Origin of the sequence: Sinorhizobium kostiense (assembly GCF_017874595.1) — a bacterium.
GTDB lineage: Bacteria > Pseudomonadota > Alphaproteobacteria > Rhizobiales > Rhizobiaceae > Sinorhizobium > Sinorhizobium kostiense.
On record NZ_JAGILA010000002.1, the window covers coordinates 57672 to 283325 of the forward strand.

Here is a 225654-nt window from a genome sequence, read left to right on the forward strand (position 1 = left end):
GCGGCAGAGCATCCGCGCAAGCAGCTTCTGGAGGAAATCTTCTCGGCGCTGGACGACAACCAACTCGACCAGCTCTACGACATCGTCGGCAAGCTCGTGGAGAAGACAGACGAAATCCGCAAACGCAAGCAGGCGGCGGAAGAGGAGATCGCCGCCGCCAAGTGAAGGCTGTGTGAAGGCTGGCTGTCTCGCAATAGGAAAGAGGCCAGGACGTCATGCCCCGGCCTCTTCGCTTCGCCTACAGCGCCGCGCGTCTTATCCGACGCGCAAAGATCGCCGTAGCACTTGAAATCGCTGCATGCCTTTGTCCCCTTAAATCGAGGTCGATTTAAGGGGACATGCAGTATCCGTACGCTTACATCGCGTCGATGGCACCGATGGAGAAGAACAGGGTTTCGCCGGAGGAGTCGTCGACGCCGTCATTGTCGGTGACGATGTAGCCGCTACCGGCCGCATCGACCGTGAAGCCCTCCACCTTGTCGACCACATAGCCGTTCAGTGCCTTCAGCTCCGGAATGAGATCGCGAACCTCTTCCTTCTTCACGACCGGCAGTTCGCCGCCGAGCGCGGCGGGCTTCAGGTCGGCAAGGGCGACGCGATAGAGCTTCTTGATCTTTGCCGCCGCGCCGATCAGGTTGTCGCGTTCGACGACATAGGCATAGTCGCCGTGGACGGAGATCTCCGAGAGACCGACCCAGCCTTCCTCGGATTTGTCGAGCCGGTAGCGGACAGCACCCCATTCCTCGGTTGCCGGCTTGTAGGAGACGAGCTTGACGAAACCCTTCTCGTCGTCCTTCCATTCGCGCTGTACAGCCATCCAGAGCGTGAGGTCTTCACCCTCGCCGACGGTCGTGACGCCTTCGAAACCGAAGCGGATTTCGTTGGCGCTGAGTTCCGCCGGAAGTGCGATCTCCTGCTTGATCTCGCCCTTCTCGTTCACGTGGAGAAGCGCATGGCTGTAGAGCTTGTCCGAATTGCCTTCGGAGGCGAGCCAGAAGCCACCCTCGCCATCATTGGCGATGCCTTCGATGTCGAGCTTCTGGGCAGGCGCGCCGTCGCGGGTGATCGGCAGCGCTTCCGTGATCAACGCCGGCTTCTGCGTCGCGTCGATCGTGAAAATCACCGGCTGCGACGAGAAGAAGGAATCGTTGACCGCGCGCAGGAAGCCCGGCTTTTCCGCGATCGCGGCAAGGCCAGATAGTGCGCCAAAACCGATCGGCAGGCCATCCTTTTCAGCCGAGCGGATCTGCGGATAGGCTGCCTCCCCTTCCCCGCGCTCGTAGATCATGACGTGCGAGCGCGCACCACCGTCCTCGATGAGATCGACCTCGTTCGCGGTCGCCAGCAGATTGCGGTCGGCAATGGCGACGGCACCCTCGGGCGAGATGCCGGAGGGCAGCAGCTGAAGCAGTTTCGGGTCGGCGCCGGTATCCCTGTAGACACCGACAACCGAAGCGCGCTCCGAAAGAACGAAGAAGAGATTGTCGTCGCCGAAACGCGCCGCCTCGAGTCCTTCCGGCTCGACGCCCTTGGCCGACGATCTCTTCTCCGTATAGTGGCCGATCGCTGCGACCGCATGTTCGAAGCTCGGCCCCGATTCGAAGAGAATCCGGCCGGTCTTGTCGAAGATCGTGAAGCCGCGGGCGCCGCCCTCATAATCACCCTCGTTGGCGACCACGAGCCGTTCGTCATCGAGCCACTTCACCGCGTCCGGCTCACGCTTGCGGCCAGCCTGCTCGCCGGCGAAGGAAATCGCGCCGTCACGCTTGGTGTCGATGCCCTTGAGATCGACCGTTCCGGCGGAGAAATGCGTCTTCACCGCGGCGGACTTTCCGTCGATGACAACGATGTGGTTGTTCTCCTGGAGTGTCAGTGCGATTTCGTCCTTGCCGTTGAAGGCAACGAATTCGGGCTCGGGATCGTCACCCGCAACTTCGGGCAGGCCCGTCAGCGCCACACGCTTGATCGACGCGCAATCGGCGATGCCGTCCTTCAGCGAGAGGATGACGAGATCGCCCGCCGGCAGCTGCGGGATCTTGCCGTCATTGACGTCTTCGTCGCGCTCGTTCTCGATGGCGATCGCGGCGAGAGTCCTCTCTTTGTTGATCGCCACCGAGTCTGGCTGCCCGCCAAGATCGCAGGTGGCGTCTACATTCCTGGTGGCGATATCAACCATGGCAAGCTGACCGGAGGGCTTGGTGAAGCTTTCGCGCGTGTTGATTGCCACCAGCGCCTTGGCGCCCGCGATCGCGACCGACGTGGGCTCGCCTTCGAAGGACACGGTGCCGCCGGCCGCAGGCGCCCTCGCATCGGTGATGTCGATAAAGCCGATGCGCTTGCCAGGGCTATCGGTATAGACGAGCGTCCTGCCGTCCTCGCTCGCCGCGATGATTTCGGCAGAAGTTGCCGCTTTGCGGTCTGCGCCCTCGGGCAGATTGTCGGCGACGGCGAAGGATGCGATGCGGTTGAAAACCTGTTCGGCCCGAACGCTGGACGCCGTCGATGCCGCAAGTGCTGCGGCCAATGCTGCGGTGATCGAAAATGCCTTCATTTCTCCCTCCTTGTCGCGGCGTTCGCGCCGCTCTGGCACCCGGAATCAGCCGGTTGCCTGAAGCCCCGGATGGGAGGTATTTGCAACCGCCCTGTAACAGTCCGATGACAGCGGCGGAGAAATGAAAAGAGGCCCGGCGGGGCCGGGCCTCAAACAAGCTGCTGCAGCGCTCCCAGAGATAGGCGCAAGCGGCGGATGAAACATGAACCTGTTTCAGGGCCTGCAAACCGCGGCCACCGCGCGGAGTGCCGACCGGCGATCGCAGGTTCCCGTCGGCCGGAACGCCCGATTAGTTGACGGCGTCCTTGAGGCCCTTGCCGGCCGTGAACTTCGGCACGTTGCGGGCCGGGATGTCAACTTCCGCGCCCGTCGACGGGTTGCGGCCCTTGCTGGCTTCGCGGCGGGTCACGGAGAAGTTGCCGAAGCCGACGAGGCGAATATCACCACCGTTCTTCAGTTCGCCCTGGATGGTCTCAAAAACTGCATCTACTGCAGAGGACGCATCAGACTTGGAAAGTCCGGCCTTTTCGGCAACGGCAGCCACGAGCTCATTTTTGTTCATGTTTCCACCCCTTTCATACTGGTTCGAAACGACTGTCTTCTTAAGCCGGGGCGGCATGAGCATCACCCGCGTCTTGCCATTCCCAATTGCGCCTAATCCCTTTGATTGCAAGGCTCGCAAGCTGCTTTACAACAAAAAAGACCGGCGAAATGCCGGTCTTTTTTGATTTTTTGGTCAGACTGCGCAAGCGGGACACAGTCCCATGCCCATATTGGCACCGTCAGTGGGCGATCGATGCACCCGCCTCGTCCTGCGAATCGACAGACGCGATGGCAGCTGCCTCGCTTGCGGCATCCCACTCGATCGGCTCGGGACGGCGCGTCAGAGCGTGTTCGAGCACCTCGCCCATCCGCGAGACCGGAATGATTTCGAGGCTGTTCTTGACGTTGTCCGGGATCTCAGCGAGATCCTTGGCGTTCTCCTCGGGGATGAGCACCTTCTTGATGCCGCCGCGCAGAGCCGCCAAGAGCTTCTCCTTCAAACCGCCGATCGGCAGAACGCGGCCACGCAGCGTGATCTCACCGGTCATCGCCACATCCTTGGAGATCGGGATGCCGGTCATCACCGACACGATCGCGGTTGCCATGGCAACGCCAGCCGACGGACCATCCTTCGGCGTCGCGCCTTCGGGCACGTGCACGTGGATGTCGCGCTTGTCGAACTGCGGCGGCTCAATGCCGAAATCGATCGCCCGCGAGCGGACATAGGATGCCGCCGCCGAAATCGATTCCTTCATCACATCGCGCAGGTTGCCGGTCACGGTCATGCGCCCCTTGCCGGGCATCATCACGCCTTCGATCGTCAGCAGTTCGCCGCCGACCTCGGTCCAGGCGAGGCCGGTCACGACGCCGATCTGGTCATCGCGCTCCGCTTCGCCGTGGCGGAAGCGCGGCACGCCCAGGTAGTCGTGGACGTTCTCCGCCGTCACTTCGACCTTCTTGGCATTGCCCTTGAGGATCTCGGTAACCGCCTTTCGCGCGAGCTTCATCAGCTCACGTTCGAAGTTGCGAACGCCTGCCTCACGCGTGTATGTCTGGATCACGGCCATCAGCGCGCTATCGGTCACGGAGAACTCATTCGGCTGCAGCGCGTGGTCGCGGATCGCCTTGGGCAGCAGGTGCCGCTTGGCAATCTCAAGCTTTTCCTCTTCGGTGTAGCCGGCAATCCGGATGACTTCCATGCGGTCCATTAGCGGCGCCGGAATGTTCAGCGTGTTCGCCGTGGTGATGAACATCACGTTCGACAGGTCGTATTCGACCTCGAGATAGTGATCCATGAAGGTCGAGTTCTGTTCCGGATCGAGCACCTCCAGAAGCGCCGAAGACGGGTCGCCACGGAAGTCCTGACCCATCTTGTCCACCTCGTCCAGCAGGAAGAGCGGATTGGACCGCTTCGCCTTCTTCATCGACTGTACGATCTTGCCCGGCATGGAGCCGATATAGGTACGGCGGTGACCGCGGATCTCGGCCTCGTCGCGCACGCCGCCAAGCGCCATGCGGATGTATTCGCGGCCGGTAGCCTTGGCGATCGACTTGGCAAGCGACGTCTTACCGACGCCCGGGGGACCGACGAGGCACAGGATCGGACCTTTGATCTTCGCGGAACGGGCCTGCACGGCCAGATACTCGACGATGCGTTCCTTGACCTTGTCCAAGCCGAAGTGATCGGCGTCGAGTACCTTCTCGGCATGATTGAGGTCGGTCTTGATCTTCGATTTCTTGCCCCAGGGCAAGCCCAGCAGCCAGTCCAGATAGTTGCGTACCACCGTGGCTTCCGCCGACATCGGGCTCATCTGGCGCAGCTTCTTCAGCTCCGCGTCAGCCTTTTCCCGAGCCTCCTTCGAAAGCTTCGTCTTGGAGATGCGCTCCTCGAGTTCAGCCATCTCGTCGCGGCCGTCCTCGCTGTCGCCGAGCTCCTTCTGGATCGCCTTCATCTGCTCGTTCAGATAGTATTCGCGCTGTGTCTTCTCCATCTGGCGCTTGACGCGCGAGCGGATGCGCTTCTCGACCTGCAGGACCGAGATCTCGCCCTCCATGAAGCCGAGAGCCTTTTCGAGCCGCATCTTGACGCTGGTCGTTTCCAGCATCTCCTGCTTCTCGACGATCTTGATCGACAAGTGCGAGGCGACCGTATCGGCGAGCTTGGAGTAATCCTCGATCTGGCTCGCGACGCCTACGACCTCAGGGGAGATCTTTTTGTTGAGCTTTACGTAGCTTTCGAATTCGGACACCACCGAGCGGCTCAGCGCCTCGATCTCGACCGGGTCCTCCTCCGGTTCACTCAGCGCATGCGCCACTGCCTCGTAGAAATCGTCGCGCTGGGTATACCGATCGATCTGCGCGCGAGCGCGCCCTTCGACGAGAACCTTAACGGTGCCGTCGGGGAGCTTCAGCAATTGCAGCACGTTGGCGATCGTTCCGACCTGGTAGATCGCAGAGGGCTCCGGGTCGTCGTCCGTTGCATTGATCTGGGTCGCCAGCATGATCTGCTTGTCGGTGCCCATCACTTCTTCGAGCGCGCGGATCGACTTTTCGCGGCCGACGAAGAGCGGCACGATCATGTGGGGGAAGACCACAATGTCGCGCAGCGGCAGAACCGGATAGGTCGCGCTTTCGGTCGCCGGAGACGTTTTATTCGTCATATTCAATTCCTTTCCGTCCCGATTTCGGGCCCGTTCCCGGGAGCCTCAGCAGCACTCCCGGTTGTCACATTTTCCACCTGAAAGTGGAGTGCGGAAGATGCCTTTTCAAGGCTGGCGCAACCTCCGCATTCATGAACACTTCCGGCCATATGCTGAGATGCTGTTGCGGGCCTTACGACAGCGGGACCAGTGCACAGCAACCGGCTTCATTGAATCGTCACATCATCGCGTTGTTGCGGAGGTTTAGCAATAATCGATTTGCTTGGTCACAATGATTTTGCGCCCAAAATTGTTCAAAAATGGGGAGAAAACGGGCCGAAAATCGGGAAAATCGCTTTGCCTCAGAAGAGCTCCGCGGAGCTTGGCCTTCCCAGGCGCCAGGCTGAATCCCCGCTGGAAAAAGCCCGCACATGGCGGGCTTTTTCCGTTAGCCGAGAGCGGCCGATCAGGCCGAAACGTTGGTCTTTTCCTCGGAGCGATCCGAGTAGATGTAGAGCGGCCGTGCGGTCCCCTTGACCACCTCGTCCGAAATGACGACCTCGCGGACACCTTCGAGCGTCGGCAACTCGAACATCGTGTCGAGCAGGATCTTTTCCATGATCGACCGGAGGCCGCGTGCGCCGGTCTTGCGGACGATGGCACGCCGGGCGATTTCCCTGAGAGCATCCTCGTGAAAGGTCAGCTCGACATCTTCCATCTCGAACAGGCGCTGGTACTGCTTGACGAGCGCGTTCTTCGGCTCCGACAGGATCTGGATCAGCGCATCCTCGTCCAAGTCTTCAAGCGTCGCCAATACGGGCAGGCGGCCGATGAACTCCGGAATGAGCCCGAACTTGACCAGATCTTCCGGCTCGAGGTCGCGCAGCACTTCGCCCACCCGACGATCCTCCGGTGCACGGACGGTCGCGCCGAAGCCGATCGAGGTCTTCTCGCCGCGGGCGGAGATGATCTTGTCGAGACCGGCAAAAGCGCCGCCGCAGATGAAGAGGATGTTCGTCGTGTCGACCTGCAGGAATTCCTGTTGCGGATGCTTGCGGCCGCCTTGCGGTGGCACCGAGGCAACCGTACCCTCCATGATCTTCAGCAGCGCCTGCTGCACGCCCTCGCCCGACACGTCGCGGGTGATCGAAGGATTGTCAGACTTGCGCGAGATCTTGTCGACCTCGTCGATATAGACGATGCCGCGCTGGGCACGCTCAACATTGTAGTCGGCGGCCTGAAGCAGCTTGAGGATGATGTTCTCGACGTCCTCGCCGACATAACCCGCTTCGGTCAGCGTCGTCGCGTCGGCCATGGTGAAGGGAACGTCGATGATGCGCGCAAGCGTCTGCGCCAAATAGGTCTTGCCGCAGCCGGTCGGCCCGACGAGCATGATGTTGGATTTCGCCAGTTCGACATCGCTGCTCTTCGCCGCATGGGCGAGGCGCTTGTAGTGGTTGTGCACGGCGACCGACAGGATGCGCTTGGCCTGCTGCTGGCCAATGACGTACTCGTCGAGAACCTTGATGATTTCCTGAGGGGTCGGAACGCCATCGCGAGACTTGACCATCGAGGTCTTGTTCTCTTCGCGAATGATGTCCATGCAGAGTTCAACGCATTCATCGCAGATGAATACGGTGGGCCCGGCAATCAGCTTGCGAACTTCATGCTGGCTCTTGCCGCAAAACGAACAATAGAGGGTATTTTTCGAGTCACCGCCGTTGCTACCGCTGACTTTGCTCATTTTCACTTCCTTCCAGCACGCCGGACACCTTCGGAAAGATATCACGGACCACTCAATTCGCCTTATGCGGGCCCTCACCGCCCGCACGAGGTCCCTGGGAGTACCCACCGGGTCAGGCAGATCGCCTGACTCTCGGCCGCAACGACTCTCCCGTCGAACTCAGACGCTACGCTCAGAACGCCTAGCATAGCATTTCGGCTCATATTAACGGCTTTACCCTACCGATAAAGCCCTTGGCCATTACAAATGTGTCACAATCGCATCTGTGCAGACACAAAACCTCGACTTCAAGCCGTCTCACCGCCTTCGGCGGCTTCGCGTGAGGTGATCACCTTGTCGATCAAGCCCCAGTCCAAAGCCTCGTCGGCACTCATGAAATGATCGCGGTCAAGAGTCTGTTCCACCTCTTCGTAGGTGCGACCGCAATGCCTGACATAAACTTCGTTCAGCCGGCGCTTCATCTTGAGGATATCTCTCGCGTGCCGCTCGATATCCGAAGCCTGGCCCTGGAAGCCACCCGAGGGCTGATGCACCATGATACGCGAATTCGGCGTCGCAAAGCGCATGTCCTTGTGGCCCGCGGCAAGCAGCAGCGAACCCATCGAGGCCGCCTGGCCGATGCAGAGCGTCGAGACCGCCGGCTTGATGAACTGCATCGTGTCGTAGATCGCCATGCCGGCCGTCACAACGCCGCCAGGCGAGTTGATATAGAGCGCGATCTCCTTTTTCGGGTTCTCCGCCTCGAGAAAGAGCAATTGCGCGCAGACAAGTGTCGCCATGTGATCTTCGACCGGGCCCGTCAGGAAGATGATGCGCTCCTTGAGCAGCCGCGAATAAATGTCGTACGACCGTTCGCCGCGATTGGTCTGCTCGACAACCATCGGCACCAGCGCCATGGCCGTATCAACTGGATTTCTCATATCGAACCTTCATCAGTCGGGCCCGCAATCCCTTCGCGGACCAGGAATCATCGGATTAGCCTCGATCCTTACATAGAGTGTCAATGCCCTTCACTTCAAGTCGCGAACGCTCGATGAGCTTAAAGGTCGCGGCTCTTCGACCCAAAGCTTTTCGTTGGTCGGCTCCTGATGCCGATAGAACATTTTTCCAAGGTTGCTCCGCTCGCGCGCATGTCTTACCCCGCTTGCTCACAGGCATTCCCAAGTCTGCAGTAAATGATCGGTAAATTTTGGGCTGGCGTGGTGAGTTCGTCAAAGCTGTGACTCCAGCGGCAGAAAGCGGATGACGGCGGCAGCGAGCCGGCGGCCGATGCCTGCGTCGGGTTCGCCCCTGTTAAGCCGGGCCGCACCGTTGGAGCGGTGGCGCCAGACAAGGCTCTCGCCCTCGAGCAACAACCTATAGCTTCTCTCCGGCGAGGTTTCCTCATCGAAAATCGATTGCAATTCGGCCGCGAGCGTCTCGTCGGAAAAGACGATTCCCATCTCGGTGTTGAGCGAGGCGGAGCGGGGGTCGAAGTTCATCGAGCCGACATAACCCGTCGTCCCATCGACGACGAAAGCCTTGGTGTGCAAGCTGGCATTGCGCGCGCCGAACAGCGAGATGCGATGCCGGTCCAGGAAATCGCCGCCCTTCTTCAGTTCGTAGAGTTCAATGCCGGCACGCAGCAGCGCCTGGCGGTATTTCGAGTAGCAGCCGTGCACTGCCGCTACGTCGGTCGCCGCAAGCGAGTTCGTCAGCACCGCCACCCTCACGCCCTTTTTTACGAGAGCCGCCAAGTGCCGCGTACCTTCGGGTCCCGGAATGTAATAGGGAGACATGATGCGCAGGTCGCGTGCGGCGGCATCGATCAATGGAAAAAGTTCGCGCAGCAGCCAGTTCTGCCTCTTCTGCATCAGCGCCTTCTCCGGCGGATCGAAGGCCACCCGCACGCCTGCGCACAAGTGGAGTGCGCGGCCACCCCAATAGAGGCTCTCGCCGGCTTCAGTGTCGCTGACCTTTTCCAGGTAGAAGCGAGCGGCGGCCTTGCGCGCCAGGGCGCCGAGCGACTGGCGCAGGGCCGGCAGATAATGCTTGCGGGGCGTTCTCAGCGCCGCGATCGGCAATACGGACGCGCTGTTCCAGAAGCGGTCGAACATGGCCGTCGCCTCATCGACCACCGGCCCCGTCATCCAGACATCCAGGTCGCGAAAGTTCGAGAGTTCGGCTGCATCGAAATAGGCATCGCCAATGTTGCGGCCTCCGGCGATCGCCACCCGCCCGTCCGCTATCCACAGCTTGTTGTGCATCCGGCGCGTGACGCTCAGGGCGCGGACGGCCATCTCGAAACCACGGCGGAACCGATCGGTGCGCGCTCGGCTCGGATTGAAAAGCCGTACGTCGATGTTTGGATGGGCATCAAGCGAGATGCAGAGCCGGTCATGGATTCCGGCGTTGATGTCGTCGAGCAGCAGTCGAACGCGGACGCCGCGATCGGCCGCCGCTATAACCTCGCGCGTCAGCAGAAAACCGGTCAGATCGTCTTTCCAGTAATAGTATTGAAGGTCGAGGCTGCGCCCTGCCCGGCGGGCCGAATGGGCCCGCGCGACGAACGCCTCTATATTGTCCGAGATCAGGGCGATCGTGCTCTGATCGGAGGCGGCAGCGGGTAGTGACGCGACGCCTTTGTCGATCAGCGTCTCATCGTCTGCCAAGGGCAGGGCGAAGGAAGGCGGCGCCTGCGGGCGTCGGCCGAACCAGCCGTAAACATAGACCGTCGCCGCCGCCAACAGCGCAAAGAGGACGACAAGAAAAAGCGCAAGCCAGGATAACATACATCGCCGTCCACGGCGCTGCGCCCCTCAGGCGCACGGAGCCGAAGTGTCTTGAATCCGAGAAATTAATTCGGGCTCCAAATCGTTCCCAATGAAGCACGGCGTCTCATGCCGGTTCCATTCCCATCAACCCAGCGTTACCGTCCTCGTCTCCGCCCTTGAGGGCGGCCTTCAGGTCGATCGATGCCTTGACGGGCAGGTGGTCCGAAGCCAAGCGCGCGAGCGGCGAATCATGCACGGCCACGGAGGTCACGAGATGATGCGGGTTCCCGAGCACCCGGTCGAGCGGGAACAGGGGAAAGCGTGACGGGAAGCTCGCGACCGTCGCATGGGATGCGTCGAAGAGCGGGCTCAAGAACTTGAGCGAGGAGCGCTTGCCCATGCGCCACTCGTTGAGGTCGCCGATCAGGAGCGTCGGCCGATCGCCGCCGTCGGCCGCCACTTGCATGATCGTCTCGGCCTGGCGCGCGCGGGAATGGCGCAGCAGTCCGAGATGGGCGGCGATCACCCTGAGAGATCCGACCTTGAGGTCGAGATCGACGACCAGCGCGCCCCGCGGCTCGACACCCGGCAGATTGAGCTGCCGCACATCGGAGACGGCCCCTTCCCTTAGCAGGAGGACGTTACCGTGCCAGCCGTGCCCTTTCTCTGAGAACGGAGAGATTGGTATCGAGACGAGATGCGCTTCCCGCCGGATATGCTCGAGATCGAGAAGCCCGGCACGTTCTCCGAACCTCTGGTCGGCCTCCTGCAAAGCGACGATGTCTGCTCCAAGCTCGGTTATCACCTGGGCCGTGCGCGCAGGATCGAAGCGGCCGTCGGTGCCGACGCATTTGTGGATGTTGTAGGATGCGATAACGATATCGCCGCGGCTCACCGCCGCGTCGCGATTGACGATAGTCGGCCGCCGCTTGCGGATCGCCGCCACGATGCCCGCGGACAATATGCCTTGCGATTTTGCCATGCGTTCCCTGCCTGCTGCCGCATCATGCTCAAATAAGCCGGTCTGTGCCACCCAAAAAAGTCGACTTTATGCACCTGTTCGTCTTGGATCGCGGTCGTCAAAGTTCTTGCTGTGAAGGCGTCCGGCGCAATACAGATGCACAGGAAGGACCAGAAGAGTCGAAATTATGATCTCAGCACCCGGCATTAGCATTGACGGCCCCGCCCGGCGCGTTTGCCTCGACGTTCGCAATCCCGACTTCTTCCGCAATCCGCTTCCGGCCTATGCGGCGCTCCATGCGCAATGTCCGGCGTTTTTCTGGGAAGAGCAGCAGCAATGGTATTTTGCGGGCTATGATCGGGTGAACGCGCTTCTGCGCGATCGTCGTTTCGGACGGCAGATTCTTCACGTTGCGACGCGACAAGAACTCGGCCTGCCCGAACCGAAGCCGCATCTCAAGGACTTCGACGCGCTTGAGGCGCATTCGCTGCTGGAATTGGAGCCGCCGGCGCATACGCGGCTGCGGACGCTCGTCAACCGTGCCTTCGTGTCCCGACAGATCGAGCAGCTCCGGCCGGAGATCGAAGCGCTTTCGCATGCGGTGATCGACACTTTCGAAAAGGATGGAGAGGTCGAACTCCTGAAGACCTACGCGGAAACGATCCCCGTCACCATCATCGCGCGGATGCTCGGCATCCCGGTCGAAGCGGCCCCTCGCCTTCTCGATTGGTCGCACCGAATGGTGAAGATGTACGTCTTCAATCCGAGCCTCGAAGTCGAAATCGATGCCAACATGGCCTCCGCCGAGTTCGGCGAATACCTGAAGGGTATCATCGATGACAGGCGCGCAAACCCCGCGGATGACCTGCTCACCCACATGATCACCTCGGAAAAGGACGGCGAACGGCTGTCGGAGGCGGAATTGATCTCGACCATCGTGCTGCTCCTCAACGCCGGGCACGAGGCGACGGTCCATCAGATCGGCAATGCGGTTCGCACGATCCTCAAGTCCGGGTTCTCGCCCCCCGAACTCTTCGCCAATGCGGAGACGACCGAACGCACCGTCGAAGAATGCCTGCGGTTTGCCGCGCCTCTCCACATATTCCAGCGCTACGCGCTCACGGACATTGAGCTCGAGGACGGCGTCACGCTCGAGAAAGGCGACAAGATCGGGCTGATGCTCGGAGCGGCAAATGTCGATCCGCGCAAATTCTCGGCACCCGGCACGTTCAAGCCCGACCGCGACGAAGGCGCCAATGTCTCCTTCGGGGCGGGCCTGCACTTCTGCATCGGTGCGCCGCTTGCGCGGCTGGAGCTCAAGGTGTCCCTGCCGATCCTCTTCCAGCGCTTGCCCGGCATGCGGCTGAAACACGATCCGCCAGTCAAGGACAGCTTCCACTTCCATGGCCTGGACCGGCTGGACCTCGTCTGGTGATGCGGCGCCCCGGCAGCCTTTGCATCCGGTTACACTTGACGCCCTAACTCGTTCGAAGTCCTCGCGGGCTGTCGGCGGAAACACGATGTCGGCGGATGACGACCGGCAGCGACCGTGACCGCCTATAGCCGGATTACATAGTCTTTTCTGGTCGTTTCGACGACCTCCCAGGTGCCCTTGAAGCCAGGCCGAATTATCATGCTGTTGCCGGCCTTGAGCTCGACTGGTTCGCCTCCGTCTTCGGTCACGATCGAGTGGCCAGACAGAATGTGGAAATATTCCCACTCTTCATAGGCGATCCGCCACTTCCCGGGCGTCGCCTCCCAAATGCCGGCATAGAGACTGCCCGGGGCCTCTTCGAAATTCCAAGTGCGGAACTCGGGGCTTCCGGAAATCAGCCGATCCGGCGCAGGGGCGCCGATTTCGGCCTCCTCCGAGCCAAGATCGAATTTCAGCATGTGGCTCATGAGACACCTATTTCACTGCAGGGCCGCGTGTCTAAGCAGACGCGCAAGAGATCGCTGTATCACTTTGCAATGCTGCGTGTCTTCGTCCTAATCAGGTGGACCAGTGGCGCAGCCACCGCCTCCAAGCCGCTCCAGACGCGATGGTCTAATTGGCGCCAATCAGGTCGTTGTCAATTAATTGCGAAGCAGTAGAACAGGCCGTCCCCGCCAGTGCTCCTGAATGCCTCGTTCGAGCAGCCGCCGCGGGTTGTATGCGACGAATTCCAGGATTTCGCCGCGGCGGAATCGTCCAGGCCCGTGCGGTCGCTGTGGCCGACGATAGCAGCGCCCTCCGCACCGCCCATTGACCAATTGCCGCAGGTTTCCGGTGCAGCGGTTCCATCTGCCTTGGAACCGGTCAGGATGTCGTGGCGGTTCGGAGTATCCCCGCGACCGGGAATGACTTCACCTTTCTCGTTGAGAGCCGTCTCTTTGGTGAGATTGTTGCCATCGCTATGCAGCGAGGCGACATCGTCGGCAATCTTCTCGCCTTTGGCGTTGAACCAGGGACCGGTACCGATGCGATCCCTGGCGTTCTCCTCATCGGTGGAAAGATAGGCTCTCCAGGTCTTGCCCGTCGAACCACTCGCCGTCGCCAAAGAATTGCAGTGAGCGTCGGCCCCGGCGAGCCCTCCGAGATCGCCGCCCTTGCCCGGATTCGAGCTGGTGACGAAGAAGCTCATGGAAGTGTCCTGGGCCAGTACCGGCAACGGCGAAGAGACCAGAGCGGCCACGAGGAATGCAAGCGTAGGTTTCATAGCTTTTTCTCCCGCATTGCGCAGGAAAAGCGTAGTGTGGGAACCGATTGGCGTAAAATCGAAATCCTGTGATTGCAGGTCGGCCGCCCACCTCCCCGCCCCGCGCTCGGCGCAGCGAGAAATGGCCGAACCGTATCAGATCTTCTCGAGCGCCTGTTCCAGGTCCGCAATGATGTCCTCGACGTCTTCGATGCCGATCGACAGACGGACCACATCCGGCCCAGCACCGGCAGCTGCCTGCTGCTCCGGCGCAAGTTGCCGATGAGTGGTCGAGGCGGGGTGGATAACCAGCGAGCGCGTGTCGCCGATATTGGCGAGATGGGAGAACATCTCGAGCGCCTCGACGAAGCGCTTGCCCGCCTCGAACCCGTCCTTGAGCCCGAAGGTGAACACGGCGCCCGCCCCCTTGGGCGAATAGCGCGTTTGCAGCGCATGGTTCGGATCTTCCTCCAGCCCGGCATAGCGGACCCAGGAGACCTTCTCCTGTGCCGTGAGCCATTTCGCAACCGCAAGCGCATTGTCGCAGTGGCGCTGCATGCGAAGCGGCAGCGTCTCCGCCCCGGTCTGGATCATGAAGGCGTTGAAGGGAGAAATGGCCGGCCCGAAATCGCGCAGGCCCAGGACCCGTGCCGCAACCGCGAAGGCAAAGTTGCCGAAGGCCTGGTGCAGGACGATGTTGCCATATTCCGGACGCGGCTCGGATAGGAGCGGATAGTTGCCGGACCTCGACCAATCGAAAGTGCCGCCGTCAACGATGATGCCGCCCATCGAATTACCGTGGCCGCCGATGAACTTGGTCAGCGAATGGACGACGAGATCAGCACCATGCTCCAGCGGCCGCACGAGGTAAGGTGTCGCCATCGTGTTGTCGACGATGAGCGGCAGTCCGTGCCGGCGCGCGACCTCGGCGAGCGTCGCGATGTCGACGAAGATGCCGCCCGGATTGGCGAGGCTTTCGATGAAGATCGCCTTTGTCCTTTCATCGATCTGCCGCTCGAAACTGTCCGGATCGGCGCAATCCGTCCAGCGAACCTGCCAGTCGAAGGACTTGAAGGCTTGGCCGAACTGATTGATGGAGCCGCCGTAAAGCTGCCTTGCCGCGACGAAATTGTCGCCCGGGCTCATGATCGTGTGGAAGACAAGAAGCTGGGCCGCGTGCCCCGAAGCCACCGCGACCGCCGCGGTACCGCCTTCAAGAGCCGCAATCCGCTCCTCCAGCACCGCCTGCGTCGGGTTCATGATGCGGGTATAGATATTGCCGAATTGCTGCAGCCCGAAGAGCGCCGCTGCGTGATCCACGTCGTTGAAGACAAAACTCGTCGTTTGATAGATCGGCGTTGCCCGTGCGCCCGTCGTCGGGTCTGGCTGGGCTCCCGCATGGACAGCGAGCGTGCTGAAACCTGGTCCGGCCTTCATCATGGTCCCCTTCCCTTTTTCGCCGGTCAGCCGATCAGGCGCGGATATTCGATCGCCGGGCACCGATCCATGACGACCTTGATACCGGCGGCCTCCGCCTTGGCGGCCGCCTTGTCGTCACGCACCGACAATTGCCCCCAGATCACCTTCGGCAAGCGTGGCAGCGCCAGGATCTCGTCGACGAGCGCCGGCAAAGCTGCGGGAGACCGAAAGACGTCGACCATGTCGATTGGCTCGGCTATGTCCGCAAGACGTGCCACGACGGGCTGATCGTGGATCGTCCGGCCAACCTGGCCGGGATTGACCGGAATGACGCGGTATCCCTTGCGCAGAAGGAAAGCCATGACGCGATGGCTCGGCCTTTCCGGCTTCGGTGAGGCGCCGACGAGCGCAATGGTTTTCGTCTCGCGCAGGATTTCAGCAAGGTAGTGGTCCGGGTAGGCATCGTGATTCATGCTTGCACGTCCGGGAGTAGATTTCGTTGCCGGGATAGTTGGTGCCACGCTCGTGCAAGTCAACCGAGCCGGGGCCGATCTGCCAGCCTGTGCACCGTTTCCTTCCGCCGAGGGGAATTCGACTTCGCTGGAACCCGGTTGCATTTCCCCGCCGGCAAGGCGACAACTTGCGAGCCTTCCCTCCAAGCGCCTACCGAGGTTCATCTTGCCGCTCGATGTCATCGCGCTCGTACTCTTCGGGGCGCTACTGCACGCGACCTGGAATGCCCTCGTCAAAGCCGGCTCTGAAAAGTCGCTGGATGCCGCCATGGTGGCGCTCGGCGCCGCGGTCGTGGCACTGCCTTTCCTCCCCTTTTTGCCGCTTCCTCGCTCGGAAGCATGGCCTTTCATCCTGATCTCGGCGGTCTTGCAGTTCGCCTATTTCCAACTGGTCGCCGCCTCCTATCGTGCCGGCGATATCGGCCTCGTCTACCCGCTGATGCGCGGAACGGCGCCGCTCATCGTCGCTGCCACCAGCAGCATCGTCGTCGGCGAAGATCTGACCGGCGGCGCGCTCGCCGGCATCCTGACGATCTCGGCTGGAGTGCTGACGCTCGCGCTGGAATCAGGCAAGGGCGGCAAGCAGGCCATTGCGCTCGCACTCCTCAATTCCTGCGTGATCGCGAGTTACACCTTTGTCGACGGAATCGGCGCGCGCGTTTCCGGCAATGCGATCTCCTACACGCTGTGGATGGCGCCGCTGCCGCCGGTTCTTCTCTTCGCCTGGGCCTTCACGACGCGCGGAGTCAGACCCGTATTCAGACACATCCGTCACCACTGGTGGCGCGGCCTGATCGGCGGTGGGGGGTCGCTCGTCGCCTATGGGCTGGCGCTCTGGGCCATGACCAAGGCCCCCGTGGCGACCGTCGCCGCACTGCGCGAAACCTCGATCCTCTTTGCCGTGGTGATCTCGGTCGTGTTCCTGAAGGAGCGCGTCAGCATCTGGCGCATCGCCGCGGCCTTGGTGATCGCGCTCGGCGCGCTGCTGCTCAGGCTCGCCTAGAGCGGGATGCGATCACGTCCGTTCGCGGCACGGCTCCGACTTTTTGCCTTTGCGGCGTTTGCAATCGGGTGATGCCACCTGTCTGCCACAATGCTCTAATCCTCATCCCACTCCGGCATGCGCTTGCCCAGAAAGGCGCCGATTCCCTCCGCCGCATCGCGAGCGAGCATGTTCTCGACCATGACGCCGACGGTGTAGTCGTAGGCCGCGTCGAGCGACAATTCAGCCTGCCGGTAGAAAGCTTCTTTGCCAATCTTCAGCGCCTGCGGCGATTTGGAGGCGATGACGGAAGCATATTTGTCCACCACCTGGCGCAGGTATTGCTGCGGCACGATGCGATTCACGATTCCGAAATCCTTTGCTGTGGACGCGTCGATCGTCTCCCCCGTCAGAAGCATCTCCAATGCCTGCTTACGATGCGCTGCGCGCGACAGCGCGACCATGGGCGTCGAGCAGAACAGCCCGATATTGACGCCTGGCGTGCAGAAGGTGGAACTATCGGTGCAGACCGCCAGATCGCAGCTGGCGACAAGCTGGCAGCCGGCGGCGGTCGCAAGCCCGTCGATCTCGGCGATGACTGGCTGCGGGAGCCGCGTGATTTTCAGCATAAGATCGGCCGCGAGCCGGACGGCGCGTCCGAAGAATCCTCTGCCGCCATCCTCATCTGCGCGATGCAGCGTGAACTCCTTGAGGTCGTGCCCGGCGGAGAAAACAGAGCCGATCGCGGCAATCACGACGACTTTGATCTCCTTCGACGCGGCAACCGCTGAAAGCTCCGCCGCGAGCGCCTCCAGGAGAGCGAAGGAGAGGGCATTCGCAGGGGGATTGTTCAGCGTCAGCCGCAGGACCGGGCCGTTCACCTCGCGCAGGAGCAGACCATTCTGCCCATCTTTCCTGAATGCGACGACGTCCGCCATGATCTTCTCCATAGTCTCGAGCTGCCCCAGTCTTGAGCTGCCCCGTGCGAGCTTAGCTAACGCATCGGCCCTAAAATCGGAACCGATTTTCGGAAAGCCAAACTCGCAATGCGCGGTGAGCAAGTGGCGGCCTGTAGCGGGCAATGGTCGATTTTGCCTCGCCATTTTTGTGGTACCATGAAACCACATCTTTAAACGCTTGATTCTACAAGTTTCTCTTTTTTTGAAATGCGGGAAACCGCTCTTGACCGCGCTCTCCTGCATCCGTATAAGCTGCCGCAGATCGCGGTCCCTTAAGGCCGCCTTCTTTTTTGGCTCGGCCAAAGCAAGCAACAAGAAACGCCCGGCTCGTTTCCGGGTCCAACGAAAGAGTTTTTAGATATGGCAACCTTCGTTCAGAAGCCTGCAGAGGTGGAGAAGAAGTGGATCCTCATCGACGCCGAAGGGCTCGTTGTCGGTCGCCTCGCTACCATCATCGCAAACCGCCTTCGCGGCAAGCATAAGGCCACCTTCACCCCCCATGTCGACGACGGCGACAACGTCATCGTCATCAATGCCGAAAAGGTCGTCCTGACCGGCAAGAAGTACTCCGACAAGAAGTACTACTGGCACACCGGCTATCCGGGTGGCATCAAGGAGCGCACCGCTCGCCAGATCATCGAGGGGCGCTTTCCGGAGCGCGTTATCGAGAAGGCTGTTGAGCGCATGGTTCCGCGCGGCCCGCTGGGCCGCCGCCAGATGAAGAACCTGCGCGTCTATGCAGGCGCGAACCACCCGCATGAAGCACAGCAGCCGACCGTCCTCGAGGTCGCCAAGCTGAACAGCAAGAACACAAGGAGCGCCTGATAATGGCTGACCTTTCCGCTCTTAAGGAAATCGCCACGACGGCGGAACCGGCTGCTCCGGTTCACGTCAAGAAGGTCGACGCGCAGGGCCGTTCCTACGCGACCGGCAAGCGCAAGGACGCCGTCGCCCGCGTTTGGGTCAAGGCCGGCTCCGGCAAGATCACCATCAACGGCAAGCCCTTCTCGGCTTACTTCGCCCGTCCGGTTCTGCAGATGATCCTGCAGCAGCCGATCGTCGCGGCTGCCCGTGACGGCCAGTTCGACATCGATGCAACCGTTGCCGGCGGCGGCCTTTCCGGCCAGGCCGGTGCAGTTCGTCACGGCATCGCCAAGGCGTTGACCTATTTCGAGCCGGGCCTGCGCTCCGTTCTGAAGCGCGGCGGCTTCCTCACCCGCGACAGCCGCGTGGTCGAGCGCAAGAAGTACGGCCGTGCAAAGGCACGCCGTTCGTTCCAGTTCTCCAAGCGTTAATCGCTGCGGAAACTGCACCTGTCAAAGGCCGGGCCCGTCCCGGCCTTTTCTTATTGTCTGCCCATGCACATGAAATTGTCCGAACAGTCTTGCCTTGCCGGCGGCGATTGTCCAACGTCGCGTCGAGCTGACGGAGAATGTGCATGGCAAACAACACAATCGACCACGCGATTACCGCAAGGTCGCTGAGATCGGCCGCATCCGACCCGACGCACGCAGGCGTCCTTTCCTTCATGCGGCGGAAATACACGAAGGAACTCGATAGCGTGGACGCGGTCGTCTGGGGCATTCCCTTCGATGCCGCAACGTCGAACCGCCCAGGGGCCCGCTTCGGCCCGCAAGCGATCCGCCGCGCTTCGGCCATCTTCGACAACGATCCGCAATATCCCTTCCAGCGCGATCTGTTCGCTGACATGGCGACGATCGATTATGGCGACTGCCTGCTCGACTATGGCAATCACGCCAAGACGCCAGCGACGATCGAGCGCGAGGCGGCAAATATACTGAGATCCGGCGCCTATATGCTGACGCTAGGCGGCGACCATTTCGTCACCTATCCGATCCTCAAGGCGCATGCCGCACTCCACGGCCCCCTCGCCCTCGTGCAGTTCGACGCCCACCAGGATACCTGGCCGGACGAGGAAGGCCGCATCGATCACGGCTCCTTCGTCGGCCGCGCTGCACGTGAAGGTCTGATCGACATCGAGCGCTCGATCCAGATCGGCATTCGCACGCACGCGCCGGAGGATTGCGGCATCCGGATGATCTATGGCTACGAGGTGGAGGAGATGCGTGCCGAGGAGATCGCCGACACGATCATCCGGCACGTCGGCAGCCACCCGACCTATCTCACCGTCGACATCGATTGCCTCGATCCGGCCTTTGCACCCGGGACCGGCACGCCAGTCGCGGGCGGACCTTCGAGCGCGAAGATCCTGTCTGTCCTGCGCAAGCTCGGCGCGCTTCATGTGGCCGGCAGCGACGTCGTCGAGGTGGCGCCCGCCTATGATCACGCCGACATGACCGCCATTGCTGGCGCGACCATCGCCATGTATATGCTGGGCCTGCGCGCCGAATGGCTCGCGGAACGACGCGGCTGAACCGCGCGTTGAGAAACAGAATCAGGTCAATGCCAGGCTGATTCCGGAAGCTTCCGTAAAGGTCTGCAGGAGCAGGATAATCATGAAACCGAAGATCTTCATCGATGGCGAACACGGCACGACGGGGCTGCAGATCCGCGCGCGCATGGTCGGCCGCTCCGATGTCGAGCTCCTGTCAATTCCGGAGGCAGAACGACGCAACGCGGCGATGCGCGAGGACCTCTTGAACAGCGCCGATGTCGCCATTCTCTGCCTGCCCGACGACGCCTCCCGCGAGGCAGTCGCCATGGTCGCCGGCAACAATCGCGTGCGCATCATCGATACATCGACCGCGCACCGCGTCTCGCCCGACTGGGCCTATGGCTTTGCCGAGATGGACAAGACGCAACCCGAAAAGATCCGCGGCGCGCGTCATGTCGCCAATCCCGGCTGCTACCCGACGGGTGCGATCGCACTCATCCGTCCGCTGCGCCAAGCGGGCATTCTTCCCGACGGCTACCCGGTGACGGTCAATGCGGTCTCCGGATATACCGGCGGCGGCAAGCAGATGATTGCGCAGATCGAAGACGAAAAGAATCCGGACCACATCAGCGCGCCGCACTTCCTCTACGGCCTCACCTTGAAGCACAAGCACGTGCCCGAGATGAAGATGCACGGCTTGCTCGAGCGCGCGCCTGCCTTCGCGCCATCGGTCGGCAAGTTCCCGCAAGGGATGATCGTGCAGGTGCCACTCTATCTTGAGGAGCTTGCGGCCGGCGCGACGCTCGAAAGCATCCATGCCGCGCTCGTCGAGCACTATGCCGGTCAATCGATCGTCGAAGTCGTGCCGCTGGACGAGAGCGCAAAGCTCGCTCGCATCGACGCCACGGAGCTCGCCGGCAAGGACACGATGAAGCTCTTCGTCTTCGGGACCAGCGGCGGCGCGCATGTGAACCTCGTCGCCCTGCTCGACAACCTTGGCAAGGGCGCCTCGGGTGCGGCCGTCCAGAACATGGATCTGATGCTCTCGGCCTGAGGCTATTAGAGCCGCCACGCCGCTTCGAACGCAACAAGGCCGCGACCCTTCGGGGTCGCGGCCTTGTTCATTTCGGTGTGCCGGTCTTCCGTTCAGTTCAAACCCAGGAACTGCGGCAAGACGAGCGAGATCGCCGGTATATAGGTGACCGCCACCAGGAAGATCAGCGCCGTCAGCAGCCAAGGCCAGCTTGCCCGCGTCACCTCCGTCAACCCGAGCTTCGACAGCGCAGAGGCGACATAGAGATTGAGGCCGACCGGCGGCGTGCAGAGGCCGATCTCCATGTTGACCACCAGCATGATGCCGAAATGAACCGGATCGACACCGAGCTTGACGGCGACGGGATAGAGGATCGGCGCCATGATCAACACGATCGCCGAGGGCTCCATCACCATGCCGATCAGGAGCAGGATCGCGTTTACCATCAGCAGGAAGCCGATCTTGCCGAAGCCGAAATCAACGATCCAGGCCGACAGCATCTGCGGGATCTGCTCCGAGGTCAGGATGAAGGCAAACATGACGGCATTGGTGATGATGTAGAGCAGCATCGCCGACATGCCGGCGGAGGCGAGCAGCACCTTCGGCACTTCGCGAAGCGAAATGTCCTTGTAGACCCAGACCGCGATGATGAAGGCGTAGACTGCCGAGACTGCCGCGGCCTCCGTCGGCGTGAAGATGCCCCCATAGATCCCGCCCATGATGATCACGATCAGCATCAAGCCCCAGACGCTTTCGCGGAAGGCCTTGATGCGCACGCTCCACGGCGCCCGCGGCATGCGCGGGTAGTCGTTCTTCCAGGCGCGGTAGGTGGTGGTCGCGCCGAGCATCGCCGCGAGCATCAGTCCCGGAATGACGCCGGCCATGAACAAGGTGCCGATCGAGGCGGACATTACGGGTTCGCCATTCGGTCCCGTGACCACCATGCCGGACGTCGCAACGGCATACATGACCATCACGATGGATGGTGGAATCAGGATGCCCAGGCCGCCGGCCGTCGCGACCGCGCCGACGCCGAACTGTGGCGGATAGCCCTGCCGGACCATGGCCGGTATCAGGATCGAGCCGACAGCCATGACGGTCGCAGGCGACGAGCCCGAGATCGCGGCAAAAAGGGCGCAGGCCAGTACCGAAGCGAGCCCCATACCGCCATACCAGTGCCCCACCATGGAGGTCGCGAACCGGATCATCCGCTTGGCGACCCCGCCATGGGTGAGGAAATTGCCCGCCAGGATGAAGAACGGGATTGCCATGATCTCGAACTTCTCGATGCCCGTGAACAGCTTCAGGGCGATCGAATCCATCGGGATACTGGTGAAGCCAAAAAGAAAGGCGAAGACCGTCAAGCCCAGCGCGATGGAGACCGGCATGCCGGTCACGAGCAGGATCGCAAGGATCGCAAAGATCAGAAGCGCGGTCATGCGTGTGCTCCCTTGGAAAGATCCTCGGCCTCTTCTTCCAGCCCCTCCACGGCGCCATGGTCATGATGCGCGACGAAACCGGTGGTGGCGTAAAGCCAGAGCGCCTGGATGAAACGGAAGCACATCAGCGCCGAGCCGAGCGGAACGGCGAGGTAGACGAGCCACATCTGGATTTCGAGATCCGGGGAGGTCTGCCCGCCCCTTGCGACGTGATAGACGAAGTCGCTGCCGATCCAGGTGATGATCGCGGTGAAAAGAACACCGCCGGACATGGCGACTATGGTAACGAGCCGGCGCGTCGCCCCCGTGAGACGCTCGACGAGGATATCGACGCCGACGTGGATACCAACGCGCACGCCATAGGCAGCGCCGAACTTGGCCATCCAGACGAAAAGGTAGATGCAGGCCTCCTGCGCCCAGGTGAGCTTGATCGCGTTCACGGTCTTGAAGAACGAGCGCGCGAAATCCATCAGGGCGGGCATGTCGTTGGTGCGGGCGAAGCCGACTAAGTCGGCTGCAAAACCGATCGAGAAACGGTGCAGGACCGCGACGAAGATCAGCGCCACGGCGAGAGCCATGAGCAAGGAGATCAGAATTTCTTCGAAGCGGTCGAGGAAGCGCAGGGTCATGGCGAACCTCGACAAGAAAGGGGGGACGCACGAAGCGTCCCCGGGTGGCGATCAGTTGGTGGTGCCGAGAGCGGTGCGGACCTGTTCGATCAGGTCGGCCCCGACGCGCCCGGACATCTCGTCATAGACCGGCTTCAGGGCTTCGACCCAGTCGGCACGCTCCTCCTCCGTCAGTTCGCGGAACTCGGTCTTGCCGCTCGCTTTCATGGCGGCAAGCGCCGCCTCGTTTTCCTGCTTGGCGATGGAATTGGCATAGACCGTCGACTCGGACATCGCCTGCGAAAGCTTCTCGCGGACTGCCGGATCGAGTCCGTCCCAGAAGGCCTTGTTCACGATGACCGCGTAACCGAGATAGCCGTGATTGGAGATTGTGGCGTGCTTCTGCACTTCGTGCATCTTCTGGGTATACATGTTCGACGGCGGATTTTCCGTGCCGTCGACGACGCCGGTCTGGAGCGCCTGGTAGACCTCGGAGAAGGCCATCACCTGCGGGACGGCGCCGAGCGCCTGCATCTGCGCCTCAAGGATCTTCGAGGACTGGATGCGCATCTTGAGGCCTAGAAAATCGTCGGGCGTCTGTAGCGGCGAGTTGGCCGACATGACCTTGAAACCGTTGTCCCAATAGGCAAGCCCGGTGATGCCCTTATCCTCCAGCTTCGCCAGCAGCGACTTACCAATTTCTCCGTCGGTAATCTTGCGCAGATCCTCATAGCCATTCATCAGGAACGGCAGGTCGAAGACCTCGAACTGCTGGACGCCGAGCGGCCCGAACTTGGCAAGCGAAGGGGCGAGCATCTGCACCGCGCCGAGCTGCAACGCCTCGAGCTCTTCCTTGTCCTTGTAGAGCTGGCTGTTCGGATAGACCTCCACCTTCACGGCGCCTTCGGTGTATTTCTCGGCAAGTTCCTTGAACTTCTCGGCACCCTTGCCCTTCGGCGTATCCGGCGCGACGACGTGGCTGAATTTAATGACGACCGGCTCCGCCCAGGCAGGCATTGCAACGGTGAGCGCAAGGGCGGCAGCCCCGGCCAGTCGAGCGAAAGAACGACGAGTCAGCATATGTTCTCCTCCTTTATCCACGCCTCCTAGCGCGATGCCTCTCCTTGCCAGCCTTTGCGCCTACCCGCTATTGTGGGTTTCCACAATCGCGAGGTCCGACCAGCAGAATTCGAAGAAGCGGTCCGGCGATCAAGGGGGGGCACACTGAAAGAGCGTGAAGGAACGGCATCCGGGGAGGATCCCTGGTCGACGGACATCAAGGAGCAAGGCAGGCGGACCGATCTTCTGTCGCTGGTGCCGCTTGCGGCCATCGTAGCGTTGGTCGCGCTTGTGGCGGCTCTCGTCTGGATTGTCAGCCGCAGCGAAGCCGAGCAGGCGCGCACCAAGCTCGCCACCGATGCGCTGTGGGTGGAGCAGACGCTGCGCTTTCAGCTTTCGGTGGACGAGGACATGCTGGTGCGACTGGCGCTCGATGCCTCCGGAGGAACTCCGGCTGATGTGCTCGACGCGCGAGCGCGCATCCACATCGCCAACAACCCGGAAGTGCTGTCGATCGTATGGCATGACGCGACGGGTGACGTGCTCAGGGCGGTACCGGGGCTCGACAGTCCGCCTGACCAGCGGCTTGTCGACCGTATGGTGCACTCGCGCGCGGTCTCCGCACGGCCCGTATTCAGCGCGGTTGGAGCGCAGCGCTTCACCATGGGCGTGTTGCTGCAAGGCGGCGCGGGTATCGTTACAGCGACTATTTCGGTTCCGCTGATGCTCGAGCGACATATCCCCTGGTGGATCGCCGAGCAATACAGTGTTGAACTCGCCGACGCCGGCGGCAGCGTTATCGCCAGGCGTGCCAAACGCACGCCCGACCCGCAAAACCCGACTCATACGATCAGTTTCGACCCGCCGCTGCCTGGCACGGTTCTGCGGATCGCGTCCTATGAACCACCGGCTGCCTTCGTGAATACGCTTCTCGTCGCCGTGATCGCCGGACTGGCGATCTTCGCCATCCTCGCATTGCTCACCCTCTATCGAAGCGCCCAACGACGGCGGCGCGCCGAAGAGCGGCTCGAAGGCGAGATGGCGTTTCGACGTTCGATGGAGGAGAGCCTCACGGTCGGACTGAGGGCCAAGGACCACGCCGGGCGCGTACTCTACGTGAATTCGGCCTTCTGCAACCTCGTCGGCTGGCCGGCCGCCGAACTCGTCGGGCGTACCCCGCCTATGCCATATTGGTCGCCGGAGCGACTGGAGGAGACCCTCGCCCGACAGCGGGCGCTCACCGAGGGCGGCTCCGTTTCCCAATCCTTCGAGACCCGCTTCCGCCGCGCCGACGGGAGCCAGATAGACGTCCAGGTCTACGAGGCTCCGCTCATCGATGCGAATGGGCGGCATCGTGGCTGGATGGGGTCCATCATCGACATTACAGACACCAAGCGCGCGGCGCGACTGGCCCGGGCCCAGGACGAGAGTATGGCACGCACTGGCCGCCTCGTCACGCTGGGCGAGATGGCCTCGACGCTGGCGCACGAACTGAACCAGCCGCTTTCGGCCATTGCAAGCTATGCCGCGGGACTGGCCAATCTGCTGCAGCGGGGCAAGGCCGACCCGTCCGTGCTTGGACCCGCCGTGGAAAAGCTCTCGGTCCAGGCCAACCGCGCCGGGCAGATCATCCGACGCATCCAGGACTTCGTAAAGAAGCGCGAACCGCGTTTCGGCCGACTGAGCCTGCGCGACGTTGTGACGGGCACGATCGGATTCCTGCTGGCGGATGCCCGTGAAAACCGTGTCAGGATCGTACCCGAACTCACGGATGTCGGGGACGTGATGGCCGACCGCATTCTGCTGGAGCAGGTTTTGGTCAACCTGATCCGCAACGGCATGGAGGCGATGGCCGACGGCCGCCGCACCGGCGACCGGCTGACCGTACGCCTGCTGAAAAGCAGCGACGGCAACGCATTCATCGAAATCGAGGACCAGGGCGCGGGTATTGCGCCCGAGGTGGCGGGGCGGCTTTTCGACGCCTTCACCTCTACCAAGGAGCAGGGGATGGGAATGGGGCTGAATATCTGCCGATCGATCGTGGAGTTGCACCGCGGCCATTTGGCACATCGGGCGGGCGCGACCGGCGGCACCGTATTCACGGTCACTCTTCCCCTGGCCGATGACATGCAAGAGGCAGTGGGCTACCGATGACGAGCACGATCCATATCATCGACGACGAAGAAAGCATCCGCGATGCTCTTGCCTTTCTTTTCGCCTCGCGAGGGCTTCCCGCCCAAGGCTGGCCTTCCGGCGAGGCCTTTCTGGAAGCACTGCCCGGCCAAGACTGCGGCTGCGTCGTCCTCGATGTCCGCATGGAAGGATTGTCCGGACCGGAGGTATTCGATCGCCTGCGCGCCATGGGCTGGAAGGCGCCGGTCATCTTCCTGACGGGGCACGCAGACGTGCCGGTCGCGGTGCAAACGTTGAAGGCGGGCGCGTTCGACTTCGTCGAGAAGCCCTTCAACGACAATCAACTGGTCGACCTCGTCGTCAAAGCGATCGCGATGCATGAGAACCAACGGGTACTCATCGGACACAGACAGGACCTGCAGCGTCGGATCCAAACGCTCTCCAACCGCGAGGCGGAAGTCATGCGCTTGATGCTGCAGGGAAACCTCAACAAGCAGATCGCGCATGCGCTCGGAATAGCCATGCGCACGGTCGAGGTGCATCGCAGCCGGGTGCTCGAGAAAATGGGAGTCCGCAACACGACCGAACTCGTCGTACTGCTGGCGGAACTGGACGCCTCGTGACTCGCCGCCGGGACGAGATCAGTCGCGAAGTTCGATCGCCGTCTCTCTCGGATATTCGCCGATGAAGCCGCGCCAGTGGGCGATCGCGAAACCGAGCACCACGAGCGCGCCCGCCTGGTGCAACACCCCCCAGCCAATCGGCACCTGCAAGACAAGCGTCATAATGCCGATCGCCGCCTGAATTGCCACGAGCGCGAACAGAAGCACCGATCGGCGGGCATGGGTCGTTTCCGGTGCGGCGCGCAGCGAGGCGATCATATGCATGAGCGCCAAGGCGATGAGCAGATAGGCGCCGAGCCGATGGACGAACTGCACCGCCTTCGGATTCTCGAAGAGGTTGATCCATGCCGGCTGTTGTACGAACAGGCCTCCGGGCACGATGGCGCCATCCATCAGCGGCCAGGTGTTGTAGGTAAAACCGGCGTCGAGGCCCGCCACCAGCGCGCCGAGATAGATCTGAAAGAGGCTCATGGCGGCGATCACGCCGGCCATCTTCTGTGATCTCTTGGTCGGCGCCGCATCGCCCGAGTGCGCAGAAAGCCCGCGAAAGATCCACATACAGGCGGCAAAGATCAGGCAGGCGATGACCAGATGCGCAGCGAGCCGGTACTGGCTTACCTCGGTCCGCTCGACGAGACCGGAGGAGACCATCCACCAGCCGATGAAGCCCTGGAAGCCGCCAAGCGCCAGAATGCCGAGGAGCGGCAGGCGGAGCCGCCGTTCGACCCGCCCGGTCACCCAGAAGAAGAGGAGCGGCAAAGCGAAGATCACGCCAATGGAGCGGGCGAGCAGCCGGTGCCCCCATTCCCACCAGAAGATCGTCTTGAACTCCTCTACCGTCATGCCCTTGTTGAGCTGCTCATATTGAGGAATGCGCTGGTAGAGACGGAATTCCTCCTCCCACTCTTCAGCCGACAGGGGTGGAATGACGCCGTGGATCGGCTTCCATTCGGTGATCGAGAGACCGGACTCGGTCAACCGAGTGGCGCCGCCGACGAGCACCAGTGCGAACAGGACAAACAAAACGACGGCGAGCCAGCCGCGGATTTGCCGGCGGTTTCGCTCCGCTCGATCGATCTTCGTGAGCAGCGTCCGTTCTGTTGCCGCGGCATGGGCCATGAGCACTTCCTCATCCGTCTACGGACCACCTCCACGCAGTTCGCCTGCGCGCCGGCGTGAAAGCCGTTGATTTGCACCAGAGCGCCGTGCAAGACAAGGCCAAAGCCTTTGCGGCATCCCGTCGCGGTCCACTCCAGAAACTGGAGCTAACCGCGTGCAGTTTTAACGATCCATGCGGCTGCCGCCGTCCGAAAGAAGTCAAATGCCCGTACGCCTGAGAAAACTGATCGGCACCATCCTCATCATCATCCTCGTCATCACCTACGCGCTGGCGGCGGTCACCTTTGCCTCGCTGCTGCTCGGCGCTTCCCCCTGGTGGGTGCATCTCCTTTATTTCTTCTTCACCGGCCTTCTGTGGATCCTTCCTGCCATGCTGATTATCAAGTGGATGGAGAAACCTGCCAAGCGCTGACCAACTGGATAGAGCAATGAAGATCGCCGTCATCTCCGACATCCACGGCAACGATCTGGCGCTAGAGGCGGTTCTCGCGGATATTGCCGCTTTGGGGATCAAGGAGGTAGTCAATCTCGGCGATCACCTCAGCGGTCCGCTGAACGCGGTACGGACTGCCGATATCCTGATGGAACGCGACATGCCCGCGATCCGTGGCAATCACGATCGATATCTTCTCACGATCGATCCGGCCGCCATGGGGCCTTCTGACCGGGCGGCCTATGATCAGCTCGAGCAGCATCACCTGGAGTGGCTGGCCACCCTGCCGGAGACTCTAGTTTATCGCGACACGCTCTTTCTCTGCCATGGCACGCCGGCTGACGACGAAACCTACTGGATGGAGGCTCTGACCGCCAACGGCATTGTCCATATGGGGAAACGCGAGGTGATCGAGTGTTTCGCGGAAGGAATCGCCTATCCGGTGATCCTCTGCGGCCACACACATATTCCCCGCGCCGTGCGGCTTGCGGACGGGCGCCTTCTCGTCAATCCCGGCAGCGTCGGCTGTCCTGGCTACACCGACGATCACCCGGTCGGCCATAAGGTCGAGACCGGCTCGCCAGATGCGCGCTACGCCATCGTTGATCGAACGGCGAACGGATGGAGTGTAACCTTCCGCTGCGTACCCTACGACCACATGGCGATGTCGCGAGTTGCGGCCAATCGCGACCGCCCCGATTGGGCATGCGCACTCGCCACCGGCCTCCTCGATTGAGTCTATCGCGCGCCTTCCAGCGCCTCGAGGTCTGCGAGGCGGATTACCAGCGGCGGCGTTTTCATTCTTTGCTAACCGCATTCAGCGTAGCGATAGCAAATTAATCGGATGTAGCGGATTTGCGGTTTCAATGGCGCCACTCCCCGCCCGCGATGACGCTGAGACATGGCCCATTCCGATTTCATCCTCGCCCCGCCGAACGACGCGTCGCTCAATCCGCACCAAAGTGTCGGACGCGATAAAGCAAACCGGATTACCGTCTCCATCCATTCCGGCCTCAGCGAAAACGAGGCAGAATGGCGGACGCTCGAGGCAAACAATCTGAATTCCCCGCACCAGAGCCTCGACTGGTGCAGGACCTGGGAAGAGACCCACGATCGGCAAGTGCTGGTGGTTCGCGGCGCGATCGGCGGGCAGGCGCTCTTCGTTCTGCCGTTTGAAATCGTCCGCGGCTGCTTTTTCCGAACGGCCCGCCTGATCGGCTCCGATCACAGCAACTTGAACACCGGGCTGTTTGCCGAAGGCATCGAGATGTTTGCGGGCGCGGACCTCACCCGCGCGCTTACCGACGGACTGCGCCAGATCCGTGGCTTTGCGGACGTCGTGAGCCTCGACAGAATACCGGCCACGTGGCGCGGCGCACCGCATCCTCTCCACTTTCTGCCCGGTGCCGCAAGCCCCAATGCATCCTTCCAACTGCCCCTCCGTGACGACATCGAGCAAACCTTGGCGCAGCTCAATGCGAAGCGCCGGCGCAAGAGGATGCGCATTTCCGAGAAGCGTCTCGCCGAATTCGGAGGCTATGAGTATGTGATTGCCCGGCAGCCGTCGGAGGCTCATTCATTATTGGAGATCTTCTTCCGGCAGAAAGCAGCGCGTTTTGCCAAACTGGGCCTGCCCGATGTGTTCGCAGATGGAGCCACCCGCGCCTTCTTCCATACTCTGATAGACAGGGGCGGCCTCTTCGAACTCAATGCGATACGGATGAGAGGAGAGCATCACGGCAAGATACTCGCCGTCGCCGGGCTCCTGCGAAAGGGCGATCACGTCATCTGTCAGTTTGGTTCCATCGACGAAACAGTCGCGGCCGACAGCAGCCCCGGGGAATTGCTGTTCTACCGGATAATCGAACGTCTTTGCGGTGAAGGCGTGAAGGTCTTCGATTTCGGGATAGGCGACCAGAGCTACAAGCGGTCATGGTGCACGATCGAGACACCGCTTCGCGATATCGTCTTGCCGCTGACCCCTCGCGGCCAACTGGCCGCCGGAATCCATCGCATGATAGCTCGCGCCAAACGGGCCGCGAAGGCCAACGAACCTGTCTACACTTTTCTTCAGCGTCAGCGCCGACGATGGCAATAACCGCAGTTTCCCACGGGAACGGCGACATTGGCTACAGAGGGCCGTCAGGACGGACAGAGTAAGCCGTAAATTTTTGAACCTGCGCATCGTGCTTTCCGGAATCGGTTCCGCTTTTCGGAAAGCTCGATGTGTTAGGCCGCCCACCGGTCGGGAAATCCAGGGCCGTACTCGCCGCGGCCGGTCATGAGCACGATGTCGCGGTACCCGGCCTCACCGAAACAGGTGAGTTCCTCAATGATCCGTTCTTCGCTGACCGCAGGCGCCGACAGGATGATCTCGATGCCTTCGCGGCGGGCCACCTTGGCGACGGCGGCCGCGTCGGCCGACCCGCACTCGATGAGGACCAGGTCGTAAACGTTCGCGAGCGCGTCGACTATCATCTGCAGACGGTCGATCCCGCGCATAGCCTTTTGAGGGTCGGCGTCGCCGTGCGGAATGATATGGACTTCGGAAAGCCTGTCCGCGTGAATCGACTCGGTGAAGGCAACCTCGCCCGCCAGCAGGTTGGTGATCCCAGGCAGATGCGGCTCCTGGACCATGAGCCTGGTCGGACAGGCGGAGCCGGAAAGATCGATAAGGACGATCTTCTGCTCCTCTTCCGCGAGAAGGCGCGCCAGCATCACCGTGGCCGTCGACCCCTCGTCGCCGCCGGGCGAAACCGATACGGCAATCCGGGTGCCGCTGTCGAGAAGGTGGGCGGCGACGGCCTCGATCGAAAAGTCCTGCTCCTCTGCGCCGCTTGATGCACTCTCCTCCTCATGTTCTTCGGAAGGCAGCACGTCAGCAAGAATGGACGCCGAGGCAAAATCCGTCGCGCTCGGCAACGCTGTCGCCGGTTCGGCAACCATTGCGCGCGGCCGGTTGACCGGTCGTAAAGCCCTGCCGCTGAAGAGCTCGCCGAGCATGATGGCGACTGAACTCAGCAGGAAGCTCGCGAGCGCCGCAACGATGGTGATCGGCACGACTTTCGGGAAGCTTGCGGTGACAGGAACGACCGCACTCGAAATCACCCGCGCATCGGCCGGAGTTGCGTTCGCGACGCTTCGCGATGTCGCCTCGCGATATCGGGCGAGATAGGTCTCGAGGAGCTGCCGCTGGGCTGCCGCTTCGCGCTCCAGCGCACGAAGCCCGACCTCCTCCTCCCCCGCCTGCGCCGACTGGGCCTTAATGGAGTTCAGCTGCTGCACCAGTTGCTGTTCCCGCAATTGCCCAACCTTTGCCTCATTTTCGAGACTTGCGAGGATCTTCCGCGTTTCGCTGCGAATCTGCCCCTCGATACCATCGAGTTGCGATTTCAGGCCTCTCAGGCGCGGATGTCCGTCGAGCAGCGTCGTCGACAGGTCGGCGATCTGCCCTTTGAGCGCCGCCTGGCTTTCCTTGAGCCGCTGGATCATCGGCGATCCGACGATGTCGGCAAGCGTATCGACCGAGCGCCCATCTGCGAGCGCCGAGCGCACGCTCTCGGCCCGCGCGGCGGCGTTGGCCCTCTCCGCGCGTATCCGAGCGAGCTCCGCCGAAATGTCGCTCAATTGCCGTGTGGCGAAGTTCTCCGTCCCGCCCGTCGGCAACAGGCCGGATTCGGCGCGGTAGGCTGCGACCTTCGCCTCGGCGTCGCGGACCTTCTCGCGCAGATTGGCTATTTCCGGTTCAAGCCAGCGGCTCGCTTCCGAATTGGAGTCGAGCTTCGCACCGCTCTGCATCAAGAGATAGACCTTGGCCATTTCGTTCGGGATGGCCGCAGCAAGCTCCGGATCCTTCGACGTAAACGCAATCCCGATCACCCGCGACTTTTCGATCTGATAGACTTGGACCTTCGAGTTGAACTCCTTGAGGGTCCTCTCCTCCGGCGGAAGCTCGAGCGGATTCTTCTTCAGCCCCAGCATGACCAACAGGTCGGAAATCATCGAGGGATGGGCGGAAGGGTCGAACTCTTCGAGCTCGTGCAGGTTCATGTTGCGCGCGACCTGCTTGATCAGGTCGGAGGAACGCAGCACCTGAACCTGGCTGGCGATGCCCGATTCGTCAAAAATTCTGTCCGATCCGCCCTTGGAAGCCTGGGCCTCACCGCTGAACTCCGGCTCGCGCGATTCGATCAGCACGCGCGTCTCGGCCTCGTAACTGGGGGCGATCATCTTGGCGACGGCGAAGGCGATTGCGGCAACGCCTGCGGTTTGAAGCAACAGCCGGCCGCGGCGCTGCCAGACTGCTCGAAAGAGTCCGCCGAGATCGATATCCACGTCCTCGTCTGCGCCGCCAATACCCGACATGCCCCACCCCAAAGAATTCGCCCTTCAAGCGAAGGGTAAAAGAACATGGTAACCCAACGGTTAACTCGACTTGCAACCTTCGGCTGAATCCCTGCTGCGGCTGACCTCGGCCGCCCAATTTCGATCAGGAGTTTACCGGCTATTAACCCTAACGGATCGATAACGTCCCCAATGAGGTGATTTTCCCGGAGCCCTGACCCGCATGTCGACCGCAGGCACAAAGATAGCGCGCGCTTTCGGCATTGCGCTCATGGCGGCGCTCGCCGGCGCCTGCACCAGCTATCAGCCGGCGCCCAAATCATTCAGCGAGGCGACGATCCAGCCCTACCGCCTGGACAGCGGCGACAGGTTGCGCATCAACGTCTTCGAGCAGCCTTCCCTCAGCGGCACCTATACAGTTGACCAGGCCGGCTATGTCGCATTTCCGCTGATCGGGGCGGTGCCGTCGCGCGGCCATACGCTGCCGGAACTCGAGGGCATGATCGCTGCGAAGTTGCGGGAGGGTTACCTCAAGGATCCGGATGTGACGATCGAGGTCGACCGCTATCGCTCGGTCTTCATCATGGGCGAGGTCGGACAGGCCGGGCAATACGCTTATGTTCCCGGCATGACGGTGCAGAACGCGATTGCGGTCGCCGGCGGCTTCACGCCACGCGCCAACCAGCTCAATGCCGACATCACCCGCAAGGTCAACGGCCGGATCATTACCGGCCGGGTGCCGATCACCGATCCAGTGCTGGCCGGCGACACGATCTATGTTCGCGAACGGCTGTTCTGAGAACCATGAGGAACGAACGTCCTCTGCGTATCCTGCACTGCTTCAGATCGCCCGTCGGCGGAATTTTCCGCCATGTGCGCGATCTGGCTGAAGCACATGCGCGGGCCGGCCACAAGGTCGGTATTCTCTGCGACAGCACGACCGGCGGGGCCCACGAGGACGCACTTTTCGACGCAGTGCGGCCTTTCCTCGAACTTGGAATCATTCGCGTGCCCATTCACCGCACCGTGGGTCCTTCGGACCTCGGCGTGCTGTGGCGCTGTTATAAGGAAATCAGAGGTTTGCAACCCGATGTGCTGCACGGGCACGGCGCCAAGGGCGGCGCGCTCGCACGCATCGTCGGTTCAGCCCTGCGGGTCGAAAAGTATCGCGTAGCCCGCCTTTATTCGCCGCATGGCGGCAGCCTGCACTACGACCGGAAGTCGTTGGCGGGCGGCATCGTCTTCCGGCTGGAGCGTTTGCAGGAGGGTCTTACCGAGGCACTGGTCTTCGTCTGCGACTACGAGCGCCAGACTTATTTCGCGAAGATCGGCCAACCGGCGGGGCGCAGCGAACTGATCTATAACGGCGTCGGGGATGCCGACTTCGCGCCAGTGGAAACAAACCCGGACGCCGTCGATTTCGCCTACATCGGCATGATGCGGGACCTCAAGGGACCCGATTTGTTTATCGACGCATTTGCCGAGACGGAGCGCGCCGTCGGGCGCCCCCTCTCGGCCGTGATGATCGGTGATGGTCCGCAACGGCGGCAATACGAGGCAATGGCAGCTCGGATGGGACTGAGCGATCGGATCAGCCTGCTTCCCGCGATGCGGACCCGTGAGGCCTTCGCGCTCGCCCGAACAGTGGTGATACCTTCGCGCGCGGAATCGATGCCCTACCTTTTTCTTGAGGCGCTCGCCGCCGAAAAGCCGGTGATAGCGACACGCGTTGGAGGAATTCCCGAGGTTCTGGGCGCCGATAGCCGGGCGCTTGTCGAACCGGACAACGCTCAGGCACTCGCCGCCACGATGGCTGCCACCATCGAGGACACGGGCTGGGCCGTCCGGACGATGCCGGATCGCGAGCGGGTCAGGGCCAGCTTTTCTGCCTCGGTCATGGCCAACCGAGTCATGGAGCTCTATCGCGAGCTTACGCACGAGCCGCGAGCAGGCGAAGCGCGCCTCAGATTACGATGGATCTCAGGTAGGATCGACCTAAAGTCATAAACGTGACGAATTCTAAAAGGTTAGCGCGGATGCGGGCTGAAAACCGCGCGAACTTTCCTCATCGCGCGCTAGCGTGACGTAAGCGTTTCTTAGCGGCTTTCTGCTATCCGGGCAAAGGACCATTGCGCCGGAAAGACACTATGAACCAGATAGACAGGCCCGAAACCTTCGATACCGAAGCGCTTCGCGAGAAGGTGTCGAAGATCGCAACGGCCAACCGGGAGGAGAAGCGAGCCCAGAAAGCTCCCGCTGCCCTCAACCCGCTGGCTCGGCAGATTGCGGCACAATTTCAAGCCGACACCTATTCGCCTGCAATGATGATCGGCCTTATCCGCCTCCTCGATTTCTGCGCCCTCTTTGCCATCGGCTACGCGATAAACACGCAGTATGTCGGCCCTTCGCTCGAAGATCTGCCGGTCTATCTCGCCATCCTCGCCGGCGGTTCTGCGCTCGCCGTGATCGGCATGCAGATTGCGGACGGCTATCAGATTCCGACGCTCAGGGCATGGCTTCGCATGACCCCACGCATACTCGGCGCCTGGGCGGCGACCTTCGGCGCGATCGCCCTGATCCTCTTCTTCCTGAAATCCGGCCATCTCTACTCCCGTGTCTGGGTCGGTGGATGGTTCCTCGCCGGGGCGATCTTCCTCGTCGCCGAGCGTGCATTCATTGCCTATTCCATCCGGCATTGGTCACGCAACGGCACGATGGAACGCCGCGCCGTGATCATCGGCGGCGGCGCTCCGGCAAGGGACCTTATTCGCGCCATCGAGCACCAGCCCGACAACGACATCCGCATCTGCGGCATCTTCGATGACCGCGACGAACGCCGATCGCCGAATGTCATCGCCGGCTATCCGAAGCTCGGCACGGTCGATGAACTGGTCGAGTTCGCGCGGATGGCGCGGATCGACATGCTGATCTTCTCTCTGCCGCTCACCGCCGAAGATCGCATCCTCGCGCTCCTGAAGAAGCTCTGGGTCCTTCCCGCCGACATCCGCCTTGCGGCCCACGCCAACAATTTGCGTTTCCGCCCGCGCAGCTATTCCCATGTCGGCCAGGTGCCGATGCTCGACATTTTCGACAAGCCGATCGCCGATTGGGATTCCGTCGCCAAGCGATGCTTTGACATCTTCTTCAGCATTGTCGCGCTCGCGCTGCTCTGGCCGGTGATGCTCGCTGCCGCAGTGGCCGTCAAGCTCACCTCACCCGGTCCGATCATCTTCAAGCAGAAGCGGCACGGTTTCAACAATGAGGTGATCGACGTCTACAAGTTCCGTTCCATGTACACGCACCTGACCGATCCGACCGCACGCAATGCGGTGACGAAGGGCGATCCGCGTGTCACGCCCGTCGGCCGTTTCCTGCGCAAGTCCTCGATTGACGAACTGCCGCAGATCTTCAACGTCCTGAAAGGTGAACTCTCGTTGGTCGGGCCGCGGCCGCATGCGGTCCTCGCGCAGACCCAGGATCGCGCCTTTGCGGATGTCGTCGACGGCTATTTCGCCCGCCACCGCGTCAAGCCTGGCGTGACCGGCTGGGCACAGGTCAACGGCTGGCGCGGTGAAATCGACAGTGACGAGAAGATTCGTTTACGAACGGCATTCGACCTTTATTACATCGAGAACTGGTCCCTGCTCTTCGACCTGAAGATCCTGTTTCTGACGCCGATCCGGCTGTTCAACACGGAAAACGCCTATTGACCACCGCGGGCGTCACCCATCCTCCCGTGCTCCGCCCGCAACTGACCGCGATCACCATTCTCGGTTCGAGCCTGGTGGCGATCGCCGTGTTCCTTTCGGGCTTCGTCATCGTGGAGCCCGCTCCATACGAAGTGTTCCTCGTTGGCCTCATCGGCATATGGGCTCTCTTCGGCCTCAGGATCTCCCGCCACATTGCTCCGCTGCTTGCCCTGCTCGTCCTCTTCCTGGTCGGGGGCATCCTGTCGCTCACCGTCATGGCCGATCTTTCGGCCGGGGCGATATACATGGCCGTCTCCGGCTTTCTCGCGCTCTCGGCTGCCTTCTTCGCAGCCATCATCGAAGGCCGCCAGAGCCGGCTGCCGCTCATCTTCAACGCCTGGACCGCCGCGGCGCTCATCACTGCCCTGCTAGGCATTCTCGGTTACTTCGGCGCCATACCGGGGGCGGCAAGTTTCACGCTCTATGACCGCGCAAAGGGCGCATTCCAGGATCCAAACGTCTTCGGTCCCTATCTCGCCGCGCCGGCGCTCTATCTCATCCACGGGCTGCTCACGCAGCCGATCCACCGTGCCCCTCTGAAGATCGCCGGCCTATCGATCCTGACGCTCGGCGTCTTCCTCTCCTTCTCGCGGGCGGCCTGGGCGCTCTATCTCTTTTGCGTCGTCTCGCTGGTCTTCATCATGCTCTTGAAGGAGCGACGCGGGATGTTCCGTCTGAGGACCCTCACGCTCGCCCTCTGCGGTGCGATCTTCGTCGTGGCGGCACTTGCCGTGGCGTTGCAGTCAGAACAGGTCGCGACCCTCTTTTCGAGCCGCACGCAGCTGGTTCAGGAATACGACGGCGGCCATCTTGGCCGCTTCGATCGGCACCGGATCGGGTTCCTGATGTCCATGGAAAAGCCGCTCGGCATTGGGCCGCTGGTCTTCGGCTCCATTTTCCTGGAAGACGAGCACAACATCTGGCTGAAGTGCCTGACCTCCTACGGCTGGCTGGGCCTCGTGGCCTATGTCACGCTCATTGTTTGGACGCTCTCGCTCGGCTTCCGTTTCCTTCTGCTCGATAGGCCCTGGCAGCCTTACCTGATGATCGCCTGGGTGACGTTGATCGGCCATGTCGGCATCGGCAACGTCATCGACACCGATCACTGGCGGCATTTCTACCTGCTGCTCGGGATCCTCTGGGGCTGTGCTGCACTCGAGTATCGCCGCCGCCGTAAGGCGGCCACCGAACGACAATGAGCACGAGACCGCCTGCGCTCGGCAGGTTCGCGACCAGAACTGGTACGCAAAGCTCACCGCGGCCGCAGAGCTCCGCAGACTGGTTCACGCTGGAGGAAGATGCTGGGAGAAATGTCGGCAATCCAAAGCGCGACGGCGATCTTTGCGCGTCTGATAAGGCGCGTCGCTGTAGAGTCGGGCCTCGGGAGGATAGGTCCCACGAGGCCCGGCGGTCCGACCCTATTCTTCGGTCTCGGATTTTTCTTGCTGCAGTTTCTGCTGGAGAAGGAGGTCCTCGCTCGGCGTCGACTGTTCCGCCTTGGCGACGCTCGCCGTCGTGATCTCCTTATCGACCGCATCGGTCGATGCCGTCTTGTCATGCCCCAGGCATGCAGCGGACGCCGCCGTCGTCGATAACGCGAAAGCGGCTGCAAGTACGAGGATGCTCTTCATAGGGGCTGCTCCTTTTGTTGCCGGCGCAGTCTATCCTCCATCGCGACGGGAGCCAAATCACAAAGCGGTTCCCGGGTATCCGCTCGTAAACGGAAGCACGCATCACGAGCGACGGACGGGACAGTATCCATTTTTCCCTTGCGCCGGTCGAGCGATCCGACTAATGAAAGCGGGCTTGTAACGAAGCGGGTCGGAGCGTAGCGCAGCCCGGTAGCGCACTTGACTGGGGGTCAAGGGGTCGCTGGTTCGAGTCCAGTCGCTCCGACCATTTTCTCCAAGAAAATCAACGCTATTTCGCGCCCCCGAATCGGGGCCAATGCGCACCGAGTGCCTTCGCGCATCGAAATATTCCGAACCGCGTGCCCGGGGACGTTCCTGTCTTCAGCCGAAACGCTCCGACGGCTTCCACTGCTGGAGATACGCGGTCGCAACAATGGTCGATGCCAGCAACAGTTCACTGCGCCGCTTCACATCCGGCACCGCGGTACCGCTACGTCAGAACCGTTCGAGCGCCTGCCGGTCGCGAATCTCGATAAGGCGGCCTTTTACGGAGACGCCGGACAGGCGTAGCGTCGAGAAGGCGCGTGAAAGCGCCTCTGGCGCCAGCCCAAGCTTGCCGGCGAGAACGTTCTTCTGAAATGGAAGTCGAAACGAGAAGCTTGTCGAGCCGTTGGGGCAATGGCTGAGGATATAACTCGCAACGCGCTGAGGAGCGGTGAGCAGGCGATCCTCGGCGAGGAGATCCTCGGTCATCTTGCCGCGATGGCAGAGATGTTCGATCAAAGCTTGCGCCACCTCGGGATCTACCGCAGCGAACTGCCGAAGCTTGCGGCCGTCCAGCCGCAGGATGATCGATGCCTCGGCCGCTTCTGCGCTGGCGGTGGCGCGACCGAGAAACATTGCGTTCTCGGCGAACATTTCCCCCTTCGGAAATACGGCGACATCAGCTTCGCGCCCTTCCTTTCCCAGCCGGTAGAGACGGACAAGCCCGGAAATCACGAAGAAAACATCATCAATGCTGTCGCCTTGGCGGAACAGAACATCATGCTCTTCGTGGCTGGAAAGCGTTGCACCCTCGAGAATAGCCTCGACGGTGGCGTGCGGCAGCCGCCCGAAGAAGCGGGAACACGCGAGGATGGCCCTGTCGCTCGAAGTCAATTGCAAAGTCTTCATTGCACCTGCCCCAATAAAGATCATGGCAAATCTAGCAGTCTAACGGGTGCGACTACTTGACCTCGGTCAAACAACTATGGATGAGCGCGCCTTTCACGGCCGGCAATCTTCATCATCGAGAACCCGCCAGGACGCACCATCGAGATCCTCGTATTGCCCGCTCTTGAGCGCCCAGAGAAAAGCAGCCAGCCCGAGCCCTCCGAGAATGAGAGCTATTGGAATGAGATAGATGAGCGTGTTCATGCGGTGGTCCTGCTCGCCGTCAGCGAGAGAGGGAGAATCTCGGCCCCACCGGTCGCGGTGGGAACAGTAGCCTTCAGCCTCAGGGCGTTGACCACCACCACGAGCGACGAGGTCGACATCGCGACCGCGGCGACGAGGGGGGTCGCGTAGCCGAGGATGGCGATCGGCACGGCGACGATGTTGTAACCGATTGCCAGCACGAAATTCTGCCGGATCAGGCGACCAGCACGCCGCGCCGTTTCGATGGCGAAGGGAACGGCCGACAGTGGCGAATGCATGAAGACGAAGTCTGCCGCTTGGCGACCGACATCGGCAGCGGTGGCCGGTGCCATTGAAACATGAGCCGCGCGCAGAGCCGGCGCGTCGTTGATGCCGTCGCCCACCATCAGAGCCCTGCGGCCTTCCTCCGCGACAGCGGCGCAGGCTTCCACCTTCCCGCGGGGCGAGAGTTCGGCATGCCAATTCGCAATCTTCAGTTTCCGGGCAAGTGCCGCCACCACCGGCTCCCGGTCGCCGGAGAGAATTACGGTCGAAAGACCCAGGCGGCCGAGGGCCTTGATCGATTCGTAAGCTGCCGGCCGCAGCCGGTCTTCGAAACGGAAGCAGGCAAGCTCGCGATGATCAAGCGACAGGATCGCCTCCGATTGCCCGCTTTCAGGGCCCGGCTCCGCCACCGCAAAATCGCGACTCCCGAGCCGATAGACGCCATTTACCGTTTTCGCCTCGATGCCAGCCCCGGGGATCTCCCGGATGTCGCATGCAAGCGGTGAAACTGCCCCTGCCGCATCCTGGATCGCCGATGCGAGCGGATGGCGCGAATGCACCGCGAGCGCCGCCGCCGTCGCGAGCGCGCCCGGTGTGATTTCGTGCGCGTTCACGAGCCGTGGTCTGCCAACAGTCAGAGTGCCGGTCTTATCGAGGAGCACCGTGTCGATTTCGGCAAGCCGCTCCATCGCCGAGCCATCCTTGACCATGACGCCGCCTTGGAAAAGTCGTCCGGCTGCAACGACTTGGACCACCGGTACTGCAAGGCCGAGCGCGCAGGGGCAGGTGATGATGAGTACCGCCACCGCGACCAGCATGGCATGGCGGATGTCGCCCTCGACCAGGATCCAGCCGACGAAGGTCAGAAGCGCCAACAGATGGACGGCCGGCGAGTAATAGCGAGCGGCGCGGTCGGCAATGCGCCGGTAGCGCGCCCTGCCCCCTTCGGCAGCCTCCATCAGCCCCATGATCTCGGCAAGAAAGGAGTCGCGCGCCGCGGCGGTCGCCTTTAGCGTGAGCGGTCCGGTAAGATTGAGCGTGCCGGCCTGGACCGCATCGCCTGCGGCGACCGTCACCGGCGCACTCTCACCACTGACAACGGAGCGATCGAGGTCGCTCGTCCCGGACAGCACGCGTCCATCCACCGGGATCCGCTCGCCGGCAGCGATCATCAGGCATTCGCCTGCCTTAATCTCTTCAATAGAGCGGTACTCGCGCGAGCCGTCCGGATGAAGGATCGTGGCCCCGCGGGGTGACAGGCGCGCCAGACCGCTGACTGCCGACCGAGCCCGGTCCCGCATCATGTGGTCGAGCGTGCGACCGATTAGCAGGAAAAACAGCAAGGTCACAGATGCATCGAACCAGGCATGGTCGCCGTGGCCGATCGTCTCATATAGCGACATGCCGTAGGAAAGAGTGACGGCGAGCGCGATCGGCACATCCATGTTCGTCCGCCCGTTACGGAGCGCGTTCCATGCCGATTGGTAGAAGAAACGACCCGCATAGATCAGTGCTGGTCCGGCGATCAGTGCCGAGATCCAGTGGAAGAGATCGCGAGTGGCCGCATCCGCACCTGACCACACGGAGACCGAGAGCAGCATGATGTTCGTCGCGGCAAAGCCCGAAACGGCAACCGCAAGGATCAGCTGCTTCAGCAGGTCATCGCCTGCATCCACGCCGGGCGAGAAGAGGTGCGCCTGATAGCCACGCTCAGCGATGGCACGCATGAATTCGGAGGGATCGCTGCGGCTCCCGGCAACCTCCTCCCTCCAGACGATCGAAACGCGGCGGGAGGAGAGATTGACACGGGCGCGTTCGATCTCGGGTCGGTCGCGCAGAGCTCCTTCGATCGTGGCGATGCAGGCGCCGCAATGGACGCCTGGGACGCTTAGTTCCGTCTGGCGCAGTCCACCTCCGAGCTCCCGGCTCGCAAGCCAAAGCTCTTCGGAGGCTGGCAGCGCCTGCCCCCCCTCGGCAACTGTCATAGATGCGGCACCAACGGCGCAGCAGCTCATTGTTCTTCTCCCCCCGCAATGAAGCGGATGGACTGGCGGTAGACCACAGCATCCCCCGCCATCGCGGTAATGGCGGCAATCCATTGGCCGGGTTTCAACTTTTCAGCCAAGACGAAAGAGCCCTCGCCCCGACGATCGAACTCGACGAAAAGGTCCTCACGCTCCTCGACCGGCCGTTTGAGAACTGCGACGACCCTGTCGATCTGTCGCTCCGGCTCGCCGTTGCGCGTGAGCACGTAGCGGATCTCTTCGGACGCAGCTGTCAGCCGGCCCTTGATGCCGCTTGCCTCAAATGCGCGGCTCTCGGCGACCTTGCCGTTGAATTGCTGGCTGGCGATATAGGTGTTCTCGACGACAAGGCCGCTCCAGCTGCGGCTGGCATTCCAAGCCATGATGAGATTGACGGAGATGATGGTGCCGAAGAAGAGGCCCATCACGGCCACCATATGCCAACCGGTAAATCCGCGCGTCGGGCTGCGCCGTTTCGCTGCCATGCTCATCATCTTTCTGCTCCGGGCAGGTTGAAATTGGCCTGATACACGTCGCGTTCGTGGCTGGACGGATCCTCTGCAACGAGGGCAAAACCTTCTTCCGCCTCGGCAAAAGAAGCCTTGGGCAGGGTGACGAATATCTTGAGCGACGTGACCTTGTCCGGCTCGACGCCGAGCGTGAAGCTCCGCCCGGTCGCCTGTCCTGCCACGCGCATGGTCGCGCCCGGCATACCCTCGATCCGCAGGCTGATGGTGCGCTGTTCGGGGATCATATTGAGCAGCTTGACCACGTAGCCGTTGCGCACGGAACCGTCGGATTCGACGACGAATTGGGGGTTGCGGTCGTGAAGGACATTCAGCTCCAGGCGATCGCGCGCCAGCAGGCCGATCAGAAGACCGATTCCGACGAGCGTCCAGACGCCGAAATAGAGGAGAACGCGAGGGCGCAAGATGATGCGCCAGTTGAGATCCCGCACGTCGTCGGTGAAGGCACCGTTGGTATCGCGCACGCGTGTCGGATCAATGGGCGCTGTCCCGCCGCTGGTTGCGAGGCTCATATTGGCGGCATAGTCGCTGAGTGTCGCATAGGAGATCAGGCCGCGCTCGCGACCGAGTTTGTCCATTACGCCGTCACAGGCATCGATACAGAGGGCGCAGGTGATGCATTCGAGCTGCTGTCCGTCGCGGATGTCGATGCCCATGGGGCAAACAGCGACGCAGGCGTTGCAATCGACGCAATCGCCGACGACCTCTCCTGCCGCGGCGGCCTTCTTCGCGTGGCGTGAGCGCGGCTCGCCACGCCAGTCGTTGTAGGTGACGACGAGCGAGTTCTCGTCCAGCATGGCCGCCTGGATGCGCGGCCAAGGGCACATATAGGTGCAAACCTGCTCGCGCATCAGCCCGCCGAAAACGTAGGTCGTGGCCGTCAGGATCGCGATGGTGGTATAGGCGACGGATGGCGCATCCAGCGTGAGCAGGCTCGCCAGGAGCGATGGCGCATCGGCAAAATAGAATATCCAGGCGCCTCCGGTCGCAACCCCGATTGCCATCCAGATCGCATGCTTGGCTACGCGCTTGCGGATCTTGTCGAGGCTCCAGGGCGCGGCGTCGAGGCGCATTCGGGCATTGCGGTCCCCTTCGATGAAGCGCTCGACGACCAGGAAGAGATCGACCCAGACCGTCTGCGGGCAGGTATAGCCGCACCAGGCGCGCCCGACCGCCGAGGTCACAAGGAACAGGCCGAAGCCTGCCATCACCAGAAGACCCGCGACGAAAAAGAATTCCTGCGGCCATATCTCGATGAAGAAGAAATAAAAGCGTCGGGAAGCGAGGTCGATGAGAACTGCCTGATCTGGCGCATGCTCCCCGCGGTCCCAGCGGATCCACGGCGTCAGATAGTAAATGCCGAGCGTCACCAGCATCACCAGCCACTTGAACTGCCGGAAGCGGCCCTCTGCCCGTTTCGGGAAGATCTTCCGGCGCTTTTCATAGAGCGGCTTGCGGACATGCGCGGCATTGACCGGTTCGGCTTCGAGCCGTTCGACGGTGGCGGCCTTGTTCACGGGCTGGTGAAGCATGGGCAGGTGTCTCGACAATCATTCGTTTGTCAAAGAGTTTTGCCCGATGCGGGGCCAGGAGACCTTGATCTGCGTCAAGTATGCGCTTGCCGAGGGTGCGGCAAGTCGCCGCCAGGCGTCTCTCCAGCGTTTGCGGCGCACCTGGGGCCGGCCTGAGGGACCGGCCGGACTTCAGCCGAAGCAGCGATTGATTGAAAAGGCAGGGCGCCCCACTCCCGGGCGGTTGCCCGAGAGGCGGCACCCTGCTCGCCCCTGCCTCTCTTGGTTGTCCCCGAAATCCCGGTGGCTACTCGCCGCCGCCAAGCGAGTGAACGAAGATCGCGAGTTGCTTGACCGTGTTGTCGCCGAGACGCGGCAGCCAGGCCGGCATGACGCCGTGTCTTGGCGTCTTCATCTGTTCGATCACCGCCTGCTCGCCGCTGCCCTTCAGCCAGATCGCGTCGGCGAGGTTCGGCGCCCCGAAGTCACGGCTGCCGGTGGCGTCCTCTCCGTGGCAGGAGGCGCAGTTGTCCGCAAAGAGCTGCTTTCCGGGCTCCGCCAAGGCTGCATCCGACGGCGTGCCGGTGAGGCTTACGACATAGGCGGCGGTCTGGCGCAGCTCATCCTGCGTCAACATGTCGGCGAAGGAGGGCATCTCGGAAACGCGCGTCCCGTCGTCACCGGTATGGCGAACGCCGTGGGCGATCGTGTGGTAAAGCTCCTCAGGGCTGCCGCCCCAGAGCCAATCGTTGTCGTTCAGGTTAGGGAAGCCCTCGGCACCCGCCGCGCCCGACCCATGGCATTGCGCGCAGTTCACTTTGAAGGCCGAAGCGCCGGCCGCGATCGCGAATTGCTGCAGCTGCGGATCGGCGATGATCTCATCGACCGTGCTTGAAGCGATGCGTTTCACGTAGCTGGCCTGGCCCGCCTTCGCATCAGCGAGATCGGTGCTGACTTGCGCGCGGCTGGAGTAACCGAGCACGCCGGTGGTGGCCTCGGTCAACAACGGCCAGGCGGGATAGGCGATCGTGTAGCCGATTCCCCAGAGCATGGTCGCGTAGAAAGTGTAGACCCACCAGCGCGGCATGGGATTGTTAAGCTCGCGGATTCCGTCCCACTCGTGCCCGGTCGTTTCGACGCCGCTGACCTCGTCAACATGTTTTTGCTTGTCCGCCATGGATCAGTCCTCCTGCAGCGGGATAGAGGCGGCCCTTTGAGCGGCCTTCTTGCCGCCTGGCCGGAAAGTGAAGGTGATAACGCCGAGGAAGAAGAGCACCATCGCAAGCAGGCCCCAGCTATCGGCGAAATGGCGCATTGCCGTGTAGGTTTCCATCTCTGCCCCCTCAGCGGTATCCGGTTGCGTCGTCATAGGTTGAAAAGTCGACGAGAGTGCCGAGCATCTGGAGATAGGCGACAAGCGCATCCATCTCGGTCAGCTTCTGCGGGTCACCGTCAAAGTCGCCGACCTTGGCCTTGGGATAGCGGGCCTCGACGCCTGACGTGTCCACGTTCGGATCGGCCTGAGCCCTCAGGTCGGCGGCCGCATTTTCGATCATCTCGTTGGTGTAAGGGACGCCGACCGCTCGGTTGGCCTTGAGGCTCGTCGCGACGTTCCGGACCTCGAGCGGTGTCTCCTTGAGGAAGGCGTAGCTCGGCATCACCGATTCCGGAACGACCGAACGCGGCTCGATCATGTGCTGCACATGCCATTCGTTCGAATAGCGGTCGCCTACGCGGGCGAGATCCGGACCAGTTCGCTTCGATCCCCATTGGAAGGGATGGTCGTACATGGATTCTGCGGCGAGCGAGTAGTGTCCATACCGTTCGACCTCGTCTCGGAACGGGCGGACCATCTGGCTGTGGCAGACATAACAGCCTTCACGGATATAGATGTCGCGGCCCGCGAGCTCGAGCGGCGAATAGGGCCGCATGCCTTCGACCTTCTCGATGGTATTCTCGAGGTAGAAGAGCGGCGCTATTTCCACGATTCCGCCGATGGAAACGGCCACAAGCGAACCGACCAGCAGAAGCGTGGCATTTCGCTCGAGCAACGCGTGTTTGTCTAGAATGGACATCGACTAGCCCTCCTATTCTGCAGGCGCCGGCAGCGGTACAGCGCCGACGATCGGAGCCTCGTCGCGAAGCCGCCCGAGGATTGTCATTGTTATGTTGAAGGCCATGAGCACGGCGCCGGCCAGGAACAGAGCGCCGCCGACAGCGCGCATGACGTAGTAGGGGAACATGGCTGCGACTGTTTCCGCAAAGGAATAGACGAGGAAGCCCTGGTCGTCGTACTCGCGCCACATCAGCCCCTGCTGGATACCGGCGACCCACATGACGGCGGCGTAGATGACGATGCCGAGGGTCGCGAGCCAGAAGTGCCAATTGACCATGCGCACGCTATAGAGCCGTTCGCGGTTCCAGAGCTTCGGCACGAGATAGTAGATGGCGCCGAAAGTGATGAGGCCGTTCCAGCCGAGCGCGCCGGAATGCACGTGACCGATGGTCCAATCCGTATAGTGGCTGAGCGAGTTCACGGCCTTGATCGACATCATCGGCCCCTCGAAGGTCGCCATGCCGTAGAAGGCGACCGCCATGACCATCATTCGGACCACGGGATCGGTACGGACCTTGTCCCAGGCGCCGGAGAGGGTCATCAGACCATTGATCATGCCGCCCCAGGAGGGCATCCAGAGCATGACCGAGAAGACCATGCCGAGCGTCTGCGCCCAATCCGGCAGTGCCGTGTAATGCAGGTGGTGGGGACCCGCCCAGATGTACATGAAGATCAGCGCCCAGAAGTGGATGATTGACAGCCGGTAGGAATAGACGGGGCGGTTAACCTGCTTGGGGATGAAGTAGTACATCATCGCCAGGAAGCCGGCCGTCAGGAAGAAGCCGACGGCGTTGTGGCCGTACCACCATTGCGTCAACGCGTCCTGCACGCCTGAGAAAGCCGAGTAGCTCTTGGATCCGAGGAAAGAGACCGGCACCGCCAGATTGTTGACCACGTGCAGCATCGCAATGGTGACGATGAAGCTGAGATAGAACCAGTTCGCCACATAAATGTGCGGTTCCTTGCGTTTCAGGATCGTCCCCAGAAAGACGACAAGATAGGCAACCCAGACGACGGTGAGCCAGAGGTCGACATACCATTCCGGCTCCGCGTATTCGCGGCTCTGGGTAATTCCGAGCAGGTAACCCGTGGCTGCAAGTACAATGAAGAGCTGGTAGCCCCAGAACACGAACCAGCCGAGATCGCCGCCGAACAGCCGCGCGCGGCTGGTTCGCTGGACGACATAGAAGGAGGTCGCGATCAGCGCGTTGCCGCCGAAGGCAAAGATGACGGCGGAGGTGTGCAGTGGACGGACCCGGCCGAAATTGAACCAGGGCTCGATGTTGAGGTCCGGAAAGGCAAGCTGCAACGCCACGACCACGCCAACGAGGAACCCCACCACGCCCCAGAACATGGTGGCGATAACGCCATATTTTACGACCTCGTCGAAATACTCCGATTGCCGAGGCGCGCCGCCAGCGGGTATGGGGCGAAAGTCCGTGCGGCGCATGAGCACCAGCGTGCCGCCGAGCAGCACAAAGAACAAAATCCACATATGGGCGCCGAAAAGGCGATCCTGGGCGAAGCCTGCTCCGACCAGCGCCAGGAAGGCGCCGACCGCAAGCACGATCATCTCGACTGTGTGTTTCATGGTTGGGTCCCCAACGTCTCTCCGAATGCTGACCGGCGCGCCTCCCCGGCGCACGCGTCACCAAGTCTGCTGAGGATTGTCAGAAGCGCTCCCGCAGCACCTTGATTCAGATCAAGGTGGCGTGCGGCTCGCCTCGCCGAGTTGATGGAAAATGCTGAAAGTTGAGGGATGACCCACCTCCCCCGCATCTACCGCGGGTGAGCGATGCGGACGCATGGGACAGGCGGAAGAGCTTTGATAGAGCCGCGGTTCTTTTCAGACGCGCAAAGGTTCTGTAGCGCCTCGAGGCTGCACATCGAGCTTCCCGAAAATCGGTTTGGCGACCGATGCGCTACGGCTGAACCTCGCAGGTCTCGCGGCCAGTCATCTCGTCGATGTCGATACTGAAGAAGATGTGCGCATACCCGCCCGAAATCTGTTGCGGTACAGGCTTCAGGCCGCCGGGCTCCCACCAGTTAGGCTTCCTTTGAAGAAGGGACCATGCATCAAGGCATTCGCAGTAGCGTTCGCCTGAGGGACGCAGCTCCCGGTAAAGCCCGGTAATGACTACACTCTTCCAATTGAGCTTGCCAGAGAACTGGTCAACCTGGAGACAAACGTTGGGATTGGCGCGCATCCAATCGATTTTTTGTCCCGGCATCGAAAAGCAATAAAGGTGAGTGCCCGAAAGTGCATAGGTGATGGGCACGATGTAAGGCTGGCCGCCCTTGCAGCACGCCAGTCGAGCCAGATCGCCGGAAGCGACGATCTCGTGGCATTCCCGCCGAGACATTTCCCTGACGAACATGGCCTCTCCCTCCACGGCGCGAAGCGACCTCACCGTTTGGCGGCCGACCTCGAGAAGGCGGCAGAACCGAGCGCGCCAATCGGGTTCGAAACGCGCCTGGGCTTCGCACTCAGCCTCAGCAGCAAAGCGAACGAAGAGCGTCGAGCCTCATGATGTCCACCGTCCTTGCGTCTCTGAGAGCGATGACACTACGCGCCTTCAGCTTGGTCATGACACGCGATACCGTCTCGATCGTGAGACCGAGATAGTCGGCAATGTCCTGTCGCGACATCGGCAGTCGCAACAGCCTGCCTCCTCCCTGACGTTCGCAAAGATCGACGAGGAATGCGGCGATCCGCTCCACGGCACATTGCCTGCCGATCACCAGGAGATGCTGCTGGGCCCGCGCCATCCCGGCCAAGGCGAGCGCGAGAAGGTCGCGCGAACGTTCCTGCATATGCCGGCGCCCGAAGACCGCCAGTGTTGTGTCCGTTATGGCTTCGGCAAAGAAAGAATGGTCGGTTCCCGCTTCGAAACCGAACATTTCGCCTGGGAGATGAAAGGATACGACCTGCCGGCGCCCGTCCGAAAGCAGGCGGTAGACGCGCACGGCTCCAGTCGAAACCTGGTAGCACTTATCGTTCAAATCGCCTTCTGCATAGATCTCGCGACCTGCCTTGTAGGTGGCGACAAGATGGGGTCCGGAAACCTGGGCCTTTGCGAGCTGTTCGGCCTGCTCGACGGACTGTTGTCTGGCTTGTGCGGCGGCGTACATGTGTTATCCCCTGTTCGCTGTGGGGACAGATTGCCAATTCGCGTGAATTGGAGAAATTCGGTTAGGTCACTAAGGGAAATTACTTAGCCGCTTCGATCAGGCATTTGATTACGCCGAGCAGGTCGGGGCCGGTGAACGGCTTCGTCAATACAGCATTGTCGACATGCGCTTTGTGCGCCGACAAGCCGTCGACCAACAGAACGGCTCTCGCTCCGAGATTCTTGAGGAATTGCGTGGCGGCCTGCGGCTCCGATCTCAGTATCTCATCATCGACAATCGTGCACAGCGCGCCGCGGGAAGAGTGTTCGGCCTTCTGAACGGTGTCGTAGGACTCGGTCGTATATCCTTCGACCTCAAGCGCGAACGCCACGGACCTTCGGAGCCCCTGATCCGCTGCAACGACGACAATGCTTCTTCCACTTAACAACTTCAAATCCCGCTCATCCGGCGTGCGTCGGCAGCCATGAGCAGGCATTAGAGTGCTTGCGGCGATCCGACGCATTGCGCGAGATCAACTCGGAAAAGCTAGGAAGGACCGAAACCTGCGGCGAGAGCCATTCGAACGAGGTGCGCAAGGCTCTTCGCCTTCATCTTGGTCATCACATTGGCGCGGTGCACCTCAACGGTGCGCGGGCTGATGTCCAGGTCGTAGGCGATTGTTTTGTTGGGAAGACCCGCCACGACCGCAGAGAGCACCTGGCGTTCTCTCTCGCTCAGCGCGTCGAGCCTCGCCTGGATGTTACCGATCTCGTCCGAATCGCCCTCCGGAACAATCAGATGTTCGGATGCCCTTTCAATCGCCTCGATGATCACGGAGTCCTCGAACGGCTTCTCGATGAAATCCACCGCCCCCGCCTTCATGGCCTCTACCGCCATTGGCACGTCGCCGTGTCCGGTTATCACGATCGACGGTATCTTGATTTTCCTGTCGCTGAGATTGCGCAGGAGCTCGACGCCGGACATACCCGGCATCCTCAGATCCGTCACGAGAATGCCGTTTCTGACGTCCGGTGCGAAGGCGAGGAAGGCGTCGGCCGATTGATGAATCTTGACCGCGAAGCCACTCATAGTCAGCATGAAGGCTAGCGACTTCCTGACCGCCTCCTCGTCGTCGACAATGTGAACCGTGTAATCAGTCATTGATCGATCCGTTCATCTCCATAGGCGGGAAGCGTGAACCGGAAAGTAGCCCCGCCGGCCGCATTTTTCGAGACGGTCATCTCGCCGCCATGCGCCTCGACGATGCGCTTCGAAATGGAAAGTCCGATACCCATTCCGCTGGCCTTCGTGGTGACGAATGGCTTGAATAACTGACCGGTGATCTCCTCTGGAATACCTCCGCCGGTATCTTCTACGACGACTGCAACCTCGCCCGGATCGGCAGGCATCGTTAAAATCGTCAGCTCTCGGCGTTCCACCTGACGCATTGCCTCGATCGCATTACGCATCAGATTGATGAGGACCTGCTGGACCTGGATCCGGTCGACCATCACCATTTCGGCACCGGGCAAATACTCGAATACCGTCCGCACCCCTTGCTCGCGAGAACCGACCAACGCCAAGGCGGCGGCCTCTTCCACCAGTTTGCGAATATCTTCCGGCGCCTTTTCGGTCTCGCCCTTGGTGACGAATTCCCTGAGATGTTTGATGATCTGGCCAGCCCGCAGAGATTGGCTCGCGACCTCCTCGAGCGCTTCGCGCATTCGTGTTGCGACGGCGGCGTCCATGTCTCGCAACAGCCTCACACATCCATGGGCATAGTTGGCGATCGCCGACAACGGCTGGTTCAGCTCGTGCGCCAGCGTCGATGCCATTTCACCCATCTCGTTGAGCCGGGCGAGGCGTGCCAGTTCAGCCTGAATCTGCTCGAGCCTCTCGGCGGACTCCTCCCGCTCCGTGAGGTCCCTGATGAAGCCGGTGAAAAACCTCTCGCCGCCTGACTGCATCTCTCCCACGGCGAGCTTCATCGGAAACGTCGATCCGTCCTTCCGTTGCCCAGTGACGACGCGATCGATGCCGATGATCCGCCTTTCTCCAGTACTTAAGTAGCGCTGCATGTATCCGTCGTGTTCGCGGCGATAGGGTTGCGGCATCAAGATGCGCAGGTTCTCGCCGATGACTTCCTCCTCCGCATATCCGAACTGCCGGACGGCCGCGGCATTGAAGGAGACGATCGTGCCATCGGTGGCGCTGACCACCGTGGCGTCGGGAACCGTATCCAATATCGATCTCAGATGCGCATCCCGAGCCTTCACGACGTCCTCCGTCGTGGCGATGGCACGTCTCGCCGCCTGGAGCACTTCCGCGAGAGCCATGGTCAGGAGCATTGCCATCGCGAAGGAAATCAACTCGATGGCGCTCGGATCAGAGCCGCTATCGAATTGCTGAAGAGTGGCCGCTGCGGCAAACGACAGCCCGGCGGCAAAGGCGACCAGGCCCGGTCTGCCGGCCATTGCGACGAGAAGGATCGCCGGGATGAAGGAAAAGAGAACTGCGTTACCGCCCAAGAGCTGCCATAACCCGATGCGCAGCGCAACAACGCACGACACCGCCGCCGCCGCGAGTATGTAGGCCGAGGTGCGATCGAGTTGCCATCTTATGAGCGACCGCCCCAGCCGCGTCCCCTCGACGATGCTCTTTGATTGCATTCCTTTTTCCACTGCAGGAATTAAATTGTGCGGTATCGTCGCGACTCGGGTCGCGGCCGGGCCCCGCACTCTCGTGCCTCTATAGTCCATCTTTGTGCAAGATGGCCATCGGGCCAGTATGGAACAAATCGTCCCATGAATGCAGGGCTTGAAGTCAGTTCTCAGAGGCTAGCATCCTGTGGGAATCGTTCATAGCCTTCCTCAGCTCATCCACCACGGAAGCAGAAGGCAGCGTCTCTCCCTCCAGTTCCGGCGGCAGCTTCCACCCAGGCTCGATGCCCTGCATGTTCGGTAGTTCATGGGCAATCCCCTTGTGGCAATCGATGCAGGTTGCCTTTCCCGGCAGCAGATAGCGCGTATGGATCTCGGCGGCACGTTGCGTCTGCTTCGAAAGGTCCATTGCCGCCGACGAGTGACAGTTGCGGCATTCGAGGCTGTCATTGGCCTTCAGCCTCGCCCATTCATGTTTGGCGAGTTCCAGACGATGGTCGAGGAATTTCTCGCGCGTGTTGATGGTACCGAAGATCTTGCCCCAGACTTCCTTCGAGGCCTGCATCTTGCGAGCGATCTTGTCCGTCCATTCATGCGGCACATGACAGTCTGGACAGGACGCCCGGACCCCCGAACGGTTGGAGAAATGGACAGTGCGCGTCAGCTCCTCATAGACGTTCGTCCGCATCTCATGACAGGAGACGCAAAACTCCTCCGTATTGGTGAGCTCCAATGCGGTGTTGAAGGCGCCCCAGAAGATCACGCCGCCGATGAAGCCGCCGAGCGTCAGGAAGGCGAGGCTGAGCGTTGCGGCAGGCGTGGTCAGAATCTTCCACACCCAGAGCAGGACCCGCTTGACTCTGGCCATGACCTACTCGCTCCCCGCCTGCTTGACGCCCATCTCGCTCATGTCTTTGAAGGTGTTTTCCACAAGCGGACGCACGTCGGCCTGGGGGACATGGCACGCCGTGCAGAAATAGCGCCGCGGTGAAACGTCCGCGAGCATCTGGCCCTCCCGCGTCATGTAGTGGGTTACACTGATCATCGGCGCGCCGGACTCTTGCGTCAGTTCGCGCTTGTGGCAGGAAAGGCACCGGTTGGTGTTGACCGAAAGCTGGTAGCCTTCGATCGAGTGCGGAATGATCGGCGGCTGGTCAGGATAGGCGCGCTCCTTGCGGATATCGTCAACGACCCATCTCGGGATCGGCTCCGCCGCCACCTCACCCATTTCCTGCGGCGGTCCGGAGAGCTCCGGCACCCTCTCGCCCACCATCTGGGCGATCGCCCCGGTGGCGACGAACAGGACCGTCAACAGCGCCCCCAGCATCGAACCGGGGCTTCTCATCATGCGACAGAGACGATTTTGACCGCGCATTTTTTGAAATCCGTCTGTTTGGAAATGGGATCTGTTGCGTCGAGGGTCACCTTGTTGATCAGCCTGCTGGCGTCGAACCAGGGCACGAAAATAACACCCGGCGGCATGCGGTTGCGGCCGCGCGTCTCGACGCGGGCGCGAATTTCGCCGCGACGGGAAACGATCCGCACTTCCGCGCCCTGATTGATTCCGCGGTCGCGGGCGTCTCCGGCGTTCATGAAGCAGACCGCACCGGGGAACGCCTTGTAGAGTTCCGGCACGCGCATTGTCATCGAGCCCGAATGCCAATGCTCGAGCACACGGCCCGTGACCAGCCAGATGTCGTATTCGTCGTCCGGGGATTCCGCCGGCGGCTCGTAGGGAACGGCAAGGATCACGGCCCTGCCGTCGGGGCGGCCATAGAACTTCACGCCCTCGCCCGGCTTCACATACGGATCATAACCCTCCCGATATCGCCACAGCGTCTCCTTGCCGTCGACGACGGGCCAGCGCAGCCCCCTCTCCTGGTGATAGCGGTCATAGGGGGCAAGATCGTGCCCGTGTCCGCGGCCGAAGGAGGCGTATTCCTCGAAGAGCCCCTTCTGGATGTAAAAGCCGAAAGCCTCGGCCTCCCGGTTGGCGTATTCCTTGTTGATCTCGCTTGCCGGGAAACGGTCGACATTTCCGTTCTTGAAGAGCACGTCGTAGAGGGTCTTGCCCCGATAGCCCGGATTGGCGTCGAGGATCTCGGCGGGCCAGACCTCGTCGGTGGTGAAGCGCTTGGAGAATTCCACAATCTGCCAGAGATCGGACCGCGCCTCTCCGGGCGCATTCACGAGCTGGTGCCACACATGAGTACGGCGCTCTGCATTGCCATAGGCGCCCTCCTTCTCCACCCACATGGCGGCCGGAAGGATCAGGTCGGCGCTCATTGCCGTGATCGTCGGATAGACGTCCGAGACAACCACGAAATTGTCCGGATTTCTGTAGCCTTGATAGGTTTCGTTTCCAGTATTGGGAGCCGCCTGGACGTTGTTGTTGACCTGGACCCAATAGAAGCTGAGCTTCCCGTCCTTCAACATGCGGTCCTGCTCGACCGCGTGATAGCCGGGCTTCTCCGGAATGAGTCCGTGGGGAACGCGCCAGATTTCCTCGGCGTGCTTGCGGTGCTCCGGATTGGTGACGGACATGTCGGCCGGCAGCCGGTGGGCGAAGGTGCCTACTTCACGCGCCGTACCGCAGGCGGAGGGCTGGCCCGTCAGCGAGAACGGGCTGTTGCCGGGCTCGGATATCTTCCCTGTCAGCAGGTGAAGATTATAGACCATGTGGTTGACCCAGACGCCGCGCACGTGCTGATTGAAGCCCATGGTCCAAAGCGACATCACCTTGCGGTTGGGATCGGCATAGAGGTCAGCCAATTGCTCGAGAAACCCGGCCTCGGCGCCGGTCAGTTCCACGGTCTTGTCGAGAGTATATTCCGACACGAAAGTCTTGAAGCTCTCGAAGTCGCTCGGCGTCATCTTCGCCGCATCCTTGGCGTTTGTCGCCTTGGTCTCGAGCGGATTGTCGGGCCTCAGGCCGTAGCCGATGTCGGTCGCGCCGACCATGAAGGTCGTATGTTTCCTGACGAAATCCTCGTTCACCCGGCCCGTCTGGATGATGTGATTGGCGATGTAGTTGAGGATCGCAAGATCCGTGCCCGGTTTGAAAACGATCGGGATATCGGCGAGATCCATGCTGCGATGAGTGAAGGTCGAGAGCACCGCCACCTTGACATGCTCATGTCCAAGCCTTCGATCGGCCAGACGCGTCCACAGGATCGGGTGCATCTCCGCCATATTCGAGCCCCAGAGCACGAAGGCATCTGCGTGCTCGATATCGTCGTAGCACCCCATCGGCTCGTCCATGCCGAATGTGCGCATGAAGGCGTAAGCCGCCGAGGCCATGCAGTGGCGGGCATTTGGGTCGAGATTGTTGGAGCGGAAACCGGCACGCATCAGCTTGGTGGCCGCGTAGCCCTCGAAGATCGTCCATTGCCCTGAGCCGAACATGCCGACGGCGGTCGGCCCCTTCTCCTTCAGCACGCGCTTAGCCTGCTCGGCCATGACGTCGAAGGCCTCGTCCCAGCCAATGGGCTCGAACTCGCCGTCCTTGTCGAAGGCGCCGTTCCGCTTGCGTAGAAGCGGCGTCTTCAGTCGATCGGCGCCGTACATGATCTTTGACAGGAAGTAGCCCTTGATGCAGTTGAGGCCACGGTTGACCTCCGCCTGCGTGTCGCCGTGGGTGGCGACGACCTGCCCCTCCTTCACCCCCACCATGACGCCGCAGCCGGTGCCGCAGAAGCGGCAAGGCGCCTTGGCCCATTTGATCTGCAGCGCCTCCACACCGCCCGGCACGGGCTGTGCCGCGGCAGGAAGCGCAATGCCCGCAGTGGCGGCGGCGATGCCGGCCGCATGCGCCTTCAAGATATCACGCCGCGTCAGTCCGCCGGTCATGGCGATCGTCTCCTTGAGTTTCGACATGCTCAAACACCATGTTTGCCGCCACCACGCCCTCGAGCAGAGAAATGCGCGACAGGATTTCGCCGAGCGTTCCCGTGCTCGCTCCCTCGATCACGACGACGATTTTTCCCGCTTCGTGCGCGTAAACCTCGACATTCGGCATCTCGGCTAGCCGAGCGACGACGCGCTCCTCCATACGCGGGATCGTGACGACGACCGCGCTGGAGATATGATAGGTTGCGTCTGGATCAGACATGCGCGTCCTCCCTCGCGGCCTCGCGAATGCCTATCGCCGCCACAGGACAGACGGCAAGGCAGGCCCCGCAGCCGGTACAAGCCTCTTCCATGACCTCGGGCAGGAAAGGACCACCGGCGCGTGGATGGAAGCGGATCGCCTCAGTCGGACAGGCATCGCGACAGGCTTGGCAATCGGTACGGTTCTTGGCGAGGCAATTGTCGCCGATCATCGCAACATGCGGAAAGAACTGCGGCTGGCCGGTAAACACCGGCTCGGAACAGAGCTCTGCACATCGGCCGCAGAAGGTGCACTCCGCGATAGAGAAATCGAGCGCGGGACGGTCTGAGATCAGCCGGACGATATGCGTCGGACAGGCCTCGACGCACTTCCCGCACCCCGTGCAGGCGTTGAGACTTGCGGCGGTGATGCCGGGAGGAAGGACACGTTGTCTTCGCCCTTCGTAGCGACCACGCAGAAAATTCCGCCTCGATGTGTCGACAGATTCACCCATGTCGCCCTCAATGCCCTGGTGGACCGGGGGGGCCGAAGACGATCTGAAACATCCAAACGAGAAACCCGTAGGCGCCGACTACGCCCACGGCGGCGATCGGCCAGATGCCGAATGCCAACACGAGGAAGGTGATCAGTTCGTTTAGGCGCCGCCTGCGTGGCAGGCTCGCCCCTGGCTGGTCGGCCTCGGGCATTCAAGCGTCTCCTCTCCAAACGCGTACGCCGAAAACGAAGTCTAGTACCTCGAACAAAAAAATAAAGGGCGACTTCAGACGATTCCTGGTTGAACTCTGAAGAAATTGATTATTGTCAAGTAATTGGAATGTGCGCGCGCCAGGCCACATAATATTCGAAACAGCCAAATATCTATAGGATCTAAACTAAGTGGGCCCGGCGCAGACAGAGATGCGTTGCGCCGAGCCCTTCAATTTAGTCTGGCGCTCCTCTGTATCTACTGGAGGGCTCCCGCGAGAGCGGCGTCGAGGCGCTCCCTCGCCTTCTTTGGCAGCTTCACTGCCTTCACCTTCTCGATGTTCGCGGGCGCGTCACCGACGACAACCGCCGCGACCATTCCCATGCCAACATGGGGGGCGCACTTGACGCCGTAGACTCCTGGCACGTCGAACGTCACCTTATAGGTCTCGTTCATCTTGCTCTTGAAGGCGGTGGCACCGTCGGGGATCATGTCCTTGATCGTCTCGACGTTATGCCCCTTGTCGGTCGGGACAAAGGTAACGCTGTCGCCCGGATTGATCTTGACCAAGGCCGGCTCGAAGACCATTGCGCCATCGGCGCCCTTGTTCAGCATGCGGACTTCGAAATCGGCGGCGGATGCCGTACCGGTGAGAGCGCTAAGAACTGCGGCGACTACTATACCCTTTGCGATTGTGCGCACTTGAATTTCTCCTTGGTTTCGGGACCCTGTTCGGTCCTTGCAGCAAGGAGATAGGACAGAAGCAGCCGCCGCTCTTTGATGCTTGTCAAACACTCAGGGGTATAGTCTGGATGTTTTAGTCCCGCCCGCCGTCGGCGAGCGCCGCCAAACCCGGCAGGTCGCAGATGATCAGTTTCTGGCGGCCTCCCTCGACCAGCCCCTTCTGCTCCCAAGCGCTCAGGATGCGCGAAACCGTATGAAGCGTGGTACCGGTCATTTCGGCAATGTCCTGCCGGGAAATCGGGAAGTCGATGCGTATGCCGCCTTTCTCCTTCCTGCCCGCCTGGTGCGAAAGACGCAGCACCGCGTGGGCGACGCGCCGCTCCACCTCCTGCGTCGACATCTCGCGGATCCGGGTGTGCGCTTCTTCGAGCCGCTGACCGATCGTCTGCATCGTACTGACCGCGAGCAGCGGATTCTGCTCGACGAATTGCGGCCAAAGATCCGTCGGCCAGGACAGGGCGAGACTCTCCGTGGCCGCCGTCGCGGTACCCGGATAATCCGAACGCTGCAGCGCCTTGGCAAAACCGAAAAGGTCGCCCGGATGGACGACACGCACAATGATCTGCTGCCCGTCCTCGGTGACCTGGGTGACCTTCAGGCGCCCATGCAGGAGAAGGAAAAAGTTGGTTGCGGTCTGGCCCTGCTCGAAGACGGCGTCACCCTGCGGCACACGCCTTGGCGTTGCATGGGTGAGCAGCCTGTCCAGATCGGCGTCGCTCATCCTGTCGAACAGCGAAAGCGACCTTACGACGCTGCGGTCGATCTTCATTCCACTTTCCTACTGCCCGGATCCCTCAACAATGCAGCCATCGTACTATCACGGAAGAAAGGGGGAAAAAAGCAGAGGATCCGCGGCGACAGAGAGCCGCCACATCGCACATCAGACGTCGAGGCCCTTCGCACGCAGCGTCTGCATCAAGGGTGCATACCACCGCGTGTCCTTCACCAGACGGAAGCCCACATTGTCGGGCGGCGCGCCGACGGCGCAGCCGCCACCCTTCGGGTTGCGGACGAAGGAGCTGAGCGCGGCCCGATGCTTGCCGGAGGCGATGTAAATGCCGCAGGATGAGGCATCGCTGATAGTATTCCCTGCGCGATCGAGCGTGACGCGTCGCATGCAGGTCGTCGTCCATTCCCAGACATTGCCTGCAAAGTCAGCGAGGCCTGTTTCGCTCTCGCCGAAATGTCCGAGCCGCTGCGGCTCCGGCTCGCGGGATGCCTTGCGCTCAGTCTCGCGGTAGTAGTCGGCAAGCCAACGCAACGCCGGATTGGAGCTGTCTTCATCGACATCGAGCGCATCGTCGGGAAAGCGCGAGCCTGCGGCAAAGGCGAGTTGCTTGTCGGTAGGCAACACCCAGACCTCCCCCGTGCGACGGCTGAGCCAGGCGGCATAGGTCTGCGCGTCATCGTAGCTGACGCCGGTTGCCGGCATGCGTTCGGGATCCGCCGGCACATGCTCGGGTTCGGCTGGCGGGCAGGCCTCCTCCTCAACGCAGCGCGCATAATCCGCGGCTGTCACCTGATATTTCATGATCGTGAGCGGCGCGCTCATGCGCACCGTCTCGACCGGTCCGTCGACGGCATAGCCGTTCTTGAAGAATTCCCCGGCGACGCGATATCGGAACTCCCGTGGGGCCACGGTCACGAACGCCGGTGCGTCGAGTGAAGCGCCGACGGGAGCGTTACCCAGAAGCCCTGTTTTGCTTGCGAGCAGTCCGGCGAAAACCAGGAAGAGTGCGGAGGGTATCGCAAGCGAAGCGGCACTGATTTCTCTTTTCTCTGAAAACGCGGCCATCACGGCCTCCCCTGCGACCACTTCCAAGGCCTATGGCGGCAGCATCGCGCCCGCCGGCGACACGCGCTCCCAGCCGGGGCGCGTGTCGCGGTGACCGGCATCAGGTGCCCGAAGGAGCACGAACTGCCGTCATGAGATCGTCGTTCCAATCGCCGGTGACGGTGAAATGGGCGGCGGCGCCGAGCTCGAATGCCTCGATCAGGTTGTGGTTGACATAGGCATAGATACCGGGCTGCTCGAAGGTGTAGAAGGCAGCACCGGCCGTGCCGCCGGGGATGAACCAGGTCTCCTGGTCGACGTCCGGAGGATTGCGGAACTTGCCTGTCGCCCAGACATAATCGCCATGGCCGCCGATCAGATGCGGACGGGTGTCGCGGTTGGCCTGCGAATGGACGATGAGGACCTTCTCGCCGACTGCCGCCTTCAGCGCATTGTCGCCGGTGAGTGCGCCAACTGCGCCATTGAAGACGATATGGGTCGGAGTCAGCGTGCGCATCACTTCAAGGGTGTCCGCATAGGCATCGCCGACGCTCTCATATTTCTTGAAATTGCCATTCTCGTCGCGCGGCACATAGAAGTCCTGCTCGCCGACATAGTAGACCTTGTCGTAGGCGATCGATTTGCCCTTGCCGTCGGTCAGTCCTTCGCGCGGCAGCACCATGATGGCGCCGTTCATGCCAGAAGTGACGTGCCACGGCACCATCCCGGGAGGTGCGCAATGGTAGACGAAGACGCCGGCCTTGGTAGCCTTGAAGCGCAGCACCGCGCTCTCGCCGGGGTTGACGACCGTCAGTGCGCCGCCCCCAAGCGCGCCAGTTGCCGAATGGAAGTCGATATTGTGCTGCAGCTGGTTGGTCTCAGGGTTATTCAGTGTCACCTCGACATAGTCATCCTGGTGGACGACCATCAGAGGGCCCGGAACCGAACCGTTGAAAGTCATCGCGTTGAGCTCCGTACCCTGCTCGTCGATGACGATCTTCTTCTCCTCGATCGTCAGGGTGAACTCGATGACCTTGGGACCGCCTTCGGCCTTCTGTGTATGGGCGTGAACGAAGGGCGGCTTCACCAGGTCGACCTTGACGCGCGGCAGCGAGGCGATATCGACAGGGGCGGCCTTGGCGACCGCCTCTTCCGCATGGGCAGCAACTGCACCGACGAGTGGCGTCAGGGCGCCCGCGATCGCGGCGCCAGCCAGCATGCTGCGGCGTGTTACCTGGAATTGCTCAGACATGGAACCTCTCCTTGAAAGACGGAGCGAACATCGCCCGGTCGCCTTTCATCCTAGGAGCACTCCCGCCAGCCTCTTTGAGGTGGAACAAATACGCAAATTGCCCTGATGCGACATTTTGACAGCTCATCGGCCCGACAATCGGAACCGCTTGTCGGAAAGCTCGATGCGCAGATTTAAAGAGTTGCAGCGACCTTTGCGCGTCTGAAAGGACGCGCGTCGCTGTAGCAGAGGCGACAACTCCGGTGGGTCATCGCCGCGTGCAGGATCGCAACTGACGTGTCTTTGCCAATTGTCAAAGAACGCTTTGCGGAACGCCTGTAGTCAGATGCGAGCCAAACATCAGGAGCTGAATCATGAATGCATCAAAGGTGGCCGAGCGTCCCGGCCCCGTGCCGCGGGGCCTCGCCCGCACGGGCCCCGTGCTGTTTTCCTATGGCTTCAGGCCATTCTTCCTCAGCGCTTCCATTTGGGCGATCGTCGCCATGACCTTATGGATCGCGGCGCTCGCCGGTCATATCGAAATGGGTGGCAGCTACGGTGCGCATGCGTGGCATGCGCACGAGATGCTGTTCGGCTTCGCCTCTGCCGTGCTGGCCGGATTCCTGTTGACGGCAGTGCCGAACTGGACGGGGCGGCTACCGGTTTCCGGCTGGCCGCTTGCCGGTCTCCTCGGGCTCTGGCTTCTGGGCCGAATTGCACTCCTTTGGCCCGATAGGATCGGCCTCCCGGCGGCCGCGGCGATCGACGGTCTCTTCCTTCCGGTGCTCCTCATCATTTGCGCGCGCGAGGTGATCGCCGGCCGCAAATGGAAGGATCTGAAGGTCCTTGGCGGCCTCCTGGCTCTGTCCGTCGCAAATGCCTGCTTCCATGTCGCCGTGATCGGGGGCGATCACGCCCATGTGGCGATGCGACTCGGGATTTCCGCCTATGTAGCGCTGGTCACAATCGTCGGCGGCCGGATCTTGCCGAGCTTTACCCGCAGCTGGCTGAACCGCGTCGGCCGCACCGATTTCCCCGTTCCCTACAACCGCTTCGATACCGCCGCCATCCTCGCGGGCGTTATCGCCCTTGGATTGTGGACGCTCGTTCCCCACCATCCGGCCACGGCGGTCGCCGGCATGCAGGCCGCCGTCATGCATGCGATCCGGCTCCTGCGATGGCGCGGGTTCGCCACCTGGCCGGAGATGTTGCTCGTCATCCTGCACGTGGCATATGGCTTCGTTCCGCTGGGCTTTGCCGCAATCGCCCTCAGCGCGACTGGGCTCATCGAAGAACATTCGGTCATGCATGTGATGACGGTGGGCGCCATCGCTTCGATGATGCTCGCGGTGATGACCCGTGCGAGCCGCGGCCATACGGGTCATGCGCTCACGGCTTCGCGCCTGACCACCGCCTCCTACGGGGCGATCGTGCTCTCGGCGCTGTTGCGTCCTCTCGCGGAAATGCTGCCCGAAGCCGCGACTTCGCTCTATGCGGCCTCGGGGAGCCTCTGGATCTCCGCCTTCGCGCTCTTCTGCCTCGAATACGGGCCGATCCTGCTGCGCAAGCGCCGCGCGCTGCGCTGAAGGCCGGCAAATCCACAAGCCAGAACGGCCCGAGGTTTCTCCCGGGCCGTTCTATCCGTAGCGCGGCACCCCCTCAGGCGCTCATCATCGCCGGTGTCCAAGCTGGCTCATAGGTGAGCCGGACCTCGGCATATTCGACACCCGGCACATACCAGACGCAGTTGCGCACTGCCTCCTTCAGGTACTCGCTGGCGGGACAGCCTCGGGTGGTCGTGGTCATCGTCACATGGGCGATGCCGCCATCCTCGACTGAGACGTCATAGATCAGGCCGAGTTCGACGATATTGCGGCCGAGCTCCGGATCGATGATCATCCGGAGGGCATCCCTGATGGCGTCGCACATCGTTTCGTTCGTCGCTTCGCTCATTGTCTCAGTTCCTGGGTTTTCCGACGCGCACGAATATCCGGAAGGTGGTGCGGGTCTCGTCGAAGTTGCCGGCCCACTGGTGCCCGCGCTTGGCCAGCTCCGGGAAGAGGAAGATCGGTTCGCGCGACAGCAGGGCGAACAGCACCTCGCCCGGCTCCATCCGCTCGGCAGCCGCCAGGATGCGGACCATCGGTTCCGGCGGATCGAGATCGGTGAGGTCGAGGTGCTCGACCGGTTCGGGCCAGGTGTCGGGATTGTCGGCGGCGGCGGAGACCGCGACGGGGGCGCCACTCGGTTTCGGCGTGAACAGGACTTCCCAGTCGCCGCCATCTAGCTCCTGTGCCTCATGGCCGAAGCCTCGGCCCTCCATCACCTTGAACAGCGGCTGCGGACGAAAGGGAGCGAACAGCCGCAAGGCTTGCCCGGGTTTCAGCCCGTTCACCGCCTCCATGATCGCCTGGAATGGCTCGCCGCCGCCCCTCAATATGGGCCGAACGTCGAGTTCTCTTGGTGCAGGGGTCTGGGGTGCGGTTGTCATCGATTACTCCTGTGGGCGAGAGATCGGAAGAAACAGATGCGGCCTCGGCGCGCCCGCAGGAAAGCGCAGCGGCGCAGCGACGGCGGAAAGTTCACGGGCGCGGGCGAATTCCACCAGCAGGCCGGACGTCGCGCCGAGTTGCGCCAGCACGGCAATGCGAAACGCCATCGGGTTGTCGGCAAAGAGCGAAATCGTCGCCGCCACCACGGCGCCATAGTAGAGGCAAAACCAGAGGCGCGCTCGCCTTTCCCTAACGAGGTCCTGCACGCGTGGGACCGCGGCCCGGCCGAGCACAGGGCCGTAGCATTCGAGCCAGGTCAAGAACGGAACGATCTTGTAAAGCTGCGCGAGACCGAGCCCGGTGAGCCAGCCAAAGACGAAGAGATAGACGACAGCCGCGGCGCCTTCGCCGGCAGCCGACCTCGTGACTGGCAGCGCAAACATCACGACAGAAACGAGAAGTGCCGCGAAGGCCGCATAGCTTGCCAGGATATTGAGTTCCACGATCTTGCGGCGGCGCTCGCGAAACAGGCGCGAGAGATCAGTGGAATAAAGAAGAGTGGCGGACACGGAAAAAAGTGCCGCAAGGCCCAGCGGCCACTTCACCGCCGCACTACCCGCTGCAATCGAGACGACGCAGGCCGCGACGAGCGCCAGCGCTACGACCCCTGACCACCAAACGGCCTTGCTGGTCGCGCGCGCGGAATCGGGCGCAAGCATGAACATCGGCAGCAAGCGATAACTGACGCCGATCGCGGTGAAGGTCAGCCAGCCCCCAAGACCAAGCGCCGCGTGCAACGGCGCCCCCTCGAGGAGAAGCGCGATCGCCGTATCATTCGCGAGCGCGCCGGATAGCACGAGGGTGAAGATGCCGCCGACAAGAACCGTGGCGATGAGTGCGGTAAGACCCACCGCGACAAAACGAGCGGGAAGCGGCAGCGGACGCGCCGCAGCGATCGTCGATGCGAGCATGATGGTGACGAAACCGAAGCCGGTCACCAGCGAGAACGCGCCGAACGGCAACATGCCCGGCGCCATTCCCGGCGTCCCGCCGAGGGAAGCGAAGCCGCCGACGAGCAGAAGAAGCCCCGCGATGAGGAGAAGCAATGCCGGCAGTGCAAGCCGCCCGGCGCGAAGTGGAGCGGCCACGAGCACGGGCACGAACTGCAGTAGCGCCCCCACCATCAGCAGGCCCAACCATCCGATGGCGAGAACGTGCACGAGTGCCAGAGTGGCCGGGGCTCCGATATCCGCAAAGGGATAACCGTAACCCGACACCATCATGCCCTGGCCGATTACCAGGAAGACACAGGCGGCTGCAAAATAGGACATCGTCCATCTGGAAAGCGTAGCGCCCGGCATCTCGTCTCACCCTGCTCGCATCGGTGGTCAGCGGCGGTGGATCAATGATCGGAGCCGCAGCAGCATTCACAGCCCGACGCGTCCTCCAAGCGGGCGATCTCGACGCGCCAGACCTCCGGCCCTTCTTCCAGATAGTCCCAGCCAAACTGGCCGGGGAAATTCGTCTCCAGCTGGAAATGGAGGGGGCGTGGATCATGATCGCTCGTGATCAGCATCGAGCCCCCGGGCAGTAGCGCTCCGAGTATTCCGAAGATGCGCGGATGACGCTCGCGCGGCGGAACGGTGCGGACGTCGATGGATGGCTTCGCCTGTGTTTCCGTCATGGTCATGAATGTCTCTCTCAGCCGCCCCTCGCGTGTTCCGATACGGCGGCGGCAATAGCCGGACCGGAACCTGGCAGACCCTAGTGTCGCGCGAGCGATCACACTTTGACGGTGAGCAAACAATCGGACGAAATCGCTTTCCATTCCTTGACATTGCTCAAAGAGAAAGGCCCGGTGCTTCCCTAGGATGGCGCTCGATCTTGTTTCCCGCATCAGAAGGACGCTGCCATGCAATCGGCTCTTGTTGCAAAATATGGCGAGGCACGCCTGCCCCGCTACACGAGCTATCCGACGGCACCTCGCTTTTCACCCGCCATCGACGACAGAACCTATGGCGACTGGTTGTCAGCCAGCGCGCCGGAAAGACCGGCGTCGTTGTACCTGCACATCCCCTTCTGTCGATCGATGTGCTGGTACTGCGGCTGCCACACGACGATCACCCAGCGCGACCAGCCGATCCTCGATTATCTCCACATGCTCCGCGAGGAGGTTCACCTCGTCTCGGCGAAGGCCAAAGCACGCCTCAGCATCGACCACGTGCATTTCGGCGGGGGAACCCCGACGATCATGCGACCCGAGGAGTTCCTGGCCCTGACGGAGCTCCTGCGCGAGCATTTCGATTTCGCGAGCGCCGCTGAAATCGCGGTGGAAATCGATCCACGAACCCTCGAGCCGGAAATGGCAACGGCTCTTGGCGAAGCCGGTGTGCGCAGGGCGAGCCTCGGCGTGCAGAGCTTCGATCCAGTCGTACAAAAGGCGATCAACCGGATCCAGAGCGAGGGGCAGACGATGGAGGCAGTCACCCGGCTCCGAAAGGCCGGTGTCGACAGCATCAATTTCGATCTCATCTACGGCCTGCCCCACCAGACGGTCGATTCCTGCATCGCCACGACCGAGGCGGCCATCAAAATGGCGCCCGAGCGCTTCGCCGTCTTCGGCTATGCCCATATTCCGTCATTCAAGAAGCATCAGAAGCTGATCGACGAGAAGGCGCTCGCCGATGCGGAGGGCCGCGTCGCCCAGGCCGAAGCCATCGCCGCGACACTCGTCGCCGCGGGATACCGCCGGATCGGCCTCGATCACTTCGCGCTGCCGAATGACAGCCTGGCGACCGCGCAGGCGAGCGGGCGACTGCACCGCAATTTCCAGGGCTACACGACTGATGCTTGCGAAACCCTGATCGGCCTCGGAGCCTCGGCGATCGGGCGGATGAGGGATGGCTATGTGCAGAACGAGGTGCCGCCGGGGCTATACGCCCAGCGCATAGCCTCGGGTCGGCTTGCAACGGTGAAAGGCTATCGGCTGACGGCCGAAGATCGGCTGCGGGCGAGCATCATCGAGCGGCTGATGTGCGACTTCGCCGTCGATGTTCCTGCCCTTGCCAGTGCACACGGCTTCGATCCGCAGATGCTTCTCCGCGGCAATGCGAAGCTCGCCATGCTCGAGAACGACGGCATCCTTGAAAATGCCGACGGCATCATAACGCTTCGTGAGGGAGGACGCTTCCTCATCCGAGCCGCCGCTGCCGCCTTCGACGCCTATATCGATCAGTCAGGGCGGACACACAGCAAGGCGGCGTGAAGGCCAGTTCGAAAATCCGAGAACAGAGAGGCCCGGCATGCAGGCGCATGCCGGGCCTTCCGTCTCGCGACCTGCCCCCGTCTACCTTATCAGGCCGCGATAGATCGCCGGCAGGGCTGCAGGCAGCCTGCCGATGTTGCTGACGACGGCATAGCCGTTCTGGCCGAAGATGACCGGCACATAGGATTTCGCCTCGCGATCGACCGTCACCCCAAAGACGCTGACGCCCAAGCGGCGAGCTTCGCAGACGGCGCGGCGGCTGTCCTCGAGGGCAAACCGCCCTTCGTAATGATCGACATCGTTCGGCTTGCCGTCCGTCAGCACGATGAGCAGCTTGCGGCGGTTGGGCCGCTTGACGATGCCGGCCGTTGCGTGACGCACCGCCGTGCCGATCCGGGTGTAGTAGCCGGGTTTCAGCGCGGCGACCCGCGCCTCCACCGTCGAACTCATCGCCTCGTCGAAGGCTTTCACCGTCTCGATCCGCACCCAGTCGCGCCGCCGGGAGGTGAAGGTGAGGATCTCATGGCTGTCACCGCAGGCGGAGAGTCCGTGCGCCAGAACAATGAGCGCCTGCTTTTCGACGTCGAGAACCCTGAGATCGTCGAACCAGGCATCGGTCGAAAGGGACACGTCGACAAGGATGCTCACCGCAAGGTCGTGCGCCTGCGGACGGCCCATCATGTGGATTCGGTCGCTGCCCTGCCCGCCGGCCTTGAGGTCGCTGCGGGCCCGCACCACCGCATCGAGGTCGAGATCGGCGCCGTCGATCTGCGCCCGCAGCACCTCGTGCCGCGGCCGCAGCACCTCGAACTGGCGGCGGACACGGCGGATCAGGCTCTTCGCCGCGGGATCCGGCTCGCCGGCGGCCCCTTCAGCGGAAGCGGGCGAGGCGAGCACGCGGCAGTGGTCCTTGAGGTAGCTGCCGCTGCGATAGTCCCATTCGGGATAGGTCAGCTCGGCCGTCAGCGGCGTCCGATCGAGCGCTTCGGGGGGCAAATCGAGGTCGAACCGGAAACGCGCTGCCGGCCGCCCCTGGCGCTCGCCGAGCGTCATCTCGTCGAGTTCCTCGGCGGCCTGAGCGTCATGATCGTTGCTGTCGTCTGCCGGACGGTCGACATTGACCATCTCGGCCATTGCGAGGATCTTCTCGAAACGGTTGAGGATGAACGGACTGCGCTCCGACTGCCGCTGCGCTTCCCGCGCAGCGACGTGGCGCGTCGTCTCGGCTCCTTCCATTCTGCCGCCGCCTTGGGCCGGTTCGTCCTCACGGCGTCCTTCCGTCTGCTGGCGCAGCAGCACATCCGGCCAGAGCGGCACCGGAAGCATGGGGAGATAGCCGGGCGGCGCCTTCTGCGGAAAGATGATTGGCGGGTCGTCATCGCACAGGCCGGCGCCGTTTCTCAGCATGTAGAGGATGCGGTTCTCGACGTGCTGCTCGACCGAAGGCAGCGAGCGCCGCTGCCGCACCTTGATCACCGCCCTGCAGAGGCGACGATAGCGTTCCCGCATTGCGGGATAGGTGGCCAGCACGGCCTTTACGGTCTCATCGGCGCGTGCAAGGACTGCCAGATCGCGAGATAGCGGGTCGGTAGCGCTGACGGGCGAGAGCGGCATGACCGCCATGACCGCCGCCAGCCAGAAATAGAGGTCGCGGTTGAGACGCCGCAAGGGAAAGAGATCGACCTCTGCCGGCAACATCAGCGTCGCATGGTCGCGCGCCGGCTGTACGAGCTTCTCCTCCCCAAGGCCCATGCGCTGGCGCAAGCGCAGCCGGTGTGCGGAGGTGCGGCCGCGGGCGGGCGCGATCTGCACCGCCCGCTCGCCGCCAAGACCGCGGAAGTAGACGGCGAGCACGGCCTGGACGTCATCGAGCCGAACAGCCTCGTCCGGAAAACGCGGCCAGGTGCGCGTGTTGCCGACGAAGCGATGCCAGGCGCGGCCGACCGTTTCTTCGAGTTCGAGGAAGTCCAGCATCGTCTTATCCTTGGCGGATGACCGCGTCTGCAATCTCGATCAGCGCGGCCTTGACGTCCGGCTCGTCGGTGAGCGGTTCAATCATCGTCGCCAGAACGGCGTCGCGGAGCGTAACACCGCTGTCGACCAGGCTCGCACAATAGACGATGAGGCGCGTCGAGACGCCCTCCTCGAGATCATGCCCTTTGAGGCTTCGCAGGCGATGCGCAAGGTCCACAAGCGGAGCGACCCTGCTCTCGGCGAGACCGCTCTCCTCGGAAACGACGGCAATCTCGCGGTCCCGCGGCAGGAAGTCAAACTCGATGGCGACGAAGCGCTGGCGCGTGCTTGGCTTGAGGGTCTTGAGCAGGTTCTGGTAGCCGGGGTTGTAGGAGACCACCAGCATGAAGCCGGGCGGCGCCTCAAGGAGCTCGCCGGTGCGCTCGAGCGGCAGGACACGCCGATCGTCGGTGAGCGGGTGAAGCACGACGGCAACATCCTTGCGAGCCTCGACGATCTCGTCGAGATAGCAGATGCCGCCCTCGCGCACGGCCCTGGTCAGGGGACCGTCGACCCAGACGGTATCGCCTCCCTTGAGGAGGTAGCGGCCGGTCAGGTCGGCGGCGGCGAGATCGTCGTGGCAGGACACGGTCGAAAGCGGCAGACCGAGCTTTGCCGCCATATGGGCTACGAAGCGCGTCTTGCCGCAGCCGGTCGGGCCCTTCAGCAGAAGCGGGAGCTGACGGGTCCAGGCGCTTTCGAAAAGCGCGCATTCCTGGCCCGAAGGGGAATAGGCGGGAACATTGCAATCCGGAATTGGCGGAGCCTTGAGGGCGATGTTCATCAGATATCTCCGAGTTCGAATGTCAGTCGAAGCGGCCGGCCGCAAGGGACCGGCCGCCCCGCATCATTCGGCCGGTTGGACGGCCTGGTTGAGGGCTGGGCTACGGCTCTTGCCGGTGACCAGGACGGCCCAGAAGAACATCAGCGCCGAGATGAGTACGACGACACCCGATCCGAGCCGGATCCAATAGAAGAGAGCAAGTTGCTCCTGCACGGCCATGAAGCTCTCGCCGAGGACGCGCTGCAGGTGGACCTGAACGACGCCGGCGAAGGTGAGCGCGAAGGTCATGACGGACATGGCGCTGCACATCGCCCAGAAGCTGGCGATCGAGAGCCACTGGTTATAGGGTGCCCGGCCACGTATCTCTGGGATCGCATAGGCCATGACCGCGAGATTGAGCATGACGTAGGCGCCGAAGAAGGCGAGGTGTCCGTGGGCGGCTGTGACCTGCGTGCCGTGGGTGTAGTAGTTGACAGACGACAGCGTGTGCAGGAAGCCCCAGACGCCGGCGCCGAAGAAGGCCATCACCGAGCAGCCGATCGACCAGAGGAGCGCCGCCTTGTTCGGATGCTTGCGGCCGGCCTTCCAGGTCATCACGAAGGTGAAGACCACCATGGTGAAGAAGGGTGCGACCTCGAGCGTCGAGAACAGCGAACCGATCCACTGCCAGTAGCCGGGCGCACCGATCCAGTAATAGTGGTGGCCGGTCCCGAGGATGCCGGAGAAGAGCGCCAGGCCGACAATGACGTAGAGCCACTTCTCCACCACCTCTCGGTCGATGCCGTTGAGCTTGATCATGAGGAAGGCCAGGACGGAAGCCATGATCAGCTCCCAGACGCCTTCGACCCACAGGTGGACGACGTACCACCAGTACATCTTGTCGAGCGCGAGATTGACCGGGTTGTAGAAGGCGAAGAGGAAGAAAATCGCGACGCCCCAGAGCCCGAATATCAGAATGTTGGTCACGGTGGTCTTGCGACCCTTCAAGACGGTCAGCGTGATGTTGAAGAGGAACATCAGGGCGACGACGACGATGCCGACCTTGATCGCGAAGGGCTGTTCGAGAAATTCGCGGCCCTCGTGGATGTGGAGGAGGTAACCGACGACGGCAATCGCCGCAGCGACCAGGAAGATCCAGAACTGGGCGATGGCGATCTTCGGGCTATAGAGCTCCGTCTCCGCCTCTTCCGGGAGCAGGTAGTAGGTGGCGCCCATGAACCCCATCAGCAGCCAGACGATCAGGGCGTTGGTGTGCACCATGCGCACGATGTTGAACGGCAGCAATTCGGAGAGCGTGTTGGGCAGGACGTAGATAGTGCCGGCAAGCACACCGAACAGGACTTGGGCGAGGAACAGGCCAAGCGCGCCGTAGAAATACAGCATCGCGACCTTTTGTGTTTGATATTTCATGTGTTTTCTCCTTGTCCCGCTGCTCAGCCCGCCTCGTTCGGTGGCCAGCTCTGGGTCTTGATGCGGCTCGTCCATTCGAGGAAGTCGGCAAGATCGTTCAGTTCCTGCTCGGTCAGATTGAATTGCGGCATCTGCCGCCTGCCTTCGGCGCCGGAGGGCTGCGCCGCCATCCAGGACTTGAGCGTCTCGCGCGCACCTTCCGGATCGGACTCGCCGCCCCACCGCTTCCACACGTTGCCAAGCTCCGGCGCGAAATAGGCGCCCTCGCCGAGCAGAGTGTGGCAGTTGATGCAGGAGTTCTTTTCCCAGACGTGCTTGCCGCGCGCGACCGAGTCCGTCAGCGTCGTCTCGTCCGTGGATTCGGTCTTCATGTAGTAGTGGCTGTGGGCCGTCAGGCCGACAAAGATCGCGAAGAAGAAGATGGAGCCGCCATAGAAGACGTTGCGTGCCCCTGTCTTGGTAAGGCGTTCTGCCATCCCATGGTCCTTTCGATTCCGGGAGGCCGCAAAGTGCGGGCCGGCCCCAACACATCCCGCCGGCTGGCTGCGAACCACTTCCCCCGCCCGCCGACAAACGCGACCCTTTGTAGGGATTCGAGAGGCGCCTTCTTTGCGTTTCGGCAAACAAGTCGGAACGGCGCCTCAGGCGGCGAGGAGAACGGCGGTGATGAGCGCTTTCGCCGCAGCGGCAAGCGTGAAGAATGCCGGCCAGGCGAGCAGACCCAGGCGCAGCGGCCGCGGTCCCGAGCGAAGACCCAGAAAATCGAGAATTACGAGCCGCGCCTTCGCCAGGGCGAGTAAAAGCAGGGCGAGTGCAATACCTAGTGGCGCGGTCGGATCCTGGAACTCGCGGGCGAGCAGCATGCCGAAGAACACCATTACGAGCAAGCAGATCCAGGTCCTCATCAAGGAATTCGGGCTGAACTCACTCATGGGAATCACGCCAGATAGAGGATGGGGAACATGACGATCCAGACGAGATCGATCACGTGCCACAGGGTCGTGGCGAGTTCGACATTCGCCGGCCTCGGCCTCCAGGCGAGGAGAAGCAGGACGATTCCGACGAAGGCGACATGGACGAGGTGGAAGCCTGTCAAGAGGAAGTAGAGTTCGAAGAAGGACTGAAAGGCCTCCTCCCCGGCAAAGCGGAGCTCCTTGCTGTACTCGTAGAGCTTGATGACGACGAAGACGAAGCCGAGAAGCGCGGCAATCACCAATGCCCGGCGCCTCGTGGCGGTGGAGGCGCCCTTCCCTGCTGCAATCGCGGCCTGCCATCCGCTGGTCAAAAGCACGAGCGTGTTCAGCGCGGCGATTCCCGGCGTGAGGTGCAGCCTCGCCACCGCGAATTCCTCGATGGAGACGATCGATGCGACAAGGAAAGCGCCGATGAGCACGCCGAAGGCGGCAAGCTCGCTCCAGATCAGAACCCAGAGAATGAAGGTGTCCGCTTCCTCTTCGCCGGCCGCTCCGGCCACCGCATCTTGCATGCCGCATCTCCGCACAGGTTGGTGAAAGCGGATAGGAGAAAGGGGCCATCGCTTCTTTGCGCGCGATCAAAGACGGCGGCACCCACGGCGTTATGGTCCTCCGGGAAATGGAGTTCACCATGAACGACGCACAGATCGGCCTCTCGGTCGCCACACCGATCATCATCATCTTCGCGCTCGTGCTCTACCGTATGGGCGTCCTGCAGCGGACCGGCACGGTCGCCGCCGTGCTGGCGTCGGTCGCCTGCGCTGCGGTCCTGTTCATCGAGGGATGAGAGCGAAGTCCTATGACGGTGCCCCATACGCTCGATCGTCTTCAGGACCAATATGGCGAGCTGCTTGCTCTATGCGATGCCATCGAGTCGATTGCCGATTCGATCGCCGGACGCGTGGACCGCGACAACTTCCTGTCGGTGGCGGAAAGAATTTCCTCGCTGAGACCCGCGCAAACGAGCGAACTGCCGCATTGGGATGAAGCCAGCCCTTGGAAGTCCTCGCCAGGCATCGCCGAGGCGTTGCGGTCGGCGGCGATGGGCCGGACTGCGCTCTCCTGGCAGACAATCGAATCCATGCTGCGGACCTTGCTCGAAGGTCTGCGCCTCCACGTTGCGAAGGAGCAGCCAATGATTGAAGCAATGAAACGATCCAAGCGGCCGAACTGAGACAAGTCCCGATGGCTGAATTTCTGCTGGCGCTGTTCGCCTTTCTTATACTGCACTCCATTCCGGCTATCCCCGCAATTCGCGAGCGCCTGATTCTCGTCCTCGGCAGGGCGGCCTATTTCTCGCTGTATTCGCTCGTCTCCGTCCTCGTGCTCGGATGGGTGTTCTACGCGGCATTGAACGTCGACTACATTCCGCTCTGGGAACCCTCGGCCTGGCAGGCCTGGGTGACGCTGCTTACCGCCCCCGTCGGCGTGTTTATGGTGCTCGCAGGACTTTTCAGCGCGAATCCGCTGTCGGTTTCAATCCGTCAGGGGCAGAGACCGGGCGCGGTCGTCTCCGCCACCCGCCATCCCGTTCTCTGGGGCTTCGCCATCTGGGCGTTTGGCCACGTCGTCGCCAACGGCGACCTGCGCTCGCTGATCCTTTTCGGTGGCTTTGCGCTTTTTGCGCTCGGCTCCATACCTATGATGGAGAAGCGCGCCCGTCGCCGGCTTGGAGAGCAATGGCAGCGCCAGTCGGAGAAGACCTCCATCATACCATTCGCGGCGCTCTTTACCGGACGCACGGCTCTTACCGGCGACGCGCCGCTCGCGGTTGCCGCCGGGGTGACCGCGGCGCTGACCTTTTGGCTCCTCGCCGGGGGGCACGCTGCCCTCTTCTACGCCGACCCTCTTGTCCTGGCGACGGCGTTCTGAGCGAGTGCCTGCGGGTCCCATTCGGTCGCCAGCGACGCAACCGGCAGACCGAGGAGGTCGATGGCGCGTGCCGCAAGATGGTCGATGACCTCTTCGATGCTTTGCGGCCGATGATAAAACGCCGGCACCGGCGGCATAACGATCGCTCCCATTTCCGTGACCGCCGTCATGTTGCGCAGGTGACCGAGATGCAGCGGCGTCTCGCGCGTCATCAATACGAGCCTTCGCCGCTCCTTGAGGTGTACATCCGCCGCCCGCACGAGGAGATTGTCAGCAAGACCGGTAGCGATCGCCGCCAGGGTTCGCATCGAACAGGGAACGACAATCATGCCGGCAGTCCTGAAGGAGCCGCTCGCTGTTGCCGCGCCGATGTCACCAACCTGGTAGCTGCGATCGGCGATCGTCAGCAATCGATGCAGCGCATGCGGGCCGATCTCGTGGAGGAGCGTGCGCCTTCCGGCATTCGAAACGATGAGATGGGTCTCCACTGAGGGGATTTCCGCAAGCCGCTCGACGACCCGGAGCGCCAGCGCTGCTCCCGATGCCCCCGAGACGCCGACCACGACCCGTTCCTTGCTCATGACGCTTCTCCCAAACCGAGCTCTGCCCAGAGCCGATCCACCCTGTCGACGACCGCCGCCGGCATCTCGAGCACCCGTCCCCATTCGCGCTCCGTCTCCGGCCCGAGCTTGCGCGTCGCGTCGAGCCCGAGCTTGCCGCCAAGCCCCGGCTTCGGAGACGCGAAATCGAGGTAGTCGATTGGCGTGTCGTTGAGGATGGTGACGTCCCGGCTGGCGTCGAATCGGGTTGAGAGCGCCCAGATGACGTCGCTCCAATTCCTGACATCGATGTCCGGGTCGACCGCGACGATAAGCTTCGTGTAGTTGAACTGCGGCAGCATCGACCAAAGCCCCATCATCATCCGTTTAGCCTGGCCGGGGTAACGCTTGTCGATGGAGACGACCATGGCTCGATAGGAACAGGCTTCCGGCGGCAGGTAGAGATCGGCGATCTCATGGAATTGCCGCTTCACCAGTGGCAAGAAGAGTTCAGTCATCGCCTCGCCGAGCTTCGAAGGCTCGTCGGGTGGGCGGCCGGTATAGGTCGAGAGATAAAATGGCTTGCGGCGCATGGTAATCGCCGAGAGCGTCATCACGGGAAAACGTTCGACGGAGTTGTAGTAACCTGTGTGATCGCCATAGGGCCCCTCATCGGCGGTCTCATCCGCCGAGACGTTGCCTTCGAGGACTATCTCGGCATTCGCCGGAACGGGCAGCGGAACCGTCAGTGCCGGCGCAACCTCTGGCCGCTCCGCCTTCAGCAGTCCGGCAAAGGCAAGCTCGCTTATGCCTTCAGGCAGCGGCATCACCGCGGCGAGGATTGTCGCAGGGTCGGCGCCGATGGCGACCGCCACCGGCATGTCTTCGCCGCGCTGCTGCCACATCCGAATATGCCGAGCGCCGCCGCGATGCGCCAGCCACCGCAGAATGAGCCGGTCTGGCCCGAGCACCTGCATGCGGTAGACGCCAACATTGATATCGTCCGGATCGTCCGGCGCACGGGTGATCACCAGCGGCCAAGTGACGAGAGGAGCCGGCTCTCCCGGCCAGCACCATTGGATCGGCAGCCGCGACAGGTTGGCCTCCGAGCCGAGCCAGACCGCCTCTTGCACCGGAGGCCGCGAGACGCTTCGCTGCCGCATCGCGAGAGCTGCTTTCAGTAGCGGGAGCTTGCCCCAAGCATCCGACAAAGATTGCGGCGATCTCGGCTCGCGCAGCTCCGCCAACAGTTCCGCAAGGCCCGGCAGACCGCCTGAGGGAACTCCGAATCCCCACTCTATCCGCTCGCGCGTGCCGAACAAATTGGCGAGTAGCGGTATGTCGCAAATGCGACCGGAAGCGTCGACCGGCCTCTCGAACAGCAGGGCAGGCCCGCCCGCATGGAGAACGCGCCGGTGGATCTCGGTGACCTCATGCACGAGCGAAACAGGCCGCGCGATGCGGTGCAAGCGGCCTCGCCGCTCGAGCATGGCGGCGAAGTCCTGGAGGCCTGAAAAGCGGCGGGTGACCTGATCCCTGCGATACATGCGAGGTGTCTCGCCCGCCAAAAACCTCCTGTCTTTGCTCCAGCGCAAATTGCTTCTCGGAGCTTGCCGATAGGTTCTCCGCCGAGAGCAGCCGAGTCGTCATCTGCAAAGGCGAGAGAGATGGAACTGCCGCGTCCACTGGTCGCACCGCTTGCCGTCGTGCCGATCCCCCTGATTGAGATGGCCGTGAAGCACGTGTTTTCGAGCCTGCTCAAGCGGCATCCAGCACTCTTCGAGCGTCTCGCGGAGCACAAGGTGAAGCGCTATGCCTTCAGTCCAGCCGACCTGCCGGTCGTCTTCGTGGTGCAACCGTCAGGCGCGGCGCTGTCGGTAATGCGCAAGCCGGCCGATCCTGCCGCGGATGCTGTCGTGGAGGGCCCGCTGTTCCAGCTCTTGGCACTTCTCGAGGGCCGCTGCGACGCGGACGCCCTCTTCTTCTCGCGCTCGTTATCGGTGACGGGCGACATGGAGGCAATGCTGGCGCTCCGCAATGCGCTTGACGGCTGCGAGATCGACCTGCCGCGCGATCTGGGCGCTTCCGCCGGGCCGCTCGCGCCGCTCGTCAGCCGCACCGCAGAAGCGATCCGCCGTCGCGCCCTTGCCGGGGAGAACGCAGCATGGAACTGATCTGCCCGGCTGGGACGCCCGCCGCCTTCCGTGAAGCCGTCGATTCCGGCGCCGACGCCGTTTATTGCGGCTTCCGGGATGAGACGAACGCACGCAATTTTCCCGGTCTCAACTTCTCGCGCGAGGAGCTCGGCGAAGCCATCGGCTATGCCCGGCGGAAAGGTGCACAGACCTTCGTCGCGCTCAACACTTTCATGCGCGCCGGACATGAGAGGCTGTGGTACCAGGCGGCCGCGGACGCCGTCCGTCTGGGAGCGGACGCACTCATCCTTGCCGACTTCGGCCTTATGGCGCATGTCGCCGAAACCTATCCCGAGCAACGGCTCCACGTCTCGGTGCAGGCATCGGCGTCCAATCCGGACGCGGTGAATTTTCTGGTCGAGGCCTTCGGCGCCAAGCGCGTCGTGCTGCCGCGTACGTTGACGATCTCCGACATCGCCCGCCTTGCCGGGCAGATCCGCTGCGAGATCGAGGTCTTCGTCTTCGGCGGGCTCTGCGTCATGGCGGAGGGCCGTTGCGCGCTCTCTTCATATGCTACTGGCAAGTCGCCCAACATGAACGGCGTCTGCTCGCCAGCGAGCCACGTGCGCTACCGCCATGACGGTGGCGACCTGGTTTCGGAACTCGGCGCCTATACGATCAACCGATTCCCTCGCGAGGAGGCCGCCGGTTATCCAACGCTCTGCAAAGGACGGTTCGACATCGCGGATGCCAGCGGCTACGCCTTCGAGGATCCGGTCTCGCTCGACGTGATGGACCAGATCGACGCTCTCCGGGAGGCGGGCGTCAGCGCCCTCAAGATCGAAGGGCGCCAGCGGGGTAAGGCCTATGTAGCCGAGGTCGTCTCGACGCTTCGAAAGGCGCTCGACGCCAGACCGGAAGAGCGTCAGGCGCTCCTGGCCCGCCTCAAGCTGTTGAGCGAGGGGCAGCGGACGACGTCCGGTGCCTATGAGAAGCGTTGGAGGTAGATTAGCCATGAACGCCAGCAAACCCACACTCACGCTCGGCCCCGTCCTCTATCTCTGGGAGGGGGAGAGATGGCGGGACTTCTACTTTCGCATTGCCGACGAAGCGCCGGTGAGCGACGTCGTCCTTGGCGAAACCGTCTGTTCGAAAAGGCTGCATTTCACCGACCCCTATTACCAGCCGGTCATCGAGCGGCTGGTGGCGGCGGGAAAGCGGATCGTCTTTTCCACCCTCGCACTCGTGACGCTCGAGCGCGAGAGCCACTATGTACGGGCCCTGGTCGCCGACAGCCCCTACCCCGTCGAGGCGAACGACCTTTCGGCTCTGGCGCTGCTTGAAGGCGAGCCGCACTGGATCGGGCCTTTCGTCAACGTCTACAACGCGGCGACCGCTCGAGTGCTTGCCAGGCGGGGGGCAAGGAACATATGCTTGCCGGCCGAACTTCCGGCGAGTTCTATCGAAGAGATCGTTTCGCAAACGCCCGGTATCGACTTCGAAGTGCTGGCCTTCGGGCGCATGCCGCTCGCGATCTCGGCTCGCTGCGCCCACGCCCGCGCCAAGGGGCACATCAAGGACAACTGCCAGTTTGTCTGCAAGGACGATCCGGACGGCCTGCCGGTGAAGACGCTCGACAAGCAGTCCTTCCTAGCTCTCAACGGCGTGCAAACGGTATCCTTCACCTGCCAGTCCCTCCTTGCCGAACTGCAGGACATCGTCGCCTCCGGAGTGGCCCGCTTTCGACTGTCACCGCAAGATTGCGACATGGTAGCGGTCGCGCGCCTCTACGAGGACGTCCTGCACGGCCGAATGGAAGCCGAAGACGCTCTGGCCCGGCTCAAGCGGATCTATCCGGCCACCCCGCTCTCAAACGGGTTTCACCATGGGCAGGAAGGCGCCGCCTGGGTCGCCCGCGCACGCAACATTGCACATGGAGCAAACGCATGAGCGCGAACGAATCCGGACCCGAAATCGCAATGACCGCCGCACAGGCAAACGAAGAAATCAGTCGCGTAGTCGGTCGCATGCGTGGCGCAGTGCTGAGCACCGCGATAGATTGCGAATGCCGGGACCGCGTCGAAGGGGCGCTGCGAGATCTGGAGAGGCTTGAATGGGTCCGCATCGAGCGGCGCCTGCTGGCCGCTGCCAGTGAACAGCGGCGAAAGATCTCAGCCCTGCTCGTGCTGCTCGGTGATTTCGACCCGAACGAGACGGGGGCAATGGACGACGGCATGATCGCGGAAGCCGGCCTGCTCTTCGGCGATATCGCTGCGGCGGCAGAGCTGGGTTCAAGTCTGTTGAGGCAATCGCGTCAGTCTCGGTTTGCGGTCGCGCGGCAAGTGGCCGAACCCGCTACCGGTGCCGCGCTCGATACCGCTGGGTAGGCCGAAGCGGCAAGATTGAAGGGGATGCACTTATGGACGCCTTGAAGCGAAGCTCGTGGCGAGATGCGGCGCTGGACATCATCATGTCTCAATCCATCGCTCTCGGGGAAATGAGTTCTGTTCTCGAGGCGCTGCACGGGGATCGAAGGCACGCCGGCGTGCCGGATCGCCGGATATTTCGTGACACAAGTCGCCCCCTCCGCATGCGACCCTGACGCGCTTGGAATTAGACCTTGGTTCGGCCGAGGCGGCTCAGTTGCCGGGGAGCGCAGGCGAACGCATGAATCATCGTGTCAAGCTGCCGCTGAGGCTTGGTCCCCCTTCACCGCACCCATACGAGGCGACGGCGACGGCTAGTCGCCCGCCGACCGGATAGGTCCGCGGGCGGCATACTCGTCAAGACCGCAGCTGATCGAAGCTCAACCGTTCAGATCGAGAACGATGCGGCCGTCAATCTTGCCTTCCTCCATACGCTCGAAGATGGCGTTGATATTCTCGATCTTGTCCCAGGAGAAATGGGCCGCGACCTTGCCCTCGCCAGCAAATTCCAGCGCCTCCTCCAGATCCTGACGGGTGCCGACGATAGAGCCGCGTACCGTGATGCGCTTCAACACCGTGTCGAAAACCGGCAGGCAGATCTGGCTCGGCGGCAGACCGACAAGCGCCATGGTACCCTTCGAACGCAGCATCCTGTAAGCCTGCTCCATCGCTTTTGGTGAAACGGCCGTAACCAGCGCTCCGTGGACGCCGCCCGTCCGCTTCTGCACCTCCTCGACGGCGTCAGGCGCCCTCGCATCGATGACGAGGTCGGCGCCGAGCTTTTCGGCAAGGGCAATCTTGTCCGGGAAGATGTCGGCTGCGGCCACATGCATGCCCATCGCCCTGGCATACTGCACGGCCATGTGCCCCAGACCGCCAATGCCGGAGACGAGGACCCATTCGCCGGGCCTCACCTCCGTCTCCTTCAAACCCTTGTAGACGGTGACGCCGGCGCAGAGCACCGGCGCGGCCGGACCGAACTCCAGCTTGGCCGGCAACCTGCCGACGAAATCCGGATCCGCGAGGCCATACTGGGCAAAGGTGCCGTCGACAGAATAGCCGGTATTCTGCTGGCTGCCGCAAAGCGTCTCCCAGCCGGTGCGGCATGGCGTGCAGCAGCCGCAGGCCGTGTGCAGCCACGGCACGCCGACCCGATCCCCTTCCTTCAGCCGCGTGACGCCAGCGCCGAGCTTGGCGACGTAGCCGACGCCCTCGTGGCCGGGAATGAATGGTGGATTCGGCCTCACCGGCCAGTCGCCCTTGGCGGCATGCAGGTCTGTGTGGCACACGCCCGTGGCCTGGTATTTGATCAGAACCTGGCCAGGCCCCGGCCGCGGTATCGGCAGCTCCTCGATCACGAGTGGCTTGCCGAACTCACGCACCACAGCGGCTGTCATGGTCATATCGATCTCCTCCAATCTCGATGTTGGCGCCGGCGTGGCCGGCATCGCGCACCTCCTCCGAGCGAGCGCTGACGAACTGGAGATTAGCGGAGAAGCGAGCCGCCGTTCCTTGACGGGCATCAAGGGAGGCTGTTTCGATGAGGACGTTGTCTCAGAGTTGAGACAGTCGCGTGGGCAACCGGCGAGCGCTGGACTACAGCGCCGCCTGTCTTGTCAGACGCGCAAAGGTCGCTGTAGCCTATGGCCCATTGCATGTCTTGGTCTTTAAACCGAGGTCGATTTTGGCGACATTCAGTCGATGGCCACACGCCGCGAGGTACATGCCGATCGATCTCCGCATAGCCTCTGCACGCGCTCGCGATTTTTCGAAAGAGGAATCAGGGAGCCCTCGTCGACGCGTGAGATCGTGCTTGTTAGAAGTGAAAAGCGTTTACCCTTGCCGATGTTTTTTGAAGAGGCGCAGCGGAATTGCGGAATCAGATCTTCCTCTCTGGTCAAACCGCAGATAGCGTCTCTGCGTGGCCGAATCCATAGGCCACGTCCCCGCTTCCAACGAAGGCAACTGGATGCGGGATTGGCCCCGCCATCGCGCGGGGCTTTTTTGTGTCCATCTCCTACTCCTTTCGGACGGCGCCCCGATCCAATGAAGGCGACCTGCGCCGTGATGACCCTGCGACCGTCGTTTGCCAGCATGAGCCTGGGGGAGCCGCGCTCTGCCCCGCGCTAAGCCTTACCGGGAACATTTCGACTCGGCGGCGGTTCTGAGGTCGACCGATCGGAGATGAGAAAATGAGCAGACGCTGGAACCTAATCGCGTTGATCGGCGCAGCCGTCATCATCGTCGTCAGCGCGCTTTTCTATGCCTATGTCGACAGGCTCCCCTCCACCAGTTCGACGAGGATCGAGGATACGCGGGTCGGTGCCGACGGTGTGAACACGATCGATGAAAATCCGCCGAGCGCAACGGGCGACGAGGACAATCCTTCCTGATCAAACGAATCCGGTAAGACGCCGTACGGGCGGACCTTGTTCTCACCGCACCTGATCGAGCAACCGCTTGCATTCGAGAAGGTCGTAGAGCGCCTCCTGGAGAAGCGCCCTGTCCTCCTTGCTGACAGAGGCCTTGCCGACGGTGATTTCCGCGTCGTCGCTGCTCGAGCCGAAGGAAAAGAAGCGGCGGCTCGGCGGCGCCTTGGCGCGGCCGACGATCTGGTCTTCCTCAGTGCCGATCTTCGGCGGCGTCGGTTCCTCATGGGTAGACGCGGCAAGCGCTTCGACCGTCGCCAGGTCGCCACTCGCGATCGCCGCCACGAATTTGTTGCCGTTCGCCTTCAGAAGCTTCTGCACGCCCTTGATCGTATAGCCATGGTCATAGAGCAGATGGCGGATGCCCTTGAGCAGGTCGACATCCTCGGGTCGATAATAGCGCCGGCCGCCGCCGCGCTTCATCGGCTTGATCTGCTGGAACCGCGTCTCCCAGAATCTGAGCACATGCTGGGGCAGATCGAGTTCATCTGCGACCTCGCTGATGGTGCGAAAGGCGTCCGGGCTTTTTTCCATCTCGTCCCCATTCCACTGTGCGCGACGACGGCGCGGCGTCGGGCCATTGCGCGATGATCGCACGAATCATGCCTACTTCAATGGCTTATGGGTGAGTTTTCAACTACAATTGCGGCTGTCCGCCAGCGGGATGAGGAAAATGCGCGTGGTCTTCGTCCCCGCATCCCGCGCCCCCTCACGCAGCGCGGCGCGTGGTTTCAGACGCTTCAGGACGTGGCTGGAGTCGCCGGGTTCGACTCGAGGGAATATGGAGTAAAATCCATCACTCTCGCGAAATCAGACCTGAAATCATGACGTGATCTTTGGTCACGATGCCACGTCGGATTGCTTCTGCCTGGCCTTGCGGCCGAGGTGCGCTTTCAGCACCCTTTGCTTCAGCACGTTCGACGCCTTGAAGGTCATGACGCGACGCGGCGAGATCGGCACCTCCTCGCCCGTCTTGGGATTTCGGCCGATACGCTCGTTCTTGTCGCGCACCTGGAAGGTTGCAAAAGAAGACAGCTTGACGCTCTCGCCACGCACTATAGCGTTGCAAATCTCGTCGATGACGGTCTCCACGAGTTCGGCGGATTCCGTCCGCGATAACCCGACCTTTCGAAAAACCGACTCAGCCAAGTCCGCCCGCGTTACTGTTTTTCCGCTCATCTTCCCCCACCGATGTCTGGCACGCCGATCAGCCAAGGAAGACTATTGCCCTTGCCTTATGCGGTCAAGCTCCTGCCTTAGTTCAATTATTTTCTTTACCAGCGGATGAGAACCGAACCCCAGGTGAAGCCGCCGCCCATGGCCTCGAGCATGACCAGGTCGCCTTTCTTGATCCGACCGTCGCCGGCTGCGGTGTTCAGCGCGAGCGGAATGGAGGCTGCTGACGTGTTGCCGTGGATGTCCACCGTCACCACAACCTTCTCAAGAGGAATGCCGAGCTTCTTTGCCGAGCCGTCGATGATGCGTCGGTTGGCCTGGTGCGGGACCAGCCAGTCGACGTCGTCGGCGCGGGTTCCCGTCGCGTCGAAAGCCGCCTCGATCACGTCGGTGATCATGCCGACGGCATGTTTGAAGACCTCGCGTCCCTCCATGCGGAGGTGACCGACCGTGCCGGTCGTCGAGGGCCCGCCGTCGACATAGAGCTTGTCGCCGTGAATGCCGTCGGAACGAAGTTGAGCGGTCAGCACGCCGCGATCGGAATTGGTGCCCTCGCCTTCCCGAGCCTCGAGGATGAGGGCGCCGGCGCCATCGCCGAAGAGTACGCAGGTGGTGCGGTCCGACCAGTCGAGAATCCGCGAAAAGGTCTCGGAACCGATCACCAGGGCACGCTTCGCAAGCCCGCCGCGAATATAGGCATCCGCCGTCGCAACCGCATAGACGAAGCCCGAACAGACCGCCTGCAGATCGAACGCCGCCCCATGGCGCATGCCGAGTCGGTTCTGGATATTCACCGCGGTTGCGGGAAAAGTGTTGTCCGGCGTCGACGTTGCCACGATGATCAGATCGAGATCGTCGGCCGTCAGCCCCGCCCTTTCGAGCGCGGCCCGGGCCGCCCCCTCGCCGAGGGTCGCGGTCGTCTCACCCTCCCCGGCGATATAGCGCTGGCGAATCCCGGTGCGCTGCACGATCCATTCGTCGGACGTGTCGACCTTGGATTCCATCTCCTTGTTGGTCATCACCCGCTTCGGCAGCGCTGCGCCGAAACCGCGAACGACAGAACGGATCATCTATTCAAACCTCATCATTCACGCCGCGCGGTAGGGCTTCCGACGGCTGAGTGCCGTGGTAACGCGCCAGATCGGCCTCTATCTTGGACTTAAGGCCGTTCTTGACCATGTCGTAACCGACGTCGATCGCCGCGGCGAAACCCTCGGGATCGGTACCGCCGTGGCTCTTGATGACGACACCGTTCAGGCCCAGGAACACGCCGCCATTGACCTTGCGGGGGTCCATCTTCTCGCGCAGCCGGTCGAAGGCGCCCTTGGCGAAGACATAGCCGATCTTGGCAAGAAGCGTGCGCGACATGGCGGCACGCAGGTATTCGGCGATCTGGCGGGCGGTGCCTTCCGCCGCCTTGAGCGCGATATTGCCGGAAAATCCTTCCGTTACGACCACATCGACCGTACCGCGGCCGATATCGTCACCCTCGACGAAGCCATAATAATCGATACCCTCGATATTGGCCTCGCGGATGAGGCGGCCGGCCTCCTTGACCTCTTCCTGACCCTTGATCTCCTCGACCCCGACGTTCAACAGACCGACCGAAGGGCGCTCCACCTCGAAGAGGGCGCGCGCCATTGCGCCGCCCATCAGCGCGAAATCCATGAGCTGCTGTGCGTCCGCGCCGATGGTCGCGCCGACATCGAGGACGATGCTCTCGCCCTTGAGGGTCGGCCAGATGGCGGCGATCGCCGGACGCTGAATGCGCTGCATTGTCCTGAGGCAAAAGACCGACATCGCCATGAGCGCGCCGGTGTTGCCGGCCGAGACCACGACATCCGCTTCGCCGGCATTGATCGCGTCGATCGCCTTCCACATGCTCGACTTGCCGCGACCGCGCCGAAGCGCCTGGCTGGGCTTCTCGTCCATGCCAACGGCAATCTCGCAATCATGGAAGGTGCTTGCCGCCTGAAGCTTCGGATTTTTCGCCAGCAATTCGGCACATCGTGCTTCCTGGCCGAACAGAACGAACCTTATGTCCGGATGACGTTCGAGCGCCCTCGCTGCGCCTGGGATGACGACTTCAGGACCATAGTCGCCACCCATCACGTCAAGTGAAATTCTGACCACGCGTGTCTTATCCTTGTTTCCGCCAGACGACGCGTCTCACTGCGACAACGTCTCGGCGCTGCTCTCGGCTGGAGCCGGGCCAAAATACTTCTTTTCGCCTGCCTGACAACCGAATTGTAGGCCGGTCAGGCACCGTATCAATTCTTTTTCCAGTTCTTGAGCACCGCAAATGGACTCGGCCGCTTGTCGTCCGCCGCGGAGCTTTCGATGCGCTCGCCGAATACAGCCCCCTCCTTGCGTGGATAGGGGTCGATCGCCAGCGCCACATGCTCGCTGACCACCGCGCCGGCATCGATCGTGTCGCCCGCAAAGACATCGGGAATGTCCGGCCCACTCGGGTCGAGAATCATCTCGCCGCCATCATTGTCCGGCTGGCGGGCCAGGCGCGAACCCTCGGGCACGAAAATTGCCTCGACCGGCTCGCGGATATCCGCTTCGACGGGCTCGAGCGTGACGACGCAGGCCTGGACGATCTTGGCACGCACCTCGCCCTTGATCTTCACGCCATCCTTCTTCCACCGGCCGATTTCGAGATCGGCCTCAAGCGCCTGCACTTCTTTGATGTTCCAGAGCGCGGCCAGCGCCCGGCGTTCCGCGTCGTTTGCCGACAAATGCACGCTGACCGGATTTGCGGAAATATGTCCCACCTTCACCGGATAGGAAAATGCCGGGTTGCTTTCGTGCTTCATGATTGCTTCCTTCCTGCCACCCCGTGCGAACGGGCTTGCCGAGCGCCTATTACGCTCCTGCCGGCGGAACGCGCAACTGGCCGGCTTCGACCACGTCCTCCGTGACGCCCGTGAGCGCCGCCTCGGCGGCGAAGAGATAGGCGGCAAGAGCCTCCATAGTCGGTCCGTCCGCCACTTCCGGGTGGAAATTGCGCTTGAGCGCCGCGGCAAGCGCCTCGCCGTCGTTCCTGTCGAGCGCCGCCGCATAGGATTCGAGCCGCCCGTAAAACATGCCCGCGAGCTTCTTCATCTTCTTCGGCACACCCGCATCGCCAATGCCGAGCTCGCGGATCGAATGATCGACGTCCTCGAAGAAAGCATCGACGATCTCCTGAGCGATCTCCTGGCCGGTGCGCGCCGAGCCGCGCGTGCGTCGGAAATATAGGATGAGAATCGCCGAGAGCATCTCGAAGCGGCCCATCACCGTATCGGGAACATCGAGGTCCGTGTAGAGAAACGGCTGGCGCGCCGCCGCGGTGAGGAGAGCATATTGGCGCTCCACTATCGCAATGTTGCCGCTTTTTCTCTTGAACAGTCCGAAAATCATCACAGGGCCCAGCCGTGGCTTCTCGAAATCGATGGGCTAGCGCCCATGACGTTGTTGCATGATAGCCGAAGCTGGTTTACCGAAGCAGGCACGAATTGCAATGGCGGATCTGCCATCGTTTCTCCAAGGGGAGCAGTCGTTGACGAAGCGGTATTTGACATCAAACCTGAAAGTGCTGCGCCGCGCCGTGGTCGTGGCTTCCCTCTGCACAACGGCGCTTGCGGGCTGCCAGGCCGCCAATGTCGGCGAAGTCCTGCATCAGGGCTACATCGTCGACCAGGAAACATTGAACCTCGTGCCGGTCGGATCGAGCCGCGAGCAGGTACTGCTCTCGCTGGGCACGCCCTCGACGACCGCGACATTCGACAACGAGGTGTTCTACTACATCTCGCAGACGCGCAAGCGGCCCGTCGCCTTCATGAAGCCGAAGCTCATCGACCAGTCGATCCTCGCAGTTTATTTCGATAAGGAGGGCGTCGTCAGCCAGCTCGCCCACTACACGCTGAAGGACGGCAAGGTCTTCGACATGCTGTCAAGCACGACACCGACCGGCGGCAAGGAAACGAGCTTCCTCGGCCAGCTCCTGACCGGCCCAGGCGTCGGCAGGGGAGCAGCACAGAACCTGTTCAAGAACTTCGGGCAGTAACCGACAAAACTGCAACAAAAACCCGCGAAACCAAAGTTTCGCGGGTTTTTTGCTTCTGATCGATCGTCAGGCAAGCACGGCGAGCAGCAGCAACGCGACGATGTTGGTAATCTTGATCGCTGGATTGACTGCCGGCCCGGCCGTATCCTTGTAGGGATCTCCGACCGTATCGCCGGTCACGGAAGCCTTATGCGCCTCCGAGCCCTTCATGTGGCGGGTGCCATCCTTGTCGACGAAACCGTCTTCGAAGCTCTTCTTCGCATTGTCCCAGGCACCACCCCCCGACGTCATCGAGACCGCCACGAACAGGCCGTTGACGATGACGCCCAAGAGCGAGGCGCCGAGTGCCGCGAAGGCGGACGCCTTCGAACCGGAGAGGAGCAGCACGCCGAAATAGACGACGATCGGCGCCAAGACCGGCAGCAGCGAGGGAACGATCATTTCGCGGATAGCCGCTTTGGTCAGCATGTCGACGGCGCGGCCGTAATCCGGACGGTCCTTGCCCTCCATGATGCCAGGCTTCTCCTTGAACTGCCGGCGGACCTCCTCGACGACGGCCCCCCCTGCCCGGCCGACCGCGGTCATGGCGATGCCGCCGAAGAGATAGGGAATGAGGCCGCCGAAGATGAGACCAGCGACGACGTAAGGGTTCGACAGGTCGAAGGAGATGGTGCCGACGTCCGCGAAATAGGGATACTTTTCGCCATTGGCGGCGAAATAGGCGAGGTCGTTGGAATAGGCCGCGAAGAGCACGAGCGCCCCGAGGCCGGCCGAGCCGATCGCATAGCCCTTGGTAACGGCCTTGGTGGTGTTGCCGACCGCATCGAGAGCATCGGTGGACTTTCGCACATCCGGAGGCAGATGCGACATCTCGGCAATGCCGCCGGCATTGTCGGTCACCGGACCAAAGGCGTCGAGCGCCACGATCATGCCGGCGAGGCCGAGCATGGCGGTGACGGCGATGCCAGTACCGAAGAGGCCCGCGAGCTGATAGGTGGCGATGATACCGCCGACGATGACGATCGCCGGCAGAGCGGTCGATTCGAGCGACACGGCCAGCCCCTGGATCACGTTCGTGCCATGACCGGTGACGGAGGCCTGCGCGATCGAGTTCACCGGCCGTTTGTTGGTGCCGGTGTAGTACTCGGTAACGACGACGATCAATGCGGTGACGATGAGGCCGATGATGCCGCAGAAGAACAGCCCCCAGCCGGTAATGTCTTTACCGGCGACCGCACCGATCGAACCCCATCCGATCGTCAGCGAGGTCGCGGCGCCGAGGCCGAGGATCGACAGCACGCCGGTTATGATCAGCCCGCGATAGAGCGCGCCCATGATAGAGCCGTTGGTGCCGAGCTTGACGAAGAAGGTGCCGATGATCGAGGTAATGATGCAGGCCGCGCAGATCGCCAGCGGATAGACCATGATGCTCGAAAACAGCGGCGTGCCTGCGAAGAAGATCGCGGCGAGCACCATGGTCGCGACGACGGAGACGGCGTAGGTCTCGAAGAGGTCCGCCGCCATGCCGGCGCAGTCGCCGACATTGTCGCCGACATTGTCCGCGATCGTCGCGGGATTGCGCGGATCGTCCTCGGGAATTCCCGCTTCCACCTTGCCGACGAGATCGCCGCCGACATCCGCGCCCTTGGTGAAGATGCCGCCGCCGAGACGGGCGAAGATCGAAATGAGCGATCCGCCGAAGCCGAGGGACACGAGCGCATCGATCACCTCACGCGAGGCGGGATCGTGCCCCAATCCGGCGGTGAGCACGAAATAGTAGACCGACACGCCCAGGAGAGCGAGGCCCGCGACCAGGAGGCCGGTGATGGCACCGGATTTGAAGGCGATGTCGAGCCCGGAGGCAAGGCTGACCGAAGCGGCCTGGGCCGTACGGACGTTGGCCCGGACCGAAACATGCATGCCGATGAAACCGGCTGCGCCCGAGAGCACCGCACCGATCAGAAAACCAACGGCGGCTGCGCTCGATAGAAGAACCCATGCTGCGATGAAAACGACGACGCCGACAACGGCAATGGTTTTGTATTGACGCGTGAGGTAGGCCTGCGCCCCCTCTCTGATGAAGCCTGCGATCTCCTGCATGCGGGCATTCCCCTGGTCGGCAGCCATCACAGACTGCGCTGCCCAGATGGCGTAGGCCACCGAAAGCAACCCGCATGCGATAACGCCCAACAATATGGTCATTTCGCACTATCCTCCGTTACAACCCGCCGGCTCACTCCCTGCGGCGGGCCCCTCAAGCCCGAATCGCGCCGCTTCCTCAAGCGGAGCGTCCTCATGGCGCGGCCAGAGTGCGGGTGCGAAGAAGGAACGTCAAGCCCCTGAAAATACCCGCATCTCAGTGACCGGGATTCCGGCGAGACGAGCCCTTGGACCTCAGACTGCGGCTCTCTTATTCGCGCGCATCAGGAGGAAGAGGAGGAAAAGGCAAAGGCCTGCAACCGGCCAGACGACGGAGTTGAGCATGTCCCAGCCATAGGCCGCCAGCACCTTGCCGGAAGCAAAGGACGAGCCGGCCACCGCGGAAAAGAGCACGATGTCGTGGAAGCCCTGGACCTTGTCCGCCTCATGCGGACGGTAACTCTGGGCAACGATGGCGGTCGCGCCGATGAAGGCGAAATTCCATCCGAGGCCGAGGAGAACCAGCGCGGCCCAGAAATTCCAGAGTTCAACGCCAAGATGGGCGATGGCCGCGCACGCCAAGAGCAGAAGAAAACCCGAGGCGACGATGCGCTCCGCGCCGAACCGGCTGATCAGCCACCCGGTGGCGAAGCTCGGACCGAACATGGCGAGCACGTGCCATTGAATTCCGAGCGTCGCGAGATCGGTCGAGAAGCCGCAGCCGACGACCATGGCCACCGGCGCCCCCGTCATCATGAAGGTCATCAGCGCATAGGCGGAGATGCCGCAGATCATTCCCGTCAGGAACCGCTGATTACCGGCAATCTCCTTAAGCGGCCGCGCCGGAGGCGCCGCCTGTACCGCCGGTGCCTTTCCGCCGTCCGGCAGCCGAAGGGGAGCGAAGAAGCAAAGCGCTACAAGGCAGACCGGGATGAGGGCGACAAAGGCACCCGCAAACCAGACGGGCGCGAAATAGTCGCCGGCGAAAATGACGATCTGCGGACCGAGGATTGCAGAGACGATGCCGCCGCCGAGGATCCAGGAAATCGCCTTCGCCTTGAAGAATGACGGCGAGGCATCGGCCGCGGCGAAGCGCAGCTTTTGCGTGAAGCCGTTGGAGGCGCCGAGGACGGCGAGACCACCAGCAAAAAGCCAGAAACTCTCCTGGAACAGCGCAGCGGCGGCGACCCCACCGCCGACCGCAGCGATCAAGGCCCCGATCAAGAAGGCGGAGCGCCTGCCGATGAGGCGCGACAACGTCGCCACCAGGATGACGCCGAGCGCCATGCCGACGTTGAAGGCGGTCAATGGTGCGGTCGCGAGCGATTTGTCGTCTCCGAGCAGCTGGTGGCCGGCCACACCGCCGACCGCGAAGCTAATCGGCCCCACGACGCCGAGAAGTGCCTGAGCGATGGCGAGCAGCAGGACATTGCGACGCGCCTCGCGTAGAACCGCCCCGATATCGTCCATCGCCGCAGTAACCATCTGGCTACTTCCGCTGCTCGCCGCGGATCTGCTTGGCAATCCGGTCGAGGACGGCATTGACGAGCTTCGGCTCCTCGTCCTCGAAGAAGGCCTTGGCGATCTCCACATATTCGGTGACGATCACCGGAACCGGAACGTCCTTGCGCTCCAGGAGCTCGAAGGTGCCGGCGCGCAGGATGGCGCGGACCGTTGAATCGAGCCGCGACAGCGCCCAATCGTCCTGCAGGGCCGAGCCGATCAAGGGGTCGAGCTTGCGCTGATCGCGCACGACACCTGATACGATCGACCGGAACCAGGAAGGGTCCGCCTTCAAATAGGTCTCGCCGTCCAGTTCCTTGCCGAGGCGGTGGGCCTCGAACTCGGCAACGATCTCCAACACACCGGTGCCGCCGACTTCCATCTGATAAAGCGCCTGAACCGCCGCAAGGCGTGCTGCGCCTCGCTGGTTAACCTGCTTCCGCGGCTGTTCCGAGGGGGTATTCGTCACTTTACTGCGTCCAGTTTTTTCTTCAGTTCGATCATGGTCAGGGCCGCGCGCGCGGCAAAGCCGCCCTTGTCGCCCTCCGACCGCCGGGCACGCGCCCATGCCTGTTCCTCGTTCTCGACCGTCAGGATTCCGTTGCCGAGCGCAAGGCTCTCGCTGACGGAGAGATCCATGAGAGCGCGCGCGGACTCATTGGCGACGATGTCGAAATGGTAGGTTTCGCCGCGGATCACCATGCCGAGCGCGACAAAGCCGTCATACACGGTACCGCCTTCGTCCGCGGCGTCCAGCGCCATCGCAATAGCCGCAGGAATTTCCAGAGCTCCCGGCACCGTGACAATATCGTAGATGGCCCCGGCCGCGCCGAGGGCGTGCTTCGCCCCATCGAGCATCGCGTCGGCCATATCGTCATAGAAGCGCGCTTCCACAATCAGGATGCGGAGTGGCTCGGTCTTCGCCATAAATCACCTGTGTTGAAAACAAGAGGACCGGATCTGGCCGGTGCAGGCCGCGGTCAAACCATGCCCCGCACGGAATGGCAAGCAAATTCGTCGAAAAAAGCCAACTGCCGCACGGGCGCCGACCGCCGCAGAGGCTCGCATGTCGGAGCGGGAGATTCATGCTGTTGTCGCGTCGCCACAAACTTGCAACAATGCCGTGGTCCCAAAGCACCCCAGTGCAGCCGTGCATAAAAATGCTAAACCTCAGGTATAATTCCACCACATTTTCCAGCCGAAGCTGTTCTTCAACGTTGCCACACCGGCCGGTTGCCGGCGAACCGAGCAGCTGGGCATCACCCACTTCATCAGGAGACATGTCGCGAACATGAACCGCGTTCCCGTCATCGAAACCGAGCGCCTCGTCCTGCGTCCTTACCGGCGTGACGATTTCCCGCCCTATGCCGCGCTCTTCGCCGATGAAGAGGTGACGCGCTATGTGGGGGGCGTGCCATACACGCGCGAACAGTCCTGGACGCGGTTCCTGCGGCAGGTCGGCATGTGGCATTATTTCGGCTTCGGCTTCTTCGCGATCCAGGAGAAGGAGACCGGCGCGTTCATCGGCGAGGCGGGTTTCCACGATGCCCACCGCCAGATCACTCCCTCGCTCGACGGAACGATGGAAATGGGCTGGGCCATTTCTCCCAAGAGCCATGGCTTTGGCCTTGCAACGGAAGCGGTCACCGCTGCCCTTGCCTGGGCCGATCACGCCTTTCCTTCACTGAAGAAGACCTGCATCATCGAACCCGGCAACCAGGCTTCGATCCGCGTTGCGCTAAAGCATGGCTTCACAGAGTTCTGGCGCACAAGCTATCACGGCCGCCCGATGATCATGTTCGAACGGCGCTTGGCTGGCGCCAGTTGAACCACGCCTGGCCTCAGCTGACCTTCGGCCAGATTCGCTCCCAGTCCCTGAACCGTTGGCACGGCGCGACACCCCTGAAGCACAGTTGGAGCGCTCAACGTAAGAAGGTAGCGCGGGATGCGGGCGGAAAACCGCGAACACTTTTCCTCATCCCGCGCTAGGGGCGGACTGTCTTTGACTCACAGTTGTAGATCACTCGGCCTTCGGCGTCGGAAACTCCGCCAGTCTGGCGGCGTAGCGGGCCATTGTATCGACTTCGAAATTGACAAGATCGCCAGCCTGCCGCTCGCCCCATGTCGTGACTTCGAGCGAATGGCGGATCAGCAGCACGTCGAACTCCGAGCCGTCAACCCTGTTGACGGTCAGCGACGTGCCGTCGAGCGCCACCGAGCCCTTCGGCGCAACAAAGCGGGCGAGATGCTCCGGCACCCGCAGGCGGAAGCGCACCGCATCGCCTTCCGGTTCCACTGCAAGGATTTCCGCAGTTCCGTCGACATGGCCCGAAACGATATGGCCGCCGAGTTCGTCGCCGATCTTCAGCGAGCGTTCGAGGTTGACGCGGGTTCCCTCCTGCCACGCGCCGAGAGTCGTCAGCCGTAGCGTCTCCTCCCACGCCTCGACCTCGAACCAGCGATCGTTGCTACCCCCTTCCGGGAGCGCCGTCACCGTCAGGCATATGCCGGCATGGGCGATCGAGGCCCCCATGTCGATCGTTTTCGGATCGTAATTGGTGGCAATGCGAAGCTTGAGCCCCTCCCTGAGCGGCGTGACCTCCTCTACGGTACCGATATCGGTGATTATGCCTGTGAACATCCGGTATCTCTCTCGTAATCCTCAAAAATATCGTCACCGTAGCGCGCGGTGCGCCGAAGCGCGAAACCGGCCGGGACGGACTTCCGCTCAAATGGGGCCTCTATCCCATATTCGCCAATAGCTGCCGGACCGGTAAACAGCATGATCCGATCGACCAGGCCGGCGTCGAGAAAATCGCGCGCAGCACGGGCGCCGCCCTCGACCAGCAGCGAGGAGATGCCACGAGAGGCCAGGGCCGTCACCAGATCGGCTATGGTGTCCGTAGACAGGACCTCGACGCCTGCGGCCTCGAGAGCTGCTCGGCGCCCCGCGTATTCGGCGCCTCTCCTCGCGAGCGATGCACCTCGATCCCGCCCCTCATCCGCCCTTCGGGTCCCTTCTCCCCGCGCGCGGGGAGAAGGGACGTCCGCGGCGCCCGCAACCAGGATCAAAGGAAATTCGCGCGCCGAGCGCACTAATTTCGATCCGACGGGCAATTCGAGGCGGCGGTCGAGGACGATGCGGATGGGAGAGCGGTTTTCGAGCCCCTCGAGACGCACGGTGAGTTCCGGATCGTCGGCGCTAGCCGTGCCGACCCCGACCAGGATCGCGTCGGTTTCGGCGCGCAGCACCTGCACCTGGGCGCGCGAGATTGCACCGGTGATGCGAACCTGCCCCTCTCCTTCGCGGCCGATCATCCCGTCGGAGGAGACCGCAAGTTTCAGTGTCACGTGCGGGCGCCTGTTGCGCTGCCGCATGAGGTAGGCCTCGAGCACCCGTTCTCCTTCGGCGCGCAAAACGCCGACATCGACATCGATGCCGCCTTCGCGGAGCATGACGACGCCGCGGCCGGCGACCCGCTCGTCCGGGTCAAGAATCGAAATGACGACGCGCGCGATGCCCGCGGCAATGAGCGCATCGGCGCAAGGCGGCGTCCTGCCATGGTGTGAACAGGGCTCGAGCGTGACATAGGCGGTCGCCCCCCTCGCCTGGTCGCCGGCCTCGGCCAGAGCCTGTGTTTCCGCATGCGGACGGCCACCGGGCGCCGTCACCGCGCCGCCCAGGATCGTGCCGCCCTTGACGATCAGGCAGCCGACGGAGGGATTGGTGGAGGTGAGGCCAAGATTGCGCCTTGCAAGCCGCAGCGCCGCCGCCATGAACCTTTCGTCCTCACGCGTCGGCCCGCTCATCGCCCCACCGCCTTAAACTATTCAACGGGGTCGCGCGCGATCTTGGCGCTGATCTCGGCGATGACCTTCTCGAAGTCCTCGGCATGGGAGAAATCACGATAAACGGAGGCGTAGCGGACGAAGGCGACATCATCCAGGCTTTTAAGCGCCTCGAGCACTTGAATGCCGATTTCCTCCGAGGGGATTTCCGTCTCTCCGGAGCTTTCCAGTCGGCGGACGATACCGGACACTGCCCGCTCGATCCGGTCACGGTCGACCGGGCGCTTCCTGAGGGCGATTTCGAAGGATCGCAACAGCTTGTCCCGGTCGAAAGGCACCTTCCGACCGGTCTTCTTGATAATCATCAGCTCACGCAGTTGCACCCGCTCGAAGGTCGTGAAGCGGCCCCCGCAATCCGGGCAGATGCGGCGGCGGCGAATGGCATTCCCGTCCTCTGCCGGACGGGAATCCTTCACCTGGCTGTCTTCAGAACCACAATAGGGGCAGCGCATGCAGCCGTCCTATTACATGTAGCTGTACATCGGGAAGCGATCGGTGAGCTTGACCACCTTTTCGCGGACCGCCGCCTCAACGCCGGCATTACCCTCGTCCGAATTGGCGACCTTGAGGCCATCGAGCACTTCGACGATAAGCTCGCCGATTTCCTTGAATTCCGCTTCCTTGAAACCGCGCGTCGTGCCGGCCGGCGCGCCGAGGCGCACGCCCGAGGTGACGAAGGGCTTCTCCGGGTCGAAGGGGATGCCGTTCTTGTTGCAGGTGATAAAGGCGCGCCCGAGCGCGGCCTCGGCACGCTTGCCGGTTGCATTCTTCTTGCGCAGGTCGACCAGCATCAGGTGGTTGTCGGTACCGCCTGAAACGATGTCGAGGCCGTTGGCCTTCAGCGTCTCGGCAAGGGTGCGGGCATTCTTGACGATCTGGGCCGCATAATCCTTGAAGGAGGGCTGGAGCGCCTCGCCGAAGGCGACGGCCTTGGCAGCGATCACATGCATCAGCGGACCGCCCTGCAGGCCCGGGAAGACGGCCGAGTTGATCTTCTTTGCGATCTCCTCGTCATTGGTGAGGATCATCCCGCCGCGCGGGCCGCGCAGCGACTTGTGCGTCGTCGTCGTCGCGACATGGCAATGCGGGAACGGGGAAGGATGCTGGCCCCCGGCGACCAGGCCGGCAATGTGGGCCATGTCGACCATCAGCCACGCGCCGATCTCGTCGGCGATCTCACGGAAACGCTTCCAGTCCCAGATGCGCGAATAGGCGGTGCCGCCGGCGATGATGAGCTTCGGCTTGTGCTTGCGCGCCTTCTCGGCAACGTCGTCCATGTCGAGCAGATGGTCGCCCTCGCGCACACCGTAAGAAACGACGTTGAACCACTTGCCCGACATGTTGACCGGCGAACCATGGGTCAGGTGGCCGCCGGAATTGAGGTCGAGACCCATGAAGGTGTCGCCCGGCTGAAGGAGCGCCAGGAACACTGCCTGGTTCATCTGCGAGCCCGAGTTCGGCTGGACGTTGGCGAAACCGACGCCGAAGAGCTTCTTGGCGCGATCGATCGCAAGTTCTTCGGCGATATCGACATACTGGCAGCCGCCGTAGTAACGCTTGCCCGGATAACCCTCGGCATATTTGTTCGTCATGATGGAGCCCTGGGCTTCCAGAACGGCGCGCGAGACGATGTTCTCGGAGGCGATCAGCTCGATCTCATGGCGCTGGCGACCCAGCTCCTTCTCTATCGCACCGAAGATTTCCGGGTCGCTGTCGGCGAGAGAGCGGGTGAAGAAGGCGTCATTGGTCTGTGCAAGCATCGGCTCGAGGCTCCTCTCAAAGGTGGCTGTTCTTTAACTTCCTCGCACGCCAAGAGCAATATCCGCTATGCGGATTGCGCCATTTCCACCATCCGCCGCGCCCAAATACCGCGTCCGTCGGATTCAGCAAAAAGCCGCGCATTCCGGGGAATGCGCGGCCTTGGATCAAGCGATCCGGTTCTTTGCTTATTGCGGCAGAGCATCCGCGTCGATGGGGCCGGCCGATTGCTCGATCCCGGTCGTCGTTTGCAGCGCGAGCTCCGCCGCGCCGTCGCGCTGGTAGATGTCGTCGCGGAACTGGACGACGCGGTCCTTTGCCGACCAGGCCGTGATATAGGTGAAATAGACCGGGACCTCTTCGGCAAGCTTGATCGGCGTATTTACGCCAGACCTGATCGTCGCCTCGATCTGCTGGCGCGACCACCCCGGGGTTTCCTTGAGCAGCCAGGTCGAGAGGTCGCGGACGTTCTGCACGCGCACGCAGCCCGAGGATTCGAAGCGCATCAGCTTGTTGAACAGACCCTGCTGCGGCGTGTCGTGCATATAGACCGCGTGCTCGTTGTGAAAGTTGATCTTCGTCGAGGACATGGCATTGATCTTGCCGGGGTCCTGCCGGAACATCAGGTTCGGCGCCTTTTCGGCGTTCCAGTCCACCGTCTCCGGCGACACTTCGTTACCGCTGGCGTCGAAGAGGCGGATGGCATTGCGCTCGAGATAGGTCGGATCCTTGCGCATCAGCGGCATGATGTCCTTCTGGACGATCGAGCGCGGCGCGGTCCAGTAGGGGTTGAGGATGACCTCGTAGATCTTCGAGTTGAGGATCGGCGATTGGCGATCGATCTTGCCGACGACGGCAGTGTGGCGCAGCACGACGCGGCCATTCTCGACTGCCTCGATATAGGCAGCGGGAATATTGACCATGACGTAGCGCCGGCCGAGATCGCCCGACATCGACTGCAGCCGCACGAGATTGGTTTCGAGCTGCGCCAGCCGGGTGTTGGCGTCGACGTTTAGCGCCTTCAGCGTGAACTCGCCGATGACGCCGTCCGCTGGCAATCCGTGGCGCGCCTGGAACCGCTTGACCGCACCGTCGACATAGGAGTCGAAGGAGGAGGAAATGCCCGCCGCCCGCGGAAGGTCGCCAGACACCATCAGGCGCTGACGCAATTGCTGGACGGATGGGTCGTTGACGCCAAGTTCCAACTTCACCGTCGACGGTGGCGATACCATCGGCCAGCCGCCGGCGGCGACGATCTGCTGATAATCGAAGATCGCCTGCTGAACATGCGCGATCGTTTCGGGACCGAAGACCGGCGTGTTGGAGAGGACGGCCGTTGCGGTGCGCGAGGCCTTGGCGTCGAACTGGTCGTCCCAGGAACCGCGGCGCGGCGAATTGATGAGCTCGTCCAGCGCCGTCTGCGCATAGGCAGACCCGGCCCATGCCGCGGCACCGAAGGTTGCGGCCGAGCGCATAAATGCGCGACGCGAGTAAGCATCAATACCGTTTTTCTTTGCCATAGTCCCTACCATTTGAAAGCGCCGAAACGCGCTGCCCCGAACGCTGCAGCGACGCGCGTCCTTCAGACCCGCAAAGATCGCTGCAACCCTTGTGCATGGTCTTTGTCCTTAAATCGAGACCGATTTAAGGACACATGCAGTAGCACGAACATGGTTAACAAACGTTAACCCCAGCCGCCGAATTTCCCTCACGATCATACGCGCGAGAGCCGCAACAGCGAGAATCGCAGTCGCAAACGGGCACCTGCCGCGCGCTCGCGTCGCTGTCATAGCAATATGGCCAATTCGTGTCTCAGCTCGGGCTCGTATCGGCGACGGGGAATGTCGGACAACAACTGCACCGCGCAAAATGCTCAAAGGCCGGACACGCAGGGATTGCGCCCGGCCCTTGATTCTGGAGGAAAATCCATCCCGATCAGAGCCGATACATGATGCTGTCGTTCCAGAAACGGTCGAGGCGCTGCAAGAGCTTGTTCATCTGCGTGAACTCCTCCGAGCCGATGCCGCCAACCTTGTCGATCGAGCCGATGTGGCGCTCATAGAGCTTGGCGACGGTCTCGGCGATCTCCTGGCCTTCTTCGGTCAGGCTAATGCGCACCGAGCGCCGGTCGACACGGGAGCGCTGGTGGTTGATCAGCCCGAGATCGACGAGTTTCTTGACGTTGTAGGAAACGTTCGATCCAAGATAATAGCCACGGGAGCGAAGCTCGCCGGCGGTCAGTTCGGAGTTGCCGATGTTGAAGAGCAGGAGCGCCTGGACCGCATTCACGTCGCTGCGCCCCTGGCGGTCGAACTCGTCCTTGATGACGTCGAGCAAGCGGCGATGCAGGCGCTCGACCAGGTGCAGGGATTCGAGGTAGAGACCACGGATCGCTTCTTCCTGGGGGTTTCTTTGAGCGATGGGCGCAGCGGCCTGCGGCTTCATTTTCGTGTTCATTTTCGTGCCTCACTGTTTCGTTTGGCGGTGTCTGTTTGTCTTCCCGCCTTGAGTGAGACCCTATCGAATACGTATAAAATTCTACTTAAACCGCAGCCTTAACATGTACTTACCATCGGCGGAGCCTGTCTCAGGGTGAATCAACCCTTACCTTGCGAGCCCGGCGCAGCCGCTGGAAAAAGAGTACGGCCCGGAAGAGAACAAAGGTGACGGCGACAGCCCCGTGCAGCACGAACAAGAGCGGGCGGGTGCCGAAAATGCCCGGATAGAATTCGTACATGGCGATCTCGATCCCCGCCGCAACGACCCAGACCACTGGTCCCCAGGAGACGAGCAGCCAGAGACCGATCGCTGCAACCGGATAGACGACGGCAAGGGCGGTCGCGGCCGCACGCCACTGCGGCGGCAAAAGGTCAAAGCGGCCGGCGCCGCCATGGGAAAAGCCGATCAGCATCGCCCAGTATTCGAGCGCGAACCAGAAGCAGGAGACGGAGACCAGCCGCAGGAACCAGCCGAAGAGAATTTCGGCAAGCGACGGCTTCGGCACATGCTGAGAATCATGAAGCATGCGCGGCAAAATAGGCCGAGCGCCGGCGAAGCACCAGCGCGAAGGACGGGAAGGCGGTCCCGGTCACACGTCTGCGGACTGAAAATGACGTAGCCGGGACCTCGGCAATGCGGTTTTCAAGGCGGTGGAGTGCGTGATAAACCGCGTTCACTACGCGGATGAAGAAGGATGCAGGCGCGATGAACGACAGGACAAACCTTGTGGACAGGATCACCGGGCACCGCCGCATGCGCCGCAACCGCAAGGCGGAGTGGACCCGACGGCTGGTGCAGGAAAACCGCCTCACCGTCGACGATCTCATCTGGCCGATTTTCATCGTCCCCGGCAGCGGCATCGTCCAGCCGATCGACGCGATGCCCGGCGTCAACCGCATGAGCGTCGACAAGGCGGTCGAAGCGGTGAAGCAGGCGGCCGATCTCGGCATTCCGGCCGTCGCCACCTTTCCCAACATCGACATGGCGCTGCGCGACGAGGCGGGATCGAACAGCCTTGCGCCCGACAATCTCATCAACCAGGCAACCCGGGCAATCAAGAAAGCCGTGCCGAATATCGGCGTCATCACCGATGTGGCGCTCGACCCCTTTACCAGCCACGGCCATGACGGAATCTTGCGCGACGGCGAGATCGTCAATGACGAGACGGTCGAGGCGATCGCCAGGGCCGCGGTGATCCAGGCGAATGCCGGGTCCGACATCATCGCGCCGTCCGAGATGATGGACGGGCGAATCGGCGCGATCCGCGAGGCGCTCGATGCGAGCGGTCACCAAAATGTCGGCATCATGTCCTACGCGACGAAGTTCGCTTCGGCCTTCTACGGCCCCTATCGCGAGGCGATCGGCACCGGCGGGCTGCTCAAGGGCGACAAGAAGACCTATTACATCGACCCTGCCAACGGCACCGAGGCGATTCGCGACGCCGCGCTCGACGTCGAGGAAGGTGCCGACATGCTGATGGTGAAGCCGGGTCTTGCCTATCTCGACATTTGCTGGCGCATGAAAGAGGCCTTCGGCCTGCCGGTCTTCGCCTACCAGGTGTCTGGGGAGTATACGCAAATAAAGGCGGCAGCCGCCAATGGATGGATCGACGGAGAGCGGGTGATGCTCGAGACCCTTCTCGCATTCAAACGCGCGGGCTGTGACGGCATTCTCAGCTATTTCGCCGTCGAGGCGGCGAAGATTCTGGCAAAGAGGTGACTATCAGGGCAGCATTGCATTGGCGGTTTCGTTCCCCATATGTGATCGAAATGAATGCGAGGACGCCGATGAGCATGCACGACCAAGAATTCCGACTTCCGAGCCAGGACTGGCGCGCCTACCAGGGTGTGCTGTCGCGACGGGTGTTTGCCTTCATTCTCGATTACGCGATCGTTGCGCTTCTCTGGATTCCGGCAGCAGTGGTCGTCTTTTTTCTCGGCATTCTAACGCTGGGCCTCGGTTTCTTCCTGTATCCGATCCTCTTCGCGCTAATCGCGATGCTTTATTTCGGACTGACGGTCGGCGGCCGGGACCAGGCCTCGCCGGGGATGAAGCTCATGGGCCTGGCAATCGCTCGCACGGACGGGCGGCCCATGGATTTCCTGACCGCCATCGTTCACCTGGCGATTTTCTGGATCGCCAATGCCCTGCTGACGCCGCTGATCCTGTTGATCGGGCTTTTCACCGATCGCGGCAGGCTGCTGCATGACCTGCTGATCGGCACGGTCGCCGTCCGGCGGAACATGTTCTGATCGCGTTGGCAACAGCCCCCTCGAACGAGTGTGTTGACGTTTTCCATTCTTCGGCCATGCTATGGAAATGAGCAGCCGCACCAAGAGTGATCCCCACGCTCGATGAACACGCAGACCGCACCGTCTCCTCAATTCTACCTGACTGCGCCGGCAGCCTGCCCATATCTGCCGAACGAAATGGAGCGGAAGGTCTTCACCCACATGGTGGGGGAGCGAGCTCCCGAGCTCAATGACCTGCTGACACAAGGGGGCTTCCGCCGCTCGCAGAACATCGCCTACCGCCCGGCTTGCGAGACCTGTCGCGCCTGCGTCTCGGTGCGCATCCTCGCGGACGAGTTCGCGCCGACGCGTTCGATGCGGCGTGTGCTGTTGACCAATCGTGACGTGGTTTCCGCCGAATATCCGGCCGAACCGTCGAGCGAGCAATACAATCTTTTCCGCCGTTATCTTGACCGCCGCCACCAGAAGGGCGGCATGTCCGACATGTCCGTGCTCGATTACGCGATGATGGTGGAGGATACGCACGTCCATACACGGATCATCGAATACCGACTGAGAGTCGAGGGCGACGGAATCAGCGGCAAGGCCAAAGGCCCCCTTGTCGCCACCGCGTTGACCGACCGGATGTGCGACGGCCTGTCGATGGTCTATTCGTTCTTCGATCCGGCGCTCTCGAACCGATCGCTCGGCACTTTCATGATCCTTGACCATATCCGAAGGGTTAAGGAGCGCGGCCTGCCCCACGTCTATCTCGGCTACTGGGTCAAGGGCTCGCGCAAGATGGGGTACAAAACAAAGTTTTTGCCGCAGGAGCACCTTATGGCTCGCGGCTGGGAGCGTTATGCTGGCGATCCCGATTCCAAAGAAGCCCCCACGGACTGACCCTTGCTCCCATCGTCTGACGCAGCGCGGCATCGGCGCGGCCTTGCCATCACCGGCCTCGGCGGCCTTGCGCTTTCCTTCGATATTCCGCTGATCCGTTCGGCGAATGGGGAGGTGTGGTCGCTGCTCGCCTTGCGCAGCCTGTCGACCTTCGCCGTTGCGATTCTCGCCTGGTTCATCATCAATAGACTGCTCCGCCGACCAATCGCGCTGATCCCAGGCTGGGCCGGTCTCGTCGCCGGCCTTTTCTACGGCATCAATTCCTTCACCTTCCTGCTCGCAGTCTTCAACACGTCGACCGCGAACGTCGTCTTCATTCTCGCCTTCACGTCGATGTTCGCAGCAGTCCTGGCCTGGGTGTTCCTGAAGGAGCGCCCTTCCCGTGCCACGCTGCTCACGATGACGGCGATGATCTTCGGTGTCGGAGTGATCGTCAGCGACAGCCTGGAAAGCGGCCATCTCTTCGGCGACGCGATGGCCGCTTGCTCAGCCTTCCTACTGGCGAGTGCGATTACCGTCAGCCGTGCGAGCGGCCGGGACATGGCGCTGGTACCGTTGACGACCGCAATCTTTCCGGCCATGGCGGCGCTGATGCTGCTGCCCCCTGGCGGCATCGCCGTAGCCGAGGCCGGCTATATTCTCTTCAATGGACTGGTGGTGATCCCCCTCGCCTTCTTCTGCCTGGCGACAGGCCCGCGCTTCCTCTCGGCGCCGGAAGTGGGCATGTTCTATCTCCTCGAGACCATTCTCGCGCCGATCTGGGTCTGGATCGTCTTTTCCGAGGCGCCAACGACCCGGACGCTCCTCGGCGGCGCAATCCTGATCCTCGCCCTCGTCGGCCATTCCTTGTGGCAGATGCGCGCTACTGCACGTCTCCTTAGAGCCCTTCCTGGCTAAGAGCCTTTCCGGGTTAAATGGAATTCTGCCGGAGCGTCTGACAAGACGCGCTGTAGGGAGGGCGAAGTCAGGACTTCCCTGCGCATCAAATGCCGTTTGCGGGATGATCATTACTGCGCGCCATTGGGGGCGCCGGCCGACGGTTCCTCCTGCATCTGCGAGCGCATCGCCCAGAGTTCGCGGTTGGTGTTGATCCAATCGGCTGCGATTTCCAGCGGCGCGGGGTTGGCCGCGACCAGTTCCCTTTCCCCTTGTCGGCGTCGGGAGACCAGTCCCGCCTCCTCGAGGATCACAATATGCCTTGATAGCTCGTCGCGCCGAACGCCAACTGCCATGGCAATGTCCGCGGCGGCAGTTTCACCGGCAAGCAACACTTCGAATATGCGACGGCGCGTGGAATCGGCGAGCGCCAGCAAGGTGTCGTCGAGATCCGAAATCATCGCTTTCCTCTCTCGGGCACTGGATCCCTGAAATCACAGCAGATTTCCAGGAACCGGTGGGTCAAAGAGAGCGCCCTCACCACGAGATCTGCCTCGCAAAGAAGAGGGCGCCGCTGTTCAAGATGATGCGACGACTACAGCGCCGCGCGTCTCATCAAACGCGCAAAGGTCGCTGTAGCACTTTCAATTGCTGCATGTCTTGTCCCACAAGTCGAGGTCGATTTAAGGAAACATGCACTGATTTCAAGGTGCCAAATCTTGCAGTCAGCCGTTGAACCGGCCGCTGCGCGGGAAGCCCTTCGGCACGAGACGACCGGCGCCGGCGCGGTCGGCGAGCCATTCGACCAGTTCTTCCCTGGTCTTGGTGAAGACGCGGCCTGCACTGTCTTCCCAGGTAAGGCCGTCGGCCATGGCGAAGCAGCGGATGTCGGAGATGCCGCCATCCTTGTAGCGCTGCAGCCGCACGCCCTTGCCGCGGGACATTTCTGGAATCTGCACCAGCGGGAAGACGAGCATCTTCCGATTTTCGCCAACGACCGCGACGTGGTCACCTTTGACCGCCACGACGAGCTTCGCCTCGTCGGGCATGGCGACGTTCATCACCTGCTTGCCCTTGCGGGTGTTGGCGACGATCTCGCTTTCGGTGACGATGAAGCCGTTGCCGGCAGCCGACGACATGATGAGCTTGCGCGCCGGGTCGTGCACGAGCGCGGTCAGCACATCCTGGTCGGTTTCCATGTCGACCATGATGCGCAGCGGTTCGCCATGGCCGCGCCCGCCCGGCAGCTTGTCACCGCCGAGCGTGTAGACCTTGCCGCCGGTGGTGAAAACAAGGATCTTGTCCGTCGTCTGGGCCGGAAAGGCGACCTTCAGGGCATCTCCCTCCTTGAATTGCAGCGAGGACGTGTCGGAGATGTGTCCCTTGAGGGCGCGAATCCACCCCTTTTCCGAAATGACGACGGTGATGGGTTCCTTCTCGATCATCGCCTGCTGGATGGCCTCGACATCGGCCTCCGGCGCATCGGCGAAGGTGCTGCGGCGCCTGCCAAGCTCGGTCGCTTTCGCGAACTTCTTCTTGACCTCGCCGATTTCCCAGGCGACGGCCTGCCATTGCTTTTCATCCGAGGCGAGCAGCGCCTCGATCTCGGCCTTTTCCTTGGAAAGGGCGTCGAATTCCGTGCGGATTTCGAATTCCTCGAGCTTGCGCAGGGAGCGGAGCCGCATATTGAGGATCGCTTCCGCCTGGACGTCCGTCAGTCCGAACCGCTCGATCATCACCGCCTTCGGCTCATCCTCCTCGCGGATAATGCGGATGACCTCGTCGATGTTGAGATAGGCTATGAGATAACCGCCAAGGATCTCCAGGCGCCGGTCGATGGCGGCAAGCCGGTGACGCGAGCGGCGCTGCAGCACCTCGCGGCGGTGCGCCAGCCATTCGCTCAATATCTCGTTGAGCGCCATGACGCGCGGCACCCGGCCCATGGACAGCACGTTCATGTTGAGCGAAATGCGGCTTTCGAGCTCCGTCAGCTTGAAGAGCGATTCCATCAGGATATTGGCGTCGACTGAACGGCTCTTCGGCACGAGCACAATCCGCACGTCCTCGGCGGACTCGTCGCGGATGTCCTCGAGCAGCGGCAGTTTGCGCGCAACGAGCAGTTCCGCGATCTTCTCGATCAGCCGCGCCTTTTGCACCTGGTAGGGAATTTCCGTCACGACGATCTGGTAGCCGCCGCGTCCCAGATCCTCCACACCCCAACGGGCGCGGACACGAAAGCCGCCGCGGCCCGTGCGGTAGGACTCGATCATGCTGGCGCGGCTTTCGACGATAATGCCGCCCGTCGGGAAGTCGGGTCCCTCGATGCCGCCGCGCTCGGGATTGGCCGGATCGAACAGCAGATCCTCCACCGTCGCACCCGGGTGGCGGATGAGATGGAGCGCCGCATCGCAAAGCTCGTGCGCGTTGTGCGGCGGAATCGACGTCGCCATGCCGACGGCGATGCCGGAAGCGCCGTTGGCGAGCAGGTTCGGAAAGGCGCCTGGAAGGACCGTCGGCTCCTGGTCCTCCTCGTTGTAGGTGGGACGGAAATCGACGGCATCCTGGTCGATACCCTCCAGGAGGAGGGCTGCGACCTCGGTCATCTTCGCTTCGGTGTAACGGTAGGCGGCGGCGTTGTCGCCGTCGATGTTGCCGAAGTTTCCCTGCCCGTCGACAACCGGGTAGCGCTGGGAGAAGTCCTGCGCGAGGCGCACCAGCGCATCATAGACGGACTGATCGCCATGCGGATGGAACTTGCCGATGACGTCGCCGACGATGCGCGCGCATTTCTTGAACGAGGTATTCGGCCGCAATCCCATCTCGCTCATGGCGTGGATGATGCGCCGATGCACGGGCTTCAGGCCGTCGCGCACATCCGGCAGCGCACGATGCATGATGGTTGACAGCGCGTAGGCGAGATAACGCTCTTCCAGCGCCGCCTTGAGGTCAACCGGCTGAATGTTGTCGTCCCCGCCCCCAGGCGGCAAAAGGCTTTGTCCCATGCCCCTTGCTAGCGCAACCGGCCTGCAACGGCAAGAATTCAAGGGCGTCGTGCTGTGGAGAACCGGCGTCCGGCCAACACCGGATCGTCGCAGATAACCATCCGGAAAGCATGATCCCGTGGGAACAGGAGCGTTCTTCGATGGCGATATTAATTTGCACCGTTTCGTATTAGGGTCGAAGGCGTTGATTTGGCCGATTGGGGACTGAGGGTATTACGTGCAGGAAACCGCGCTCAATGCAGGCAGTGGATGCCGCCGCATGGCTGCGCTTGGCTGCAGCAATTGACGGCTCCCGCGAAGATCGCTCAGATAGCAACGGACGACTCCGGAAACGACTTCAAAACCAATCCTGATTTTTCAAAGGGAATTCACATGATGCATGCGCGCAAGATCCGCGTGATGATGATGGCCAGCGCCGCCTTCCTCACGCTTGCTGGCCCGGCTTTCGCCGTGGACGGCGCGGACATGATGAAGAAGCTCAGCGCCGCTCTCGAACTCAATGGCTCTTCGCTGACTTTCGACAAGGTGGATGTCGACGGCGACACGGTGACGGCAACCGGCGTAAAGCTGCAGGTGGCGACGCAACCCGGAGAATCACTCGCAATCGGCGAAGTGACGTTCGAAGGCGTCGAGGAAAAGGATGATGGCGGCTATTACGCCGAAACGGTTTCCTTCCCCAATGTCGACGTGAGCCAAGGAGAGGACAGCGTCTCGATCAAGGACATCGCCATCGGCGGCCTCTCGATACCCGGCAATCCCTCCGGCGACACGATCGACAGCATACTGCTCTATGAATCCTTCGGCTCCGGCCCGATGGAACTCAAGGTGAAAGGCGAGGAAGTCTTCAGCATCGCGAGTGTTGAGAGCAGCCTCACCCGGCAGGAGAACGACGCCGGATTCGACTTCGACGCAACCGTGGCCGGCATGAAGGCCGACCTCTCCAATATCGAGGATGCCAAGACCAAGGAAGCGATCGACAAGCTTGGACTGACGCAACTCGACGGTCAGGCGACGATGAAGGGCAGTTGGGAACTCGAGAGCGGCAAGCTGGCGCTCGAGGAATATGCCATCGATTTCAAGGATATCGGCCGGCTGAACATCGCCTTGGACTTTTCCGGCTACACGCTTCAGTTCCTGAAGTCACTGCAGGAAGCGGCAAAGGCCGCGGAAGCCAACCCGAACAAGGAAGAGGCGGACCAGGCGATGGGGCTGGCCATGCTCGGCCTGATGCAGCAATTGACCTTCAACAGCGCCTCGATCCGCTTCGACGACGCCTCGATAACCAGGAAGGCGCTCGACTATGCCGGCAGCCAGCAGGGCGTTAGCGGCGAGCAGCTGGCGCAGTCGCTGAAGGCGATGGTGCCGATCATGATGGCCCAGCTCAATGTCCCGGAACTGCAGAAGCAGGTGACCGAAGCGGTCAACGCCTATCTGGACAGCCCGAAGAGCCTGACAATCCGCGCCGAGCCGGCAAACCCAGTGCCCTTCCCGATGATCATGGGTGCCGCCATGGGCGCGCCGAACACAATCCCCTCGGTTCTCGGCGTCAAGGTGACGGCGAACGACTGACGCACGCGCTAAGGCTGCACAAGGCGCTACCGTCGGCGCCACAGACACTTTCGAAGCCCGGCCCCCGCGCCGGGCTTTTTTCGGCCACGTGGTTCGATGCTATCATGCTGCGCTTGATCGGTGGAGGCGACCGCCTATGTATGTCTGGGGTTGCCGACAGTCGTAATTGCCGACCGATGAAACGGAAGGAGTACGCCATGGGACTGAAGCAGTCGGATATCACCGCGATCCTCGGCCCGGTCGACGAGACTCTGATGGCCGAACTTCTTGCAACCGGCGCGACCGCAAGCGAGCTTGCCGAAGCAATCGCCTGGGTCAACAATGACGAGGCTTTGATCGGCGAGGGCCGACATCTTCCAGCCGGCCGCGTCGCGGCCCTGATCGACATTCTGACGCCGGACGACGACGAGGAGCTGGGGTAGCGCAATCCGCGGCAAGCCATGGTCACTTTCGGGGTGGCGGCAGATAGCCCGCAGGTCAAGGAATATCCGGCTGAACGACGCCGGATTTGGAGGAGTGGCAAGGTTTCCGTGTTGAGGAGGCGCAGATGGCTGCCAAGGACGTCAAGTTCAATACCGATGCCCGCGATCGTATGCTGCGTGGGGTGGATATAATGGCCAATGCCGTTCGGGTGACGCTCGGGCCCAAGGGACGCAACGTGGTGATCGAAAAGTCCTTCGGTGCGCCGCGTATCACCAAGGATGGCGTTTCCGTCGCAAAGGAAATCGAGCTCGAGGACAAGTTCGAGAACATGGGCGCGCAGATGTTGCGCGAGGTCGCCTCCCGCACCAGCGACGTTGCCGGTGACGGAACGACGACCGCAACGGTGCTGGCGCAGGCAATCGTCCGCGAGGGCGCTAAGGCCGTCGCCGCCGGCATGAACCCGATGGACCTCAAGCGCGGCATAGATCTCGCCGTCGACGCGATTGTCAAGGAGCTGAAGGCCAATGCCCGCAAGGTCTCGAAGAACGAGGAGATCGCCCAGGTCGGCACCATCTCGGCCAATGGCGACGCGGAGATCGGCCGCTATCTCGCCGAGGCCATGGAGAAGGTCGGCAATGAAGGGGTGATCACTGTCGAGGAAGCGAAGACCGCCGAGATCGAGCTCGAAGTGGTCGAGGGCATGCAATTCGACCGCGGTTATCTCTCCCCCTATTTCATCACCAACCAGGACAAGATGCGGGCGGAACTCGAGGACTGCTATATCCTCATCCATGAGAAGAAGCTCTCCAACCTGCAGGCGATGATCCCCATGCTGGAAACGGTCATCCAGGCAAGCAAACCGCTCTTGATCATCGCCGAGGACGTCGAGGGCGAGGCGCTCGCCACCCTCGTCGTCAACAAGCTCCGCGGCGGGCTGAAGATCGCCGCCGTCAAGGCGCCCGGCTTCGGCGACCGCCGCAAGGCGATGCTGGAAGACATCGCCATCCTGACCGGCGGCACCGTCGTTTCCGAGGATCTCGGCATTAAGCTCGAGAACGTCTCGGCGGACATGCTCGGACGCGCCAAGCGGGTCATGGTCGAAAAGGACGCAACCACCATCGTCGGCGGCGCAGGCGCCAAGGAGGACATCGAGGGGCGCGTCGCGCAGATCAAGGCCCAGATCGAAGACACCTCCTCCGACTACGACCGTGAGAAGCTGCAGGAGCGGCTCGCAAAGCTCGCCGGCGGTGTGGCGGTGATCCGGGTCGGCGGCTCGACCGAGGTCGAGGTCAAAGAGAAGAAGGACCGCGTCGACGATGCCTTGCACGCGACCCGCGCAGCGGTCGAGGAAGGCATTCTGCCGGGCGGCGGAGTCGCGTTGCTGCGTGTCGTCAAGGTGCTGGACGACGCGCCCACGGCCAATGACGACCAGCGCGTCGGTGTTGAAATCGTTCGCCGCGCCATCGAAGCTCCGGCCCGCCAGATCGCCGAGAATGCAGGCGCCGAGGGCTCGATCATCGTCGGTCGGTTGCGGGAGAAGTCGGATTTCGCCTATGGCTGGAACGCCCAGACTGGAGAGTTCGGCGATCTCTTCCAAATGGGCGTGATCGACCCGGCGAAGGTCGTGCGCGCCGCCCTGCAGGACGCCGCCTCCGTCGCCGGCCTGCTGGTGACGACGGAAGCGATGATCGCCGAGAAGCCGAAGAAGGAGAGCCAGCCGCCGATGCCGGCCGCTCCGGGCATGGACTTCTAAGAGGTGCACGATTTTCAAGCCAACTTCCGCGTAAACTTCTTAGAAGCGCCGACGCTTTGATTTGGTGATCGATCCGGCCGGAGATCATCTCGAGCTAAGGGCGGGCGGTTTCCGCCCGTCGGCACCTCCGCGATATCCGGCGCCGGGCTTCGCCAGAAGCCTTTGCTGCCCGAGCCCCCATGCACCCAATTGAATAAATCAGCTTCTTTGATATAGAGAGGGCGATCGCATCTACCCGACCGGAGTCCCATGAGCCGCAATTTTCTTGTCGTCGACCCGGAGGCAGGCATGCCCGTTCTAAAAGGGCTTGCCTCTCCGGCGAGGGTCTCCGTTTTGAAGCTCCTGCATGAGAAAGGGCCGCTGAACGTCAACGAGATCGCCGATATTCTCGATTTGCCGCAGTCGAGCGTCTCGACGAACGTCCAGATGCTGGAGGAAGCGGGGCTGATCCGTACGGAGACGCAGAGGGCGCGCAAGGGAAACCAGAAGCTTTGCCACAGCATTTATGACGAGGTTCTCGTCGTCTTCAAAAACGAAATCAAGGAAACCGAACCGGATGCAATCGAGGTCTCGATGCCACTCGGGCTCTATACGAGCTTCGAGGTAACCGCCCCTTGCGGACTTTGCTCGGTCGACGGCATCATCGGCCTGCTCGACGTGCCCGACACGTTCCTCGACCCTGACCGGATGAAGGCGGCGCTTATCTGGTTCACGCGCGGCTACGTCGAATACCAGTTTCCGAACAATGCCCGGCTGACGAATACCAGCGTTCGCGAAGTCGAATTCGTCATGGAACTGAGTTCGGAGGTGCCCGGAACCAGTGCTGACTGGCCCTCCGACATCACCGTCACGGTGAATGGCGTCGATATCGCGACCTGGACCTCACCGGGCGATTTCGGTGACAAACGCGGTGTTTACACGCCGGACTGGTGGAAACTCAAGGGCTCGCAATATGGCAAGCTCAAGAGCTTCCGGGTCAATGACGATGGCGCTTTCGTCGACGGCCTGCGCATCTCGAATGTGAGACTCGCAGACCTGAAGATCGAGGACCATCACTCGATCCGACTTCGCGTCAGCGTGCGCAACGACGCCCGCCATCCGGGAGGGATCAACATCTTCGGACGCGGGTTCGGCAACTACGACCAGGACATTCTGCTACGACTGAAAAGGCGCTGAGTTGCCGCCCTTGCAAAATCTGGCCACTTGACCGGCGATCCGGCTTCCGCTTTATTTATCCCAATTCGTGATATTAATCATGAAAATGGATAGTCGGAGGCAGCGATGAAGGCGACGGTAACGGCGCACAGCAAATACACGATCTCGGAGATCGATCCCCGCCTCTACGGCTCCTTCGTCGAACATCTGGGCCGCGCCGTCTATACCGGTATTTACGAGCCGCAGCATGCGACCGCCGATGAGAATGGCATGCGGCGGGACGTGATCGAACTCGTCAGGGAGCTGAACGTGCCGATCGTGCGCTATCCGGGCGGCAACTTCGTGTCAGCCTACAATTGGGAAGACGGCATCGGCCCGAAGGAGAGCCGGCCGACGCGCCTCGATCTTGCCTGGCACACCTCGGAAAGCAACCAGGTCGGCATTCATGAGTTCGCGGAATGGTGCGCCGCCGTCGACGCGGAGATGATGCTCGCCGTCAATCTCGGCTCGCGCGGACTCGATGAGGCCCGCAACTTCCTCGAATACGTCAACCATCCGGGCGGCAGCGAATGGAGCGACAAGCGCCGCGCCAACGGCCGTGCCGAACCCTGGAACGTGAAGGTCTGGTGTCTCGGCAACGAAATGGACGGACCCTGGCAGATCGGCCACAAGACCGCCGACGAGTATGGACGGCTCGCGCATGAGACCGCCAAAGCCATGCGTGCCTTCGACAATTCGCTCGAGCTCGTTGTCTGCGGCTCCTCCAACTCCCATATGCCGACCTATCCGGAATGGGAGGCGACCGTTCTCGAGCACACCTATAATGAGGTCGACTACATCTCGCTGCACATGTATTTCGAGAACCGCGCCAAGAACACGGCGAATTATCTCGCGCGCAGCATCGAGCTCGATAACTATATCCGCACGGTCGCCGGCGTCATCGCCTATATCAAGGCGAAAAAGCGCTCCAGCAAGGATGTCTTTATCTCTTTCGACGAGTGGAACGTCTGGTACCATTCCAAGGAGCGCGACAAGGCGACCCTTGCCGGCGCCCATGGCTGGCCTCATGCCCCTGCCCTGCTCGAGGACGACTACAACTTCGAGGATGTGCTTCAGGTCGGCTGCATCCTGAACACCTTCATCAACCGTGCCGATGTGGTGAAGATCGCCTGCCTGGCTCAGCTCGTGAACGTCATCGCCCCCATCATGACGGTGCCCGGCGGCCAGGCCTGGCGACAGACAATCTTCTACCCCTATTTTTTCGCCTCGGTCTACGGCCGCGGGACGGCGCTCAAGCTTCACGTCGAAAGCCCGAGCTACCCGGTCGACGGTATCGGCGAGGTCTCTTACCTCGACATCTCGGCCGTCCACGATGCGGGCAAGAGAACCGTCACCTTCTTCATCGTCAATCGGCACGGCACCGAAACGCTCGACCTCAACATCCGCCTTGAGGGGTTCGGCGCATTGACGCTCGCCGAGGACCAAGTACTCGCCCATTCCGACATCAACGTCACGAATACTGCCGAAAGCCCCAACAACGTGGTTCCCGGAAAGGGAGAAGGCGTTGAGCTTTCCGACGGAACGCTCGCCGCGGGGATGCAGCCCCTCTCCTACCGGATGATCCGACTGCAGGGGTAGCGCCTTTGGATCAGCGAACCAGATATATATCGGATTATCTTGACATTCAAAAAGTATGATTTAACGTCGTAGCGCAGGTTCGACGTGCCGCTGGGAGGAGCAGCCGGATGACCGCTCACATCGAGATCCTGAATGTCAGCAAGCGTTACGGTGCACTGACCGTGCTCGACGGCCTGTCGCTGTCGATCAAGGCCAATGAGTTCATGGTCTTCCTGGGACCTTCGGGCTGCGGCAAGTCAACATTGCTGCGCATGATCGCCGGCCTCGAAAGCGTCGACGAGGGTACGATCTCGATCAATGGCCAGCGCATTGACACCCTGCCCCCAGGCAAGCGCGACATCGCCATGGTGTTTCAAAGCTACGCGCTCTATCCGCACATGACGGTCGCCGACAACATGGCCTTCGGATTGCGTAACATCAACATGCCGGCCGATGTCATTTCCGCTCGTGTCGCGGAAGCCGCGCGCATGCTGGAAATTACCCATCTGCTTGAACGCAAGCCCGGCCAGCTGTCCGGCGGTCAGCGCCAGCGCGTGGCGATCGGCCGCGCCATTGTCAAGGAGCCGAAGGCGTTCCTCTTCGACGAGCCGCTCTCCAATCTCGACGCGGCGCTGCGGGTGCGCACCCGCGTCGAGCTCGCGCAGCTCCGCAACCGCGTCAGATCGACGATGGTTTTCGTCACCCACGATCAGATCGAGGCGATGACGCTCGCCGACCGCATCGTCGTCATGAACAATCGCAAGATCGAGCAGATCGGCACGCCCATGGAGATCTATTCGCAGCCGGCAAGCCGGTTCGTCGCAACCTTCGTCGGCTCGCCAACGATGAACTTCCTGCGCGTCAGCCTGTCGAACCAAAACGGCTTTGCAAGGGCAACGCTGCCGGACGGAACCGAGCTTCAGACCTCGATTCCACTCGAAAGCATCGACGGCAGCGAGCATTCGATCGGCATCCGCGCCGAAGCGATCAAACGCGCGAACGGCGCGGCGGCAACGACCACGGGCAAGGTCGACGTGGTCGAGCGGCTTGGCGACCGGACGTTGCTCTATACCCGCCTCAGGGAGGGAAGCATCATCGTCGCCGAGGACATCGGCAACAGCCGCGTGGCGATCGGCGACGAGATTGCGCTTTCGCTCGATGGCATGCGTGCCCACCTTTTCGACTCCTCCGGTCGCGCGTGGCATAATCAGGAGGCCAGCCATGGCTGAGGCGGCGATCCCCGGAAGCGGCTCGGCCGCCTCGGCGAGCGTCCGGCAGGCGGTACCGGACGTCAATGCACCGATCTGGCGCAATGCGCTTTTCGTCGCGCCGTACTTGTTCTTCTTCTTGACCTTGCTCGTCGTGCCACTCTTCTGGGGCGTGTGGCTCAGCCTCCACAAGGCCGATGCCTTCGGCATCGGGCGGTTCGTCGGCCTCGACAATTACTTCCGGCTCTTCCGGGACAAGATCTTCCTGCAGGTCATTGGCAATACCTTTTATTTCGTCTTGCTGACCGTTCCGGCGCTCGCCGTCATCGGCCTCTTGCTGGCGCTGGCGCTCAACCGCAACGCCAGAACGGCGGCGGCGCTTCGCGCGGTGTATTTCGCTTCATCGGTCCTTTCCGTCACGATCGTGACGCTGATTTGGCGCACCGTGTTCATCGGCAATTTCGGCCTGCTCGCAACGGTCTATGGCTGGTTCGGCGCGACCGCGCCAGCCTTCCTTTCGGATCCGAAACTGGCGATGATCGGGATTGCGATCGCGACCGTGTGGTGGTGCATCGGCCTGCCGATGATGCTGTTCCTCTCGGCACTGCAGCAGGTGCCTCGGGAGATCTACGAAGCCGCCTCGCTCGACAATGCGAGCCGCTGGGGCACCCTCTGGCACATCACCCTGCCGTCCATCCGGCGCACCTTCGTTCTGGTGATCATCATCGAAATCGTGCTGCAGTTTCAGCTTTTCGGGCAGGCGTGGCTGATGACGAAAGGCGGTCCGAACAACGCCTCAAAGCCGATCGTGCTCTACATCTACGAAGCCACCTTCATCAAATGGGATCTCGGCCTCGGCGCCGCGGCATCCGAAATCCTCTTCATTCTGATCATGATCGCAGCGCTGGCGCAGTACTTCATCTCGCGTCGAAAGGGAGAGGAAGGATGAGCTCCGTTTCTTCCGGTATGATCGGACGTTCGACCGGCGATCGCATCGTCCTGGCGCTCACGATCGGAATGGCGATCGTGATGATGGCGCCGATTGCCTGGGTCGTCGCGCTGTCGCTCAAGGACAACAAGGAACTGATGACGGATATGAATTCCGTCTTCCACGCGCCCTACACGATCCAGAACTATATCAACATCCTGGCAACGTCCTCGGTCTTCCGATGGATCCTGAACAGCGTGATCGTTTCCGGCGTCCTGACCATCCTGACGCTGGTTCTGTCATCGCTCGCAGGCTATGGCTTTGCGCGGCTGAACTTCCCCTTCCGCAATGCGCTGTTCGTGCTCGTGCTGCTCGGCCTTGCGGTCCCGGAACAGGCCGTGCTGATCGCCCGCCACCAGCTTTTCAGCTGGTTGAAGTTCCACAACACCTATCATGGGCTGATCCTGCCTGGTCTCGCAGCACCCTTCGGGGTGTTCCTTATGACGCAATATTTCCGCGCCATTCCCAGGGAGCTCGACGAGGCGGCACTGCTCGACAATGCCAGCCGCTTCAAGATCTTCTGGAAGGTGCTCCTGCCTCTGACGCTGCCCGCCCAGGCGACGCTCGGCATCTTCACCTTCCTGTCTTCCTGGAACGATTACTTCTGGCCGCTGATCTCCGGCACCAAGAAGGAAATGTACACACTGACCATCGGCATCGCCTCGACTCAGACAAACTTCGCGCAATCGGAGGGGCTTGGTTTCCTGATGTCGCAAGCCGTCTTCGCAGGCGCGCCGATCCTCATTCTCTACCTGTTCTTCCAGAAATACATCGTGACGGCCGTCTCCGGCGCCGCCGTGCGCTGAAGCAGCCCAGCGATGAACATCGGCAACCGGCTCTCGGGAGGAGAGCCATCAAGGGTCGACGACCCGACGAGGAGGAAATGGAAATGACCCTTACCCTGCGCAAATACATGCTGGCAGCAGCTTCGGTGCTCGCGCTTGCCGCAAGCACGCCCGCCATGGCGGCAACCGAGCTGACGGTGCAGCGTTTCTTCGGCGCCTGCGATGCGGAGTTCGGAACCAATACCGATGCCAGCAAGGCCGTCGGGGAATGCGGCATCATCACCTCTCTGATCAACAAGTTCAATGCCGACAACCCGGATGTGCAAGTGAGCGTCACCACGGTCGAGTGGCCGGGCTACGATCAGTTGACGGCGCAATTTGCGGCCGGCGACCCGCCGGACATCGTCACCATTCACCACTCCGTGCTCGGCGACTACCAGTCGAGGGGTCTGTTGATGCCGCTCGACGATCTCCTGAAATCGGTCGGCATATCACCTTCCGACTTCACCGATGCGAGCCTCAGCGGCGTCACCAAGGACGGCCAGATCTATGGTTTGCCGATCGACAACTGGACCATGCTGTTTCACATCAACATGGACCTGTTCAAGAAGGCCGGGCTCGTCAACGCCGATGGCACCCCGAAGCTGCCGACCAGCGTCGATGAACTGATGGCGCAGGCGAAAGAGTTCAAGGAAAAGACCGGCAAGCCCTATTTCGTGCAGAACCTCGCGAACGAAGTCGCGCTCTATACGCGCAACCTCTACACCTATCTCTTCCAGCAGGATTCCGATTTCTTCGCCGATCCGAAACAGGTGAAGCTCAATACGCCCGAGGCCAAAAAGGTCCTCGAAATGTACAAGGCCATCTACGACAACGACTACACGACCAAGGACATGGACTATGCCGCCGGCATCAATGCCTTTCTCGCGGGCGAAGGCGGCGTGCACCTCAACGGGACCTGGGTGATCGGCGATTATAACGCTTCCTCGGAAACGGCCGGAACTGCGCTCAATGCCGGCGGCTACGCCGTCTATCCCTATCCGCAGCTCTTCCCCGGCAAAAAGGCGCAATATGCCGACGGCCACAGCTGGGCGGTCTCGCAGAAGGACCGGACGCCGGAAGAGCAGGCGGCGATCGGCAAGTTCCTGAAATTCTTCAACGACAATGATTTCGAATGGTCACGCACCGGACATCTTCCGGCGGTGAAGGCAGTTCTGGACTCGGAGAAATTCAAAGCGCTGCCGCATCGCGACACGATCGCAGCGGTCGCCACACTCGGCACGCCCCTGCCCTCGGCCGTCCAGCGCCAGTTCGCCATTCAGGACATCATCGGTCAGGAAATGAATGCGGCGATCACCGGTCAAAAGGAGATCGACGCGGCGCTCACCGACATGGAGGCGCGCATCAACGAGTTGCTTGCGAATATCTAGGACATTCTGCCGTCGAAGGGATAGAGCGCGGCGCGGTGAGCGCATTCCGCTCTATCCCTCACATTCCGCGTCCTCTCTTACGCGCGCGTGGACGCGTGCAGCAGGAGCGGGATGAGGAGCTCTTCCGCCTCATCCCGCTCTAATTCATTGGAATTTGATACTCTGATATGCCGCGAGGCACGGCCTGCTTCACACGGGTTCCGTATCGATACCCGCCTCGGCCAGATCCTTGAAGCCGCCGATGTTGAAGACCGTGGTATAGCCCATCTCCTGGAGGGTCTTGCCCGCAAGAGCGGAACGGCCGCCAGAGGCACAGTGCAGAAGGATGGTCTTGTCCTTCTGGAAGACTGGATTGTGGTACTGGCTCTCCGGATCCGCTCGAAACTCCAGCATCCCGCGCGAGACGTTCACCGCGCCCTTGATCCTGCCGGTTTGCTGAACCTCTGTCGGGTCGCGTACATCCACGACGAGCACGTCGCCGGACCGGATCTTCTCAACGGCTTCGGCGGGAGACAATTTCGGGACGGCACCGTTAGCTTCAGCCAGCAGGTCCTTGACGTTCTTCGCCATCATTCCCTCCTCCAACACGCTGCCACGCAGCAGCGGAGAAAGGAAACGCCTTTAAGGAACGTCCGTCAAGGCGAGTCGCGATGGCTGCCTCTCGCCCGGCGTGCGTTGCCAATGCCCGGACCAGAGAAAACCCGGCGATCGCAACCGCCGGGTTTTTCAGTTCCTCGAGGAAAGTCAGTCCTTCTTCTGCGGGATCGGCCGGATCGCCAGCTCGCGCAGCTGCGCTTGCGTCGCCGGCGACGGCGCACCCATCAAGAGGTCGACCGCCTGCTGGTTCATCGGGAAGAGCGAGATTTCGCGCAGGTTCTTGGCGCCGACCAGCAGCATGACGATACGGTCGATGCCGAAAGCCATGCCGCCATGCGGCGGGGCGCCGTACTGGAAGGCGCGATGGAGTCCGCCGAACTGTCCCTCGACATCCGCCTGGCTCAGTCCGACATTCTCGAAGGCCTTGACCATCAGCTCCGGTGACTGGTTACGAATCGAGCCCGAGGCGATCTCGAAGCCGTTGCAGACCATGTCGTACTGGAACGCCTTGATCGAGAGCAGGTCGTCGCCGGATAGCGCCTCGAGACCGCCCTGCGGCATCGAGAACGGATTGTGGGCGAAGTCGACGCGCTTCTCGTCCTCGTTCCATTCGTAAAACGGGAAGTCGACGATCCAGCACAGCTCGAAGCGGTCGCGATCGACGAGGTTCAGTTCCTCGCCGGCCTTGGTGCGGGCTTCGCCTGCGAACTTGTAAAACTTGGCCGGCTCGCCGGCGACGAAGAAGCAGGCGTCGCCGTCCTCGAGACCGAGCTGCGTGCGGATCGCATCCGTGCGCTCCTCACCGATATTCTTGGCGAGCGGGCCGGCGCCTTCCAGCTTGTCGCCTTCCTTGCGCCAGAAGATGTATCCGAGGCCGGGCTGGCCCTGGCCCTGGGCCCAGGCGTTCATGCGGTCGCAGAAGGCGCGGCTGCCGCCGGTCTTCGCCGGAATCGCCCATATCTCCACCTTCGGATTGGAGGCGATCATGTTGGCGAACACCTTGAAGCCGGAGCCGGCGAAATGCGTCGTGACCTCCTGCATCTCGATCGGATTCCTGAGGTCCGGCTTGTCGGAACCATATTTGCGGATCGCCGTGTCGTAGGGGATGCGCGGGAACTTTCCGGTAACCGGCTTGCCGCCGGCAAAATCCGCAAAGATCGAGCGGATCATCGGCTCCATCGCGTCCCAGACGTCCTCCTGCTCGACGAAGCTCATTTCGAGGTCGAGCTGGTAGAACTCGCCCGGCAGCCGGTCGGCGCGCGGGTCCTCATCGCGGAAGCAGGGGGCGATCTGGAAATAGCGATCGAAGCCAGCAACCATCAGGAGCTGTTTATACTGCTGCGGCGCCTGCGGCAGCGCATAGAAGCTGCCGGGATGAAGGCGGCTCGGCACCAGGAAGTCACGCGCGCCTTCCGGCGAGGATGCCGTCAGGATCGGAGTCGTATATTCGGTGAAGCCGATCTCATTCATTCGCCGGCGCATGGCGGCGATGATCTCGGTGCGCTTGACGATGTTCTTGTGCAGCGTTTCGCGGCGCAGATCGAGGAAGCGGTACTTGAGGCGCACGTCTTCCGGATATTCCGGCTCGCCGAAGACCGGCAGCGGCAATTCCTTGGCGGCCGAGAGCACTTCGATCTCGCGGGCATAGAGCTCGATCTCGCCCGTCGGCATGTTCCTGTTGATCGTCTCCTCGGTGCGGGCCTTGACCGTGCCGTCGACGCGGATCACCCATTCGCCGCGCACCGTTTCGGCCATCTTGAAGGCCGGCGAATCCGGATCGGCGACGACTTGGGTCACGCCGTAATGGTCGCGCAAGTCGATGAAGAGCACGCCGCCATGGTCGCGAACGCGGTGAACCCAGCCGGAGAGGCGAACGGTGGAGCCGACATCCGACTTGCGGAGGGCGGCACAGGTGTGGCTGCGGTAACGGTGCATCGTCTAGTCCTGGAATTGCAGAAGGCCGCGCGAGGCCCGCCAGGCGGCGGGCGGCGGCACGGTCAAAGTCGGGCGGAAAAGCGCATGATGCGCCGCTTTTGTCAAGGCCGGGGCGTCTTGCCCCGCGACATCGGCCGACGGAGCGCCAGTCTTCCGGCCATTCAGGGCGCCGCGGGCCGAACGAAGGGAAAGGGCCACAAATCGCTACTGTCCCGGCTCACCGGACACCGTTAGATAATGCGAGCCCCGCCCGACTCGCGGCCGAAAGTCCGTACACGCCATGTCCGAGATCCGCCCGCTCATTCCTCTTCTTATGACCGCCGGCATTCTCATCGGCGGCAACGGCCTGCAGGGCACGTTCATATCGCTGAGAGCACTGGAGGAAGGCTTTTCGACCTCGCTGATCGGCGTGATCGGCGCCGGCTACAATGTCGGTTTCGCCATCGGCTGCGTCTACGTCACCCGAATCCTGCGCGCAATCGGCCATATCCGCACCTTTTCGGCGATGGCGGCCATCGCCTCGGCCGCGGCGATCGCCATGGTGCTCGTCATCGAACCGTGGTTCTGGTTCATGATGCGGCTCGTCGCCGGCATCTGCTTTGCGGGCCTCTTCGCAACGGTCGAAAGCTGGCTCAATGCGAGCGTCACCAATGCCAACCGGGCGCGCACGCTGTCGATCTATCGCGTGGTCGACCTCGGCTCCGTCACCGCCGCTCAATATTTGATCCCGGGCATAGGAATCGGCGGCTTCGAGCTTTTCGCCATCATCTCGATGGCTCTCACCCTTTCGCTGGTGCCGATCTCCTTTGCCGACCGCTCCAGCCCCGTCGCGCCCGAGGCGATCCGCTTCGATGTCAAAGCGCTCTGGAGCATTTCGCCGCTCGCTACGATCGGCTGCATCGTCGTCGGCCTCACCAATGCCGCCTTCCGCTCGCTCGGCCCCATCTATGCGCAGGAGATCGGGCTTTCCGTCACGGCCATCGCAACCTTCATGAGCGCCGGCATCGTCGGCGGAGTCGTGCTGCAATATCCGCTCGGCCATTACTCGGACCAGCTGGATCGAAGGTTGATCATCCTTGTCGCCACCTTCGGAGCGCTTCTTGCAGGACTCTTCCTCGCCTTCGGCGCCGGCGGCGACGAGTGGCTGAACTTCGCCGGCATTTTCGCCTTCGGAGCCTTCGCGATGCCGCTCTATTCCCTCTGTTCAGCCCATGCGAACGATCATGCGGCGGAGGGCCAGCACGCGCTCGTTTCAGCCGGCATGCTGTTTTTCTGGTCGCTCGGCGCCATCATCGGTCCGCTCTTCGCTTCGTTCCTGCTCGAGCTCATCGGACCCCGCGCGCTCTTCATCTACACGGCCGTCATCCTTGCGCTCTTCATGCTCTATACGATCCGGCGCATGGCGACGCGCAGTCCCGTTCCGGCAGGGGAACGGTCGATGCGCTTCAGGAACCTGCTGCGCACCTCCGCCTTCTTCAACAAGCTCGTCGGCGGCAATCACGCCGAAAGACGGGACTGATTGCCTGCGGCAAGATGCGCCGCTTGCAGGAATTGCTGAACCTTTCATTCAGGTTTAGAAGAAGCCCATTGCCCAAGCTCATAAGCGAGAACTGCGGGTGGGAACCCGCACCTACTTTCCTCATCCCGCCCTAAGGCCAGCCCGCACGCTTCCCAGGAGCCATTTCCGTGACGCTCAACCGTCGCAATTTCCTTAAGGGTTCGGCCGCGCTCGGCGGCGCCTTTGCGCTTGGCGCGGTCCTCTCGACACGTGGGCGAGCGACGCCCGAACCGCAGATCCTGACCGCGCAAACGACAGAGGCGCGGATTGCGGCCGACGGCGCAAGCCCCGTCATGACCTATGGGCTTGGAGATGGTCCGGCGGGCATGCCGCCGACCTTGAGAATGCGCAAAGGCGAGACCTTTGCGGCGAGGCTCGTCAACAGGCTTGACGAACCGACGACGGTCCACTGGCATGGCCTGAGGATCGCCAATGCGATGGACGGCGTGCCGGAGATGACGCAGCCCTATGTCTATCCGGGCGACCAGTTCGACTATGTCTTCACGCCGCCGGACGCGGGCACGTTCTGGTATCATCCCCATTGCAATACGCTGACGCAAATGGGCCGGGGTCTGACCGGCGTGCTCGTCGTCGAGAATCCGGAAGACCCCGTCTTCGATGCCGAGATCGTCCTCAATCTCCGCGATTGGCGGTTTGGGGCCGGCGGTAAATTCATCAGTCCCTTCAAGCCGCGCGACGCGGCGCGCGGCGGCACCTACGGAACGCTTCGAACGGCCAATTGGCAACGGGAGCCCATCTATGATGCGCCTGCGGGCGGGCTCGTGCGCGTGCGGATCATCGCAACCGACGTCACACGCATCTATACGATCGGCCTCGTTGGAGCCGACGCGAAGGTCATCGCGCTCGACGGCAATCCCGTCGAGCACCCATTTCTGCTCGATCGCATCGATCTCGGACCCGGGCAACGTGTCGATCTCGTCCTGCGCATGCCCGAAAACGAAGGCGCACGGGTCGCGCTCGGCAATTTCCGCGGGTCGCACCCGTGGACGATCGCAGGTTTCCGCTCGATCGGCGCCTCACTGAAACGAAATCTAGGCGACGTCGTGGCCCTCCCCGCCAATCCGGTCGCCGAAGCGGACCTCTCGACGGCAAAGCGGATCCCGATCGAGCTCACGGCAACGGCCGAGCACAAGGCAACATCTTCGATCTGCGGTTCGCTCGGTTATACCTTCTGGGCGCTCAACAAGGTAGCATGGTCAGGGGATACGCCCGATCCGGTCGGGCCGATCGAGGAACTGAAATTCGGCCGGAGCTATGTGCTCGAGATCGCCAATCGTACGCCGCACGCACATCCGATCCACCTGCACGGTCTGAGCTTCCGGATTCAGAGCTCGAACAAGCGCAGTTTCCTGCCGCCACCGACCGACACCATCCTCCTCCTGCCGGACGAACGGGCGGAATTGGCGCTGATTGCCGACAACCTGGGCGACTGGGTCATCCATTGCCACATCATCGAACATCAAAAGACTGGCATGACGGGTTATTTCAAGATCGTATGACATTTTCGATTGTGACGGGTGATACGAAGCGGTACAGGGGGAGGCACAAGCCTCATTTTCGCCACAGTGACTAAAAATCGCATGATACAAACAACAGCAGATTTGGAGGCCGCCTGCCAACAGCTGGCCCGTTCAAGCTATATTACCATCGATACCGAATTCCTGCGCGAGACGACGTTCTGGCCGGAACTCTGTCTGGTCCAGATGGCGAACGACGACATGGCGGTCATCGTGGATCCGATGGCGCCCGGGATCGACCTCGCCCCCTTCTTCGCGCTTATGGCCAATCCGGAAGTCGTCAAGGTCTTTCACGCCGCGCGCCAGGACATCGAGATCATCCATCATCTCGGCGACCTCATCCCGCATCCCCTGTTCGATACGCAGGTGGCCGCCATGGTCTGCGGTTTCGGCGACAGCGTCTCCTATGACCAGCTCGTCAACCGCATCAAGAACGAGCAGATCGACAAGTCCTCGCGCTTTACCGACTGGAGCAGGCGGCCGCTGACGGACAAGCAGCTCGAATATGCGCTGGCGGACGTCACGCATCTCAGAGATATCTACCAGTATCTCCGGAAGGAGCTCGAACGCGAAGGGCGCTCCTCCTGGCTCGCCGAGGAAATGGCCATCCTCGAAAGCCGCGAGACCTACGACCTCCATCCGGACAATGCCTGGCAGCGCCTGAAGATGCGCGTCAGAAAGCCGATCGAGCTCGCGGTGCTGCAGAGGATTGCGGCGTGGCGCGAGCGCGAGGCACGCACGCGCAACGTGCCACGCGGCCGCATCTTGAAGGATGACGCGATTTACGAGATCGCCCAGCAGCAGCCGAAAGACGCGGAAGCGCTGGGCCGGCTCAGGACCATTCCGAAGGGCTGGGAGCGCTCCAGCGCCGGTGCGGCGATCATCGAGGCGGTTGCGGAGGCGCTCGCCATCCCGAGGGCCGAACTGCCGCGCCTGCCGCGGCAGAATCATGCTCCCGAGGGCGCGGGTGCGGCGGGCGAGATGCTCAAGGTGCTTCTGAAGCTCATCTCCGAAAAGGAAGGGGTTGCGGCCAAGATCATCGCCAACAGCGAAGACCTCGACCGGATCGCGGCGGAAGGGGACAAGGCCGACGTCGCCGCGCTCAAGGGCTGGCGGCGCGAGCTTTTCGGCGACATGGCGCTCAAGCTCATCAATGGCGAGGTCGCCTTGCGTTTCGTCGACAAGAAGATCGAGGCGATGCAAATCACCGGTTGACGATCGCACGCGGCCAACAACTTTCCGCCCGAATCCGGCTTTAGCACGTACTCGTTGGCATCCCTTCTACGTCGCAGCTTGGTTCGGGCGAGCCGCGGTTTTCCCGTCTTCTCCGATTCCGGTGTTCCTTACCCATGCGCTGGCGCTTCTCCCGGCTCGAATTCATGCTCTCGCTGCTGGCAGTCGTTGGCAGCGGCGTGGCTTATGCGTGGGTCGTCTACGGCGATGGCGCGCTGATCGGCGCGACCTATGCAGTTTTCATCTGCATGCCGGTCCTTGCCTTCGAACGCGGCGTCATCCTGCGGCGTCTCTATAAAAAGATACACAGACTGCCGACACCGGGATTCCTAGTGTCATCCGCCGCCGTATACCTCACCGTGGAAACCTTAGGTTTCATTGCTGCGGGCGTCGTGCTGAAGCTACTCGGAGTCATCAAGCAGGCCTGGAGCGAGGCCATGGCTCCGTCATTCCACACGCTCATCTATGCGCTGATGGTGTCGGGCTTGATCATCTTCGTCCTGCGGGTGCGCGAGCTGCTCGGCCGCGACGTTTTCCTGAGCCTGCTGACCGGCCGCTACCGCAGGCCAATCCAGGAAGAGCGCGTCTTCCTGTTCGTCGATCTCGTCGGCTCGACCTCTTTTGCCGAACGCTTCGGCGATCTGAAGGCGCAGGAATTCCTGGGGAGACTGTTTGCAACCATGGCGGATCCGGTGCTGCGCTACCGAGGCTCAATCGACGATTATGTCGGCGACTCCGCGATCATCAGTTGGCCCCTTGACAGCGCCACCGCCGACGCCGCCTGCATCCGTTGCGTTTTCGACATTCTCGAACAGATCGAAGCGGAAGCCCATCTTTGGAAAAAAGACTATGGAGAGGTGCCGCGCCTGCGGGCGGCGCTGCACGGCGGAACGATCGTCGCCGCCGAGATCGGCCTCGACAAGCACAAGATCACCTATTTCGGCGACACGGTGAATACGACCGCGCGCCTCGAGGGCCTCTGCCGGACGCTCGACCAGCAGGTGCTGATTTCTGCAGACCTGCTGCGGCAGATTCCACTGCCGGACTTCATCCGTCAGGAGGATCTCGGCGAGCACGAGGTCAAGGGCCGCGGCCAAAAGCTCGGCGTGCTCGCGCTTCATGTCACCGGGCTTCCGCTGCAGCGTGAAAGGCGGCAGCGGCGGATGCTGTCCTATGTGAGAGCCAAACTCGGCTAAACTTGCCGGTCCCTGAGGTCGGCGTCATCAAAGCTTCACCGGGCTGTAAAGCAACTATCAAGCAACCGTCATCAAAGCCTCCTATCGGGGATCGGTTTCGACCTCCAACCCAGGTGAACCTGATGACGAAATTCCTTTTCACCACCGTCGCCATGACCCTCCTTATGTCAACTCCGGCGCTCGCCGAAGAGAAGGCCTTTCAGGCGACGCTGAAGGCGCACGCGATCCTTCCTGCCAATACGATCATCGCCGCGCCCGCTGATGCGGCCGTGTATCTCAAGACCTCCGGCAAATTCACGACCTCGGACCGCAAGCGCGCTGAGGAGCTGGGCAGTGTGCCGAGCAAGGACGGCGTTCGCCCAACGGGCCTCGCGCTTCCCTTCAACGGCCAGCCTATGCAGGGCTTTTCCGGCATCAGGGCGAAAAAGGACGGCACCTTCTGGAGCCTCTCTGACAATGGCTTCGGCAACAAGCTCAACTCGACCGACGCCATGCTGATGCTCCACCATCTCGCGATCGACTGGGACGCCGGCAAGGTCGAGGCACTCAAGACCGTCTTCCTGTCCGACCCGGACCGCAAGGCTCCGTTCCCGATCGTGATGGAAGGCTCCGACAGGCGTTATCTCACCGGCGGCGACTTCGACATCGAGTCGATCCAGCCCGTCGCTGATGGCTTCTGGGTGGGCGAGGAATTCGGCCCCTATCTCCTGAAGTTCGACACCGCCGGCAAACTGACCGATGTCGTCCCGACCGCGGTTGACGGCAAGCCGGTCCTTTCGCCGGATAATCCGACTCTGACCCTGCAGGCCGACCCGTCGAAGGAATCTCCCACATTCAACCTGAAACGGTCGGGCGGTTACGAGGGGCTGGCACTGTCGAAGGACGGCACCAAGCTTTACGGTCTGCTCGAAGGTCCGCTCTGGACGGACAGTAAAACGGTCGAGCAGGCGGACGGCCGACCGGCGCTGAGGATCATTGAACTCGACGTTGCGAGCAAAAGCTGGACCGGACGCAGCTGGCTCTATCCGTTAGCCGAGGGCGGCGAGGCGATCGGCGACTTCAACATGCTTGACGAGACGACGGCGCTGGTGATCGAACGCGACAACGGTGCCGGCACGCTCGACAAGGCCTGCGCCGATCCAAAGGATCCGAAGCCGGATTGCTTTGCGGTCGGATCGAAACTGAAGCGAATCTACAAGATCGAGATGAGCGAGGAAAACGCCGGCAAGGCGGTACGCAAGATCGGCTATATCGACCTTCTGCAGATCTCCGACCCAGACAACCGCAAGCGCCAGGGCGGCGGCAAGGGCTATTACGACATGCCTTTCGTCACCATCGAAAACGTCGATCGCGTCGACGACACGCACATCATCGTCGGCAACGACAACAATCTGCCCTTCTCGGCCGGACGGGCCCTCGACAAGGCGGACGACAGCGAGTTCGTGCTGCTTGAGGTCGGCGAATTCCTGAAGGCGGAATGACCGCGGGCGGCCGCGCGGACATGGCGCGGCCGCTTTCCCGTTTCAGGCGATCACGGCGATTGCATCAGCTCTCGAAACGGAAGGCGAGTTTCTTACCCGTCAGCTTGGCCAGTTGCTGGAGGCGACCGTCCAGCCGCTCACCCCCGAAATCTTCATAGGCGGCGGGCACCACGAATTCCAGATCGATCTCGGGCTCGGACGACTGGTGCAATGTCAGGTGGCGCGCGACCCCCGGCATGGATGCGGAAAAGAGATAGGCGACCCGCAGCAAGCCGCCGAGCAGCTTTGCCAGTTCAAGAAGGCGCGGCGTCGTAATCCCGGCGAGCGGCTCAGTCGCGCCGTCATCGCTCAGCCCTTCAAGGCGATAATAGTTCGCGAGCGCAATATAGGCGCGGCCCGGATGGGTAATGCCGGAAAAGGCCGAATGGGCGATGACATTGAGCGCCTGCAGACCGCGATAGTCCGGATGCGCGCGCCAGCTGATGTCAGCAAGCAGGCAGGCCGCTTGGCGATAGCGGCTCTCCTCCTCCGTTTCCTCGACGCCGAAGAACGGCACCATCCGTCCCGTCCAGTCGGCCAGCTCGCGCGCATGTTCCGGAGACCGGGCGCGCAATATCGCGATCTCGTCGGCGGCCGTTAGCAGAGGATCCTGCGAACGTTCCGCTTCGGAAAGCAGCGAGAAGAGATAGCCCTCGCGCACCCCCAGCGCGGAAAACGAGATGCGCGCCGGCTTCATGATCGAGATTGCCTCCTGCATCGTCACCGCCCCGAAGGGCAAGAGGCTGCGGCGGCTCTTGGAGATCGTCGCGTAGGCGGACGGTTTGATGGTCTTAGGCTCGATTACCTCCGCCAGAATGGCCATCGCCTCATCATAGGAAATCTCGTAGCCCTGCATCATGTGCAGCGGATAGTTGCGCATCTCCATGTGCAGCTTGGCGATCGCTCGCCAGGTACCGCCGACAGCGTAGAACGTCCGCCCTGCCCCTTTTTTCAGGACGTCGACTTCCTTCATGAACCTGCGAACCCATGCCCTGGCCTTCGTCAGCGAGCCGTTGCTATGTTCAAAGAGGCGGATACCGCCGAGGGGCAGCGTTATCCCCTGACCGATCTCCTTCCCATTCACGTCGACGAGTTCAAGCGAGCCGCCGCCGAGGTCGCCAACGACGCCGTCGGCATCATAATAGCTGCTGACGACCCCCATGGCGGAGAAATAGGCTTCCTCCTCCCCGGACAGCATCTGCACCTTGCGCCCGAGAATGGCTTCGGCCTTCTCGATGAAGGACGGGCCGTTCGACGCTTCGCGCGCCGCGGCGGTGGCCAGCACGAACATCTGGGTAGCGCGCGCCTGGTCCGAGAGCGCACGAAAGCGCTTGAGAGCCTTCAGCGCACGCTGAACACTCTCCTCCTCCATGCGGCCGGTCGCATCGATGCCCTTGCCCAGACCGCACATCACCTTTTCATTGAACAGCATCGCCGGCGCGCGGCTCAGCCCCTCATAGACGACAAGGCGAATGGAGTTTGAACCGATGTCCACAACGGAAACCGGGCGTATGCCGGGCAAACGCCCCTGCGCTTCAGATTCGACCATGCAATTCCAGTTTACTTGCGCCAACCGCTTTTCCAGCCGGCAATCAGCTTCGGTGCACTGGACTTCAGAGCCTCACCCCTGCCTGAGAGGCTGGGATTGGTCATGAAATAGTGCTGCGCGTTGAACGGCTCGGCATCCTTGCCGACTTGCATGCGGCGCGACGTGCCGTCGGCAAGAATCTCGTAGCTCTGCTGGTTATCGATGAGATTGCCCAGCATGATCTGCGACAGAACCTGTTCGTGCACAGTCCGGTTGATGAGAGGCACGAGCGTCTCGACCCGCCGGTCCAGATTGCGCGGCATCATATCCGCCGAGCCGATATAGACAAGCGCATTTTCCGAAGGCAGACCATGACCGTTTCCGAAGCAGAATATGCGGGAATGCTCGAGGAAACGACCGACAATGGACTTGACGCGGATATTGTCGGAAAGGCCCGGCACCTGCGGCCGCAGGCAGCAAATGCCGCGCACGACGAGGTCGATTTCGACGCCAGCGCGGCTTGCCTTGTAGAGCGCGTCGATGATTTCCGGATCGACGAGCGAGTTCATCTTCATCCAGATCGCCGCCGGACGTCCCGCTTCCGCATGCGCGATCTCTTCGTCGATGTGCTTGAGAATGCGCGGTCGCAGCGTGTGCGGAGAGACGGCGAGTTTCATGCCGGCCTCAGGTTCGCCATAGCCGGTGATGAAGTTGAAGATGTTCGCCATATCGTGGGCGATGACAGCGTTGCAGGTGAAGAACGAGAGGTCAGTGTATATCTTCGCCGTCACCGGATGGTAGTTGCCGGTGCCGAGGTGGCAATAGGTGCGGAGCTTTCCCTCCTCCCGGCGCACGACCATCGACATTTTCGCATGCGTCTTGAGCTCGATGAAACCGAAGACGACCTGGACGCCGGCACGCTCGAGGTCGCGCGCCCAACGGATATTCGCCTCCTCGTCGAAGCGAGCCTTGAGCTCGACCAGAGCGGTCACGGACTTGCCGGCATCCGCCGCGTCGATCAGCGCGCGCACGATCGGGCTGTCGTTCGAGGTGCGGTAGAGGGTCTGCTTGATTGCAAGCACGTCCGGATCTCGTGCCGCCTGCAGCAGGAACTGCACGACCACGTCGAAGGACTCGTAAGGATGGTGCACGACCATATCTTTTTCGCGGATCGCGGCAAAGCAGTCGCCGCCATGTTCGCGCACGCGCTCGGGGAAGCGCGGGTTATAGGGTTCGAAACGCAGATCCTCACGCGGCGCCTTGGTGATTTCGGAGACCGTATTGAGTGCCAGAAGGCCTGGCAGAACCGCGACGCGATTGTCTGGCACCCCGAGCTCATGCACAACGAACTGGCGCAGCGAAGCCGGCATTTCGGAATCGGTTTCGATGCGGATCACCGATCCGCGGCGGCGGCGTTTCAGCGCCGTCTCGAACAGACGCACCAGATCCTCGGCCTCTTCCTCGACTTCGATATCGCTGTCGCGGATGATTCGGAACGTGCCCGAGCCCTGCACTTCATAGCCCGGGAACAGGCGATCGATGAATTGGCTGACGACGTCCTCGAGCGTGATGTAGCGGATGACGTTCTTGACGTCTGGCAGGCGGATGAAGCGGTCGAGCGCCACTGGCAGGCGCAGAAGCGCCGTCATCGGCTCGCGGCCGGTTTTGCTGACGAGCTGGAGACCGATCGAGAAGCCGAGATTCGGTATGAACGGGAACGGATGCGCCGGATCGATGGAGAGCGGCGTCAAGACCGGGAAGATCGATTGGTCGAATTCGTTGGCAAGCCAGCTCCTGTCCTGCGCCGAGAGAGAAGCCGGGCGGACGATGAGGATATCTTCCTTGGCGAGATATTGCTGCAAGACCGCGAGCGAGGCCTGCTGCTCCATCTGCAGATTGTCGATCTCCTTCAAGATGTCCTCGAGTTGCTCGGCCGGCGTCTTGCCGTCCGGGCTGCGCAGCGAAACGCCCGAGCGCACCTGACCCTCGAGGCCGGCGACTCGCACCATGAAGAATTCGTCGAGGTTGGCAGCCGAGATGGAAAGAAAGCGCACGCGCTCCAGGAGCGGATGTGCCGTATTCAGGGTTTCCTCGAGAACGCGGCGGTTGAACTGCAGCCAGGAGAACTCACGGTTGACGAAGCGTTCGGGGCTTGTGAGGAGATCGATTTGCTCCGCCGGCGCCGGCGCCCTTTGCTCCACCGCCGCCCTCTGTTCGGTTGTTGCAGACATCGCACTATCCATGCCACCAGACCCCACTACTCCGGATGAACGAGCTATCCCAGTTTGACGACGGAACTGTGACAGTCAATCGGCGGGGCCGGTATTCGCCAGTCCATCCAGGACTTCCGCCGCGAGCGCACGCGTGAGCCGCGTGCCACGCGCGAGCGCCAGGTGGTCCAGCCGCTCGACTATGGCCTGGGCGGCTTCCAGAGATCGTTCCATCCGATTGACTATATAGGCGACGAGACGCTCGTCGACGAGGAGCTGGCGATCGGCGAAGAGCTTGAAGAGCACCTGCGTCAGCAATTCGTCATCCGGCTCGCCGATCTCGATGACCGTCGCCGCCTTCAGGCGCGACCGCAAATCGGGAAGCGTTGTCGGCCACGACATCGGCCACAGCCGCGAGGTCATCAGCAAGGCCGTGCCATTCTCGCGTACACTGTTGATCACATGGAAAAGCGCCGCGTCGTCGAAACCCTGCCGGTCAGCATCCTCGAAGAGAACCGGCTTTAAGGCGGCGATCTCGGCGGCATTCGAGCCCGCGATCGGGTGGATCGCCTCGGCACCCGCTCTGTCCCGCCAGATATTCGCGAGGTGCGATTTCCCCGATCCGACCGGCCCGGCGATGATCGCGACGGGAGACGGCCAGTCGGGCCAATTGTCGACGATGGCAATGGCCGCGCTCAACCGGTCGGATACGAGGAGGTCCTCGCGACCCCTTGCCGGATCATGGCCGAAGACGAGCGGCAGTTGTTCGTACGGACTTCTTGGCATGGATTTCTTCTGGACAAAATTCGATCAGCGGGGTTCCTCGCCCTCCGACGGCTGGTTCGCGGCCGTTCTATGCCCGTGATAGAGGTCGCTTTCAAGGTATCGCTGGATTCCGAAGCGAACAAGAACGCCAATCGCGGCCGCGGCCGGCACCGCCACGAGAAGGCCGACGAAACCGAAAAGCGCGCCGAAGGCAAGAAGGGCAAACATCAGCCAGACGGGATGAAGCCCGACGCTCTTTCCCACCAACTTCGGCTGAAGAATGTTGCCTTCGAGAAACTGCCCGCTGAAGAAGACGACGAGGACCAGCACGATCCAGAAATATTCAGGCCAGAACTGAACGATCGCCACGCCGACCGCGAGCACCAGCCCGACAAGCGAGCCGACATAGGGGATGAAGCTGATCATGCCGGCAAAGAGGCCGATCAACATGCCGAAATTGAGCCCGACCAGCGACAGGCCGACCGCATAATAGAGGCCGAGAATGACGCAGAGCGATCCCTGCCCGCGAAGAAACCCGCTGATCGTCGCGTTCATCTCGCGGGCAATCTGGCGGACAACCTCGACATGATCGCGCGGGATCCAGCTATCCACTGTCTCGATCATCCGGTCCCAGTCGAGCAGCAGATAGAAAGCGACCACCGGGGTGATGATGAGCAGCGACAGAATGTCCAGGAGCGCCATGCCCGAGTTCCAGATCTGCTGGAAGAGCGTGCCGAGGAAGCTTGCCCCCTGCTCGAGGAGCTTGGCCGAATTCTGCTTGATCGCCGCCATCTCGTCGCCGAGCCAGTCTGGCAGCAGCTCCGACTGCGAATCGGTGAGGAACTCCTGCAGCCGGGTCACGTAGCCGGGCATCTTCTGGATGAAATCGGCGGCTTGCGTGAAGATCAGCGGGATGATGATCATCAGCGAAAGCGCGAAGATCACGAGAAAGGTGACCAGAATGACGATTGTCGCCATCAGGCGGCTGAGGCCCAGGCGCTCGAGGCGATCGGCGACGGGGTCTAGAAAATAGGCGAGCGCCATGCCCGCAAGGAACGGCAGGAGGATCGAGCTGAAGAGCATGAGAAAGACGATGAAGGCGGCAAGCACGAGCAGCCAAAAGAAAAGCTGTCGCCAAAGTCCCAAACCGCTCAGTCGATTGCTCATGATCTTCCCCATCGGGCGGACACGTTCGTGCCCCGGCGTTGAGGACGAGATAGGGGTCTGCGCGCCACAAGGTCAAGCCCGGCGCCTTTCCGAACTCGTCAATTCGCGTGCTTGGCTTTCAATCCGTTCCAGGCAGCGGCAAAAAGATGAAAAAACAGGCCGCTCCCAAGCATGCGCGCTTGCACTCCTCGGCTGAGCGTGCCAATCGCATCCGCAAATGCGACGACCCTTGGAGAACGAGCATGAGCCAGTCGGGAAAGAACGGCCTCACCTATAGCGATGCGGGTGTGGATATCGATGCCGGCAACCTGATGGTCGAAAAGATCAAGCCGCATGTGCGCTCGACCCGGCGGCCTGGCGCGGACGGCGAGATCGGCGGCTTCGGCGGGCTCTTCGATCTCAAGGCCGCAGGCTTCAGCGACCCGGTCCTGGTCGCGGCCAATGACGGGGTCGGCACCAAGCTCAAGATCGCCATTGATGCCGACAAGCACGACACCGTCGGCATCGACCTCGTCGCCATGTGCGTCAACGATCTTGTCGTACAGGGCGCGGAACCCTTGTTCTTCCTCGACTATTTCGCCACGGGCAAGCTCGATCCGGACCAGGGCACGGCGATCGTCGCCGGCATCGCCGCAGGCTGCCGCGAGGCGGGCTGCGCGCTGATCGGCGGAGAGACGGCAGAGATGCCGGGCATGTATTCCGGCGGCGATTACGATCTTGCCGGCTTCGCCGTCGGTGCCGCCGAGCGGGGCCAACTCCTGCCGGCCGGCGACATCGCCGAGGGCGACGTAATCCTCGGGCTTGCCTCTTCCGGCGTGCATTCGAACGGCTATTCGCTGGTGCGCAAGATCGTCTCGCTCTCCGGCCTCGCCTGGGATGCGCCCGCTCCCTTCGGCGATGGCACACTTGCCGATCTCTTGATGACGCCCACGCGCATCTATGTGAAGCCGCTCCTGAAGGCGATCCGCGACACCGGCGCTATCAAGGCGCTCGCCCACATCACCGGCGGCGGTTTTCCGGAAAACATCCCGCGCGTGCTGCCGAACCATCTTGCCGCCGAGATCGATCTTAACGCCATCAAGCCGCCCCCGGTCTTCTCCTGGCTCGCCAAGACCGGCGGCGTCGCGGCAAACGAGATGTTGCGCACCTTCAATTGCGGCGTCGGCATGATCGCCGTCGTTCCGGCAGCGGAGGCCCTGAGAGTAGCAGAGGTGCTTTCCGGTGAAGGCGAAACCGTCTTCACGCTCGGCCGCATGGTCGCGCGTGTCGAAGGTGCAACCGGCGCGATCTACAAGGGCAGTCTCGCTCTATGAGCTTGACCGGTGGCGAAAAGAAGAAGGTCGCCGTCTTCATCTCCGGGAGCGGCTCGAACATGCTGTCGCTGGCGAAGGCCGCGGCCGAACCCGAATTCCCGGCGGAAATCGTCGCCGTCATATCAGACAAGGCGGAGGCGGGCGGCCTTGCCCGGGCGGCCGCAATCGGCATTCCGACCTTTGCCTTCGTCCGAAAGGATTTCGCCAGCAAGGAGGCACACGAGGCGGCGATCCTTGCCGAACTCGACCGTCTCCAGCCGGATGTCATTTGCCTTGCCGGTTACATGCGGCTTCTCTCCGCGGCCTTCATCCAGCGCCACGAGGGCAGGATCCTGAACATCCATCCCTCGCTCCTGCCGCTCTTCCCCGGACTACACACGCACCAGCGTGCGATTGACGCCGGCATGAAGATTGCCGGCTGCACGGTTCATTTCGTGACCGAGGGCATGGACGATGGTCCGATCATCGCCCAGGCCGCCGTTCCGATCCTCGCCGGGGACACCCCGGAAACCCTTGCCTCGCGCGTTCTGACCGTCGAGCACAGGATCTATCGGCTCGCCCTCAGGCTGGTTGCCGAGGGCAAGGTGGAGATGAAGAGCGGCTGCGCCGTTAGCCATGCCGTCAGCGAAGCAACGGGCGCGCTGATATCTCCCGCCGTTTAATGTAAGTGGTGGGGCGTCATACCCCCTCTGCCCGGCGGAGTGTTGAACACGGCGTTCATTCCGACAGGGTAGCGCGGTTCAGCATCGCCCATTGCAGCAGCATGATGGTCTTGGCATCGCAGATCTCGCCGCTGCCGATCATCGCGACCGCCTCGTCGAAGGGTATTTCCAACACCTCGATGTCTTCGCCTTCATGCGAAAGTCCGCCGCCGGCCGCGACCTTCTTGGAAGTATCGATGCGACCAAGGAAGAAGCTCGTTCGCTCCGTTATGGAGCCGGGGCTCATATAGGCGTCGAAGAGATGCATGGCGCTTTCGATGTGGTAGCCGGTTTCCTCCATGGCCTCGCGGCAGATCGCCACTTCCGGCGCCTCGCCGTCGAGAAGGCCCGCCGGCGTCTCGATGAGAAAGGCGGGCTCGCCCTGCATGAAGACGGGAATGCGCAGTTGCCGCACGAGCACGACGAGCTGCCGCTCGGGATCGAAGAGCAGGATGGTAGCGGCGCGGCCATGGTCGTGCACCTCGCGGACGAGCCGCGCCGTGCTCCCATCGGACATCTGCTGTTCGAGCGTGATCTGCTCGAGATTGATGAAGCCGTTCCAGAGGGTTTGGCGTTCGATGATGCGAACGCGGGAATCGGAATGTTCCTTCATAAGCAGTCCTATGCAAAAATTTTCCAGATACTGGAGGAATGGCCGCGATGCGCCTCAGTCAGGCGCGGCGTATCCAGATCCGATTGTCGTGAAAGGCCGCGCCGCCATAAGGTGCGACCGGATCCGCGCCTGTCAGCACATTGATCCCCTCTCCGTCGAGATGGGCTCCGTTCGGCCACAGGCCCTCGGCGATGGCGACGCCGCGGCGGGCGCCACCGCCGATCCTGGCGTGCAGGCGGATCTCCCCGCGGTCGTTGCCGAGACAGACGACATCGCCATCGGCGATGCCGAGTTCGGCCGCATCCTCCGCATGGATCATGACCTCCGGCCGTCCCTCCTTGGCGACTGATGACGGCGTTTCCGAGAATGTCGAGTTGAGGAAGGAGCGTGCCGGCGAGGTCGCGAGCCGAAAGGGGTGTCGCTCGTCGGCGACTTCGATCAGTTCGACGTGGTCAGGGAATTGCGGCAGCTCGGCATGCGGTCCCTGTGGGCCCATCGATTTCGGCGGCCGGTTCGGCGCGGGCGTGCCGGTCCAGTCCGCCTTGAAGCGGAACTTGCCGTCCGGATGCCCGAAACCATTCAGAAAATGCGCCTCCTCGAAGCCCGGCTGGCAATCGAGCCATTTCCTCGCTTTCATCTCTTCATAGCCGACGCCGTAATTGGCCAGCAGGCGGTCGATGTGCTCACGCTCGGTCAGGCCGAAGCCGGGCCGGTCGGCAACGCCGAGCCGCTTTGCCAGTTCCTCTATCACAAAGAGATTGGTGCGTACGGTTGGCGGCGGCGCGACGATCTTCGGGCCGATCAGGATGTGCTGGTGTCCGCCGCCGCGATAGAGATCGTCATGTTCCAGAAACATCGTCGCCGGCAGGACGATATCCGCCATTTGCGCCGTGTCGGTCATGAACTGTTCGTGCACCGCGACAAACAGGTCGTCGCGCAGGAAACCACGTTTCACCAGCCGCTGCTCGGGGGCGACGTTCACTGGATTGGTGTTCTGGATCAGAAGCGCCGTCACCGGACCACGATGGCGCAACGCAACGGCGTCGCCCGTCAAGACACGGCCGATCTGCGACTGATCGAGCATACGAACCTCCGGGTCGTGCAGCGCCGTGCCGACGAGTTCGCGCTTGTCCAACTTGAAGATGTCGTTGTTCGAATGGAAGGCGCCGCCGCCCTCGTATTTCCACGAGCCCAGCACGGTCGCGACCGACGCCGCCGCATGGATGGCGACCGAGCCGTTGCGCTGACGGGTGAAGCCGTAGCCGAGACGGAAATAGGTCTTCGGCGTCGTTCCGACGAGCTTGGCGAAGGCTTCGATCTCGGTGACCGACAGGCCGGTGATCGCCGACGCCCAGTCGGGGCCGCGCGTCCTGAGGTGCTCTTCGAGGCCGGCGGGATCGTCGGCGAATTTCGCCATGTAGTCGCGGTCGGCACGGCCGTCGCGGAAGGCGATGTGCATGACGGCGCAGGCGAGCGCGGCGTCGGTTCCGGGTTTCAGCACCAGGCCCATGTCGGCCTGTTTCATCGTCGGATTGTCGTAGATGTCGATGACGACGATCTTGGCGCCGCGCTCCTTGCGCGCCCTGACGGCGTGGGTCATCACATTGACCTGCGTCGCCACGGCATTGGTGCCCCAGATCACCACGCAATCGGATTTGGCCATCTCGCGCGGGTCGGGACCGCGCAAGGCGCCGGTCGCCATGGTGAAGCCGGTCCAGGCCATGTTCGTGCAGATCGAGCCAAAGAAGCCGGAATAGCGCTTGGCGTGGCGCAGCCGCTCGATGGAATCGCGCTGAACCTGTCCCATCGTGCCGGCATAGAAATAGGGCCAAATTGCTTCCGCGCCGTGCCTCTGCTCGGCCTTGACGAATTGATCGGCGATCTCGTCGAGCGCTGCCTCCCAGGAGATTTCCTGCCACTTGCCTTCGCCCTTGGCGCCGACGCGGCGCTGCGGCACCATGAGCCGGGAGGGATGATAAACGCGCTCAGTGTAGCGAGCGACCTTGGCGCAGATGACGCCGGCCGTATAGCTATTGTCGGCCGCGCCGCGCAGTCGCCCGATCAGCCCCTCCGCGGTCAGATCGACGTCCAGCGCGCAAGCCGAGGGACAGTCATGCGGACACACCGAATGGCCAACGGATTTTTCTGGCTTTATGGGGGTCGCAACGTTCATGGCTTTTCTATATGGCATGCGATCGGGCACTCAAAGCCCCATTCGCCATCCATCGAAACATTTGATCACAGCCATCGGCGGCTCTTATGAACTATCGGCACATCTATCATGCGGGCAATTTCGCCGATGTCCTGAAGCACGCGGTGCTCGCGCGGCTTGTCACTCATCTCAAGCAGAAGGACAAGGCCTTCCGCGTGCTCGACACTCACGCCGGCATCGGGCTCTACGATCTTTCGAGCGAAGAGGCGCAAAAGACAGGCGAGTGGCGCGACGGCATCGGGCGACTGATCGATGTCGAACTCCCCGCCCCCGTCGCAGCTGTTCTGGAGCCCTATCGCTCCGTGGTGCGCGAGCTTAATCCGGACGGCGGCCTCACCCATTACCCCGGTTCGCCGAAGCTCGTGCGCCTGCTCTTTCGTCCGCAGGACAGGCTTTCGGCCATGGAGTTGCATCCGGAAGACTTCGAAACGCTGCACCGGCTGTTCGAAGGCGATTTCCAGAGCCGGATCACGCGGCTCGACGGCTGGCTGGCGCTTGGCGCCCACCTGCCGCCGAAGGAAAAGCGTGGCCTCGTCCTCGTCGACCCGCCCTTCGAGGTCGAAGGCGAATACGAGCGGCTGGTCGATGGGCTCGCAAAAGCCCATCGCCGCTTTGCCGGCGGCATCTACTGCCTATGGTACCCACTCAAGAAGGGGGCGCCGATCAAGGCGTTTCACGAAGCCTTGCGAGCACTGGATATCCCGAAAATGCTCGCAGCCGAGCTTTCCGTCCGCAGCGACCGCGACATCACGGGGCTCGCCGGATCGGGTCTCGTCATCGTCAACCCGCCCTACACGCTCAAGGGCGAACTCGACATCCTGCTGCCTTTCCTGAAGGAGAAATTGCGGCAGGATCGGTTCGCGTCGGCACGCTGCTTCTGGCTGCGCGGGGAAGCGCCTCTCAACCGAGGGACTTGACGGAGCCAAGCTGCTGGCTTCAATCTCCCTACTGCATGTCTCCCTAATCGACTGATTCAAGGAAAAAGACATGCAGCGATTCAAAGGGTTACAGCGACCTTTGCGCGTCTGATACACGCGGCGCTGTATGTGATCCAGGGAGGTAGCCATGACTTGCAAGCTTGCCGCAATGCTTCTCACCTCGCTTTCCCTCGCCGCCGGTGCGGTCAGCGATGCCGCGGCTGCTGACTTTGCCGAAGCAGCAGTCGTCAAGCCGACCTACGATATCGGCGCTTGCGGCAATCCATCAGTGCTCGGCTTCATTACCCGGCGCTTCGATTATAAGGCAGCGAACTATCTGCACGCGAATATCGCTATCGCCGAGATCCGCGACATAGGCCTCTCCCGCTATGAACCGCGCGACTACACCCATCTGGTGGAGCGCGAATATTGTTACGGGAGCGCCGTCACCACAGACGGCGTACGGCGTCCGCTCTGGTATCTGATCGAGCGGCCCTGGGGCTTTGCCGGCGTCGGCGCCAGCGTCGAATTCTGCATTGGCGGGCTCGATCCCTGGTATGTCTACGGCGCCCATTGCGCATCTCTGCGTTGATCAAGGCGAGCAGGCTGTTTCCGGCGATCGTCTGCCTGCTGGCGATTGCCGGTTGCGGCGGCGAAGACAGCGGCAAGGCAGGGTCGTCCGCGGGGGTTTTGCCAGCAATTCCTGTCGGCGAGGGCTTTGACTTCTACGTGTTGTCCCTCTCCTGGTCTCCGACTTGGTGCAAGGCCAACGACCCGAAGGGAAAGACGGATCAATGCGGACCCGGGCATGGCCTTGTCGTTCACGGCCTGTGGCCGCAATTCGAAAGCGGCTATCCGGAGAATTGCCCAAGCCGGTCGCCGAGGCGCGTCCCCGAGACGCTCGGGCGTCAATATCTCGATCTCATTCCATCCATGGGCCTGATCGGCCATCAATGGCGCAAGCATGGCACCTGCTCCGGGCTCGACCAGGCCGAGTACTTCACCGTCACGCGAGCAGCACGCGAAAGGCTTACGATCCCGCCGGAACTCGCATCCACCGTCGGATCGCGCGACATCTCTGTCGCGGCGCTCGAGGCGGCCGTGGCGGCGAAAAATCCGGGGATGACGCCAAAGATGATCGCCGTTACCTGCGATGGGCGGCTTCTCGAAGAAATCAGGATCTGCTTTGACAAGGAACTGAAATTCAGGGCCTGTCCGGAGGTGGATGGCCGCGCCTGCAGAAGAAGCGCGGTCGTTCTGCCTGCTGCCCCGTGAAACAGGAAGTCGCCATATGAAAATCCTATATTCCCCCGCCTCACCCTATTCGAACAAGGTCCGCATGGCGGCCCATCACCTGGGCCTCGCCGCGGAAAGCGTTTTGACGGACACCAACGCCAATCCGCCGGAACTCATCTCGAACAATCCGCTCGGCAAGATTCCAACCTTGATCACCGCAGATAGTAAGGCGATCTACGACAGCCGCGCGATCATGCACTTCATCGACCGCGAAACCAAGGGCAAGCTCTACCCAAAGAAGCCCGCGAAGCGCACCGACGTCGAAGTGCTGGAAGCGCTTTGCGACGGCATTTGCGACAGCCTGCTCGCCATCGTTTACGAGAAGCGTTCCCATCCGCCGGAAAAGGTGCACCAGCCGTGGATCGAGCGGCAATGGGAAAAGGTGGAGCGCGGCCTCGATTATCTTGAGGCCAACCCGCCGAAGTCGGGCGGCAAGCTGAATGCCGGCCACTTCGCGCTGGCTGCAATGCTGCGCTACATCGAATTGCGCTTCAGCGGCGAATGGCAAAAAGGCAGGCCCAAGCTCGAGAAATGGCCCGCCAAGTTCGAGAAGCACTTCCCCGACTACTCGAAGTTCAAGGCATAGAAAAAGGCCGGGTCGCCCCGGCCTTCTTTAAACCCCGTTCGTCGGGTTCAGAATTTCACGCCCATACCGACACGAACGCTGTGCTCGTCATAGCCAGAGGAGATGTTGCTGCCACCGACGTTGAAGTCGCCGGAGCCGTAGTCCGTGTAACGGTATTCGGCGCGGGCGGTGATGTTGTCGGTGACGAAGGTTTCCGCACCGGCGCCGGCGGTCCAGCCGACCATCGTGTCCTTATCGGAACCGGCCGGGGTGGAAAGCTTGGACCGACCGACGGCCACGCCGGCCGTACCGTAGACGAGGACCGGGTTCACATCGACGCCGACGCGACCGCGGAGGGAGCCGTTGACGCCCTGCTCGACGCGGCGATCGCCGCGGTGCGAATCATTGCCGGCGTAGTTGATGTCGGCTTCACCGCCGTAAACCATCTGACCGTCCTGGACGTTGTAACCACCGTAAAGACCGCCGCCGAAGCCGGCCGAGGTATTGCCGCCGGTCGCATCGGCTTCGCCGTGATGCCAGTTTGCCGTGCCGCCGACATAGGCACCCGACCAGTTCTTCACGGCCGGCTCGGTGTATTCGGCAGCCGGAGCAGCCGGAACCTCTTCGATCGCGTCAGCGGCATGGGCAGCCTGGAAGGCAACGAGAGCAACGGCCGAAGCCATGAGGGTGGTGAGCGTACGCATACTATTCTCCTTTTCGAACCGGTGCCCCGAAGCAAGCTGGATGTTGCACCGTACCGGAACACCGGACATCTGTTGTTTAACCCGCCCGGTTGGCCGAAAATTGGACAGCAAATACGGATTCTCAAGAGCCAAAATATGAAATTTCCGTGGCGCCAGCGCGGCGGAAATTTGGTGTTGTTTTCAGACAACACGGTATTTGTTAACCATGATTCATGTTTAACGAAAACTATACTCTAATGGAGAAAAATAAATCAATTTAGCCTGGTCATGTTAATTTTTCCGCAATGAATGGTTCGGGGCGTTTTTCAGCCCAGGGTTTCTGGCCTATATCTTGGCTCTGTTGGAACAGGATTCGTGAGACGGGACGGCACATTGAAAAGGGTATTGAAGGCGGCGCTGATCACAGGCGGCGCCCGACGAATAGGCAGGGCGATCGTTGAGGATCTGGCCGCGAACGGCTTTGCCGTTGCCATCCACGCGAACGTATCCATCGCCGAGGCAGAAGCGCTGGCAACAAGCCTCCAGGCGGACGGGGTCAAGGCAGTTGCGCTGCAGGCGGACCTGACGGAAGTCGACGCAGCGACCAGTCTAGTCGCCGCGGCCGCGGCCCGGATCGGCCCCCTCGATCTTCTCGTCAACAATGCTTCCGTGTTCAACAAGGACGGGCTCGATCAGTTCGACGATGAGATCTGGGAGCGGCACTTCGCATTGCACGTGAAGGCCCCTTCGCTGCTCGCCCGCGATTTCGCCCGCCAGCGTCCGGCCGATGTGTCCGGGCTCGTCGTCAACGTAATCGACCAGCGGGTCTGGTCTCCAAATCCGCGCTTTTATTCCTATATGCTGTCCAAGTCGGCGCTCTGGACGGCAACACGGACGATGGCGCAGGCGCTTGCCCCGGGAATTCGCGTCAATGGCATCGGTCCCGGCCCGACACTGCCGAACGATCGGCAGAACCGGGAGGATTTCGACGCTCAGGTCAATGCGCTGATCCTCAAGCGCGGCCCGGCGCTCGACGAATTCGGACGCGCGATCCGCTTCCTTTTCGAGACGCCTTCGGTTACCGGACAGATGATCGCGCTCGATGGCGGGCAGCACCTCGCCTGGGAAACGCCGGATATTCGGGAGATAGTGGAATGAACGGGCGGCCGACGGATGGCGGCATCCTTTACGACGGCAGCGAGAGCGACGACGAGGACGAGCTCGTCGAAGTGAGCGAAAGCGAACGGCCGGCGCCGGCGATCGAGTGGGCGGAAGGCCAATCGGAAACGGAAGGCCTCAAAGGGGCCGAGCTGATCCAGGCCTTCGTCAAGCTCCTGCCGAACGGACCCGGCGTCTATCGCATGCTCAACGAGACCGGCGACGTGCTCTATGTCGGCAAGGCCCGCAGCCTGAAAAAGCGGGTAAGCAACTACGCTCAGGGGCGTGGGCACTCGAACCGCATCGCACGGATGGTCCGTGAGACCGCAAACATGGAATTCGTCACGACGCGGACGGAGATCGAGGCGTTGCTGCTCGAAGCGAACCTCATCAAGCGCCTGCGTCCCCGCTTCAACGTGCTCTTGCGCGACGACAAGTCCTTTCCCTACATCGTCGTCACCGGCGACACCCGCGCGCCTGCGCTCTACAAGCATCGCGGTGCTCGCAGTCGCAAGGGCGATTATTTCGGCCCCTTCGCCTCCGCCGGCGCTGTCGGGCGCACGATCAATTCGCTTCAGCGCGCCTTCCTGCTCAGGACCTGTACCGACAGCGTCTTCGAAACGCGCACGCGGCCCTGCCTGCTTTATCAGATCAAGCGGTGTTCGGCGCCCTGCACGGGCGAGATCAGCGATGAGGACTACACGGAGCTCGTTCGCGAGGCGAAGGATTTCCTCTCGGGCAAGAGCCATGCGGTGAAGCAGACGATCGCCGCCGCCATGGCCGACGCGGCGGACAATCTCGACTTCGAGCGTGCGGCGCTCTACCGCGACCGACTGGCGGCGCTCAGCCATGTCCAGAGTCACCAGGGAATCAACCCGGCCGGGGTGGAGGAGGCGGACGTGTTCGCCATACACCACGAGGGCGGGATTTCCTGCATCCAGGTTTTCTTTTTTCGCACCGGGCAGAACTGGGGCAACCGCGCCTATTTCCCCAAGGCGGATCCGGCTTTGCCGGCGAATGAGGTGCTCAGCGCTTTTCTCGCGCAATTCTACGACGATAAGCCCTGTCCGCGGCAAATTCTGCTCTGCGAGCCGGTCTCGGAACAGGAGCTGCTCGCCCAGGCGCTCACCGAAAAATCCGGCTACAAGGTATCGATCCTCGTGCCACAGCGCGGAGAGAAGAAGGACCTCGTCGACCACGCGCTCGCCAATGCCCGCGAAGCGCATGGCCGGAAGCTCGCCGAGACCGCGTCACAGGCCCGGCTGCTCGAGGGCTTCGCCGAAACCTTCAAGCTGCCCTACGTGCCCCGCCGCATCGAGGTGTACGACAACTCGCACATTATGGGCACAAACGCCGTTGGCGGCATGATAGTCGCCGGTCCCGACGGATTCGTCAAAGGCCAATACCGCAAGTTCAACATAAGGTCCGTGGATATCAACCCCGGCGACGATTTCGGCATGATGCGCGAGGTCATGACGCGGCGCTTCTCGCGCCTTCTCAAAGAGGAAGGTAAGCCGGACCGAACGAAGGAAGCGCATGAGGAGGCAGGCTTTCCGGCCTGGCCGGACGTCATACTGATCGATGGCGGCCAGGGGCAGATGACGGCGGTTCGTGCGATTTTGAAAGATCTCGAGATCGAAGACTGCGTTGTGGCGATCGGTGTCGCCAAGGGCGTGGATCGGGACGCCGGCCGCGAGCGATTCTTTGCGCGAGGCCGGGAAAGCTTCACGCTCCCGCCCCGCGACCCGGTGCTTTATTTCGTCCAGAGGCTTCGCGACGAGGCACATCGCTTTGCCATCGGCTCGCACCGGGCGCGGCGCAAGAAGGAAATGGTCAAGAATCCCCTCGACGAGATCGCCGGCATCGGCCCGACGCGCAAGCGGGCGCTTCTTACTCATTTCGGCACCGCCAAGGCGGTGTCCCGGGCCGGCATCAACGATCTGATGGCGGTGAACGGCATTTCCGCATCCGTGGCCCGGCTTGTTTACGAGCACTTTCACGAAGATGCCACCAAATGAGTGGCCCGGTGGCGCAATTCAGCCTGCATTCAGCCGAAATCCGGGAAATATGACAGAGGTCATCGAATGACCTGTTGACCTTGTGGTCGCAAAGTCATTCTGTACACCTGAAAACCAGGGAACGGGAAAACCAGTCAAGCCTCTCCCGCCGCCCGAAACCAGAACAGCCAGCGCCGACAACCCTAGCTCGCGGGAAAATGGGGATGTCCAGAGAAACCGAGTCCATGCGAACGCCCATTGCCTATAGCATCCCTAATCTGCTGACCTATTTCCGCATCCTGGTCGTGCCGCTGATCGTGCTTTGCTTCTTCGTCGAGGGGCGGCTGCATAGCTCCGATTTCGCGCGTTGGACGGCGCTGGTGCTCTTCATCACCGCTTCGATCACCGATTTCTTCGACGGCTATCTCGCTCGTATCTGGAATCAGACGTCGAATATCGGCCGCATGCTCGATCCGATCGCCGACAAGCTGCTGGTCGCCTCGATCCTCCTGCTCGTCGCCGCGGACCAGACGATTGCCGGCTGGTCTATCTGGGCCGCGATCGTCATTCTCTGCCGCGAGATCCTCGTCTCGGGCCTGCGTGAATATCTCGCTGCGCTCAAGGTCAGCGTCCCGGTAACGCGGATCGCCAAATGGAAGACGACAATCCAGATGGTGGCGATCGCCTTCCTGCTTGCCGGCCCCGCCGGCGACAAGATCGTGCCCTACACGACGGAAGCGGGTATCCTGCTGCTTTGGGTCGCGGCGGCAATCACGCTCTATACCGGCTATGATTATTTCCGCGCCGGGCTGAAACATGTGGTCGACGAATGAGCACGGTCAACCTCGTCTATTTTTCCTGGGTGCGCGAACGCATCGGCAAGGGTGAGGAGACGCTGGAGCTACCGGCAGACGTCGTCACGATTGCCGATCTACTGGCGCATCTGAAGTCGCTGGGGGAAGAATACGAGGCGGCGTTCGAACACGAGCGCGTCATCCGCGCGGCGATCAACCAGGAACATGTCGAGCACGGCGAGCCGATCGCCGGCGCCCGCGAGATCGCCTTTTTCCCGCCTATGACGGGCGGCTGAAACGATGACCGCCACGGTGCGCGTCCAGCGCGAGGATTTCGATCTTGCGGCCGAGGTAGCCGCACTCTGCCGCGGCCGAACGGATATCGGCGCGGTGGTCACATTTTCCGGGCTTTGCCGCGATGAAGCGGGCGCGCTCGCCGCTCTCGAACTGGAACACTACCCTGGCATGGCGGAGACCGAGATCAGCCGCATCTGCCGCGAGGCGGTGGCCCGCTTCGGCCTGCAGGCGGCGACCGCGATCCACCGCTTCGGCCGCATCGCACCCGGCGAGAACATCGTCCTGGTGATTGCCGCCGCCCCGCATCGGCAGGCGGCCTTCGACGGCGCGAACTTCATCATGGATTTCCTGAAGACCTCGGCTCCCTTCTGGAAGAAGGAGCATCGCGCCGACGGCAGCGCCGGCGAATGGGTGAGCGCCAAGGATGCCGACGATGCGGCGCGCCAGCAGTGGTAGCGCTGGAGATGCAGTATTCCTCGATGTCCCCTTTGTGACGGAGATGCCCAGCGGGACAGAGGGGCATCCACACAGCTGCAGAAGCTCGCTACGGGATGACCTTCTCCCGGCGCGTCACGACCAAAACGATGACGAGAAAACCGAAGATCGCTAAATCGCGCCAGAGGATCGGGCCGTAGGCGCTCCAAAGGGTTTCCAGGAATCCGATGCCCGCCGCACCGAGGGCGGCGAGCAGCGGCGACGCTTGGCCGCCAATTGCCGCGATGAACAGGACCTTGACGCCGAAGCTCAGACCCATGCCGAAATCCATGTTGCCGTAATAGGAAGCGGCAAGGATTCCGCAGACAGCCGCAACCAGCGATGCCACACCATAGGCGGCGATATAGACGGTCGTCGGATCGACGCCGCAAAGCGACGCGGCCTCGCGGTCCTCCGCAACGGCACGCCAATAACGTCCGACATAGGTTTGGGTGAGCAGCCAATGACCACCGGCAACAAGACCGGCGAACAGCCCCGTGTTTATGAGCTGAATGACGGTCAGGGTGACCGGAAAGCCTGGGTTCGGCCAGAACACGATAACATCATTCAGGAAGGGCGGCAGCCAAAGGCTCCTCGTCTCGGAGGCGAGGCGCGCCGCCTCCATGAGCACGATGAGACTGCCCAGCGAAGCAACGACAACGGCATTGGCGGATGAAAATGCAAGCGGCCGCATGACATAGCGGCCCGCGACAAGACCCGCGCCAAGCCCGAATGTCAGCGCCGCGAGTGCTCCGATCGCAAGAGCGGCCGGGAGCACGAGCCACAGACTGTTCCAGCCGAAATCCACGAAGAGCACGAAGATCTGCCCCGCAAAGGCAAAGAGCGCGCCGTAGGTCAGATCGGCCCTCCGCGTCACGGCGAATGCGATGGCATAGCCAAAGGCGAGCGCCGCATAAAGTGCAGCCACGGGTACGGCACTGGCGATCTGCTGAAGAAAATAGGCCATGGCACATCCAAATCTATCGGGAGACGCAGCGCCGAAGCGCAGAAAGCGCCGCGATCGCGTCCCCGCGGCCGCAATCTTCCCCTCACTCGTGACAGAACAAATATAACTGGTAAACTGCATTTTACTAGTTAGGTTGTGGATATGAGCTTTCTCTGGACCGCACATAGATTCGCCGGCGGCGCTCTGGCGCTGGATGTCGCCAATTCGGTCGTCCTGCGTTTTGACCCGGGGCGGCGGATCGATCGCTTCGCCGATGCCGCGGCGATGGATACCTTTGCGGCTGCCGCAAACCTTTACGGCGCCGAAAGGGAGCGCTTCGGTCCGCTCCTTCCGGCACCGCCCGAGAACCACAAGTCTTTGCTGGCGCTACGGGAGGCCATCGACCGGCATTTTCGCAAGCAAGTGCAGGATGATGCCCGACCGGACCTGCTCGCCGATCTCTTGGAGACGATCGCCGCAGTTCTGCGCCGGACGAAAAATGATCACGACCATGTTGCCTTGGACGTCGCTACGGCGCATTCGGCGCTCAGCCTCGTCACCAATCCGGAGCCTGATCGCCTGAAGATTTGCCCGAATTGCGAATGGCTGTTTTTCGACCGCAGTCGCAACAGGAGCCGAACCTGGTGCGATATGGCGGTCTGCGGCAACCGCACGAAGGCCAAACGTCACTACCGCCGCAACAAGGAGGGAGTCCAGCCGTGAAGAGGATCATGTTATGCGCAGCACTTGCGGCGGCACTGACCGGTTGCCAGCGCGAGACCGGGCCGGATCCTTTAAAGCTCACCGGCAAGATGTTCGTGTTCAACTACCGGCTGGCCTATGCCACCTACACGATCACGCTCAACAAGTCGGAACCGGTGCCGGACGGCAGCGTCGTCGTGACGACATTCGAAAACCCGGCGGGCGGAGAACCGCTGACACTCACGCGCAAGCTCTTCCCGAAACTCGACAAAGTGGTGCTGGAGAGCCCCGACATCACCTGCGTCAAGAAGGGAAGGCCCTATGCCGTGACGATCGAAGTGAAGGGACCGGACGGTGAAACGTTGCAGAGACTGGAGACGACGGTGACCTCGAACGTCGATCAGAGCGTCATGCCGGCAAGGCCGTTGGTCGTGGGCCCGGCCTATGACAAGAACCCGGAAGTCTTCAGAAACGGTCTGGCGCCGACGAATTTCGATGCGGCCGCCTGTCCGACATAAGAACGGGGCGTCTCCGCCCCGGTTTCCAAAGAGTCGCTTCAACCCCTTGCGGCCTGAAGCGACGAGTATGAGTCTACCGGCTTAGCCGACGACCTCGGTGCCGGCGAACCAGTAGGCGATTTCTTCGGCAGCGGTTTCAGGGCCGTCGGAACCGTGAACCGAGTTTTCACCAATCGAAAGAGCGAAGACCTTGCGGATCGTGCCTTCCTCGGCATTTGCCGGGTTGGTTGCGCCCATGATTTCGCGGTTTTTGGCAATCGCGTTCTCGCCTTCGAGAACCTGGACAACCGTCGGGCCGGAGGACATGAACTCGACCAGTTCGCCGAAGAACGGACGTTCCTTGTGAACGGCGTAGAAGCCCTCAGCCTCGCGGCGGCTCATCCAGACGCGCTTCGAAGCAACGACGCGCAGGCCAGCGTCCTCAAGCATTTTGGTGATGGCGCCAGTCAGATTGCGCTTCGTCGCATCCGGCTTGATCATCGAAAAGGTACGTTCAATCGCCATTGGTTCAAATCCCTCGTTTCTTGAGAAAGTGGCGGTTCCCTTAGCCGCCAATGCCGCGCAAAACAAGGGGGCGCGGCGATGATTCGCCGCTGCCTGCCGGGCCGTGCGCCTCACGAGACGCGCAAAGCTAGCTGTAGCACTTTGAATTGCCGCACGTCCTGGTCCTTGAAGCCGGGGCGATTTGAGGAAACATGCAGCAGGAAGGTTTCACGCCGCTCTCACGGAGCGGCCAAGCCCTTCGTGAAGGTCGAGGCAGCGCTCGAACCAATCTGAAACCACGTCTCCGGCGGCAAGCAGGCGATGGCGCGAGACGATCCTCGCCCATTGAAGCGCGCCGAAGACGATGTAATCGGCGAAGAGTGGACCAACGCCGCCGAGAAAAGGCTGAAACTTCAGCATATGACGCAGCGGCTCAAGCTTCGCCGAGAAGCTCTCGAGATCCGCCTGCCCCGCCTCTGCGACCGCCTCGAGGGTCTTCCCGAAGCGCTCTTCGCGGCTTTGCCGGAAATAGGCCTGGTCGGCCGGCTCGAGCCGGTCATGAATGTCCATGATTGCAATGCGCCCGATCGCCGGGTGCAGCGTCATCTGCGACCAACCCTCGACGAAACGCGCGGCCGCCGTGCCGCCTTCGCCGCCGAACAACGTCGGCCGCTCGGGGTAGGCCTCTTCGAGATAAAGGGCGATGTTGAAGCTGTCGCTGACGAGCGTCTCGCCGTCACGCAGCAGCGGCACGATCTTCGTTGTCCCCTGCTCCAGTGAGGGGATCTCGGTGAAGCCGACGGGCGCCACTTCGAATTCGAGGCCCTTGTGGGCGAGCGCAAGCTTGGTCTTCCACACGTGCGGCGAAAAGGGACGCGTGCGATCGGCGCCAGAGAGCGCATAGAGTTTGCGGGTCATACCACCTCCAGATGAGTGAGTGCGGGGGGCATAAGACGGCAGCCCGGCCGAAGGATCAAATCAGTTAATTTCATGAATGCCATTCCACACGGGAATGCGGAACCGCTGTAATACCAATTCCACAACCTGGTTCCAAACAGAAGGACGAAGCCGATGCTGGACCATTACCGGATGTTCGCCGACTATAATCGCTGGGCGAATCGCCTGGTCTATGCCGCCGCCGCGGAGCTTTCCGATGCGGAATACCGGCAAGACAAGGGTGCCTTCTTCGGTTCTTTGCACAGGACGCTCAACCACATCCTTACCGCGGATCGAATATGGATGAAGCGGTTCACTCAGGAAGGCGAGGCCCCGACGCGGCTCGATGCGGTCCTCCACGATGAACTCGCCGGCCTGGCAGCGGCACGTGCGGCTGAGGACGAGCGCATCATCGCCTGGATCGACGGCCTAGACGAAGCGCGCCTCGCCGCTCATTTCACCTACACGCCGCTCACCAGGCCAGAGAAGATCGAACAGAGACTGGGGCCGACGCTTTCGCATTTCTTCAACCACCAGACGCACCATCGCGGGCAGGCGCACGCCGTCCTGACCGCGCTCGGGCGACCGTCACTGACGCTGGACCTGGTCTTCTTTCTGCGGACCGAGGGCGAGAAGTGGGCCGCTTGAGACGAGCCGCATTGATCGACCGAGGTTTACGGACAGAAATATGCAGCAGGGCGACGTCCTCAGCGACCTTTACGCGTCTGAGAGGACGCGCGGCGCTGTGGGCCCGCCCGCGGAGACCAGCGGATACATGCCGCGCCGGACGCCCACAAGCCACCTGAAGAGATGCCTCTGGCCCGACCACACCGCAAGGCCGAGCAGCACGCCCCCGACGATCGAGCAAAGGGAAAAGGCGGTGGGAGAAAGGATCGGCTGTGCAGGCGTCAGCAGGAGTTCCGGCACGAAACGATGCAGGATGTAGATATGGAAGCCTGCCGCAGAGAGCGGCAGCGTCAGCTGCACAGCCCATCGCGGCAGGCGGATTCGCGGCATGAACAACAGCGCCGCAAGGACGAAAATCTGCATCACGAATTTGATCGTCGTGCCGATCCACACCGCCTCGTAAAATCCGAAGTAGAGGAAGATCGCCGCCCCCGCGAGCATCAAGGCGGAGCGTTGCCGCCATGTCTCTGCAAGCGCAGCGCACCAGCCGATGACCGCGAGATAGAGGTTCCACGGCAGGGTGAAGATCTGGCGATTGCCGATATCCCAGAGCAGGGGCAGCGCAAACCGGGCGGCAAGCGCCGCCGCAAGCAAGGTCATGCCGGTCGCGAACGGTCGGCTGGCGGCGGAACGCCTGACGGCGGGCACGGCGAATAGAGCTGCGAAAACCAGCAGCATCTGGCAATAGGCTTCAACGAACCAGTAGAGATAGGGCACCATGCTGTGGCGCCCCGGATCGGCAAAGCCGAAATTGCCGACGAGAAAGACTGAGGCCCAGGGCACTTGTCCCCAGGCGACGGCGTAAGCGGCGACGATCAGGTAATAGGGAACGAGAATCTGGGCCAGCGGTCGCAATAGGCGCCCGAGCGACCCCGAGAGCAGCGCACCGCTCTGGAAGCGTGCAAGACCGAACCCGGCAAGAATGACCATGGCCGCCGCGCCGCCGGGGATCGGCCACAGCGTTTCGTGATGGAGCACGACCAGCGAGATCGCCAGCGCGCGGATTACGAGATCGATGCCGACCTGCGGGCGTTTGCTCTCACGGTGATCCATGGCCGCCAAGACACTGACCGGCATCCTTTCCCATGTCTCCGGTACTATCCCGAGAATCTTTTCGAGACCAAGAGAAAGCTGCACGAAGCGGAGCGAGTCGCCGCCAAGTGACAGGAAGCTGTCGTCCGGCCGCACTCTGGCCGGATAGAAGATCTGCTCGAAGAGCGTTTGAACGCCCTCCTGCCCGGGGGGGCCGGTATCCTTTCGGCCCATCCTCTCGCGCAGCGCCTGGTAGTCGATCTTGCCCGATGCCAGCCGGGGCAGCGCGTCGATGCGGCTGGCCCTGATTTGCAGCAAGGTCAGGCCGCTGGCGGCAACGAGAAGCCGGCGGACCTCCCCCGCATCACGTTTGCCCATGTAATAGGCATGAATTTCGGCATCGTTGCCGACAACGGCTGCGACAATGCCGAGACGCTCGAGAGCGGCTTCGAGGCTGTCGTGCCCGATGCGAAGCCCGGCGATCTTGGATATTCGCTTGGTCCGCCCGACGATGCGGAAAAACCCGTTCACGTCCCTTACGGCCAGATCGCCGGTCCGCAGCTCGTCAAGTTCGGCGCCACGCGCCAGGTCGTCCCGCGATTGGGCATAGCCCATCATTACGTTTGGACCGCGATAGACGAGCTCTCCCGGCTGATCCACACCGGAGATGAGCCGACCGTCTTCATCCTCGATGGTCAGCCTGCCGCCCGGGATCGCGACTCCGATCCCGTCCTCCCTGCCCTCGAGGCGATCAGGCGGCATAAAGGCGATGCGGGCGGTGGCCTCCGTCTGACCATACATCACGAAAAGGCTGGCACCGTGCGCGCTGAGATGTTGGTGGTAGAGGCGAACAGTTTCCGGCGCCAAGCGCCCGCCGGCGACGGTCATGAAGCGCAGGCACGGAAAGCTGCGCTTGCGAAAGCCCACCTTCTCCAGCAGTTCGTAGGAATAGGGAACCCCCGAAAGATTGGTGCTGCCGCTTTCGGCAAGGAGTTCGAGGAAACCCTCGTCGAGAATGGAACGGCCCGGGAGAAAGACGCTCGCACCGACCGCGAGGTGAGCGTTCAGCACTGAAAGGCCATAGGAATAATGAAGCGGCAGGATAAGGCAGGCCCGATCCTCGGCGGTAAGGCCGAGATATTCGGCGATCGCCCGCGCATTGGACTGAATATTTGCCGCGGACAGGCGCACGCTCTTGCCGTGGCCGGTACTTCCGGAGGTCGAAAGCAGCACGGCGAGGTCAGGATGGGGCGCAATGTCGCTGCCCTCGAGCCTTTCGGCGCGCCAACGTCCGTCGAAAAGGCGGTAGCGATATTCCGGCTTGAAAATGCCGCAAGCCGCTTCGGCGCCGCATCTCCCGTGCAGAGCGACCGCGTGACCGGCCTCGAGTGCCGCCAGATAACCGATCACCGCATGTTCGGAGAGATCGGCTTCGAGCATCACAAGTCCACGCCTGCCGCGCCACAGCGAGGCCTGACGGGCAACCCGCTCTGCCAGCTCCCGATAGCGGACGGTTCGGCCGTCGGCCAGCACGAGCGCCGGCCTCTCGCCATGGGCTGCCAGATTCGCAACGCCAAACGGCAAGTTCGAAGAATTGCCAGCCCCCAAGATCGCCTCCATTTCAGCGAGGCGGCATATTATTGCTGACCATAATCGTCAAGTATAAATCGAACTCAGTGCTCGACTGCTGCGACAGTGAGGTCTTCGCGCATCAAAAGCCCGGCTTCGGTGAGCGAAGCCGGGCTGCTTGGGAGGCTATGCGGTTGAATTAGCGGCTGATGCCCGGATAGTATTCGCCTTCGCCGCCGCGGATCACCTTCGGCTGCGCGGTATAGCCCGAAACCGAGCCGGTAGCGGTGCGATCGACCGAGCCGCCGGCGTCATGGCGAACACCAGCGCGGGCCTTCGGAGCACGCTCGGTGAACAACGGCTTGTCGCTTATCCCTTGATAGTAGCTGCCACCGGCAAAAGCGGCGGATGCGCCACCAAGAACGGCAGTGGCGACAAGGGCGGCGGCAAGAGCGGTGTGGATGGCAGTTCTCATGATCATCACTCCAGATCGGTCGTTCACTTGAACGAAGGTTTTCATCACGACCACCTCGTTCGGATCATCTGTTGAACGCGGCGGCCGCGCCGGTGGCGTTCGATCCGATCCCAAGTGATCGGAAGAGCAGTCTCAGCGCTCTTCGCCAATCAATGTGGGTCCTCATCATGAGGCGCGGAAGTATTGATTATTGAAATACGTTGTCCATGATTCGATAACAATCACCTCTTGAAAGCGCCGATCGCGGATATATGGGACGTCCGTGACGGGGCAGCTGCGGCCCTTGCCTTCCCGGAAAAGTCCGGGCAAAAGGCCGCCATGATCCAGATCACCGGCCTTTCCGCCCGCGTCGCGGGCCGTCTTCTCATCGAAAACGCTTCCGTGACGCTTCCAGCCGGCACGAAGGCCGGGCTCGTGGGCCGCAATGGCGCAGGCAAGTCGACACTCTTCCGCATAATCACCGGCGAGCTTCCTGCCGAGGCCGGCGACGTCGCCCTGCCGAAGCACGCGCGGATCGGCCAAGTGGCGCAGGAGGCGCCCGGCACCAACGAACCGCTGATCGAGATCGTGCTCAAGGCGGACAAGGAACGGGCGGCTCTACTCGCCGAAGCGGAAATCGCGAGCGACCCGCATCGCATCGCCGAGATCCAGACGCGGCTTGCCGATATCGGCGCCCATTCGGCGGAAGCGCGGGCGGCGAGCATTCTCGCCGGTCTTGGCTTCGATCACGACGCGCAGCAACGCCCCGCCTCCTCCTTCTCCGGCGGCTGGCGCATGCGCGTGGCGCTCGCGGCCGTGCTCTTTTCCGAGCCGGACTTGCTTCTCCTCGACGAGCCGACCAACTATCTCGACCTCGAAGGCACGCTCTGGCTCGAGGACTATATCCGTCGCTATCCGCATACGGTCATCATCATCAGCCACGATCGAGACCTCCTGAACACGGCCGTCAACGCCATCGTCCACCTGGACAAAAGGAAGCTCACCTTCTACCGCGGCTCCTACGACCAGTTCGAGCGGCAGAAGGCGGAAACCGAAGAATTGCAGATGAAGGCACGCGCCAAGAACGAAGCGGCGCGCAAACACCTCCAGAGCTTCATCGACCGTTTCAGGGCGAAAGCGACCAAGGCGCGCCAGGCCCAGAGTCGCATCAAGGCGCTGGAGCGGATGGGCACCGTCGCAGCGGTCATCGAGGAGCATGTCCAGGGCTTCACCTTCCCAGACCCGGAAAAACAGGTGGCCTCCCCGATCGTCGCCGTCCAGGGCGGCGCGGTGGGCTACGAGCCCGGCAAGCCGATCCTTAAGCGGCTCAACCTTCGTATCGACGCGGACGATCGGATTGCGCTGCTCGGGTCAAACGGCAACGGCAAGTCGACCTTCGCAAAATTCATCTCCGGCCGCCTCGAGGCCGAAAGCGGCGAAGTGCGCGTCGCGCCTGGGTTGAAAATCGGCTTTTTCGCCCAGCATCAGCTGGACGACCTCGTCCCGACGCAAAGCGCGGTGGAGCACGTGCGCCGGCTGATGCCGGATGCGCCGGAGGCGAAGGTGCGCTCGCGCGTCGCGCAGATGGGGCTCGCGACGGAAAAGATGGATACGGCCGCCCGGGACCTCTCCGGCGGCGAAAAGGCGCGGCTGCTGATGGGGCTTGCCGCCTTCGAGGCGCCGCACCTGCTCATCCTCGACGAGCCGACCAACCACCTGGACATCGACAGCCGCAATGCGCTGATCGCCGCACTCAACGACTATTCCGGCGCCGTCATGCTGATCTCGCACGATCGACATTTGATCGAGGCGACCGCCGACCGGCTGTGGCTGGTAAATAACGGGACAGTTGCGAATTACGACGGCGATCTCGAAGACTATCGCAGCCTCGTCGTCGGCGGCTCCAAGCCGCGGGACGAGAAGCCAAGGCTGAACGGCTCGGATGAAGCCCTCTCCAAGGCCGACCAGCGCAAGGCCAATGCCGGCAAGCGTGCCTCACTTGCTCCGCTGAAGAAAAAGATCAACGAGATCGAGTCCTTGACCGGGAAACTGGAGAAACTGATTCAGGCACTTGATGCGGAGCTTGCCGATCCTGTGCTCTACGAGAGGGCGCCGGCCAAGGCCGCCCAGAGGGCGAAGGAACGCGCCGAAGCCGCGGCAAAGCTCGCAGAAGCCGAAGAACAATGGCTTGTGCTGTCGGCCGAGTACGAAGAGGCGATGGCGGGGTAGCAACGCAACAACCAGCCGCTCACCCAAGCTCGAAGGTCGTTATCCCATAGATCCGCGCCAGCGGCAGGTCCGGCACGGGACCGCGATACATGCGCGCGGTCTCGAAAACCGGTTTCATGTTGTAGCGTGCGCAGAGCGCCCGCGCCGAGGTGTTCGGCTCGGGAACATCGAGATAGATGCGCGCGCCTCTGACACCGGCGGCGAGCTTTCGGAAGATCAGGTCGGCGCCCGTCTCGTTGTCGGCAAAGAGCGGGCCGATCTTGAAGCCGTCGCGGCATGCGCGGATCGTGCCATAGCCGACGATCGTGCCGTCGCGCAGGAGCACGACGCTGCGTCGCGTTTGCAACTGTTTGGTCCATTGGTGAAGGAATGCATCGCGGCGTGCCGGGTTGAAACGGCGGTCATAATCGATGAGCGCGGCCGTATGGACCGGCGCCACATCGACGAGATCGGTGCCCGGCGGTTCGGTGACGCTCACAGCTCCGCCATAGCGGATATTCGCATGCGACCAGACGAAACCTGATTTCCGATAGTTTCCCTGCTGAGCCACGACCCCGTCGAGCCCGATGGTCCGGCCCTCGCCGCGGGCGATCGCATGTTGCCACAGGGCGGCGCCGATGCCCCTGCCCCGGTAGCCCGGCTCGGCGATGTAGAGCCCGAGAAATGCATACTGGCCGCCAAATCGGACGAGAGAAATGGCCGCTGCCAGTGCGTCGTCCTCGAGCGCTACCCAATAGCCATTCGGGTCGGCGGCCCAGAAGGCATTGCCATCCTCAAGCCCAGGGTTCCAGCCCTCTCTGGCCGCCCAGTCGATCATCGTATCAAGCTCGGCCCGCGTCGCCTGGCGGATAGTCGGCATGGAGCTCCCCAACAGTTCATTCTCGAACGCAACGGCAGCCTAGCAGGTTTGTTTGCATCTTGTGCACCAAGCTAGCAGCTTTATGCTCAGCTAAGTCGGCTTGCCCGCTCTCTCCAATCTGCTACAAGAGCAGCAATAAGTCATACTAATTAGAGCGAAACAACACCATGTCTTCCATCAAGATTGCCATTGTCGGCGTGGGCAAGATCGTGCGCGATCAGCACCTGCCTGCGCTTGCAAAGAATGCCGACTACCAACTGATTGCGGCTGCGAGCCGCCACGGAATCGTCGACGGCATCGACAACTTCAAATCGATCGAGGCGATGCTCGAAGCCGTCCCCGCGATCGAGGCGGTTTCGCTGTGCATGCCGCCGCAATATCGCTACGAGGCGGCCCGCACCGCACTTGAGGCCGGCAAGCACGTCTTTCTCGAGAAGCCACCGGGCGCAACCTTGAGCGAAGTCGCCGATCTGGAGGCGCTCGCCGCAGCAAGCGGCGTCTCGCTGTTTGCAAGCTGGCATTCGCGCTACGCACCGGCGGTAGCAGCCGCCAAGGCCTTTCTCGCCTCGACCACGATCCAGAGCGTCAGGGTCATCTGGAAAGAAGATGTCCGCCATTGGCATCCGAACCAGGAATGGATCTGGGCTGCCGGTGGCCTCGGCGTCTTCGACCCGGGCATCAACGCCCTTTCGATCATCACCCATGTCCTGCCCCGGCCGATCTTCATCACCTCGGCAACGCTCGAATTCCCGGAGAACCGCGACGCGCCGATCGCTGCCACGATCGCCTTCAGCGACGCCCAGAAGCTCGACGTCTCCGCCGAGTTCGATTGGCGCCAGACAGGCAAGCAGAGCTGGGACATCATCGCGGAAACCGAGGCCGGCGAGATGGTTCTCTCCGGGGGCGGCGCCAAGCTCGCCATTGGCGGCAAGATCGTCCATGAGGAGCCGGAACAGGAATATCCGATGCTCTACCGGCGCTTTGCCGAGATCATCAAGGCAGGCAAATCGGACGTCGACCTCGCGCCGCTCCGCCACGTCGCAGATGCTTTCATGCTCGGTCGCCGCAAGTTCGTCGAGGCGTTCTACGATTGATTCAACGTGGGCGCAGGCCGGCATGCTGCAGCTGCGCCTCAAGTTACGGTTGCCCGATTGCCCTCACCCTAGCCCGGACTGGGAGAACGCCGCGAGTCCCCTTCGCTCCGCTGGCGGGGAGAAGGGGTCGGCAGGCCGGATGAGGGGCAATCCAGCATTCACCGATACCACACGCTGAAGCGAGATGCCTCACGCCTTCTTCTCCCACCTTCCATCGCGGTTCTGCTGCCAGTAGGTGAGATTGTGCCCCTCGCCTTTGAGCCGCTTCCATTCGGCGCGCGCCGCCTCCAGCTGGGGCTGGTCGTAGCCGTCGAACATGAAGACGACCCGCTCATAGTCAGTGACTGGCGGCGGCTCGGCGCCGTCGACGAGGAAGCGAACGGTTGCCGCATTGGGGTTGCCCTGATTGGCGACGATCAGGATCGGCTGTTCGGCTGCGAACTCGCCCGCATCCGTACCGTGCGGCAGGAAACTGTCGTCGCGATAAACCCAGAGATGCGTGTCCAGCGCGTCGCGCCTCTCGGCGTCGACCGTCTGCACCACCACGCGCCAGCCGCGTTCGATGCTCTTGTCGAGGAGCGGCGGCAGGGCATCGTCAAGCTTCGATTCGGTCAAATGGTAGAAAAGGATCTCGGTCATATCTGCGGAACACCCGCCTCACCGCCGCGGAGCTAGGACTCGTAGTTCGCACGAACCAGTTCGTCGAGAAGGCGCACGCCGAAGCCGGAGCCCCAGGACTGGTTGATCTCGTCGGTGGGAGATCCCATGGCTGTGCCGGCGATATCGAGATGCGCCCAGGGCGTATCCTTGACGAAGCGCTTCAGGAACTGCGCCGCAGTCACCGAGCCGCCGTGACGGCCGCCGGTGTTCTTCATATCGGCGAACTTGCTGTCGATCATCTTGTCGTATTCCTTGCCGAGCGGCATTCGCCACAGGCGCTCCTGCGTCGTCCTGCCGGCAGCGAGCAACTCCTCGGCCAGTCGATCGTCGTTGGAGAACAGCCCGGCGTAATGGTTGCTGAGGGCGACCATGATCGCGCCGGTCAGCGTCGCCAGATCGATCATAGCCTTCGGCTTGAAACGATCGTTGCAATACCAGAGCGCATCGCAGAGCACGAGCCGGCCTTCGGCATCGGTGTTGATCACCTCGATCGTCTGGCCGGACATGGACGTCACGATGTCGCCCGGCCTCTGCGCGCTGCCGTCCGGCATGTTCTCCACCAGCCCTATGATACCGACCGCGTTTACACTGGCCTTGCGCGCCGACAGCGCATGCATGAGGCCGGTGACCGCGGCGGCGCCGCCCATGTCGCCTTTCATCTCCTCCATCCCGGAGGCAGGCTTGATCGAGATGCCGCCGGTGTCGAACACGACTCCCTTCCCGACAAAGGCGAGCGGCTTGTCCTTCGCCTTGCCGCCCTTCCATTGCATGACGACGAGCCGCGGCGGCCGTGAGGATCCTTGGGCGACGCCAAGCAGCGCGCCCATGCCAAGCTTCTTCATCTCCCGCTCGGTGAGGATCTCGACCTCTACCCCGAGTTTCTCCAGTTCCTTCGCCCTCGCGGCGAATTCGACCGGGCCAAGCACGTTGGCAGGTTCATTGACGAGGTCGCGAGCGAGAAAGACACCCTCACCAATCGCCTGAGCCGTCGCGAACGCCTTCTTGGCAGCAATGACGCTGCCGGTGACGATGGTGACCTTAACCGGTCTCTGCGCGGACTTCGCCTCGTCATCGGGCTTCCGCGTCTTGTAGCTGTCGAAGGCATAGGCATTCATTTCCATTCCGAGGGCGAAATCCGCCGCCGCCTTGCCGCTGACCTCGATACCGGGAGCATCGAGAAATACGGTCGCCTTCTCGGCAGAGCGCAGCTTTGCAGCCACGGCGCCGCCGGCCTTCAGCCAGTCGTGATCGTTAAGTTCCGCCGCGCCGCCAAGGCCGAGAAGCACGATGCGATCGGCGGGTGAGCCGTGGGGAGCGACGATGTCGAGGCTCGAGAGCGACTTGCCGGTGAATTTGCCGACCTTCACCGCCTTCGCCAGAACGCCCTCGGGGTCGGCGACAGCGGCACCGGCCGGCTCCTTGGCATTGGCAGCCTGGAGGAGAACCGCGACGCCTCCCGAGGGCCGGTAGGACTTGCTGAATGTGACCTCGAACTTCATCGGCATGCAGGACTCCGGAGATAATCTGATTGAGCTCCGCCAGGCCTGTTACCGGACGGCTACAGTGGCCGACATTCGCGTGTCGGCCAGAGATCAAAACCACGGCGCGCACCCTTCTCGGTTTTCAGGCGCTTGGCAAGATGCCCATACATGTTTACATGCGCTTAACCGCAGTTCTTCGCCTTATATTATCCCTGTTGTTAGAGACTCTGATTTGCAACGAAGCAATGGAGAACTGCCGGCCGGAAAGGCGACCAATGGGTCGACGGCGGCGCGGAAGCGGCTGGGATGACATAAAGCGCGTACTCCGTGCGCGCTGTCGGAATCGATCACGGGTGCCTATCGATCGGCAATCGTGATCCGGAACAGGACCTTGGACCGGAAACGGCTATGAAGCTGATCGAACGATATATTTTCCGGCGCGCTGCGACGATGTTCCTCGCAACACTTCTGCCTCTGCTCGGGATCGTCTGGACCACGCAAGCGCTGACCAACGTCAATCTCGTCACCGACAGCGGTCAGTCGATCTCCGCCTTCCTGAAGCTCGCGACACTGATCCTGCCCTCGGTCATTCCGATCATTCTGCCCTTTGCACTGGTGATCGGCGTGGCGCAGACGCTGAGCGCGATGAACACCGATTCGGAGCTGACGGTACTCAACGCCGCCGGCAGCTCGCGCATGTCGGTCATCCGGCCGGTGATCTATCTCGCTCTCGGGCTCAGCGTCCTTTCCTTCGCGATCGACAATTTCGTCGAGCCCTACTCCCGCGTTGCCGTGCGCAAGATGATCGCGACGGCCCATGCCAATCTGTTGTCGTCCGTGGTTCAGGAGAATTCATTCCGCAAGATCACCGACGGGCTTTACGTGCAAGTCGGCGCAAGGCGCGGCGGCGGCGTTCTGCACGGCATCTTCGTGGCGGACTCGCGCAATCCGAATTTCGAGCTCGTCTACTATGCCCGCGAGGGCGCAATCGATGAGGAAAGTTCCGCCCTCGTGATGAAGGACGGCGAGGTTCACCGCAAACTGCCCGACGGCGGCGTTTCCGTCATCAAATTCGATTCCTACGCCTTCGACCTGGCGGAACTGACCAAGGCAACGGGCGGGGCCAACATCCGCGCAAAGGATCGCGACCTTTTCTACCTGTTGAACCCGGACCCGGAAGATCCCGCGTACAAGAAGTCGCCGCTGAACTTCACCGCGGAGCTCCATCGACGCTTCACTGAATGGAGCTATCCATTGCTGTTCGCTCTCATCGCTCTCGTCGTCAGCAGCGATGCACGCTCCCATCGCGAAGCTCGCGTGCATCCGATGATCAGTGGTGTCGCGGTCGCTCTGGTCATACGTTGGATGACCTTCTATGCCGCCAACAGTGCGGAGGATTCCATCTGGTTCGTGCCGTTGATGTACATCATCCCGCTACTGACCGGCGCTTTGGCGATCCGACAGCTTGCAAGCAATCGGCGCCTCGATATTCCCACGACCTGGCAGGAAAAGATTTCGGACCTGATGGTCCGGTTTCGGCTGCTGCGACCGGTGGGGGCCGATGGGGAGCAGGCATCATGATTTTCAACACGCTCGGCCTCTATTTCTTCAAGCGATACATCGTCACCACGTTCTGGTTTCTCGTCGGCATTTTTTCGCTGATCTTCATCATCGACTTCAGTGAACTGGCCACGCGGATGTCGGCTTTGCCGCACTATACGATCACCGGCGCACTGTTGATGACATCGTTTCGCATTCCGATGATCCTGCAGCAGACTGTTCCATTCGTGGCACTGTTTGCGGCAATGGCAGCGCTGATCTCACTCAACCGGCGCTACGAATTGGTCGTCACTCGCGCGGCCGGCATCTCGGTTTGGCAATTTCTAAGGCCGTTCGTGTTCGGCGCGTTCCTGCTTGGCGTGCTTGCCGTGATTGCACTCAATCCGCTTGCCGCCTGGGGCACCAAGAGAGCCGAGGCTCTCGAAGCCGAGTGGGGCTCGTCGCGGGCGGCGCAAACCAACTCGATTCCGTGGCTTCGCCAGATCTATGACGGCACCGACACGATCATCGGAGCCCGGTCGGTCCAGAACGGCGGCACCGAGTTGATCAACGTCACCGTTATCCACTTCGATCCACAGGGAACGATCATTCAGAGGCAGGACGCGAAATCGGCGAAGCTCGAAGATGGTTACTGGCTCCTTAACGACGTCACCGAAACGGGGAGCGGCCGTCTGCCCCAGCGTATGCAATCGGCACAGGTTCGCACCAATCTGAAACCTGAATTCGTTCAAGAACGCCTCGCAAAGGCTGATTCCATTCAGTTTTTCGACCTTCCGGAGAAGATCGAGATTGCCCGCTCCTTCGGCTTCTCGACGAACGGCATGGAGACGCAGTTGCACTCTCTCCTGTCGCTACCGCTGCTTCTCGTTGCAATGACCCTGATCGCCGCATGCGTGTCTCTGAAGTTTAGCCGGTTCAACCAATCACGCTCCGTAATTCTCGGTGGAATCCTCTCAGGCTTCGTGCTTTATGTCGTCACCGTGCTTGTAAAAGCATTCGGAAGCAGCGGTATCGTGCCTCCATTCGTTGCAGCCTGGTTGCCAGTTGTTGTAGCGATGGCGCTGGGCTCGACGATTCTACTGCATCAGGAGGATGGCTAGTGGCGGCAGGCAACCGCGAACGTATGAAACTGATCAATGCTGCCCTGCTTGCAGGCGTAGCCTTGCATGCCCTTGCCATCGGAATGAATGCGCCAGCTCTGGCGCAGGACGCGGGAACGCGAATCGATTCGCTGCAGCCGAACGTCCCGGCCGACGCCAAGCTGCTGCTCACCGCCAACGAGCTCGTCTACAATCGCGACGCGGAAAAGGTGACCGTGCGCGGCAATGTCCAGATCGAGTATGGCGGCTATAAGATGGTGGCCCGGCAGGTCGAATACGACCAGAGGTCCGGCCGCATCCTGGCAACCGGCGATATCCAGCTGATCGAGCCGGACGGCAACATCGTCTATGCCGAGAAGATGGACGTCACCGACGATTTCGCCGACGGTTTCGTCGAGGCGCTCAGGATCGAAACGACCGACCTCACAAGGCTTGCCGCCGAGACCGGCGAACGCCGCAGCGGCGACTTGTTCATCCTCAACAAGGCCGTCTACACCGCCTGTACGCCATGCGCCACGAAGCCGGAGCATCGATCGCTGTGGCACATCAAGGCCGAGCGCGTCATTCAGAACGGCCGTACCCACACGGTTCGGCTCGAAAATGCCTATTTCGAGCTGTTCGGCCAACCCATCGCCTATATTCCGGTGATGGAGATCCCGGACCATACGGTCAAGCGCAAGAGCGGGTTCCTGTTTCCACACTTCAGCTACAGGCAGAAGCTCGGCGCAGGCGTCAGCGTGCCCTACTACTGGGCAATTTCGCCCTACATGGATGCGACGATCACCGCGACCGGCCTCACACGCCAGGGCTTCCTGCTCGAGGGCGAATTCCGCCAGCGTTTCCACAATGGCCTGCATACGCTGAACGTCGCCGGCATCAGCCAGTTGGACAGGGACCAGTTCACGCCCGAAACGGTCGACGCGCTGGAAACCAATCGCGCCATGGTCGCCTCCAGGGGCCGGTTCGAAATCAACCCGCGCTGGACCTTCGGCTGGGATGTTCTCGTCCAGACCGACAACAACTTTGCCAAGACTTACGATCTTTCGACCTTCGACGGTACGACCTATACCAACCAGGCTTATCTGACCGGACTCGGCGAGCGTAACTATTTCGACCTGCGCGCCTTCTATTTCGACATCCAGGACGCGGATCCGGATAGTCTGGCCGAAAACCAGCAGCCGATTGCGCAGGTCCTCGACTATTCCTACACCGCGCCGGAGCCGGTCTTCGGCGGAGAACTCAATGCCGATGTCAATTTTACCAACATCAAGCGTAGCCGCCTCGACAGGGATATCACCGCACTGGGCGTCGAACGCTTCCCCGGCCTGGAGGGGACGTCGCACCGGCTGACCGCGGACCTTGAATGGAAGCGGACGTTCATAGCGCCCGGGGGGCTCGTATTGACGCCGCTGCTGGCGGCGCGCGGTGATGCCATCGGCATCAACATGGACGACCCGGGCGCTGGCTATACGGGTAGCTTCACCAACAGCGATGCGGTGACTCGGCGCATGCTCACCGCCGGCCTCGAGGCTCGCTACCCGGTGCTCTTCGCCGGCGAGGGGAGCAGCCACGTACTGGAGCCGATTGGTCAGATCTATGTGCGTCCAAACGAACAGTTCGCCGGCGCGCTTCCGAACGAGGACGCACAAAGTTTCGTCTTCGATGCCACAAATCTCTTCGAGCGCGACAAGTTTTCCGGCTTCGACCGCATCGAAGGCGGAACGCGGGCCAATATCGGCTTGCGCTATACCGGATCCTTCGACAGCGGCTATGGCCTGCGCGCCATTGCCGGCCAGTCCTTCCACCTTGGCGGTGTCAACTCCTTCGCGACGGACGATCTCGTAAAAGTCGGTGCGGATTCGGGCCTGGAAACCGACCGGTCAGACTACGTGGCGATGTTCGGCATCGATGCACCGTCCGGGCTCATGGCGAGCCTATCCGGGCGGCTTGACGAGGAGAGCTTCAGGCTGCGCCGCGCCGATGCGACGGTCGGCTATCTCGGTCTGACCTGGCAGGCGGCCTTGACCTATACGCGGATAGAGGCACAGCCACTCTATGGCTCGACGTCCGATCAGGACGAAGTGCAGACGGCAGCCGCGTATCGGTTCCACGATTACTGGTCCGTCTTCGGCGCAGTGACCTACGATATCAATGCCGGCGTCGTGACCCGCAACGGCGTGGGGATCACCTATGACGACCAGGACACGCTGTTCTCGATCGTCTACCGGCAGGAACGCGATACCGACAGCTCGCTCGCCAACGACTGGTCGATCGGCGCCCGCATCAGCTTCCGCACCCTCGGCGACGTCAATGTGGGTAGCACCGAATTCGAAGAGCTCGACTATTTCTAACCTAAGCCAGGAACGGCGCGATGGCGGCGATCGCGCCCTCCTCTCCCTCGCTACTGCATGTCTCCTTAAATCGACATTTAAAGACAAAGACATGCAGCATTTCAAAGTGCTGCAGCGACTTTTGCGCGTCTGATAAGACGCGCGGCGCTGTAGTGCATGTCTTCCTGAATCGATTTCTCAATTAAGGACAAGACAGCAATTCAGCGTCTGATAAGACGCGCGGCGCTCTACGATGATCAAGCGGTCTTGTCATCGTTTGGCCGCATGTATTATGCATTTCCCACAAAATTATCCGGGAGAGCGCGACCGCCGAAGGTTGCTCACCCTTGAGCGCGCAACGAGCAGGGAATGATGATGGGTGGGAAATTCTCGATCGTGAGGGCGATCGCTACGCTAGCGCTCGCTGGGGTATTGAGCTTTGGGGGAGCCGTGGCCGCCAAGGCTGCAAGCGAGGTCAAAGTGATCGTCAACAACACGGTGATCACCTCCGGCGATATTGCCAAGCGTGTCGCCTTCCTCCGCCTCCAGCGGCAGGGCGGCGGAGCCGCCGAAGCAAAAAAACAATTGGTCGACGAAGTGCTGAAGCGTGCCGAGATCGCCCGCGTGCAGCAATCGGTCAGTACCCAGGAGGTCGACGCGGCCTTTGCACGTTTTGCCGCCGGCAATAAGCTCTCGCCGGAGCAGCTCGGAAAGATTCTCGATCAGGCCGGTGTCGGGGTCGAGCACTTCAAGCAGTATATTGCGGTTCAGATGAGCTGGCCGCGCTTGGTCAATTTCCGCTATGGTGGCGCCAACCGCCTTGCAGGCGGCGACCTGGTCAAGCGCATGATGGAAGGCGGCGGCGATAAGCCGGTCACGACGGAGTACTTCCTCCAGCAGGTAATCTTCGTCATCCCGGCATCGAAACGCGGCGCGATAACCGGTAAGCGCCAGGCCGAGGCTGATGCTTCCCGCTCGAAATTCCCGGGCTGCGAAACCTCCAAGGTCTTTGCCGCGAACTACCGCGACGTCTCGATTCGCAGTCTCGGCCGCGTGCTTGCGCAGCAATTGCCAGAAGAGTGGAAACCGCTCATACAAAAGGCGGGAGACGGCATGACGACCGGCACGCGCGTCACCGAAAGGGGTGTCGAATATCTGGCAATCTGCAAGAAACGCCAGGTCAATGACGATACCGCCGCTGAAATCGTCTTCCGCGCCGAGGACATCGGCAAACAGAAGAAGGGCGGCGAAGATCCGAACAGCGAGCAATATCTCGAGGAACTGCGCTCGAAGGCGCAGATCGTCAACAAGTAGCGGGCCACCATGAACGAGACGCGCGGCAGGCCGATTGCCCTCACAATGGGCGATCCGGCCGGCATTGGCCCCGACACGACGCTTGCGGTCTGGGCGAAACGGCTGACGCAAGACGTGCCGCTCTTCCTGTTCATCGGAGACCCGGCCGTGCTTTCCGCACGCGCCAAGGCGCTGGGGCTTCCCTTACGAATTAGTGAAACCGACTGCGGGGGCGCGGCAGCCGCTTTCACCGAAAACCTGCCGGTATTGCCGGTCCGTTGCCCCGCACCCGTCGTCGCTGGAGAGCCGGATGCTGCAAATGCAGCGGCCGTCACCGATGCGATCGACATCGCCGTCCGGCTCGCCATGAACGGTGAGGCCTCGGCAGTCACCACCAGTCCGATTGCAAAGGCCGTGCTCTATGAAGCCGGCTTCCGATTTCCCGGTCATACGGAGTACCTCGCCGACCTGGCTCAGAAGGCGACCGGGTCCCCCGCCCTGCCGGTGATGATGCTCGCAGGGCCGAAGCTGCGGGCCGTTCCGGTGACCATCCACATTCCGCTCAAGGATGTTCCCGCGTTGCTGACGCCGGATCTGATCTACCGGACCTGCGTCGTCACGGCTGCGGATCTGAAAAGTCGCTTCGGCTTGGCCGCGCCGCGGCTCGCGATTGCCGGGCTCAATCCGCATGCCGGGGAAGGCGGGGCGCTCGGCGTGGAGGACGATGCAGTCATCCGCCCGGTCATCGACCGCCTGCGCAGCGAGGGATTGAATGTCTCCGGCCCGCTTCCGGCCGACACCATGTTTCACGACCGTGCCAGGGAGACCTACGACGTCGCGATCTGCATGTACCACGATCAGGCGCTGATCCCGGCAAAGGCGCTCGGATTCGACGATAGCGTCAACGTCACCCTGGGCCTTCCCTTCATCCGCACATCACCAGATCACGGCACCGCTTTCGGCATAGCCGGAAAAGGGATTGCACGAGAGGACAGCCTGCTTGCCGCTTTGCGCCTGGCTTGCGAACTCGCCGCCAACACGGCAGGAGCGGATCGCTGATGGCGGCGCTCGACGGTCTGCCGCCGCTTCGCGATGTCATTCAACGCCACGCACTCGACGCGAAGAAGGCGCTCGGGCAAAACTTCCTGCTAGACCTAAATTTGACCCAGAAGATCGCCCGCACTGCCGGGCCGCTTGAGGGTGTGACGGTGATCGAGGTAGGGCCTGGTCCTGGCGGACTGACGCGCGCAATCCTTGCGCTCGGTGCGAAGAAGGTAGTCGCCGTTGAGCGGGACGCTCGCTGTTTGCCGGCACTTGCCGAGATCGGCGCCCATTATCCGGACCGGCTCGAGGTCATTGAGGCCGACGCGCTCAAGGTTGATTTCGAGCAGCTTGCGGGAGGCCCCGTGCGCATCATCGCCAACCTGCCTTACAACGTCGGCACCCAGCTTCTCGTCAATTGGCTCCTGCCCAAGCACTGGCCGCCTTTCTGGCAGTCGATGACGCTGATGTTCCAGCGGGAAGTGGGTTTGCGCATCGTCGCCGGCGCCGATGACGACCATTACGGTAGGCTCGGCGTACTCTGCGGCTGGCGGACGAAGGCGCGGCTCGCCTTCGACGTTCCGCCGCAGGCCTTCACGCCACCGCCGAAGGTAACGTCTACCGTCGTCCATATGGAGCCGATTGAAAACCCGATACCTTGCCCGGTGTCGGCGCTCGAAAAAGTGACACAGGCGGCTTTCGGCCAGCGTCGCAAGATGCTGCGGCAGAGCCTGAAGCCGCTCGGCGGCGAAGCGCTTCTCGCCAAAGCGAATATCGACCCGCAACGCCGTGCGGAGACGCTGACGGTCGAGGAGTTCTGCCGGCTGGCGAATTGCCTATAGCAGAACCGCCCTACCAGACATCTCGAATGGTCGGCAGGCCAGAGGCGTCAGAGCGGATTTTCCGTCAACAGCCCATTGACGAACTCGAACAGGCCGGGGCGCCGGTCACGGCGAAGCCGCTCTGCTTCGATGATGGAGCGGACGGCGGAGAAGGCGCGGTCGAGATCGTCATTGACGACGATATAGTCATATTCGCGCCAGTGCTCGATCTCGGCGCGGGAGTTGGCGAGGCGGGTTGCGATGACTTCCTCGGTGTCTTCGGCGCGGCGGTGCAGCCGCGACTGAAGTTCTGCCATGGTCGGCGGCAGGATGAAGATCGAGACAACGTCTCCCGCCATCTTCTCCTGCAATTGCTGGGCGCCCTGCCAATCGATGTCGAAGAGCATGTCGCGGCCCTCGGCCATTGCCGTCTCCACGGCATCACGCGGGGTGCCGTAGAAGTTGCCATGCACCTCGGCCCATTCGAGCAGCGAGTCCGTTGCCTTCAGGGCCTCGAACTCCCGGACCGTCTTGAAGAAGTAGTGCCGGCCTTCGATCTCGCTCGGCCGCCGCGCCCGTGTGGTGACGCTGACGGAGATGCTCAGTTCCGGATCAGCCTCGAGGAGGTTGCGTGCGATCGTCGATTTTCCGGCGCCCGATGGCGATGAAATCACGAGCATCAACCCGCGACGGGCAATGTTGATGGGCGAGGCCGCCGGTTTCATGTCTTACTCCAAGTTCTGAACCTGTTCGCGGAACTGGTCGATCACGACCTTCAACTCGATGCCCGCGGCCGAAACGGTGGCGGCATTCGCCTTCGAGCAGATCGTATTCGATTCCCGGTTAAATTCCTGTGCAAGGAAATCGAGCTTGCGTCCGATCGGTCCGCCCTTCGTCAGAAGGTCACGCGCGGCGGCGATATGCGCGCCGAGGCGATCGATTTCCTCCTTGAGGTCGGCCTTCGTGGCAAGCAGGGCGACCTCTGAATGCAATCTCTCGCGGTCGATGGAAGAGGCATTCTCCATCACCAGCGCAATCTGTTGCGCCAGCCTTTCGGCAATCGCCTGATGGCTGCGCGACGGATCCTTGTCGATAGACGCCTTCAGCCGTTCAATCTGGTCCACATGCGCAAACAGGATCCGCCCCAGCGCGCTCCCCTCCTCCTCCCGCATCGCCTTGAGTTCGAAAAGCGCCTGTTCCAGGCCGGCAAGGATATCGGCGTCGCGGGCCTCGCGTTCGGTTTCACTTTCCTCCGATTCGCGAAAATCGACGATGCCTCGGATCGAAAGAAGCGTGTCGAACCGAAGCGGCGCTGGATCGACGATATCGACGATTTTCTCACGAAGCTTCATGACTGCTGCCAGCGCCTCGTGATTGATAACGGCCTCGACTGCGGTCTCGCCGCTTGCCAGTGAAAGGGAGACCTGCAGGTTTCCGCGCGCGAAATATTGCGCGGCCAGGCGCCGGCAGTCCGGCTCGAAACGCTCCAGGCCCTGGGGTAGACGGAGCCGCAGGTCTAGGCCCTTGCCATTAACCGAGCGAAGCTCCCAGGCCCAGCGATAACGCCCGATGCTCCCCTCTCTCCTGGCAAAGCCGGTCATCGATTGGAGCGGCATTATTTCCTCCATCCGCTACTGCATTGTTCCTGAAGCCGAATGCGATTTTGGAAAGCAGACATGCAAGGATTCATCGGTGAACCTTGCGCGCAAGACGCGCGTCGCTGCAACAGAAATAGGTCGGCGGCGCGATTTCCCGCAAGGAATATCCGCGCCAACCGGCGTTCGTCCACAACAGAGCCTGTCCTTACTGCGCCTCGACCGTCGGCGTGGCTTCCGCAGCCGCTTTTGCTGCCTCGGCCGCCTTCTCGGCTTCCAATTTCCGCCACCGCCGAACATTGGCATTGTGTTCGTCGAGCGTTTCCGCGAAGACATGCCCGCCGCTACCGTCGGCGACAAAATAAAGCTCCGGGGTGCGCGAGGGATTGGCGACCGCCTCTAGCGCCGCCCTGCCGGGGTTGGCGATCGGCGTCGGCGGCAAGCCCTTGATGATGTAGGTGTTGTAGGGCGTGTCCTTGTCGAGGTCCGCTTTCAGGATCGCCCGATCGGCGGGTTTCCCCTCGCCGCCGAAGATGCCGTAGATGATCGTCGGATCCGACTGCAGCCGCATGCCCTTCTCCAGCCGGTTGATGAAGACCGAAGCGACTCGCGGCCGCTCGTCCGCACGTCCCGTCTCCTTCTCGACGATCGAAGCGAGCGTCACGAATTCCTCGATCGTCGAGATCGGCAGGTCGGGATCGCGTTTATCCCAGATCTGCTCGACGAGCGCCTTCTGCGCCGCGATCATCTGCTGGACGATCTCGGAGCGCTGGGTTCCGCGGGTGAATTTGTAGGTGTCAGGCTTGAGCGACCCCTCCGACGGCAGCTCCGGCGGCAGATCGCCGACAAGGACCGGGTCGTCGGCAAGCTTGCGGAACATCTGCTTCACGGTCAGTCCTTCCGGCAGCGACACGGCATAAAGGATCGACTTGCCGGATTTCAGGAGCTGCATAATCTCCTGCATCGAAGCATGAGCCTTGATCTCGTACTCGCCGGCCTTCAGCGTCTCATTGTCGAGATAGGCCTCGGAGACGAAGCGGAAGACGCGTGCGTCGGTGATAATGTCGTTGCGCTCCAGACCATTGGCGATCTCCGTAATGCCGGCACCGCTTCTAACGATGAAATTCTTGTTCGCCTCGAGCGGTCCGGGTTTTTCATATTCGCTCATCGCGTAATAGACGGCGCCGGCAGCCGCGAGCGCTACGAAGACGACGATCGACATCATGAAGTTCAGGAAGATGACGACCTGGCTGCGTGCCTTGCGAGAACGCTTAGGCGGCTGGGGGACCTTTTCAGGACGCAACGCCTCGTTTGCCGATTTCGGAATGATCGGCCCGTTGCTCCCGGTCTCATTGCGGCCGAATTGTACCGCGCTGTTTTCGCTTGAGTCGCTCACGATGATCCCGAATCCGAAATTCGCTACTTCGATCGAGCCGCCGCCGGCGCGAATTTCGGCTTTAGGCCGGCGGCTAGCATGTATATGCCAGGGCGATGGATACGCTACAATTGCCAGCTGTGCCTTGCGCGAACATAGCGACCAGCTCGCGATGATCCGATCCGCTCCGAACCGAAGTCATCAACATGGCCGGTCCTCAACTGTGGGACGCGGCACGCCGTCCGCACTCCTCCTTGTCCGGCACCGGGCCAGAAAACCGTTTTGCGACAGCTTTTAGCGAGCATTGCGGCAAAAAGCGGGATCACAACACGACAAGATCAGCAAAGGCAGGGTGCCTCACGCTGAAGCCCGCCAGCTGAGGGTTGCGACGTTGGACACAGAGCTCAATCGCCCCTGTATCGGCGCAGGACCAGCGATGCATTGGTGCCGCCGAAGCCGAAGGAATTCGATAGGGCCACATCGATCTCGCGCTCACGGGCGACGTGCGGCACCAAGTCGATTCTCGTTTCTACCGACGGGTTGTCGAGATTGAGTGTCGGTGGAGCGATATTGTCGCGAATCGCCAGAGTCGAGAAGATCGCCTCGACCGCGCCTGCGGCCCCGAGCAGGTGCCCGATCGCCGACTTTGTCGAAGACATGGAGATCCTCGAAGCGCTGTCGCCGACCAGCCGCTCCACGGCTCCGAGCTCGATCGTGTCGGCCATGGTGGATGTTCCGTGGGCATTGATGTAGTCGACGTCGGCGGCAGTCAGACCCGCACGCTTCAGCGCCATCTGCATGCAACGATAGGCGCCATCGCCATCCTCCGAAGGGGCGGTGATGTGGAAGGCGTCGCCGGAGAGGCCGTATCCGACCACCTCGGCATAGATCTTGGCACCGCGCGCCTTGGCATGCTCCAGCTCTTCCAGAATGACGATGCCCGCACCTTCTCCCATGACGAATCCGTCGCGATCGGCATCATAGGGTCGCGATGCCTTTTGCGGATTGTCGTTGTGCTGCGTCGAAAGCGCCTTGCAGGCGGCAAAGCCCGCGAGCGAAATGCGGCAGATGGGCGATTCGGTGCCGCCTGCCACCATCACATCGGCATCGCCCAGCGCGATCAGCCGGCTTGCGTCCCCGATCGCATGCGCACCGGTGGAGCAGGCGGTAACCACCGAATGGTTGGGCCCGCGCAGCTTGTGACGGATGGACACCTGGCCCGAAGCGAGATTGATCAGGCGGCCGGGAATGAAGAAAGGTGACAGCCGGCGCGGCCCCTTGTCGCGGAGGGTGTATCCACCGTCGACGATGCCTTCGAGGCCGCCGATGCCCGAGCCGATCAGCACGCCGGTCGCGATCTGATCCTCGTCGGTTTCCGGCTTCCAGCCGGAATCCGCCAGCGCCATATCGGCGGCGGCCATCGCATAGACGATAAAGGGATCGACCTTGCGCTGCTCCTTCGGCTCCATCCAGTCATCCGCGTTGAAGGTGCCGTCGGAGCCGTCGCCGAATGGAATGCGGCAAGCGATCTTGGCCGGTAGGTCCTCGACCTCGAATTCGGTAACTTTGCGCGCCGCATTGCCGCCGGCGAGAAGACGCGACCAGCTAACCTCGGTTCCGCAACCCAAAGGCGATACCATGCCGGTACCGGTGATAACGACGCGTCTCATTCCCGTGATCCACCCTGACTTCATTCCAGAGCCGGACCGGACCGCGTGCCACGACCCCGATCCGCGCATCCACTGCAAAACACTTGACGACGATCAGGGGAAAAGGCGGGAACGCTTTGCTGATCGCAACCCGCATCAGACGCGGGCCAGCCCCACTTCCCCAGGGCTAAACGGGCCGCGGATCGCGGCCCGTCGGAGGCCTTGAACCGTATCAGGCCTGAGCCTTCTCGATGAACTTGACGGCGTCGCCGACAGTCAGGATCGAATCCGCCGCGTCGTCCGGGATCTCGACGCCGAATTCCTCCTCGAATGCCATGACCAGTTCGACGGTGTCGAGCGAGTCCGCGCCAAGGTCATCGATAAAGCTTGCGCCTTCGCTGACTTTTTCGGCGTCGACGCCAAGATGATCAATAACAATTTTCTTCACGCGTTCTGCGATATCGCTCATGTCGGAGTTCCTCGACCTTCGTTTTCTCTGCGGCGCCAGCGGGCGCCGGTACTCAATCACGCCTGATAGACCAAGTTGGCCCACCGGGCAATCCATTCAACCGACACCGCGGAAACCCGTGGCAGCAGGGCTCTCGGAGAACCTGAGCGGACCGGTCGACTGCGTACAGTCATGGCCCGATTAACACGGTTTAAGTCTGCCGCAAAGCCGGAAAATGCCTGACATTCGCATGCTCAACATTGAATTTCAGGCGTTTGGACCGCGTCTTCCCGGCCGGTCGCACGTCGCGAAAAGCGACCGCCGAGCATCGGTTCAGATCATCGCCATGCCGCCATTGACATGGATCGTCTGGCCGGTGACGTATGCCGCTTCGTTGGAGGCGAGATAGACGACGGCGGAGGCCACTTCCGCGCCGCTTCCCATCCGCCGCATCGGGATTGCGGCCATGATGCCTTCCTTCTGCTTTTCGTTCAGCTTGCCGGTCATGGCGCTCTCGATGAAACCCGGGGCAACGCAGTTGACGGTGACGTTGCGAGTGGCGATTTCCTGCGCGAGCGACTTGGAAAAGCCGATCATGCCCGCCTTCGAGGCACAGTAATTGGCCTGCCCCGGATTGCCGGTAACGCCGACGACAGAGGTGATGTTGACGATCCGGCCGAAGCGGCGACGCATCATCGGGTGGGTGAGTTCACGAGTCAGGCGGAACACGGCCGTCAGGTTGACCTCCAGCACACCGTCCCAGTCCTCGTCGCTCATGCGGACGAACAGGCCGTCCTTGGTGATGCCGGCATTGTTGACGAGGATGTCGACACCGCCGAGTTCGGCCTCCGCCTTCTCGCCGAGCGCCTTTACTTCTGCGCGGTCGGAAAGGTTCGCCGGGAAGATCTGCACCCGCTCGCCGAGCGTATTGGCAAGCGCTTCCAGTTTTTCGACGCGCGTGCCGTGAAGGCCGACGGTGGCGCCCTGCGCATGCAGGAGGCGGGCGATTTCCTCGCCGATGCCGCCCGATGCGCCGGTTACGAGGGCCTTGCGGCCGGAAAGATCGAACATGGGTTTCTCCCTTGTGATTGCGGCGCTCAGGCCAGAAGGGCGGCAACCGCCGCGTCTATGTCGGCGGGCGTATTGACCGCAATGCCGTTGACACTCTTGTCGATGCGACGCGCAAGCCCTGTCAACACCTTGCCCGAGCCAATCTCGTACAGAGTGGCGATATCGTTGGCGGTGAACCATTGGACCGTTTCCCGCCAGCGCACTTGGCCTGTCACCTGCTCCACGAGGAGGCGTGCGATCTCGCCGGCATCGCTGACCGGGGCGGCCAGCACGTTAGCAACGACCGGGACCACCGGATCATGCTTCTCAACCGTGGAGAGCGCCTCGCGCATCGCTTCGGCGGCCGGCGCCATCAGCGCGGAATGGAAGGGCGCCGACACCGGCAGCATCAATGCGCGCTTGGCTCCCTTCTCAGAAGCAAGCCCAGCCGCCTTCTCGACCGCAGGCTTTTCGCCGGAGATCACCAATTGGCCGCCGCCATTGTCGTTGGCGATCTGGCAAGCGCCGAGCGCCGATGCTTCGCGACAGACCGCTTCGACATCGCCGTGCTCCAGGCCGATGATAGCGGCCATCGCGCCCTTTCCGACCGGGACGGCCGCCTGCATCGCATTGCCTCGAGTGCGCAGGAGCCGCGCGGTGTCGGCGAGCGAAAAGGTTCCTGCGGCGCAAAGGGCAGAGTATTCGCCGAGCGAATGGCCGGCAACGAACGAAACCTTGCTTTTCAGATCGACGCCTTTGGCTTCGAGAACCCGGATCACCGCGATCGAGACCGCCATCAGCGCGGGCTGCGCATTCGCCGTCAGCGTCAGCGTCTCTTCCGGGCCGTTCCAGATGATGTCGGAAAGCTTTTCGCCAAGCGCCTCGTCCACCTCGGCAAAAACAGCTGCCGCCTCCGGAAAAGCTTCCGCCAGATCCTTGCCCATGCCGACAGCCTGGCTGCCCTGACCGGGGAACGTGAATGCAATGCTCATCAGGAGTGCCTCTTCCCTTGATCGCAACAGCTCGGCGCGATCCGACCCGACGCGATCGTTTCCCGTGTTCGAGCAGGACACCGGCAGTACGATACCTCGCCTACATGTCCCGTCGCTGTTTTTCCTCTCCATTCACATTCCTGAACGGCGAGTCAAGCGCAGAGGCCCAGTTCGCCGGTCGCGCCGGGGCTTTTGCCCTTGATCTTCATCAACCAGCGCTTAAGTTCTGCCCGTCATTACAGCCGCGCCCAGCACTTTCCTTCGGGGCTGCGGCCATCACCCATTTCAAGGGCGGCGCGCCTCTCCCCTCCCCAGCGGCGCGAATCCGCCACCACGAGGAAGTCAACATGCGCTACAACACGCTCGGCCGCACCGGCATCAAGGTTTCCGAAATCTGCCTCGGCACAATGACCTGGGGCTCCCAGAACACCGAGGCCGAGGCCCACGGCCAGCTCGACTACGCCTTCGAGCTCGGCGTTAATTTCATCGATACCGCCGAGCTTTATCCCACCACGCCGCTTTCGGCCGAGACCTACGGTAATACCGAGCGCATCATTGGCGAGTGGCTCGCGAAGCGCCGCCGGCGTGACGATGTGGTGCTCGCGACCAAGGTCGCCGGCTCCGGCCGTCCTTATATCCGCAACGGCGGACCGATCACGCCGGAAGGAATCGACGAAGCCATCGATGCCAGCCTCAAGCGGCTGAGAACGGATTATGTCGATCTCTACCAGGTTCATTGGCCGAACCGTGGACACTATCACTTTCGCAATGCCTGGTCCTATGACCCTTCGAAGCAGGACAAGGCGCATGTCAGGGCCGATCTGAAAGCCATTCTCGACAAGCTCGGCGACCTCGTGAAAGCGGGCAAAGTGCGCGCCGTTGGGCTTTCCAACGACACGGCATGGGGCACGATGAAGATGCTCGATCTCGCGGAAAAGCACGGCCTGCCGCGAGTCGCCACCATCCAGAACGAATATAACTTGCTTTATCGAACCTTCGATCTCGACCTTGCCGAACTGTCCCACCACGAGGACGTCGGGCTGCTTGCCTATTCAGCCTTGGCCGCCGGCCTTCTTACCGGCAAATATCTGGACGGGGCGAAGCCGGCTGGATCGCGTCTGTCGATCAATGGCGATCTTGGCGGCCGCTTCACGCCGCATCAGGAGCAGGCCGTCTCGGCCTATGTGGCGCTCGCGCGCGAGCACGGCGTCGACCCGTCACAGATGGCGCTCGCCTTTTGCCTGACGCGGCCCTTCATGACCTCGGTCATCATCGGCGCGACTTCGATCCCCCAGTTGAAGATCGATATCGGCGCCGCCGCCGTCACGCTTCCGCAGGACGTAATGAACGGCATCCGCCGGCTGCACCGGCTCTATCCGGCACCGATCTAAGCTGTCGGAAGACAGCCGTCACGCCGCCATCTGCCGGCAGCTTTCGGCGCAGCGCCGGCAGGCTTCGACGCAATCGGCCATATCGCCGATGCGTTCGCAGTCGGCCGCGCATTCTGCGCAGATCTCGGCACATTCGCCGCAAATGTGCCTGTGATGCGGAGTTCCGATCAACATAAAGTGCGCGGCGGTCCGGCAGATTTCGGCGCAGGCCATCATCAGGCGGAAATGCGGCGGCTCGGTGTGCTGGCCGCCCGCCTCCAGGCAATGGCCCATCGCCATCGAAAGGCAGGCTTCGTAGCAGTCGAGGCAATCATCTATGCACTCCTGCATCTTGGGATCGATGTGGGGCATCTTCATCTCCTGCTGCTTTTTGTTGGGGGCTGGGCCTGAACAAGGAAATTGCGCGTTTGTTCCGAGACCGCAGCGGCCGCCGCAAAGGCCGCCTGCAAAGATCTTCCGATCGCGCCTTGCATTTCCGCGGAAATTCCGTATAAGCGCGCTGTTCGAAACGCCCGGTCTTCTGGCTGGTGGCTGAACGGAGGGCCGGCTTCCGCCTCGGAGGCCGCCAGGAACGACAAGATGTTCCGGCCTCCCGTGTCTCCGCTCTCGACCGTCTCGATACAACACTTTCTTGCCGGCTCATCCGAGCCAATAAGAACAGTCGTTGAGGCTTAGCCGCCGAGGCCCGGGCTGATTAACGCAAGAAAGGCAAGCCAGAATGGCTCTTTATGAACACGTATTCCTGGCTCGCCAGGACATCACGCCGCAGCAGGTCGATGCCCTGGTCGAGCAGTACAAGGGCGTCATCGAAGCGAACGGCGGCAAGGTCGGCCGGGTCGAGAACTGGGGCCTGAAGTCCCTCACCTACCGCATCAAGAAGAACCGCAAGGCTCATTACGTGCTCATGGACATCGATGCTCCGGCACCGGCCGTCCACGAGGTCGAGCGGCAGATGCGCATCAACGAAGACATCCTGCGCTATATGACGATTGCCGTCGAAAAGCACGAGGAAGGCCCGTCCGCGATGATGCAGAAGCGCGACCGCGACGATCGTCCGCGCGGCGAAGGCCGTGGCCCGCGTGAAGGCGGTTTCGACCGTGGTCCGCGTCCGGACCGTGGCGACCGCGAAGACCGCCCGCGTCGCCCGCGTGAAGACCGCGCGTAATTCAGAAGCTTTAGGAGATTAATACAATGGCTGAAGTTTCTTCCGCTCCGGTCCGCCGTCCGTTCCACCGTCGCCGCAAGACCTGCCCCTTCTCGGGCGCAAACGCTCCGCGGATCGACTACAAGGACGTTCGCCTCCTGCAGCGCTACATTTCCGAGCGCGGCAAGATCGTTCCGTCCCGCATCACGGCCGTTTCCCAGAAGAAGCAGCGCGAACTCGCCCAGGCGATCAAGCGCGCCCGCTTCCTTGGCCTCCTGCCCTACGTCGTATCGTAAGGGCATGACTCTCCGTTGATCACCTGACTCAACGGAGATCCATTAAACGTCGAGGCGCTTTCCAAGCGAGCGCCTCGAACACTCCCTTCCGCGGTGGGCGCGGATCGGAACCGGCGGTAACGCCAAAATCCCATGCTGGGGCAGAACCGAACGGCGGCCCCTAACTGCGTTGAAGCAGGACAGCGAACGTGCAGAATTTGAACAGGACATCGCTGCTCGTCGGCATACTTGCCGGCATAACCGCCGCCCTTCTCTCGATGGGCGCGAATACGCAGTCGTCACTTGCCATCATTCTTTACGCCGCTTCCGCACTGCCGATCGTGATTGCCGGGCTCGGCTGGGGCAACGCCGCCGCGATTGCCGGCATCGTCACTGCCGGCGCAACGGCGGCAGTCCTGGCGTCGCCCTATTTCGCGCTGTTGATCCTGGTGGTCACTCTCATTCCGGCCGGCTGGCTCAGCCATCTTGCCAATCTTGCGCGTCCCGCCTCCGAGATCGGCGGCCCGGAGGACGCGCTCGCCTGGTATCCGCTGTCCGACATCCTCAGCCACCTCGCCGGACTCGTGACCATCGGCATGATCCTCGTCGGCTATATCGTCGGATATGATTCGAGCGTCTCCGATCTCATGGTCGACATGGTGATCGAGGCTGTGAAGGCGCAGGAACCGCTCTACAACCCGGATGCGGCCGCCATCGCCCAATTGAAAGCAATGTTCACCCTTGCCCTGCCGCTCGTGCAGGGGGCGATCTGGGTGATGATGCTGTTTTCGGCCTATTACCTCGCCACCCGCATCGTGCAGATGTCCGGGCGGTCCGTGCGGCCTCGCGAGGATATCCCCGCGTCGCTCAGGATGCACCGCAACGCCATCTTCATCTTTCTCGCCGGCCTCCTCCTCGCCTTTATCGGCGGCGCTCCGGCCGCGATCGGCTCCCTCGTTTGCGGCACATTCGGCGCCGGCTTCCTGCTTGCGGGCTTTGCCTCCTTCCACTATCGCACGCGCGGCAGGGCCTGGCGGCTGCCGGTCCTGTGGATGGCCTATCTGTCGGTATTCGTCTTCACGATACCCGCCGTCTTCTTCCTCCTCTTCGGACTGACCGATACGCGACGCACGATTGCGGTCACGCCGGCGGGGAAAAGCTAAACAACGTAAAATCGCCAAACTGAAAGGATCGAAAAAATGGAAGTCATTCTCCTCGAACGCATCGCCAAGCTCGGCCAGATGGGTGAAACCGTGAAGGTTCGCGACGGCTTTGCACGCAACTACCTCCTGCCGCTCGGAAAAGCGCTGCGCGCCAACGCCGCAAACAAGGCCCGTTTCGAAACCGAGCGCGCAACGCTCGAAGCCCGCAACCTCGAGCGCAAGTCGGAAGCCCAGAAGATCGCCGAGAAGCTCGACGGCAAGTCCTTCATCATCGTCCGGTCCGCCGGCGAAACCGGCCAGCTCTACGGCTCGGTTGCCGCTCGCGACATCGTCGAGGCGCTGACTGCCGAAGGCTTCAACATCAACCGCAACCAGGTGAACCTCAACCAGCCGATCAAGTCCATCGGCGTCCATAAGGTTACCCTGCACCTGCACGCGGAAGTCGACGTTGTCGTCCAAGTCAATGTCGCCCGTTCGGCCGAAGAAGCCGAGCGTCAGGCCAAGGGCGAAAGCCTGACCTCCGCCGAGGCGATCTATGGCGTCGACGAAGACGCGCTGAAGCCGGAGGACTTCTTTAATCCGGAAGCGGAGTTCGAAGGCGAAGAAGAATAAGCGTCAGCGAGAGAGCTGATTAAAGGTGAGACCCGGATCGCTCGCGATCCGGGTTTTTCTTTGCGGCATATCGGCTCGAAGCGCACGCTTTGCGAGCGACGCCGAAGCGCGAATCAGGTAGTTTCTCCGGGCTTCTTCGCGTCAATGCCCTTGCCTTGCGACAGGCCCGTTTCGCGCCTTCAGGCCGCCCCTGTGGATGGATGTGGACAACGGGAAAAGGCCACGGCCGCGGTTGCAAGCCGGGACACTGTTGCACGGCTACACTAGACGCCAACGGCGGCAAACAGCAAACCGGATACTCGAAGGACCTCAAGCGGAACGGAAAGACCATGAACGACGCAGCGCGAAAGCTTGCCTCCCTGACCAAGGAACAGGTGGACCAGCACTATCGCGAAGCGCCGAACAACCTGGAAGCCGAACAGGCGCTGCTCGGGGCAATCCTGGTCAATAATGACGCATTCTACCGGGTGTCGGACTTCCTCAAACCCGTGCATCTCCACGAGCCGCTGCACCGCAAGATCTTCGAGGTTGCCGGTGAAATCATCCGCATGGGCAAGACCGCCAACCCGGTGACGGTAAAGACCTTTCTCAAGGCAGACGAGCGGGTCGGCGACCTGACGGTCGCACAATATCTCGCGCGTCTTGCGGCCGAAGCCGTCTCGATCATCAATGCCGAGGACTACGGCCGAGCGATCTATGACCTCGCGCTCCGGCGTTCGCTGATCACCATTGGCGAGGACATGGTCAACATCGCCTACGACGCGCCGCTCGACATGCCCCCGCAGAGCCAGATCGAGGATGCGGAACGGCGGCTCTTCGAACTCGCCGAGACCGGGCGTTACGACGGCGGTTTCCAATCTTTCAATGATGCCGTGGCGCTCGCGATCGACATGGCGGGACAGGCTTTTGAGCGCGACGGACACCTTTCCGGCATCTCCACCGGCATCCATTCGCTCGATTCCAAGATGGGCGGCCTGCAGCGCTCGGACCTGATCATCCTCGCCGGCCGTCCGGGCATGGGCAAGACCTCGCTGGCGACCAATATCGCCTTCAACATCGCCGCGGCCTACGAGCCTGAGGTGCAGCCGGACGGCTCCTTCAAGGCGAAGAATGGCGGCGTCGTCGGCTTCTACTCGCTTGAAATGTCGTCGGAACAGCTTGCCACCCGTATCATCTCCGAACAGACGGAAGTCTCCTCGTCGAAGATCCGCCGCGGCGACATCTCGGAGGCGGATTTCGAGAAGCTCGTCGCCTGCTCGCAGATGATGCAGAAGGTACCGCTCTATATCGACCAGACCGGCGGCATCTCCATTGCGCAGTTGGCGGCGCGCGCCCGCCGGTTGAAGCGGCAGCGAGGCCTCGATGTGCTCGTCGTCGACTACGTGCAGCTCATGACCGGCTCGAAGAAATCGGGCGAAAACCGCGTACAAGAAATTACCGAAATCACCACGGGCCTCAAGGCGCTCGGCAAGGAACTCAACGTGCCGATCATTGCGCTGTCGCAGCTCTCGCGTGCCGTCGAAAGCCGCGAAGACAAGCGCCCGCAGCTCTCGGACCTGCGCGAATCGGGCTCGATCGAACAGGACGCCGACGTGGTTCTCTTCGTGTTCCGCGAGGAGTATTACGTGAAGAACATGGAACCGCGCGACGAGTTCGACCCGAAATACGAAGAGTGGAAGATGCAGATGGACAAGGTGAAGGGCACGGCCGACGTGATCATTGCCAAGCAGCGTCACGGCCCCACCGGAACGGTGAAGCTCGCCTTCCAGTCCGAATTCACCCGCTTCTCGGATCTGGCCGACCCTTCGTTCACGCAGTACGAGCATTGAGACGACGCCGGGGAGCAGATCGTGTCTGCCCCTCATCCCCCTGCCGGGACCTTCTCCCCGCAAGCGGGGCGAAGGGGGAAAGCGGCAAACTCTCCGCCCCCATTTCACTTCAGTGGGTACTGGGGAACGGAAGCGCGCGCCGCAGGTCCCTTCTCCCCGCCTGCGGGGAGAGGGTCGCGGCAGCGGGATGAGGGGCAGCGCAAATGCCTCAAACCCGGCGGAAGCAGGCTACGCGCCGACCGCCGCCCTGCCGACGGCCACCACAAAAACACCGATTGAAACGGCAGCAAGCAGCGGCAGCCGCGTTGCCGCGATCGCGGTTGCGACGGTGGCGAGCGTTTCGGCCGGACCGGTGACGAGCGCCGTCGGAGCGATGACGGCCATCAGCACGGCGGGCGGAATAGCCTCGAGGGCACGCTTCTGCTGCGGACCGATGGCGACGAAGCGGATGAGAACGAGGCCGGCAACCCGGGTCAGAACCGTGGCAGCGGCCATGGCGACGATAGCAAGAAATGTGTTCTGATCGAGCGTCATGCACAAACCTCCCGGCGACGGCCCGTCAAGAGGGTTGCGACGACACCCGCGGCAGCACCGGCGGCGATGTACCAGGCTCCGGGCAATAGCTGATGTGCTAGCACTGCCGCCAAGGCGCTGGCGGCCAAAACCGCGCCGGTCTCCCGGCCCTTCCAGAAGCCCATCACCAGCACGGTGAAAACCGCCGGAAAGGCGAAATCGAGTCCCACCACGTTCGGGTCGCCGAGGAGAGCGCCGACGATCGAGCCGGCGAGGCTCGCCAGAACCCAGACGCAATAGAAGGGTATAGCAAGCCCCGCATACCAAGCGGGTGTCAACCGCGTCCGTTCGGCACGAAGCTCCGCCATTGCCCAGATTTCGTCGGCGAGCAGCAGCATCGCGGCGTATTTGGCAGGACCCGAGAATGCCGGCATCTTCGTACCGATCGAGGCACTCATCAGCACGTGGCGAATGTTGACGAGCAGGGCCGAAAAGGCAAGTGCGCCCCAGGAGGCCGGATGCTTCCAGATGTCCATGGCAACGAATTGCGACCCGCCGGCAAAGACGAGTGCGCTCATCAAGAGCACTTCCAGGCTGCTCAGTCCCTTGGAAGCGGCGACGGCACCGAAGACGAGGCCGATCGGCATCACGGCGACGGTGAGAGGCGCCATTGCTTTCATACCACCGGCAAATTCCTCGAGTTTTTCCGCCCTTTTCACGTCCACGATCTCCGTCGTTATTTTACGCAGAGCTCATAGAAGGATCTTTATGCAGGGTCTTGAACGAAAGTGATCAGCCGGCGCGAAACGCCCCGGGCGTGACGCCCGTGCGCGCCTTGAAGTGACGGGTGAAATGCGCCTGATCGGCGAAACCGCAATGATAGGCGGTATCGGCCGCCGACCAGCCGCGGCGCAGCAGGGTTCGCGCCTCGCGCACGCGCTTGTCCGTGAGGAAAGCATGCGGGGTTATGTGGAATTCCTTGCGAAACGCGCGGATCAGGTGCGCCCGGCTGATGCCTGCCACCTTGGCAAGTTCGTCGAGGCTGATGTCGCGCGAATAGTTTTCAATGAGGTAGTCCCGGGCGCGATGCACGGCGGAACTCTCGCGGGTTCCGAGGGGAGCTATGATGGCGCTGCCATGCCGCTGGAACAGCGTCGCCAGGAAGCTGAACATCGCTTCATCCGCCTCCAGCGTTCCCGTGTTGCCTTCGAGCGTCTGGTGCGCCCGGCGAAAGGCGACCGCGAGATCCGGGTCCGTCAGCCATTGTCGGGAGAAACAGGGCGTCCCGTGGAATGATCGGCCGGTGACATCTTCCAAGACCTCGATGAAGAGCTCCACCGAGGGGTAGATCATCCGATATCGATAGCCGTCACTTCCGGGATGGCCGTCATGCACTTCATCGGGATTGATGAGATAGAAGTCGCCCGGACCCGTTTGCGAGCGCTCGCCTTTGATGGTGCTGATCTGGCAGCCTGCCTCGATTGCGCCGATGCTGAACGTGTCGTGTGCGTGCGGCGCGAATTCGTGGGTGAAGAAGGTGGCGCTGAGGCATTCCATGCCCCCGAACCGATGATCCCGCCAGAAACGGGCCCGCTCGGCGCCCTCGAGCGGCATGGCCTCGGTCGCTTCTTCCTGGGAAATCGTATGCATCGACCGATCCTAGCGTCGCGGCTATCGCCCGTCTTGTACAAAAGTGCTCGCCCCATTTGGCTGCGCCGTTTGCGGCCTTCGGCGCTTGCATGTATTGCTTCGATATCGCCGAAGGAGAGCCTTGCCCGATGACCAGCCCCGAATTTCTCGCCGCGTCCAACAGGCTCACCATCGACCTTTCCGCCCTTGCCGACAATTGGCGGACCATGAACGAGCTCTCGGGCAAGGCGCGTGCCGCCGCGGTACTGAAGGCCAACGCGTACGGGGTCGGCGTGACCGAGGCCGCGCACACGCTTTACGCCGCCGGCGCGCGCGATTTCTTCGTTGCCAGCGTCGAGGAAGGCGCCGAGCTTCGCCCCTTCATTCCGGACGCACGCATCTACATCCTGGCCGGCATGTGGCCCGGCAATGAGGAGTTGTTCTTCGCCTACGACCTGGTACCGATCGTCAACTCCGAGGAACAGCTTGCGGTTTTCATGGCTGCGCTTTCCGAGCGGGGTGAATATCCTTGCGTGCTGCATGTCGATACCGGCATGAACCGCCTCGGCCTCTCCTTTGAAGAGGCGCTCGCGCTTGCCTCGGATCCGGCGCGGCCGGCAAGTTTCTCGCCCGTGCTGGTGATGAGCCATCTTGCCTGTGGCGATGATCCCATGCATCCGATGAACGTCTATCAGCTTGAACGCTTCCGGGCAGTGACCGCCGCCTTCGAGGACATCCCCGCCAGCTTGGCGAACTCCGGCGGCGTCCTTCTCGGTAATGACTATCACTTCGACCTGACGCGACCCGGCATCGCGGTTTATGGCGGCGAGGCGGTGATCGGCGCCGCCAACCCCATGAAGCCCGTCGTGACCGCGGAAGCGCGCGTACTGCAGGTGCGCACGGTTCCCGCCGGCGGAACGGCGAGCTATGGCGCCTCAGTGCAGTTCACCCGCGACAGCCGCATCGCCACAGTCGCCATCGGCTATGCCGACGGCTATCACCGTTCGCTTTCGGGCGGCGGCGTTATGCTCCGGCAGGCAAGGCCATCGGGCGCTCAAGGCTTCCTGCATGGGAGATTGGTGCCACATGTCGGCCGGGTGACCATGGACTTGAGCCTTTTCGATGTCACCGACCTGCCGGAACAGGCCGTTCGCGCCGGTGACTATATCGAGCTCTTTGGCCGGAACGTCGCGATCGACGACGTTGCGCGCGCCGGTGGCACCATCGGCTACGAGCTGTTGACGAGCCTCGGACGCCGTTATTGCCGAAATTATGTCGGGGGCGTCTGATCGCTGACCGAAATCGATGCTTCAAAGCGGCGATCCGCGTCATTATGTGACTGTCGAGGAGTGATTCTGGCCCAGGTCCAGATTTAGCCCTCCCAACATCCCGAAAGTGAATTCCGAATGGCGAAGGCCCGCACCCAGTTCGTCTGCCAGAATTGCGGCACAGTCCACTCCCGCTGGGCGGGAAAGTGCGACGGCTGCGGCGAGTGGAACACGATTATCGAGGAAGATCCGATGGGCGGCATCGGTGGCGGCCCAACGCGGGCGCCGAAGAAGGGTCGCCCCGTAGCTTTGACGACGCTTTCCGGCGAGATCGAGGATGCGCCGCGCATCGAGACCGGCATATCCGAGCTCGACCGCGTGACCGGCGGCGGCTTCGTGCGCGGCTCGGCGCTGCTTGTCGGCGGCGATCCCGGGATCGGCAAGTCGACCGTACTGATGCAAGCCGCAGCCGCCCTTGCCCGCCGTAAGCACCGCGTGATCTATGTCTCCGGCGAAGAAGCCGTTGCCCAGGTACGGCTGCGCGCCCAACGGCTCGGCGCCGCCGACAGCGACGTGCTGCTTGCCGCCGAAACCAATGTCGAGGACATCCTCGCAACCCTTTCCGAAGGCAAGCGGCCGGACCTCGTCATCATCGATTCGATCCAGACGCTCTGGAGCGATACGGTCGATTCCGCACCGGGCACGGTGACGCAGGTGCGCACTGGCGTGCAGGCGATGATCCGTTTCGCCAAGCAGACCGGAACGGCGGTCGTGCTGGTCGGCCATGTCACCAAGGAGGGGCAGATCGCCGGCCCGCGCGTCGTCGAGCACATGGTCGACGCAGTGCTCTATTTCGAGGGCGATCGCGGCCACCACTACCGCATCTTGCGAACGGTCAAGAACCGCTTCGGGGCGACCGACGAGATCGGCGTTTTCGAGATGTCCGACAAAGGCTTGCGCGAGGTCGCCAATCCGTCGGAGCTCTTTCTCGGCGAACGCAACGAAAAGTCACCGGGCGCGGCGGTCTTCGCCGGAATGGAAGGGACCCGGCCGCTGCTCGTCGAGGTGCAGGCGCTGGTCGCGCCGACGTCGCTCGGAACGCCCCGCCGGGCGGTCGTCGGCTGGGATTCGGCGCGGCTCTCGATGATCCTCGCCGTGCTCGAGGCCCATTGCGGCGTTCGGCTCGGCCAGCACGACGTCTACCTGAACGTCGCCGGCGGCTATCGTATCTCCGAGCCGGCTGCCGATCTCGCTGTCGCTTCCGCACTGGTTTCGTCACTCGCCGGGCTTGCCCTTCCGGCAGATTGCGTCTATTTCGGCGAGGTCAGCTTGTCGGGTGCCGTCCGGCCGGTTGCGCATACCGCTCAACGTCTGAAAGAAGCCGAAAAGCTCGGTTTCTCGCAGGCCGTGCTGCCATCCGCATCGACCGACCTGCCCAGAAGCGGCAGTGGCCGGTTGAGCGAGATGGAAAGCCTGCCGGACCTGGTGGCTCGCATCGCCGGATCGCGGCGGGCCTTGCAGCAAGTCGACGAGGCGGACTGACGCATTGACCGTGTGATCGGCAGTGGATAGGCCTTTCGAGCGCGTGCACCCGCGGCCAATGGCGGATAAGTTGGTATGACCCGATTGCAGACGGGGTCGGAGTAAGGACAACATGCCCATCACAATCCTCGACGGTATCGTTCTCGGCGTCGCACTGTTTTCCGCGATTCTCGCCATGGTCCGCGGTTTCTCGCGCGAGGTCCTTTCGGTCGCGAGCTGGGTAGGCGCGGCCGCCGCCGCCTATTTTCTGTATCCGCATGTTTTGCCCTATGCCAAACAATACACCAGCAGCGACACGGTCGCTCTGATCGGCTCGGCCGCCGTGATCTTCCTGGTGGCACTCATCATCATCTCATTCATCACGATGCGGGTTGCCGATTTCATCATCGACAGCCGCATCGGTGCGCTCGACCGCACGCTCGGCTTCCTTTTCGGGGCCGCGCGCGGCATTCTTCTGGTCGTCGTCGCCATGCTGTTCTTCAACTGGTTGGTTGCGCCGCAGCAGCAGCCGATCTGGGTCACCGAGGCAAAATCGAAGCCGCTGCTCGACAATCTCGGCAACAGGCTGGTGGCGCTGCTGCCTGAAGAGGCGGACGCCACCATTCTCGACCGCCTGCGCGGCAGGGATACGACGGGTGAAGGCGAGAGCGACAATCCGCCCGCGGCCACGGGACAATCGCCTGCCGAGGACGCGCCTGCGACGAACGGCTGATATATGAGGACATTTGCAACAAAGCCCGCTGTGCGGGCTTTGTCTATTTCGAATAACCCTCGCCAGGCTTTTCGGCTAAGATCGCTTGACGACTGGCGGACCGATCACGATATGCGCACGGCACGGAGCAAAGGCAGACTGCGATGACCGATCTCAGATCCAGTGAAGTCCATGACGAACTCGACGGCGATACGCTGCACGAGGAGTGCGGCGTTTTCGGTATTCTCGGGCATCCGGACGCCGCCGCGCTGACTGCGCTCGGCCTGCACGCGCTCCAGCATCGCGGACAGGAAGCGGCCGGAATCGTCACCTTCGACGGAAAGCAGTTCTACACCGAAAAGCGTATGGGCCTCGTCGGAGACCATTATACCGATCCCGCAACGCTGGCGAAGCTGCCCGGCTATATTTCCATCGGGCATACACGCTACTCGACGACCGGCGAAGTGGCGCTGCGCAACGTTCAGCCGCTCTTTGCGGAGCTCGAAGTCGGCGGCATCGCCATCGCCCATAACGGCAACTTCACCAACGGCCTGACGCTCCGCCGCCAGCTGATTGCCGACGGCGCGATCTGTCAGTCGACCTCTGACACCGAAGTCGTCCTTCACCTCATCGCCCGCTCCAAGCAGACTTCCTCCTCCGATCGATTCATTGACGCCATCCGCCAGATGGAAGGCGGTTATTCGATGCTGGCGATGACGCGAACGAAGCTGATCGCCGCGCGCGACCCGATCGGCATCCGGCCCCTCGTCATGGGCGAACTCGATGGCAAGCCGATCTTCTGTTCGGAAACCTGTGCGCTCGACATCATCGGGGCCAAGTACATCCGTGACATCGAAAACGGCGAAGTCGTCATTTGCGAGATCCAGCCGGACGGCTCGATTTCAATCGACGCACGCAAGCCGGAATCGCCGCAGCCCGAGCGGCTCTGCCTGTTCGAATATGTCTATTTCGCCCGTCCCGATTCGGTCGTCGGCGGTCGCAGCGTCTATGTGGCGCGCAAGAACATGGGCAGCAATCTCGCCAAGGAATCGCCTGTCGAGGCGGATGTCGTCGTTCCTGTCCCCGACGGCGGCACACCGGCTGCGCTCGGTTACGCACAGCAGAGCGGCATTCCCTTCGAATACGGCATCATCCGCAACCATTATGTCGGACGGACCTTCATCGAGCCGACGCAACAGATCCGCGCTTTCGGTGTGAAGCTGAAACATTCGGCCAATAAAGCAATGATTGCCGGCAAGCGCGTCGTGCTCGTGGATGACTCGATCGTGCGCGGCACCACCTCGGTCAAGATCGTACAGATGATCCGCGACGCCGGTGCGCGCGAAGTGCATGTGCGCGTCGCCAGTCCCATGATCTTCCATCCCGATTTCTACGGTATCGACACGCCGGACCGAGACAAGCTGCTCGCCAACCAGCATATCGATCTCGCCTCGATGTGCCGCTTCATCGGCGCCGATTCGCTAGAGTTCCTCTCGATCGAGGGTCTCTACCGGGCCGTCGGCGGTCAGCCGCGCGATCCGAAGGCGCCGCAGTTCACCGACCACTACTTTACCGGTGAATATCCGACCCGCCTCCTCGACCAGGAAGGCGCAAGCAACGTGCGCAAGCTCTCGGTCCTCGCCAGCAACGGATAACAAGACATCAATGACGCCCAATCTGAAAGACCGGATCGCCGTCGTCACCGGCGCATCGCGCGGTATCGGCTATTTCACAGCTCTCGAACTTGCCAAGGCCGGAGCGCATGTCATCGCCTGCGCCCGGACGGTCGGGGGGCTCGAAGAACTCGACGACGCGATAAAAGCGGTCGGCGGCTCTGCCACTCTCGTTCCCTTCGATCTTGCCGACATGGCCGCGATCGACAAGCTCGGCGGCGCCATAAACGAGCGCTGGGGCAAGCTCGACATCCTGGTCGCCAATGCCGGCGTGCTCGGGACGATTTCGCCGATCGGCCATGTGGAGGCCAAGGTCTTCGAAAAGGTAATGACGATCAACGTCACCGCCACCTGGCGGCTGATCCGCTCGCTCGAGCCGCTGCTGGTGCGCTCCGATGCCGGCCGGGCTATCATCCTCTCGTCGGGCGCCGCGCACAAGTGCAAGCCCTTCTGGGGCCCCTACTCTGCTTCGAAAGCGGCCGTCGAGGCGCTGGCGCGCACCTGGGCTTACGAAACGCAACGTCTGCCGCTGCGCATTCTCAGCGTCGATCCGGGCCCGACACGCACCGCCATGCGGGCGCAGGCGATGCCCGGCGAGGACCCGGCGACCGTACCTCACCCCTCCGATGTCGCCGCGGCGCTGATGCCCCTCTTCGGCGCAGAGCAGACCGAGACGGGCAAGCTTTTCATCGTTCGGGAAAATAAGATCGTCGATTATCGGTTGCCGGAGTAGGCGCGAGGCCGACATAATTTCTCATTCTGTGCCTGTCACAGGAACCCGGCCACAGCGCGTCGGCTGTGAATAACTCGAAGATTCGACGCCCGCGGCAAGCCCTGGGATTGGAAGATAGTCACCCGCGCCCAAGGACTTGGGCGCGCTGGATTCCTGTGGCAAGCACAGGAACGAGGCGAATTGTCCTCTCCACCTACTCGCTGTCCCCCGGAAGCCCATCGCCCTCCTGAGGCACCTGCCAGTCGCCATATTTTCTCTGCCAGGCGCGCGCACCGAACGGCAGGCTGATCAGATAGGCGAGCGCCGTTACCACCATGGTTTCCCAGGTATAGGTCATCAGCGTCGCGACGTAGAGGACGACGAGCAGGATGGCCGGAAGCACGAGGTCCCGGCGCACGCGACTGTTTTCGGATTTGCCTGACCAGACCGGCAGCCGGCTGACCAGCAGGAAGGCGATCAGCACCGTATAGGCGGCAGCGATCAGCGCGAATATACGGTCCGGAGCCAGGCCGAGCAGGCCGATATAGACAGGCAGCAGCACGAGCATGGCGCCGGCCGGCGCGGGAACGCCGACGAAATATTCCGACTGCCAGGAGGCTTTCACCGGGCGCTCCGCCATGACGTTGAAGCGCGCCAGGCGCAGCCCGGCAGCGATCGCATAGATCAGCGCCGCGATCCAACCGATCGAGCGCGCCTGATCGAGCAGGAACACATAAAGGACAAGCGCCGGTGCGACACCGAAATTGATGATGTCGGCAAGCGAGTCCATCTGCCCGCCGAAGCTCGACGTCGCCTTGAGCAGGCGCGCCACGCGGCCATCGATGCCATCGAGAAACGCGGCCAGCAAAACCATTGCCACTGCGAGCTCGAAACGGTTCTCAAAGGCCAGGCGAATTCCGGAAAGCCCGGCGCAGATCGCCAGCACGGTGATCAGGTTGGGGATCATGAGGCGCAGCGGAATTTCCCTCAGCCGCGGCCCGCGGGCCTTGTCGTTGGAGCCGCTCGCATCTGCTGTCGGCGCCGAAGCGCCTGCTGATTGTTCCTGCCGGAGCTCTTCCATTCGGGACTCCTCCATTACGACTCCTTACCCACGGCGACTGACGACCGGCCCTTTTGCAGAACCGAATTCGGCGAGCACCGTTTCGCCGGCAACGGCGGTCTGGCCGACACTGACACGCGGCGTCGCACCCTCCGGCAGAAAGACATCGAGGCGGGAGCCGAATCGGATGAGGCCAAACCGCTCCCCCGCCTCCAGGGGTGCATTTTCGCTCGTCCAGCAGAGGATGCGCCGCGCAACCAGACCGGCGATCTGGACGACGCCGATTGCGCCATGGCGCGTTTCGATAACTAGCCCGTTGCGTTCGTTATCGTGGCTCGCCTTATCGAGTTCGGCATTCACGAACTTGCCGGCCCGATAGGCGATGCGCCTGATCGTGCCGCTCATCGGAGCGCGGTTCACATGGCAGTCGAAGACGTTCATGAACACGGAAACGCGCAGCATAGGCTCCGAACCGAGCCCCAGTTCCTCCGGCGGCGTCACGTTTGCAATGGCCGACACGCGCCCGTCGGCCGGACTGATGACAAGGTCCTCGTCGATTGGGGTCATGCGATCGGGATCGCGGAAGAAATAGGCGCACCAGGCTGTCAGCAGAAAGCCGATCCACATCAATGGTTCCCATAGGAAGCCAAGCACCAGAGAAACGACGAAGAAGATCGCGATGAAGCGGTAACCTTCCTTGTTCACCGGAACGAGCGTGTTGCGCACCGTGTCGACCAAGCTCATGAAATCTACTCCAAATCTGAATTGAAACGTGAACTAGCGCGAATTCGGGAATCCGGCAACGCCGAAGCCAGTTTGACTGCGGTGCGCCGACGCTCAGCCGTCGTCAGACGGCCGGGACGCCACGGTCGACAATGCCGAGATCATCGCTCTCGCGCACCCGCTTCAATTGCTCCTCCGCCTGCGTCGCTTCGCGCTGGCGGCTCCACATGGAGGCATAGAGGCCGTTGCGCGCGATGAGTTCGCCATGCGTGCCGCGTTCGGCTATGACACCATCCTTCAGCACGATGATCTCGTCGGCATTGATGACGGTCGATAGGCGGTGGGCGATCACCAGCGTGGTGCGATTGCGCGAGACGACATCGAGTGCCGCCTGGATCTCCTGCTCGGTCTTCGTATCGAGCGCGGATGTCGCCTCGTCGAGAATTAAGATCGGCGGCGCCTTGAGGATCGTCCGCGCGATGGCGACACGCTGTTTCTCGCCGCCCGAAAGCTTCAACCCACGCTCGCCGACCATTGCCCGATAACCATCCGGCAGGCCGCGGACGAATCCGGCGATCTGCGCCGCCTCGGCGGCTGCCTCGACCTCGGCGTCGGAAGCCCCCACCCGGCCGTAACGGATATTGTAGGCTATCGTGTCATTGAAGAGCACCGTATCCTGCGGCACCATGCCGATCACCGCGCGCAGGCTCTTCTGGGTCACGTCGCGAACGTCTTGCCCATCTATCAAGATGGAGCCCCCTTGCACGTCATAGAAGCGGTAGAGGAGCCGCGAAAGCGTCGACTTGCCGGCTCCGGAAGGGCCGACGACGGCAACCGTCTTGCCAGCGGGCACTTCGAACGAAATCCCCTTCAGGATTGGCCGGGCCGAATCGTAGGCGAAATGCACGTCGCGGAAGGCGATCGCGCCGCGCTCGATCCTGAGCTCCTTTGCACCCGCGCGGTCAACGACTTCCGGGCGAACATCCAGGAGATCGAACATATGTTCGATGTCGGTCAGCCCCTGCCGGATCTCGCGATAGACGAACCCAATGAAGTTCAACGGGATAGCGAGCTGGATCAGCATCGCATTGATGAAGACGAAGTCGCCGATCGTCTGCTCGCCACGCTGAACCGCAAGCGCCGAGATCGTCATCATGACGGCCGTGCCGGCACCGAAGATCAACGCCTGGCCGAAGTTCAGCCAGCCCAGCGAGGTCCAGACCTGGGTCGCAGCACGTTCGTAGCGCTCCATCGACTTGTCGAAGCGCTGGGCTTCCATCTCTTCGTTGCCGAAGTATTTGACCGTCTCGAAGTTCAAGAGGGAGTCGATCGCCTTGGTATTGGCGTCAGTATCGCTGTCGTTCATCGACCGGCGTATGGTAATCCGCCAATCACTGGCACGCACCGTGAACCAGATATAAAGCCAGACGGTCACAGCCGTGATCAGCAGGTAGCTGAAGCCGTATCCCCACCAGAAAATCACCGCAGTCAGCAGAAACTCGATGAGCGTCGGCACGCTGTTCAGGATGGTGAAGCGGACGATCGTCTCGATGCCCTTGGTGCCGCGTTCGATAATGCGCGATAGCCCGCCCGTGCGCCGCTCCAGGTGAAAGCGCAATGAGAGCTGGTGCATATGGACGAAGGTCCTATAGGCGAGCTGCCGGACGGCGTGCTGGCCGACGCTTGCAAACAGCGCGTCGCGCAATTGATTGAGTCCCGATTGCAGCAGCCGCGCGAGGTTGTAGGCGAGCACAAGCATGACCGCGCCGGTCAGGAATTGCGGCAGAAAGTCGAGCGCGTCCGGCTTGTTGTTGAGGGCATCGGTCGCCCATTTGAAGAAATAGGGCACCAATATCAGAACGATCTTGGCGACCACGAGGATCACCGTCGCCCAGACCACCCGCAGCTTCAGGTCCATGCGCTCCGCCGGCCACATAAAGGGCCAAAGATTGGCGATCGTCTTCAGGGGATTGCTGGTATTCGCCGAAACCGTCTTATTCTGGGTAGAGGATGCCACGTCTCAGTCCGCTTTCAATGCTTGCCATCGCGACCGTTGCATGCCCGCATGATCGCTTCGAGGTGAACAGAGCGCTGAAGGATCTAACTCATTTCCTGCTCCCTCGAACCTCCAATTCGAGGGCACCTGCAGCAATGCTCCGCATGGTCTTGCTTCCATTCTGAGCGAGTCACGGGGAACTCCGGCAGGAATTTGCCTTGCCAGCATTCGCCACTCGACCGCCTCCGTCCTGGCTCAATGAAAAGCGGCGCCTTTGAGACGCCGCCATTTCCTGACAGATAGGTCCGCCCTCGTGCGACCGCAATGCAATTGCGGACAGATGGCCGATTATTATTCGTGCGTCATGTGCTTGCGGTGGACTTCTCGCGATTCTTCGTCGGAAAGCGCCTCGTCGGGAACCCCGAAAACCTGGCCCGGCTGGATCAGGTCCGGATTTCCGATCTGCTCACGATTGGCGAGATAGATTGTCGTGTAGCGAACGCCCGCACCGTAGACGCGCCGCGAAATCTGCCAGAGTGTATCACCTCGGCGAATGATCACCGTGTTCTTGCTCTCCTTGAGCGGCGCCTGCTGAATCGTCGTCGGCTGCTGTTCCGCGTTAACCGGGGCGGCTGCGGCAATCTCCTTCGTCGCTGACTGCGACGGAGCGGCCTGTGTCGCATCGGCCGCCGCCGAAACGACGGCACTTGTCTGGCCAGCCTCGGCCGAAGGCTTCGGTCTGGCAGAAGCTGTCGCGGCGGTTCCGTCGGCCTGCTGCGGCAGTGCCGGCGCAATGACCGGATCGACCTTGCCCAAGGCCGCGACCACACCCGCAGAATCCTGCGGCGACGACTTAAGAATCGCCAAGGCCTCGCGCGCGGCCTTCGAAGCCCCGTTTGCCGCGGCGACCAAACCCGGCTCGGAACCGTCCGCCGGCTTGAACTCGGCAAGCGACTGGAGAGCGAATTCTGTTGCCGATCGCGCTGCAGCAAGCTGCTCGGCCGTCGGTTGCTTGCCGTCGGCATAGAGTCCCTTCAACAAGGCAAGCGCCTTGGCCGCCTCGGCCCTCAGGCCATCGAGCCCAGTTGCTGCCGTGTCCGTCGGCGCACTGGCAATCGCGGCGACTTGCGCACCCGCCGGCCGATCGAAGGGGACAGCAGCGCGCATGGCCACCTTGCTGGCGTCGTCGTTCATCATGTCGGCACGTATGATATGGCTTCCTACCGACAGTTCGATCACGCCATCGATAACAAAATGGCCGCTGTCGTCGGCCTTCACTTCCCCGAGCAGCTTATCGTCGGCGTAGATACGGACCAATGCCCCCGGTTTGGCATTGCCGGCGACGAACATCGTCGAGCCTTCGATCTCAACGGCGGTCACCTGCAGCCCGGGCAAGCCGTTGGGATTGGCCGGCGGCGCCGAAACGGCGGCGGACGCATCCGTGGATCTGGCCGCTGTCTGGACGGGCATCTGTTCGGCTTTCGGCGTCGTGATCAACCGGCTCGCCTCGCCCGGTTTCGAGACCATCGCCAGCAATTGCCCACCCGGTTCCTTCGGTACGGAAATGGTCGCAACCTCGTCCGACATCTTGCTGGTGCCACCAGCACCGACGCTCCTAAGCGTCAGCTGGTGGTCGCCTGCGGCAAGCGGCTTGTCGAAGACGGCAGCGAAATCGCCGGCCGCATTAACCTCGGCAGTCCCGACCACCGTATTGCCGCTCAGGATCTCCAGCTTGGTACCCGGCTCGGCGCGACCGGCGATTACGGTCGACCCATCGGGCTCGACGCGAAGGAGGTCAAATCCGGGGACGCTCCAACCGGTGGCCGGACCGGGCGTGGCGGGCGCTGCCGTCTGCTCGGTGGCCGGGCCTTGCGCTGCGGCGGGCGCCTTCCCGGCATTGGCTTCCGGTCCCGGCTCTGCTGTCTGGCCGCCGCCTGCGGCGGATTGTGCAGTCTCTTCCTTGGCGTCGTCGCGCAGGTTCGGCTGGACCACGAAGACCATCAGCGCGGTCGCAATCGCCAGCACGCCGAGGGCCACCCAACTGGCCTTGTTCTTTATCATGCCACTCTCCACAGGAGCGAAGCCTTTGCCCCGCGCATCCCCTTTTGCCGGCCTACGGTGCCGAGCCCTCGGTGCATTATAGCGCAACGTGGGCCTGTCGCCGAATTCTTCAATCCAATGCTGAAATTGCTAACGATTCCTGCAGTCCCGCACAAGCTCGGAGTGCGCACGCGGGCAACGATCGCACGGCTTTTCCGTCATTTTCCTTGACCCATGCTGCAACGCAATGTCTCTTTGGTCACATGAACAAGGATCCGAAGCCGATTCTCTCCGTCTGCGTCTATTGCGGTTCGCAGCCCGGTCGCGACCCGACCCATATTCAGGCCGCCCGAATTCTCGGCAATTCGATCGCGGATCATGGCCTGCAGCTCGTCTATGGCGGCGGCACGCGCGGAATCATGGGCGCGGTCGCAAGCGGCGTGCTCTCCGGCGGCGGCCACGTCACCGGCATCATTCCCGAATTCTTGATGGACAAGGAAGCGACACGCCACTCACTGGGGCAACTCGATGAACTGATCGTCACGGCCGACATGCATGAGCGCAAGCACAAGATGTTCGACCGGGCGGACGCCTTCGTGGCCCTTCCCGGCGGCATCGGCACGCTCGAGGAGATCGTCGAGATCATGACGTGGGCACAGCTCGGCCGCCACCGCAAGCCGATGATCTTCGGCAATATCAACGGATTCTGGACGCCGATGCTGGAGCTGTTGCAGCACATGCGAGACCAGGGCTTCGTCCACACGGCCCATCTCGTCCAGCCACTTGTGATAGATCGGGCGGAAGATATTGTCCCCGCCATTCTCGCCGCAGCGGCGGAGAAAGGCCGTGAGGGCGAAGCCGAGATTATCTCCAGGCTTTGAGTTCTCGATTCGGAGTGGATGGGAAGTCGCTTACACCCTCTCCACGTCTTTCGACTATTCTGCCGGCGTCGGCTGTGCCGCGCGGCGTGCCCGGCTCTGTGCAAGCATCGCGCCCGAATAGATAATCAGCGCCGCCCAGATCAGGATGAAGGCGACGAGCTTCGCGATGCCGAAGGGCTCGTGAAAGACAAATACCGCGATCAGGAAGATCATCGTCGGGGCGATGTATTGCATGATGCCGATGGTCGAGAGCCTCAGGAGTTTTGCGCCATTGGCGTAAATCATCAGGGGCACGGCGGTGACGAGCCCGCAGGCAAGGAGCAAAAAGACGTCGCTCATGCCTGTATCGCCGAAGTGGCCCTCGCCCGTCGTCTCGAGCCAGATGATGTAGCCGATCGCCGGGATGCTCAGGAGCAGTACCTCCAGAAAGAAGCCCTGGTTCGGCCCGATCGGCAGCGTCTTCCGGAAAAAAGCATAAAAACCCCAGGAGATACAGAGCCCGATCGATACCCAGGGGAGGCCGCCCGCGTCGAAGGCGAGCACGGCAACCGCGAGCGCCGCAAGGGCGATCGCCACCATCTGCGCCGGGTTCGGCCTTTCCTTGAGCAGCAACGCTCCGAGAAAAATCGAGAAGAGCGGGTTGATGTAATAGCCGAGCGCCGTCTCGATCGCGCGGCCGGCACCGATCGCCCAGACATAGATGCCCCAGTTGACGGTGATGAGCGCGGCCGTCAACGTCGCCATCTTCAGCATGCGCGGAGACTGAAGCGCCGCCTTCACCTCCTGCGTGCGGCCGAGCCAGACAAGCACGAGACCGGCCAGCGGCACGGACCAGACGATACGGTGCGCGACGACTTCGGGTGCCGGGATGTGTGCCACCGCCTTCATGAAGAAGGGCAGGAAGCCCCAGAGCAGATAGGCCGTCAACGCGAAGGCAAATCCTCTCGCGGAGTCGGTATTGTCGGCGGGCGGTTTGGCGTTCGGCTCGGCCATGGTCTTGATCCTGAGAGACTCCGCCGGGGCTCATGCGAGTGGACGTGATCACCCCGGCATCGATCGACGGTACGAAGACCGTCGTTGCTCGAAGCGTCCTACTCCAACGAATGGTGATGCACCAATTCATTTCCGTGAAGCGAAGAGTGAGGAGCGCTTAAGCCTGGGGAGGCGGTGGTCGAGACACCAGCATATACAGGCAATTTTGCCCGAAGTTCGAACTGCCCCTACTCCGCCGCCACCAGTCCGACCTGGTCCCGGTTCTTCATCAGCTTGTAGACGATGCTGTCCATCAGCGCCTGGAAGGAGGCGTCGATGATGTTGTCGGAAACGCCGACCGTCCACCAGCGTGCCCCTGTGCGGTCAGCCGATTCGATCAATACGCGGGTTACCGCCTCGGTGCCGCCATTGAGGATGCGCACCTTGTAATCGGCGAGTTCCAGGTCGGCGATTTCCGACTGGTACTTGCCGAGGTCCTTGCGCAGCGCAAGATCGAGTGCGTTGACCGGTCCATGGCCCTCGGCGACCGACATCATCGACTCGCCGTCGACGATGACTTTGACCACGGCTTCCGAGACGGTCTTCAGCTTGCCGTTCGCATCGAAGCGCCGCTCGACCATGACCCGGAAGCTCTCCACATGGAAGAAATCCGGAACAGTACCCAGGATGCGGTTGGCAAGCAGCGTGAAGCTCGCGTCCGCCCCCTCATAGGCATAGCCCGTCGCCTCGCGCTCCTTGACGATCGAAATCAGTTTGTCGAGGCGCGGATCGTCCTTGGGAACGGCGATGCCGCGCCGCTTCAGCGCATTGATGAAATTGGCCTTGCCGCCCTGGTCGGAGACCATCACCCGGCGCAGGTTGCCGACGCTTTCGGGCGCCACATGCTCGTAGGTGCGCGGATCCTTCAACAGCGCCGAGGCATGAATGCCGGCCTTGGTGGCGAAGGCGGAAGCGCCGACATAGGGCGCCTGCGGATCCGGCGAACGGTTGAGGAGTTCGTCGAAGGCATGTGCGAGCGTCGTCAGTTCCTGCAGCTTGTCAGCAGTGATGCCAGTCTCGAAACGCTCGCAATAGGTGTCCTTCAGTCCGAGCGTCGCGATCAGCGTGACGAGATTGGCATTGCCGCAGCGCTCGCCGATGCCATTCAGCGTTCCCTGAATCTGGCGCACGCCGGCTTCGACCGCGGCGAGCGAATTGGCAACGGCCTGACCGGTATCGTTGTGGGCATGGATGCCGAGCTTGGCTCCAGGCACGCCGGCGGCAATCGCGGCGACGACGGTCTCACGGATTTCGGAGGGTTGTGTGCCGCCATTGGTGTCACAAAGCACGACCCAGCGCGCGCCCGCCTCGAGAGCCGCCTTCGCGCAGGCAATTGCATAAGCCGGATTCGCCTTGTAGCCGTCGAAAAAATGCTCGCAATCGACCATCGCCTCACGGCCGGAGGCGACGACCGTCTCTACCGACGCGCGGATGCTGTCGAGATTCTCCTCGTTCGAACAGCCAAGCGCCACTTCGACATGATAGTCCCAGCTCTTGGCGACCAGACAGACCGCATCGCTGCTGGCGGCAAGCAGCGCATTCAGACCGGGATCGTTGGAGGCGGAGACGCCGGCGCGCTTGGTCATGCCGAAGGCGACGAAGGATGCCTGCTGCGTCCGCTTGTGTTTGAAGAACTCCGTGTCGGTCGGATTGGCGCCCGGATAGCCGCCTTCGACATAATCGACGCCGAATTCGTCGAGCATGGCCGCGATCGCAATCTTGTCCTCGACGGAAAAATCGATCCCGGGCGTCTGCTGCCCGTCGCGAAGCGTCGTGTCGAAGAGATAGATGCGTTCCCTGGTCATGGCTCGTTCCAAAATGCAAGTGTATGCGTCGCGAGGTGTATCTTCTTTCCGCACTATTCGGTCTTGCCGGCGAACTTGTCGGTGGCACGGATGAGGCGATCGAGGATGCCGGGCTCGGAATAAGCATGCCCCGCCCCTTCGACCAGATGAAATTCCGCTTCCGGCCAGGCCTTGTGCAATTGCCAGGCGTACTTGCCCGGACACGGCATGTCGTAGCGGCCGTGCACGATCACCCCGGGTATGCCATGCAACTTGTGCGCGTCGCGCAGCAATTGCCCCTGCTCCAGCCAGCCGGCATTGACGAAGAAGTGGTTTTCGATGCGGGCAAAGGCATCGGCATACTCGTCGTCCTCGAATGGCTTGCTGGTCGCGGGTTCCGGCAGGAGCGTGATCGTCTCGCCCTCCCAGATGCTCCAGACCTTCGCTGCCGCGATCCGCGTCGCACGGTCCTCGCTCGTGAGGCGCCGGTGATAAGCGCGCATCATCTCATGGCGCTCGTCCGGCGGGATCGGAGCGATGAAGCGCTCCCACTTGTCCGGAAACATTTCCGAGACGCCGAACTGATAGTACCAGTCGAGCTCGGCCTTGGTCAGCGTATAGACGCCCCGGACGACGAGTTCGGAGACGCGCTCCGGGTGCGTTTGCGCATAGGCAAGCGCCAGCGTCGAGCCCCAGGAGCCGCCGAACACCAGCCATTTCTCGGCGCCGGCGAGTTCGCGCAGACGCTCGATATCGGCAACGAGGTGCCACGTCGTGTTCGCCTCGAGCTCCGCATGTGGGGTCGATTTCCCGCAGCCGCGCTGATCGAATAGCGTAACGTCGTAGAGCTCGGGATCGAAGAGACGGCGATGGTTCGGCGAGATCGTGCCGCCGGGGCCGCCATGAAGAAAAACGGCCGGCTTGGCGCCGGGCGTGCCTGCACGCTCCCAGTAGACGACGTGGCCGTCGCCGACGTCGAGGTGACCTGAGGCAAACGGCTCGATTTCGGGGTAGAGCGTACGCAGATCAGCACTCACGGCAGGTCTTCCTCGGGAGGCCAGTGGATCGTGTCGAAATCGGGATGCTGGCGGTTCGATTCGAGAACGGCGAGACGGCGGGCGGCGGCGGCTTCGCTGCCGTCATCCGTCTCCGTTTGCCGCAAGCTCGGCAGGTGCGAGAACCACAGCATACGCGACTCGATGCCGGATTGATAAACCGGCTGAACGTCTTCCGGATCGTCGAGCGAACCGAGCGCGATGTTCAGGAAGCTTTCGTTCGGCATGTCGTAGAAGAGCGGCGTACCGCAATTGCGACAGAAGCCGCGGCGCACGAGATCCGACGAGCGGAACCAGGAAGGTTCGCCGCGCGTGATCTCGAAATCCTCACGCGCGATATTGGCAAGCGGCAGGAAATAGTTGCCAGCCGCCTTCTGGCACATGCGGCAATGGCAGATATGCGCATCCTCGAGCGCGCCCTCGGCGCGGTAGCGTACCGCGCCGCATTGGCAGCCGCCGGTAAAGATGCGCCGGATCATCATGCCCAGGCTCCCGCCGACGGCCATTGCTCCGTCTCATGATCCGGATGCTGGAACGAGATGATCTGCTCCTGGCGCGCGTAGTAATCCGGATCCTCGTGAACCGGTTGGTCGAAGATGGTCTCGACCCAGGGCAGCCGCGCCTGATAGTTGACCTGGATGCGCGGCGCGAGGTCGGAGCGGTCGTCGAAGGCGCCGATCGCGATTTCAAGGCCGCCAGGATGCCGGTAGGTGAGTGGCGTGCCGCATTTTCTGCAGAAGCCGCGATCGATATTGACCGAAGACTGGAAGTAGCTCGGTTCCTCGCGAGTCCATTCGACCCCATCCTTCGGCGCCGTCACCAAGGCGGAAAAGAAGGAGCCGAATTGCTTCTGGCACATGCGGCAATGGCAGATCGAAGGGCGCCCGAGCGCGCCGCGGATGCGGAAGCGAACGGCGCCGCATTGGCACCCTCCTGTTCTGACGGTCTCGCTCATTGTCTCTCCTCCGGTGGCCAGGTCGCGGTGTCGTGGTCGGGATGTTGATAGGAAACGAGATCGGCGAGAAACGACGTCGCGTCCGTATCGGCCATGGTCTCCTCGCCGGGGAGTTCAGGCACATTGTCGACATAGGGCAGTTTCGCCTCGACACCCCATTGGATCGTCGGTGCGATGCCTCCGGGCTTGTCGAAGGCCGCTATTGCCAGCGCCATCCCGTCCGGCGCCTCGTAGGTGAGAGGCGTGCCGCATTCGCCGCAGAAGCCGCGCCGGACGTGGTTCGACGATTGGAACCGCTTGCGTTCGCCCCGCGTCCAGATGACCTTGGCGCCGCGCGCCGAGACAAGCGGCAGATAGAAGTTACCGCTCGCCTTCTGACACATGCGGCAATGGCAGACCGAGGCGTCGCCGAGCTCGCCCTCGACGCGAAAGCGGACCGCACCGCACTGGCATCCGCCGGTAAGGATATCGTCAGCCATGTCGTCCTCCTCTTCCGTCCTGCCTTACACCTCAGGTTTGCGAACGCTTCACTTCCCAGGTCGTCACCCGTTCGCCCGTTTCCGGATCCTTGCCGTCCTTGAGTTGGATGCCGCGCGCCTGGAGATCGGAACGGATCGCATCGGCCTCGGCGTAATTCTTCGCCTTCAGAAGTTCGAGACGAGCACGCACCCGGCTGTCGATCTCGTGGACGATCGCCTCGTCGAGCTCGATCTCCTTCGGCACTACGCCGATCAGCGCCGCGCTAGCAGCAAAGGCGCCGAGATATTGCGAATCCACCGATGCCTTCTGACCAAGGGCGTGCAGTTGCTGGATCGCTGCGACCGTGTTGAGGTCGTCCGCAAGCGCCGCCACGACCTGTGGGTCCGGGTCGCCGCCCGCATCCCCCGGCACCGGCCATTTCGAGAGCAGGTGCTCGGCCTCCTCCAGTCGCTTGAGCGAGAAGTCGATCGGCTCGCGATAGTGCGTCATCAGCATCGCCAGCCTCAAGACATCGCCCGGCCATTGGCGGCCGCCGAATTTGTCGGTGTGAAGGAGCTCGTAGATGGTGATGAAATTGCCTTCCGACTTCGACATCTTGCGGCCTTCGACCTGCAGGAAGCCGTTGTGCATCCAGACATTCGCCATCACCTCGGTGCCGTGAGCGCAACGCGACTGGGCAATCTCGTTCTCATGGTGCGGGAAGATCAGATCGATGCCGCCACCATGAATATCGAACACGTCGCCGAGATAGCGTCCGCTCATCGCCGAGCATTCGATGTGCCACCCGGGACGGCCGCGCCCCCAAGGGCTTTCCCAGCCCGGCTCATGCTCCTCTGAGAGCTTCCAAAGCACGAAGTCTCCAGGATTTCGCTTGTGGGCGTCGACCGCGACGCGCGCACCCGCCTGTTGTTCGTCGAGGTTGCGCCTGGAAAGCTGTCCGTAATCCGCCATCGAGGTGGTATCGAATAGCACCTCGCCTTCCGCCTGGTAGGCATGACCCTTGGTGATGAGCTTCTCGATGATCTCGATCATCTCGGCGATATTTTCGGTGGCGCGCGGCTGCACGGTAGGGTCGAGGCAGCCGAGCACTGCGGCATCTTCGAGAAACTGCTTCTCAGTCTTCTCCGTCACGCGGCGGATCGCCTCGTTCAGCGGCAGGCCGGGATAGTCGCGCAGCGCCCGAGCGTTGATCTTGTCATCGACGTCGGTGATGTTTCGCGCATAGGTGACATGGGTGTCGCCATAGACATGGCGCAGCAGCCGGAAAAGAACGTCGAAGACGATGATTGGGCGGGCATTGCCAATATGGGCATAGTCGTAGACCGTCGGCCCGCAGACATACATGCGGACATCCTGAGGATCGATCGGCCGGAAATCGGCCTTTTCCCGCGTCAACGTGTTATAGAGCTTCAAAGTCGGCATTCCGCTCATTCCAATCTCCAAGCCTGCATGCAACCGTCGCACTATAACGCCCAGGGCGACCCGAACGTTTTGTCATCTTGGATTTCTGGAGACGAAAACGGCCAGGCCAGCGGAACGCTAGCGAATAATCTTCCGGCAGATAATGCAGATAACCGTCTTCATGGCGCCCCTTATCGCCCGTCACCCGGTCTCGGTCAAGAGGGGGTTGCATGCAAGCAAAAGTCGCCCTCGCCGAAGATGCGGCCACGGATTTGTCATGATTTGGCTTAACCGGGATTTTTACACGGGAGAGGAGATTCGCTGGCTATCAGCGCGTGCATTCTGTTTCCCGCGGAACAAAAAGAAACGCGTGTTTCGGGCACAAAAACGTAAGCGATACGTTTCGCATATCTAGGGAAGCATCAAGGAGAACATGGAATGAAGCCCGCCAAGACCACCGGCTCGAAGCAACCGGCCGCGGACCTCGTGGCGAAATACCGGCCGCTCGGTCTCAGGGCTGTGCTTGCCGCCGCCCTGCAGGTCAAGCGCAAGCCGGCCAGTCCGAAAAAGGTCAAAAGGACCGTCTGATCCGGATATCACCTAAAAGAGCGACATCTGTGCATTAATATCGGCGCCGGAGCCTTTCTCCGTCGGCGCCGGTTCGGCCGCCACTTCCTCCTGGATTTCCGGCCCGGTGTTGGCGACCGAGTTGACCTTGTCTGACACCGGGATCGCCTCGAAATAATCGGCCGGGGCCGGCGACAGGAGGTCGGCAACGTCGCGTGGCTCCTGTGTTCTGCAGTCCAGCCAGCGCGAAAAATCTTCCGGCTGAATGACGACCGGCATGCGGTTGTGGATGTGACTTAGCGCCTCGTTGGCGCCGGTGGTCAGGATCGTTGCGGTATCGATCTCCGAACCGTCGGCGGGTGACCAGGTCTCCATCAGTCCGGCGAAGGCGATGAGGCGGCCCCTCCTAGGGCGGACCCAGTAGGCCTGCGAGGAACCGCGGGTTCCTTTTGGCGGGCGACGCCATTCGTAGAACCCTGATGCCGGGACCAGAATGCGCCGGTGACGCATGGCGGCGCGAAAGGCGGCCTTGTCGACGGCCGTTTCAGCGCGCGCATTGATGAGCAGCGGAAAACTACGCGGGTCCTTGACCCATCCCGGCATGAAGCCCCAGCGCACGAGCAGCGCGTTCCGCTCCGGCAGGTTGCTGCCGGGTTCGCGCCGCTCCGAAGCGATGATGACGAGGATCGGCTGGGTGGGAGCGACGTTGAATCTCGCCGGAAAGTCTTCCACCTTCAGAAGGCCGAAAAGCTCCAGCAATTCGTTTGGCGTCGCCGTCAGCGCAAAACGTCCGCACATGACAGGGATGTGGCATTTCGTTTAAGGTGGGTCAATGACCCTGGAAGACGCCGATACGATCATGCCACGCCAGCCGGAACTCGCCTCGTCTGCCATAGTCGAGCGGGCAGGACGCTTTCTCCTCGTCCGGCGAGCGAACCCGCCGGCTGCCGACATGTATGCCTTTCCGGGCGGCCGGGCGGAGCCGGGGGAAACGCCGGCGGAAACGGCGCTGCGAGAGCTTCTGGAGGAAACAGGAATTTCCGGGCGCGAACCGGTGCTTTTCGAGGTCTATGACCTTCCGCCGAAGAAAGCCGAGACGCGGCACTTCCTGCTCTCGGTCTTCATCGTCGAGGCGGATGCGGATACCGTGGCCGTCGCAAGCGACGATGCCGCAGGCGTCGGCTGGTTTACGCCGGAGGAAATCTTCGCACTTCCCATTCCCAAGAGCGTTCGCCATTGTGTGGAAAAGTTGGCCCGGGAGCGGCCTCGCCCCCGTTCAAGCCCAAGTGACTTGAATCCGCAGCCGATTCGGCTTTGATGGCCCAATGACCATTGCCCCTCCTCTCCTGCGGATTCTCCTGACCGGCAGCGCGCTTGTGATGGCGGCGGCCGCTGCCGCGCAAGAGGCGTCGTCCTCGCCTCCCGCGCCCCCTCCTCCGGTCGAAGCGAAGCCGCCGCCCTACGAGCAGCGCCTGATTCGCCTCGCCGAGGTACTCGGATCGATCCACTACCTGCGCAATCTCTGCCTGAGCCAACCCGAGAATGGCTGGCGCCGTTCGATGGAGGAGCTGATCGGCAAGGAGACAGCTGGCGAGCCTGAGCGGCGCGAGCGCATGACCGCAGCCTTCAACCGTGGTTACAGGACTTTTGCCTCGGTCTACACGAGTTGCACGGCGTCGGCGACGCTTGCGGAAGAGCGATACCGTGCCGAGGGAGCAACACTCGCTTCGGAAATCATCGCGCGCTTTGGAAATTAACAGGATATTAACCCCTTTTTCCGGCAGCCCGTGTCGTTTCGGGAAAAGGCTGCTAAGTTGTTAAGACAGTGGTAAGGAGTAGCCGGCCTGTCTGCCTGTTCAGTTGCGGTTCAGCAGAGTTTCGCTAGGTTGGCTGAATGCACGCGATGAAAGCCGCATGGAACGAATGATGGAACCAAGCCTGACCGACATCGACGACATGATCGTCCACGAGAAAATGCAGGCGGCCCTGGAACACCAGAATGAAGCCTGGGCTGACGGCATGGCAGACGGAATCGAGCCGGAGATTATTGCCGACGCGGCGATTGCGCTTGCCATGCGCGAGACCATCCGCCTCCATGGCGAAGAGGGTGCTGAGGCTATGCTGAACTCGCTTCGAGAGCGCATGCTCGCCGGAGAGTTCTCGCCCCAGCGGACCATTCAGTAGAACCAAGGCTGTCCCATGAGCCGTATCCTTGCAAACCGGGCAAGCTCGGTGCGCCTCGTCACGTTGCTGGCAGCGGGCGTGATGATGTCGAGCTCGATGGCAAGCCGCCCGGCCCTGGCCCTCAGCGAATTGCAGCCCGCTCCTGCTCCTGTTGCCGATAACGAGAATCCGTCGCCGGCGGAAACGCCCGACGCGAAGCCGGTCGAAAGCCGCCCGCTCGAAATTCCGGAGCCGGACCCGCTGGTGAACAAGGCAAGCGAGACGGACGACGCCCAAGCGGAGGTCGTAGAACCGTTCGAGGTAATGACGGAGATCTCCAAAGTCCCGGCACCGGTTGCACGCATGCGCGAACTGATCGTCGAGGCTGCCGCATCCGGGGAAATCGAAAGGCTGCGCCCCCTGCTCGGCAAGGGGCCTACCCAGACGCAAATACCGGTCGCAGCCGGCGAGGAAGACCCGATCGCGGTCCTCAAGAGCTTGTCGGGCGACCAGGACGGAGTCGAAATCCTCGCCATCCTTCTCGACGTGCTTTCAACCGGGTTCGTTCTTACGGACAAGGGCACGCCGGAGGAGGTCTATGTCTGGCCTTATTTCGCCGCCAAGCCGTTGTCTTCGCTCACGCCCCAGGAAAAGGTCGATCTGTTCCGGCTCGTCACCGCCGGCGACTTCGCCGGCATGGAGGAGTTCGGCAGCTACAATTTCTACCGCGTCGGCATCACGCCTGACGGCCGCTGGAAATTCTTCGTCGCCGGCGACTGATCGTACGCTTGCCCTTCCTTGTACGAAATCCTACCTGTTCGGCTATTGCTGGCCGTCTCCTATGGGGTCCGGCGACTTTTCAGGCGCACAGAGGTCGCTGTAAGAACGGAGTTCTGAATCATGTCAAAGGTTTGCCTCGACGATCGCGCGACCATCAGCGTTTCCGGACAGGACGCAAATGCTCTTCTTCAGAGCCTGATCACCACCGATCTCGGCGCGCTGCCCGCGGGCGAAGTCCGTCCCGGAGCGCTCTTGACCCCGCAAGGCAAGATACTCTTCGATTTTCTCATTTCCCTTGACGGCGAGGCATTGCGGCTGGAGACGTCTCGCGACCAGGCCGAGCCGCTCTTGAAGCGGCTGACGATGTACAAGTTGCGGTCGGCGGTGGAGTTCTCCCTCCTTGATCCGGCGCCGGTTACGATCGTCTTCGACGAGGAGCGGCCAGCCGAGAGCTACCGCGACCATCGCTTTGAAAAAGCGGGCCTTTCTGTTTTCCGCCTCTACCGCCGGACGGCCGGGGGCGAAGCGGTGGCCGCCGATCTCGATAGCTTGAGAATCGCAGCCGGGGTCGCCGTTGCCGGGCGGGACTATGCTCTGCAGGACGCCTTTCCCCACGACGTGTTGATGGATCTCAACAGCGGACTATCCTTTCGAAAGGGCTGCTATGTCGGCCAGGAAGTCATCTCCCGGATGCAGCACCGCGGCACTGCGCGGCGGCGCGTAGTGATCGTCAGAGGCGAAGCCCCTCTGCCACCAACCGGCACCAGCCTTTCGGTCGACGGCCGTTCGATCGGCTCGCTCGGCACCGTCCGGGACGAGGCAGGACTGGCGATCGTGCGCATCGACAAGGTGGGCGAAGCGCTGGCCAAGGGGGACGAGATCCGCGCGGGCGACGTGCGGGTGACATTGACCCTACCCGGTTGGACAGGCCTCGCCTTCCCGACAGAAACCGGCGAGGCGAGCGCATGATTGGCGCGCGCGCGTGGCAGCGGATGCTTTCGGGTCGGCGGCTCGATCTGCTCGACCCCTCGCCGCTCGACGTGGAACTCGCAGATATTGCCCACGGACTTGCCCGTGTGGCGCGCTGGAACGGTCAGACGACCGGCGATTACGCTTTTTCCGTCGCCCAGCACAGCCTGCTCGTGGAGGACATCTTCCGGCGCACCAACCGCTGCAATGCCGACGACTGCCTGATGGCGCTGCTCCATGACGCGCCCGAATATGTCATCGGCGACATGATATCGCCGTTCAAGGCCGTGGTTGGAGGTGGCTACAAGTCGGTGGAGAAGCGCTTGGAAAGCGCCGTGCACCTGCGCTTCGGGCTGCCGTCGCACACGCCAAAGGACCTCAAGGAGCGGATCAAGAAAGCCGACCGCGTCGCCGCCTATTTCGAAGCGACGGAACTTGCTGGTTTTTCTGCGTCGGAAGCCCGGAAGTTCTTCGGCCAGCCCCGCGGCGTCACCCGCGAAACCCTGCCGATCGAGCCGCTACCGGCGGTCGAGGCGCAGCGCCTGTTCGCCGCGCGCTTCAATGCGCTCGAAACCGAACGCGCAAAGACGAGGCTGGAGGCCTGAAGTGGCGGGTATTGTCGTTTCACCGCTCGCGCGTATCGCCGAGATGGCCGTGCGTCACGGCTGCCGGGAGATGTTGAGCCTCATTGCCAGGGGACAGGAATTTCACCGCCCTGCCGTCATCAACGGCGCGAGGCACCTCACGATCGGCATCAACGATATCATCTTCGCCGGAACGGGCGACCTAGTCGCGCCGCAGGAGGTGCACGTAGAGCAGATTATCGGTTTCGCCCGCGCTTGGGAGCGCACGCAGCCGTTGCTCGTCCATTGCTGGATGGGGATATCCCGCTCACCTGCCGCAGCGCTGATCGCAGCGCTTGCCGTCGAACCCGATCAGGACGACCGCGAATTGGTTGAGCGGTTGCGGCGCGTATCGCCCTACGCAACGCCGAATGCCAGGCTCGTCGAGATCGGTGACACGGCCCTATCGCGAAGCGGAAGACTCATTGCCGCGGTAAGCGCTATCGGGCGCGGCGCCGATGCCGACGGCAATGCGCCGTTCCTCCTCCCGCTCCGCCCGGAAAGGGCGCCTGATGCCGATTGACGGAGAGCCGGTCACGGTCGAGATCGGGCTGAATGCAGTGATCGTCGCCGTCGTCAACCGCAGCCCGCGTCTTCTTGCCGTCGGCGAATTGGATGGCGATGCGCGCGAGAGCTTGCCCTTTGGGCCTTTCGACCCGGCACGCCACCGCACCTTCGAGGAGAGCCTGCGCGCCCGCGTCGAAAAGCGTACCGCTCTCAAGCTAGGCTATATCGAGCAGCTTTACACCTTCGGAGACCGCGGGCGTCAGCGCCTACCCGGCGAAGAAGGTAAACACATGGTGTCCGTCGGCTATCTGGCCCTCACGCGCACTGATGCCGAAAACAACGCGAGGCTGGCGGAAGCCGGTGCACATTGGCGAGACTGGTACGCCTTCCTGCCATGGGAGGATTGGCGCCAGGGGCGCCCCGTGATCCTCGACCAGGCGATTCTGCCGGCGCTCACCCGGTGGGAAACCAGCCCCGACGAGAAATCCCCATCGACTGCCCAGCGCCGATCACGCATGCGGCTCGCCTTCGGTCTCGACGATTTTCCCTGGGACGAGGAGCGCGTGCTGGAGCGCTACGAGTTGCTTTACGAAGCCGGGCTTGTGCGCGAGGCCGCGATCGACCGCGGCGCAAAACCCGCCAACGCAGCCATCGGCCCGGGGGTGGGGATGGCCATGCGCCACGATCATCGCCGCATCGTGGCGACCGCCGTCGCCAGGTTGCGCGGCAAAATCAAATACAGGCCCGTCGTCTTCGAGCTGATGCCGCCGGAATTCACCCTGACCGACTTGCAGGCGACAGTTGAGGCGATCTCCGGTCGCCATCTGCACAAGCAGAATTTCCGCCGGCTGGTGGAAGGCGCGGAACTTGTCGAGCCGACCGGGGGCACCCTTGCCTCCACCGGCGGGCGGCCGGCCGCGCTCTTCCGTTTCCGTCGACAGATACTCGACGAGCGCCCTGCCCCGGGCCTCAAGGTCGGAGGGCGATGATCACCTGATAACGGCGCAGGCCAGTCGATCGCCGGAATCGCCGGCCGGCTGGCTGCGATTGTCGTCGGAGCGCTGATGGATGACCAAGGCGCGGCCGCGGATCGCGGTTCCCTTTTCATCGAGCGTCACGAGGCCGTTGAACACCTGCGCGCGCAGGACGCCATCGGCGCCGACATATTGATTCGGCATGTCACCGGCATGGGGGCCGCCCGCGGCAAGGAAACCATGTTCCGCGTTCTCATCCTCGCCGGAAAAGTGGTCGCCGGCCGACTCGAAGCCCTCTCCAGGCTCGCAATTCCCCGCTTCGTGCACATGGAAGCCGACCCAGGTGTCCTTCGGCAGGCCGCTCACCTCAACTTCGAACAACACGCCCTTGCCCCCGGCCGTCAGTGCCGCCCGCCCTGTCTCCTTGCCATCCTTGCCGATGAAATCGGCGATTGCCGTCTGCGATGATTGTTGCGCGGCCGCAGCAGTCGCCAGTCCCGCGCCGAAGGCGAACACAGCTATCGTCCTGATCATCGTCAATCCTTCCTTGCTCTCAGGTTCAAGACGGCAACGCATGGCTGCCGACCTCGTTCCCAGTGCACGGGAGGATTCGCCCGCACCAACTAACTGGAGCACCCCGCCGGAGACGCTGGGCTCGGCTCTAAACCGAAATATCGAGCCCGATATCGAGCGTCGGCGCGGCCATGGTGATCTTCGAGGTCGAGATATAATCGACGCCCGTTTCGGCGATCGCGCGGATCGTCTCGATCTTCACGTTGCCGGAGGCCTCGAGACGGGTGCGGCGCGGGTCGCCGGCATAGTCGGAGGCCTTCAGTCCCCAATGGGCGGCATTGACCGCCACGGCTTCGCGGAGAAGGTCCGGTCCCATATTGTCGAGCAGGATCACGTCAGGCGCTGCGGTCAGTGCCGCACGCATCTGCGCAAGGCCGTCCACCTCGATCTCGACCTTGACGAGATGGCCGCAATAGGCCCGCGCAGCGCCAATGGCGTCGGCGACGCCGCCGGAGACGGCGATGTGGTTGTCCTTGATCAGCACCGCATCGTCGAGCCCGTAGCGATGATTGGAGCCGCCGCCAAGGCGCACCGCATATTTCTCGAGCGCACGCAGCCCGGGAATCGTTTTGCGGGTGCAGCAGACTTTTGCCGCCGTGTGAGAGATCTCGTCGGCGAATTTTGCCGTGTAGGTGGCGATCCCGGAGAGGTGCATGAGGAAATTGAGCGCCACGCGCTCCGCCGACAGCAGGCCGCGCGCGCGGCCGGAGATGCGGGCGATCACCGTGCCGGATGCCACGCGGTCACCATCAGCGACCAATGCTTCGAAGCGGATCGACGGATCGATGAGGCGAAAGGCCGTGCGCGCGAGCTCCAGTCCGGCAATGATGCCCTCCTCGCGTAGGCGCATCTCGGCCGTGGCCGCCATCTCCGGTCCGACGGTGGCAAGCGTGGTAATGTCGCCGGCTCGGCCGAGATCTTCATGCAGGGCGTTTCGCACCTGCTCCTCGACCATGAGAGCGGACAGTTCAGGGCGAAGGGCGGCGGTCATGGTGAGGTTTCCCCAGATTGGTCTGAATCTTCGTGGAACGCGAGAGCTAAATGATTTTGGTGGATCCGACCGGAATCATGTGATCTCGTCACGCCGGCTCTGTTTCGGCAACCTCGGCAGCCAGCCGCTCGGCCTCAGCCAGCGTGAGATAGGTGCGCCTCTGCCATTCGCGCCGCGCTTCGGGGCAATCGGCGCGGAAATGGCCGCCTCGGCTTTCCATGCGGCGCAGAGCGGCGATGGCGATGAGCTTGGCCGTGGTGATGATATTGGCGAAGCGCAGCCGTGTATTGGCGCGCTCCAGCTCGGCGATCTCTCTGATCGCGCGCGTCAGGCTCTCGCGCGTGCGCACGACGCCAACGCATTCGCTCATCAGTCCGCGCAGACGCTTGAAAGGCGGGCTGTCCTCGACCGTTACCGGATCATCGCTCTCGCCGGCGTCGTCACCCCAGGGGGTGAGCTTCGGAGCCGGCAGGGTGCCCTTGATGTTTTCGGCAATGCGCGCGGCAAAGACGACCGCCTCGAGCAGGGAGTTGGAGGCCAGCCGGTTGGCGCCGTGGACGCCGGTGGAGGTCACCTCGCCGGCAGCCCAAAGACCGTCGATGGACGTCCGGCCTTCGCCATCCGTGAGCACGCCGCCCATATGGTAATGAACCGCCGGCGCCACCGGGATCGGCTGCTTCACGGGGTCGATTCCGGCGGAGATGCACGAAGCGTAAACGGTCGGAAACAGTTCGGGGAAGTGCTTGCCGATGGCCTTAGTGCAATCGAGGAATGCGCCGCGTCCGGCCTGCACCTCGGCAAAGACGCCGCGCGAGACGACGTCGCGCGGGGCCAGCTCGCCATCCGCGTGGATATCGAGCATGAAGCGATGACCCTTGGAATTGACCAGGACGGCGCCGTCACCACGCAACGCCTCGGTCGCGAGCGGCGCCGGGTCCCTGCCGATATTGATGGCGGTTGGATGGAACTGCACGAATTCCGGATCGGCGATGATGGCGCCGGCCCGCGCCGCCATGCCGACGCCCTGGCCGCAGGCCTCCCAGGGATTGGTGGTGACGGCGTAGAGGTGGCCGACGCCGCCCGAGCAAAGGACAACGGCGCGCGCCGGGAAGGCCACGCGGGTCTTGGCTTGGCCGGCATCCGGCCGCGCCACCACGCCGGAGATGAAGCGCCCCTCGCGCACCAGCTCTTCCACCACATAGCCTTCGAGCACGCGGATCGACGATGTCCTGCGCACGGAGGCGATAAGCGCCTCCATGATCGCCTGCCCGGCCATGTCGCCTTTGACGCGGACGATACGCCGCTCGGAATGGGCGGCCTCGCGTGAAAGCACCAGCTTGCCCTCGAGATCGCGGTCAAAGGGCACGCCGTACTCGAGAAGGTCGTGGATGCGCGCCGGCCCTTCGGCGACCATCATCCGCGTCATCTTCTCGTCGACTATGCCGGCGCCGGCGGCAACCGTATCGGCGACGTGTTTCTCGAATGTGTCTCCCGTGCTCATCGCCGCCGCGATCCCACCTTGGGCCCAGGCAGAGGAGGCGCCATGGCCGATCGGCGCAGCGGCGAGGATGGTAACAGGACGGGGCGCGAGCTTCAGCGCACAAAACAGTCCGGCAAGGCCGCCGCCGACGATGACGATGTCATCGATCCCATTGAAGGACTGCGGACGAAAATGGTCGGTCAGCATGGCGCGATTCTCCTCAAACGGGCTCTCATGAGCGCCGGGGCGCGGGCGGAACCCACGCTCATCCCTGCGAGACTACTGCTTCAGGTTCACCATGCGCTCGACTGCGAGCCGGGCACGGTCGGCAATCGCGGGATCAACGAGAACCTCATCCGTCATATTCAGCAGACTGTCGAGGATCTTCGGCAGCGTGATGCGCTTCATGTGCGGACAGAGATTGCAGGGCTTGACGAAGTCGACCCCTTGCACTTCCGCCTGGATGTTCGACGCCATCGAGCATTCGGTGACGAGCAGCACGCGACCGGGCCGCTTGTCCTTGACATAGTTGATCATGCCCGAGGTCGACCCGGAGAAATCGCAGACGGCGATCACGTCCGGGTGACACTCCGGATGGCCGATGATCTCGATTCCCGGATTCGCCTCCTTGTAGGCGAGGAGCTCGTCCGCGGTGAAGCGCTCATGCACCTCGCAATGGCCCTTCCAGGTGAGGATCTTCTTGTTGGTCTGACGGGCGACATTCATCGCCAGATACTCGTCTGGAATGCAGAGCACCGTGTCGGAGTCGAGGCTCTCGACGACCGAGAGCACGTTCGAGGACGTGCAGCAGATATCGGTCTCCGCTTTCACCTCCGCAGAAGTGTTTACATAGGTGACAACCGGCACACCGGGGTAGCGCTGCTTCAAGAGCCGCACATCGGCACCCGTGATCGACTCCGAAAGCGAGCAACCGGCCCTGGCATCGGGGATCAGCACCGTCTTGTCCGGATTGAGCAGCTTCGAGGTCTCGGCCATAAAGTGCACACCGCACTGGATGATGACTTCGGCATTCACCTGGGTGGCGTCACGCGCAAGCTGAAGCGAGTCGCCGACGATGTCCGCGACACAGTGGAAGATGTCCGGCGTCTGATAGTTATGCGCCAGTATCACGGCGTTGCGCTCTTTCTTCAGCCGATTGATGGCGTGGACATAGGGCGCGTAGGCTGCCCATTCGAACGCTGGAATGAAGTCCTTGACCTTTTCGTAAAGGTGCTCGGTCTCGCGGGCGATGGCCGGCGTGAAGGCGAGATCCGGCTTTTCGAGGATGCCGAAACGTGCCGCAGCGCTCTCGAAGGCGGAAGCAGGCGCTGCATCCGTGCGAAGGTCAAGCATGGTCATCGGCACTCCTCTCAGCCGCGGGGGCGACTTCCTATTATACTCACAATGAGCATAATTGGGGCAAAACAAAAGCGGCTAGGCCGCCGCCAGTGATTTAGAAAGTTTTGTGACAGATTTCAAGCGTCGCAAATAGTCAATGCGCCCGTGTTGCCGGGCGCATCGTCTCCCGAGTTAGGTCATGGCCGGACGCGCGATGCCCCTCTCTTCGATCGGCCAGTGGACGACCGCCGCGAAGATGCCGAGCGCGACACCCAGCCACCAGACCGGATCGTAGGATCCGAAGCGGTCGTAGAGGTAGCCGCCCATCCATACTCCGAGAAAGGAACCGATCTGGTGCGAGAAGAAGACGATGCCCCCGAGCAGACCGAGATGGCGCGTTCCGAACATGATTGCCACCAGTGCATTCGTCGGCGGCACCGTCGACAGCCAGAGAAGCCCCATAGCAATCGCAAAGACAATGACGGAGGTCGGCGTTTGCGGCAGCAGCAGAAAGGCCGTCACAGCGATCGAGCGGCCAACATAAATCCACGCCAGGAAGTAGGGCTTCGAATAGCGCTGGCTGATGACGCCGGCCGACAGCGAACCAATGATGTTGAAGAAGCCGATCAGGGCGAGAGCGATGACCGCGTAGCGGGCATCTATGCCGATATCACCCAGATAAGCAGGGAAATGCGCTGTGATGAAGGCCACCTGGTAGCCGCAGACGAAGAAACCGGAGACGAGCAGCAGATAGCTCCTATGGCCGAACGCTTCCTTCAGGGCTTCACCGATCGTCTGCTTGAACTGCGCTTCCGCCTGGCGACCTGAACTGGCATTGCCTCTGAGCGGGACGGCGACGAGCGGCACGAGCAGCATCAGCACGCCGAGATAAACGAGACTGTCGGACCAGCCATAGGCGGAAATTAGCCCCTGGCTCAACGGCGCGAACAGGAACATGCCCGCCGAACCGGCGGCCGTGCCGATGCCGAAGACAAACGATCGCTGCCCGGGCGCGACATTGCGGGCGAAGGCCGACAATACGATGCCGAAGGAGCCGGAAGCGACCCCGAGGCCGACGAGAACGCCGCCGCCGATGTGCAACCAGATCGGCGCATTCGCAAAAGCCATGATGGTGAGCCCACCGGCATAAAGAACACCCGACAGCGCCAATGTTCGCCAGGTGCCGAATCTGTCGGCGATCGCACCGAAAAAGGGCTGACCGAGACCCCAACAGAGATTCTGTATGGCCATGGCAAGACCGAAGGTCGTCCTGTCCCAACCGGTGTCGGCCAGCATCGGCAGCTGGAAGAAACCCATCGCCGACCGCGGACCGAAGGTCAGCATCGCGATCAGGGAGCCGGCGGCAATGATCAGCCAGGGCAGGCTGCCATGTTCGGCCGAGCGGCTGACGGCTGGAGTGACTGCGGACATGGAACGGCTCCGATTTGTTGAGGGGCCAGCCTATGGCGGCACGCGAATTGCGCAAAGCCAATTTATTTGACGTTGGGATCACAAGAATTGATGGCGCGCTGCGGCAGGTCCTCTACCGGGAGCTTTAACCTCTGCCACGTCCCTTCATCGGCCAGCGCTCCTCCCGGCGGCGAACGACATCGGCCGCGTCGCCGAGTTTCACCGTCCCCTCGCCGCGCGGCACGGCATTCCAACCGAAGAGAACACCCGGTACGCGGCGGTCGGCGGACATGCGCTTTTCCGCGAGCCCCTGGATCGGATTGCCGCCGATGCGCTCGCCGCTCATCTGGTCCTGCGTCGTCATGATGCAGCGGGCACAGGGTTTCACGAGATCGAAAACGATGCCGGCGATCTCCAGGCTTTCCCAGAGATCCTCCGCCCAGGGCTCGTCGCAATCGATCAGGATGTTGGTGCGGAACCGATCCATGCCGACCGGCTCCTGTCCCTTTTCAACGAGAGTGCGATTGAGGTCGTCAAGCGAACCTGTCGTGGTGATCAGAACCGGAAAGCCGTCGGCAAAGCCGACAGGCGCTGCCGTTCCCGCCCATTCGGCGCCGACGAAACGTTCGGCCGCATCGTCCATGTGGACGAGTTTGACAGGCCGCTCGAACCAGCCGGAGAGTATTCGATTGGCGTTCTCGCTGGCAACTGCAGCACTCACCTCGCTCGACCACACGCGGACATCGAGCCGGCGGTCCGGATCGAATCGGGCTGACAATTCGCTGCCGTTCATCTTCAGTAGCACGCCGCCATCGACAGGCTCCGCCTCCACCTGGGCGAGCGCCTGCAGTTCGCGCTGTGTGATGAAGCGGCCATCCGGCGCGACCACCATGAAGCGCCGGTCACCGGCGAGCCCGTCGAGAGTGACGGTCACGGACGTTTGCGCAATAGCCCGCCCGCTTTTCAAGGGATGGATGTTCAGGCCGGCTACTTTCATGGGATTTTCGGATTTGAGAAACTGATTCACGTCGTTCGCAGTTCGATTCGTCGGACGGCGGCAAGATGCTGAAAGGTTTAGATTTCATCGAGCAGCATGGCAAGCACGCAGCGCAGCCGCTCCTCACGCTCCCGTGCCAGCCGGCGCCCTGTCGCGGTCTGAAAGCCGTCGGCGAGCCGGAACAGCTTCGTTTCGAAATGGTCGATCGCGAAGGCCTTGTCGTCGAGCGGCCGGTCTTCGGCCAGCGGATCGAGCGGGTCGTAAAGGCCGCTTCCCATCCGCCCGGCAATGTAAAAGCAGCGGGCGGCACCGACCATGCCAATGGCGTCGAGCCGGTCGGCATCCTGCAGGATCTTCGCCTCGAGTGTCTCGGGCGGGATGTTGGCGGAGAAGCTGTGCGTCAGGACAGCATGGGCGACGGCTGAGATTTCCGCCGTTCGCCAGCCGAGTCCGTCGAGGATCTGCCACGACTTTTCGGCGGCAAGCCGCGAAGCTTCGGCCCGCAGCGGCGAGTTCTTCTCGACGGCGACGCAATCGTGCAACAGTACGGCGGCCGCGAGCTGGCGCGCATCACCGCCTTCCTCCGCCTGGATGCGCGCGGCATTCTTCCACACGCGGATGAGATGTGCGGCATCGTGTGAGCCGTCGTCTCCGGAAAAGGCGTGGGGCAGAAGCGCGGATGCAAGCTCCTGATGGGGCGCAAATGCGGCGGCTAGAGCGGAAGTGCAAGTCATGCGCGGCCCCTACCCTCGCCGGGCGCGCCTGCCAATGTTTCAGGTGCATCCGCCGGACCGCGGGCCGACAATATCCGCTGGTAGAAAAGGCCGATCCCGATCAGCACCCCGCCGAGGCCGATGAAGGAGAGCGCCCTCAGGAAGCCCTCGAGATTCGACATGTCAACGAGGAAGACCTTCAGCACCGCGATGAAGACGAGCACCGCCGAGGCGATGCGAATGCTCTTGGCGTCGAAACGCGAGCCGGCGACGAGCAGCAGGACCCCGAGCACCAGCCAGACGACCGAATAGGTGTAGGTTTCGCCCTGAAGAAAGCCCTTCCAGTCGGCAATGCCTTCGCCCTGCCAGAAGCGCCGCACGCTCAAGCTCGCCCAGGCGAAAGCAAGAACGGCGCCGCTGACCGCAAGTGCCGTCACATAGGGCACGGGCCGCCTGCCACGCGCGTACCAGGCAAGGCCGGCATATCCGATCGCCGGCAAGAGGTAGCCGATGAACAACAGGTCGAAGACGGGGATTCGCCCGAGCAGTTCGCCGCTGAAATAGGGATTCAGCCCGACGAGATGGGCGGCGAGAACCGACAGCATCGAGAGCAGGCCCAACGCCATGCCGCCATAGCGAAAGACCGGGCTCGGCGATCTGCCGTCGAGAGTCATGAAGATGCCGGATGCCCCGATTGCAAGGAGCGTGTAGATCGCCTGTTCTCCGAGCGTCGGGACGGAGCTGTCGAGCACGCCGCCGTTCATGGCGTGGCGCACGAGGATCGCAAGCGTCAGGAGCACGAAAAGGCTTGCGAGCGCCTGCAGAAGATTCACTACGCGCCTGTCCCGCGCGTCCCGCAGCAAATAGGCGCAGGCGACCAGCAGCACGGCCGGAATGCCGTAGCCCGGCAGAAGCGCGTTGAACACGGGCGTCGTGCCGAGTCGGCCTGAGCCGACAATCGACGGCTCCCAGGCGATACGCCCAAGCACGACGATGGCGGCGGCTGCGGTCACCCAAGGCAGGATAGGCCAAGCGCGAAGCTGCGTTGCAAAAGTGTAGGACGCGCCGAGAAGTGCGATCGCAAGCGTCGTGACAAGGCCGTCCGTCCAGGCATGGAGACCGATGATGAAAAGGCCGAAGGAACCGAGGACCAGGATGCCGGCGGCCGCATCCGGCTCACTCGCCTCGGCGCTGCCGCGATAGAGCCACTCGGCGAGGGCAAGAAGAAACAGGCCGCCCACAAAGGCGGCAAGCCCGTGCGGCAGGTCGAAGCTGAAATTGCCGGTCATCAGGAAGGACATGCCGATGAGGGCATTCGGCACGATCGCGGCAAGGCCGGCCCATAGGATCGCGAATTGCTGCTCCGAGGCTCGCCGTCCTGCAAGGACAGCGGAGGCGAGCAGCGGAAAGAGCGCCGCCAGGAGCATCGCGGTCGACATCGCCATGCGGCTCGGGATGACGATCCCCGGGGATACAAGTGCCGTGTCGAGATAGGCGAGAACGTCGCTCAACGCAGTCAGCGTCCAAGTACCGGCAATGGCGGCAAGCGCCGCAAGGAGCGCCAAGTAAACTGCCGTCGTCCGCAGGGCACCGACCGCGGCAAGGACGGCCGTCACGATCACGAATTCGGCAACGGGGAAACGTGCCGCCTCCACCGCTGGACTGATGAAGAGAAGCGCCAACATGGCCGCGACGATCGCTGCCGAGAGCGTGATTGCCACCTTGGGCGGCGCGAACAGCCCTTCCCATGCGCCCGCCCCATGGGTGGCGGGTAGCGCTCCCGCCGATTGGCTGAGCCTGGCCTGGAGGCCGGCAGGCCAGACCAGGCCGATGCCGCAGATCATCACGAGCAGTGCGATGGTGACCGGCGGAGCCTCGAAGGGCGCCGACAATGCGACATAGGCGAGTCCCCAGAGACCAAGGCCGACATTGGCGAGGGTCGGCACGAGCGACCAACGCCGGAGGCGGGACGCGGCGAGCGTGGCGAGCCAAGCGACCGATAGAAAACCGAACAGGACCCAGGGCCTTGGCTCGCCGCTCGAGACGAACAGTGGCGTCAAAAGCGAAGCCAGAAGCCCAAGTCCGGCGAGTGCCTGTCCGTGTAGCAGCGACAGGGAAACGATCATGAGCGAGACCACCGCCAGAAGGACGAAGGCTGCGGCCGTGCCGATGAAGCCGTAGATCCCGTGCGCCGCATAGACAACGCCGAACAGCGTCACGGCACCGGCAGCGGTCAGCACGCCCGGGATCATGGCATTTCGGAAACGATCGGCGATACCCGGCACCGCTCGGCGTCGAACTACCTCGCCCGCGACACCGAGCGCGAGACCGAACACCGTGGCGAGCGCCAAGCGGACGGCCGGGCTCAGGAGGCCCGCTTCGATCGAATACTGCACGAGGAAAAAGCCGCCAAGAGCTAGCGCCAGGCCGCCTACCCAGACCGGCCAGCGCCCGCCAATCCGGCTTTCGAGACTTTCTACGGGAGCCGCGCCGACGGCCTCGCGAGGTCCGGTTTCGGCTGCTTCGCTGCGAGCGGTCGCCTCAACGCTTTCCCCTTCCACCGTGCCGAAGAAGCCTTCGCCTTCGCGCGCCCGCGACCAGGGGCCGCCAGCGGATGGTTCCTCGAGCGCCGCCGCTTCCGGGGTCTCCCGCCTTTCGGCGAGAGTATCAGCAGCCGCGGTCCGGGCCCCTTCATTGGCCAGCTCGGCGATCTGCGCTTTCAGGCTCTCTATCTCGGCGTTCAAGCGCTGTGCCGCCCTGCGGCCGCCGAGATAGGCGGCAAGCGCCAGGATAAAAGCAACAAGGGCAATGAGTTCGAACATGGTCCCCCACACCACGGTTACACTTCAACGATTCGCATAGGTTTGGCCGTAATGCCAGAGCAGGTCATCCCGCTTGAACAGCAATCTTTTCGCAACCATCGGTTTTCCCATAAAGTGAGATCCCTTTGCCCGGAGGCGCAGCAATCTCTTCACCGAACTGTCGCACAACTGTCACCAGCTGGCTGCTAGAGCGACTGCGGAACGCCGCGGACAGGCGGCCGCTTCTATCGTTCAACCGGAGAATGACATGATGGACAAATATCTCGGATCGACGGATGAAACCGAAATCAAGACCCTCACTGAACGCAGGGAGGAACTGGAGGATATCGGCCAGAATTGTTCCATCAACCCGACGATGGGCGACATCATCAACCGCCGCTTCTCGCGCCGCTCCTTCCTTGGCGGGTCTCTGGCGGTTGCCGCCATCTCGACGACCGTGAGCCCGCTTGCGTTGTTGACGGCAGAAGAGGCAAGAGCGAACGGCGCGTCGCAATTCGACTTCAAGGAGATTGAAGCGGGCGTCGACGAGACGCACCACGTGGCCGAGGGCTACGATGCCGACATTCTGTTACGCTGGGGCGACAAGATCTTTCTCGACAGTCCGGAATTCGATCCGCTCAAGCAGACCGCCGAGGCCCAGAGCCGGCAGTTCGGCTACAACAACGACTATGTCGGCTTCATCCCGCTCGACGACAATGCGGATCATGGCCTCCTGGTCGTCAACCATGAGTACACCAATGCGGAAATCATGTTCCCGAATTTCGCCCGTGTCGAAAAGGTGATGGAGGACGGGAAGGAGGAAGAGAAGGTCGTCCTCGGCGACTACACCAAGGACCTCGTCGACATCGAGATGGCGGCACATGGCGGCACGGTCATCGAGATTCGCAAGGTCGATGGCAAATGGCAGCCGGTTCTCGATGGCAAGTACAATCGCCGCATCACCGCCAATACCGAAATGCAGATTTCCGGACCGGCGGCCGGCCATGAACGTATGAAGACGCCCTCCGATCCGACAGGCATGAAGGTCTTCGGTACCATCAACAACTGTGCCGGCGGCGTCACCGCCTGGGGCACCTATTTGATGGCCGAGGAAAACTTCAACGGCTATTTCGGAGGCGAGCTTGCAGAGAATCATGCCGAATACCAGCAACTGAAGCGTCTCGGGGCGCCGGGCGGACAATATGCGTGGTCGAAATTCTACGACCGTTTCGACGTCTCCAAGGAGCCGAACGAGGCCAACCGCTTCGGCTGGATCGTCGAGGTCGACCCGTTCGACCCCACCTCCGTGCCGAAGAAGCGCACCGCGGTGGGCCGGTTCAAGCACGAAGGCTGCGAATCGATCGTCAACAAGGACGGCCGTGTGGTGCTCTACAGCGGCGACGATGAGCGCTACGACTATGTCTACAAGTTCGTGACCAAGGGCACCTACAATCCGAACGACCGCGCGGTGAACATGGACCTCCTCGACGAGGGCACGCTCTACGTGGCGAAATTCGACGAGGACGGCACGGTCACCTGGATGCCGCTCATCCACGGCCAAGGGCCGCTGACGTCCGAAAACGGCTTCGCCTCGCAGGCTGACGTTCTGATCAATACCCGGCTTGCCGCCGACGCGCTGGGCGCAACCAAGATGGACCGCCCGGAAGACGTTCAGCCCAATCCGAAGACGGGCAAGGTCTACGTGATGCTGACCAACAACACCAAGCGGAAGGAGGAGGAGGCGGACGCCGCAAACCCGCGCCCTAACAACGCCTTCGGCCACATCATCGAGATCACGGAAACGGACGGCGATTTCGCTTCCACGACTTCCCGCTGGGACATTCTGCTCAAGTGCGGCGACCCGAGCATTGCCGAGGTCGGCGCCTCCTTCTCGACGGCAACGACCAAAAACGGCTGGTTCGGCATGCCGGACAACTGCGCGATCGACGCAGACGGCCGGCTGTGGGTGTCCACCGACGGCAACAGCGAGGAGCAGACCGGCCGCACGGACGGCGTGTGGGCCGTCGACACGGAGGGCGAAGCCCGCGGCACGTCGAAGCTGTTCTTCCGGGTCCCGGTTGGCGCGGAAATGTGCGGCCCGACCTTCAACCCGACGAGCGACACGTTCTTCCTCGCCGTGCAGCATCCGGGTGATGCAGGCCTTGCGACCTACGAACAGCCCGCGACGCGCTGGCCGGACTTCCGCGACGACATGCCGGTTCGCCCGGCCGTGGTCGCCGTCACCAAGCAGGGCGGCGGCAAGATCGGCTATGGCGAGTCTTTCTAGAATGGTGGGCGCCGCATGACACGTGCGGCGCCCGTTCCATGTTCAAGCCGCTGACGGCGGGACCGGCCTTAATGCCTTCAGCGTCGCCTGGACGAACCCGTCGCGTGCGGAAGAAGCATCGATGCCGCGCGGTTCATAGACATGGCGGTTCAGGAAATGGGCGGTAAGACGGAATGCCGCCGCAAGGCTATCATGATCGGCCGCTTTCTGTCCGCCGGATAGAAATTCCGGCATGGCAAGCATGCGATCGGCATAGGGTGCGCCGGCGTCGCGACTGACCGCACGGCCGGATTTTGGCGAGACATAGACAAGCTCGTCACGGCTGCCCGTCGCCGCGCATTCGGAAAGGTCGAGGCCGAAACCGAGATCGTTGAGGACCGCCAGTTCGAAGCGCACGAAGAGTTCGCCGGCATCGGCGGGATCATGCAGGTGATCGACAATGACGGCGAGCGCCTCGTAGAGATGCGGATGTGGATCGCGTTCGGGCAGAAGCCGTAACAGGGCGCCGAGCGCCTGGATGCCATAGACGGAGGTCGCCGCCTCCATCAGCCTTCCGGCACGCAGTTGCTGCGGCTCGACCCGGAATTCGCCGAGATGCTCGTCGAGCCGCGCGCGCCAGGTCACCTCCACCGAATTGCCCGGCTGAAGCACCGGCTGCATCGCGCGCGAGCGGCCGGAGCGGACGAGGCCCAAATGCCGGCCGTGCCCGGCCGTCATGAGCTCCGCGATGACAGAGCTTTCGCCATGCCTGCGGACCCCGAGAATGATGGCTTCGTCGCTCCATTGCATGGAAATGGCATACACCCGCGTCGCAAAGGCGATCAAGCGGAGAGCTTAAACCCGGCACAGAGTCGAAAGCCCCTTTCTGCTAAACGTCCCACGCACTACATTCTGGATGGCCCAAATTCAAAAAGCCATTGCATTGAGGCACAGGCTGTGTCGGCAGAACCTTCCGATCCAGTTGGCAACATCGGGATTATTTCGAGTATGTGTGTGTTCCGCCCCGCGCAAATCATTATCCTCCTCGTTGCATCGATCGGCCTTTCCAGCTGCGTGAGCAGCAAACAGCAAGCCGCGCGACCACGGGGCCCGGACCCCTTTTACACGGCAATGTACGGGCCGATGCCGAATGAGAGATTTCCGCTGCCGGCGACGGACATCAGCAAGGTGGACCCACGCTTTCTGCGCCAAGAGGTGCCCTACTCCACCTACGAACCACCGGGTACGATCGTCATCGATACGCCGAACCGACATCTCTATCTGGTCCAGGGAGGCGGTACGGCTCTGCGTTACGGAATCGGCGTGGGCAAGGAAGGACTGGAGTTTGCCGGCGAGGCCCGCATCGGGCGGAAGGCAGAATGGCCGCGCTGGATCCCGACCTCGGACATGATTGCGCGCGAGCCGGAACGTTATGGGCCGCTCGCCGGCGGCATGGAACCGGGCCTGACCAATCCGCTTGGTGCACGCGCCCTGTACCTTTATCAGGACGGCAAGGACACCTTGTTCCGCATTCACGGCACCCCGGAAGCCTGGTCGATCGGCACGGCCGTTTCGAGCGGCTGCATTCGCATGCTCAATCAGGACGTCATCGATCTCTTCAACCGGGTACCGGAGGGAACACGGGTCGTCGTGATCCAGGCAGAACCGCCGATGAGTGCCGCGGTTCTGCCGGACGAGGCCCCAACAAGCACGGCCGCCGAGAACCCCCTCCTATCCTTCTGAGCGCGTTACCACGCATCAGGGGCACGGACCAAGTGAACGATGTTAGCGGGATTCATGATCCAGCCGCCACGGAACCCTTCACCCAATTCTTCCACGGCATCGCAGCGCACTGCTCCCTTGGCGGCGAGGTGAGCAAGCGCCCGCTCATGGTCGTCAGCGAAGAGCTCCAGCCAGACTTCCGCCTGGCTCAAATGCGGCACTTCATCGATCCACAGGCGGTTCGGGCCGAGAATGAAGCCCTTGGCCGGCTCTTTCTCGTCGAATGGCGGCAGGCCGACGACGTCGCGATAGAAGGCGACCACGGCCTCGTATTCGTGGCTTGGCACCTTCATTGCAATGTTGAAGCCGCCCTTTATCTCGGTTGCCATTTTGAAGATCTCCTTAGACTTGCGGCTCGAGTGCCGGCTTGCCGGAAAGCTCGCCGACATAGTAGCCCTCGCGCAGGTTGATGCCGTGTTCGATCCAGGCCTTCATGCAGGCGAGCATCTGCGACCAGCCCTCGCAATTTAGATAAGAGTTCTTCTGCCCCTGCTCGTTCTCCCGCCAGCCGCTTTCGGCAATGGTGACCATGGTCGAGCCGTCTTCCAGCGGCTGGAAACGCATTTCGACGCGTGTCCGATAGGGTGTTTCCCCTTTGGCGACCATGGCGTCCCAGCGGAAGACGATCCGTTCATTCGGGTCGACGACCTCCACCTCCACAGGGACTTCGCCCCACCAGCTGACCGTGGCGCCGGCGACCAGGGGACCGCTTATGCCGCCAAGCGTGACGAAATAGCGGCTGAGCTTATCCGGATTGACGACTGCGTCGAACACCTCCCCGACCGGACGGGCAATGCGTCCATTCACACGAAATTCGAAAGGCATGGCGTCCTCCTCTCATTGTGCCGCTCGATGATATGTTATAAAAATATAACATGTCAATCGATTCGAAAGATGATGCTGTTTTCAAGGCTCTGGCAAATGGCCTGCGCCGGCAAATCCTCGACGCACTGAAGGAGGCTCCTCAAACGACGGGCATGATTTGCGAGCAATTCGCAAATCTCGACCGCTGCACCGTCATGCAGCATCTGAAGGTGTTGGAAGACGCCAACCTCGTTCTCGTTCGGCGCGAGGGACGGGAGCGCTGGAACCACCTGAATGCGTTGCCGATCCAGGCCATTCACGACCGCTGGATCAGCCAGTATGCCGGCCAGGCGATGTCCGTGCTGACTGCCCTCAAGCACAACCTCGACAAGCAGTCGGAGTAACGGTCTTTCCATCAATCGCCTTTGTGCGTATGAACGGGATCGGTTCTTGCAATCTGGGATATCGTCGTGCGTTACCTCATCACCGGCACCGCAGGTTTCATCGGCTTTCATGTCGCCAAGCGACTTCTCGACGATGGGCATTTCGTGGTGGGTTTCGACGGTATGACACCCTATTACGACGTGACGCTGAAAACCCGTCGCCATGCCATCCTCGAGCGGTCGAACGGCTTCAAGGCTGTCACTGCCATGCTCGAGGATCGGGCAGCCCTCGATCGTGCAGCGGAGCTTGCCGAGCCGGAGATCATCATCCATCTCGCCGCACAGGCTGGCGTTCGCTACAGCCTCGAGAATCCGAAGGCTTACGTGGACTCCAACCTCGTTGGTTCGTGGAACATCCTCGAACTCGCAAGGGAAATCGGCCCGAAGCACCTAATGCTGGCCTCGACATCCTCCATCTACGGCGCCAATGAGAAGATCCCGTTTGCCGAGACGGATCGAGCCGACGAGCCGATGACGCTCTATGCGGCTACGAAGAAATCGATGGAGCTGATGGCCCACAGCTACGCCCATCTCTATCAGGTGCCGACGACTGCCTTCCGCTTCTTCACGGTCTATGGACCTTGGGGACGACCGGACATGGCGCTCTTCAGATTCGTCGACGCCATCCACAACGATCGCCCTATCGACATTTACGGCGAAGGCAGGATGAGCCGCGACTTCACCTACATCGACGACCTCGTCGAGGGCATACTTCGGCTTTCGCATATCGCCCCCCGCGAAGACAATCGGATCGCAGCGGACAGGACCGAGGACACGCTCTCGCGCCATGCGCCGTTTCGGATCGTCAATATCGGCGGCGGTCAACCGGTTGACCTCATGACCTTCGTCGGAACGGTGGAAAAGGCGGTCGGCCGGCAGGCGATTCGCAACATGCTGCCGATGCAGCAAGGCGACGTTCCGCGCACCTATGCTTCGCCAGAGCTGCTCGAGGCGTTGACGGGTTTCAGGCCCTCCATTTCGGTCGAGGAAGGCGTTCAGCGCTTCGTGCAATGGTATGAGCAATATTACCGTGGCGGCACAGCCAGTTGACTCGGAAAAAAAATGGCTTCCGGAGAAAGAGAGCTGGCCCCTGTCATTTGTGGGTCGAAAATCGGTCCTAATTGCCTATCAATGGAATGAGGCTTACCTCCCAAGAGCCTTGAATATCCAACGACAAAGGAAGAGCGGATGAAGATAACGATGATTGGCGCCGGCTACGTCGGGCTGGTTTCCGGCGTGTGCTTTGCGGATTTCGGCCACGACGTCGTCTGCCTCGACAAGGACGAGAGCAAGATCGCGGCACTGAAGAAGGGAGAGATTCCAATCTTCGAACCGGGTCTCGCCCAGCTCGTTGCCCACAACGTCGCCGCGGGACGCCTGAATTTCACGACCGAGCTTACGGCCGCCGTCGCCGGCAGCGACGTCGTCTTCATCGCCGTCGGCACGCCGTCGCGCCGTGGCGACGGCCATGCCGACCTCTCCTACGTCTATGCGGCTGCACGCGAGATCGCCGCCAACCTCTCCGGCTTCACGGTGGTCGTAACCAAATCGACAGTGCCGGTCGGCACCGGCGACGAGGTCGAGCGCATCATCCGCGAGACCAATCCGGAGGCCGACTTCGCGGTCGTCTCCAATCCGGAGTTCCTGCGCGAAGGCGCGGCGATCGAGGATTTCAAGCGGCCCGACCGAATCGTTATCGGCGTGGACGGGAATGGCGATCGCGCACGCGCGGTGATGACCGAGGTGTATCGTCCCCTCTACCTCAACCAGTCGCCGCTGCTCTTTACCTCGCGCCGCACGTCCGAATTGATCAAATATGCCGGCAACGCGTTCCTCGCAATGAAGATCACCTTCATCAACGAGATGGCCGACCTCTGCGAGAAGGTCGGCGCCAATGTCCAGGACGTCGCTCGCGGCATCGGCCTCGACGGACGTATCGGCTCCAAATTCCTGCACGCGGGTCCCGGCTACGGCGGCTCGTGTTTCCCGAAGGACACGCTGGCGCTGGTAAAGACGGCGCAGGACCACGACAGCCCGGTGCGGCTGGTCGAGACCACGGTCGCCGTCAACGACAACCGCAAGCGGGCGATGGGTCGCAAGGTGATTGCAGCCACCGGCGGCGACGTGCGCGGTCGCAAAGTCGCCGTGCTCGGCCTCACCTTCAAACCGAACACCGACGACATGCGCGACAGCCCGGCGATCGCGATCGTCCAGACCCTGAAGGACGCGGGTGCCGAGGTCACGGGCTATGACCCGGAAGGCATGGATAATGCCCGCAAGCTCATCGACGGCATCGAGTATGCGAAGGATCCTTATGAGGCGGCAGCACGCGCCGAGGCGCTGGTGATCGTCACGGAATGGAACGAATTCCGGGCGCTGGACTTCGCGCGGCTGAAGGCCACCATGAAGACGCCGCTGCTCGTCGACCTGCGCAATATCTACCGCAAGGACGAGGTCACCAGGCACGGCTTCAGCTATGCGAGCGTCGGTCGACCGGACTGACCGTTGGGAGAGAGAGGGATGTGGGACCACCACACCCCTCTCTCACTTCAGAGGGTTCCCACGGCGATTTGGAAATAAAGTCGCTTTCCGCGGCACCGGGGGTCCGATAGGCTCGGGATTTCGGACTTCCGGGCGCTGTCATGCATTGAGCGCCATGCGGGTCCGTCACGCTTTCGGGCCGACGGGAATAATGCTCTCCCAGCTCTTTCCCGCGAGGATCACACAGCTCCTGCCGGAGACGTCGGTGATGAT

219 protein-coding genes, 1 tRNA gene and 1 pseudogene (2 of these 221 running past the window's edge) are annotated in these 225654 nt (G+C 62.2%); 95 read left to right on the plus strand and 126 right to left on the minus strand.

The annotated features are described in order from the left end of the window. Positions 1-165, plus strand: partial view of a MarR family winged helix-turn-helix transcriptional regulator gene (locus tag J2Z31_RS06690; protein WP_209602254.1) — the final stretch only. The gene continues 306 nt to the left of window position 1, outside the view; only the last 165 of its 471 coding nucleotides appear in the window; its start codon lies off the left edge, out of view; the stop codon is at positions 163-165. A 190-nt stretch (positions 166-355) separates the two neighbouring features. On the opposite strand, the gene J2Z31_RS06695 is transcribed toward J2Z31_RS06690, so the two are convergent. The 7 genes from J2Z31_RS06695 to J2Z31_RS06725 form a co-directional block, all read right to left on the minus strand. Beyond that, a complete protein-coding gene (locus J2Z31_RS06695) occupies positions 356-2551 on the minus strand; it encodes an esterase-like activity of phytase family protein (RefSeq protein ID WP_209601144.1) in 2196 nt (731 codons plus the stop codon). Positions 2552-2840: 289 nt separating this feature from the next. Next, positions 2841-3113: a DNA-binding protein HupB gene (hupB, locus tag J2Z31_RS06700; protein ID WP_234939330.1), complete on the minus strand. Its 273-nt coding sequence runs from the start codon at positions 3111-3113 to the stop codon at positions 2841-2843. A 220-nt stretch (positions 3114-3333) separates the two neighbouring features. Beyond that, entirely contained in the window at positions 3334-5754 is a 2421-nt protein-coding gene (gene lon / locus J2Z31_RS06705; protein WP_209601145.1) for an endopeptidase La, read from the minus strand. Between the two features lie 445 nt (positions 5755-6199). Further along, positions 6200-7477, minus strand: a complete 1278-nt coding sequence (gene clpX / locus J2Z31_RS06710; protein ID WP_018239383.1) for an ATP-dependent Clp protease ATP-binding subunit ClpX — start codon at positions 7475-7477, stop codon at positions 6200-6202. A gap of 287 nt (positions 7478-7764) precedes the next feature. Continuing rightward, a complete protein-coding gene (clpP, locus tag J2Z31_RS06715; protein ID WP_069460708.1) occupies positions 7765-8397 on the minus strand; it encodes an ATP-dependent Clp endopeptidase proteolytic subunit ClpP in 633 nt (210 codons plus the stop codon). A 291-nt stretch (positions 8398-8688) separates the two neighbouring features. Then, entirely contained in the window at positions 8689-10248 is a 1560-nt protein-coding gene (locus J2Z31_RS06720) for a phospholipase D family protein (protein ID WP_209601146.1), read from the minus strand. A gap of 106 nt (positions 10249-10354) precedes the next feature. After that, positions 10355-11212: an endonuclease/exonuclease/phosphatase family protein gene (locus J2Z31_RS06725; RefSeq protein WP_209601147.1), complete on the minus strand. Its 858-nt coding sequence runs from the start codon at positions 11210-11212 to the stop codon at positions 10355-10357. 166 nt (positions 11213-11378) lie between these two features. Here J2Z31_RS06725 and J2Z31_RS06730 point away from each other — a divergent pair, with 166 nt between their 5' ends. Further along, complete coding sequence (locus J2Z31_RS06730; RefSeq protein ID WP_209601148.1) at positions 11379-12626, plus strand: cytochrome P450; 1248 nt, start codon at positions 11379-11381, stop codon at positions 12624-12626. Positions 12627-12748: 122 nt separating this feature from the next. On the opposite strand, the gene J2Z31_RS06735 is transcribed toward J2Z31_RS06730, so the two are convergent. From J2Z31_RS06735 to J2Z31_RS06750, 4 genes are all read right to left on the minus strand, one after another. Next, the gene (locus tag J2Z31_RS06735) at positions 12749-13093 is read right to left on the minus strand and encodes a cupin domain-containing protein (RefSeq protein WP_209601149.1); all 345 of its coding nucleotides are present in this window, start codon (positions 13091-13093) and stop codon (positions 12749-12751) included. Positions 13094-13263: 170 nt separating this feature from the next. Continuing rightward, positions 13264-13890: a hypothetical protein gene (locus J2Z31_RS06740; protein ID WP_209601150.1), complete on the minus strand. Its 627-nt coding sequence runs from the start codon at positions 13888-13890 to the stop codon at positions 13264-13266. 135 nt (positions 13891-14025) lie between these two features. Then, positions 14026-15306 (minus strand): O-acetylhomoserine aminocarboxypropyltransferase, encoded by a 1281-nt coding sequence (locus J2Z31_RS06745; protein WP_209601151.1) that lies wholly within the window; start codon positions 15304-15306, stop codon positions 14026-14028. A gap of 26 nt (positions 15307-15332) precedes the next feature. Beyond that, positions 15333-15761 carry a CoA-binding protein gene (locus J2Z31_RS06750; protein ID WP_209601152.1) on the minus strand — a complete coding sequence of 143 codons (429 nt, stop codon included), beginning with the start codon at positions 15759-15761 and terminating at the stop codon, positions 15333-15335. A 205-nt stretch (positions 15762-15966) separates the two neighbouring features. Between J2Z31_RS06750 and J2Z31_RS06755 the strand changes: the two genes are divergently transcribed. After that, on the plus strand, positions 15967-16803 hold the full coding sequence (locus tag J2Z31_RS06755) for an EamA family transporter (RefSeq protein WP_209601153.1): 837 nt from the start codon (positions 15967-15969) through the stop codon (positions 16801-16803). A gap of 95 nt (positions 16804-16898) precedes the next feature. Here the strand turns inward: J2Z31_RS06755 and J2Z31_RS06760 are convergent, their stop codons facing one another. Then, positions 16899-17720 carry an enoyl-CoA hydratase gene (locus J2Z31_RS06760; RefSeq protein ID WP_209601154.1) on the minus strand — a complete coding sequence of 274 codons (822 nt, stop codon included), beginning with the start codon at positions 17718-17720 and terminating at the stop codon, positions 16899-16901. 381 nt (positions 17721-18101) lie between these two features. Between J2Z31_RS06760 and rplM the strand changes: the two genes are divergently transcribed. The 4 genes from rplM to argC all read left to right on the plus strand — a co-directional run bounded on the left by rplM (position 18102) and on the right by argC (position 21151). Continuing rightward, positions 18102-18566 (plus strand): 50S ribosomal protein L13, encoded by a 465-nt coding sequence (gene rplM / locus J2Z31_RS06765; RefSeq protein ID WP_209601155.1) that lies wholly within the window; start codon positions 18102-18104, stop codon positions 18564-18566. 2 nt (positions 18567-18568) lie between these two features. Beyond that, the gene (gene rpsI / locus J2Z31_RS06770; RefSeq protein WP_209601156.1) at positions 18569-19036 is read left to right on the plus strand and encodes a 30S ribosomal protein S9; all 468 of its coding nucleotides are present in this window, start codon (positions 18569-18571) and stop codon (positions 19034-19036) included. 143 nt (positions 19037-19179) lie between these two features. Then, complete coding sequence (speB, locus tag J2Z31_RS06775) at positions 19180-20136, plus strand: agmatinase (RefSeq protein ID WP_209601157.1); 957 nt, start codon at positions 19180-19182, stop codon at positions 20134-20136. Between the two features lie 82 nt (positions 20137-20218). Then, complete coding sequence (argC, locus tag J2Z31_RS06780; RefSeq protein WP_209601158.1) at positions 20219-21151, plus strand: N-acetyl-gamma-glutamyl-phosphate reductase; 933 nt, start codon at positions 20219-20221, stop codon at positions 21149-21151. Between the two features lie 92 nt (positions 21152-21243). Here argC and J2Z31_RS06785 read toward each other — a convergent pair whose 3' ends face one another. Genes J2Z31_RS06785 through J2Z31_RS06795 form a run of 3 tightly spaced genes read right to left on the minus strand, consistent with a single transcriptional unit; the run spans position 21244 to position 24257 of the window. Further along, entirely contained in the window at positions 21244-22569 is a 1326-nt protein-coding gene (locus J2Z31_RS06785; RefSeq protein ID WP_209601159.1) for a TRAP transporter large permease, read from the minus strand. Further along, positions 22566-23198 carry a TRAP transporter small permease gene (locus J2Z31_RS06790; protein ID WP_209601160.1) on the minus strand — a complete coding sequence of 211 codons (633 nt, stop codon included), beginning with the start codon at positions 23196-23198 and terminating at the stop codon, positions 22566-22568. The genes J2Z31_RS06785 and J2Z31_RS06790 overlap by 4 nt, the downstream gene beginning before the upstream one ends. A 51-nt stretch (positions 23199-23249) precedes the next feature. Beyond that, the gene (locus J2Z31_RS06795) at positions 23250-24257 is read right to left on the minus strand and encodes a TRAP transporter substrate-binding protein (protein WP_209601161.1); all 1008 of its coding nucleotides are present in this window, start codon (positions 24255-24257) and stop codon (positions 23250-23252) included. A gap of 72 nt (positions 24258-24329) precedes the next feature. Between J2Z31_RS06795 and J2Z31_RS29720 the strand changes: the two genes are divergently transcribed. Both J2Z31_RS29720 and J2Z31_RS06805 read left to right on the plus strand, forming a co-directional pair. Beyond that, on the plus strand, positions 24330-26390 hold the full coding sequence (locus J2Z31_RS29720) for a two-component system sensor histidine kinase NtrB (RefSeq protein WP_209601162.1): 2061 nt from the start codon (positions 24330-24332) through the stop codon (positions 26388-26390). Beyond that, on the plus strand, positions 26387-26992 hold the full coding sequence (locus tag J2Z31_RS06805; RefSeq protein WP_209601163.1) for a response regulator transcription factor: 606 nt from the start codon (positions 26387-26389) through the stop codon (positions 26990-26992). Before J2Z31_RS29720 ends, J2Z31_RS06805 begins: the two co-directional genes overlap by 4 nt. Before the next feature lie 18 nt (positions 26993-27010). On the opposite strand, the gene J2Z31_RS06810 is transcribed toward J2Z31_RS06805, so the two are convergent. Further along, a complete protein-coding gene (locus J2Z31_RS06810; protein ID WP_209601164.1) occupies positions 27011-28111 on the minus strand; it encodes a COX15/CtaA family protein in 1101 nt (366 codons plus the stop codon). A gap of 202 nt (positions 28112-28313) precedes the next feature. Between J2Z31_RS06810 and J2Z31_RS06815 the strand changes: the two genes are divergently transcribed. From J2Z31_RS06815 to J2Z31_RS06825, 3 genes are all read left to right on the plus strand, one after another. After that, complete coding sequence (locus tag J2Z31_RS06815) at positions 28314-28523, plus strand: DUF2842 domain-containing protein (protein WP_209601165.1); 210 nt, start codon at positions 28314-28316, stop codon at positions 28521-28523. Positions 28524-28539: 16 nt separating this feature from the next. Continuing rightward, on the plus strand, positions 28540-29280 hold the full coding sequence (locus J2Z31_RS06820) for a metallophosphoesterase family protein (protein ID WP_209601166.1): 741 nt from the start codon (positions 28540-28542) through the stop codon (positions 29278-29280). Positions 29281-29445: 165 nt separating this feature from the next. Beyond that, on the plus strand, positions 29446-30642 hold the full coding sequence (locus tag J2Z31_RS06825) for a GNAT family N-acetyltransferase (protein WP_209601167.1): 1197 nt from the start codon (positions 29446-29448) through the stop codon (positions 30640-30642). A gap of 131 nt (positions 30643-30773) precedes the next feature. Here J2Z31_RS06825 and J2Z31_RS06830 read toward each other — a convergent pair whose 3' ends face one another. Next, on the minus strand, positions 30774-32909 hold the full coding sequence (locus tag J2Z31_RS06830; RefSeq protein ID WP_209601168.1) for a GumC family protein: 2136 nt from the start codon (positions 32907-32909) through the stop codon (positions 30774-30776). A gap of 202 nt (positions 32910-33111) precedes the next feature. Here J2Z31_RS06830 and J2Z31_RS06835 point away from each other — a divergent pair, with 202 nt between their 5' ends. The 4 genes from J2Z31_RS06835 to J2Z31_RS06850 all read left to right on the plus strand — a co-directional run bounded on the left by J2Z31_RS06835 (position 33112) and on the right by J2Z31_RS06850 (position 37836). Next, positions 33112-33687 (plus strand): polysaccharide biosynthesis/export family protein, encoded by a 576-nt coding sequence (locus J2Z31_RS06835; protein ID WP_209601169.1) that lies wholly within the window; start codon positions 33112-33114, stop codon positions 33685-33687. A gap of 5 nt (positions 33688-33692) precedes the next feature. Further along, positions 33693-34895, plus strand: coding sequence for a glycosyltransferase family 4 protein (locus tag J2Z31_RS06840; protein WP_209601170.1), 1203 nt, complete (start codon positions 33693-33695; stop codon positions 34893-34895). Positions 34896-35035: 140 nt separating this feature from the next. Beyond that, positions 35036-36598, plus strand: a complete 1563-nt coding sequence (locus J2Z31_RS06845) for an undecaprenyl-phosphate glucose phosphotransferase (RefSeq protein WP_209601171.1) — start codon at positions 35036-35038, stop codon at positions 36596-36598. Further along, positions 36595-37836, plus strand: coding sequence for an O-antigen ligase family protein (locus J2Z31_RS06850; RefSeq protein ID WP_209601172.1), 1242 nt, complete (start codon positions 36595-36597; stop codon positions 37834-37836). Before J2Z31_RS06845 ends, J2Z31_RS06850 begins: the two co-directional genes overlap by 4 nt. Positions 37837-38055: 219 nt before the next feature. Here J2Z31_RS06850 and J2Z31_RS06855 read toward each other — a convergent pair whose 3' ends face one another. Further along, positions 38056-38268 (minus strand): hypothetical protein, encoded by a 213-nt coding sequence (locus tag J2Z31_RS06855; protein ID WP_209601173.1) that lies wholly within the window; start codon positions 38266-38268, stop codon positions 38056-38058. 191 nt (positions 38269-38459) lie between these two features. On the opposite strand from J2Z31_RS06855, the gene J2Z31_RS06860 reads away from it, so the two are divergent. After that, positions 38460-38536, plus strand: a tRNA-Pro gene (locus J2Z31_RS06860). Between the two features lie 227 nt (positions 38537-38763). On the opposite strand, the gene J2Z31_RS06865 is transcribed toward J2Z31_RS06860, so the two are convergent. The 24 genes from J2Z31_RS06865 to nirK all read right to left on the minus strand — a co-directional run bounded on the left by J2Z31_RS06865 (position 38764) and on the right by nirK (position 60463). Next, complete coding sequence (locus J2Z31_RS06865; RefSeq protein ID WP_209601174.1) at positions 38764-39441, minus strand: Crp/Fnr family transcriptional regulator; 678 nt, start codon at positions 39439-39441, stop codon at positions 38764-38766. A 93-nt stretch (positions 39442-39534) separates the two neighbouring features. Next, the gene (ccoS, locus tag J2Z31_RS06870) at positions 39535-39684 is read right to left on the minus strand and encodes a cbb3-type cytochrome oxidase assembly protein CcoS (protein ID WP_209601175.1); all 150 of its coding nucleotides are present in this window, start codon (positions 39682-39684) and stop codon (positions 39535-39537) included. Further along, entirely contained in the window at positions 39681-41963 is a 2283-nt protein-coding gene (locus J2Z31_RS06875; RefSeq protein ID WP_209601176.1) for a cation-translocating P-type ATPase, read from the minus strand. Before J2Z31_RS06875 ends, ccoS begins: the two co-directional genes overlap by 4 nt. Beyond that, complete coding sequence (locus J2Z31_RS06880) at positions 41960-42463, minus strand: FixH family protein (protein WP_209602256.1); 504 nt, start codon at positions 42461-42463, stop codon at positions 41960-41962. Before J2Z31_RS06880 ends, J2Z31_RS06875 begins: the two co-directional genes overlap by 4 nt. Then, positions 42463-44031, minus strand: a complete 1569-nt coding sequence (ccoG, locus tag J2Z31_RS06885) for a cytochrome c oxidase accessory protein CcoG (protein WP_209601177.1) — start codon at positions 44029-44031, stop codon at positions 42463-42465. Before ccoG ends, J2Z31_RS06880 begins: the two co-directional genes overlap by 1 nt. 286 nt (positions 44032-44317) lie before the next feature. After that, the gene (ccoP, locus tag J2Z31_RS06890; RefSeq protein WP_209601178.1) at positions 44318-45187 is read right to left on the minus strand and encodes a cytochrome-c oxidase, cbb3-type subunit III; all 870 of its coding nucleotides are present in this window, start codon (positions 45185-45187) and stop codon (positions 44318-44320) included. Between the two features lie 3 nt (positions 45188-45190). Next, entirely contained in the window at positions 45191-45343 is a 153-nt protein-coding gene (locus J2Z31_RS06895; protein ID WP_209601179.1) for a cbb3-type cytochrome c oxidase subunit 3, read from the minus strand. A gap of 10 nt (positions 45344-45353) precedes the next feature. Next, positions 45354-46085: a cytochrome-c oxidase, cbb3-type subunit II gene (gene ccoO / locus J2Z31_RS06900; protein WP_209601180.1), complete on the minus strand. Its 732-nt coding sequence runs from the start codon at positions 46083-46085 to the stop codon at positions 45354-45356. Positions 46086-46097: 12 nt separating this feature from the next. Next, positions 46098-47717, minus strand: coding sequence for a cytochrome-c oxidase, cbb3-type subunit I (gene ccoN / locus J2Z31_RS06905; protein ID WP_209601181.1), 1620 nt, complete (start codon positions 47715-47717; stop codon positions 46098-46100). A 331-nt stretch (positions 47718-48048) separates the two neighbouring features. Next, on the minus strand, positions 48049-48504 hold the full coding sequence (locus J2Z31_RS06910) for a pyridoxamine 5'-phosphate oxidase family protein (RefSeq protein ID WP_209601182.1): 456 nt from the start codon (positions 48502-48504) through the stop codon (positions 48049-48051). A 115-nt stretch (positions 48505-48619) separates the two neighbouring features. Continuing rightward, on the minus strand, positions 48620-49258 hold the full coding sequence (locus J2Z31_RS06915; protein WP_209601183.1) for a helix-turn-helix domain-containing protein: 639 nt from the start codon (positions 49256-49258) through the stop codon (positions 48620-48622). 79 nt (positions 49259-49337) lie between these two features. Beyond that, complete coding sequence (locus tag J2Z31_RS06920; RefSeq protein ID WP_408022019.1) at positions 49338-49760, minus strand: response regulator transcription factor; 423 nt, start codon at positions 49758-49760, stop codon at positions 49338-49340. 23 nt (positions 49761-49783) lie between these two features. Beyond that, entirely contained in the window at positions 49784-50398 is a 615-nt protein-coding gene (gene fixJ / locus J2Z31_RS06925) for a response regulator FixJ (protein WP_209601184.1), read from the minus strand. Continuing rightward, complete coding sequence (fixL, locus tag J2Z31_RS06930) at positions 50395-51906, minus strand: oxygen sensor histidine kinase FixL (RefSeq protein WP_209601185.1); 1512 nt, start codon at positions 51904-51906, stop codon at positions 50395-50397. Before fixL ends, fixJ begins: the two co-directional genes overlap by 4 nt. A gap of 154 nt (positions 51907-52060) precedes the next feature. Beyond that, on the minus strand, positions 52061-52765 hold the full coding sequence (locus J2Z31_RS06935) for a cytochrome c3 family protein (protein WP_209601186.1): 705 nt from the start codon (positions 52763-52765) through the stop codon (positions 52061-52063). 3 nt (positions 52766-52768) lie between these two features. Further along, on the minus strand, positions 52769-53272 hold the full coding sequence (locus tag J2Z31_RS06940; RefSeq protein WP_209601187.1) for a nitrate reductase cytochrome c-type subunit: 504 nt from the start codon (positions 53270-53272) through the stop codon (positions 52769-52771). Beyond that, positions 53242-55746, minus strand: a complete 2505-nt coding sequence (gene napA / locus J2Z31_RS06945; protein ID WP_209602258.1) for a periplasmic nitrate reductase subunit alpha — start codon at positions 55744-55746, stop codon at positions 53242-53244. The genes J2Z31_RS06940 and napA overlap by 31 nt, the downstream gene beginning before the upstream one ends. Then, positions 55721-56008, minus strand: a complete 288-nt coding sequence (locus tag J2Z31_RS06950) for a chaperone NapD (protein WP_209601188.1) — start codon at positions 56006-56008, stop codon at positions 55721-55723. Before J2Z31_RS06950 ends, napA begins: the two co-directional genes overlap by 26 nt. Beyond that, positions 56001-56501 (minus strand): ferredoxin-type protein NapF, encoded by a 501-nt coding sequence (locus tag J2Z31_RS06955; protein ID WP_209601189.1) that lies wholly within the window; start codon positions 56499-56501, stop codon positions 56001-56003. The genes J2Z31_RS06950 and J2Z31_RS06955 overlap by 8 nt, the downstream gene beginning before the upstream one ends. 7 nt (positions 56502-56508) lie before the next feature. Continuing rightward, positions 56509-56694 (minus strand): periplasmic nitrate reductase, NapE protein, encoded by a 186-nt coding sequence (gene napE / locus J2Z31_RS06960; RefSeq protein ID WP_209601190.1) that lies wholly within the window; start codon positions 56692-56694, stop codon positions 56509-56511. A gap of 257 nt (positions 56695-56951) precedes the next feature. Further along, positions 56952-57395, minus strand: a complete 444-nt coding sequence (locus J2Z31_RS06965) for a pseudoazurin (protein WP_209601191.1) — start codon at positions 57393-57395, stop codon at positions 56952-56954. Between the two features lie 115 nt (positions 57396-57510). Then, entirely contained in the window at positions 57511-58206 is a 696-nt protein-coding gene (locus J2Z31_RS06970; RefSeq protein ID WP_209601192.1) for a Crp/Fnr family transcriptional regulator, read from the minus strand. A gap of 111 nt (positions 58207-58317) precedes the next feature. Further along, a complete protein-coding gene (locus J2Z31_RS06975) occupies positions 58318-59232 on the minus strand; it encodes an SUMF1/EgtB/PvdO family nonheme iron enzyme (RefSeq protein ID WP_209601193.1) in 915 nt (304 codons plus the stop codon). Between the two features lie 100 nt (positions 59233-59332). Continuing rightward, positions 59333-60463 carry a copper-containing nitrite reductase gene (gene nirK / locus J2Z31_RS06980; RefSeq protein WP_209601194.1) on the minus strand — a complete coding sequence of 377 codons (1131 nt, stop codon included), beginning with the start codon at positions 60461-60463 and terminating at the stop codon, positions 59333-59335. A 353-nt stretch (positions 60464-60816) separates the two neighbouring features. Between nirK and J2Z31_RS06985 the strand changes: the two genes are divergently transcribed. Then, a complete protein-coding gene (locus J2Z31_RS06985) occupies positions 60817-62028 on the plus strand; it encodes an NnrS family protein (protein ID WP_209601195.1) in 1212 nt (403 codons plus the stop codon). Between the two features lie 73 nt (positions 62029-62101). Here J2Z31_RS06985 and J2Z31_RS06990 read toward each other — a convergent pair whose 3' ends face one another. From J2Z31_RS06990 to J2Z31_RS07005, 4 genes are read right to left on the minus strand one after another with little or no spacing between them, the layout of a single operon-like run. Beyond that, a complete protein-coding gene (locus J2Z31_RS06990; protein WP_209601196.1) occupies positions 62102-62395 on the minus strand; it encodes a metal-sulfur cluster assembly factor in 294 nt (97 codons plus the stop codon). Between the two features lie 4 nt (positions 62396-62399). After that, the gene (locus J2Z31_RS06995; protein ID WP_209601197.1) at positions 62400-62933 is read right to left on the minus strand and encodes a DUF2249 domain-containing protein; all 534 of its coding nucleotides are present in this window, start codon (positions 62931-62933) and stop codon (positions 62400-62402) included. A 3-nt stretch (positions 62934-62936) separates the two neighbouring features. After that, positions 62937-64295, minus strand: a complete 1359-nt coding sequence (locus J2Z31_RS07000; RefSeq protein WP_209601198.1) for a hypothetical protein — start codon at positions 64293-64295, stop codon at positions 62937-62939. 41 nt (positions 64296-64336) lie between these two features. Then, a complete protein-coding gene (locus J2Z31_RS07005) occupies positions 64337-64618 on the minus strand; it encodes a DUF2249 domain-containing protein (RefSeq protein WP_209602259.1) in 282 nt (93 codons plus the stop codon). Positions 64619-64846: 228 nt separating this feature from the next. On the opposite strand from J2Z31_RS07005, the gene hemN reads away from it, so the two are divergent. After that, positions 64847-66199 (plus strand): oxygen-independent coproporphyrinogen III oxidase, encoded by a 1353-nt coding sequence (hemN, locus tag J2Z31_RS07010; RefSeq protein ID WP_209601199.1) that lies wholly within the window; start codon positions 64847-64849, stop codon positions 66197-66199. A gap of 81 nt (positions 66200-66280) precedes the next feature. Here hemN and J2Z31_RS07015 read toward each other — a convergent pair whose 3' ends face one another. The 6 genes from J2Z31_RS07015 to J2Z31_RS07040 form a co-directional block, all read right to left on the minus strand. Beyond that, positions 66281-68173 (minus strand): nitric oxide reductase activation protein NorD, encoded by a 1893-nt coding sequence (locus tag J2Z31_RS07015; protein WP_209601200.1) that lies wholly within the window; start codon positions 68171-68173, stop codon positions 66281-66283. A gap of 4 nt (positions 68174-68177) precedes the next feature. After that, the gene (locus J2Z31_RS07020; RefSeq protein WP_209601201.1) at positions 68178-68996 is read right to left on the minus strand and encodes a CbbQ/NirQ/NorQ/GpvN family protein; all 819 of its coding nucleotides are present in this window, start codon (positions 68994-68996) and stop codon (positions 68178-68180) included. 63 nt (positions 68997-69059) lie between these two features. After that, entirely contained in the window at positions 69060-70406 is a 1347-nt protein-coding gene (locus J2Z31_RS07025) for a nitric-oxide reductase large subunit (RefSeq protein WP_209601202.1), read from the minus strand. 23 nt (positions 70407-70429) lie between these two features. Then, positions 70430-70882, minus strand: a complete 453-nt coding sequence (locus J2Z31_RS07030) for a c-type cytochrome (RefSeq protein WP_037425241.1) — start codon at positions 70880-70882, stop codon at positions 70430-70432. Between the two features lie 165 nt (positions 70883-71047). Continuing rightward, the gene (locus J2Z31_RS07035) at positions 71048-71338 is read right to left on the minus strand and encodes a cytochrome C oxidase subunit IV family protein (protein WP_209601203.1); all 291 of its coding nucleotides are present in this window, start codon (positions 71336-71338) and stop codon (positions 71048-71050) included. Between the two features lie 5 nt (positions 71339-71343). Beyond that, positions 71344-71892, minus strand: a complete 549-nt coding sequence (locus J2Z31_RS07040; RefSeq protein ID WP_209601204.1) for a cytochrome c oxidase subunit 3 — start codon at positions 71890-71892, stop codon at positions 71344-71346. A gap of 119 nt (positions 71893-72011) precedes the next feature. Here J2Z31_RS07040 and J2Z31_RS07045 point away from each other — a divergent pair, with 119 nt between their 5' ends. The 3 genes from J2Z31_RS07045 to J2Z31_RS07055 are packed head-to-tail and all read left to right on the plus strand — an operon-like array spanning position 72012 to position 73252. Continuing rightward, positions 72012-72167, plus strand: a complete 156-nt coding sequence (locus tag J2Z31_RS07045) for a hypothetical protein (RefSeq protein ID WP_082910356.1) — start codon at positions 72012-72014, stop codon at positions 72165-72167. A 12-nt stretch (positions 72168-72179) separates the two neighbouring features. Further along, the gene (locus tag J2Z31_RS07050) at positions 72180-72554 is read left to right on the plus strand and encodes a hypothetical protein (protein WP_209601205.1); all 375 of its coding nucleotides are present in this window, start codon (positions 72180-72182) and stop codon (positions 72552-72554) included. Positions 72555-72565: 11 nt separating this feature from the next. Beyond that, positions 72566-73252: an NnrU family protein gene (locus J2Z31_RS07055; protein WP_209601206.1), complete on the plus strand. Its 687-nt coding sequence runs from the start codon at positions 72566-72568 to the stop codon at positions 73250-73252. On the opposite strand, the gene J2Z31_RS07060 is transcribed toward J2Z31_RS07055, so the two are convergent. Together J2Z31_RS07060 and J2Z31_RS07065 are read right to left on the minus strand one after the other, a co-directional pair. Then, complete coding sequence (locus J2Z31_RS07060; protein WP_209601207.1) at positions 73216-73833, minus strand: UbiX family flavin prenyltransferase; 618 nt, start codon at positions 73831-73833, stop codon at positions 73216-73218. The two genes, J2Z31_RS07055 and J2Z31_RS07060, sit on opposite strands and share 37 nt — an antisense overlap. After that, positions 73830-75338, minus strand: a complete 1509-nt coding sequence (locus J2Z31_RS07065; RefSeq protein ID WP_209601208.1) for a UbiD family decarboxylase — start codon at positions 75336-75338, stop codon at positions 73830-73832. The genes J2Z31_RS07060 and J2Z31_RS07065 overlap by 4 nt, the downstream gene beginning before the upstream one ends. A 120-nt stretch (positions 75339-75458) precedes the next feature. Between J2Z31_RS07065 and ubiT the strand changes: the two genes are divergently transcribed. The 4 genes from ubiT to J2Z31_RS07085 are packed head-to-tail and all read left to right on the plus strand — an operon-like array spanning position 75459 to position 78313. Beyond that, the gene (gene ubiT, locus J2Z31_RS07070; protein ID WP_209601209.1) at positions 75459-75965 is read left to right on the plus strand and encodes a ubiquinone anaerobic biosynthesis accessory factor UbiT; all 507 of its coding nucleotides are present in this window, start codon (positions 75459-75461) and stop codon (positions 75963-75965) included. After that, on the plus strand, positions 75956-76933 hold the full coding sequence (gene ubiU / locus J2Z31_RS07075; RefSeq protein ID WP_209601210.1) for a ubiquinone anaerobic biosynthesis protein UbiU: 978 nt from the start codon (positions 75956-75958) through the stop codon (positions 76931-76933). Before ubiT ends, ubiU begins: the two co-directional genes overlap by 10 nt. Before the next feature lie 7 nt (positions 76934-76940). Further along, positions 76941-77876, plus strand: coding sequence for a ubiquinone anaerobic biosynthesis protein UbiV (ubiV, locus tag J2Z31_RS07080; RefSeq protein ID WP_209601211.1), 936 nt, complete (start codon positions 76941-76943; stop codon positions 77874-77876). Then, the gene (locus tag J2Z31_RS07085; RefSeq protein WP_209601212.1) at positions 77873-78313 is read left to right on the plus strand and encodes a hypothetical protein; all 441 of its coding nucleotides are present in this window, start codon (positions 77873-77875) and stop codon (positions 78311-78313) included. Before ubiV ends, J2Z31_RS07085 begins: the two co-directional genes overlap by 4 nt. Before the next feature lie 419 nt (positions 78314-78732). Here the strand turns inward: J2Z31_RS07085 and adhP are convergent, their stop codons facing one another. Next, the gene (adhP, locus tag J2Z31_RS07090) at positions 78733-79755 is read right to left on the minus strand and encodes an alcohol dehydrogenase AdhP (RefSeq protein ID WP_209601213.1); all 1023 of its coding nucleotides are present in this window, start codon (positions 79753-79755) and stop codon (positions 78733-78735) included. Between the two features lie 789 nt (positions 79756-80544). On the opposite strand from adhP, the gene J2Z31_RS07095 reads away from it, so the two are divergent. Next, on the plus strand, positions 80545-80745 hold the full coding sequence (locus J2Z31_RS07095) for a hypothetical protein (RefSeq protein WP_209601214.1): 201 nt from the start codon (positions 80545-80547) through the stop codon (positions 80743-80745). Between the two features lie 42 nt (positions 80746-80787). On the opposite strand, the gene J2Z31_RS07100 is transcribed toward J2Z31_RS07095, so the two are convergent. From J2Z31_RS07100 to J2Z31_RS07125, 6 genes are all read right to left on the minus strand, one after another. Further along, entirely contained in the window at positions 80788-81315 is a 528-nt protein-coding gene (locus tag J2Z31_RS07100) for a MerR family transcriptional regulator (protein ID WP_209601215.1), read from the minus strand. 306 nt (positions 81316-81621) lie between these two features. After that, the gene (locus J2Z31_RS07105) at positions 81622-81960 is read right to left on the minus strand and encodes an integration host factor subunit alpha (protein WP_209601216.1); all 339 of its coding nucleotides are present in this window, start codon (positions 81958-81960) and stop codon (positions 81622-81624) included. 95 nt (positions 81961-82055) lie between these two features. After that, positions 82056-83027 (minus strand): beta-ketoacyl-ACP synthase III, encoded by a 972-nt coding sequence (locus J2Z31_RS07110; RefSeq protein ID WP_209601217.1) that lies wholly within the window; start codon positions 83025-83027, stop codon positions 82056-82058. A 4-nt stretch (positions 83028-83031) separates the two neighbouring features. Beyond that, positions 83032-84090 (minus strand): phosphate acyltransferase PlsX, encoded by a 1059-nt coding sequence (gene plsX / locus J2Z31_RS07115; protein WP_209601218.1) that lies wholly within the window; start codon positions 84088-84090, stop codon positions 83032-83034. A 137-nt stretch (positions 84091-84227) separates the two neighbouring features. Beyond that, the gene (locus J2Z31_RS07120) at positions 84228-84779 is read right to left on the minus strand and encodes a YceD family protein (RefSeq protein ID WP_209601219.1); all 552 of its coding nucleotides are present in this window, start codon (positions 84777-84779) and stop codon (positions 84228-84230) included. Between the two features lie 49 nt (positions 84780-84828). After that, positions 84829-85365, minus strand: coding sequence for a ubiquinol-cytochrome C chaperone family protein (locus tag J2Z31_RS07125; protein WP_209601220.1), 537 nt, complete (start codon positions 85363-85365; stop codon positions 84829-84831). Between the two features lie 139 nt (positions 85366-85504). On the opposite strand from J2Z31_RS07125, the gene J2Z31_RS07130 reads away from it, so the two are divergent. Next, positions 85505-86011 (plus strand): outer membrane protein assembly factor BamE, encoded by a 507-nt coding sequence (locus tag J2Z31_RS07130; RefSeq protein ID WP_209601221.1) that lies wholly within the window; start codon positions 85505-85507, stop codon positions 86009-86011. 66 nt (positions 86012-86077) lie between these two features. Here the strand turns inward: J2Z31_RS07130 and J2Z31_RS07135 are convergent, their stop codons facing one another. The 4 genes from J2Z31_RS07135 to ribH all read right to left on the minus strand — a co-directional run bounded on the left by J2Z31_RS07135 (position 86078) and on the right by ribH (position 90580). Further along, entirely contained in the window at positions 86078-88213 is a 2136-nt protein-coding gene (locus tag J2Z31_RS07135; RefSeq protein WP_209601222.1) for a sodium-translocating pyrophosphatase, read from the minus strand. 192 nt (positions 88214-88405) lie between these two features. Continuing rightward, positions 88406-89635 carry an MFS transporter gene (locus J2Z31_RS07140; RefSeq protein WP_209601223.1) on the minus strand — a complete coding sequence of 410 codons (1230 nt, stop codon included), beginning with the start codon at positions 89633-89635 and terminating at the stop codon, positions 88406-88408. A 4-nt stretch (positions 89636-89639) separates the two neighbouring features. Further along, positions 89640-90122: a transcription antitermination factor NusB gene (nusB, locus tag J2Z31_RS07145; protein ID WP_209601224.1), complete on the minus strand. Its 483-nt coding sequence runs from the start codon at positions 90120-90122 to the stop codon at positions 89640-89642. Further along, positions 90119-90580 carry a 6,7-dimethyl-8-ribityllumazine synthase gene (gene ribH, locus J2Z31_RS07150; protein ID WP_209601225.1) on the minus strand — a complete coding sequence of 154 codons (462 nt, stop codon included), beginning with the start codon at positions 90578-90580 and terminating at the stop codon, positions 90119-90121. The genes nusB and ribH overlap by 4 nt, the downstream gene beginning before the upstream one ends. Before the next feature lie 364 nt (positions 90581-90944). Here ribH and J2Z31_RS07155 point away from each other — a divergent pair, with 364 nt between their 5' ends. Next, positions 90945-91481 (plus strand): GNAT family N-acetyltransferase, encoded by a 537-nt coding sequence (locus tag J2Z31_RS07155; RefSeq protein ID WP_209601226.1) that lies wholly within the window; start codon positions 90945-90947, stop codon positions 91479-91481. A gap of 192 nt (positions 91482-91673) precedes the next feature. On the opposite strand, the gene J2Z31_RS07160 is transcribed toward J2Z31_RS07155, so the two are convergent. From J2Z31_RS07160 to J2Z31_RS07190, 7 genes are all read right to left on the minus strand, one after another. Beyond that, complete coding sequence (locus J2Z31_RS07160; RefSeq protein ID WP_209601227.1) at positions 91674-92294, minus strand: riboflavin synthase; 621 nt, start codon at positions 92292-92294, stop codon at positions 91674-91676. Further along, positions 92279-93463 (minus strand): bifunctional diaminohydroxyphosphoribosylaminopyrimidine deaminase/5-amino-6-(5-phosphoribosylamino)uracil reductase RibD, encoded by a 1185-nt coding sequence (gene ribD / locus J2Z31_RS07165; RefSeq protein ID WP_209601228.1) that lies wholly within the window; start codon positions 93461-93463, stop codon positions 92279-92281. The genes J2Z31_RS07160 and ribD overlap by 16 nt, the downstream gene beginning before the upstream one ends. Positions 93464-93480: 17 nt before the next feature. Then, positions 93481-93954: a transcriptional regulator NrdR gene (gene nrdR, locus J2Z31_RS07170; RefSeq protein ID WP_209601229.1), complete on the minus strand. Its 474-nt coding sequence runs from the start codon at positions 93952-93954 to the stop codon at positions 93481-93483. Between the two features lie 12 nt (positions 93955-93966). Next, complete coding sequence (glyA, locus tag J2Z31_RS07175) at positions 93967-95262, minus strand: serine hydroxymethyltransferase (protein ID WP_209601230.1); 1296 nt, start codon at positions 95260-95262, stop codon at positions 93967-93969. Positions 95263-95448: 186 nt separating this feature from the next. Further along, positions 95449-96780 carry a L,D-transpeptidase family protein gene (locus tag J2Z31_RS07180; RefSeq protein WP_209601231.1) on the minus strand — a complete coding sequence of 444 codons (1332 nt, stop codon included), beginning with the start codon at positions 96778-96780 and terminating at the stop codon, positions 95449-95451. A 415-nt stretch (positions 96781-97195) separates the two neighbouring features. Then, positions 97196-97717 (minus strand): transcriptional regulator LdtR, encoded by a 522-nt coding sequence (gene ldtR / locus J2Z31_RS07185; protein ID WP_209601232.1) that lies wholly within the window; start codon positions 97715-97717, stop codon positions 97196-97198. 130 nt (positions 97718-97847) lie between these two features. Further along, positions 97848-98285 carry a DUF6163 family protein gene (locus J2Z31_RS07190; RefSeq protein WP_209601233.1) on the minus strand — a complete coding sequence of 146 codons (438 nt, stop codon included), beginning with the start codon at positions 98283-98285 and terminating at the stop codon, positions 97848-97850. A gap of 179 nt (positions 98286-98464) precedes the next feature. Here J2Z31_RS07190 and hemB point away from each other — a divergent pair, with 179 nt between their 5' ends. From hemB to J2Z31_RS07210, 4 genes are all read left to right on the plus strand, one after another. Continuing rightward, the gene (gene hemB / locus J2Z31_RS07195; protein ID WP_209601234.1) at positions 98465-99478 is read left to right on the plus strand and encodes a porphobilinogen synthase; all 1014 of its coding nucleotides are present in this window, start codon (positions 98465-98467) and stop codon (positions 99476-99478) included. A gap of 68 nt (positions 99479-99546) precedes the next feature. Continuing rightward, entirely contained in the window at positions 99547-100011 is a 465-nt protein-coding gene (locus J2Z31_RS07200; RefSeq protein WP_209601235.1) for an RDD family protein, read from the plus strand. A 102-nt stretch (positions 100012-100113) separates the two neighbouring features. Beyond that, positions 100114-100893 carry an arginyltransferase gene (locus J2Z31_RS07205; RefSeq protein WP_209601236.1) on the plus strand — a complete coding sequence of 260 codons (780 nt, stop codon included), beginning with the start codon at positions 100114-100116 and terminating at the stop codon, positions 100891-100893. Positions 100894-100896: 3 nt separating this feature from the next. Then, positions 100897-101790, plus strand: a complete 894-nt coding sequence (locus J2Z31_RS07210) for a DMT family transporter (RefSeq protein WP_209601237.1) — start codon at positions 100897-100899, stop codon at positions 101788-101790. Positions 101791-101900: 110 nt separating this feature from the next. Here J2Z31_RS07210 and J2Z31_RS07215 read toward each other — a convergent pair whose 3' ends face one another. Both J2Z31_RS07215 and parC read right to left on the minus strand, forming a co-directional pair. Beyond that, a complete protein-coding gene (locus J2Z31_RS07215; protein WP_209601238.1) occupies positions 101901-102230 on the minus strand; it encodes an ArsR/SmtB family transcription factor in 330 nt (109 codons plus the stop codon). A 264-nt stretch (positions 102231-102494) separates the two neighbouring features. Continuing rightward, positions 102495-104771, minus strand: coding sequence for a DNA topoisomerase IV subunit A (parC, locus tag J2Z31_RS07220; protein WP_209601239.1), 2277 nt, complete (start codon positions 104769-104771; stop codon positions 102495-102497). Positions 104772-105143: 372 nt separating this feature from the next. Here parC and J2Z31_RS07225 point away from each other — a divergent pair, with 372 nt between their 5' ends. From J2Z31_RS07225 to J2Z31_RS07265, 9 genes are all read left to right on the plus strand, one after another. Continuing rightward, positions 105144-106340 carry an AsmA family protein gene (locus J2Z31_RS07225; protein WP_209601240.1) on the plus strand — a complete coding sequence of 399 codons (1197 nt, stop codon included), beginning with the start codon at positions 105144-105146 and terminating at the stop codon, positions 106338-106340. A gap of 197 nt (positions 106341-106537) precedes the next feature. Further along, positions 106538-106762, plus strand: a complete 225-nt coding sequence (locus tag J2Z31_RS07230) for a hypothetical protein (protein WP_209601241.1) — start codon at positions 106538-106540, stop codon at positions 106760-106762. A 125-nt stretch (positions 106763-106887) separates the two neighbouring features. Continuing rightward, complete coding sequence (gene groL, locus J2Z31_RS07235; RefSeq protein ID WP_209601242.1) at positions 106888-108516, plus strand: chaperonin GroEL; 1629 nt, start codon at positions 106888-106890, stop codon at positions 108514-108516. Between the two features lie 249 nt (positions 108517-108765). Beyond that, entirely contained in the window at positions 108766-109692 is a 927-nt protein-coding gene (locus J2Z31_RS07240; RefSeq protein ID WP_209601243.1) for an ArsR/SmtB family transcription factor, read from the plus strand. Positions 109693-109797: 105 nt separating this feature from the next. Further along, positions 109798-111309 (plus strand): arabinosylfuranosidase ArfA, encoded by a 1512-nt coding sequence (gene arfA, locus J2Z31_RS07245; RefSeq protein WP_209601244.1) that lies wholly within the window; start codon positions 109798-109800, stop codon positions 111307-111309. 107 nt (positions 111310-111416) lie between these two features. After that, complete coding sequence (locus J2Z31_RS07250; protein ID WP_209601245.1) at positions 111417-112517, plus strand: ABC transporter ATP-binding protein; 1101 nt, start codon at positions 111417-111419, stop codon at positions 112515-112517. Continuing rightward, positions 112510-113445: a carbohydrate ABC transporter permease gene (locus tag J2Z31_RS07255; protein WP_209601246.1), complete on the plus strand. Its 936-nt coding sequence runs from the start codon at positions 112510-112512 to the stop codon at positions 113443-113445. Before J2Z31_RS07250 ends, J2Z31_RS07255 begins: the two co-directional genes overlap by 8 nt. After that, a complete protein-coding gene (locus tag J2Z31_RS07260) occupies positions 113442-114290 on the plus strand; it encodes a carbohydrate ABC transporter permease (RefSeq protein ID WP_209601247.1) in 849 nt (282 codons plus the stop codon). The genes J2Z31_RS07255 and J2Z31_RS07260 overlap by 4 nt, the downstream gene beginning before the upstream one ends. An 83-nt stretch (positions 114291-114373) precedes the next feature. Then, on the plus strand, positions 114374-115699 hold the full coding sequence (locus J2Z31_RS07265) for an extracellular solute-binding protein (RefSeq protein ID WP_209601248.1): 1326 nt from the start codon (positions 114374-114376) through the stop codon (positions 115697-115699). Between the two features lie 189 nt (positions 115700-115888). Here the strand turns inward: J2Z31_RS07265 and J2Z31_RS07270 are convergent, their stop codons facing one another. Together J2Z31_RS07270 and aspS are read right to left on the minus strand one after the other, a co-directional pair. Continuing rightward, the gene (locus J2Z31_RS07270; protein WP_209601249.1) at positions 115889-116269 is read right to left on the minus strand and encodes a rhodanese-like domain-containing protein; all 381 of its coding nucleotides are present in this window, start codon (positions 116267-116269) and stop codon (positions 115889-115891) included. A 174-nt stretch (positions 116270-116443) separates the two neighbouring features. After that, positions 116444-118231, minus strand: a complete 1788-nt coding sequence (aspS, locus tag J2Z31_RS07275) for an aspartate--tRNA ligase (RefSeq protein ID WP_209601250.1) — start codon at positions 118229-118231, stop codon at positions 116444-116446. 280 nt (positions 118232-118511) lie between these two features. Here aspS and J2Z31_RS07280 point away from each other — a divergent pair, with 280 nt between their 5' ends. From J2Z31_RS07280 to J2Z31_RS07300, 5 genes are all read left to right on the plus strand, one after another. Beyond that, entirely contained in the window at positions 118512-119750 is a 1239-nt protein-coding gene (locus J2Z31_RS07280) for an MFS transporter (RefSeq protein WP_209601251.1), read from the plus strand. A 167-nt stretch (positions 119751-119917) separates the two neighbouring features. Next, complete coding sequence (locus J2Z31_RS07285) at positions 119918-121309, plus strand: multicopper oxidase domain-containing protein (protein ID WP_408022020.1); 1392 nt, start codon at positions 119918-119920, stop codon at positions 121307-121309. 81 nt (positions 121310-121390) lie between these two features. Next, complete coding sequence (gene rnd / locus J2Z31_RS07290) at positions 121391-122542, plus strand: ribonuclease D (RefSeq protein ID WP_209601252.1); 1152 nt, start codon at positions 121391-121393, stop codon at positions 122540-122542. A gap of 134 nt (positions 122543-122676) precedes the next feature. Continuing rightward, positions 122677-123756 (plus strand): adenylate/guanylate cyclase domain-containing protein, encoded by a 1080-nt coding sequence (locus J2Z31_RS07295; protein WP_209601253.1) that lies wholly within the window; start codon positions 122677-122679, stop codon positions 123754-123756. A 122-nt stretch (positions 123757-123878) separates the two neighbouring features. After that, the gene (locus tag J2Z31_RS07300) at positions 123879-125237 is read left to right on the plus strand and encodes an esterase-like activity of phytase family protein (protein WP_209601254.1); all 1359 of its coding nucleotides are present in this window, start codon (positions 123879-123881) and stop codon (positions 125235-125237) included. A 64-nt stretch (positions 125238-125301) separates the two neighbouring features. Here the strand turns inward: J2Z31_RS07300 and ppx are convergent, their stop codons facing one another. The 4 genes from ppx to J2Z31_RS07320 form a co-directional block, all read right to left on the minus strand. After that, positions 125302-126825 (minus strand): exopolyphosphatase, encoded by a 1524-nt coding sequence (gene ppx / locus J2Z31_RS07305; RefSeq protein WP_209601255.1) that lies wholly within the window; start codon positions 126823-126825, stop codon positions 125302-125304. Positions 126826-126836: 11 nt separating this feature from the next. Beyond that, complete coding sequence (locus J2Z31_RS07310; protein ID WP_209601256.1) at positions 126837-129047, minus strand: RNA degradosome polyphosphate kinase; 2211 nt, start codon at positions 129045-129047, stop codon at positions 126837-126839. Between the two features lie 63 nt (positions 129048-129110). Continuing rightward, the gene (hdaA, locus tag J2Z31_RS07315) at positions 129111-129800 is read right to left on the minus strand and encodes a DnaA regulatory inactivator HdaA (RefSeq protein ID WP_209601257.1); all 690 of its coding nucleotides are present in this window, start codon (positions 129798-129800) and stop codon (positions 129111-129113) included. A gap of 24 nt (positions 129801-129824) precedes the next feature. Beyond that, positions 129825-130958 (minus strand): AI-2E family transporter, encoded by a 1134-nt coding sequence (locus tag J2Z31_RS07320; RefSeq protein WP_408022021.1) that lies wholly within the window; start codon positions 130956-130958, stop codon positions 129825-129827. Between the two features lie 230 nt (positions 130959-131188). Here J2Z31_RS07320 and purM point away from each other — a divergent pair, with 230 nt between their 5' ends. Continuing rightward, entirely contained in the window at positions 131189-132259 is a 1071-nt protein-coding gene (gene purM / locus J2Z31_RS07325; RefSeq protein ID WP_209601259.1) for a phosphoribosylformylglycinamidine cyclo-ligase, read from the plus strand. After that, positions 132256-132921: a phosphoribosylglycinamide formyltransferase gene (gene purN / locus J2Z31_RS07330; protein ID WP_209601260.1), complete on the plus strand. Its 666-nt coding sequence runs from the start codon at positions 132256-132258 to the stop codon at positions 132919-132921. Before purM ends, purN begins: the two co-directional genes overlap by 4 nt. A gap of 55 nt (positions 132922-132976) precedes the next feature. Here purN and J2Z31_RS07335 read toward each other — a convergent pair whose 3' ends face one another. Together J2Z31_RS07335 and J2Z31_RS07340 are read right to left on the minus strand one after the other, a co-directional pair. Next, complete coding sequence (locus J2Z31_RS07335; RefSeq protein WP_209601261.1) at positions 132977-133573, minus strand: NUDIX domain-containing protein; 597 nt, start codon at positions 133571-133573, stop codon at positions 132977-132979. Between the two features lie 58 nt (positions 133574-133631). Beyond that, on the minus strand, positions 133632-135764 hold the full coding sequence (locus J2Z31_RS07340) for a molybdopterin-containing oxidoreductase family protein (RefSeq protein ID WP_209601262.1): 2133 nt from the start codon (positions 135762-135764) through the stop codon (positions 133632-133634). Between the two features lie 68 nt (positions 135765-135832). Between J2Z31_RS07340 and J2Z31_RS07345 the strand changes: the two genes are divergently transcribed. The 4 genes from J2Z31_RS07345 to J2Z31_RS07360 all read left to right on the plus strand — a co-directional run bounded on the left by J2Z31_RS07345 (position 135833) and on the right by J2Z31_RS07360 (position 138584). Next, the gene (locus J2Z31_RS07345) at positions 135833-136702 is read left to right on the plus strand and encodes a 23S rRNA (adenine(2030)-N(6))-methyltransferase RlmJ (protein WP_209601263.1); all 870 of its coding nucleotides are present in this window, start codon (positions 135833-135835) and stop codon (positions 136700-136702) included. A 148-nt stretch (positions 136703-136850) separates the two neighbouring features. Then, entirely contained in the window at positions 136851-137294 is a 444-nt protein-coding gene (locus tag J2Z31_RS07350; RefSeq protein ID WP_209601264.1) for a hypothetical protein, read from the plus strand. Beyond that, entirely contained in the window at positions 137291-137977 is a 687-nt protein-coding gene (locus tag J2Z31_RS07355) for a ribonuclease T2 family protein (RefSeq protein WP_234939332.1), read from the plus strand. Before J2Z31_RS07350 ends, J2Z31_RS07355 begins: the two co-directional genes overlap by 4 nt. Positions 137978-137993: 16 nt before the next feature. Then, complete coding sequence (locus tag J2Z31_RS07360) at positions 137994-138584, plus strand: glutathione S-transferase (protein ID WP_209601266.1); 591 nt, start codon at positions 137994-137996, stop codon at positions 138582-138584. 47 nt (positions 138585-138631) lie between these two features. On the opposite strand, the gene J2Z31_RS07365 is transcribed toward J2Z31_RS07360, so the two are convergent. Beyond that, the gene (locus J2Z31_RS07365) at positions 138632-139267 is read right to left on the minus strand and encodes an outer membrane protein (RefSeq protein ID WP_209601267.1); all 636 of its coding nucleotides are present in this window, start codon (positions 139265-139267) and stop codon (positions 138632-138634) included. A gap of 372 nt (positions 139268-139639) precedes the next feature. Between J2Z31_RS07365 and J2Z31_RS07370 the strand changes: the two genes are divergently transcribed. The 5 genes from J2Z31_RS07370 (at position 139640) to J2Z31_RS07390 (ending at position 143948) form a co-directional block, all read left to right on the plus strand. Further along, positions 139640-140404, plus strand: a complete 765-nt coding sequence (locus tag J2Z31_RS07370; protein ID WP_209601268.1) for an SDR family oxidoreductase — start codon at positions 139640-139642, stop codon at positions 140402-140404. Then, the gene (gene uvrC, locus J2Z31_RS07375) at positions 140401-142422 is read left to right on the plus strand and encodes an excinuclease ABC subunit UvrC (protein ID WP_209601269.1); all 2022 of its coding nucleotides are present in this window, start codon (positions 140401-140403) and stop codon (positions 142420-142422) included. Before J2Z31_RS07370 ends, uvrC begins: the two co-directional genes overlap by 4 nt. 203 nt (positions 142423-142625) lie before the next feature. After that, complete coding sequence (gene pgsA / locus J2Z31_RS07380) at positions 142626-143234, plus strand: CDP-diacylglycerol--glycerol-3-phosphate 3-phosphatidyltransferase (RefSeq protein WP_209601270.1); 609 nt, start codon at positions 142626-142628, stop codon at positions 143232-143234. Further along, on the plus strand, positions 143231-143491 hold the full coding sequence (gene moaD, locus J2Z31_RS07385; RefSeq protein ID WP_209601271.1) for a molybdopterin converting factor subunit 1: 261 nt from the start codon (positions 143231-143233) through the stop codon (positions 143489-143491). Before pgsA ends, moaD begins: the two co-directional genes overlap by 4 nt. 4 nt (positions 143492-143495) lie before the next feature. After that, positions 143496-143948: a molybdenum cofactor biosynthesis protein MoaE gene (locus tag J2Z31_RS07390; RefSeq protein WP_209601272.1), complete on the plus strand. Its 453-nt coding sequence runs from the start codon at positions 143496-143498 to the stop codon at positions 143946-143948. A gap of 88 nt (positions 143949-144036) precedes the next feature. Here the strand turns inward: J2Z31_RS07390 and J2Z31_RS07395 are convergent, their stop codons facing one another. After that, a complete protein-coding gene (locus J2Z31_RS07395) occupies positions 144037-144933 on the minus strand; it encodes a branched-chain amino acid ABC transporter permease (RefSeq protein ID WP_209601273.1) in 897 nt (298 codons plus the stop codon). A 141-nt stretch (positions 144934-145074) separates the two neighbouring features. Between J2Z31_RS07395 and J2Z31_RS07400 the strand changes: the two genes are divergently transcribed. Both J2Z31_RS07400 and J2Z31_RS07405 read left to right on the plus strand, forming a co-directional pair. Further along, positions 145075-145635 carry a CGNR zinc finger domain-containing protein gene (locus J2Z31_RS07400; RefSeq protein WP_209601274.1) on the plus strand — a complete coding sequence of 187 codons (561 nt, stop codon included), beginning with the start codon at positions 145075-145077 and terminating at the stop codon, positions 145633-145635. Then, a complete protein-coding gene (locus J2Z31_RS07405; protein WP_209601275.1) occupies positions 145632-146132 on the plus strand; it encodes a hypothetical protein in 501 nt (166 codons plus the stop codon). Before J2Z31_RS07400 ends, J2Z31_RS07405 begins: the two co-directional genes overlap by 4 nt. A gap of 81 nt (positions 146133-146213) precedes the next feature. On the opposite strand, the gene ndk is transcribed toward J2Z31_RS07405, so the two are convergent. Continuing rightward, positions 146214-146636, minus strand: coding sequence for a nucleoside-diphosphate kinase (gene ndk / locus J2Z31_RS07410; RefSeq protein ID WP_209601276.1), 423 nt, complete (start codon positions 146634-146636; stop codon positions 146214-146216). Between the two features lie 207 nt (positions 146637-146843). After that, entirely contained in the window at positions 146844-147533 is a 690-nt protein-coding gene (locus J2Z31_RS07415) for a glutathione S-transferase family protein (RefSeq protein ID WP_209601277.1), read from the minus strand. Positions 147534-147686: 153 nt separating this feature from the next. On the opposite strand from J2Z31_RS07415, the gene J2Z31_RS07420 reads away from it, so the two are divergent. Further along, positions 147687-148199 carry a DinB family protein gene (locus tag J2Z31_RS07420; protein ID WP_209601278.1) on the plus strand — a complete coding sequence of 171 codons (513 nt, stop codon included), beginning with the start codon at positions 147687-147689 and terminating at the stop codon, positions 148197-148199. On the opposite strand, the pseudogene J2Z31_RS07425 reads toward J2Z31_RS07420, so the two are convergent. Together J2Z31_RS07425 and J2Z31_RS07430 are read right to left on the minus strand one after the other, a co-directional pair. Beyond that, a pseudogene (locus tag J2Z31_RS07425) lies at positions 148140-150890 on the minus strand (AMP-binding protein). The gene J2Z31_RS07420 and the pseudogene J2Z31_RS07425 overlap by 60 nt on opposite strands. Positions 150891-151038: 148 nt before the next feature. Next, positions 151039-151320, minus strand: a complete 282-nt coding sequence (locus J2Z31_RS07430; protein ID WP_209602261.1) for a hypothetical protein — start codon at positions 151318-151320, stop codon at positions 151039-151041. A gap of 312 nt (positions 151321-151632) precedes the next feature. On the opposite strand from J2Z31_RS07430, the gene J2Z31_RS07435 reads away from it, so the two are divergent. Then, the gene (locus J2Z31_RS07435) at positions 151633-153522 is read left to right on the plus strand and encodes an ABC-F family ATP-binding cassette domain-containing protein (RefSeq protein WP_209601280.1); all 1890 of its coding nucleotides are present in this window, start codon (positions 151633-151635) and stop codon (positions 153520-153522) included. Between the two features lie 19 nt (positions 153523-153541). Here J2Z31_RS07435 and J2Z31_RS07440 read toward each other — a convergent pair whose 3' ends face one another. Then, entirely contained in the window at positions 153542-154381 is an 840-nt protein-coding gene (locus J2Z31_RS07440; protein ID WP_209601281.1) for a GNAT family N-acetyltransferase, read from the minus strand. Positions 154382-154548: 167 nt separating this feature from the next. Here J2Z31_RS07440 and J2Z31_RS07445 point away from each other — a divergent pair, with 167 nt between their 5' ends. Further along, entirely contained in the window at positions 154549-155475 is a 927-nt protein-coding gene (locus J2Z31_RS07445; RefSeq protein ID WP_209601282.1) for a Gfo/Idh/MocA family protein, read from the plus strand. Positions 155476-155664: 189 nt separating this feature from the next. On the opposite strand, the gene J2Z31_RS07450 is transcribed toward J2Z31_RS07445, so the two are convergent. Together J2Z31_RS07450 and J2Z31_RS07455 are read right to left on the minus strand one after the other, a co-directional pair. Beyond that, positions 155665-156114 (minus strand): DNA polymerase III subunit chi, encoded by a 450-nt coding sequence (locus tag J2Z31_RS07450; protein ID WP_209601283.1) that lies wholly within the window; start codon positions 156112-156114, stop codon positions 155665-155667. Between the two features lie 32 nt (positions 156115-156146). Beyond that, positions 156147-157640, minus strand: a complete 1494-nt coding sequence (locus J2Z31_RS07455) for a leucyl aminopeptidase (RefSeq protein WP_209601284.1) — start codon at positions 157638-157640, stop codon at positions 156147-156149. 384 nt (positions 157641-158024) lie between these two features. Between J2Z31_RS07455 and lptF the strand changes: the two genes are divergently transcribed. From lptF to rsmA, 6 genes are all read left to right on the plus strand, one after another. After that, complete coding sequence (lptF, locus tag J2Z31_RS07460) at positions 158025-159197, plus strand: LPS export ABC transporter permease LptF (protein ID WP_209601285.1); 1173 nt, start codon at positions 158025-158027, stop codon at positions 159195-159197. Continuing rightward, entirely contained in the window at positions 159194-160276 is a 1083-nt protein-coding gene (gene lptG, locus J2Z31_RS07465; RefSeq protein ID WP_209601286.1) for an LPS export ABC transporter permease LptG, read from the plus strand. The genes lptF and lptG overlap by 4 nt, the downstream gene beginning before the upstream one ends. After that, positions 160276-162627, plus strand: coding sequence for an LPS-assembly protein LptD (locus J2Z31_RS07470; protein WP_209601287.1), 2352 nt, complete (start codon positions 160276-160278; stop codon positions 162625-162627). Before lptG ends, J2Z31_RS07470 begins: the two co-directional genes overlap by 1 nt. 348 nt (positions 162628-162975) lie before the next feature. Then, positions 162976-163920 carry a SurA N-terminal domain-containing protein gene (locus J2Z31_RS07475; protein WP_209601288.1) on the plus strand — a complete coding sequence of 315 codons (945 nt, stop codon included), beginning with the start codon at positions 162976-162978 and terminating at the stop codon, positions 163918-163920. Positions 163921-163929: 9 nt separating this feature from the next. After that, positions 163930-164958 (plus strand): 4-hydroxythreonine-4-phosphate dehydrogenase PdxA, encoded by a 1029-nt coding sequence (pdxA, locus tag J2Z31_RS07480; RefSeq protein WP_209601289.1) that lies wholly within the window; start codon positions 163930-163932, stop codon positions 164956-164958. Beyond that, a complete protein-coding gene (rsmA, locus tag J2Z31_RS07485; RefSeq protein WP_209601290.1) occupies positions 164958-165782 on the plus strand; it encodes a 16S rRNA (adenine(1518)-N(6)/adenine(1519)-N(6))-dimethyltransferase RsmA in 825 nt (274 codons plus the stop codon). The genes pdxA and rsmA overlap by 1 nt, the downstream gene beginning before the upstream one ends. Before the next feature lie 47 nt (positions 165783-165829). On the opposite strand, the gene gmk is transcribed toward rsmA, so the two are convergent. The 7 genes from gmk to fabD all read right to left on the minus strand — a co-directional run bounded on the left by gmk (position 165830) and on the right by fabD (position 172870). Beyond that, positions 165830-166486 carry a guanylate kinase gene (gmk, locus tag J2Z31_RS07490; protein ID WP_209601291.1) on the minus strand — a complete coding sequence of 219 codons (657 nt, stop codon included), beginning with the start codon at positions 166484-166486 and terminating at the stop codon, positions 165830-165832. Positions 166487-166489: 3 nt separating this feature from the next. Beyond that, a complete protein-coding gene (locus tag J2Z31_RS07495) occupies positions 166490-167377 on the minus strand; it encodes a YicC/YloC family endoribonuclease (RefSeq protein ID WP_209601292.1) in 888 nt (295 codons plus the stop codon). Between the two features lie 187 nt (positions 167378-167564). Further along, entirely contained in the window at positions 167565-168752 is a 1188-nt protein-coding gene (mltG, locus tag J2Z31_RS07500) for an endolytic transglycosylase MltG (protein WP_209601293.1), read from the minus strand. Positions 168753-169135: 383 nt separating this feature from the next. Then, complete coding sequence (fabF, locus tag J2Z31_RS07505; protein WP_209601294.1) at positions 169136-170401, minus strand: beta-ketoacyl-ACP synthase II; 1266 nt, start codon at positions 170399-170401, stop codon at positions 169136-169138. A 211-nt stretch (positions 170402-170612) separates the two neighbouring features. Beyond that, positions 170613-170849 carry an acyl carrier protein gene (locus J2Z31_RS07510; protein ID WP_003531676.1) on the minus strand — a complete coding sequence of 79 codons (237 nt, stop codon included), beginning with the start codon at positions 170847-170849 and terminating at the stop codon, positions 170613-170615. 312 nt (positions 170850-171161) lie between these two features. Further along, positions 171162-171899 (minus strand): 3-oxoacyl-[acyl-carrier-protein] reductase, encoded by a 738-nt coding sequence (gene fabG / locus J2Z31_RS07515; RefSeq protein WP_209601295.1) that lies wholly within the window; start codon positions 171897-171899, stop codon positions 171162-171164. Positions 171900-171925: 26 nt separating this feature from the next. Next, positions 171926-172870: an ACP S-malonyltransferase gene (gene fabD, locus J2Z31_RS07520; RefSeq protein WP_209601296.1), complete on the minus strand. Its 945-nt coding sequence runs from the start codon at positions 172868-172870 to the stop codon at positions 171926-171928. 347 nt (positions 172871-173217) lie between these two features. Here fabD and J2Z31_RS07525 point away from each other — a divergent pair, with 347 nt between their 5' ends. Then, on the plus strand, positions 173218-174261 hold the full coding sequence (locus J2Z31_RS07525; RefSeq protein ID WP_209601297.1) for an aldo/keto reductase: 1044 nt from the start codon (positions 173218-173220) through the stop codon (positions 174259-174261). An 18-nt stretch (positions 174262-174279) separates the two neighbouring features. On the opposite strand, the gene J2Z31_RS07530 is transcribed toward J2Z31_RS07525, so the two are convergent. After that, positions 174280-174612 (minus strand): four-helix bundle copper-binding protein, encoded by a 333-nt coding sequence (locus J2Z31_RS07530; RefSeq protein WP_209601298.1) that lies wholly within the window; start codon positions 174610-174612, stop codon positions 174280-174282. A gap of 367 nt (positions 174613-174979) precedes the next feature. Here J2Z31_RS07530 and rpsF point away from each other — a divergent pair, with 367 nt between their 5' ends. From rpsF to J2Z31_RS07555, 5 genes are all read left to right on the plus strand, one after another. Continuing rightward, positions 174980-175426, plus strand: coding sequence for a 30S ribosomal protein S6 (gene rpsF / locus J2Z31_RS07535; protein WP_026612642.1), 447 nt, complete (start codon positions 174980-174982; stop codon positions 175424-175426). A 26-nt stretch (positions 175427-175452) separates the two neighbouring features. Beyond that, complete coding sequence (gene rpsR / locus J2Z31_RS07540) at positions 175453-175701, plus strand: 30S ribosomal protein S18 (RefSeq protein WP_012707461.1); 249 nt, start codon at positions 175453-175455, stop codon at positions 175699-175701. Between the two features lie 188 nt (positions 175702-175889). Next, entirely contained in the window at positions 175890-176843 is a 954-nt protein-coding gene (locus tag J2Z31_RS07545) for a DUF2232 domain-containing protein (protein ID WP_209601299.1), read from the plus strand. A gap of 36 nt (positions 176844-176879) precedes the next feature. After that, on the plus strand, positions 176880-177455 hold the full coding sequence (gene rplI / locus J2Z31_RS07550) for a 50S ribosomal protein L9 (protein WP_209601300.1): 576 nt from the start codon (positions 176880-176882) through the stop codon (positions 177453-177455). Between the two features lie 329 nt (positions 177456-177784). Continuing rightward, entirely contained in the window at positions 177785-179284 is a 1500-nt protein-coding gene (locus tag J2Z31_RS07555) for a replicative DNA helicase (protein WP_209601301.1), read from the plus strand. Positions 179285-179512: 228 nt separating this feature from the next. Here J2Z31_RS07555 and J2Z31_RS07560 read toward each other — a convergent pair whose 3' ends face one another. The 3 genes from J2Z31_RS07560 to J2Z31_RS07570 all read right to left on the minus strand — a co-directional run bounded on the left by J2Z31_RS07560 (position 179513) and on the right by J2Z31_RS07570 (position 181447). Then, on the minus strand, positions 179513-179818 hold the full coding sequence (locus J2Z31_RS07560) for an AzlD family protein (RefSeq protein WP_209601302.1): 306 nt from the start codon (positions 179816-179818) through the stop codon (positions 179513-179515). Then, positions 179815-180468 (minus strand): AzlC family ABC transporter permease, encoded by a 654-nt coding sequence (locus J2Z31_RS07565; RefSeq protein ID WP_209602262.1) that lies wholly within the window; start codon positions 180466-180468, stop codon positions 179815-179817. The genes J2Z31_RS07560 and J2Z31_RS07565 overlap by 4 nt, the downstream gene beginning before the upstream one ends. 121 nt (positions 180469-180589) lie before the next feature. Next, a complete protein-coding gene (locus J2Z31_RS07570) occupies positions 180590-181447 on the minus strand; it encodes an AraC family transcriptional regulator (RefSeq protein ID WP_209601303.1) in 858 nt (285 codons plus the stop codon). 128 nt (positions 181448-181575) lie between these two features. Between J2Z31_RS07570 and alr the strand changes: the two genes are divergently transcribed. The 5 genes from alr (at position 181576) to J2Z31_RS07595 (ending at position 187333) form a co-directional block, all read left to right on the plus strand. After that, positions 181576-182715 carry an alanine racemase gene (gene alr, locus J2Z31_RS07575; protein ID WP_209601304.1) on the plus strand — a complete coding sequence of 380 codons (1140 nt, stop codon included), beginning with the start codon at positions 181576-181578 and terminating at the stop codon, positions 182713-182715. 117 nt (positions 182716-182832) lie between these two features. After that, positions 182833-184236, plus strand: a complete 1404-nt coding sequence (radA, locus tag J2Z31_RS07580; RefSeq protein ID WP_209601305.1) for a DNA repair protein RadA — start codon at positions 182833-182835, stop codon at positions 184234-184236. 112 nt (positions 184237-184348) lie between these two features. Next, positions 184349-184948: a CvpA family protein gene (locus J2Z31_RS07585; RefSeq protein ID WP_209601306.1), complete on the plus strand. Its 600-nt coding sequence runs from the start codon at positions 184349-184351 to the stop codon at positions 184946-184948. 143 nt (positions 184949-185091) lie between these two features. Continuing rightward, on the plus strand, positions 185092-186582 hold the full coding sequence (purF, locus tag J2Z31_RS07590) for an amidophosphoribosyltransferase (protein WP_209601307.1): 1491 nt from the start codon (positions 185092-185094) through the stop codon (positions 186580-186582). A 10-nt stretch (positions 186583-186592) separates the two neighbouring features. After that, positions 186593-187333: an SDR family NAD(P)-dependent oxidoreductase gene (locus J2Z31_RS07595; RefSeq protein WP_209601308.1), complete on the plus strand. Its 741-nt coding sequence runs from the start codon at positions 186593-186595 to the stop codon at positions 187331-187333. Positions 187334-187526: 193 nt separating this feature from the next. Here J2Z31_RS07595 and J2Z31_RS07600 read toward each other — a convergent pair whose 3' ends face one another. The 4 genes from J2Z31_RS07600 to J2Z31_RS07615 form a co-directional block, all read right to left on the minus strand. Beyond that, a complete protein-coding gene (locus J2Z31_RS07600; protein WP_209601309.1) occupies positions 187527-188393 on the minus strand; it encodes a CDP-alcohol phosphatidyltransferase family protein in 867 nt (288 codons plus the stop codon). A gap of 24 nt (positions 188394-188417) precedes the next feature. Continuing rightward, positions 188418-189116 carry a phosphatidylserine decarboxylase gene (locus J2Z31_RS07605; RefSeq protein ID WP_209601310.1) on the minus strand — a complete coding sequence of 233 codons (699 nt, stop codon included), beginning with the start codon at positions 189114-189116 and terminating at the stop codon, positions 188418-188420. Positions 189117-189219: 103 nt separating this feature from the next. Then, a complete protein-coding gene (locus J2Z31_RS07610; protein WP_209601311.1) occupies positions 189220-191112 on the minus strand; it encodes an ABCB family ABC transporter ATP-binding protein/permease in 1893 nt (630 codons plus the stop codon). 330 nt (positions 191113-191442) lie between these two features. Continuing rightward, a complete protein-coding gene (locus J2Z31_RS07615) occupies positions 191443-193152 on the minus strand; it encodes an Ig-like domain-containing protein (protein WP_209601312.1) in 1710 nt (569 codons plus the stop codon). A 242-nt stretch (positions 193153-193394) separates the two neighbouring features. On the opposite strand from J2Z31_RS07615, the gene J2Z31_RS07620 reads away from it, so the two are divergent. Continuing rightward, positions 193395-194012 (plus strand): LOG family protein, encoded by a 618-nt coding sequence (locus J2Z31_RS07620; protein WP_209601313.1) that lies wholly within the window; start codon positions 193395-193397, stop codon positions 194010-194012. A 54-nt stretch (positions 194013-194066) separates the two neighbouring features. Here J2Z31_RS07620 and rarD read toward each other — a convergent pair whose 3' ends face one another. The 7 genes from rarD to cysS all read right to left on the minus strand — a co-directional run bounded on the left by rarD (position 194067) and on the right by cysS (position 200749). Then, on the minus strand, positions 194067-195005 hold the full coding sequence (gene rarD, locus J2Z31_RS07625) for an EamA family transporter RarD (protein ID WP_209601314.1): 939 nt from the start codon (positions 195003-195005) through the stop codon (positions 194067-194069). 227 nt (positions 195006-195232) lie between these two features. Continuing rightward, positions 195233-196849 (minus strand): citramalate synthase, encoded by a 1617-nt coding sequence (cimA, locus tag J2Z31_RS07630; protein WP_209601315.1) that lies wholly within the window; start codon positions 196847-196849, stop codon positions 195233-195235. Positions 196850-196902: 53 nt separating this feature from the next. Continuing rightward, positions 196903-197865 (minus strand): prolyl aminopeptidase, encoded by a 963-nt coding sequence (gene pip / locus J2Z31_RS07635; RefSeq protein WP_209601316.1) that lies wholly within the window; start codon positions 197863-197865, stop codon positions 196903-196905. Then, positions 197862-198362, minus strand: coding sequence for a GFA family protein (locus tag J2Z31_RS07640; RefSeq protein WP_209602263.1), 501 nt, complete (start codon positions 198360-198362; stop codon positions 197862-197864). The genes pip and J2Z31_RS07640 overlap by 4 nt, the downstream gene beginning before the upstream one ends. Then, the gene (locus J2Z31_RS07645; protein ID WP_209601317.1) at positions 198362-198838 is read right to left on the minus strand and encodes a GFA family protein; all 477 of its coding nucleotides are present in this window, start codon (positions 198836-198838) and stop codon (positions 198362-198364) included. Before J2Z31_RS07645 ends, J2Z31_RS07640 begins: the two co-directional genes overlap by 1 nt. Next, positions 198835-199317 (minus strand): GFA family protein, encoded by a 483-nt coding sequence (locus J2Z31_RS07650; protein ID WP_209601318.1) that lies wholly within the window; start codon positions 199315-199317, stop codon positions 198835-198837. The genes J2Z31_RS07645 and J2Z31_RS07650 overlap by 4 nt, the downstream gene beginning before the upstream one ends. A 31-nt stretch (positions 199318-199348) precedes the next feature. Beyond that, entirely contained in the window at positions 199349-200749 is a 1401-nt protein-coding gene (gene cysS, locus J2Z31_RS07655; RefSeq protein ID WP_209601319.1) for a cysteine--tRNA ligase, read from the minus strand. Positions 200750-201157: 408 nt separating this feature from the next. On the opposite strand from cysS, the gene J2Z31_RS07660 reads away from it, so the two are divergent. Beyond that, a complete protein-coding gene (locus J2Z31_RS07660; RefSeq protein WP_209601320.1) occupies positions 201158-201307 on the plus strand; it encodes a hypothetical protein in 150 nt (49 codons plus the stop codon). 12 nt (positions 201308-201319) lie between these two features. Here the strand turns inward: J2Z31_RS07660 and J2Z31_RS07665 are convergent, their stop codons facing one another. Continuing rightward, positions 201320-202084 carry an SOS response-associated peptidase gene (locus J2Z31_RS07665; protein ID WP_209601321.1) on the minus strand — a complete coding sequence of 255 codons (765 nt, stop codon included), beginning with the start codon at positions 202082-202084 and terminating at the stop codon, positions 201320-201322. Between the two features lie 58 nt (positions 202085-202142). Here J2Z31_RS07665 and J2Z31_RS07670 point away from each other — a divergent pair, with 58 nt between their 5' ends. The 8 genes from J2Z31_RS07670 (at position 202143) to J2Z31_RS07705 (ending at position 207317) form a co-directional block, all read left to right on the plus strand. Continuing rightward, entirely contained in the window at positions 202143-202604 is a 462-nt protein-coding gene (locus J2Z31_RS07670; protein WP_209602264.1) for an NUDIX hydrolase, read from the plus strand. 7 nt (positions 202605-202611) lie between these two features. Beyond that, positions 202612-203043: a TIGR02301 family protein gene (locus J2Z31_RS07675; protein ID WP_209601322.1), complete on the plus strand. Its 432-nt coding sequence runs from the start codon at positions 202612-202614 to the stop codon at positions 203041-203043. 157 nt (positions 203044-203200) lie between these two features. Beyond that, a complete protein-coding gene (locus J2Z31_RS07680; RefSeq protein WP_085939040.1) occupies positions 203201-203470 on the plus strand; it encodes a hypothetical protein in 270 nt (89 codons plus the stop codon). A 15-nt stretch (positions 203471-203485) separates the two neighbouring features. Then, on the plus strand, positions 203486-204229 hold the full coding sequence (locus tag J2Z31_RS07685; protein ID WP_209601323.1) for a hypothetical protein: 744 nt from the start codon (positions 203486-203488) through the stop codon (positions 204227-204229). Positions 204230-204349: 120 nt separating this feature from the next. Then, a complete protein-coding gene (gene ygfZ / locus J2Z31_RS07690; RefSeq protein WP_209601324.1) occupies positions 204350-205198 on the plus strand; it encodes a CAF17-like 4Fe-4S cluster assembly/insertion protein YgfZ in 849 nt (282 codons plus the stop codon). Continuing rightward, a complete protein-coding gene (locus tag J2Z31_RS07695) occupies positions 205195-205803 on the plus strand; it encodes an HD domain-containing protein (protein WP_209601325.1) in 609 nt (202 codons plus the stop codon). Before ygfZ ends, J2Z31_RS07695 begins: the two co-directional genes overlap by 4 nt. Position 205804: 1 nt before the next feature. Beyond that, positions 205805-206344 (plus strand): tyrosine phosphatase family protein, encoded by a 540-nt coding sequence (locus J2Z31_RS07700; RefSeq protein WP_209601326.1) that lies wholly within the window; start codon positions 205805-205807, stop codon positions 206342-206344. Further along, a complete protein-coding gene (locus J2Z31_RS07705) occupies positions 206334-207317 on the plus strand; it encodes an NUDIX hydrolase (RefSeq protein ID WP_209601327.1) in 984 nt (327 codons plus the stop codon). The genes J2Z31_RS07700 and J2Z31_RS07705 overlap by 11 nt, the downstream gene beginning before the upstream one ends. Here J2Z31_RS07705 and J2Z31_RS07710 read toward each other — a convergent pair whose 3' ends face one another. From J2Z31_RS07710 to J2Z31_RS07745, 8 genes are all read right to left on the minus strand, one after another. Then, the gene (locus J2Z31_RS07710) at positions 207318-207836 is read right to left on the minus strand and encodes a superoxide dismutase family protein (protein ID WP_209601328.1); all 519 of its coding nucleotides are present in this window, start codon (positions 207834-207836) and stop codon (positions 207318-207320) included. 127 nt (positions 207837-207963) lie between these two features. Continuing rightward, on the minus strand, positions 207964-208866 hold the full coding sequence (gene nadC / locus J2Z31_RS07715; RefSeq protein WP_209601329.1) for a carboxylating nicotinate-nucleotide diphosphorylase: 903 nt from the start codon (positions 208864-208866) through the stop codon (positions 207964-207966). Positions 208867-208954: 88 nt separating this feature from the next. Then, positions 208955-210553, minus strand: a complete 1599-nt coding sequence (locus J2Z31_RS07720) for an L-aspartate oxidase (protein ID WP_209601330.1) — start codon at positions 210551-210553, stop codon at positions 208955-208957. A gap of 72 nt (positions 210554-210625) precedes the next feature. Beyond that, entirely contained in the window at positions 210626-211705 is a 1080-nt protein-coding gene (gene nadA / locus J2Z31_RS07725; RefSeq protein ID WP_209601331.1) for a quinolinate synthase NadA, read from the minus strand. Between the two features lie 171 nt (positions 211706-211876). Then, positions 211877-213115 carry an MFS transporter gene (locus J2Z31_RS07730; RefSeq protein ID WP_209601332.1) on the minus strand — a complete coding sequence of 413 codons (1239 nt, stop codon included), beginning with the start codon at positions 213113-213115 and terminating at the stop codon, positions 211877-211879. A 124-nt stretch (positions 213116-213239) separates the two neighbouring features. Beyond that, the gene (locus J2Z31_RS07735) at positions 213240-214091 is read right to left on the minus strand and encodes an MOSC domain-containing protein (protein WP_209601333.1); all 852 of its coding nucleotides are present in this window, start codon (positions 214089-214091) and stop codon (positions 213240-213242) included. 77 nt (positions 214092-214168) lie between these two features. Further along, positions 214169-214825 carry an HD domain-containing protein gene (locus tag J2Z31_RS07740; RefSeq protein ID WP_209601334.1) on the minus strand — a complete coding sequence of 219 codons (657 nt, stop codon included), beginning with the start codon at positions 214823-214825 and terminating at the stop codon, positions 214169-214171. Then, positions 214822-217626: a DUF2339 domain-containing protein gene (locus J2Z31_RS07745; protein ID WP_209601335.1), complete on the minus strand. Its 2805-nt coding sequence runs from the start codon at positions 217624-217626 to the stop codon at positions 214822-214824. The genes J2Z31_RS07740 and J2Z31_RS07745 overlap by 4 nt, the downstream gene beginning before the upstream one ends. 250 nt (positions 217627-217876) lie before the next feature. Between J2Z31_RS07745 and J2Z31_RS07750 the strand changes: the two genes are divergently transcribed. Continuing rightward, the gene (locus J2Z31_RS07750; protein ID WP_209602265.1) at positions 217877-219892 is read left to right on the plus strand and encodes a PhoX family protein; all 2016 of its coding nucleotides are present in this window, start codon (positions 217877-217879) and stop codon (positions 219890-219892) included. Positions 219893-219934: 42 nt separating this feature from the next. On the opposite strand, the gene recO is transcribed toward J2Z31_RS07750, so the two are convergent. Further along, complete coding sequence (gene recO / locus J2Z31_RS07755; protein WP_209602266.1) at positions 219935-220681, minus strand: DNA repair protein RecO; 747 nt, start codon at positions 220679-220681, stop codon at positions 219935-219937. Between the two features lie 198 nt (positions 220682-220879). On the opposite strand from recO, the gene J2Z31_RS07760 reads away from it, so the two are divergent. Next, complete coding sequence (locus tag J2Z31_RS07760) at positions 220880-221614, plus strand: L,D-transpeptidase (RefSeq protein WP_209601336.1); 735 nt, start codon at positions 220880-220882, stop codon at positions 221612-221614. 5 nt (positions 221615-221619) lie between these two features. Here the strand turns inward: J2Z31_RS07760 and J2Z31_RS07765 are convergent, their stop codons facing one another. Both J2Z31_RS07765 and J2Z31_RS07770 read right to left on the minus strand, forming a co-directional pair. Then, complete coding sequence (locus tag J2Z31_RS07765) at positions 221620-221982, minus strand: VOC family protein (protein ID WP_209601337.1); 363 nt, start codon at positions 221980-221982, stop codon at positions 221620-221622. 13 nt (positions 221983-221995) lie between these two features. Continuing rightward, positions 221996-222478, minus strand: a complete 483-nt coding sequence (locus J2Z31_RS07770; RefSeq protein ID WP_209601338.1) for an SRPBCC domain-containing protein — start codon at positions 222476-222478, stop codon at positions 221996-221998. Positions 222479-222528: 50 nt separating this feature from the next. On the opposite strand from J2Z31_RS07770, the gene J2Z31_RS07775 reads away from it, so the two are divergent. From J2Z31_RS07775 to rkpK, 3 genes are all read left to right on the plus strand, one after another. After that, positions 222529-222861, plus strand: a complete 333-nt coding sequence (locus J2Z31_RS07775) for an ArsR/SmtB family transcription factor (RefSeq protein ID WP_209601339.1) — start codon at positions 222529-222531, stop codon at positions 222859-222861. A gap of 66 nt (positions 222862-222927) precedes the next feature. Then, complete coding sequence (locus J2Z31_RS07780; protein ID WP_209601340.1) at positions 222928-223950, plus strand: NAD-dependent epimerase; 1023 nt, start codon at positions 222928-222930, stop codon at positions 223948-223950. Between the two features lie 138 nt (positions 223951-224088). Then, complete coding sequence (rkpK, locus tag J2Z31_RS07785; RefSeq protein WP_209601341.1) at positions 224089-225402, plus strand: UDP-glucose 6-dehydrogenase; 1314 nt, start codon at positions 224089-224091, stop codon at positions 225400-225402. A 165-nt stretch (positions 225403-225567) separates the two neighbouring features. On the opposite strand, the gene J2Z31_RS07790 is transcribed toward rkpK, so the two are convergent. Next, on the minus strand, positions 225568-225654 hold the end of the coding sequence (locus J2Z31_RS07790; protein WP_209601342.1) for a hypothetical protein. 228 nt of this gene lie beyond the right edge of the window; only the last 87 of its 315 coding nucleotides appear in the window; its start codon lies beyond the right edge, outside the window — the gene reads right to left on this strand; its stop codon occupies positions 225568-225570.

Coding starts and splice junctions, on each gene's coding strand:
- ygfZ (WP_209601324.1), top strand. CDS start 204,350: ATGTCAAAGGTTTGCCTCGACGATCGCGCGACCATCAGCGTTTCCGGA.
- J2Z31_RS06835 (WP_209601169.1), top strand. CDS start 33,112: ATGTCGACCGCAGGCACAAAGATAGCGCGCGCTTTCGGCATTGCGCTC.
- radA (WP_209601305.1), top strand. CDS start 182,833: ATGGCGAAGGCCCGCACCCAGTTCGTCTGCCAGAATTGCGGCACAGTC.
- J2Z31_RS06745 (WP_209601151.1), bottom strand. CDS start 15,306: ATGAAGGCCGGACCAGGTTTCAGCACGCTCGCTGTCCATGCGGGAGCC.
- J2Z31_RS07600 (WP_209601309.1), bottom strand. CDS start 188,393: ATGGAAGAGCTCCGGCAGGAACAATCAGCAGGCGCTTCGGCGCCGACA.
- J2Z31_RS06845 (WP_209601171.1), top strand. CDS start 35,036: ATGAACCAGATAGACAGGCCCGAAACCTTCGATACCGAAGCGCTTCGC.
- J2Z31_RS07120 (WP_209601219.1), bottom strand. CDS start 84,779: ATGAAGCACGAAAGCAACCCGGCATTTTCCTATCCGGTGAAGGTGGGA.
- J2Z31_RS07155 (WP_209601226.1), top strand. CDS start 90,945: ATGAACCGCGTTCCCGTCATCGAAACCGAGCGCCTCGTCCTGCGTCCT.
- J2Z31_RS07255 (WP_209601246.1), top strand. CDS start 112,510: ATGGCTGAGGCGGCGATCCCCGGAAGCGGCTCGGCCGCCTCGGCGAGC.
- lptF (WP_209601285.1), top strand. CDS start 158,025: ATGAAGCTGATCGAACGATATATTTTCCGGCGCGCTGCGACGATGTTC.
- J2Z31_RS07085 (WP_209601212.1), top strand. CDS start 77,873: ATGAGCGCGAACGAATCCGGACCCGAAATCGCAATGACCGCCGCACAG.
- J2Z31_RS07365 (WP_209601267.1), bottom strand. CDS start 139,267: ATGCGTACGCTCACCACCCTCATGGCTTCGGCCGTTGCTCTCGTTGCC.
- J2Z31_RS07475 (WP_209601288.1), top strand. CDS start 162,976: ATGATGATGGGTGGGAAATTCTCGATCGTGAGGGCGATCGCTACGCTA.
- fixJ (WP_209601184.1), bottom strand. CDS start 50,398: ATGACTGATTACACGGTTCACATTGTCGACGACGAGGAGGCGGTCAGG.
- pdxA (WP_209601289.1), top strand. CDS start 163,930: ATGAACGAGACGCGCGGCAGGCCGATTGCCCTCACAATGGGCGATCCG.
- ndk (WP_209601276.1), bottom strand. CDS start 146,636: ATGGCGATTGAACGTACCTTTTCGATGATCAAGCCGGATGCGACGAAG.
- rkpK (WP_209601341.1), top strand. CDS start 224,089: ATGAAGATAACGATGATTGGCGCCGGCTACGTCGGGCTGGTTTCCGGC.
- J2Z31_RS07565 (WP_209602262.1), bottom strand. CDS start 180,468: ATGGCGCCTCTCACCGTCGCCGTGATGCCGATCGGCCTCGTCTTCGGT.
- purF (WP_209601307.1), top strand. CDS start 185,092: ATGACCGATCTCAGATCCAGTGAAGTCCATGACGAACTCGACGGCGAT.
- ubiV (WP_209601211.1), top strand. CDS start 76,941: ATGAACGCCAGCAAACCCACACTCACGCTCGGCCCCGTCCTCTATCTC.
- J2Z31_RS06790 (WP_209601160.1), bottom strand. CDS start 23,198: ATGACCCTGCGCTTCCTCGACCGCTTCGAAGAAATTCTGATCTCCTTG.
- speB (WP_209601157.1), top strand. CDS start 19,180: ATGGCAAACAACACAATCGACCACGCGATTACCGCAAGGTCGCTGAGA.
- J2Z31_RS07270 (WP_209601249.1), bottom strand. CDS start 116,269: ATGGCGAAGAACGTCAAGGACCTGCTGGCTGAAGCTAACGGTGCCGTC.
- J2Z31_RS07320 (WP_408022021.1), bottom strand. CDS start 130,958: ATGGGGAAGATCATGAGCAATCGACTGAGCGGTTTGGGACTTTGGCGA.
- J2Z31_RS07110 (WP_209601217.1), bottom strand. CDS start 83,027: ATGATCCGTTCTGTCGTTCGCGGTTTCGGCGCAGCGCTGCCGAAGCGG.
- J2Z31_RS07495 (WP_209601292.1), bottom strand. CDS start 167,377: ATGCCGCTCCAATCGATGACCGGCTTTGCCAGGAGAGAGGGGAGCATC.
- nirK (WP_209601194.1), bottom strand. CDS start 60,463: ATGTCTGAGCAATTCCAGGTAACACGCCGCAGCATGCTGGCTGGCGCC.
- J2Z31_RS07180 (WP_209601231.1), bottom strand. CDS start 96,780: ATGGCAAAGAAAAACGGTATTGATGCTTACTCGCGTCGCGCATTTATG.
- rpsR (WP_012707461.1), top strand. CDS start 175,453: ATGGCTGAAGTTTCTTCCGCTCCGGTCCGCCGTCCGTTCCACCGTCGC.
- J2Z31_RS07645 (WP_209601317.1), bottom strand. CDS start 198,838: ATGAGCGAGACCGTCAGAACAGGAGGGTGCCAATGCGGCGCCGTTCGC.
- fabF (WP_209601294.1), bottom strand. CDS start 170,401: ATGAGACGCGTCGTTATCACCGGTACCGGCATGGTATCGCCTTTGGGT.
- purM (WP_209601259.1), top strand. CDS start 131,189: ATGAGCCAGTCGGGAAAGAACGGCCTCACCTATAGCGATGCGGGTGTG.
- cysS (WP_209601319.1), bottom strand. CDS start 200,749: ATGAGCGGAATGCCGACTTTGAAGCTCTATAACACGTTGACGCGGGAA.
- J2Z31_RS07190 (WP_209601233.1), bottom strand. CDS start 98,285: ATGCTTCATGATTCTCAGCATGTGCCGAAGCCGTCGCTTGCCGAAATT.
- J2Z31_RS07735 (WP_209601333.1), bottom strand. CDS start 214,091: ATGAAAGTAGCCGGCCTGAACATCCATCCCTTGAAAAGCGGGCGGGCT.
- J2Z31_RS06875 (WP_209601176.1), bottom strand. CDS start 41,963: ATGAGCTGCTGCGCCGTTGGTGCCGCATCTATGACAGTTGCCGAGGGG.
- cimA (WP_209601315.1), bottom strand. CDS start 196,849: ATGACCAGGGAACGCATCTATCTCTTCGACACGACGCTTCGCGACGGG.
- J2Z31_RS06815 (WP_209601165.1), top strand. CDS start 28,314: ATGCCCGTACGCCTGAGAAAACTGATCGGCACCATCCTCATCATCATC.
- J2Z31_RS06975 (WP_209601193.1), bottom strand. CDS start 59,232: ATGGCCGCGTTTTCAGAGAAAAGAGAAATCAGTGCCGCTTCGCTTGCG.
- rpsF (WP_026612642.1), top strand. CDS start 174,980: ATGGCTCTTTATGAACACGTATTCCTGGCTCGCCAGGACATCACGCCG.
- J2Z31_RS07390 (WP_209601272.1), top strand. CDS start 143,496: ATGACCGCCACGGTGCGCGTCCAGCGCGAGGATTTCGATCTTGCGGCC.
- J2Z31_RS07760 (WP_209601336.1), top strand. CDS start 220,880: ATGTGTGTGTTCCGCCCCGCGCAAATCATTATCCTCCTCGTTGCATCG.
- J2Z31_RS07295 (WP_209601253.1), top strand. CDS start 122,677: ATGCGCTGGCGCTTCTCCCGGCTCGAATTCATGCTCTCGCTGCTGGCA.
- J2Z31_RS07040 (WP_209601204.1), bottom strand. CDS start 71,892: ATGCAAGATGCGGTGGCCGGAGCGGCCGGCGAAGAGGAAGCGGACACC.
- J2Z31_RS07260 (WP_209601247.1), top strand. CDS start 113,442: ATGAGCTCCGTTTCTTCCGGTATGATCGGACGTTCGACCGGCGATCGC.
- J2Z31_RS07710 (WP_209601328.1), bottom strand. CDS start 207,836: ATGATCAGGACGATAGCTGTGTTCGCCTTCGGCGCGGGACTGGCGACT.
- J2Z31_RS07745 (WP_209601335.1), bottom strand. CDS start 217,626: ATGTTCGAACTCATTGCCCTTGTTGCTTTTATCCTGGCGCTTGCCGCC.
- J2Z31_RS06895 (WP_209601179.1), bottom strand. CDS start 45,343: ATGGAAACCTACACGGCAATGCGCCATTTCGCCGATAGCTGGGGCCTG.
- rplM (WP_209601155.1), top strand. CDS start 18,102: ATGGCAACCTTCGTTCAGAAGCCTGCAGAGGTGGAGAAGAAGTGGATC.
- J2Z31_RS06810 (WP_209601164.1), bottom strand. CDS start 28,111: ATGGCCCATGCCGCGGCAACAGAACGGACGCTGCTCACGAAGATCGAT.
- J2Z31_RS07055 (WP_209601206.1), top strand. CDS start 72,566: ATGGCTGAATTTCTGCTGGCGCTGTTCGCCTTTCTTATACTGCACTCC.
- J2Z31_RS06830 (WP_209601168.1), bottom strand. CDS start 32,909: ATGTCGGGTATTGGCGGCGCAGACGAGGACGTGGATATCGATCTCGGC.
- J2Z31_RS07030 (WP_037425241.1), bottom strand. CDS start 70,882: ATGGCAGAACGCCTTACCAAGACAGGGGCACGCAACGTCTTCTATGGC.
- J2Z31_RS07160 (WP_209601227.1), bottom strand. CDS start 92,294: ATGTTCACAGGCATAATCACCGATATCGGTACCGTAGAGGAGGTCACG.
- ldtR (WP_209601232.1), bottom strand. CDS start 97,717: ATGAACACGAAAATGAAGCCGCAGGCCGCTGCGCCCATCGCTCAAAGA.
- J2Z31_RS06805 (WP_209601163.1), top strand. CDS start 26,387: ATGACGAGCACGATCCATATCATCGACGACGAAGAAAGCATCCGCGAT.
- fabG (WP_209601295.1), bottom strand. CDS start 171,899: ATGTTCGATCTTTCCGGCCGCAAGGCCCTCGTAACCGGCGCATCGGGC.
- napA (WP_209602258.1), bottom strand. CDS start 55,746: ATGACCGGCGGACTGACGCGGCGTGATATCTTGAAGGCGCATGCGGCC.
- lon (WP_209601145.1), bottom strand. CDS start 5,754: ATGACGAATAAAACGTCTCCGGCGACCGAAAGCGCGACCTATCCGGTT.
- J2Z31_RS06985 (WP_209601195.1), top strand. CDS start 60,817: ATGAATGCATCAAAGGTGGCCGAGCGTCCCGGCCCCGTGCCGCGGGGC.
- J2Z31_RS07135 (WP_209601222.1), bottom strand. CDS start 88,213: ATGACCATATTGTTGGGCGTTATCGCATGCGGGTTGCTTTCGGTGGCC.
- J2Z31_RS07775 (WP_209601339.1), top strand. CDS start 222,529: ATGTCAATCGATTCGAAAGATGATGCTGTTTTCAAGGCTCTGGCAAAT.
- J2Z31_RS07595 (WP_209601308.1), top strand. CDS start 186,593: ATGACGCCCAATCTGAAAGACCGGATCGCCGTCGTCACCGGCGCATCG.
- J2Z31_RS06920 (WP_408022019.1), bottom strand. CDS start 49,760: ATGCGTCGGATCGCCGCAAGCACTCTAATGCCTGCTCATGGCTGCCGA.
- groL (WP_209601242.1), top strand. CDS start 106,888: ATGGCTGCCAAGGACGTCAAGTTCAATACCGATGCCCGCGATCGTATG.
- J2Z31_RS07065 (WP_209601208.1), bottom strand. CDS start 75,338: ATGTATCGCAGGGATCAGGTCACCCGCCGCTTTTCAGGCCTCCAGGAC.
- J2Z31_RS06915 (WP_209601183.1), bottom strand. CDS start 49,258: ATGTACGCCGCCGCACAAGCCAGACAACAGTCCGTCGAGCAGGCCGAA.
- J2Z31_RS07705 (WP_209601327.1), top strand. CDS start 206,334: ATGCCGATTGACGGAGAGCCGGTCACGGTCGAGATCGGGCTGAATGCA.
- J2Z31_RS06935 (WP_209601186.1), bottom strand. CDS start 52,765: ATGGCCAGAGTCAAGCGGGTCCTGCTCTGGGTGTGGAAGATTCTGACC.
- adhP (WP_209601213.1), bottom strand. CDS start 79,755: ATGACCATGACAGCCGCTGTGGTGCGTGAGTTCGGCAAGCCACTCGTG.
- J2Z31_RS07650 (WP_209601318.1), bottom strand. CDS start 199,317: ATGGCTGACGATATCCTTACCGGCGGATGCCAGTGCGGTGCGGTCCGC.
- J2Z31_RS07100 (WP_209601215.1), bottom strand. CDS start 81,315: ATGGAAAAAAGCCCGGACGCCTTTCGCACCATCAGCGAGGTCGCAGAT.
- J2Z31_RS06695 (WP_209601144.1), bottom strand. CDS start 2,551: ATGAAGGCATTTTCGATCACCGCAGCATTGGCCGCAGCACTTGCGGCA.
- J2Z31_RS06995 (WP_209601197.1), bottom strand. CDS start 62,933: ATGACAACCGCACCCCAGACCCCTGCACCAAGAGAACTCGACGTTCGG.
- nadA (WP_209601331.1), bottom strand. CDS start 211,705: ATGACCATGCTTGACCTTCGCACGGATGCAGCGCCTGCTTCCGCCTTC.
- J2Z31_RS07360 (WP_209601266.1), top strand. CDS start 137,994: ATGAAAATCCTATATTCCCCCGCCTCACCCTATTCGAACAAGGTCCGC.
- J2Z31_RS06865 (WP_209601174.1), bottom strand. CDS start 39,441: ATGAAGACTTTGCAATTGACTTCGAGCGACAGGGCCATCCTCGCGTGT.
- arfA (WP_209601244.1), top strand. CDS start 109,798: ATGAAGGCGACGGTAACGGCGCACAGCAAATACACGATCTCGGAGATC.
- J2Z31_RS06990 (WP_209601196.1), bottom strand. CDS start 62,395: ATGAGCGAAGCGACGAACGAAACGATGTGCGACGCCATCAGGGATGCC.
- J2Z31_RS07430 (WP_209602261.1), bottom strand. CDS start 151,320: ATGATCATGAGAACTGCCATCCACACCGCTCTTGCCGCCGCCCTTGTC.
- J2Z31_RS07005 (WP_209602259.1), bottom strand. CDS start 64,618: ATGACGGAAACACAGGCGAAGCCATCCATCGACGTCCGCACCGTTCCG.
- J2Z31_RS06725 (WP_209601147.1), bottom strand. CDS start 11,212: ATGGCAAAATCGCAAGGCATATTGTCCGCGGGCATCGTGGCGGCGATC.
- J2Z31_RS07200 (WP_209601235.1), top strand. CDS start 99,547: ATGAGCATGCACGACCAAGAATTCCGACTTCCGAGCCAGGACTGGCGC.
- gmk (WP_209601291.1), bottom strand. CDS start 166,486: ATGAAACCGGCGGCCTCGCCCATCAACATTGCCCGTCGCGGGTTGATG.
- J2Z31_RS06730 (WP_209601148.1), top strand. CDS start 11,379: ATGATCTCAGCACCCGGCATTAGCATTGACGGCCCCGCCCGGCGCGTT.
- J2Z31_RS07660 (WP_209601320.1), top strand. CDS start 201,158: ATGAAGCCCGCCAAGACCACCGGCTCGAAGCAACCGGCCGCGGACCTC.
- J2Z31_RS07310 (WP_209601256.1), bottom strand. CDS start 129,047: ATGGATAGTGCGATGTCTGCAACAACCGAACAGAGGGCGGCGGTGGAG.
- rsmA (WP_209601290.1), top strand. CDS start 164,958: ATGGCGGCGCTCGACGGTCTGCCGCCGCTTCGCGATGTCATTCAACGC.
- argC (WP_209601158.1), top strand. CDS start 20,219: ATGAAACCGAAGATCTTCATCGATGGCGAACACGGCACGACGGGGCTG.
- J2Z31_RS07140 (WP_209601223.1), bottom strand. CDS start 89,635: ATGGTTACTGCGGCGATGGACGATATCGGGGCGGTTCTACGCGAGGCG.
- hemN (WP_209601199.1), top strand. CDS start 64,847: ATGCAATCGGCTCTTGTTGCAAAATATGGCGAGGCACGCCTGCCCCGC.
- J2Z31_RS06750 (WP_209601152.1), bottom strand. CDS start 15,761: ATGAATCACGATGCCTACCCGGACCACTACCTTGCTGAAATCCTGCGC.
- J2Z31_RS06940 (WP_209601187.1), bottom strand. CDS start 53,272: ATGCGCGGTCAAAATCGTCTCTGTCGCATGATGAGAAGCCCCGGTTCG.
- J2Z31_RS07125 (WP_209601220.1), bottom strand. CDS start 85,365: ATGATTTTCGGACTGTTCAAGAGAAAAAGCGGCAACATTGCGATAGTG.
- J2Z31_RS07510 (WP_003531676.1), bottom strand. CDS start 170,849: ATGAGCGATATCGCAGAACGCGTGAAGAAAATTGTTATTGATCATCTT.
- napE (WP_209601190.1), bottom strand. CDS start 56,694: ATGCCCGAGGCCGACCAGCCAGGGGCGAGCCTGCCACGCAGGCGGCGC.
- hupB (WP_234939330.1), bottom strand. CDS start 3,113: ATGAACAAAAATGAGCTCGTGGCTGCCGTTGCCGAAAAGGCCGGACTT.
- J2Z31_RS07665 (WP_209601321.1), bottom strand. CDS start 202,084: ATGTGCGGACGTTTTGCGCTGACGGCGACGCCAAACGAATTGCTGGAG.
- J2Z31_RS07525 (WP_209601297.1), top strand. CDS start 173,218: ATGCGCTACAACACGCTCGGCCGCACCGGCATCAAGGTTTCCGAAATC.
- J2Z31_RS06955 (WP_209601189.1), bottom strand. CDS start 56,501: ATGGGTGAATCTGTCGACACATCGAGGCGGAATTTTCTGCGTGGTCGC.
- J2Z31_RS07680 (WP_085939040.1), top strand. CDS start 203,201: ATGGAACGAATGATGGAACCAAGCCTGACCGACATCGACGACATGATC.
- J2Z31_RS07215 (WP_209601238.1), bottom strand. CDS start 102,230: ATGATTTCGGATCTCGACGACACCTTGCTGGCGCTCGCCGATTCCACG.
- J2Z31_RS07685 (WP_209601323.1), top strand. CDS start 203,486: ATGAGCCGTATCCTTGCAAACCGGGCAAGCTCGGTGCGCCTCGTCACG.
- J2Z31_RS07420 (WP_209601278.1), top strand. CDS start 147,687: ATGCTGGACCATTACCGGATGTTCGCCGACTATAATCGCTGGGCGAAT.
- J2Z31_RS06880 (WP_209602256.1), bottom strand. CDS start 42,463: ATGAGCATGGCAGCGAAACGGCGCAGCCCGACGCGCGGATTTACCGGT.
- J2Z31_RS06820 (WP_209601166.1), top strand. CDS start 28,540: ATGAAGATCGCCGTCATCTCCGACATCCACGGCAACGATCTGGCGCTA.
- ccoO (WP_209601180.1), bottom strand. CDS start 46,085: ATGTCCATTCTAGACAAACACGCGTTGCTCGAGCGAAATGCCACGCTT.
- J2Z31_RS07230 (WP_209601241.1), top strand. CDS start 106,538: ATGGGACTGAAGCAGTCGGATATCACCGCGATCCTCGGCCCGGTCGAC.
- pgsA (WP_209601270.1), top strand. CDS start 142,626: ATGTCCAGAGAAACCGAGTCCATGCGAACGCCCATTGCCTATAGCATC.
- J2Z31_RS07440 (WP_209601281.1), bottom strand. CDS start 154,381: ATGCCGACTATCCGCCAGGCGACGCGGGCCGAGCTTGATACGATGATC.
- J2Z31_RS07400 (WP_209601274.1), top strand. CDS start 145,075: ATGAGCTTTCTCTGGACCGCACATAGATTCGCCGGCGGCGCTCTGGCG.
- J2Z31_RS07555 (WP_209601301.1), top strand. CDS start 177,785: ATGAACGACGCAGCGCGAAAGCTTGCCTCCCTGACCAAGGAACAGGTG.
- J2Z31_RS07750 (WP_209602265.1), top strand. CDS start 217,877: ATGGACAAATATCTCGGATCGACGGATGAAACCGAAATCAAGACCCTC.
- J2Z31_RS07335 (WP_209601261.1), bottom strand. CDS start 133,573: ATGAAGGAACATTCCGATTCCCGCGTTCGCATCATCGAACGCCAAACC.
- J2Z31_RS07045 (WP_082910356.1), top strand. CDS start 72,012: ATGAACGACGCACAGATCGGCCTCTCGGTCGCCACACCGATCATCATC.
- J2Z31_RS07205 (WP_209601236.1), top strand. CDS start 100,114: ATGAACACGCAGACCGCACCGTCTCCTCAATTCTACCTGACTGCGCCG.
- J2Z31_RS07640 (WP_209602263.1), bottom strand. CDS start 198,362: ATGATCCGGCGCATCTTTACCGGCGGCTGCCAATGCGGCGCGGTACGC.
- J2Z31_RS06855 (WP_209601173.1), bottom strand. CDS start 38,268: ATGAAGAGCATCCTCGTACTTGCAGCCGCTTTCGCGTTATCGACGACG.
- J2Z31_RS07280 (WP_209601251.1), top strand. CDS start 118,512: ATGTCCGAGATCCGCCCGCTCATTCCTCTTCTTATGACCGCCGGCATT.
- J2Z31_RS07620 (WP_209601313.1), top strand. CDS start 193,395: ATGAACAAGGATCCGAAGCCGATTCTCTCCGTCTGCGTCTATTGCGGT.
- J2Z31_RS07340 (WP_209601262.1), bottom strand. CDS start 135,764: ATGCCATATAGAAAAGCCATGAACGTTGCGACCCCCATAAAGCCAGAA.
- lptG (WP_209601286.1), top strand. CDS start 159,194: ATGATTTTCAACACGCTCGGCCTCTATTTCTTCAAGCGATACATCGTC.
- fabD (WP_209601296.1), bottom strand. CDS start 172,870: ATGAGCATTGCATTCACGTTCCCCGGTCAGGGCAGCCAGGCTGTCGGC.
- J2Z31_RS07225 (WP_209601240.1), top strand. CDS start 105,144: ATGATGCATGCGCGCAAGATCCGCGTGATGATGATGGCCAGCGCCGCC.
- ubiT (WP_209601209.1), top strand. CDS start 75,459: ATGGAACTGCCGCGTCCACTGGTCGCACCGCTTGCCGTCGTGCCGATC.
- J2Z31_RS06840 (WP_209601170.1), top strand. CDS start 33,693: ATGAGGAACGAACGTCCTCTGCGTATCCTGCACTGCTTCAGATCGCCC.
- J2Z31_RS07095 (WP_209601214.1), top strand. CDS start 80,545: ATGAGCAGACGCTGGAACCTAATCGCGTTGATCGGCGCAGCCGTCATC.
- J2Z31_RS07530 (WP_209601298.1), bottom strand. CDS start 174,612: ATGCCCCACATCGATCCCAAGATGCAGGAGTGCATAGATGATTGCCTC.
- J2Z31_RS06785 (WP_209601159.1), bottom strand. CDS start 22,569: ATGACCGCGCTTCTGATCTTTGCGATCCTTGCGATCCTGCTCGTGACC.
- J2Z31_RS07435 (WP_209601280.1), top strand. CDS start 151,633: ATGATCCAGATCACCGGCCTTTCCGCCCGCGTCGCGGGCCGTCTTCTC.
- rpsI (WP_209601156.1), top strand. CDS start 18,569: ATGGCTGACCTTTCCGCTCTTAAGGAAATCGCCACGACGGCGGAACCG.
- hdaA (WP_209601257.1), bottom strand. CDS start 129,800: ATGCCAAGAAGTCCGTACGAACAACTGCCGCTCGTCTTCGGCCATGAT.
- ubiU (WP_209601210.1), top strand. CDS start 75,956: ATGGAACTGATCTGCCCGGCTGGGACGCCCGCCGCCTTCCGTGAAGCC.
- rnd (WP_209601252.1), top strand. CDS start 121,391: ATGATACAAACAACAGCAGATTTGGAGGCCGCCTGCCAACAGCTGGCC.
- hemB (WP_209601234.1), top strand. CDS start 98,465: ATGAACGACAGGACAAACCTTGTGGACAGGATCACCGGGCACCGCCGC.
- J2Z31_RS07000 (WP_209601198.1), bottom strand. CDS start 64,295: ATGCCGGGCGCTACGCTTTCCAGATGGACGATGTCCTATTTTGCAGCC.
- moaD (WP_209601271.1), top strand. CDS start 143,231: ATGAGCACGGTCAACCTCGTCTATTTTTCCTGGGTGCGCGAACGCATC.
- J2Z31_RS07020 (WP_209601201.1), bottom strand. CDS start 68,996: ATGAACATCGCCCTCAAGGCTCCGCCAATTCCGGATTGCAATGTTCCC.
- J2Z31_RS07765 (WP_209601337.1), bottom strand. CDS start 221,982: ATGGCAACCGAGATAAAGGGCGGCTTCAACATTGCAATGAAGGTGCCA.
- J2Z31_RS07265 (WP_209601248.1), top strand. CDS start 114,374: ATGACCCTTACCCTGCGCAAATACATGCTGGCAGCAGCTTCGGTGCTC.
- J2Z31_RS07015 (WP_209601200.1), bottom strand. CDS start 68,173: ATGCTGGACTTCCTCGAACTCGAAGAAACGGTCGGCCGCGCCTGGCAT.
- J2Z31_RS07050 (WP_209601205.1), top strand. CDS start 72,180: ATGACGGTGCCCCATACGCTCGATCGTCTTCAGGACCAATATGGCGAG.
- J2Z31_RS07445 (WP_209601282.1), top strand. CDS start 154,549: ATGTCTTCCATCAAGATTGCCATTGTCGGCGTGGGCAAGATCGTGCGC.
- J2Z31_RS06760 (WP_209601154.1), bottom strand. CDS start 17,720: ATGGCGGACGTCGTCGCATTCAGGAAAGATGGGCAGAATGGTCTGCTC.
- J2Z31_RS07350 (WP_209601264.1), top strand. CDS start 136,851: ATGACTTGCAAGCTTGCCGCAATGCTTCTCACCTCGCTTTCCCTCGCC.
- J2Z31_RS07345 (WP_209601263.1), top strand. CDS start 135,833: ATGAACTATCGGCACATCTATCATGCGGGCAATTTCGCCGATGTCCTG.
- J2Z31_RS07695 (WP_209601325.1), top strand. CDS start 205,195: ATGATTGGCGCGCGCGCGTGGCAGCGGATGCTTTCGGGTCGGCGGCTC.
- nadC (WP_209601329.1), bottom strand. CDS start 208,866: ATGACCGCCGCCCTTCGCCCTGAACTGTCCGCTCTCATGGTCGAGGAG.
- J2Z31_RS07060 (WP_209601207.1), bottom strand. CDS start 73,833: ATGAGCAAGGAACGGGTCGTGGTCGGCGTCTCGGGGGCATCGGGAGCA.
- fixL (WP_209601185.1), bottom strand. CDS start 51,906: ATGCAATCAAAGAGCATCGTCGAGGGGACGCGGCTGGGGCGGTCGCTC.
- J2Z31_RS07450 (WP_209601283.1), bottom strand. CDS start 156,114: ATGACCGAGATCCTTTTCTACCATTTGACCGAATCGAAGCTTGACGAT.
- J2Z31_RS07105 (WP_209601216.1), bottom strand. CDS start 81,960: ATGAGCGGAAAAACAGTAACGCGGGCGGACTTGGCTGAGTCGGTTTTT.
- ribD (WP_209601228.1), bottom strand. CDS start 93,463: ATGAGCGGGCCGACGCGTGAGGACGAAAGGTTCATGGCGGCGGCGCTG.
- aspS (WP_209601250.1), bottom strand. CDS start 118,231: ATGCACCGTTACCGCAGCCACACCTGTGCCGCCCTCCGCAAGTCGGAT.
- J2Z31_RS07250 (WP_209601245.1), top strand. CDS start 111,417: ATGACCGCTCACATCGAGATCCTGAATGTCAGCAAGCGTTACGGTGCA.
- J2Z31_RS06720 (WP_209601146.1), bottom strand. CDS start 10,248: ATGTTATCCTGGCTTGCGCTTTTTCTTGTCGTCCTCTTTGCGCTGTTG.
- J2Z31_RS06825 (WP_209601167.1), top strand. CDS start 29,446: ATGGCCCATTCCGATTTCATCCTCGCCCCGCCGAACGACGCGTCGCTC.
- J2Z31_RS07770 (WP_209601338.1), bottom strand. CDS start 222,478: ATGCCTTTCGAATTTCGTGTGAATGGACGCATTGCCCGTCCGGTCGGG.
- J2Z31_RS07560 (WP_209601302.1), bottom strand. CDS start 179,818: ATGACGCTCGATCAGAACACATTTCTTGCTATCGTCGCCATGGCCGCT.
- J2Z31_RS06740 (WP_209601150.1), bottom strand. CDS start 13,890: ATGAAACCTACGCTTGCATTCCTCGTGGCCGCTCTGGTCTCTTCGCCG.
- J2Z31_RS06950 (WP_209601188.1), bottom strand. CDS start 56,008: ATGTCTGATCCAGACGCAACCTATCATATCTCCAGCGCGGTCGTCGTC.
- rplI (WP_209601300.1), top strand. CDS start 176,880: ATGGAAGTCATTCTCCTCGAACGCATCGCCAAGCTCGGCCAGATGGGT.
- J2Z31_RS07675 (WP_209601322.1), top strand. CDS start 202,612: ATGACCATTGCCCCTCCTCTCCTGCGGATTCTCCTGACCGGCAGCGCG.
- rarD (WP_209601314.1), bottom strand. CDS start 195,005: ATGGCCGAGCCGAACGCCAAACCGCCCGCCGACAATACCGACTCCGCG.
- clpX (WP_018239383.1), bottom strand. CDS start 7,477: ATGAGCAAAGTCAGCGGTAGCAACGGCGGTGACTCGAAAAATACCCTC.
- J2Z31_RS07570 (WP_209601303.1), bottom strand. CDS start 181,447: ATGCATACGATTTCCCAGGAAGAAGCGACCGAGGCCATGCCGCTCGAG.
- ccoN (WP_209601181.1), bottom strand. CDS start 47,717: ATGAAACACACAGTCGAGATGATCGTGCTTGCGGTCGGCGCCTTCCTG.
- ccoS (WP_209601175.1), bottom strand. CDS start 39,684: ATGAACACGCTCATCTATCTCATTCCAATAGCTCTCATTCTCGGAGGG.
- J2Z31_RS06735 (WP_209601149.1), bottom strand. CDS start 13,093: ATGAGCCACATGCTGAAATTCGATCTTGGCTCGGAGGAGGCCGAAATC.
- J2Z31_RS07300 (WP_209601254.1), top strand. CDS start 123,879: ATGACGAAATTCCTTTTCACCACCGTCGCCATGACCCTCCTTATGTCA.
- ribH (WP_209601225.1), bottom strand. CDS start 90,580: ATGGCGAAGACCGAGCCACTCCGCATCCTGATTGTGGAAGCGCGCTTC.
- glyA (WP_209601230.1), bottom strand. CDS start 95,262: ATGCTTGCACAGACCAATGACGCCTTCTTCACCCGCTCTCTCGCCGAC.
- ccoP (WP_209601178.1), bottom strand. CDS start 45,187: ATGGCGGACAAGCAAAAACATGTTGACGAGGTCAGCGGCGTCGAAACG.
- recO (WP_209602266.1), bottom strand. CDS start 220,681: ATGCAATGGAGCGACGAAGCCATCATTCTCGGGGTCCGCAGGCATGGC.
- J2Z31_RS07035 (WP_209601203.1), bottom strand. CDS start 71,338: ATGAGTGAGTTCAGCCCGAATTCCTTGATGAGGACCTGGATCTGCTTG.
- nrdR (WP_209601229.1), bottom strand. CDS start 93,954: ATGCGCTGCCCCTATTGTGGTTCTGAAGACAGCCAGGTGAAGGATTCC.
- J2Z31_RS07240 (WP_209601243.1), top strand. CDS start 108,766: ATGAGCCGCAATTTTCTTGTCGTCGACCCGGAGGCAGGCATGCCCGTT.
- J2Z31_RS07415 (WP_209601277.1), bottom strand. CDS start 147,533: ATGACCCGCAAACTCTATGCGCTCTCTGGCGCCGATCGCACGCGTCCC.
- clpP (WP_069460708.1), bottom strand. CDS start 8,397: ATGAGAAATCCAGTTGATACGGCCATGGCGCTGGTGCCGATGGTTGTC.
- J2Z31_RS06910 (WP_209601182.1), bottom strand. CDS start 48,504: ATGTTCGTCAGGGAAATGTCTCGGCGGGAATGCCACGAGATCGTCGCT.
- J2Z31_RS07455 (WP_209601284.1), bottom strand. CDS start 157,640: ATGCCGATGAAGTTCGAGGTCACATTCAGCAAGTCCTACCGGCCCTCG.
- J2Z31_RS07730 (WP_209601332.1), bottom strand. CDS start 213,115: ATGTCCGCAGTCACTCCAGCCGTCAGCCGCTCGGCCGAACATGGCAGC.
- J2Z31_RS06970 (WP_209601192.1), bottom strand. CDS start 58,206: ATGAAGATCGACCGCAGCGTCGTAAGGTCGCTTTCGCTGTTCGACAGG.
- alr (WP_209601304.1), top strand. CDS start 181,576: ATGACCAGCCCCGAATTTCTCGCCGCGTCCAACAGGCTCACCATCGAC.
- J2Z31_RS07605 (WP_209601310.1), bottom strand. CDS start 189,116: ATGAGCTTGGTCGACACGGTGCGCAACACGCTCGTTCCGGTGAACAAG.
- J2Z31_RS07740 (WP_209601334.1), bottom strand. CDS start 214,825: ATGACTTGCACTTCCGCTCTAGCCGCCGCATTTGCGCCCCATCAGGAG.
- uvrC (WP_209601269.1), top strand. CDS start 140,401: ATGAACGGGCGGCCGACGGATGGCGGCATCCTTTACGACGGCAGCGAG.
- J2Z31_RS07720 (WP_209601330.1), bottom strand. CDS start 210,553: ATGCTGACCGACCATTTTCGTCCGCAGTCCTTCAATGGGATCGATGAC.
- ccoG (WP_209601177.1), bottom strand. CDS start 44,031: ATGCTTCACCAGCCCGTGAACAAGGCCGCCACCGTCGAACGGCTCGAA.
- parC (WP_209601239.1), bottom strand. CDS start 104,771: ATGGGACAAAGCCTTTTGCCGCCTGGGGGCGGGGACGACAACATTCAG.
- J2Z31_RS06795 (WP_209601161.1), bottom strand. CDS start 24,257: ATGCTGACTCGTCGTTCTTTCGCTCGACTGGCCGGGGCTGCCGCCCTT.
- J2Z31_RS07395 (WP_209601273.1), bottom strand. CDS start 144,933: ATGGCCTATTTTCTTCAGCAGATCGCCAGTGCCGTACCCGTGGCTGCA.
- J2Z31_RS07025 (WP_209601202.1), bottom strand. CDS start 70,406: ATGAAATATCAAACACAAAAGGTCGCGATGCTGTATTTCTACGGCGCG.
- J2Z31_RS07615 (WP_209601312.1), bottom strand. CDS start 193,152: ATGATAAAGAACAAGGCCAGTTGGGTGGCCCTCGGCGTGCTGGCGATT.
- ppx (WP_209601255.1), bottom strand. CDS start 126,825: ATGGTCGAATCTGAAGCGCAGGGGCGTTTGCCCGGCATACGCCCGGTT.
- purN (WP_209601260.1), top strand. CDS start 132,256: ATGAGCTTGACCGGTGGCGAAAAGAAGAAGGTCGCCGTCTTCATCTCC.
- J2Z31_RS07585 (WP_209601306.1), top strand. CDS start 184,349: ATGCCCATCACAATCCTCGACGGTATCGTTCTCGGCGTCGCACTGTTT.